This window comes from Curtobacterium sp. VKM Ac-1376, assembly GCF_015351025.1.
Taxonomy (GTDB): domain Bacteria; phylum Actinomycetota; class Actinomycetes; order Actinomycetales; family Microbacteriaceae; genus Curtobacterium.
Map to the genome: position 1 here is coordinate 168,190 of NZ_JADKRV010000003.1, position 213,574 is coordinate 381,763.

Genomic DNA, 213,574 nt, shown 5'->3' on the forward strand with positions numbered 1-213,574 from the left:
GTCACGGTCTCCGGGGTGACCATCGTCGATGCCGTCCTCCGCGGGTCCGGTGCGGACCACTCCGGACTCGGCCGCGGGGTGCACGTCGCGGGCACGGCAGCGCGACCACTGCGGGACGTGCACGTCCTGGGCGCGGACATCCGTGACTTCCCGCACGACGGGGTGCTGCTCGAGCACTGCGCCGGCTTCAGCGTGGACGACAGCCTGATCACCGACATCGGGTACGCCGGCGTCCTCATGTTCTCGTGCACGGACGGTGCCGTGCGGCGCAACCGCATCGCGCGGATCGTCCAGCCGAAGCCGTACCCGAACTCCTACGGGATCGAGGCGGTGCGCGCCACGACGACCGGGCTCGTCGGCGCACCGCGGTCAGCTCGGATCGTCATCGCCGACAACCACGTCTCCGACGTCCCCTCGTGGGAGGGCATCGACACCCACGGCGGGCAGTCCATCGCGATCCTGCGCAACCGTGTCGAGAACTGCCGGGTGGGCATCGCCATCGTCCCCTCGAAGGACGAATCGGACGCGAGCGCGACCAAGTACGCGCCGCTCGACTGCTCCGTCATCGACAACATCGTGCACCGCACGACTCCCGGGCCCGGCTCCGGCATCATCATCCGCGGCGCGGGGGAGACCGTCGGAGACCGTGCTGAACGGGCCAACGGCATGGTCCTCCGCAACACCGTGACGGGCTACGGCGACGGAGATCGCGACGGGGCGGTGCTCGTCTACCTGACACGACACCTGCTGATCGCACACAACCACCTGCCCGGCGGCGTTCGACGTGGCCTCTCGCTGTACCACTCGAACGACGGCATCGTCCTCGTCGGCAACCGCATCGCGGGCCTGCGCACACAGGGCACGGCCACCTCTGTCGCGATCGACGTCCGCGCCTCCGAGAACCGTGGCCACCTGATGGGCAACCGGTACGAGGGGAGCGCCGAGAGCGGTGCCGTCTACGGTGTGCTCTGCCGACAGACGGCCAACGACCTGGTACTCGTCGACAACGACTGGGCCGCGACGACGACCGCAGTGGTGGCGGGTGCCGGCGCGGTGATCCGCGTCCGGGAGGGCTGAGCTGCCCGTCGCCCCGCTGCGCGTCGCCCCGACGCTCGTCCAGTCGTCGCGCGCTCGGGCGTCCTCCGTCGCTCGGCCTTCGGCCGTGGGGCTGCCCTGTTCGCCGTGGTGCCGGAGCGTGCCACACGGCGGCCACCCGAGACCCTGGTCGGCGCCGGAGCATGCGCCCGTGCCGTCGCACGACTCCGAGCCACACGACCACGGGGCACACCGCTCTGATCAGCACGCTCCCACCCGCTCCGCGGCGCGATCAGCAGGATGAGCGTCCCCATCAGCAGCCCGTGCGAGAGCATCGCCGTGAAGATCGACGTGTTCGACAGCATGATGCTCGGCATCACGACGGCCATCGCCGCGACGCGCATCGGGAGTCCTCGGCTCGCACCGTCGAGGAACCGCAGCCAGACGAACAGCGCGGCCGCGGCGACGAAGATCCCGATCCACCCGAAGTTCGCGAACCCGTCAGCGAACAGGTTGGCGTTCGCGTAGCCCACCGACCCGGGCACCAGGTAGTCGGAGATGCGCTTGGGTGGCGGTAGGTCGTAGGGGTAGTCGATCCAGGGGCTCAGGAACGAGTACCCGTACCGGGCGACGGGGTTGTCGGAGAAGTAGTCGACGTACACCGACGACAGCAGCCCCGGCGTCAGCATGAAGCGGCGCGTGAACACCGAGGTCCACGTGATGCCGCCCTGCACCTCGTCGGCGATCGCTGAGACGACCATGATCGCGAGCGGTGCGCCCAGGAAGGCGAGCGACCGCGCCGGCCTCGTGCCCCGGAACAGCACAGCCATGCCGAGGACGGCGATGAACGAGAACAGCACGGCCTTGAACCCGGTGCTCGAGTACAGCAGGAACTGGCCGGCCAGCGCGAGCACCACCAACGACGGACGACGGCGGAAGATCCCCCGCGCCAGGACGAGCGGGTTGATCACGTACGCCTGCCCCGTGAGCAGGTAGCCGAGCGCGCCGCCGGTGCCGACGTCGGCCGAGTAGTCGGCGCGGACCTCGTAGATGTCGTCGAGGGCCAGGAACCGGATGTGGATCCCGACCGTGGCCGCCATCAGTCCGTAGGTGACGAGCGAGTACAGACCGCAGACGATCCAGGTCAGGGTCGCGCGGTCGATCCGTCGCTGACCGATGACGAGCACGTCGTCGGCAGCGTCGACCTGCGACCCCGGAGCCGTCGCACCGCGCGGGGTGGCCAGGCTGACCAGTGCGAACGCCGTGCCGACGGTCGCACTCAGTGCGATCGCAGTCGCGGTGGACACGTACCCGGTCGAGATGCTCATGATCATCGTCGGGCTGACACAGACGACGAAGATCGTCCAGAGCACGACGTGTGACGGCCGGACGAGCACGCGGGGGAGGGTCAGCGCGACCGCGGTCGTCAACGCGACGACGACGAGCAGGGCCTGCCACGGGGCGGGCACGAAGCTGTACCCCAGGTACGAGAAGAGCGGCGCGACGAGGTTCGCCGAGATCCAGTTCATGGTCAGCCCGAGGAACCCGACCGCGACGAACACCCCCGCCGCACGCCCGACCGGACGCGCGAGGTCGGCCCGGTCGATCGTCGCCCGCGTCACCGGGATCCCGTCGAGTGCAGACGCGCTCCGCGGACGCCCGGCAGGAGCTCGTCGTACATCGCGACGAGCCGCTCGGCCTCGGGAGCCCAGGTGAACCGTGCTGCAGCGCGACGGGCCTCGGCGCCGTGCCGTTCGAGCAGCGCCGGGTTGTCCGCGTACCGGCGGACCGCATCGGCGATGGCCGCAGGGTCGTCGGCGGGCACGAACGTGACGCACTCGACCCCGCGCAGCAGGTGTCGCCACAGCGGGATGTCGGTGGCGATGACGGCGAGCCCGGCCGCGAGGTACTCGAACAGCTTCGTCGGGAAGATCTGGTCGGTCACCGGAGTCCGGCGGAAGGGGACCACGCCGATCCGGGCGCGCAGGAGCAGGTCACGGGCCTCCATCGGACCGACGACGCCACCGTGCACGGCGCGTCCGGTGGCCTCGGCGGCCCGCAGCCGCTCGGTCGACGTCGCACGGTCGATCGAGCCGACCATCTCGACGCGCCAGTCCGCCGGGAACGACGGTTCCTCGACGACCGACGCGAGCACGTCGATCCCACGGTCGTGACTCAGGACGCCGACGTGCGCGACCAGGGCGGGCCGCGCCTCCAGGCCGACCTGGGCGTCGTCCTCCGGGCGCGCGAAGGGGAAGTTGTGGATCGCGATGCGGCGCGATGCCGGGAACCGGCGTCCGGTCCATTCGGTGGCGGTGACGACACGGTCCGCGGTCCCGGCGATCCGGAGCAGCCCGTGCGAGAGCCACGCGAAGACGGCACGCTGCCGGTACGTCAGGTAGTCCTTGCCCCAGACCTGGTCGGGCAGGTCCTCGTGCGCGTCGTACACCACGGTCCGGCCGGCCAGCCGGAGCGCCGGGATCGTCCAGATGAGTTCGGGGTCGTGCAGGTGGACCACGCGGGCGCGGGATCGAAAGGCCAGGATCAGTGCCTGCGTCGTCGACACGACCATGCGGCGAACGCGCGTCCGTCGCGGGATGCGGACGACGTCGACGGCGGTGGCGGGGGCGTCGAGATCGGATTCGACCGCGATCAGCCGGACGCGGTACCCGGCGTCGGCCGCGGCGGCCGCCTCGCGCAGGTGGACGCGGTTGTCGACCCACGGGTGGGCACTGGAGACGTGGACGATGTCGGGGAGCATGCTCGGGTTTCCTCGGCTGGGGGCTGGGGCTGGGGCTGGGGCTGGGTGAGTGGGTCAGGCCGTGGCGACGGTGTCGTCGAGCACTCCGGCCAGGACGCCGGCGAGGTGGCGGTAGTCGTGCTCGCGGGTGACGTGGTCGCGGCCACGGGCACCCATCGCGTCACGGTGGGCAGGTGGCATCGCCGCGAGCGCCAGGATGCCGTCGGCGATGGCCTGCGGGTCGTCGGGCCGGACGTGGAGTCCGCTGTCCGACGCGGCGACCGGTTCGAGCGTGACGGGCGCACCGACGAGCAACGGGCGCGCGAGCAGCATGTACTCGTACTGCTTGTTCATCGAGACGCCGTGTCGGTAGAGCGGCAGGTCGTGCATGTTGACCACCAGGCAGTCGGCCTGTCGGCCGATGCGCCGGGCCTGGTCCTGCGGCATTCGTCCGTCCCAGACGACGTCGGCACCAGCCGGGAGGCGCGACGCGCGTTCCCGGAGCGCCGTCACGTCCGATCCGTCCCCGACCATGCGCAGGGTCAGTCGCGGTCCGCCGCTCGCCGCGGCGCGTCGGCTGGCGAGGTCGAAGCCGTCGAGGACGGCTTCGAGGGCGTTCGCCGGTCCCATCGAGCCGATGTAGGTGACCGTGAAGTGGTCGTCCCCGGGTTCGGAGCGCTCGATCGCTTCGTCGCGGCGCTCGTCCTGGTCGTCGAGTGCGACGCCGTTCGGGATCCACGTGAACGGGACGTCGTGGCCGCGGTCGGCGTAGTAGCGGCCGACTCCCTCGAGCGGGGAGATGAGGTGGTGGGCCCGGTTGACGGTGGTGCGCTCGAGTCGTCGGAGGACCCGGATCACCGGGTGTCGCTCGGTCATGCCCGCGAGGCCGAGTGCGGACTCGGGCCAGAGGTCGCGGGGTTCGAAGACGAACGGCACGTCCAGCCGGCGGGCGAGCACGGAGGCGGCCCACGCTGCCAACGGGTGGAACGACCCGCCGATCACGACGTCGGGGCGGGGGAGTCCGCGGAGCATCCGGGGGGTCAGCAGCAGCGCGGTGAACACGCCGATGTCGGCGACACGGCGGATCGTTCGGCGGACGCCGGATCCGCGGTGGTCGACGCCCCGCAGCCAGCAGAACTCGTAGCCGTCGCCGGACCAGCGCTCGCGCAGCGCCGATCCGTTCATGTGTGAGCGGCCTGATGGATGATCGGTGCCGGCGGCGATGACCACTGAGTGCCACCCGTGCGCGGTGAGCCCGGCGGCGAGGTGCTGGTGCCGGGTCGCACGCCCGTCGCGCTCGCGGTGGTGCGCGTAGTGGTTGACGATCCACGCGGTCTTCACCGGGGACCACCGGTCATCGCGGCCGTGCCCTCGAACACGTCGGAGCTGACGTGGCCCGGCGCCGCGATCCCCTCGCGGCGGAACACGATGACGACCGTCCGGAGCAGGATGCGCAGGTCGAGCCCGAGCGTCACGGTGTCGACGTACTCGACGTCGGACCGCAGGCGCTCCGGCCACGGCAGGGCGTTGCGGCCGCGGACCTGTGCCAGGCCGGTCAGCCCCGGCAGGACGTCGTGCCGGCGGGACTCCTCGGGCGTGTAGAGCTCGAGGTAGCGGCAGAGGGTGGGACGGGGCCCGACGAAGCTCATGTCGCCGCGCAGGATGTTCCAGAGGCTGGGCAGTTCGTCGAGGCTCGTCGAACGCAGGAAGGAACCGAACGGGGTGAGCCGGTCGCTGTCGCTGACGAGGCCGGTGGCGGGGTCGGGCTCGAGCATCGTGCGGAACTTCAGGATCGTGAACGTCTGACCGTGCAGGCCCGGACGGGGCTGGCGGAACAGCACCGGGCTGCCGAGCTTGGCAGCGACGAGGGCGGCGACGAGCGCGAGCACCGGGGCGAGCGCGATCAGGGCGAGCGCCGCGCCGACGATGTCGAGGAGACGCTTCGCGCGGAGGATCCGCGTGCGGCGGGGGGAGTGCATGGGTCGTGTCCTTTGTCGTTGATCAGGCGGTGCGCGTGCTCGTGTACTCGGAGCGGTAGTACGCGCTGCGTGACGCCTTGTGCTTGGTCTTGGTGAGGACGATGCCGGCGGGTTGCTGGCCGACCCGGTCCAGCGCCTCGATCGCCAGGCGGACGTCGGAGCGCTTGGTCTGGTTCGCTGCGGTGACGAGGAGCGTCGTCGACACGAGGGTGCTGACGAGGGCCGAGTCGGTGACGGCGAGCACCGGCGGGGTGTCGACGAGCACCACATCGAAGCGCGACGCCAGTTCGGCCAGGACCCGGGCCATCGCCTCGGAGCCGATCAGCTCGCTGGGGTTCGGCGGGATCGTCCCGGCCGGCAGCACCGCCAGGCCGTCGATCCCCCAGGGCTGCACGACGTCCTCGAGCTCGGCACGGCCGACCAGGAGATCCGTGAGTCCGACGGCCCCCTCGACGCTCATCACCGCCGCGACGTTCGGACGACGGAGGTCGGCGTCGATGATGACCGTCCGCACGCCGCTCTTGCTCAGTGCGATCCCGAGGTTGGCGGTGGTCGTCGTCTTGCCCTCCGCCGGTCGAGCGCTCGTCACGGCGATGGTGGGAGCGCCGCCGGTGCGCAAGAACTGGATGTTCGTCCGGAGGCTGCGGAACGCCTCGGATCGCGCGGAGTTGGCCTCGTCGCGGATGATCAGCGGGCGGCGGGCAGCGTCGGTGTCGAACGCGATGTCGCCGACCACGGGCACGTCGACGTCGAGGTCCTCGCCGGAGCGGACCCTGGTGTCGAGCGCAGCGCGCAGCAGGGCGAGTGCAGCACCGGCGGCGAGGCCGCCGACGAGTCCGAGCGCGAGGTCAGCGGACTTCCTCGGGGCGATGGGATTGGCCGGTTCGGTCGCCGGGGTCACCTCCTCGAGCACGACCGAGGGCTTCTGGTCGGCGCCGGTCGGCTCGATCTGCTGCACCACGGTGGCGAGGCTCTTGCCGATCTGTTCGGCGATGGTGGACGCCGACGTCGCGGAGCCGTCCTGCACCGCGATCCTGATGATCACCGTGCCGGCGTCGACCGAGGTGGTGACCTGGGACGCGAGTGCGCTCGGGCTGGTGTCGAGGTCGAGCTCGTCGATCACCCCCTGCAGGACGCGGGGCGAGGTCGCGAGCTGCATGTACGACTTGATCTTCTGCTGGGCGGCGGTGGATCCCTGCGCGATCTCGCCAGCGGTCGCCGACATGTCGCCGGCGACGGAGACGTAGTAGGACGTCGACGCTTCGTAGGTCGGTGGGGTGATGCTCGTGACGACGAGCGAGGCGCCGGCTCCGAGGAGCGTGGCGCCGGCGATGATCCACCAGCCCGAGAGCAGGGCGCGGATGACGGCGAGGTAGTTCAAGAGGAGCCTCCGGTCGGGTTACTGGACCAGTGTAAAACATCACATCTGAAAGAACAATGCGGCACGCGGAAAGGGGCGGAGACAGCGTCCCCGCCCCTTTCCGGACCGACCGTGGCCGGAGTCGTCAGCCGGCGGCCTTGACCGTGTTCCCCTTGCCCTGGTCGTCGACCTTCGGTGCTTCCCCGCTGTAGGTGAGCGTGTTGTTCGACCCGCTGAAGAAGACCTTCTTCGTCGACGACACCGTGATCGTGGCGTTGCTTGCCTCGACGGTGATCGTGCCGATGGTGCCGAGCGCGTACGTGCGGTCGGAGCTGATGAGGTTCGCGGCTGCGCAGTCATCCGTGGTGATCGTCTGGTCGGACTTCTCGTCCTCGTCCCAGAGCTGCACGGCGCCGTCGATGCACTCGTTGTAGGTGGTCTCTGCCGCCTTCGTGGAACTCGACGCCGTCGGCGCTGGGTCCTTCGCGTCCGAGGAGCTGCAGGCGGTGACGCCGAGCGCGGCGACGAGGGCGATCGAGGCTGCCGCCAGGCCGCGGCGGATCGTGGTGTTCATCGGGTTTCCTCTCCGGGAAGTGTTGGGGTGGCCCCTCCCGTCGCAGGGCGACAGGAGGGGCCACGGGTGCTACTTGGTGTCGGCCGGCAGGGTGAAGAGCTCGCTGAGCTCGGTCTTGCCGTTCTTGGTCTGCTCGAGGGCGAACCGGAACTCGGTCGCGCCGCGCGAGACGGCCCGGTCGAAGGTCCAGTTGCCCTGGGCGTCGACCTCGAACGTGCCGGGGACGATCTGCGTGCCGGTGATGTTGAGCACGCGGTAGCTGGCGCCGGGCTCGCCGGTGCCGGTGAAGGTGTTCACGACGCCGGGGGTGACGGAACGGGTGGCGACGGTCACCGTCGCGAGGCCGGCGGCCTCGATCGTGAACAGCTCGGACTTCTCGGTCTGGCCGTTCTTGGTCTGCTCGATGACGAAGCGGAAGTTCGACGCGCCGTTGGAGACGACGCGGTCGAACGTCCAGTTGCCCTGGGCGTCGACCTCGAAGGTGCCGGGGACGATCTGGGTGCCGGACATGTTCAGCACGCGGAAGGTCGCACCGGGCTCACCGGTGCCGGTGAAGGTGTTCGAGCGACCCGGGGTGACGCGCTCCGGGGTGGTGACGGTCACCGGGGTGAGTGCCGCGGCGTCGACGGTGAAGAGCTCGGACTTGGCGGTCTGGCCGTTCTTGGTCTGCTCGATCACGAACCGGAAGTTCGCCGCGCCGTTCGAGACGACGCGGTTGAACGTCCAGTTGCCCTGGCCGTCGACCTCGAAGGTGCCGGGGACGATCTGCGTGCCGGAGATGTTCAGCACCCGGAAGGTCGCACCGGGCTCGGCCTTGCCCGTGAAGGTGTTCGAGGCGCCGGGGCGAACCGCGGCCGGACCGGACAGCGTGATCGGGGCCAGCGCGGTGGCGTCGACCGAGAAGAGCTCGGACTTGACGGTCTGACCGTTCTTGGTCTGCTCGATCACGAACCGGAAGTTCGACGCACCGTTGGAGACGACGCGGTCGAACGTCCAGTTGCCCTGGCCGTCGACCTCGAAGGTGCCCGGGACGATCTGGGTGCCGGAGACGTTCAGCACCCGGTAGGTCGCACCCGGTTCGGCCGTGCCCGTGAAGGTGTTCGAGCGACCCGGGGTGACCGATGCCGGACCGGTCAGCGTGATCGGTGCGAGTTCGGACGAGCCGGCCTCGATCGTCGTCGCGGTGGTGCTGGTGGTGTTGAACGCACCTTCGGTCGCGGTCCCGGTGAGCTTGGTGGTCATCGGGGACGTCCCCGCCTCGGCGTCCGCCGCGGCCGTGACGTCGATGTTCCACCGCATGAGGGAGTCGGCGGGGAGGTTCCACCCGGTGTTGGTCGGGCGGAAGTCGTAGGTGTACTTCGTCCCGTCCTCGGAGCGCTCACCGTTGGTGAGGGTCATCGCGGAGTTCGTCCAGTCGGCCTCACCGGGCTTCTTGAACGAGCCGTTGATGGTGCCCTGGCCCTCGGGGAACGTGGTGCCCTCGGGTGCGGTGAACTCGACCTTGCCCTGCGGGCGGCTGATCGAACCGTTGGTCTTGAAGAGCGACTCCACCGACGTGACGGCGTCACGGTCGAGGGTCACGCCGGTGCCGTCCTGGCCGGTGATCGCGGCGTCGTTGATGACGACGTCGAGATCCTTCGAGTCGTGCTCCTCGCCGTCGATCTCCTGCACGACGTGGATCTCGTTCGTGCCACGGTCGAGGCCCTCGACCGTGATGCTCCACGCACCGGTCTCGGCGTCCGCCTCGACGCTCTCCTCGCCGATCTTGACCGTCGCACCCGGCGTCGCCGTGCCCGAGATCACCGCGGTCTTCGCCGCGTGGTCGACCGACGTGATCCGGGCGACGAGGTCCACGACCGCCGTCTCGATCGTGGTCGTCGTCGTGCCCTCGGCCAGGAAGTCACCCTTGCTGCTGGTGCCGGGCATGGAGAAGTCCATCGCGTCGGAACCAGCGGGGGCATCATCGGCTGCGGTCACGTCGACCATGAAGCGGTACTGCTCGTTTGCACCGTGGTTCGCGGCCCAGTCGACGTTGAAGGTGATGGTCTCGCCGTCGTTCGAGGGTGAGCCGTTCGTCAGCGGAATCGAGGTGGCGTTCTCCCACCCGGTGTCACCGACCTGGCGCCACTGGCCCTGCACGGTGGTCTGCTCGTCGAAGGTGGTGCCCTCGGGGGCTTCGAGCGTGACCGTGCCGTCGGTGTTCGTGCGCGCTTCGCGGTTCTCGACGACGAACGGCACCTTCGTGCTCTCGCCCCGCTCGAGCTCGACCGGTCCCTGGTCGACGCCGACGAGCGTGCCGCCCTCGACGATGGGCGCTGTGACGGTCTTCTGGTCGACCTGCGCGTTGTTGAACCGCTGCGTCGCGACGAGGGAGTTGGCTCCGACGGAGAGTCCCTCGACGGTCATCGACCAGTTGCCACTCGAGTTGACGTTGGCGACCTTGCTGCCGATCGTCACTGTGCCGTTCGGAGTCGCCGTGCCCGACACCTCAGCGGTCTTCGCGATGTTGTTCACCTTCGTGACCTGCGCGGTCATGCTCACGGAACTCTGACCGGGTCGGGTCACCTGCACGGGCACGCCTTGGGAGCGGATGGTTACTCCGCCATCAATGCCGGCCGCTTGGACGTGCGCGACGGAATGGAAGTACAAGGTCCGAGTCTCCCCGCGGGACCAAGCCACGAAGTTGTAACGGCCCGCACCGCTCAGGACCGTGGACGTCGTACCTCCGTATCGCGTCACTACGAGGTAGCAGGAGATGTACTCGCCCGTGCACCGTGGCGTTCCGTAGAACGTGACGCCGTTATCGTCGGCGCCTCTGGCGCCGTACCCGGTCGGCTCCAACGGAGAACCCTGCACGTTGACTCCGATGGCGCTCTGCGCCTGCTGTCGGGACACGTCCGGAGCCGATTCTGCGAAGGCAACCGGCGCGCCGAAAGAGAGGCCGGAGGCGATGGTGGCTGCGACCAAACCGGCGGCACCCATGGACTTGAGAGCAGTCGATGCCCTCTTTTTGTGAGACATGTGCATCTTTCAGGACAGGCCGCAGTGCGCGGCTGTGCGGGAAGGGGCACGCCCGTCGACAGACTCCGACGGCGCATGTGTATTCCGAATATCACGTGAAATACCAACATGCGACGTGCTAGCGCTCCAGCTCGGACGCCTGTGAGTTGAGTGGGATTGGCGCAAGTTCCCCGTCCCGAAGTTGACTCCAAGCAGCTCAGGAGTAGAGTTGAGTCCATCGGACGCAAGTCCAACGACTTCCCCCCAACGCAAGAGGAGCAACACATGGGACGTGCAGTAGGCATCGACCTCGGAACCACCAACTCCGTCGTCTCCGTTCTCGAAGGTGGCGAGCCCACCGTCATCGCCAACGCCGAGGGCATGCGCACCACGCCGTCGATCGTGGCGTTCACGAAGGACGGCGAGGTGCTGGTCGGCGAGACCGCCAAGCGTCAGGCCGTGACGAACGTCGACCGCACCATCGCGTCCGTCAAGCGTCACGTCGGCACCGACTGGACCACCGAGATCGACGGCAAGAAGTACACGCCGCAGGAGATCTCGGCCCGCACCCTGGGCAAGCTCAAGCGCGACGCCGAGCAGTACCTCGGTGAAGACGTCACCGACGCGGTCATCACCGTGCCGGCGTACTTCAACGACGCCGAGCGCCAGGCCACGAAGGATGCCGGTGAGATCGCCGGCCTCAACGTCCTCCGCATCATCAACGAGCCGACCGCGGCCGCGCTGGCCTACGGCCTCGACAAGGGCAAGGAAGACGAGCTCATCCTGGTCTTCGACCTCGGTGGCGGCACGTTCGACGTCTCCCTGCTCGAGGTGGGCAAGGACGACGACTTCTCGACGATCCAGGTCCGTGCGACCTCCGGCGACAACCGTCTCGGTGGCGACGACTGGGACCAGCGCATCGTCGACTACCTGATCAAGAAGTTCAAGGACGAGCACGGCGTCGACCTGTCCACGGACAAGATCGCCAAGCAGCGTCTGAAGGAAGCGGCTGAGCAGGCCAAGAAGGAGCTGTCGTCGCAGATGTCGGCGAACATCCAGCTCCCGTACCTGACGCTGACCGCCGAGGGCCCGCTGAACCTGGACGAGACCATCTCGCGCGCGCAGTTCGAGCAGATGACCTCCGACCTGCTCGACCGCACCAAGAAGCCGTTCAACGACGTCATCAAGGAAGCCGGTGTCTCGGTCAACGACATCGCGCACGTGGTGCTCGTCGGTGGCTCGACCCGCATGCCCGCCGTGGCCGAGGTCGTCAAGTCGCTGACCGGTGGCAAGTCCCCGAACCAGGGCGTCAACCCGGACGAGGTCGTCGCCGTCGGTGCCGCGCTGCAGGCCGGTGTCCTGAAGGGCGAGCGCAAGGACGTCCTGCTCATCGACGTCACCCCGCTGTCGCTCGGCATCGAGACCAAGGGCGGCCTGATGACGAAGCTCATCGACCGCAACACCGCGATCCCGACCAAGCGGAGCGAGACCTTCACGACCGCTGACGACAACCAGCCGTCGGTCGCGATCCAGGTCTTCCAGGGCGAGCGCGAGTTCACCCGCGACAACAAGCCGCTCGGCACGTTCGAGCTCACCGGCATCGCCCCGGCTCCCCGTGGCGTCCCGCAGGTCGAGGTCACCTTCGACATCGACGCCAACGGCATCGTGCACGTGTCCGCCAAGGACAAGGGCACCGGCAAGGAGCAGTCGATGGTCATCTCCGGCGGCTCGTCGCTGCCGAAGGAGGACATCGAGCGCATGGTCCGCGAGGCCGAGGAGCACGCGGCCGAGGACAAGGCCCGTCGCGAGGCCAACGAGCGTCGCAACCAGGCCGAGCAGCTCGTCTACTCGATCGAGAAGCTGATCAAGGAGAACGACGAGAAGCTCCCCGCGGACGTCAAGTCCGAGGTGCAGGCCGACGTCGACGCGCTCAAGTCCGCACTCGCGGGCGAGGACGACGACGCGGTGAAGACCGCCTTCGACAAGCTCAACGAATCGCAGGGCAAGCTCGGTCAGGCCATCTACAGCCAGCAGGACGCAGCAGCCGGCACCACCGGTGCCGAGCAGCCCGCGGGTGAGCAGCCGGCCGACGACGAGGACATCGTCGACGCCGAGGTCGTGGACGACGAGGACGACAAGGACAAGAAGTAACGATGACGGATCCCAAGGACAACGCGCCGAACGAGCCTGTGCCTGAAGACCCGCAGCCCCAGGTCGAGGGCGACGCCACGAACGCGGCCGAGCCCGAGGACCTCATCGAGGCGGAGGGGCCCGACGTCGAAGTCCCGACGGACGGCCCCGCCGCCGGGGGTCCGGCTGCGGCAGCGAACGACCTCTCCCCGGAGGACGAAGCGCTGCTCGCCGATGCCGCCCGTGGCATCGCGGAGGACAAGCTGACCACCGAAGACCGCGACCTGCTCGCCGAGATGCGTGCGGACATGCTCCGTGCGCAGGCCGAGCTGGTGAACTTCCGGAAGCGCGTCGAGCGTGACCGTGAGGCCAACCGCGAGGTCGCCATCGCCGAAGTGGTGCGGGCCCTGCTGCCTGCGCTCGACGACCTCACCCGGGCCGAGGCCCACGGTGACCTCGCCGAGGGCCCGATGCAGGTCATCGGCCAGAAGATCCGCGGCGGCTTCGACAAGTTCAAGCTCGTGCAGATCGGCGAGAAGGGCGAGGCGTTCGACCCGAACATCCACGAGGCGATCGTCCAGCTCCCCACCCCGGGTGCCACCGGACAGACCGTCGCGGACGTCGTCGAGCCGGGCTACAAGCTCGGTGAGCGCGTCCTCCGCGCGGCCAAGGTCGCGGTGGCGGTCCCGGCCTGAGCCGGGGCACCTCGTGACGATGACTGAAGAAGGCAGGTGATCCATGGCCAGTCAGGATTGGTTCGACAAGGACTTCTACAAGGTCCTCGGCGTGTCCAAGGACGCCTCCGACGCCGAGCTGAAGAAGACGTACCGGAAGCTCGCACGGCAGTTCCACCCGGACTCCAACCCGGGTGACGCCGCCGCCGAGAACCGCTTCAAGGAGATCAGCGAGGCCTACTCGGTGCTCTCCGACAAGGAGCAGCGGCAGGAGTACGACCAGGTCCGTGCCATGGGCTCCGGCGCCCGTTTCACGGCGGGCGGCGGGGGCCAGGGCGGCTTCGAGGACGTCTTCGGCGGGATGTTCGGGCAGCAGGGCGGCGGCGGACAACGTGTCCGCTTCGGCCAGGGTGGCGCCGGTGGTGCTGGCGGCTTCGAGGACATCTTGGGTGGCATGTTCGGTGGAGGCGGCTTCGGCCAGAACTCCGGTGGCTACCGCGGGTTCGGCGGACCGACCAAGGGTCGCGACGTCACGGCGTCGACGACGCTCGACTTCACGACCGCGATCACCGGCGACACCGTCAAGCTGTCGCAGGGCAACGGTCGCCCGGTGAACGTCCGCATCCCCGCGGGGGTCGCGGACGGGCAGAAGATCCGGCTGCGCGGTCGGGGCGAGCCCTCACCCGACGGCGGGGAGGCCGGTGACCTGGTGGTCGCCGTGTCGGTGCGCAAGCACCCGGTCTTCGAGCGCGACGGGCTCAACCTCCGCGTGGACGTCCCGGTGACGTTCACCGAGGCGGCGCTCGGCGCGACGATCGAGGTCCCGACGCTCGGCGGCTCGCCCGTCAAGCTCAAGGTCGCCCCCGGCACACCGTCGGGCCGCGTCCTGCGCGTCAAGGGCCGCGGCGTCACGACGAAGAACGGCACGGGCGATCTGCTCGCGACCGTCCAGGTCGCGGTGCCGTCGCACCTGTCCGACAAGCAGCGCGAGGCCGTCGAGGCACTCGCGGCCGCGCTGCCCGACGAGAACCCCCGCGAGGACCTCCTCGCCAAGGCACGCGACTAGCGCGCACGCGACAACCACGATCAACCCGGCCTGGAGGAACGGCGCGGCTTCCTGACGAACGCTCGCCGTTCCTCCAGGCTGGTTTCCACCCCACGCGGACGACGGAAAGGAACACGCCATGACCGACATGGACGAGAACTCGCCCGTCTTCGCGATCGCGGTCGCGGCGGAGCTCGCGGAGATGCACCCCCAGACGCTGCGGCAGTACGACCGGCTCGGCTTGGTCGTGCCGGGTCGTACCCGCGGCGGTTCCCGCCGCTACTCGATGCGGGACGTCGCGCAGCTGCGCGAGATCGCGCGACTCGGTTCCGAAGGGGTGTCGCTGGAGGGGATCCGGCGCGTGCTCGACCTGGAGAACGAGAACAAGGCGCTCCGCGACCGGGTGCGCGAGCTCGAGTCGGCGCTGGCCGACCAACTCATCAACCGGCCCGGTGCGCGCGTGTTCGCCGCCACTGCGAGTGGTGCTGCCATCTCGCTGAAGGCGGGGTCGCGTCCGCAGCGGAACACGCAGATCGTGCTGTACCGCGGGCCGCGCTGACCGTTGCCGTACGACGATGCCCCGGACCGATCGGTCCGGGGCATCGTCGTGTCAGGGGTGCGTCAGCGGGTGTTCGCGTAGACCGTGAAGAGCGAGGTCGTGTACGCCGATCCGGAGACCGACACCGCGAACTTGAAGTCGATCTTCATCGCGCCCCGGGAGACCGCGCGTTCGAAGCTCCAGGTGCCCTCGGGGGTGACGGTCACCGTCTCGGGCACGATCTGGGTGCCCGAGGCGTTCAGCACCGTCAGGGTCGCTCCGGCCGGGCCGGTTCCCTCGAAGGTGTTCACCGCGCCTGGGTCGACGGCCCGGGTGGAGAGCTCGATCGGTGCGAAGCCCTGGTTGGCGTTCAGGCTGAAGACCTCGGACTGCTCCGGTCCCTGGTCGCCCTTCGTCTGCTCGATGACGAATTCGAACTTCGTCGCGCCGCTCGTGACCACCCGTTCGAAGGACCAGTTGCCGTCGTCGTCGACCTCGAGCGTGCCCGGGACGATCTGCGTGCCGGACGCGTTCAGGACCCGGTAGGTCGCGCCGGGTTCACCGGTACCGGAGATCCGGTTCGAGACGCCGGGGGTGACGGTCTCCGGAGCGGTCACGCGGACCGGCGTGAGACGTCCGCTCTCGCCGGGGTTGATCATCACGTCCGCGGTGGTCGTGTTCGCCCCCTTCGAGCCCTGGACGACGCGCAGCACGTGCTCGGCACGGTCGAGGTCGTCGGTGTCGACGAACCAGCGGCCGCTGGGCAGGACGCCCTCGGCGCTACGGCCGACGACACGCTCGCCGTCGGCTGTCACCTCGCGGACCTCGACTGACGAGCCGGGCTCGCCGGTGCCGGCCATCGCGACTGGTCCACCGGCGTGAGCCGTGCCGTCCTCAGGGGTGGTGATGCTGACGGCAGCGCCGTAGTCGACGTCGCGCGTGACCTCGTTCGCGGTGTCCCGCACGCCTTCGATGAACTGTGCGGCCGTGACGCGGAGCGCGCCGCCAGCGTTCGGCGCCGGGATCGTGGTCTCCCAGGTGCCGTCGGTCTCCGCGGTGACGGTCTCGCCCAGTTGCGCGCCGGTGCTGTCGAAGAGCTGCACGTCAGCGCCGGCCTGCGCGGTACCGCTGGCCGTGACCGGGGCGGTCAGGTCGCCGGGAGCGAAGGTGGCCTCGAAGGTCAGGGGAGCCGCGGTCAGCGTCACCTCGAGCGCCGTCGAACCGGTCCGCTCCGTGCCCTCGTACTGCTCGAGTGACAGTGTGCTCGTGCCGAGCGGGAGGTTGGTGACGCGAGCCGTCCAGCGGCCGTCCGGCCCCACCTCACGCGGGTTGCGCTCGTCGATGAGGACCGTGGCACCCGGGGTGCCCGTGCCGGAGATCTGGGCGCTCCTGGTCGCGACGTCGGTCGAGTCGACGCGAGCGGAGAACGAGGGTGTGAAGTCCTCGGTGTTCGGCAACCGGTCCGCCACGTTCTGCGACTGGAGCCGCATCACCCGGTCGGTGTTGAACAGACCGAGGAACCCGCGGTTGTACGTTGACTGCAGCCCGGTCCCGATCGGGTTGTTCGAGCCGGTGTTCTCGGCCGTGCGGAACCGCTGCTTGGCATCGCCGTCGACGCACGTCTCGAGCGTGACGGGCGAGTAGCTCGTGATCGACGCGGTCGTCGCCGTCAGGCAGAGGTCGGGGGCCGAGAGTGGGCGGACGGTCGTGACCGCGCCCGGTGCCGGGATCGACCACCGGACGGCCGCCGCCCGAGCTGCCGCGAGCGTCGAGGCGCGGTTCGCCGGGATCTCCTCGCCCGCACCGGCTGCCGACGGAGCGCCGAACGTCGGAGTCGACGGATCACCAGCGAACGCCGAGGTCTCGGTGACCAGCGGGCCGACGAGGGTCCGTTCGGACTCGTCCGCGGTGGCAGCGGCGGCGGGGGACAGCCCGGCCGCCGCCGCGATCGTCAGGGCGGTCAAGCCGGCAGCCGTGAGGGCTGCGCTCCTGCGGGGGTTTCTCGTCATCGATGTCTCTCTCTCGTCTCTGAGGGCGGCCGGTCGGTGCCGATCCGCATCCGGTCGACCCGGATCGAACGCAACATATCAGAACTGAAAAGCAATCGACTATTCGGTAATGCGAAATAGAGAATGCACTCGCGGATCTGAAATACGGCACTCTGGACACATCGGCATCATGACCGTAGAGTCGCGTGGACACGGGCTGAGCGGGTGCCTCGCCGGGTGGGGAGCAGAGCTTGAACGGCCACGGATTCGCAGCGCGACCGGTTCGTCGGCGGACCCTGTTCGCTGCGGGGGTCGGAGTGGCCGGGGTGGTCGCGGCCGTCGTCATGCGGCGGGGTCCTGTCCCCACCGAGGCCGCCGACGACCTCGACGGTGACGCCCTGCAGGACGCGCTCGATGTCGTCCCCGACGGAGGTGAGCTGGTGATCACTCGCGCGTGGACGCGCTCCCGAAGTCTGGTCGTGCGCCGACCGCTCCGGATCCGGTTCGCCGGCGCGGGGGCGATCCGGATGGTGACCGACTCGACCGCGATCCTGGTCGAGACTTCGAGCGTCGAGATCGTCGACGCCGTCCTGTCAGGGATCGGTGCCGACAGCGGTGGTGGGAGCCATGGCATCGCGGTCATCGGACCGCGGAAGACCCCGCTGCACGGGATCACGATCCGCGGCGGCCGGTTCCAGGACATTGCCCACGACGGTGTCCACCTGGAGTACTGCGATCGGTTCCGGGTCTCCGGCACGAGGATGCAACGGCTGGGCTACGCGGGCATCCTCGGGATCGGGGTCGTGGACGGAACGATCGACGCGAACTCGGTGAGCGACGTCCGACAGCCAGGTGACCGGGTGAACTCGTACGGCATCACCCTCACACGGGACGCGCGGGCGGCCCCTGCTCAGACGCGGCGGTCCGCTCGGATCCGTGTCCTCCGCAACCGGATCTCAGGCGTTCCCGAGTGGGAGGGCATCGACACCCATGCCGGCGAGGACATCGAGATCCGCGGCAACGTCGTGAGCGGCTGTCGGGTGGGCATCGCCGCGGTCCCCTCGAAGGACCCGGCCGACCGGAACCAGACCAGCGTGGCACCGATCGGCCTGACGATCGCCGACAACACCGTCACACGAGCGCCTGGCCTCGCTCCCGGATCGGCCATCCTCGTCAGTGGTGCCGGCACGACCGTGGGATCGACTCGGCCGCGCGCCACGGGGAAAGTCGCCGGCAACGTGCTGACGGGTGGTGGTGGCGCCGAGGGTGAGGGCGGCATCCTCGTCAAGCTCACGCGGGGCATGACGATCGAGGGCAACCGGCTCGAGGCGAGCGTCGACAACGGGATCTGTCTCGCGCACTCGAACGCGTCGGTCTCCGTCCGGGCCAACCGGGTGAACGGTGTGACCGGCGACGGGGTCGGCGTGAACGTCCGTGAGGGTGCGAACGACGGGGTGATCAGCGGGAACCGCTTCGGTTCCAGCAGGCCGGCGTTGGTCGTGGCCGTCCGGTTCGGTGCCCGGGGCAACCGCTTCCGGGTGTCCGGCAACTCGTGGGCCAACGCGCGCGTCCGACTCGCCCGTGGCGGGGCCGTCATCACCAGCTGAGGCGGAACGAGGGATGCCCCCGGGGCCATGCGGTCCCGGGGGCATCGATCGAGTGCGGTACCGCCTCAGCTCGCTGCGAGGGAGAAGGTGCGGCTCTTGGTCGCCGTTCCGTTGACGGTCTGTTCGATCACGAAGTCGAACTTGGTCGCGCCCTTGGAGACGACGCGGTCGAAGGACCACGTGCCGTCGGTGGCGACATCGTGGGTGCCGGCGACGATCTGGGTGCCGCTGGGGTTGAGGACACGGAACGTGGCGCCCGGGGTCGCGGTGCCGGTGAAGTGGTTCGAGACGCCGGCCGTCACGGACTTCGTCGCCACGGTGGCGTCCCGCACCGCCGACGCGCTCAGGGAGAAGGTGCGGCTCTTGGTCGCCGTTCCGTTGACGGTCTGTTCGATCACGAAGTCGAACTTGGTCGCGCCCTTGGAGACGACGCGGTCGAAGGACCACGTGCCGTCGGTGGCGACATCGTGGGTGCCGGCGACGATCTGGGTGCCGCTGGGGTTGAGGACACGGAACGTGGCGCCCGGGGTCGCGGTGCCGGTGAAGTGGTTCGAGACGCCGGCCGTGACCGACTTCGTGGTGACCGTCGCCGGGATGACGCGCTTCTCCTCGGCACTGAAACCGATGTTCCGCATGATCGAGGTCCGGCCGTCCGCGGTGGTCTGCGTGAAGGTCAGCTCGTAGCCGTCGCGGCTGGTCAGTGCGGCGTCGGCCTTCCAGGTCCCGACGCCCGAACGTGCGCCGGTGACCCTTGCCTCGAAGACCTCCTTGCCGTTCTGGTCGGTCGCGGTGATGGTCGCGCCGGACTCGGCGGTGCCGGAGAAGACGCGACCGCCCGGCGTGTAGGTGTTGGTGTCGGCCAGGCCCTCGACCTGCAGGAGGCGGGGGAGCGGCACTCGCTCCGACATCGACGAGAACCCCTGGCCGTCGAAGCCCAGGTTGACGATGTCGAGCTGCTTGCCGGTCTCCTGTGCCCTGATGACGTAGCTCCAGGCGTCGCTGTGCCCGACGCCGGCCACGACCCGGTCGCCGTCGAGGACCCAGAGCGCGGGAGCGTCATCACGCTCGCCGACGACCTGGACGCGGCCATCGGTGTGGACGTACGCGGAGCGCAGGGTCGGCTTCGGCACCGAGGCATCGGTTGGGAGCTGCGCCAGCGGCGCTGCGGTGCGGCTCGAGGGCGTGCCGTCGGCGGCCTTCGCCACGACGTAGACGGTCGAGCCGAGGCGGTCCTGGGGGATCCGCGCGACGTAGCCGGTCTCCTGGAGGGACGCGTCGGCGAGCTTCGCACCGGAAACGTCCTCGACGACGACCGATGCGGCCGAGTCGTCGTACCGTCCGGTCACCACGAAGGAGCCGTCGAGCCGCCGTTCGGTCGTCTGCAGCGTTGGTGCAGTCGGCGCGTCCGATGCCGCCGGCGAGAACCGGACGTCGCGGAGCTCGTTCGTCCGGCCGTCGGTCGTCGTCTGCGTGAGGGTGATCACGTGGTCGGAGCCGGCGAGGTCGGCATCGGCGTTCCAGGTGCCGGTCCCGTTGCGTGCCCCGCTGACCTCGGTCGTGAACAGGGTGGCGCCTGAGGTGGTGTCCTTCGCGACGATGGTGGCGCCGGCGGTTGCACTGCCGGCGAAGTGGGTGGTGCCGGGTACGAACGTGTTCTGCTGTTGCAGTCCGTCGACCCTGATGGTGCGGGGAATCGGGATGCGCTCGCCGCGGGTCTGGGTGCCGTCGGCGGCGGTGTGGACCCGGACCACCTCGAGACCGGCGTCCTGCAGCCGGTTCTGCACGGTGATGAAGAACGCACCACCGCCGGTCGAGCGGTCGTAGACCGTGTCACCGAGGACCAGCCAGAGATCATCGCCCCCGGCGTCTCCGGCGAGGATCCGGGATCCGAACGGGGTACTCCAGTCCTGGTAGAACTTCGGTGCCGTCAGCGAGGGGTCGACGGGCAGCGCGTCGAAGTCGGGGGTGTCGGCGCGCACCGCGGACTCCGAGGTGGAAGGTGCCGTGGCCGTGGACGCCGCGGTGGCGATGGTGGGCGTCAGTAGGCCGAAGCCGAGGGAGGCGGTGAGGACGCTGCAGACGACTGCGGCGCTCCGGAACGAGGTGGGTGCCATGAGGGCTCCTTTGATGGGGGAAGCCCAGTGTATTTACATGTGAAATACACATCCTGTTGATATTGCGAGTGCGATGTCCGCCGGCTCGGCTCGGGCGCCGGGTACGCTGACGCGGTGCCAGACTTCGCCGACCTCTTCCGCCGACGCGACGACGACGCCCCGGACCTCATCGCGATCGACGGTACCGACCGGTTCCTCCTCGACGAGGCGCCGCACGTGCACGGAGACGCGCTCCGGCAGCCCGGGGAGGTCGCCGTAGTCGACGACCGGTACGGGGTCCTGACGCTCGGGCTCATCACCCAGTACGGTGCATCGAACATCCGCGTGGTGCAGGACTCGCTCATCGGAGAGCGTGCCCTCGAGGCGAACGCCGGCACCTTCGGGCTGCGTGGCTTCCACCACCCGGATTCGCTCGAAGAGGCGTTCCGGAACGTCCGGCTCGTGGTGCTGCGGCTGTCGAAGTCGCACGACCGCCTGGACGAGATCGCCCGCGCCGTCGCCAGGTTCGCCGCACCGGACGTCGTGCTGCTGTGCGGCGGCAACGTGAAGTACATGAACGTGTCGCAGAACGACGTGCTGCGACGGTCGTTCGGTGAGGTCACGGCCTCCCGCGGCCGGGGTAAGTCGCGGCTGCTCATCGCGCAGGATCCGCTGCAGGCACAGGCGAACCGCGCCGCGGTCACGAACCCGTGGCCCCGGTCAGTGCACGTCGACGACCTCGGCATGACCCTGGTGGCACATGGCGGGGTGTTCGGGGGGACGTCGCTCGACCGGGGGACGCGCGTGCTGCTCGATGTGATGGACGACGCGGTGCCGACGGCGCGGACGATCGTCGACCTGGGGTGCGGCAACGGGGTCATCGCCGCCGCAGCGGCCCGTCGTCGGCCGGCGGTGCAGGTCGTCGCGACGGACGTCTCCCGTATCGCCGTCGAGTCGACGCGCGCGACCGCCGAGGCCAACGGCGTCGCGCACCGGGTGACCGTGCTCCGGACCGACGCGGGGGACGAGCTCCCAGCTGGGTCCGCGCAACTGGTGCTGTGCAACCCGCCGTTCCACGCGGACACCACGGTGACCACCGACACGGCTGAGGCGATGTTCCGGAACGCGGCCACGATCCTCCAGTCCGGCGGTGAACTCTGGTGTGTCTGGAACTCGCACCTGCGGTACCGACCGTTGTTGGAGCGGGCGGTGGGGCCGACCCGCCAGGTGACCCGCACCGACCGGTTCACCGTGACCGCCTCGCGCCGCGCGTAGCGGGCGGCCCGCCGGTCGGCGGTCAGCTCGCGACGCGGATCGTCTCGCCGTCGACCGTCCCCGTGACGGTGTAGCCGAGTCCGCTGGTACCAGCCGGAGCCCCGGGGGTGACCCGCACGAGCGGTGACCACCGGATGAGCGTGCCCGATGGCAGGTCGATCGCGACCGGCGCCAGAGCCGCCGTCAGGAGGGTGCCCGACTCGCTCGTGGAAGCGCCTTCGAGATCCAGGCTGGACTCCGCAGTCCAGGAGCCGCCCGGGCGCAGGACCTCGGCGACGAGGGTGGTCTGCCCGGGAGCGAAGGTCGTCGCGTCCGGAGCGGTGAGGACCACCTCAGCAGCCAGCTGCTCGATGGAACGCGTGGTCTCGAGCCGCGCTTCGACGCGGGTGTCCGCGCGGCGCGACAGCGCCACCGACGCGCCCGGACTCGCGACGATCGGATCAGTGGTCATCGGCTCGAAACGACCGTCCACGATCCTGTAGCGCTGGACCGTCGCGGGGTCGGCCGGTCGGAGCACGCTGTCGCCCCAGCGGTCCAGGCGCGCTCGCGCCTCGGCATGGCGCACCTCGAGCACCTGGCCGTCCTGGTACGCCTGCTCGAAGCCCGACGCCAGCGCATGCGCGGTCTCGTTGCCGCGGACCGACCACGTGCCGATCTGCTCGCGGCGGTCCTCGCTGCGGAGCTCGAAGCCGACGTACTCGTTGCTGCCCCACGACGGGTGCGCGGTGTACGTCGTCCCGGCGTAGAGCCGCAGCACGTGGTCCCTCGGATCCGTGACCAGGCGCATGACGTTCCGGTCGGCGATGCCGTCGAAGGAGAACATGTTGCCCGGTTCCACGGTGACCGGGCGCGTCAGGACCTCGCGGATGCCCAGGTTGTTCCGGAGCGCCACGAGCAGCGTTCCGGTACCCGCCGCGGTTGCCGAGACGAGTTGGCCGGTGTACTCGGGCACGCCGCGGCCGTCCGTGTTCTGGAGGTCGGTGACCTCGGGCGCCTGGTCGAGGCGCTGTTGTCCCACCACGACCGTCGGCTGGTCCCCGGTGATGCGCCCGACCGGGACCGCGTACGGGTCGAGGTCGTGGTCGAGGCGGTCGGTCGCGGAGGTCCGGTTCTCCCAGATGTCGGTGGTGAGCGGGGGGAGTTCGGCGAGTGCCGCCGACGTCTCCGCGGACAGAGGGAAGCCCCACTCGGCGAAGAACGGGCGGAGGTCGCGGTCGGCGATCGTCGCGGCGGTGCGCGCGAACAGCTGGTGCTTCGAGTCGCCGTTGTCCGGGGTGCTGACCTCGCCGAGTGCGAGGCTGGTCCGGAGAGCCTGGTTCAGTCGGGGGTAGAAGTGCTCACCGAAACCCCGGCGGAGTTGGTCGAACATGAGGATCTTCACCCAGCCGTCCTGGGAGTGGTAGGCGCGTTCGTCGAGCGGCTTCGCGAAGTACGCCGCGACGCCGGTGGCGCCCTGGTGGTCGAGTCGGTTCTCGCCGCTGATCGAGTGCTGGACGTCGAGCACCGAGGTGTTCACCACGACCTCGCCCATGCCTGACCAGTTGTACGCGGGCGTCTGGTAGGTGTGACCGACCTCATGCCAGAAGCCCCACATGTCCCCTGGTGCCGCTGCGAGCAGCTCTGAGGCGGCGCCGCTCTGCAACGGCATCGTGATGCGGTCGTTCCCGGCGCTCGCGTAGGCGCCGCCGGTGTCCGGGGTCGTGATGTGCAGACGCTGCGGGGACTTCCGTGCGAGCCCCACGGCACCGTCGAGCAGCCCGAAGTGGTCGTTCGTGAGCGCGACGACCCGGTCCCAGAGCGCGACGCGGGCCGTGATGTCGTCGGGGATCCGGTAGAAGACCCCACGCGGCGGCTCGGCGAACGTCCGGTCGCCGATCAGGGTGACGAACGGAGCATCCGGGTGCGCAGCCCGGTCGCGCGTGAACTCGTCGTTCGAAGTCGAGTGGCGGATGAAGACGGGTAGCGCTTCTCCGCCACGGACCGTCACGTCGTGCGAGCCCGACGGGGACCGGTCGATCAGGTACACGAGCCCGTCCACCGGCGCGGTCACGGTGGTGGTCCCCTCGGCGACCGGGAAGGTCGTGATGCCGACGGCCGATCCCCCGTTGTGCGCGCCGTAGTTCCCGTACAGGCCGATGCCGACCTGCATCGCCGGCGCACCAGCCGGCAGGGTCACCTCGACCTCGGTGCCCTTCGGTGCGAAGCGGGAGGCGGGCTGCAGGTCGCTGTGTCGGTAACTGCGGCCCTCGCGGCGACGCTCCGTCTCGGCGTCACCCTGGCCGTGGACCCGGACGGTGGTCGCGCGATCGCCGTCCGTGTGCACGATGGAGGCCCGGTCGGCCGTCGTCGAAGACGACGAGGGCGTCGGTGTCGATGCTGCTCCGACTGCGGTGACCCCGCCGCCGATGATCGTTCCGACGGCGACGAGCATCGCGGTGAGGGCTCGTGCGGGCAGGATTACAAAGCGCATGACATTAGAATATCAGATGTACGCGCGACCGTGTTGACGACGAAGGGCGGCCGCGCACCGCGCGACCGCCCTTCGTCGACCTGCTGACTACGCCGGCACGTAGTCGAACGTGTCCGGGTCCGGACCCGTGCGGTGGCCCTTGTCGAGGGCGGTGATGTCCGTCATGTCCTCGTCGGAGAGCTCGAAGTCGAAGATCGCGAAGTTCTCTTCGACGCGGGCACGTGTCACCGACTTCGGGAACACGATGTCGCCGCGCTGGATGTGCCAGCGGAGGACGACCTGCGCCGGCGACTTGCCGATCGACGACGCGATGCGGGTGATGGTCTCGTCGTCGAGGACGAGACCCTGCGCGATCGGGGACCAGGCCTCGGTCGCGATGCCGAGCTCGCGGTCCACGGCGCGGAGGTCGTCCTGCACCAGGTACGGGTGCACCTCGATCTGGTTGACCGACGGCGGGACGTCGGTCTCGGCACGCAGACGGTGCAGGTGGTGTGCCTGGAAGTTCGAGACGCCGATCGAGCGGGCGGTGCCGGCGTGGTACAGGTCCTCGAGGGCCTTCCACGTCGGCACGAAGTCCGAGACAGTGGGCAGCGGCCAGTGGATGAGGAACAGGTCGGTGTAGCCGCCGAGCAGATCGGCCGACTTCTTGCCGTTCTCCAGCGCGGCCGCCGGGTCGTGGAAGCCGTTGTTGAGCTTCGAGGTGACGAAGATCTCCTCGCGCGGGATGCCGGAGGCAGCGATCGCCTCGCCGACCTCCTTCTCGTTGCCGTACATCTCGGCGGTGTCGATGTGGCGGTAACCGACCTCGAGCGCGGCCAGTGTGGCGGCCTTCGTCTCGGAGGGGTCGATCTGGAAGACACCGAAGCCGAGCTGCGGGATGGTCTTGCCGTCGTTCAGGGTGATGTTCGGAACGGTCATGGTGTCATGCAACCAAACGACCCTCAGCGTGCATTCCGGCAACGCCCAGGAACGGCGTTCCCGGGCGTGCCACTCACGACAGCGCCGCGGTGATGTACGCCTGCAGTGCCTGCCCGTACGCGATCGCCGGCACCTCGGACGCGAAGCTCCGGTCGGCCCCGCCGATCGTCGCCGTCACCGTGAAGACCACGCGGCCGCCGACCTGCACCCGGGTCAGCCCGATGAACGACGGTCCGAGCAGTTCGCGGAGCTGGTCCTCGCGGGGCAGCCACAGCGACTCGGTCGCCGTCACGGAGTCGAGTGCCCACTCCGTCGTCCCGTTGAACCCGAGGATCGTGCCGGTGGGGGAGTCGTGCCGTTCGACCGTCATCTCGGACACCGTGTAGACGTCCTCGTCGATGCCCGGCTTGTCGATGACGAACCGGTCCCCGGTCTCGGGGTGCCAGCGGAGGCCGGCGTCACGGAGGGACCTGGCGAGTTCGACGGTGATCACGTTCCCACCCTGCCCGTGCGACCCGCCCCTGTCACCACATAGGTCGCCGAAAGCATCCCGTACTAGCATCGCCGAGCACCCCCACGCGCGAGCGCCACCCGTTCGCGCGCGCGACGTGACGACGCCCGGGCAACCGGTGCCGCGCCTCCAGGCCGTTGCAACCGGCCACGGGGCGGGACGCCGGCCGGCGTCCCGACCGCGGTGGACGGACGACCCGGCCGCCGAAGAGAAGGACCCGTATGACCCTCGAACGCGAGGAACTCCGCGACGGCTGGACCGTGACGATCGCGGGCGACGCCGTCCCCGCGGGCGCCCCGTCCGACATCGCGGGACGCACCATCCCGGCGACGGTGCCGGGGCAGGTGCACACCGACCTGGAGCGGGAGGGTCTGCTGCCGGACCCGACGTTCCACCTGAACGAGCAGGCCGCCAAGTGGGTCGGCCGTGCCGACTGGGCCTACCGGCGCGCGGTCGACGTCGACCCGCGGGGACACGAGCGCGTCGACCTGGTCTGCGACGGTCTCGACACCGTCGCCGAGCTGAGCCTGGACGGCGTCGTCGTCGGCACCACCCGGAACATGCACCGTCGCTACCGGTTCGACACCCGCGTGCAGACCGGCTCGGGTGACACGACGAAGGATCTCGAGATCCTGTTCGAGTCCCCGTACCGCGAGGCCGGACGCGTCGCCGCGAGGGCCGGCAGCATGCCCGGCCCCTACGACGAGCCGTTCCCGTACATCCGCAAGATGGCGTCGAACTTCGGCTGGGACTGGGGCCTCACGGCCGTCACGAGCGGCCCGTGGCGGCCCGTCGCCGTCGAACGCTGGTCGACGGCACGACTGCGCGAGGTCCGCCCCCTCGTCGACGTCGAGGCGGGCGAGGGCGTGCTCGACGCGCACATCACCGTCGAGCGCTCGGGCATGAACGACCTGGACCAGGACGGCGAGGACGACGACCTCGTCCTCGTCGTCACCGTGAGCGGGGAGACCGAGGACGGCAGGACCACGCGCCAGCGCTCCCGGGCGCAGCTGACCCCGAAGGACGACGAGACGGTCGTCACGGTGCGGGTGCCGGAGGCGCGGCGCTGGTGGCCCCGCGGCTACGGCGAGCAGTCGCAGTACGACGTGGTGGTCGAGCTGCAGACGGTGGACGGCGAGGTCCTCGACCGGGACACGTTCCGCACCGGCTTCCGGTCGACGCGGATCGACACCAAGGTCGACGGTGTCGGCCGCCCCTTCGGCGTCCACGTCAACGGCACGCTCATCGACGTCCGCGGCGTCAACTGGATCCCGGACGACGTGATCATCTCGCGGGTCGACCGCGCCCGGCTCCTCGCTCGGTTGGCGGCGGCGGCGGCGCTCGGCACGAACCTGGTGCGGGTGTGGGGCGGCGGCGTGTACGAATCGCGCGACTTCTACGAGGTCTGCGACGAACTCGGCCTGCTCGTCTGGCAGGACTTCCCGTTCGCCTGCGCGGCCTACCCCGAGATCGAGCCGATCCGCAGCGAGGTCATCGCCGAGGCGCGGGACAACGTCGCCCGGCTGGCGCGGCACCCCTCGCTGGTGGTGTGGAACGGCAACAACGAGAACATCTGGCTGCACGACGCCGACGACTGGGGTTCGACGTTGGGAGACCGCGGCTGGGGCCTCGACTACTACCTGGACCTGCTGCCGACGATCGTCGACGCGGTCGACCCGTCGCGCTTCTACACGGTGGCCTCGCCGTGGTCCGGGTCCGAGTCGCTGCCCGCGAACGACGTGGACCACGAGACGCACCACTCGTGGGACGTCTGGAACCGCCTGCCCGACAGCGCGTACCGCGAGTCCGTGCCCCGCTTCGTGTCCGAGTTCGGCTGGCAGGCGCCGCCTGCCTGGCGGACCCTGCGCGACGGGGTGGCCGACGAGGTGCTCGGGGTCGACTCGCCCGGGGTCGTCCACCACCAGAAGGCGACCGACGGGATGGGCAAGCTCGCCCGCGGGCTCGAGCCCCGGTTCGGCGGCGGTCCCTTCTCGTTCGACGCCTGGCACTACCTGACGCAGCTGCAGCAGGCGCGGGCGATCGCGACGGGCGTCGAGCACTGGCGCACGCACTGGCCGCGCAACACCGGGGTCGTGGTGTGGCAGCTCAACGACCTGTGGCCGGTGTCGTCGTGGTCGGCCATCGACTCGGCGGGACGGCTCAAGCCGCTGGCGCACGAGCTGCGCCGCTTGTACGACGACGTCCTGCTGACGATCCGTCCGGTCTCGTCGGTCACCGCCGACCTGTCGGCTGCGGCCGACCGGCCCGGAGGCCCGGATCACCCGGGTGGCCCGGCTCCCGTCGACGAGACCGCCGACCTGGGCGAGCTGGCGGACACGCTCTCCCTGGGCGTCTCGCCCGGGTCCTTCGGGTCGTCGCCCGTCGAGGTCGCCGTGCGCTCGGCGCGGGGCGGTCACGACAGCGTGGTCCGGGTCCGTCGGATCACCACGGCCGGCGCGATCCTCGCCGAGGTCTCGGTGCCCGTCCGGTTGTCAGCGGCCGGCGTCGCGGTCGTGTCCCTGCCCGAGTCCGTCGGCGTCGTGGACGACCCGGCGGGTGAGCTCGTCGTCGCGGACATGGACTGGCGCCGGGCGGTGTGGACCCCCGGGCCCGAGTCCGCGATGCGGTGGGAGCCAGCGCGCTACCGGACCTCGTTCGCCGTCGTCGACGGCGGTCTGGACATGCTGGTCGAGGCCGAGTCGCTGGTGCGCGACCTGCTGGTGCAGCCGGACCGGGTCGCCGAGTCCGGCACGGTCGACCGTGGGTTCATGACCCTGTTGCCCGGGGAACGGGTGGTCTTCCGGCTGACCGGCGTGACCGAGGCGGACATCCCGGCGCTGCGCGAGGCGCCCGTGCTCTGGAGCATCGACCAGGTGCTCGGGTGAGGGGGGCGCCCTAAGGGGAGGGGCTCGGGGCTTCCCTGAGCGAACGGTGTCGGTTCCTCGGCCCGGCCTGGGCATCCAGGGACGGGGGAGCTACGATGGGTCCACACGGACTTCCGCCGCGTTGGTCGACGACGACCAGCAGACGGCGACCAGTTCCAGATCAAGGAGTCATGATGCTCGGAAACCTCGGCGGCATTCACCTGCTGATCATCCTCGGGATCGTCATCCTGCTGTTCGGGGCGACCAAGCTCCCGGCCCTCGCGAAGGGCCTCGGCCAGTCGATCAACATCTTCAAGAAGGAGATGTCCGACGACGAGAAGAAGGCTCAGGCCGACGGCGCCGCGCAGAACGGCACGGTCCACACCGCGACCGTGCAGAACGTCCCCGCCGAGCCCGCTGCCGGTCCGGTCCTGAACCCCGGATCGAGCGCGCAGCCGAACACCGACTCCCGGCGGTAGGACACCCAGCCCCGTCCTGTCGGCAACCCCCGCGACCACTGTGGTCGCGGGGGCTTCGTCGTACGGGGCTTCGTCTACGGGTCTTCGCCAGGGAGTGTGCGCCGGAATACGCCGGTGCGGACGCAAGTTGAGTGGAGTAGACTCAACTACAGGACCACCGCAATGAAAGGACGGAACGCATGGCGAACCTCCAGGGCGCTCCTGACTCCCAAGAACAGCAGAAGACCGCCCTCGAACAGTACGGCGTCGACCTCACCGAGATCGCCCGCAGCGGCAAGCTCGACCCGGTGATCGGACGCGACTCCGAGATCCGGCGCGTGTCCCAGGTGCTGACGCGCCGCACCAAGAACAACCCCGTGCTCATCGGCGAGCCCGGCGTCGGCAAGACCGCCGTCGTCGAGGGGCTCGCGCAGCGCATCGTCGCCGGTGACGTCGCCGACTCCCTCAAGGACAAGCGGCTCGTCTCGCTCGACATCTCCGCCCTCATCGCCGGCGCCAAGTACCGCGGCGAGTTCGAGGAGCGGCTCAAGTCCGTGCTGAAGGAGATCAACGACTCCGACGGCCAGGTCATCACGTTCATCGACGAGCTGCACACCCTGATGGGTGCCGGCGGCGGTGAGGGGTCCGTCGCGGCCTCGAACATGCTCAAGCCGATGCTCGCCCGTGGTGAGCTCCGGCTCATCGGTGCGACGACCCTCGACGAGTACCGCGAGTACATCGAGAAGGACGCCGCGCTCGAGCGTCGCTTCCAGCAGGTGTACGTCGGGGAGCCGAGCGTCGAGGACGCCGTGGCGATCCTCCGCGGGCTCAAGGAGCGGTACGAGGCGCACCACAAGGTGACGATCAACGACTCCGCCCTCGTCGCCGCCGCGAGCCTGTCCAACCGGTACATCTCCGGCCGACAACTGCCCGACAAGGCCATCGACCTGATCGACGAGGCAGCGAGCCGGCTCCGCATGGAGATCGACTCGAGCCCGGTCGAGATCGACGAGCTGAAGCGCAACGTCGACCGGCTGCGCGTCGAGGAGTTCGCGCTGAAGCAGGAGAAGGACGAGGCCTCGAAGGCTCGTCTCGAGACCTTGCGGAACGAACTCCACACCCGCGAGGAACGGCTCGCCGAGCTCGAGCAGCGCTGGCAGACCGAGCGCGCCAGCCTGAACCGGATCGGCGAGCTCAAGCAGCAGCTCGACGACCTGAACATGCGGTCGCAGCGGGCGCAGCGCGAGGCCGACTACGAGCTCGTCTCCCGCCTGGAGTACGGCGAGAAGCCCCGCATCGAGGCCGAGCTCGCCGCCGCCGAGCAGGCCGGGAGCGCCGACCGGATGGTGAACGACAGCGTCACCGACGAGGACATCGCCGCCGTGATCGCGCAGTGGACGGGCATCCCGCTCGGCCGGCTGCTGCAGGGTGAGACCGAGAAGCTCCTGCACCTGGAGAGCGAGCTCGGCCGCCGGATCATCGGGCAGCGCACCGCCGTGACCACCGTGTCCGAGGCCGTCCGGCGCACCCGCGCGGGCATCTCGGACCCGGACCGACCGACGGGTTCGTTCCTGTTCCTCGGGCCGACCGGTGTCGGCAAGACCGAGCTGGCCAAGGCGCTCGCCGAGTTCCTGTTCGACGACGAGAAGGCCCTCGTCCGCATCGACATGAGCGAGTACGGCGAGAAGCACTCGGTCGCCCGCCTGATCGGCGCCCCGCCCGGGTACGTCGGGTACGAGGCCGGTGGGCAGCTCACCGAGGCCGTCCGTCGCCGTCCGTACTCGGTGATCCTGCTCGACGAGATCGAGAAGGCGCACCCCGAGGTGTTCGACGTCCTGCTCCAGGTGCTCGACGACGGCCGCCTCACCGACGGCCAGGGCCGCACGGTGGACTTCCGGAACACGATCCTCGTGCTGACGTCGAACCTGGGTTCGCAGTTCATGACGGACCTGACGCTGACCGACGTGCAGCGGGAAGAGGCCGTCCGTGAGCTCGTGCAGCAGGCGTTCCGGCCGGAGTTCATCAACCGCCTCGACGACATCGTGGTGTTCCAGGCTCTGACCGCGGACGACCTCGGGCAGATCGTGTCGCTCTACGTCGACCGGCTCGCCCGTCGCCTGACCGACCGCCGGCTCGAGCTCGCAGTGACGCCGCAGGCACGAAGCTGGCTCGCCGAGCGCGGGTACGACCCGCTGTACGGCGCGCGGCCCCTCCGGCGCCTGATGCAGCGGCAGATCGACGACCGACTGGCCCGCGCGATCCTGTCCGGAGACGTCCGCGACGGGGACACCGTCCGGGTGGACGTCACCGAGGACGGTGACGGCCTGACGGTCGAGCCGTTCGAGCTCGCCGAGATCGTCGAGGAGTAGCGCGGCGCGTGACGGCGGCCTCCGGGAGGCCCGGCACCGGTTCCTGGGACCGGTGCCGGGCCGTTCGTCTACGGTCCAGGGCATGCCTGAGATCCGCGCGATTCGCCGCATCACCGACGCCGTCGAGCACGCGAGCGTGCTCGACAAGGCGATCGACGTCGACCGTGCCGTCGTGAACGCCCTGGCCAAGCCGAAGGCCCTGCGGCAGCTGCTGCACGGTGTGCCGTTCGGTCACCCGATCCACCCGCTCATGGTCCAGGTGCCGCTCGGTGCCTGGATCTCCGCCGCGGTGCTCGACCTGGTCGGCGGGAAGGGCAACGCGAAGGCCGCGAAGACCCTGGTCGGCGTCGGGGTCGTCTCCGCCGGCAGTGCCTCGGTCGCCGGGTACGTCGACTGGTCGGAGCTGAACCGCGAGCAACTGCGGACCGGGTGGGTGCACCAGGCGGTGAACTGGACCGGACTGTCGCTCTACGGGCTCTCGTGGATGCAGCGGAAGCGCGGCAACCACGGTGCCGGCAAGCTGCTCGGGTTCGCGGGGCTGGCCGTCGTCAGCGTCGGCGGGTACCTCGGCGGGCACCTGTCCTACCGGCAGCGTGCCGGCGTGAGCGAACACGGCGAGGTGCCGTACGACGCCTGACCCCGCTCACAGGGAGCAGAGAGGTACGTCACGTGTGATGTACCGATGCGCGTACTCGTGGTGGACGACGAACGGGCCCTCGCGGACCTGGTCGCGACGGGCCTGACCCGGCAGGACATGGCGGTGGACGTCGCCTACCGCGGCGACGACGCCGACGAGCTGCTGGCGGTGCACGACTACGACGTCGTCGTGCTCGACCGTGACGTCCCAGGGCTGCACGGCGACGAGGTCGCACGCCGCCTCAGCGCGCGCGGTGCGCTCACGCGGATTCTCATGCTCACCGCCGCGACGACGTTGAGCGACCGGGTGCAGGGGCTCGAGCTCGGTGCCGACGACTACCTGACCAAGCCGTTCGAGTACCCCGAACTCGTCGCCCGGGTCCGCGCGCTCGGTCGGCGGAGCGTCGCACCCGTCGCGCCGGTGCTCGAACGTGCGGGGCTCGTCGTCGACACGAACCGGCGGATGGCGACGCGCGACGGACGGCCGCTCGACCTGACCTCGAAGGAACTCGGGGTGCTCGAAGCACTGCTCCGCGCCGACGGCCGCGTCGTGTCGGCCGAGGAGCTGCTCGAGAAGGTCTGGGACATGAACGTCGACCCGTTCACCGCCGCGGTCCGCGTGACGATGTCGAAGCTCCGCCGGAAGGTCGGGGACCCGGACCCGATCCGGACGGTGCCCGGCCAGGGCTACGCGCTGTGAGTCCGCGGGCCCGGGGCTGGAGCATCCGGACCCGGACTGCCCTGACGTTCGCGCTCGCGGCCATGGCGCTGGCGACCGGGGTCGTCGTCTTCACGAACACCATGTCGCTGGCGGGTGTCGGCGCGGGTCTCGACACCGCGGCCGTGCAGCGCCCGCTGCCCGGATCGGGGAGCGTCACGACCGCACCGGCTCCGATCGAGGTGGACGGAGCCGTTGGGGGTGACGACGACGGGGCGGTGGCGGTGATCCGGCTCGTCGCCGCGCAGCAGTGGCAGTGGTCCGCGATCGGCATCGTCGGCGCCGGGATCGCTGCCGGGGGCATCGGCTGGCTCGTCAGCCGCCGGGTCCTCCGTCCCATCGACCGGATCACCGCGACCGCGAACCGGATCTCGGCCTCGAACCTGCACGAGCGCATCGCGCTGGACGGGCCCGACGACGAACTCCGGCGGCTCTCGCGCACCGTCGACGACCTGCTGGCCCGCCTGGAGACCGCGTTCGAGAGCCAGCGACGGTTCGTCGCCCAGGCGTCCCACGAACTCCGGACGCCGCTCGCGGTGCAGCGCGCGGCGGTGCAGATCGGCCTGCACGACGACGCCGACCCCGCAGACGTCCGAGCGGTGCGCGCGGAACTGCTCGATCAGAACCGCCGGACCGAGCGGTTGGTGGAGTCGCTGCTCGTGCTCGCCGAGGCCGACCGCGGCCTGGCGGGTGCGACGCGTGCTGTCGACCTCGACGAGGTGACCGCCGAGGTCGTCGCGGGGGCGGCCCGGCACGCGGCCGAGGCGGGGGTGACCCTGACCCACGAGCGCCGTACCGGGCCTCCCGGCCTGGTCGTACCGGGGGAGCCGACCCTGCTGCGACAGCTGCTCGGCAACCTCGTCGGCAACGCCGTCGAGTACAACGAACCCGGCGGTCGCGTGCGGGTGACCACAGGGCCGGACGGCTTCGTCGTCGAGAACGGTGGTCCGGTGGTCGCGTCGGACGAGGCAGCGTTGCTCGTCGAGCCGTTCCGTCGCGGCGGGGCGGACGCTGGACGCGGGCAGCACAGTGGCCTCGGACTGTCCATCGTGGCCGCGATCGTGCACGCGCACGGATGGCAGCTGTCGATCACCGCACGGCCGACCGGCGGGCTGCTCGTCCGGGTCCGTGTTTCGCCGGTGCAACCAGGCGTGCACGCGGGGCGAAACAGCTCGTCCGCTGTGCTGGAGGCATGAACCACACCACGATGACGATGACCCGTCGCAACCGGTCCCTGATGAGTGCGGCCGCGGCGGTGGTCCTGCTGCCCCTGCTGCTGGTCGGCTGCTCGGACGCGACGCCGGACGACGACACGGCGACGGCAGCCGGGGGTGCCGCGCCCGGAGTCGCCCTCGCCGAGTGCCTGCGCGACCGCGGGTACGACATGCCCGACCCGGGCACCGGCGGCGGGTCGATGCAGCTCAGCGCACCCGACGGCGTCGACCCCGAGCAGTACCAGGAAGACCTCAAGGGGTGTGTCGACGACTCGGCAGCTGCCGGGGATGCACAGGGCGCACAGCCGATTCCCGGCAGCGAGGAGATCGCCCGGAAGACGGCGGAGTGCCTGCGGGAGCAGGGGTTCCCGGACTACCCCGACGACCAGGAGGCGCAGGCCCGGTACCAGCCGGATGACCAGTCGGCGTTCGACGAGGCCGCCGGCCCCTGCTCCGACGCGGCCTTCGAGGCTGTCCGGGGCGGAGCCGGGTCGTGACCCGCCGTCGCTCCCGTCGCCGGACGGTCGTGTCGGTGTGCCTCGTCGCGGCGGTGACCGCGGGTGCCGGGACGTGGGCCCTCGCCACGGTGCCGAGTGGTCCGGGCGCTTCGGCCAGCAGCGAGGCGCGCGGCGGGACCGCGTCGACCGGAGCCACCGCCACGGTCACGCGCGGCGACCTGACCGACTCGAAGGTGTTCGCCGGGACGCTCGGCTACGGCGCGCCATCGGGGGTCCCCGGTGCCGCCGCCGGCACGATCACCTGGCTGCCCCGCCCCGGCGCCGTGATCGAACGCGACGGGGTGCTGTACGCCGTCGACGAGCGGGACGTCCGGACCATGTACGGCACCGTGCCGCTCTGGCGTGACCTGGAGCGGGGGCTGCAGGGCGCCGACGTGCGCCAGCTCAACGAGAACCTGGCCGCGCTCGGGTACGACGTGTCCGTGGACGACCGGTTCGGCCCCCGGACCGAGCGGGCCGTCCGGCAGTGGCACGATGACCGCGGGCACGAGGTGACCGCGGTGCTGACGGCGGACGACGTCGCCTTCGTGAACGGCGCGTTCCGGGTCGCCTCGGTCGACGGTCGGCTCGGGGACCACCTGGCCGGCGGCGCAGGAGCGGGTACGGACGCGGGCGGCGCCGGCAGCACGGGCTCGGGTGCGGCCGCCGACGTGCTGCAGGTCACGAGCACCCGGCGCGTCGTCAAGGCGACCGTGCCCCAGCGTGACGCCGAGCGGCTCGCGGTCGGCACCGACGTCGAGGTCCGGGTCAACGGCGCCGGGGCCGCCATGCCCGGTTCCGTCGTCGATGTGCAGCCGACGACGAGCGAGGACGGCGGCACGGCCGTCGACGTCTCGGTGTCGTTCGACCCGGGGAAGCGCTCCCTGCCCGCGGCCGCGTCCGCGCAGGTCGACGCGAAGGGCGCCTCCGAGAGCGACGTCCTGTCCGTGCCCGTCGCCGCACTCGTCGCGGGTGCCGGTGGCCGGTACGCCGTCGACGTCGTGCAGCGGGACGGCACGACGGAGCGGGTCCGGGTCGAGCCGGGCTTCAGCGCGGACGGACGGGTCGCGGTCGCCGGCGACCTGGCCGCCGGCGACCGCGTGGTGGTGCCCGGATGAGCGCCGCCGTGCTTCCACCCGACTCCGTCCTGTCGCTCCGGGACGTCACGAAGACCTACGGTGGCGTCGAGGCGCTGCGCGGGGTGTCGCTCGAGGTCACCTCGGGGGAGCTCGTCGCGGTCGTCGGCCCGTCGGGGTCGGGCAAGTCGACGATGCTCAACGTCGTCGGGACGCTCGACCGTCCCACGTCCGGCACGGTGACGATCGCCGGCAACGACGTCGCGACGATGTCCGACGACGCCCTGTCCGAACTCCGTGCCGACCACATCGGGTTCGTCTTCCAGCACTTCCACCTGCAGGCCGGCGCGACCGCCACCGAGAACGTCGCCGACGGGCTGCTCTACCAGGGCGTGCCCCGGCGCGAACGGCACCGTCTGGCGGTCGAGGCCCTGGGCCGCGTGGGCCTGGCGCACCGGGTGGACCACCGACCGCACCAGCTCTCCGGCGGGGAGCGCCAACGCGTCGCCATCGCGCGAGCCGTCGTCGGCGACCCGACGATCCTGCTCGCCGACGAACCCACGGGAGCGCTCGACACGGCGTCCGGTGCCGCGGTCGTCGAGCTCCTGCGGGAGCTCAACGCGGCGGACACGACGGTCGTGGTCATCACGCACGACCTGGAGCTCGCGGCGTCGCTGCCCCGACAGGTCCGGATGCGCGACGGCCGGGTCGAGCAGGACATCGCGCCGATCGTCGGCGACCCCGCGAGGGTCGTCGTCGACGAGGTCGCCCGGTGAGCCGGCGTCGGTCCGTGGGCGCGGTCGACCTGCTCCGCCTCGGCGTCTTCGGGTTGCGGACCCGGCCGGGTCGCGTCGTGCTGTCGGCGCTGGGCATCGCGATCGGCATCGCGGCGATGCTCGCGGTCGTCGGGATCTCGTCGTCGAGCAAGGCGAAGGTCGACCAGGTGCTCGACACGCTCGGCACGAACGTGCTCACCCTCACCCAGACGCAGGGCCTCGGCGAACCGGTCCCGTTGCCGTCCACCGCCCTCGAGTCGGTGCTGCGGCAGGACGACGTCGAGTCGGCAGCGGCGGTCGGCACCGTGCCGGACACCGGCGTGTACCGGAACGACCACGTCCCGGCGCCCGAGACGAAGGGCCTGGGGGTGCTCGCCGCGTGGGGCGACGTGCCTCGGGTCCTCGGCGGGCAGCTCGCGGCCGGCAGGTGGATCGACGACACTGCCGGGGCGCCGCCGCAGGTCGTGCTGGGAGCACGGGCGGCCGCCGTCCTCGGCTTCGACGGCCTGCATCCGGACAGCCGCGTGTGGATCGGCGGACAGTGGGTGCAGGTGGTCGGGGTGCTCGAGCCCGTCGCGCTCGCCGAGGACCTCGGCTCGCAGGTGTTCGTGCCCCGCGGGTTCGCCGGGCAGCTGGGCTTCGACGGAGCGCCCACCTCGGTCTTCACCCGCGTCGACCCCGCACACGTCGAACGGTCGAGGGACCTGCTCGCCGGTGCGGTCCGACCGGGTGCGCCGCAGGACGTCGGCGTCACCCGGCCGTCCGACGCGCTCGCCGCGAAGGACGCCACCGACGACTCCTTCACCGGACTGCTGGTCGGCATCGGCGGGGTGGCGCTGCTCGTCGGTGGCATCGGGGTGGCGAACACGATGGTGATCACCGTCCTGGAACGCCGCGCCGAGGTGGGCGTCCGTCGTGCACTCGGGGCCCGTCGTCGGAGCATCCGCGACCAGTTCCTGGTCGAGTCGTTGCTGCTGTCGTTCCTCGGCGGGGTGGCCGGCGTCGTGCTCGGCGTCGCGGTGACGGTCGGGTTCGCCGTCACGCAGGGCTGGCCGGTCGCGCTGCCAGTGTGGGCCGTCGTCGGGGGGCTCGGTGCCACCGTCGTGATCGGCGGGGTCTCCGGGCTCTACCCGGCGGCACGCGCAGCGCGGATCCCGCCGACGTCCGCCCTGGCGGCCATCTGACGCGTGGGGTGGACACGCGCACTGGAGGCCCGGTGCCGGTCCACAGGACCGGCACCGGGCCACCAGGCTGTGCCGTCCACACGCCGGACGCGAGTCGCAGATCATGCCTGGTCATGACCAGCTGGTCAAGCATCTGCGTCGATCTGTTCGCCATCCGTGATCCCCCGGAAACACGCGGATCGAAAGACGTCACAGGGACCGATCCAACGGTTGACAAGGGGCCGTGCAGGGTCTTCTATTGCGAATACGCAACGTCCTTTCATAAAGGTCGGACCCAAGGGAGTCATCGTGACACGCACGCGTTTCGCCGCACTCGGTGCGCTCGCCCTCGCAGGCGCGCTCGCCCTCACCGGGTGCTCCGCCGGGAGCAATGCCGCTTCCGACGGCGGCACGAAGGCCATCGGCACTCCCGATGGCACGGGCAAGACCATCACCGTCTGGATGATGAACGGCGACCTGAGCGACAAGGTGCTCGAAGCCGCCGGCAAGCAGTTCACCGCCGACACCGGGGCGAAGGTGACGATCCAGACGCAGCAGTGGGACGGGATCACCACCAAGCTCACGACGGCGCTCGCACAGAGCGACGCCCCGGACGTCGTCGACCTGGGCAACACGCAGGTGCCGGTCTACGCGGCGGCCGGCGGGTTGATGGACCTGACGCCGTACCGCGACGAGCTCAAGGACGGCCAGACCTGGCTCACCGGGCTCGAGGGGCCGGCCACGGTCGACGGCAAGCTCTACGGCGCACCGCTGTTCGCCGGCAACCGGGCCGTCATCTACGACAAGCAGGTCTGGAAGGACGCCGGCGTCACCGGCGTGCCGACCACCTACGAGGAACTCACCGCAGACCTCGACAAGGTCAAGGCGGCCAACCCGGCGAGCGACTTCTCGGCCTTCTACATGCCCGGCCAGTACTGGTACGGCGGGTTGCAGTGGGTGTGGGACGCCGGCGGCGAGATCGCGACGGACAAGGGCGGCGAGTGGACCGGCACGCTCGACTCCGCCGATGCGGTGCAGGGCCTGACCGCCTGGAAGGACTTCCAGAACGAGTACTCCGCGAAGTCCACCCAGGACATCAACACCGACAAGCCCTCGCAGAGCGACGTCTTCGCGCAGGGCGACACCTCGGCGTTCCTCGGGTCGGCGTGGGAGATCGGCTCGATCACCACGGCGAAGCCCGAGCTCACCGACCGGATCGGGACGTTCCCGATGCCCTCGTCGACCGCGGGGAAGACGCAGCCGGTGTTCCTCGGCGGCTCGGACCTCGGGATCCCGGCGAAGGCGCAGAACCAGGAGCTCGCGGTGTACTACCTGAAGATCCTGACCTCGAAGGAGTTCCAGCAGGACCAGGTGTTCGGGGTGGACGGCTGGGAGCCGAACTCGACCGAGCTGCTCGACGCGGTCGCCGGTGACGTCGACGAGCTGCACAAGCCGTACTTCGAGGCTGCCGGCACGAGTCGGCCGACCCCGGCGACCCCGGGCTGGGCCACCATCGAGGGCGATGCGTCGTTCCAGTCGATGTTCGCCGACGTCGCGACGGGGCGGAAGTCGCCGGAGCAGGCCGCCGAGGGGTTCTCGAAGCACCTCACGACCGCGCTGAACGCGCAGCCGTAGGCGATGCCCTCCACCGCGGAGCGGGTGGCCGGCGGCGAGCGGGTGGCCGGCGGGGAGCGGGTGGCCGGCGCGGAGCAGTCCGCGCGGGTCACCCGCGGGCGGCGGGCCGACGGCCCGGGTCCGGGGCCGTCGCAGGGTACCGGGCGTGGTGCGCGTCGCCGGTCGCCGGTCGGGTCACGGGCCCCGCTCGTCCTGCTGGCACCGGCCGCACTGCTGCTGCTCGCCCTGGTCGTCTACCCGCTGGTCCGGCTCGTCGTCATCTCGTTCCAGGACTACGGGCTCCGGGCGATCTTCACGGGGCAGGCGGGGTTCACCGGGCTGACGAACTACACGAACGTCCTCACCGACGCGAGCTTCTGGCCGGTGATCCTGCGCACGGTGCTCGTGACGGGCGCGATGGTGCTCGGCACGATCGTGATCGGGATGGGGGTGGCGCAGCTGCTCACCCGCCTCGGGCTCACCATGCGGACGATCGTCAGCGTCGTGCTCGTGCTGGCCTGGGCGATGCCGAACGTGGCGTCGAGCCTGGTCTGGCAGTGGCTGTTCCAGCCGTTCTACGGCGTGCTCAACTGGCTCATCACGCAGCTGCGGGTGTTCGGGGACCACACGCAGGACAACTGGGCGTCACACCCCGGGCAGGCGTACACGATCGTCCTGACGCTCGTGATCTGGCAGGCCGTGCCGTTCGTGGCCCTCACCCTGTACGCGGCACAGTCCCAGATCGCGCCGGAGTACTACGAGGCCGGCGCGCTGGACGGGGCGTCGGTGTGGACGATGTACCGCGCGATCACCCTGCCGGCGCTGGCCCCGACGCTGCTCCTGGTGTCGATCCTGTCGGTGATCTGGGACTTCAACGTCTTCAACCAGATCTGGCTGCTCACCCGCGGTGGCCCGGAGGAGGCCACGCTCACCCTCGGCATCTGGACCTTCGTGCGGTCGTTCGTGTCCAACGCCTACGGGCAGGGCGCCGCGATCGCCGTGATCTCGACCCTGATCCTCGGGGTGCTCACCAGCTACTACATCCGCCGGCTCGTCCGCAGCGGTGAGGAGGACCTGTGACCGTCTCGAGCGCACCGCCCGTCCGGGTGCGGAAGCGCAAGCCCCGCGTCGTCGCGAACACCATCGCGGTCGTGTTCTGCCTGGTCTGGGTGTTCCCGATCTACTGGATGGTGAACACCGCCTTCAAGCCCGCCGACGAGGTCACCACGATGACCCCGATCTGGGCGCCGCTGCACCCGACGCTCGACAACTTCACGCGCGCGCTCACGCAGGAGGGGTTCCTGGTCTACCTGCGGAACTCCACCATCGTCGTGGTGGCGGCCGTGCTGCTGTCGATCGTCGTCGGGTTCCTGGCGTCGGCGGCGCTGTCGCGGTTCCGGTTCCGGGGTCGGCGGGCGATCCTGGTCGCGATCCTCTTCGTGCAGATGATCCCGTCGGGCGCCCTGCTCATCCCGCTGTTCCTGTCGTTCCAGACCCTCGGGCTGCTCAACAGCTACGTCGGGCTGATCCTGGCGTACGTCGCGAGCGTGCTGCCGTTCTCGATCTGGGTGATGCGCGGGTTCTTCGTGGCCGTGCCGATCGAGATCGAGGAAGCGGCGAAGGTCGACGGCGCGGGCACCTTCCGGATCCTGTGGAGCGTGCTGTTCCCGCTCGTCATGCCCGGGGTCATCGCCACGAGCGTGTTCGCGTTCATCGCGGCGTGGAACGACTACCTGATTGCCTACGTGATGCTGAAGGACCAGGGGATGTACACGCTGCCGGTCTGGCTCGCCGGGTTCTCGACGAACAAGGGCACGGACTTCGGCGGGCTCATGGCGGCGAGTGTGCTGTTCTCGATCCCGGTCGTGGTGTTCTTCCTGATCGTGCAGCGACGGCTCGTCAGCGGGATGACCGCGGGTGCGGTGAAGGGGTAGTCGTCGGATGGTCGACACCTGTGGACGTGTTGGTTGCGTGACGGAACGGTTGCGTTCTTGTGGGTTTCAGACGTACAGTGCTCGAAACCCAATGGAACGAAGGAGTTCGGGCATGTACGCAACCGAGCGGCACTCCGCCATCGCCGCCGAGCTGCAGTCCGCCGGTCGCGTGTCGGTCGCCGGCCTCGCCGAGCACCTCGACGTGACCACCGAGACCGTGCGCCGAGACCTCGACGCCCTGGAGTCCGCCGGGGTCCTGCGCCGTGTGCACGGGGGAGCGGTCCCCGTCGGACGCTCGAGCGTCGTCGAACTCAGCGTGGCCGAGCGCGAGGGGCAGCACGGCACCGCGAAGTCCGCCATCGCCCGGGCCGCGATGCGCCTGGTCCCGCCGACCTTCACCGGCTCCATCGCCCTCGACGCCGGGACCACCTGCGCCGCCGTCGCCTCGGAGCTCGCCCGCTGGGAGCCCGAGTTCGCCGGCTCGACAATCACCGTCATCACGAACTCGGTGCCGATCGCCGCGACCCTGCAGCACAGCGAGCACCTCGAGCTGCACCTGCTCGGTGGCCGGGTCCGCGGGGTGACGAGCGCCGCGGTCGGCACGGCCACGGTCGAGCAGATCGGTGCGCTGCGGCCCGACATCGCGTTCATCGGCACGAACGGCCTGTCCGCCGGCTTCGGCCTGAGCACCCCCGACGAGTACGAGGCCGCCGTGAAGGGCGCCTACGTCCTCGCGGCACGCCGGGCCGTGGTGCTCGCCGATGCCGCGAAGCACGGGGTCGAGGCCCTCATGCGCTTCGCTCGGCTGGACGAGATCGACACGCTCGTCACCGACCAGCAGGCGCCGGCAGATCTCGCCGGCGCACTCGCCGACGCCGACGTCGAGGTGGTCGTGGCATGAGCAGCGCCTCGGGCAGCCCCAGCACCCGCATCGTCACGGTCACCCCGAACCCGTCCCTCGACCGCACCATCGAGCTCGCGGGTGAGCTGCAGCGCGGTGCCGTCCAGCGCGCCACCAGCTCCACCGCGGAACCCGGTGGCAAGGGCGTGAACGTCTCCCGGGTCGTCGTCGCGAGCGGCGGGGACACCGTGGCGGTGCTGCCCGGCGACGAGCTCGACCCCGTCCTGCTCGGCCTGGCCACGCGCGGCATCCCCACCGCGGCCCTGCCCATCGGCGCACCGCTGCGCTCGAACGTCACGGTGACCGAGCCGACCGGCACCACCACGAAGCTCAACGAACCGGGGCCGTCACTCGCCGGCCGACTCGACGACCTCGCCACGCTCGTCGCCGACACCGCCGCGGCGAACGCGACCGGGCCCGCCGCCCGCTGGGTGGTGTTCGCCGGATCGCTGCCGCCGGGACTGCCCGACGACGCGCTCGCCGTCCTCGTCCGCGCCGTCCGTGCCCGCCACGGCGAGGACGTCCGGATCGCCGTGGACTCGTCCGGTGTGCCGTTCGCCGCGCTCCTGCAGGCCGGCGAGCGGATCGACCTGGTGAAGCCCAACGCCGAGGAACTCGCCGAGGTCGTCGGCGGCGACCCCGACGTCTACGAACGTGACCTCGACGCCGCCGTGGCCGCTGCCCAGCGCCTGCGCCACCGGAACGTCGGTGCCGTCCTGCTCACCCTCGGCAGCGCCGGCGCGGTCCTGGTCTCCGCCGAGGGAGCCTTCGCGGCTGCGGCGCCGAGGATCGTCGCCCGCTCGACCGTCGGGGCGGGGGACTCCTCGCTCGCCGGCTACCTGCTCGCCGAGGTCGCAGGGGCATCGCCCGAGCAGCGCCTCGCCCAGGCCGTCGCCACCGGCGCCGCCGCCGCAGCCCTTCCGGGCAGCGACGTGCCGGCACTGGACCACACCGACCCGACGGCGGTGTCCGTCCGGGTGCTCGCAACGCACCCGGCCCCGGAACCCGCCTGATCCCCCACCCGCCCCACACGAACACCTGCACCACCGCGCGACCAGCGCCATTGCGAAGGAGCAAGCACATGTCCGCAGACTCGAGTCCGCGCCTCATCAGCGCACAGCTCGTCGGCCTCGACGAGGACCTCGGCGCCACGTCCACCGACGTCATCCGCGTGCTCGCCGACCGTGTCGCCGCGACCGGCCGCGCCGCCGACGCCACCTCGCTCGCCGAGGACGCCATCACGCGCGAGGCGAGCGTCGGCACCGGTGTCCCCGGCGGCATCGCGATCCCGCACGCCCGCTCGGCGTCGGTGTCCGAGCCGACCCTCGCGTTCTCGCGACTGGCCCGGAAGGTGCCGTTCGGTGCCCCGGACGGTGACGCCGACATCGTCTTCATGATCGCCGTGCCCGAGGGCGCCGACAAGGACCACCTGACGGTCTTGTCGACGCTGGCCCGCGCGCTCATCCGCGACGACTTCACCGCCGCCCTGCGCGCCGCGACCACCCCGGACGAGGTCGTCGAGCTCGTCGACCGCGAGGTGAGCGGCGAGGTGTCCGAAGCCGGTGTCGGGAACGCGAGCCGGGCCTCCAGTCCGGAACCCGCCCCCGCTGCCGACCGCAAGGTCTTCGTCGGCGTCACCGCCTGCCCGACCGGCATCGCGCACACGTACATGGCTGCCGACGCCCTCGTCGCCGCAGCCCAGCGCGCCGGTGCCGAGATGCACATCGAGACGCAGGGTTCCTCGCAGGTCGAGCCCCTCGACCCGGCACTCATCGCCCGCGCCGACGCCGTCGTGTTCGCGGTCGACGTCGACGTCCGCGACCGCGGTCGCTTCGCCGGCAAGCCGCTGGTGTCCGGGCCCGTCAAGCGCGGTGTCGACGAGCCCGACAAGATGATCGCCGAGGCAATCCGCGCCGCCGACGACCCGCACGCCGCACGCGTCCAGGGTGGCGCCACCGCGACCGAGACGAACAAGACCAACGAGCACTTCGGCCAGTCGCTCAAGCGCTGGCTGCTCACCGGCGTCAGCTACATGATCCCGTTCGTCGCGGGCGGCGGGCTGCTCATCGCGCTCGGCTTCCTGCTGTCCGGGTACGGCATCGCGCTGACCCACGGCGACTCGGGGATGAGCAACGCCGCCTACACGCTCACGAACTCCACGCTGCTGAAGCTGCCGCCCGAGGGCCTCGGGTACTACCTCGGTGCCGCAGCCTTCCAGATCGGACAGGTGTCGCTCGGGTTCCTGGTCGCCGCACTCGCCGGGTACATCGCCTACGCCATCGCCGACCGACCGGGCATCGCGCCGGGCTTCGTCGCCGGTTCCATCGCCGTCTTCATGAACGCCGGGTTCCTCGGTGGCCTGGTCGGCGGCCTCATCGCCGGTGCCGCCGCCTACTGGATCGGGCGCATCCCGACCTGGCGCTGGTTGCGTGGCCTGATGCCGGTCGTGATCATCCCGCTCTTCGCGTCCATCATCGCCTCGGGCCTCATGCTCCTGGTGCTCGGCGGTCCGATCGCCTGGCTGATGGTCCAGCTCACCGGGTTCCTCAACTCGCTGTCCGGCGCCTCCGCGGTGCTGCTCGGGATCATCCTCGGTCTGATGATGGCGTTCGACCTCGGTGGTCCGGTGAACAAGGTGGCGTACGCGTTCGCCGTCGCCGGGCTCGGTGCGGGCACCGCCACCGATGTCGTGCCGTTCGAGATCATGGCCGCGGTGATGGCGGCCGGCATGGTCCCGCCGTTGGCCCTCGCGCTCGCCTCGACCGTGCTCTACCGCAAGGGGTTCACGAAGCCGGAGCGGGAGAACGGCAAGGCCGCGTGGCTGCTCGGTGCATCGTTCATCTCCGAAGGAGCGATCCCGTTCGCCGCCGCGGACCCGCTCCGCGTCATCCCGGCGTCGATGGTCGGAGCTGCGATCACCGGCGCGATCTCGATGGCCGCCGGCGTGACTTCGCGCGCACCGCACGGTGGGATCTTCGTGTTCTTCGCGATCGGTGACGTCCTGATGTTCGTCGTGGCGATCCTGGCCGGCACCGTGGTGTCCGCGCTGGTGCTCGTCGCCCTGAAGAAGTGGGTGCGTCGCCGCCCAGTGGACACCGCTGCCGCGGGCGGCGAGGCCGCTGCGGCCGGCGAGACGGTCGGACAGCGCGCACCGGTCGCCGCGTAGTCGACGCGACACGATGACGGACGGGAGGCCCGGTGCCAGCTGGCACCGGGCCTCCCGTCCGTAGGTGGTCGCGCCCACCTGCATCCAGTGAGCGGAAGCCGGCAGGTCGCCGCTGGCGGAGGCGGCGTGTCCTGCTCACTCGACGTGGCTGCCCTGTCGGGCGTCAGGCCGCCATCGCGAGTGCCGACGGGTCGATCTCGGATGCGACACACGCATCGACGTCGCACGGTGCGAGCGGAGCGACCGAGGTGTGCGTGATCTTGGGGTGCACGGGGCGCCGCTCGGTCTCGCCGCGTCCGATCAGGTCCTCGTGGAGCTTCTCGCCCGACCGCAGGCCCGTGAACACGATGTCCGAGGTGCTGCCCGTCGCCTGGAGCATGCGCCGCGCGATGTCGAGGATGCGCACGGGGTCGCCCATGTCGAGCACCAAGACCTCGCCGGGGTGCGCGATGGCGGCCGACTGGATCACCAGGTGGCACGCTTCGGGGATGGACATGAAGTAGCGGGTGGCGTCCGGGTGCGTGACGGTGAGGGGCCGTCCGGCGCGGATGAGCTCCGCGAAGAGCGGGAGCATCGACCCGCGGCTGCCCAGGACGTTGCCGAACCGGACCGAGACGTAGTCGTACCCGGTGTCCGCGGCGGTCCAGGCGGTCAGCCGTTCCGCGATGCGCTTCGTCGAACCGAGGACACTGGTCGGGTTCGCTGCCTTGTCGGTCGAGATGTTCACGAGCGTCCGGACCCCGGCCTCGGCAGCTGCGCGGAGGACGTTCAGCGTGCCGAGCACGTTCGTCTTCCAGCCCTCGTCCGGGTACTGCTCGAGCATCGGCAGGTGCTTCAGCGCCGCGGCGTGGAAGACGACGTCGGGGCGACGGTCGAGCATGATGTCGAGGATCGCGTCGGCGTCGCGGATGTCGGCGAGGACGACGTTCTTCGTGTCGAGCAGACCGTGACCGTCGACGGACACCTGGACCTGCTGCAGCGCGGTCTCGTCACGGTCGAGCATGATGATCTCCGCCGGCTCGAACCGCACGAGCTGCCGACAGAGCTCACTGCCGATCGAGCCGCCGGCTCCCGTGATCAGGACCGACCGCCCACGGACGAAGTCGACGGTGATCTCGAGCTCGGCTTCTGGCTGTCGGTCCCCGATCAGTGCGGTGATGTCGAGCCCGTCGAGGCCGGGGATGAAGAGCGTGGACATGGGGGTCTCCTCCGTGAAGTCTCCCCACAGTGTGAACCCCGAGCATGTGGAATGTCAATTGTTCATTCTGCGATGTTCGCCGTGATCGCGTCGATGTAGGCGGCGCGCTCCTCGCGGGAGTGCGGTCGCCCCGGGATCCCCGGGCGCTGCTCCCACGGGAACGGCCCCGCCTCGTGCCGGTACTCGATGCCCATCGCCTCGAGTCGGGCGGTGTGCTCGGCCAGCCGCCCGCGGAACTCCGCCAGGTCGCGCGGCCCTGTCGCGTCGGCCGACCAGAGCGCCTCGGCCAGGGCGGCGACCCGTGGGAAGAGCTGGTAGTCGAGCTTGCGGGCGGTGTCCACGTGCTCGGTCCACATGTTGCCCTGGCCGCCGATGACGTGTGCGCGCTCGGCGTCGGTCAGGCCGGACGGCACCGGGTCGAAGGCGTACACGTCGTCGACGCTGAGCACGATGGAGACCGGGATCGGCTCGGTGTCCAGGTCGCTCTGCCGGTAGTCCAGGTATGCCTGGTCGTCGGGCGAGGAGATGACGTCGTGCCCGCGCTTCGCCGCCGTCCGGGCACCGGTCAGTCCGCGCCAGGACACGATCGTCGCCGAGGGGTCGAGCGTGCCGCCCTCGAGAATCTCGTCCCACCCGAACGCCCGCCGGCCGTGGTCGGCGACGTGCTCGGCGAGCTGCCCGATGATCCAGGCCTGCAGCTGCTCCTCGTCGGCCAACCCGAGCTCGCGGATGCGCTCCTGCGTGCGGGGGTCCGTCTCCCACTGCACCTTCGGGCACTCGTCGCCCCCGATGCCGATGTAGCGGGAGGGGAACAGGGCGATGACCTCGTCGAGGACGTCCTTGAAGAAGTCGATCGTGGCGTCCTCGGCGTTGAGCACGTCGTCCGCGATGCCCCACTCGGTCCAGACCTCGACCTGGCTGTCCGGGTGCACGCCGAGGGCCGGGTACGCCGCCAGTGCCGCCCGGACGTGTCCGGGGGTCTCGATCTCGGGCACGACGGTGACGAAGCGATCGGCGGCGTAGGCGACGATCTCGCGGATGTCGTCCTGCGTGTAGAAGCCGCCGTGCGGGCGACCGTCGAAGGCGGCGGGGTGCAGCACGCCGTCGGCGTCGGGGACGTGGGCACCGAGCTGTGACTCCCGGCGCCACGACCCGACCTCGGTCAGGCGCGGGTACTTCCGGATCTCGATGCGCCACCCCTGGTCCTCGGTGAGGTGGAAGTGCAGGCGGTTGATGCGGTGCGCCGCGAGCTGGTCGACGACGCGCATGACCTCGTGCTTGGTGCGGAAGTGCCGCGCCACGTCGAGCATGACGCCCCGCCAGGCGAACGCCGGGGCGTCCTCGACCACGATCGCGCGGACGGACCACGGCCCGGTGCCGACTCGACCGTGGCGGTACACGTCAGCCGGCAGGAGCTGCAGCAGCGCCTGCACGCCGTAGAAGACACCGGCGGGGGAGCCGCCGACGACGTCGATGCCGTCCGGGGTCACCGTGAGGCGGAACGACTCCGCGCGGTCGCCCTCCGGCGCCGCAGGGCCCGCGGGCAGCGACGGGTCGTCGACGACCCGCAGCGCGATCACACCGGCGCCAGGTCCGGAGTCGTCGAGAGCGTCCCGCACCGGCAGTCCGGTCGATCCCCGCAGGGTCTGCTGCAGGTACAGTCGGACCGGTTCGCTCGCCGCGTCGGCGGCGATCCGGGTCGACGGGGTGATCTCGAAGGCCCCGGCACCGGGTGCGGTGCGGCGCGGTCGTGGGACGAGCATGTCGGAGCCACCATTCCTCAATGATCTTTCGTAATGTGGAGGCTATGGCCGTGGACCTGACCGTGTCAACGACGCCCGGCGGCATCGGGACGACCCCGGGCGTGCTCCGGCAGATGAACTCGCGGGCGATCCTCGACGAGCTCCTGCACGAGGACGTCTCGCGGACGGTGACCGAGCTCAGCCGCACCGTCGGGCTCTCCCGCCCCACGGTCGAGGCGGCGCTGGCCGACCTGGTCGACGAGGGCTGGGTCACCGAGGCCGAGACGATCGCCACCCCGAACAAGGCCGGACGCCGCGCCAAGCGCTTCGCCGCCGACGCCGCGGCCGGGTCCGTGCTCGGCGTCGACCTCGGGCTGCACGGGATCGTCGGTGTCCGAGCGGACCTGCGCGGGGTCACACTCGCCCGGGTCGAGGAGCGCTACGCCGACCTCGCCGACGCCGAGCAGGCCTGGCTGAGCGTGCAGGACGTCGTCCGGCGCCTGACGTCGTCCGTCGACGGGGCTCCGGTGCTCGCCGCGACGTTCGGCGTCCCCGCCGTCGTGGACCGCGACGGCGCCATCGACTACACGGTCGCCGTGCCGGAGTGGGTCGAGCGCCGGGTGCCCGGCCGGATCCAGGACCTTTTTCCTGGCACCGCGACCTTCTTCGACAACGACGCCAAGCTCGCCGCAACGGCCGAGGCGATGTGGGGCCGGTTGCAGGGCGTGCGGGACGGGCTGTACCTCGTGATGGGGCGCCAGATCGGGGCTGCCTTCGTGATCGACGGTTCCCTGGCGCGCGGCTCGCGCGGCGCGGCCGGCGAGATGGGCGGCCTGGCCTCGACCGGCTGGCCCGGTGCGCCCGCCCGCCTGGAGGCGCGGATCCCGTCCGACACGGACCTCGAGTCCGTCTTCGCCGTGGCCGGGCAGGGCTCCGCCACCGCCGTCGAGATCGTCCGGGCGTTCGCGGCCGACATCGCCCCCGGGGTGGTGCAGCTCGTGACGACGATCGACCCCGAGGTCGTGGTCGTCGGTGGCGAGGTCCTGCCGGCGGCCGCGGTGTTCTGCGCCGCCCTGGACGAGCTCGTCACGCCGCAGCTCCGGCACCCCGTGGCGTTCGCCCCGTCGACGGTCGGCCGTGACGCCGTGGCCCGCGGTGCGTCGGCCCGGTCACTCACCCACGTGCGCACCGTCCACATGGGACTCGGCTGACACCCAGCTGGTGCGCCGGGTCCTGACAGGGCGCTCAGGAATCCTGGGTGCATGACGACTGCCGTGACCGACCGCGCCATGACCGTCGCCAGCGGCGACCCCACCGCTCCCTCGGACCTGGGGGGCCTGTCCGGGCTCGTGCTGCAGCTCATCGACGCGCTGGGTGAGTGGGGCGTCGCGCTGATGCTCTTCATCGAGACCGTGTTCCCGCCGATCCCGTCCGAGGTCATCCTGCCGCTGGCGGGGTTCCTGGCCGGCGCGGGGCAGATGAACCTCGTGCTGGTCCTCGTGTCGGCGACGCTCGGTTCGTACCTCGGGGCGCTGGTGCTCTACTGGCTCGGCGCGAAGATCGGCTTCGAGCGCACGACGCGCTGGTTCGGCAAGCTGCCCCTCGTCGACGAGGACGACTTCCGGAAGGCCGCCGACTGGTTCCACCGGCACGGCAAGAGCGCGGTGTTCTTCGGCCGGTTCGTGCCGATCGTCCGCAGCCTGATCTCGCTGCCGGCCGGCGCCGATCGCATGCACCTCGGCACCTTCTCGGTGTTCACGATCATCGCGAGCGGCATCTGGAACAGCGCCCTCGTGCTGCTCGGTGCCGCGTTCGGCTCGCAGTACGACCAGGTCGAGGCGTACACGGAGTGGATCGACCGGGTGCTCTACGTCGCGATCGCCGCCGTCGTGGTGACCTTCGTGGTCCGTCGGATCCGGCGCGTGCGTGCCGAACGGCGCGCTGGTGACGCCGGCGACGGGAACGACGACGCGGGCGGCGCTCGGGGCCGTCGTCGCGCCGAGCCCGCCCGCGACTGAGTCGTCAGGCCTTCGTCAGCGCCGACTCCTTGTGCGCGGCGCGCTTGCCGCTCTTCTCGGACTCGATGATCCAGTACGGATCGTCGTCCGTGGGCTTGAACTGCTGCCCGTCGAACTCGAAGTCGCTCGTGCGCTTCTGCACGAGTTTCCCGGTGGTCTTCCCCTGCGAGGTGTTCCAGTGCACCTCGTCGCCCTTCGACAACGCCATGCTGTCCTCCTTGCGCGATCGTCCGTCCTGATGGACGTCGGACTGTACCCCGCCGATCCCCGGAAACACAGGGGAGTACGGCCATCACGATGTCGTAACGGGCATGCGGATCGAGTGTCGGACGCGTACCGTTTCCACTGAGCCCACACGCCGGCAGCGGCCGCGGAACCAGGGGCTCTGGACGGGACGACGGACATGATGACCCTGCTGGACAGCGCTCGGGCGGACACCGTCCTCTCCGCGCGGTACCGGCTCGTGAAGCTCATCGGCACCGGCGGCATGGGATCCGTCTACGAAGCCCGCGACGAGCACACGTACCGAGCCGTCGCCGTGAAGCTCTTCGCGACGCCCGACAAGATGACCACCGCCGACCGCGTCCGCCAGGAGCGCGAGATCCGGTTGCTCAGCATGCTCTCCCACCCCGGACTCATCCCGCTGTACGACGCCGGCACCCACGAGTTCGAGGACGGCCCGCACCGCTTCATCGTGATGGAGCTCATCGCCGACACGACCCTCCTCCGCCGCCTGTCCGAGGGTGCGCTGCACAACTACGAGGTCGCGGACCTCGGTGCGCAGCTCGCCGACGCCCTGGCGTACGTGCACTCGCGCGGCATCGTGCACCGCGACGTCAAGCCGGCGAACATCCTGATCAGCGACGAGGGCTCGTCCGGGTTCGCCCGCACGGTGAAGCTCACCGACTTCGGCGTCGCGCACTTCGTCGACGGCTCACGCCTGACGAACGACGGCACGGTCATCGGCACCGCCGCCTACCTGAGCCCCGAGCAGGTCGCCGGCGAGCCGATCAGCTTCGCGACGGACGTCTACTCGCTCGGGCTGGTCCTGCTCGAGGCCCTGACGGGCAAGCAGGAGTACTCGGGCACCCTCATCGAGGCCGCGCTCGCCCGCCTCCGGCACGACCCCGTGATCCCCGACGACGTCGCCGACGAGTGGCGGGACCTGCTCAGCCGGATGACCGCGCGCGACCCGGAGCGCCGCCCGACCGCGGTCGCGATCGCGAACGCCCTGCGCGGCGGGTCCACCCAGATCACCGGCCCGGTGCCGCTCGGCCCGGAGCGCGTGAAGCACCAGCGCGACCACCGCATGCACCGCGCCGCACACCGGCACGCCAAGCGGGGCACGTTCTCGGCCGTCCGGCGCTGGCGTCGACGGAACGTCGTGGTCGGCTCGTTCGCGGCGTTCGGGGTCACCGCGGCCTGCACGGCCGCGTACGTCGCGGGTGCCCTGCACTGACCCCCGGGCAGCTCCGGGCTCTGCGGAACACCGGTGCTCACGAGCCGGACACCAGCACCCTGGGCCTGACCCGCCAACGCCGGTGTGTTGCGGACCGGGGCACCCTGGCAGGATGGACGACATGACCGACCAGCGCTGGATCAAGATCTGCGGACTGTCGACCCCCGACACCGTGGACGCCGCCGTCGACGCGGGTGCCGACGCGGTCGGGTTCGTCTTCGCCGCCGGCAGCCCCCGGACCGTGACGGCGGACCTCGCGAAGGAGCTCGTGGAGCGGGTGCCGGACGGCATCGACGCCGTCGGGGTGTTCCGCGACCAGAAGATCGACGAGATCGTCGGCATCGCGTCCGAGGTCGGGCTCACCACCCTGCAGCTGCACGGCGGCGAGTCGCCGTCCGACTTCGCCCGCGCCCGCGACGCCGGCTTCTTCACCATCCGCGCCGTCGCCGCCGAGGACTACCTGCGCGAGACCGCCGAGCAGCGAGCGGCGTACGACCACGACCTCCTGCTGCTCGACGCCGCGGTGCCGGGCAGCGGTCGGCTCATCGACCCGGCCTCGATCGACGGTGTCGACGAGGCCTGGATCCTCGCCGGGGGACTCACCCCGGCGAACGTCGTCGCCGCGGTCGAGGCGCTCGACCCCGACGGCGTCGACGTGTCGAGCGGCGTCGAGTCGGAGCGCGGCGTCAAGGACCCGGCGAAGATCCGCGCCTTCGTCGAGGCTGTCCGCAGCCTGGGCTGACGCCGCGGCCGCTGGACGGCACCGCCGTCCGCACGCTCGTTCGCGAAAGCGACAGTCTGGCGCCGACCATCGGCGGCGATCTGTCGCTTTCGCGGCCCTGATCGCGACGGCGGACGGACGGGAGGCACGGGGCGGGGCCGCCACGGTCCTCCCGTCCGTCTCGGGCGCGGTCAGCGCAGGGTGGGGATGAGTTCCGTCAGGAACGCATCGGTGTCCTCCCAGCCCTCGACCGCACGGCAGGGGACGCCGAGGGCCTTCACCGGGTAGTCGTTGCCCTCGGGATCGAGCCGATCGCCGACGAAGAGCATGTCGTCCAGCGCGATGCCGGTGAGCTCGGCGAGGCGCTGCATGCCGTAGGCCTTGTCGATGCCCTTGCGGGTGATGTCGATGCTCGTGGAGCCGCCCGAACGGACCTCGAGGTCAGGCAGGTCTGCCTGCACCAGACGGCGCAGGTGGTCCTTCTTCTCGCCGGTCGGGTCCCACAGCTTCTTGACGTCGACCGGGGCCGACTGGCCGAGGGCCGAGAACGTGATCTGCGACCCGCGGTCCTCGAGGATGGCGCCCCAGGTCTCGGACTCCCAGTACCCGGCTTCCTTGGCACGGGTTTCCACCGCCGCGAGCGCGCGGGCCTTCTGCTCGTCGGTGAGGTCCTCGGCGTACTGCAGCGCCCAGTCCTGGTCCTCCCAGCGGTAGTACCGGGTGCCGCAGGTCGGCAGGAGGTGCAGGGCATCGAGCGTCAGCCCCTCGCGCTGTCGCAGCGGGGTGACGAGCTGCTGCTCGAACTGCGTGAAGTTGCCGCCGGAGATGACCGCGACCGGCACGACCTCGAGCAGGGACGCGAAGGTCTCGAGCATGCGGGGGTCGAGGGAGGACTTCGACGGGGCGAGGGTGTCGTCCAGGTCGAAGGCGACGAGGCGGGGCGTGGTCATGCCACCGATCCTGCCAGAGCCCGCCGACCACCCGCAGGGTGCGGACCGCTGGGAGCCCCGGCGCTGCGCGATGTCTGCGGGGTCACGCGCGGCGCGTCACGCGCGGTGCGTCGCGGGCACCCGGTCTCGTGCGTACGTGATGTCCGTGTACCCGTGCGGGGCGGGGTTGCCGTCCTCGTCGAGGTTCACGAACACGACCTCGTCGATGGTCAGGATGCTGCGGTGCGTGAAGAGGTTGCGCGCCTCGGCCCGCATCGTCAGCGAGGTTCGGCCGAACCGGGTGGCGACGAGGCCGATCTCGACGATGTCGCCCTCCTTCGCCGAGGACACGAAGTTGATCTCCGACATGTACTTCGTGACGACCTTGCCGTTGCCGAGCTGGATGATCGCGTACACGGCTGCTTCCTCGTCGATCCAGCGGAGCAGGCTGCCACCGAACAGGGTGCCGTTGGCGTTGAGGTCCTCCGGGCGCACCCACTTGCGGGTGTAGAAGTTCATCTCGGGTGCGACGTCGTCTTCGTGGTGCTGCATGTCACGTCATGGTACGCCGACGGCCGCGCCCTCGCGAGGACGCGGCCGTCGGGCTGCGCCGGCCGGTGCGGCCGACGCGCTGCTGCTCCTGCTCCTGCTCCTACTCCTTGACGAGGACGACCTCGTCGAGGGGGATGCGGGTGCGCGGGGCGACCTCGCGCTCGGCGGCCTTCTCGTCGAGTTGCGACGGGTGCGCCACGGTGCCGACGGCGGTGACCGTGTAGGGCAGGAAGCGCTCGGGCAGGTCGAACGCGGCACGGAGCCCGGCGGCGTCGATGCCCGCCATCTGGTGCACGTGCAGGTCTTCGGCGTGGGCCTGGACCGTGAGGGCGGCGAGCGACTGGCCGAGGTCGTACTGCGCGAAGGGGCGCTCCTCGCCGTCGGCGGTCACGGTCTCGAGCACGCCGACGACCAGGGCACTGGCACGGAAGGCCCACGCCGCGTTGAAGCCGAGCAGGTTCTCGTTGATCTTGCGGAACGTCTCGGTGCCACGGCGGCCGGCGATGAAGCGGCGCGGCTGGAAGTTCATGGCGGACGGGGCCCAGCGGGCGGCCTCGAGGACGGCGTCGAGCTGCGCGTCCGAGATCGTCGCGGTCTCGTCGTAGGACCGGGGGCTCCACCGTTCCTCGAGCAGCGGTACGAGCGGCTGGCTGGAGTCGGTGGACCGGGTGAGGGTGTCGGCGTTCGTCGAGGTCATGGTGGCCACAACGCTATTCGATGCGTACGCATTTCCGACCTGAGTGACGTCACATGCCGCGCGCCGGGGGTGCCAGGATGGACCGGATGGGTGGCGTGCTGACGGGTTTCGCGATCATCGGCGCGATCATCGCCGGTGGGTACGTCGTCGGGCGCATCGGACTCCTCGGACCGCACGCCCAGTTCGTGATGAGCCGGCTCGCGTTCTTCGTCCTCATGCCGTGCCTGCTGTTCCACACGATCGCGACGGCCGACATCGAGTCGTTGCTGTCCCCGATGCTCTGGGTCTCGCTGCTGAGCGCCGCCGTGGTCGCCCTCGGGGCCGCCGCCGTGTTCCGCTTCGTGCTGCGTCGACCCGTCACGACGACGACCGTCGGAGCGCTGGCGTCGAGCTACGTCAACGCGAACAACATCGGCCTGCCCGTCGCCGTGTACGTGCTCGGCGAGGCCACCGCGGTCGTGCCGGTGATCCTGCTGCAGCTCGTCGTGATGGCGCCGATCGCCCTGACGATCCTGGACGCCGCGACCGCCGGCGCCGGGAGCTGGGGCCGACGCATCGCCGGGCCGTTCCGCAACCCGATCATCATCGCCTCGCTCGTCGGCCTGGTGTTCTCGGCGACGGGGATCACCCTGCCGGACCCGGTGCTCGAGCCGTTCTCGCTGGTGGGTGCCGCTGCGGTGCCGGTCGTGCTGCTGTCCTTCGGCATGAGCCTGCACGGTGCGACCCCGTTGCGGGACCCGGCGATCCGGACGGACGTGATCGTGGCGTCGGCGATCAAGCTCGTGGTGATGCCGGCGGTGGCGTTCGTGTTCGCCCGCTTCGTGTTCGGCCTCGGCGACCAGCAGGTCTTCGTGCTGACGACCCTCGGGGCCCTGCCCGCGGCGCAGAACGTGTTCAACTACGCGCAGCGGTACGGGGCGGCGGTCCCGGTGGCCCGCGACGTGGTGCTCATCTCGACGCTCGGCTCGGTACCCGTGCTGGTCGCCGTGGCCGCCCTGCTGCACCCGTAGCGATCGCCGTAGCAGCCGCTGAGACGCCGGTGTGTTGCTGAGACACCGCGACGTCGCCGAGACGCCGCCGGTTTCGGCGGCGTCTCGCGCACGTGCGGGCGTCGTGCGGGCACGCCGGCGTCTTGCGGCGCCCTGGACGCGCCGCGAGACGGACGGGAGGCCCGTGGCGGGGTTGCGCCGAGCCTCCCGGCCGTCGTGGGGCGCGCCCACCCCGCATGGTGAGCAGAAGTGGTCGGGTGGCGGCCGCCGACCCGACCCGTTCTGCGCACGAAGCGCGCGCGTATCGTGGCGGGCACGCGGGGCGGACCGCTCCGTGACCGACGACGAGGACGAGGAGACCGGCGATGGACACGATGGCGATGATGAAGAGCATGTCGATGAAGGACATGCCCATGGCGATGGACATGGACGTCATGCAGGACACGATGATGGCGATGAACGCCGCGTCGATGGCTGCGACGATGTGCTCCGCGGCCGACATGCGCATGGGCGGCGAGATGGCGACCTGCGCCGCGATGTGCTCGAACACGGCGATGCTGGCCGACACCGGCATGCGGATGATGATGCGGCCGATGGGCATGGACATGCCGGCGATGCAGGCGATGCTCATGGCCGTCGTCGCGATGGGGACCGCGTGCGCCACCGAGTGCCGGACGCACCAGGACATGGACGAGTCGTGCCGCTACTGCGCCATGGCCTGCGACGAGATGGTCGCCAAGTGCCAGGCGATGCTGGCCTCGATGACGGCCTGAGCGCCCGCCCCGGGACTACGCGGTGCGCGCCGTGGTCTGACGACCACCGGCGCTGAGGATCTCTGCGACCGGGTGGTGGGCGACCGGCTCGCCGACCGACAAGACGCCGTCGGCGTCCGCCACCCGCAGCTGCGTGATGCTCCCGTCGAGGAACAGCACCACCGCGTCGGCTGCGCGGGTCTCGACGACGATGCCGTCGCGCCACGAACCGGGGGCCGCGGTCGCCATGAGGCGCTGGATGGGAAGGATCGTCGTGCGGGACATGGCTTCACCTGCTCTCGAAGGGGTTCGGTGCAGGAAACCTACGACGGTGTGACGGGCCGCTCAACGACGGGGGTCGCGGGGCGTAACAGAGGGCGTCACGGGGCGTGACACGGCCCGACGGCGGCGCGACGGCCGTCGCTTCAGAAGATCATCGGCCGGTCGTCGTCGAGCGAGGTGTCCAGGTCGAGCTCGACCACCACGGGGACGTGGTCGCTCGGAGCGTCGCCCTTCCGCTCGTCGCGGTGGATCTCGGCACCGGTGACGACGTCGGCGAAGGCCTGCGAGCCGAGCACGAAGTCGATGCGCATGCCCTCGTTGCGGGGGAACCGCAGCTGCTTGTAGTCCCAGTAGGTGTAGCCGTCGGGCACGATCGGGCGGACCACGTCCTGCAGGCCCCGTGCCTCGAACTCGCGGAACGCGGCGCGCTCGGGCTCGCTGACGTGGGTGGAGCCCTCGAAGACGCGCATGTCCCAGACGTCCTGGTCGAGCGGTGCGACGTTCCAGTCGCCCATCAGCGCGAGCGGGGTCTCCGGGGACGCTTCGATCCACTCCGCCGTTCGGTCGGCCAGCTGAGCGAGCCAGTCGAGCTTGTACGTGTAGTGCGGGTCGCCGAGCTCGCGGCCGTTCGGCACGTACAGGCTCCACAGCCGCACGCCGTCGACCGTGACGCCGATCGCGCGGGCCTCGATCGGCAGGTCCGGGCCCTCGTGCCCCTTCAGGAACCCGGGCTGGCCGGGGAAGTCGCGGGTGACTTCTTCCATCGGCAGCCGGCTGGCGAACGCGACACCGTTCCACTGGTTCAGGCCGTGCGCCTCGACGTGGTACCCGGCGGCCTCGAACGCGTCGACGGGGAACTGCTCCGGCTTGCACTTGATCTCCTGCATGCCGAGGACGTCGATGTCCTCACGCACCAGCCAGTCGACGATCCGACCCACTCGGGTGCGGACGGAGTTCACGTTCCAGGTCGCCACGCGCATGGAACAAGAACCTACCGGTGCCGACTGACGGCGGGTGCGGCAACGGCTGCGGTGCACGGGCGTCGTACGGCACGATGGTGTTCGCTGGAGGCCAGCAATCGATCGCACGGAGGCAGCAATGGCATCGACGACGAACCGCGTCGACGGGACCACGACGGGCATGACCACCGGGAGCACCCAGCCCGCCGGCACCACCACGACGCAGGTCACCGCCAAGGGCAGGACCATCATCGACGACACGGTCGTCGCGAAGGTCGCGGGCATCGCCGCCCGCGACGTCCCCGGTGTCTTCGCGCTCGGCGGCAACGCCTCGCGGGCGTTCGGCGCCATCCGTGACGCGATCGGCTCGAGCGCCCTCGGCCAGGGCGTGCGTGTCGAGGTCGGCGAGACCCAGGTGGCCGTCGACCTGACCATCGTCGTCGACTACCCGACCCCGATGATGGAGGTCGCCACCGCGGTGCGCACCGCCGTCACGAACGCCGTCACCGAGCTCGTCGGGCTCGAGGTCACCGAGGTCAACATCGCCATCAACGACGTGAACATCCCGGCCCTCAACGGTGTCGAGGCCGAGGTCGACACCCGGGACGGTCGGGTCCGGTGAACGCCACCGTCGTCGGGATGGGCACCGGCGCCCTCCTCGCCATCGTCGCCGTGACGCTCGGGTTCTGGGCGTTCCTGGTCGTCGCCGTCTGCATGGCCGTCGGCGCGCTGGTCGCCCGCATCGTCACGGGCGACGTGGACTTCCGGCGCCTGCTCGACGTGCTGCGCGGACGCCGGAGCTCGTCGTGAGCGACGCCGCCGTCGCCGAGACCGGTGGCAGCGGCGTGCGGGTCCCCGGTTCCGACAGCATCGGCGCGCACGCGCTGGTGCACACCGCGCAGGCGCTCGCAGCCGAGTCGCTGCGCGTGCCCGCTCGGGAGGTCCGTGCCCGGGTCGCCGACGACGGCCGCGGTGCGCTGGCGGTCGAGATCACCGCCCCGCTCGCGTTGCCGGTACTGGGCACCCACGCGCTCCCCGACGAACCCGTCGTCGCCACGGCGCACCGGGCCCGCGGCACGATCGCCGAGCGCTTCCGCACCATCACCGGCCGACAGGTCGCCCGTGTGACCGTGACCTTCGCCTCGTCCGTGGTGGAGACCCCGCGGAGGGTCCGGTGACGGCCGGGCCGTCCGTCGCCGCGCCCACCGCCGACCACGCCGCCACCCACCGTCGCCTGCTGCGCCGCGAGACCCACGTGTCCCGGTCGGGGGCCGTCGTCGTCGCGATGCTCATCGCCCTGGTCCTGGCCGCCGCTGCGGTCTTCGCCGGTGCGCTCGTGCTGCTCGACCAGAACGTCCTCGGTGTGGACCCGCGCGCCGTGGTGGACACCGCCCTCGCCGCACCGGACGGTCTCGACACCACGATCGTGATCGGCGTCGCCGCCATCGTCGCGCTCGTCGGCCTCGTGCTCCTGCTGCAGGGCATCCTGCCGCAGCGACGGCCCCGGCACACGATGTCCTCGGACCGGTTGGCCGTGGTCGTCGACGACGAGGTCCTGGCATCTGCTGCGGCCCGCGCTGCCCGCTCCGCGACCCGCCTCGGCACCGACGCCGCCGTGGGCACCGTCGGACGCCGCACGGTCGACGTCGTCCTCCGTCCCGCGGCCGGGGTCGACGTGCCGGCGCTCGCCGCGACCGAGGCAGTCGAGCGCGAGTTCGCGGCGATCGACGCCCGGCCGCCGATCGCCGCCCGCGTGCGGGTGCAGCCGACCGGACGGGTGGACGGATGAACGCGACGAACCGCGGGCTCGGCCGTGCAGCGCTGATCGTGATCGGACTCGTCCTGCTCGTCGCCGGGGTCGGCGCGATCCTGGTGCAGACGGCGCAGGGGCTGCCGCTCGTGGCGTCGTGGTGGCGTGCGGTCGGTGATGCGCTGTCCGGCCTCGGTACCGGGGCGTCCCGCGACGATGCGGTGTTCGCGTGGACCTGCGTGCTCGGTGGCGGCGTGGTGCTCGGCATCCTGGCGCTCGTGGTGCTGACGACGCTCGGCGGAGGCCGCGAGGGCACCGTCGTGGACAGCGACGGTTCGGCGGACGGCGTCGCCGGCTCGGTCCGCATCGAGTCGACGGCCGTGCAGCACGCACTGTCCTCGGCGATCGGCGCGATGCCGCAGGTGGGCTCGCTCGCCGTCGACGTCTACCGGGTCCGTGGCGGGGGACGGGCGATCCGGGTGCGGGTCCGTCCGCGCCGGGGTGCCGCCCCGCGCGAGATCACCGAACGGGTCGAGGCCGTCGTCGCCGACCTGGACGACCTGCTCGGCGAGCGCCTGCCCGTGCTGCTCGAGATCGCCCGCGGTGGGTCGGGGTCGTCCCGTCCGGACCGCGTGCACTGAGGGTCGCCGTGGTGCGCTCGATCGGCGGCCTGCCCCGGCCGGGCGTCACGGTCCCGGTGCCGCGCGTCGTCACTGAGGCCGCACGGGGGCGCGAGGTCGCGCTCGTCTGGCACAACGAGGTCGGTGGGACGACGTTCCGGATCGGGCCGGATGCCCTGGCCGAGGAGTTCGTGAAGGTCCTGCCGCACGCCTACGCCCAGTGGATCGACCGCGAAGCCGCGCGGCTGACCTGGGCATCCCGGTACGTGCGGGTGCCCGAGGTGCTCGAGCACGGCACTGACGACGACGGCGTCTGGCTCCGCACCCGCGCGGTTCCCGGTTGGAGCGCCGTCGACCCGCGCTGGCACGACGAACCCCGGACCGCGGTGGTCGCGGTCGGTGAGGGGCTGCGCGCGCTGCACGACAGCCTGCCCGTCGACGAATGCCCCTTCACGTGGGCGACGGCCGACCGGTTCGATCGCGCACGCGGGGCCGACGCCGGCGCCGACCGCGGCCCGGGTGACCTCGGTCCGGAGCCGCCGACCGACCGGATCGTCGTCTGTCATGGTGACCCGTGCACCCCGAACACGCTGATCGGTGCGGACCGGCGGTGGAGCGGGCACGTCGACCTGGACGCCCTGGGCATCGCCGACCGCTGGGCGGACATCGCGGTGGCGACGATGGCCCTCGGCTGGAACTACGGACCCGGGTGGGAGCCGCTGTTCCACCAGGCGTACGGGCTGCCGGACGACCCGGAGCGCACCGCCTGGTACCGGGCGCTGTGGAACGCCGACGTGGACGACGTCGGGAGCGTGCCGAGCTGAGCGAGACCGGCCGAGCGGAGGTCGGGTCAGATCTTCGGCGGGCTCACGATCGGGTCGTCCCACGAGGGGAACTCGGGGGAGACGCCCGGAAGGGAACGGGCGCGGTAGTCGGCATCGTTTCGTCCTCCGACCGCTTCGGAGAGCGCATCAGCGTCGTCGGTCCAGAAGGGCTCGCTGTACACCGTGGGTTGTCACCGTTCTCTTGGGCGGAGTACTGGATCTGCCACCCGTCGCCGGTGCTCGCCCAGACCTCCTGGTCGCCGGCGATGGTGCGTTGCTCGATGTGCCAGCCCTGGTCCCTGAAGCAGTCGATCATCGGTTGCAGGTCCCACTGCTGGTCGCTGGCGCCGGGCGGGGACCAGAGTCGGGTGGTGCTCATGTCGTAGCTGTTCTTCGTGTCCGACCCCGGTAAGGGGGCGACGCCGTCGCCTCCGATCAGCGGCACGCGGTCGCCGCCGCCCCATTCCCATTCGCCGTCGTGGACCTGGAGTTGTGCGTCCCGCAGGAGCCGCTGCATGTGTTGGTAGTGGTCGCGGTAGGCGTCGAACTCCTGGTGCAGGGACATCTTCGCGACGTCGTCCTGGGTCAGGCCTGCGGCATCGGCGGGCATCTGGTCTCCTCCTGCCGCGCACCCGGTCAGCAGACCCAGGGCCAGGGCTGCCGTCATGACGGTGCGGAGCACGGTCAGATCTTCGGCGGGTTGACGATGGGGTCGTCCCACTCGGGGAAGTCGGGGTAGACGCCCGGGAGTGACTGATCTGGGAAGTCGGCCGAGGAGCGTCCGGCGACAGCCCGCCTGAGGGCATGGGCGTTGTGGGTCCAGAACGGCTCGCTGTAGATCTCGAGCGAATACCGGCCGTTCGTCTGGGTCGAGTAGATGAGCTGCCAGCCGTCGCCGGTGGTGGCCCACACCTCGTGATCGCCGGTGATCGCTCGGTGTTCGATCGCCCAGCCCTGTTCGGTGAAGTAGTCGATCATCGGCCGGAGGTCGCGTTGCTGGCCTGTGGCGCCGGGCGGGGACCAGAGTCGCCCGCTCCGCATGTCGTAGCTGTTCTTCGTGTCCGATCCGGGCAACGTGGCCACACCGTCGCCGCCGATCTGGGGGACGTCGTCGCCACTGTCCCATTCCCATTCGCCGTCGTGCACCTGGAGTTGTGCGTCCCGCAGGAGTCGTTGCATGTGTTCGTAGTGGTCGCGGTAGGCGTCGAACTCCTCGTGCAAGGACATCTTCGCGACGTCGTCCTGGGTCAGGCCTGCGGCATCGGTGGGCATCTGGTCTCCTCGAGCCGCGCACGCCGACAGCAGCCCGAGCGTCAGGGCTGCCACTGTGACGGTGCGGAACATCAGATCTTCGGTGGGCTGACGATGGGGTCGTCCCACTCGGGGAAGTCGGGGTAGATCCCCGGGAGTGACCGTTCCGGGTAGTCGGCGTCGTTTCGTCCTCCGACCGCTTCGGAGAGAGCATCCGCGTCGTTGGTCCAGAAGGGCTCGCTGTAGACCTCGAGGGAGTACCGGCCGTTCGACTGCGCGGTGTAGATGAGCTGCCAGCCGTCGCCGGTGATCCCCCAGACTTCGTGATCGCCGGTGAGGGTGCGTTTCTCGATGTGCCAGCCCTGGTCAGTGAAGTAGTCGACCATCGGTTGCAGGTCACGCTCCCGTCCCGTCGCCTTCGGCGGCGACCAGTGTCGTCCGCTCCGCATGTCGTAGCTGTTGCTCGTGTCCGACCCGGGTAGGGGGGCGACGCCGTCGCCTCCGATCAGCGGCACGCGGTCTCCGCCGCCCCATTCCCATTCGCCGTCGTGCACCTGGAGCTGAGCGTCCCGCAGGAGCCGCTGCATGTGTTGGTAGTGGTCGCGGTAGGCGTCGAACTCCTGGTGCAGGGACATCTTCGCGACGTCGTCCTGGGTCAGGCCTGCGGCATCGGCGGGCATCTGGTCTCCTCCTGCCGCGCACCCGGTCAGCAGACCCAGGGCCAGGGCTGCCGTCATGACGGTGCGGAACATCGATTGCATGGTGTTCATCATGGCTTCCCGGTGGCGATGATCTTCGCGATGGTCTGCTGTGACGTGGCGTCGCGGGACAGGTAGCCGACACCGCTGTCCGGGTACATGTCGTGTCCGGTGACGGCCTTGCTGCCGTGTGCCGCCTCCGCGCTGAACGTGCTGACGTCAGGAAGGTCGCGCGGGTCGGTACGCCCGATGCGCCCGAAGTCCGCGGTGCGGTCGGCGGAGCCTTCGGTCGCGTAGACCCGGTCGACGTTGAGGTGCTCGGGCGTCGTGGTGTCGGTGAACCCGACCGAGCCGTAGGTGACGAACGAATCCACGCGGTGCCGGGTCTGCGCGAGCGCCTCGGCCGCGGTGGTCGAGCCGTAGGAGTGACCGAGGACGGTCAGGGAGCGCGGTGCGGCACCGCGGCTGTCGTGGATGCCGTCGAGGAACGAAGCGAGGTTCGAGCCACCCGCAGTCGCCCGGTCCTGGTGCGGGACCTGGATGACCCCCGGTGCGCGGTAGCCGAGCCACGACACGACAGCGAAGGAGTCCTTCCCCGTTCCCTTCCTGCTGGCGGCGGTGAGTAGGCCGTTGGCCGCACGGACCTTCTCGCCGGTGCTGCCGAGGGTCGTCATCGCGCCGGGCACATTGACGGTCACGTTCGACGCCGTGTCCAGGTCACCGACGACGACGCCGGCGACGAGCGCACCGTTCGAGACGCCGAACCCGACCAGCTGTGCCACTGCGGTCGACGGCCGGAGGATGTTCCGCGCGAGGTCGTCGGCATCTCGCAGGCCGTCGCGGAGCGCAATGACCTGCTCCCTGAACTCCTCGAGGCCGACCGCGCCGTAGGTGTACGGCAACCCCAGCAGCCGGTACAGCCGTTCCGGGTCCCGCACCGCGGCGGACAGCACGGCCCGGGACGCGATGTCGCGCTGCGCGGCCGGGACGCCGTCGAGCCCCGCGAACTGCATCTGCGTGGTCAGGGGCAGTGCCCGGACGTCGGCGGCGGTGAACCCGAGTGCGGCCCAGGCCGCGGCGACCTCGGCCGGCGTCAGGGACGGGTCGAGCAGACGCTGCAGCCCGGGTGGGAGCGTGGAGGCGCCTGCCGCATCGAGGGCAGCGTTCGCGAGGGGTCCACCGCCCGCGGTGCTGAACGCCGCGGCGATCCGATCGATCCAGGCAGCATCGTCGGTGTTCTCGGCGAGGTAGTCACCGAACCCACCTGGCAGCGTGGCCCCGTCGATGGGCACCCAGCTGCAGCGGCTGGTGAAGGCCACCCACGCGTTCCGCACCCGGGCGAGGTCCTGCTCCGTCGACGAGTCCTGCGCCCGAGCCGTCGCGGTGAACTGCCGCAACCTGGCCGGATCCGCGCTGCTCCGTCCGCCGGAGGCACCGCCCGTGCGCCGCCGGCTCCGGGCGCGGAACGTCGCGGACACCGGAGAGGGACGGTGCGGAGCGCTGGACGGCTTCGGGTCGAACACCGCGCTGCTCCAGTCGAGCACGGGCTGCATCGTGAGCCCGGCGCCGACGCGCACGAGGTCGCGGTCCGCTTCCCGCTCCTGCCACGCAGCCGTGTCCGCCAACCGCTTCCGTTCCGCATCCGCCTGCCGCTGCACGATCCGGAGTTGATCGGCCAGGGCCTCGAGCGCCTTCGCCAGTCGGACCCGGTCCTCGGACTCCGGCACCCGTGCCGCCTCGAACAGCCGCGCGTACGCACCGTCGAAGTCGTGCAGAGCGGCTTCGGCGCCGCTCCGTCGCGGCCACGCACTGGCGCGCAGGGGCATCGCCACCTCGACCGCACACGCGATCAACCGCGACGCCGCTGCGTCGTCGAACTCGATCCCCATCGTCCCCCACCATCCCGCCGCCGGTCGATGGGGAGAACGTAGCATTTCAACGGTGCAGTGTCACATGGGGAGCAGTCGGTGTGGAAAGACGAAGGCCGCCGCCCGCTGGAGCGGGCGGCGGCCTGTTGCGCGGTGTGGACTAGAAGGCGACCCCGCGAGCGCTCATGAACGGCACCGGGTCGGTGGTCGCGCCGTTGATGTGCACCTCGATGTGGCTGTGGCAGCCGGTCGATGCACCGGTCGAGCCGACGAGGGCGATGAGCTGCCCGGCCGAGACCTGCTGCCCGGGGCTGACCCGGAAGCCGCCGTCGACGATGTGGCCGTAGGCCGTCTGGACACCGCCGCCGTGGCTGATGCGGACGTAGTTGCCGTACCCGCCGTACCAGCCGACGTAGTCGACGGTGCCAGCCGAAGCGGCGACGATCGGGGTGGAGCAACCGCTGGCCAGGTCGGTGCCCTCGTGCATGGTGACGACACCGGTGATCGGGTGGACGCGGTACCCGTACGGGCTGATGACATACCCGCTCGCCGGGCGGACCCAGCCGGTGCCGGATCCGGAGCCGACGGAACCGCCGCCGACGGAGCCGCTGCTGCCCGTTGAACCGCCGCCGCTTCCGCCGCCGGATGACCCGCCGTCGCCGGAGTCGGCCGCCGCGGCGGCGGCTGCTGCAGCTGCGGCTTCTGCGCGGGCCGCGGCTTCCCGGGCGGCCTTCTCCTCGGCAGCCTTGCGAACTCGCTCACCCTTGGCGAACTCGGCCTCGGTCCGGACGCGGCCGGAGGTCAGGGTCGCGAGCTGGGCGTCGAGTCGCGCCTTGTTCGACTCCTGCTCGTCGTAGGCGTTCTGCACTGCATCGGACGCCGTCTGGGCCTCTTGCATGCGATCCTCGGCCTCGGCCGCCAGGTCGCCGAGCGCCTCGGCGGCGCGGTCGGCCTGGGCCTCGAGCGAGCGGGCGACGGCGGCGTCGGCGCTCGCCGCGGCCTGCACGCGCTCGGCCTGCTCGGACAGCTTGCTCAGCGCGCCGAGGTTGTAGAGGAGATCGCCCGCGTCGTCGCCCTGGGTGAGCACCGAGGTGGTGACGTCGGCGCCGCCCGAGCGGGACATCTGCGCGGCGAACTGGCCGGCCTGTGCGGCGCTCTGGTCGGCGACGTCGGCGTGGTCCTTCGCATCGGCGCGGAGCTTCTGTTCCTTCTCGGCGGCGTCCTGTGCCTTGCGCTGGGCGTTGTAGAACACCTGCCCGAGCTTCTTCGCCTTCGCCTGTGCTGCCTCGACCTTGGCGTCGAGTTCGCTGAGGATGCTCTTGATCTCGGTGATCTGCCCCTGCTTGTCGGACTCCTTGCCGCGGGCGGACTCGACCTCGTCCCACGTGGGGTAGGTCGCAGCCTGGGCACCCGGTGCGTCGACCACGACCGTGCCGAGCAGGCCCGCGAGCGCCAGACCGGTGACGGCGAGGCGCAGGCGTACGGAGACACGGGGGGCGCGGAGGCGGGTGGGTCGAGACATCGAGCACGAGCCTATACATCCGTACAGCGAAGATCGGACGCCGACGCGCCGCTGTGGACAACTCCTAGAAGCCGCGGTCGCGTCGGATGGCCTCGGCGCTCCTCACCACGTCGCGTCGCAGGACCTCGGCGCCGGCCGTGTCGGCGTAGTCGTAGACGTCGAAGCCCGTGCAGTGGGTGATCGTCGCCGGGGCTCCGAGGGAGTCCTCCACCGCGGTGGTCCAGAGGTCGTGCGACCCGACCACCACGAAGGTCGGGTCGGCGTCGCGGTACGCCCCGAGGTCGACGAGCCACGGGTACGTCTCGAAGGTGTCGCGGACCTGCAGCAGCTCGACGTTCGTCGACGCGTAGGTGGCGAGGGGCCGGACCGTCCAGAACTGTCCGACGCCGGTGACCTGGCGCCCGTCGGCCCAGCGGTCCAGACAGGACGACGCCGTGTACCGCGCGGTCGTCACGGCGTGCACGGTGCCCGGTGCGACGGCGATCCCCGTGACGAGCACCGCGGCCATCGCGACGGCGACGCCCGCACGCACCCCGCGGCGGGGGCGGTGGACGCGGGTGCGTCTGACCGCAGTGCGGGTGAGTTCCGCGACGGCGATGAGCGCCAGGAGCGGTGCCGTGACGATCGGTTGCAGGTACCGCGGGGTCTCGGACCCGGCGACGACGACCCCGATCGACACCGCGAGCACGGTGACCAGGGGCAGGACCGTCGCGACGAGGACGGTCCGTGCCGTCCGCACCCGCCAGGCCCACACCGTGCCGCCGACCGTGACGAGGACCCCGGCGAACAGCAGGAGCAGCTCCAGGTCACCGGGGGCCGTGCCCGCCCGGTCGTCGGTGAGCGCGGCGAAGAACCCCAGGGTCTCGGCCGCGCGCGACGGCTGCACGTAGGTGGCCGGGTCGAGGGAGACGAACGGCCGCAGGGGGATCCGCACCAGGTACCCGACGACCGATCCGACGACGACCACGCCGGCGAGGAGCGCGGCCGGCCGCCAGGGCACCCGTCGCGCCGGCACCAGGAGCCCGAGCGTGACGACGACCGGAGCGGCGGACCACGGCACGTACAGCGGGTTCGACGCCGTTGTGCACGCGGCCACCAGCCCGAGCACCACGAGCAGTGGCACCGACGCCCGCCCGAGCCGCACCGCCCGCAGCACGAGCACCGCGGTGCCGAGCATCGCCAGCACGGCACCGTAGTAGTAGGTCGTGGTCAGCAGCAGGGACGCCAGCTCGAGCGAGGTGGCCGTCGCCGACGACTCGGTCAGCACCAGCAGCGTGACGAGACCGAGCGCCCCGGCCGACACCGCGATCCTGGCGGGGTGCCCGGCGGACGGCATCAGCTCGTTCGCGGCCGCCCGCACCAGGGCGTAGACGGCGAGGAGCACGAGCACCCCGTTCAGCGCCAGGGCCTGCTGCGGCGTCGTCGTGACGAGCGAGCTGAGCAGGTAGACCGGCAGCTCGGGGAAGAAGAACAGCGCCGGGGACATCGCCCACTCGAACGGTTGCCCCGCCTGCAGCGACCGCTCGACGAGCGGCAGCAGCACCGAGTCGCCGTCGTACCAGAGCAACGCGACCCGGTCCGTCGCGATGACGTGGCGCAGGGCGATGACGGACAGGGCGAGCGCGACCAGCGCGCCCAGGGCCTCCCGACCGATCGTGACGGCCACGTCACCGGGCCGGCGGCCGCCAAACGGAGCCGGCTCCACGGCGGGGCGACGCGGTGCTCGGGACATGTCCCGGAGCGTACCGAGGCCGCCTCGGTGTCGGCGCTCGGTGCCCCCACAGGACGGGGGAGCGCGCTGCGAGCCCGACCGACTACCCTTGTGGGCTGTGACCGACGCGCGCGAACAGTTGATCCAGTACATCTCCTCCGAAGCGGTGTTCCACGGCGACTTCACCCTGACCAGCGGGAAGAAGGCGACGTACTACATCGACCTCCGGAAGGTCAGCCTGGACCACCGGGTCGCGCCCCTGATCGGACAGGTCATGACCGAGCTCGTCCAGCAGGTGCCGGACGTCTCCGCCGTCGGCGGCCTCACCATGGGTGCCGACCCCATCGCCAGCGCCGTCCTGCACCAGGCCGCCGCCCAGGGCCTGACCTACGACGCCTTCGTCGTCCGCAAGGAGCCGAAGGACCACGGGCGCGGCAAGCAGGTCGAGGGCCCGGACCTGAAGGGCAAGCGCGTGGTCGTGCTCGAGGACACCTCCACCACCGGCGGCTCGCCGCTGAAGGCCGCCGAGGCACTCGAGCGCGAGGGCGCGATCATCGCCGCCGTCGCGGTCGTCGTCGACCGGGACACCGGTGCGAAGGAGACGATCGAAGCGGCCGGGTACCCCTACTTCGCGGCCATCGGGTTGGCTGATCTGGGGCTGACCGCGTGAGCGGGGAGCGTCCGGACGACGCACGCGAACCCGACGAGACCGCCGGCCCGGCAGACGGGGACGACGGCCTGGAGGCCCGGCGTGCGTCCGACCCGGACGCTCCGTTCCACGGTCTCCGCAGCGCCGCGGACATCTTCGGCGCTCCGCGGGGCGAGGAGGACTGGCCGTCCCGCCGGGAGCGCCGCGAGGCCGAGCGCACCGCACGGGAGACCGGCGCGCCCCTGCCCGAGCCGTTCGTGGCCGAGCCGGAGGACGCTGCTGCTGATCCGCCTGCTGCGCCGCCCGTTGCTCCGCCCCTCGACGACGGCGCGACGCAGGCCATCTCGATGCCCCCCGAGCTCCTCGCGCCCTCCGAGAACCCCGACGCAGCCGTCGAGCACGAGCGCTCCACCCTGCACGACCGGATCCCGGCCCCCGCGGACGAGCCGCAGGACTCCACGGCGCCGCACCCCTCGTCGATCGTGCTGCCCACCGCGCAGACCCACCGTGACGAGCGCGCCGCCGCCGCCAAGGCCATCGAGGACGAGCGTCGCCGGGTCGATCCGTTCGGCGAGGGTCGTGCCGACGTCGACTGGCTCGGCCGTGCCACCGGTTCGCACCCGGAGCCCGTCGCCCCCGCGGCACCGCAGCCCGTCGGCGTCGAGAACGTGTTGCCCCCGACCGAGGAGCCGCCGAGCTTCACCGACCTGCTCCGCATCACGAGCACGGGGTCGGTCCCCACGCAGACCGGGGGGCACGACCGACCGTTCGACTGGGCGATCCGAGACGACGAGGCCGGCGAGGTACCGGCGACGTTGACGACCGACTCGTTCGACACCACGGCGCTGTCCGCAGGGTCCTGGTCGCTCGCCGACGAGACCGAGTCCGAGGGCGAGGTCGTCGCCGGCGAACTCGACACCCCGGCCGACGGACTGCCCCAGGCGCCGCCGACGTACCCGGTGCCGCCGGCCGTGCCCGTGCCCCCGGCCGTGCCCGTTCCGCCGGTAGCGGTTGTGCCGCCGGTCGCGCCGGTCGCGCCGGTCCCGCCCGTCGTCCCGGCTGCCGAGCCGACGGACGCGACCGAGGCCGTGGACGCGCCGCGAGACGATGCCGCAGCCCGTGCGGACGACCGGCCTGAGAGCCTCCCCGCCGATGCCCCGACCACGGCACTGCCGGCGGCCGTCCCACCGACCGCTGCACCGCCGCTCGTCGAACCGATGCCTGGTGCGCAGGCCTCCCCGGCGCACCTGCCGGCCTCGGTGGGGCAGGACCTCGACGCCGTGCTCGGACTGCGCCGGAGCGACACGCGCGAGCAGCCCGCTGCGCTGCCGGCGACCGCACCGGAGGACCTCGACCAGTCCGAGTGGGACGGCCGTGAGACGAGCGACACGAGCGCCATCAAGGACCTGTTCGGCACCGAGGCCGTCGGGCAGCTCGGCGACACCGGCTACGACCCGGCCGACACCGGCACGCGGATGATGCCGACGGCCGCCGTGCCCGCAGCTGTGCCGGCGGCTCGTCCGTCTGCGGCTGCTGGGCCTGCTGGACCTGCTGGGCGGCCGGCTGCCGCCGGTCCGGAACGGCAGCCCGGCGAGCGTGACAACTTCATCAACGAGGGCTTCGCGAAGCTCCGGAACGAGGGCAAGCGCGGCAAGCAGCTGCTCATCTGGGGGTCGATCGCCCTGATCGTCGTGCTCATCGTGCTGGTGTTCCTGCTGTCGAAGTGGATCCTCGGCAACGACATCGCCGACCAGGCCGTGCCGACGAAGTCGCCTGCTGCGGCCTCCTCGGCCCCGGCGACACCGACCGCGGCACCCTCGGCGTCGCAGTCGAGTGACGCTGCAGCACCGGCCGCGACGCTGCAGTTCGCGACGACGCCGGCGCTGCCCGGCGAGCACGCCTGGACCGACCTCGCCGGTGGTGAGTGCCTGTCGCCGTTCACGAACGCGTGGGCGCAGACCTTCACGGTCGTGGACTGTGCGACGCCGCACATCGGACAGCTGACCGCACGGCTGCCCGTCGAGGGTGATGCGTACCCGGGCGCCGAGGCCCTGGCGACGCAGGCGGCCGACCAGTGCCAGTCGGACGCGGCGCTGAACGCCTCGGACGCGGCCACCGTCGGCGACGTGCAGGTGCAGGGGTCGTACGCGCCCGACCAGGCGACGTGGGACCAGGGCGACCGGTTCATCTCGTGCTTCGTGACGCGGTCGTCAGGGCAGCCCTTGACCGGGTCGTTGGCGCCGGGGGCGTAGGCGGCGCGCTGGGGTCCGCACCCGTTCTCCGTCGATCCACCCCGTGATCGACGGGTGGTCTGTCGGAACCTGCCCATGCAGCCGATGCGTGTGCAACGAACGACGTCCCACCCGTCGAACGACGAGTGGGACGTCGGAACATGCACGCGCATCCGGCGGCGCGGCGGGCGTCAGGCGCTCGCGGGCACCTTCGCGGACACGTCGGACAGCGTCTGCAGCTCGTCAGCGGTGAGTTCGAGCTCCGCCGAGGCCAGCAGTGCCGGCAGCTGCCCGGTGTTCCGCGCGCTCGCGATCGGTGCGACGACGTCCGGCTGCGCCTGCAGCCAGGCGAGTGCGACCGTGGCGAGCTCGGCACCGTGGGCCTCGGCGACGGCGGACAGGGCGTCCACGACGGCGAGCCCCTCGTCGGTGAAGTACCCGGACACCTGGCCCTCGCGGTCCTTGCCGGCGAAGTCGTCCTTCGAGCGGTACTTGCCGGTCAGGAACCCGGCGGCGAGCGAGAAGTACGGCACGACGCCGAGTCCGTGCTCGTGCGCGAGCGGCGCGATCTCGGACTCGTACGGCTGACGGGTGACCAGGTTGTAGTGCGGCTGGATCGCGACGGGCTGGGCGAGGCCGTTCTCGGTCGCGATGCGGATCCACTCCGCGGCGCGGTCCTTCGAGTAGTTCGAGATCGCGGTGTACCGCACCAGGCCGTCGCGGACGAGCTGGTCGAAGGCGCGGACGGTCTCCTCGAGCGGGGTGGACTGGTCGTCGAAGTGCGCGTAGTACAGGTCGATCCGGTCGGTACCGAGGCGCTCGAGGCTGGCGCGGGCCGCCGCCGCGACGGTGTCGGCACCGAGGCCCTGGAACTCCGGGTGCTGTGACCCCTTCGTGGCGATCACGACGTCGTCACGCTTGCCGGATGCCCGGAGCCACGACCCGATCACCCGCTCGGACTCACCACCCTCGTTGCCCGGCGCCCACGCGGAGTACACGTCGGCGGTGTCGATGAAGTCGCCGCCCGCCGCGGCGTAGGCGTCGAGGACCTGGTGCGAGGTCGACTCGTCCGCCGTCCACCCGAAGACGTTGCCGCCGAGGGCGAGGGGGAACACGTGCAGGTCACTGGTACCGATGCGGGGCATGCGGGGGTCCTTTCGTGGTCGTCGGTGCGGTGGGAGCGGACCGCACGTCTCCCGACGCTATGCCCCGATGCTTGACACGACCCCGGCGGTGTGGGCTTCGGGTGGGCCTGCCGCGCGCGTTCGCGTGCCGCCGCGCGGTCGCGACACCCCGTGCGTCTCGCGCCGGGTGGTCGCGAACCGTCGCTTGCGCGCCCGCCGGGCGACAGTATGTGACCGCTCGGCGGAGGTGAGCGGGGTGTCGCGACCAGCCGGCCGGCGTGGTCAGTCGCCGTCGGGCGCGAGCCAGATCGCGGACGCGGCCGCTGCCGGCAGGTCGACGAGTGACTCCGAGCCGTCGGCGGAGCGCCGTGCCACCGCGATGACACCGGCGTAGTCCCGCACCCGCTCGACCCGTAGGTGCGTGCCGAGCCCCACCCCGAGCTCGTCGAAGTAGCGCAGCAGCGAGGGATCGTCGTCGGACACCCGGTCGACCGTGCCGCACGCACCGGGTTGGATCGCGCCGAGCAGGGTGCCGGGGGAGTCGGGCACGACGCCGTCCGCGCCGGGGATCGGATCGCCGTGGGGGTCGTGCGTCGGGTGCCCGAGGTCGGCGTCCACGCGGTCGAGGAACCGCTCGGACACCGCGTGCTCGAGGGCCTCGGCCTCGGTGTGGACCTCGTCCCACGAGTACCCGAGCCGCTCCACCAGGAAGGTCTCGATCAACCGGTGCCGCCGCACCATCGCCACCGCCACCTGGTGTCCGAGCGGGGTGAGCACGACGCCGTGGTACGGGGTGTGCTCGATTAGGCCGTCGCGGTCCAGCTTCTTCAGGTTGCCGGACACCGTCGACGCCGACACCTTCAGCGCCGCAGCGATGTCCCGCGTCGCCAGGCCAGGGCCGCCGCGCTCGCTGGCCTTCCAGATGAGCTTGACGTAGTCCTCTGCCATGGTCGACAGGGAGGGCAGGCGCATACCGCCAATCGTACGTCCCGCCTGGTACAACCAGCAGATGACCACGACCGCCCCCGCTCGAGCCCGCCGCCGCTGGCCGGTCCCGCCGTCGCTGCTGCTCGGGCTCGCGCCGCTCGTCGTGTTCGCGGCGATCAGCGCGTGGCGGTCACGCCCCAGCGACGACTACGCGACCCTCGGACAGACGGTCGACAGCGTGGTGCACGCCCTCGTCCTCCCCGAGGGCGTCGCGGTCGCGGTGCTCGCCCTGTTCGTCACCGCGCTCGGCTGGTGGCGGATCGCCACCGTGGACCCCGTGCGCACGACGCTGCGCTGGACGACGGTCGCGCCGATCCTCGTGCTGGTGGTGTGCGTCGTCCGCCTGCCCCTGATCGACTGGACGGCGCTCCCGGCGCACTACTTCCTGTTGCTCGCCGTGGGCGTGCTGTTCGTGGGGGTGTTCGAGGAGCTGATGGCCCGCGGCACCCTGCTGGTCGGGTTGCGACGCCGACTGCCGGAGATGTGGGTGTGGGCGCTGTCGTGCGCGCTGTTCGGGCTGCTCCACCTGCTCAACGCGCTCGCCGGAGCCGGCATCGGTCCGACCCTGCTCCAGGTGGTGTTCGCGGCGTCGTTCGGCTCCACCCTCTACGTCGCCCGCCGGCTGACCGGGTCGCTGCTCGCCCCGGTGCTGCTGCACGCGTTCTGGGACTTCGGGTCGATCGGGTTCTCGGCGACCGCCGACACGGGTGACCAGGGCCGTCTGGTGCTCCTCGGCCTGATCGGGCTGTTCTCGTTCGGGGTGCTCGCCTTCGGCATCGTCGCCGGCGGGATCATCGCCTGGTACGACGACCGCCCGCGTCGGCTGGCGAAGCGCTGGCGTTCGGTACCGCCGATGGCGGCCTTCGCCCTGGAGGCCCGTGACCGGGTCCCCACACCGGCTGCGGCGGGCGCACCACCCGTGGCGGCTGCTCCGGGTGGTGCTCGCTCGAGCTCGAGCTCGAGCTAGAGCTCGACCTCGAACGGCTCGGTGCGCACCAGCTCGTGCACGCCGGAGATGACCTCGCTCGGACGGAACGGGTAGCGGTCGATCTCGGCCTGGTCGCTGATCCCCGTCATCACGAGCACGGTGTGCAGCCCCGCCTCGATGCCCGCCTGCACGTCGGTGTCCATGCGGTCGCCGATCATGCCGGTGTTCTCGGAGTGCGCACCGATCCGGTTCATCGCCGAGCGGAACATCATCGGGTTCGGCTTGCCGACCACGTAGGGCTGCTTGCCGGTGGCCTTCTCGATCATCGCGGCGATCGCACCCGTCGCCGGCAGGACCCCCTCGGCGCTGGGACCCGTGGCGTCGGGGTTCGTCACGATGAACCGGGCACCGTCGCGGATCAGGCGGACGGCTTTCGTGATCGCCTCGAACGAGTAGTTCCGGGTCTCGCCCACGACCACGTAGTCGGGGGCGGTCTCCGTCATGATGAACCCGGCCTCGTGCAGGGCGGTGGTCATGCCGGCCTCGCCGATCACGAACGCCGAGCCGCCGGGCATCTGCGACCTGCAGAAGTCGGCCGTGGCGAGGGCCGAGGTCCAGATCCGTTCCTCGGGCACGTGCAGGCCCGAGCTCCGGAGCCGGGCACTGAGGTCGCGCGGTGTGAAGATCGAGTTGTTCGTCAGCACGAGGAACTCGGTGCCGTCGTCGAGCCACTGCTGGATGAGCTCCGGGGCGCCGGGGAGGGCCTGGTTCTCGTGGACGAGCACGCCGTCCATGTCGGTCAGCCAGCACTCGACGTCGTCGCGGGTTGCCATGGTGCTCACCCTACTGCGCGGCGGTGCGGGCCCGGCTCGTGGTCGGCTCGTGGTCGGCTCGGAAAGGGCCGGGAGGCCCGGGGCGGCTCTTGCGCGCCGCTCCGAGACCCGAGATGGTCGAGACACCGAACTGTGGTCGGCTTTGCCCTACGCTTTTCGGGACACGTACCGAATCAAGGAGGCCCCCTCGTGCTCGTCGAACCCGGATCCCCGACCGCCACGCCCCGACCCCGCCCGGTGTCGGAGACGGAGCTCGAGGTGACGCCGCGCCGACGCCGAGGCCGCCCGAACGTGCTCTCCCGCGAGCAGGTGATCGACGCGGCGACCACCATCGCGAACGAGGACGGGCTCGACCGCCTGTCCTTCCGGGCCCTCGGCGTGCGGCTCGGAGTCGCCCCGATGACCGTGCACCGGACCATCGGCGGCCTGGACGACCTGCACGCCGAACTCGTCCGCCGCACCGTCGACGAGTTCACCGCCACGTTCGTCTGGCCGGACGAGTGGCACGCGGTCGTCCGCACGTTCGCCACGACCTTCCGTGACCTCATGCGCACCCACCCGCTCGTGCTCGAGTCCCACAGCCAGCGCGCCCCGCTCGCCAGCACCGAGTCCGACGCCGTCGTGGCCGAGGTCGTCGGGGCCCTGCAGGAAGCGGGCCTGCCGCCGGCCGAGGCGATGTACACCTTCTTCGTCGTCTACGACTTCGTGGTCGGGCACGCCGGTGTGCAGGTCGGCCGCGGTGACTCCGAGGCCGGACGGCCGGAGCGGCACCGCCTGGTCGGCGAGATCCTCGGCGAGCACTCCTACGACGCCCGGTTCGCACTCGGGCTCGACATCCTGATCGCCGGCATCGAGTCTCGCATCGCCCGCCTCGCCTGACCGGGCCGCGCGAGCCCCCGGGAACCAGGTTCCGGTCACGGAACCGCGCGGCTTCGCGGTGCTGTGCCCGGAACCTGGTTCCGCACGACCGGGCCGTACGCTGGTCCGGTGACCACAGCGCCCGAACCGTCGCACGAACTGACGACCAACGGGGTCGGGCCGCACCCGGAACCCTGGCCCGACGACCCGCGGCTCGACCCGGAGTTGCTGGCCGCGGGGGACTCCCGGAACGTGCTCGACCGCTACCGGTACTGGTCGATGGACGCGATCGTCGCCGAACTCGACACCCGCCGGCACGCCTTCGACGTCGCGATCGAGAACTGGCAGCACGACCTGAACATCGGGTCGATCGTGCGGAGTGCGAACGCGTTCCTCGCCGGCACCGTGCACATCATCGGGCGGCGGCGGTGGAACAAGCGGGGGGCCATGGTCACCGACCGGTACCAGCACGTCCGGTACCACCCCGACGTCGAGGCGTTCCTCGCCGCGATGACCGAGGAACAGCGTCCCGTCGTGGCGATCGACAACACCCCCGGTGCCGAGCGCATCGAGACGGCGACGATCCCCGAGCGCTGCGTGTTCCTGTTCGGGCAGGAGGGCCCCGGCCTGACGGACCAGGCGGTCGCCGGGGCGGACGGCCACCTCGAGATCACGCAGTTCGGGTCGACGCGGAGCATCAACGCCTCGGCCGCCGCGGCGATCGTCATGCACAGCTGGGTCGTCCAGCACGCGGCGTTGCCGGACGCGACCTCCTGAGCAGACGTGGGCGGGCCCTGGACCCGGCCGTCCCTGCGCAGGAAGCGCGTCGGGCGGAGGTGGGGCGGGCCTCCAGGCCGGATGCCCGGCAGGAGTGTCAGCGCGCGGCGGTCGTGCGGCGGGCGACCAGGCGGGGCTCGACGAGCAGTTCCGTCGCGGCCAGCGCCGGGTCCGCGATGCGCGCGAGCAGCCGCTCGCCGGCGCCGCGACCGATGTCCACGCTGCGGTCGTCGATGCTCGTGAGCCCGACGTAGCGCATCGCGGCGACGGGGGTGTCGTCGTAGCCGATGACGGAGACGTCCTCGGGGACCCGCAGGCCGCGTTCGGCGAGTTCGGACAGGGCGCCGAGGGCCATCACGTCGTTCGCGGCGAAGACGGCGGTGACGTCCGGGTGCTCGTCGAGCAGCATGCCGAGGGCGCGCGAGCCGGCCTCCTCGGTGGGTTCGCCGGGCAGGACGGTGGTGGCGACGGACGCGCGGGGGGCAGCTGCCGCTTCGAACCCGGCCTGGCGTTCCGCGGACGCTGCCGAACTCGCACCGGCGAAGCCGAGGCGTGTGTGCCCGAGGGCGAGCAGGTGGTCGGCGGCCATGCCGCCGCCGGCGCGGTCGTCGTTCGCGACGGTGTCCGCGCGGGGGATCGACACCCGCCCACCGGCGATCACGAGCGGCATCGAGGCGGGGACCGCCAGGTCGGTGGTCGGCTCACCCGCGATGACGATGCCCTCGACGCGCATGGAGAGGAAGCCCTCCACCGGAGAGGCATCGAGCCCGGTGTTGAGGAACCGGTCCGCGACGACGAGCCGGTGGCCCTGGTCCTGCAGACTCTCGCGCAGCCCGGTCAGCAGGTCCACGAACCACTGGTTGCGGAAGTCGTCGAGGACCACGCCGATCGTGCGACTGCGGGTGCCGGCGAGGGACACCGCCGCGGTGGAGGGCCGGTAGTCGAGCTCCTGGATCGCCTTCAGCACGGCGGCTCGGCGCTGGTCGCTGACCCGGGGCGAGCGCTGGAGCACCAGGGAGACGAGGGACTTCGAGACCCCGGCGCGTGCGGCGACGTCGTAGATGGTCGCGGGCTTGCCGTCTCCCATGATGCGCTTCGACCTCCGTTGGTTCGTGCGTCGATCGTAGCGGGCGCGCGCCGGTTCGCTTCGTGAGCAGAAACGGTCGGGTGCGGGGAGACGACTCGACCTTTTCTGCTCACGATCCGCGCGTCGTCCGGTGGACGACGTCCGACCTCGACACCCACGCGTTCGGCGCGGTCGCACAGCTGAGGTCGTTGCTCGCCCGCCGGGGGTAGCGTCGGCGGCATGGCGACGCTGCTCATCACCGGAGCCGCGGGCCGGATCGGGAGCGCTCTGCGTCCCCGTCTGCGGTCTGCGGGACACGACCTCGTGCTGCTCGACGAACAGAAGCCCCACGATCCGGTCGCAGCCGGTGAACGCTTCGTGCCCGGGTCCGTGAACGACCCGGCAGCGCTGGACGACGCGCTCGCCGGGGTCGACACCGTGGTGCACCTGGCCGGCATCCCGACCGAGGCCGCCTGGGACGACCTGATCGCGGCGAACCTGACCGGCACGAAGAACGTGCTCGAGCGGGCGGCGGCAGCCGGGGTGCTCCGGGTGGTGCAGGCGAGCTCGATCCACGCGGTGGGTCTGGTGCCCGAACCCCTCGACCAGCCGGGCACGGTGCCGGGGAACCGCCTGCCCCGACCGGACACCTACTACGGCGTGACGAAGGCCGCGATGGAACTGCTCGGCAGCCTGTTCGCCGACCGGTACGAGATGTCGATCGTGTCCGCGCGCATCGGGGCGTTCGGGACCCTGCCGCCGACGACCCGGGGGCTGCTGATGTGGACCTCGCCGGACGACCTGACGCGGCTGGTGCTCGCGACCGTGGCGCTCCGCGACCCCGGGCACCACGTCGTCTGGGCCCTGTCGCGGAACACCGGGTCGCCCGCCGACCTGTCAGCGGGGGAGCGCATCGGCTTCCACCCCCTCGACGACGCGTCCGCCGTGCTCGACGCGGACGCCCGTGCGGCGCTGCCGACCGACGACCTGAGCACCCTCGGCGGCGGGATGGTGCACCAGCCCCTGGGGGAGCGCACTTCGTGAGCAGAAGAGGTCGGGTGACCTGATGTCTCCCGACCTCTTCTGCTCACGAAGCGTTCCCGCGGTGCACCCGGGGACGCCCGCGGCGCGCGGCGGCTCCCGCTACCCGATCAGGCTCGGGCGCAGGTCGCGCAGTGTGCGGGAGCGGGTCTGCCGTGCCGTGACCACGAAGGACACGAGCAGCGCCCCGAGCAGCCAGCAGAGCAGCACGCCGGCGTCCGACCACGCGGCGCCGAGGTTCCCGCCGTACATCGTCTGCCGGATGGCGTCGACCGAGTAGGTCATCGGCAGCGCGAAGTGCAGCGCCGCCAACGGCCCCGGCAGCGTCTGCCACGGGAACGTGCCGCCGGCGGTGACGAGCTGCACGAGCATGAGCACGAGGCCCAGGAACTGCCCGACCGACCCGAGCAGCACGTTGAGCGCCATGATGATCGCCGCGAAGGTCGCCGAGGCCAGCACCATGATCCCGATCGTGCCGCCGACGTGCACGACGTTCAGGTCGAGGGCGAAGCGCACGATGAAGAACAGCGCCACCATCTGCACCAGACCGAGCAGCGCCGGGGTGAGCCAGCCGCCGAACACCACCGCGAGGGGCTTCCGCACCGCGGTGATCGCGCGCTTGGAGATCGGCTTGAGGATCAGGAACAGCGCGTACATGCCGATCCAGGCTGCGAGCGAGATGAAGAACGGTGCCAGACCGGCGCCGTAGTTCGACGCCGCGGCGACGTTGTCGTCCCCGACCTTGACCGGGTCGGAGATGACCGAGGCCTGCGAAGCACGCTCGGAGGCGTTCGAGGCCGGGATCTTCGTGCGGCCCTCGTCGAGCGAGGACGCGAGCTCCGACGAGCCGCTCTTCAGCGTGTCCAGCCCGGAGGCGAGCGACGACGCGCCCTCGTCGGCCGACGCCGCGCCCGATGCGAGCGAAGCAGCACCCGACGACAGCGTGGGAGCCGCCGCAGCCAGCTTCGACGTGCCGGCCGCCACCTGCGACGCACCCGACGACAGCGTGGACGCACCGGTCGCAGCGTCCGCGATGCCGGACGACAGCTTCGGAGCCGCGGACGCGAGCGACGACGTGCCGGCGGCGAGCGTGTCCGAGCCGTCGGAGAGCTGCTGGATGCCGCTGGTCAGCTCCGGCGCCTGCTGGGCGAGCTGGGACGCCCCGGCGGACACCGCTGCACTCCCCAGCTTCAGCGACTGCAGGCCGTCGGACAGGTCCCCGGCACCGGCACCGAGGTCGGCGCTGCCGGTCTGGAGGGTGTCGAGACCGGCCAACAACTGGGTCTTCTGCGCAGGGGTCAGCACCGTGGATGCCTGGACGACCGGCTTCAGCGTGGCCACGAGTTCGGGCGACTGCTCGGAGATCTGCTGGACGCCGGCGATGAACGGCGCGGCCTGGTCGGCGAGGTCGGCATTGCCGCTGGCGACCTTCGACGCACCCGCCGCCAGCGTGGCTGAGTCCGCCGGCAACGACGCCGTCTGGTCCCGGAGCTCGTGCAGCCCGGTCTGCAGCTGCTGCGCCCCCGCGTTCAACTGCGCCGTCTGGTCCGGCAACGCCGCGGTCTGCTGCTGCGCGCTCGCCAGCCCGGACGCCAGGGTCGACGCCCCGGACGCCACCTGCTGCGCCCCACTGTTCAGCTGTGCAGTCTGGGAAGGCAACGAAGCCGTGCCGGACGCGAGCTCCGACGCGCCGGACGCCAGCTTGCCGGTCCCGGCGGCGAGCGTGTGCGCACCCGAGTCCGCCTTCGCGGTGCCGGACGCGAGCTGGTCCGCCCCGTCGACGGCGTCACCGAGGCTGTCCCGCACGTCGGCGAGCCCGACGAGCAGGGTCTTCGCCGCCTGCTTGCCGACGCGCTCGGCGACGGCCGTCCGCATGGTCTTGCCCGCCTGCTCGGCGATGGTCGACGCCAGGTACGAGTTCGTGTCGGCCGTCGTCAGGACGAGCTTCGCCTGCGTCGGGTCGTCGGACTGCGCGGACACCAGGTGTTCGGAGAAGTCGTGCGGGACCGTCACGACGAAGTCGTAGGTGCCGTTGCGCACGCCGGATCGCGCGTCGGCCGCGCTGGTCGTCGTCCACTTGAAGTCACCGCCGTCGATGGCCTCCTTCGTGACGTCCTTGCCGTAGTCGACGTGGTCGCCGTCCAGCGTCGCGCCGGCGTCGAGGTTCACGATCGCGGCAGGGATCTGGTCGAGCTTGGCGTACGGGTCGCGGTTCGCCCACAGGTAGGCGCCGCCGTACAGCAGCGGCACGACCATGAGCGCGATGAACGCCAGGCGTGCGAGCGGGGTCGCGGTGAGTCGCGCGAGTTCGGAGCGGACGAGCGAGGTGGTGGTCACGGGGTTGCCTCCGTCGGGACGGTTGCGGATTCTGCGGAGACGGAAGGGACGGTCGGGAGGCCCGGCTCGGTTCCGTCGGACAGGGCCGCGTCGTCGGGACCCTCGGTCTGGGTGGTTTCGGTCGTCGCGATGTCGCCGAGCAGCGTCTCGACGGTGGCTGCGGCGGCCTTCGAGGTCACGAGCACCACGGTGATGCCACGCCGGGCGACGTCGCGGACCACCTGGAACCAGTCCTCGACGGCGCCGCCGTGTCGCTCGGGTGAGGTGATCACGAGGCCCGTCACTCCGTCGCGGAGCAGGGCGAGCTCGACGAGCAGCCGCACCCGGACGGCCGTCGGCACCCGCTGCACGTGGGTGTCGGCGTACTCGCGCAGGCCGAGCTCGTCGAGCACGGTGTCGACGTGCTCGCGCGAGGGGCGCTGCCCGGCGAACGCGAGCTCCTCGCGCACGATCTGCTTGCAGCTCATCACGGGGAAGGGTTCCGCGACACCGGGGGTGTCGACCAGGGCGAAGGCGCGGCGCACGGCGGCCGGGTCCTCGTGTCCGTCGAGCAGCAGGCGTCCGGTCTCGGGGTGCATGCGGCCGCCCGCGATGAGTGAGGCGAGCACGGGGGACTGCTCGGTCTCGACGGCGACGACCCCGGGGCGTCCGGGAGCGGCGACGGCGGAGACGACGGGCAGTGGCGCGCCGGGCTCCTCGCCGATGCCGACGTGATCGAGTTCGAGCGTCATGCGTGGTCCTCCGAGGGAGCGGGGGTGGCGGGGGTGGCAGGGGTGGCGGGTTCGGACAGCAGTGCGGTGCGCCAGTCGATGCCGGCCATGCCGAGCGCCGACACCACCACCATGCGCCGTCCGTCCTCGTCGGGCGTGCCGGATCGCGTGGCTTCGTCGAGGACGGCGATGCACGCACCCTCGACCAGGCGGCCGAGGGTGGCCGGGTCGACGTCGTTCCGCATGGCACCGTCGGCGATGCCGAGCGCACACGCCTGGCGGACCTGGGCGCGCAGCGGGGCGAAGACCGCGGCGACGGGCTCGGCGAAGGGGCTGCGGACGGCGACCCGGGCCATCGAGCGGACGTGCGAGACCTCGGTCCAGAGCGTCACTGCGATGGCGGCGAGCCGTGCGGCCGGCGGGAGCTCCTGCAGGTCCGAGGACGTCGGCATGGCGGCGGCGATGCGGGCGGCACCGGCGGTCACGACCTCCTGCACCAGGTCGTCGCGCGACGGGAAGTGTCCGTAGACCGCACGGCGGGAGAGTCCGGCGGCCGCGGCGATCGTCTCGATGGAGGCATCGGGGTCGCGCTGCAGGCACGTCTTCGCGGCGTCGAGGAGTGCGGCCCGGTTCTCGGTGGCGTCGCGGCGGGGCGCGCGAACGGGCTGGTCTGCAGTGGTCACTCGCCCATCGTAATAACGTGCACACACGTGTGCAACTTAACAGGAACGGCCCCCCGGACGAGGGGTGTCCCCCGAAGTGCGGACTGTGCTCCCTGAGAGCGAACGCATAGCTTCACAGGAATCTCATGCGAGCCACGGACTGAGCCAGGAGTGTCCTCTTTGCAGCGTGCAACACCGATAACCGGATCCGAACCCACCCCCCATCGCTTCACCCGCGTCCTGACCGCCGGCATCGCCACCGCGGCCCTGGCCTGCGGTGGTCTCGCAGTCGGGGGCGCGGCCTCCGCAGCCCCGGCCGGGATCTCGGTGGCCGACCTCAAGCTCTCCGCCCCGCTCCGTGACGCCGAGCCGACGAAGACCGTCGCCGCGTTCGTCCGCACGACCGGCCAGGGCGCCCTCGAAGTGGACGCCGAGGCCAAGGGCGGTGACCTGACGAAGTCGAGGACCCAGTCCTCGGCAGCGAAGAGCCGCGTCAAGGCCATCGAGTCGACGACCGCCGCCGTCCGCGAAGCCGTGAAGCGCGCTGACGCCGACTCGACCGAGCTCTACTCGACCGAGTACACCGTCCCCGGTGTCGCGGTCGTGGCCGACGTCGACGCGTTCCAGCAGATCGCGAAGCGCTCCGACGTCGAGAGCATCATCCCGCTCACGCCGAAGAAGGTCGTCGAGCCGACGGTCAACGAGGACGCGAGCGCCGCTCCCTCGGGCGTCGACCCGAGCCTGGTGCAGCCCGGCGCCGACGGCGTCGCTCCGAAGAACGCGGCGAGTGACGTCTACACGCGCTCGCTCAACGCCTGGCAGCAGACCGGCCACACCGGCAAGGACGTCAACGTCGCCGTGCTGGACACCGGTCTCGACTACACGCAGGCCGACTTCGGTGGCCCCGGTACGACCGCCGCGTACCAGGAGGCCCTGGCGAACGCGAGCGGTGGCGCCCCGGACCCGAGCCTGTACGACGCGTCGAAGTTCCTGGGCGGGTACGACTTCGCCGGCGCGACCTACAATGCCGACCCGACGGACCCGGATGCCTACGACCCCGTGCCGGCTCCCGACGACAACCCGATCGACGGCAAGGGCGGCGACCACGGCACGCACGTGTCCGGCTCCGTTGCCGGCTACGGCCTGACCGCCGACAAGCAGCAGTTCGACGGCGACTACACCAAGCTCACCACGCAGCAGGTGCAGGACATGTGGATCGGTCCGGGCACCGCGCCCGAGGCCGGCCTGTACGCGCTCAAGGTGTTCGGCGACAACGGCGGTTCGACCGACGTCACCGGTGCCGCGCTCGACTGGGTGGGCAAGGCGCTCACCGAGGGCAAGGACATCAACGTCCTGAACCTGTCGCTCGGCTCCGACTACGGCGCGCCGGACGACCCCGACAACGCGAAGATCGACGCACTGACCGCTCGCGGCGTGCTCCCCGTGATCGCCTCGGGCAACGCCGACGACTTCACCGACATCGGTGGCTCGCCGGGCAATGCCGAGGGCGCGCTCACCGTCGCCGCGAGCGCCACCGGCCAGTCGCTGTACGACGGCGTCCAGGTCACCGCGCCGGCCGACGTCGCGAAGACCTACCGCTCGCAGTACTCGCAGAACTTCCAGGGCACCCTGCCGGTCGAGGGCGACGTCGTCGTCCCGACCACCAACATCGACGGCTGCGCGGCGTTCAGCGCCGCCGACGCCGCGAAGATCGCGGGCAAGGTCGTCTGGCTGAAGTGGACGGACGCCGCGCTCGAGTGCGGATCCGGCGTGCGTTTCGGCAACGTCGAGGCCGCCGGCGGTGTCGGCGTGCTCCTGGCGGGCACGATCAACACCTTCGACTCGGGCATCGCGGGCAACGCGACCATCCCGGGTGCCGAGCTGACGCTGGACGCCGCCACGAGCCTCCAGGCAGCTGCCACGGCGGGGACCCTGCACGTGCGCTTCGCGGACGAGCTGAAGGGCTTCGAACTCGCCACCGACCCGGAGGCCGTGAACACGCTCGCGTCGTTCACCAGCCGGGGCGTGCACGGGTCGTTCGACGACATCGTCAAGCCGGACATCGCCGGCCCCGGGGTCAACGTGATCTCCGCGGCCAACGGCACCGGTGACGGCCGCCTGTCGATGAGCGGCACCTCGATGGCCACGCCGGACGTCGCGGGCATCGCGGCGCTGACGTTCCAGTCGCACCCGACCTGGTCCGCTCCGCAGGTCAAGGCGGCGCTCATGAACACGGCGACGCACGACGTCAAGGACGGCAACCGCTCGGCCACCCTGCTCCGTCAGGGCACCGGTCGCGTCGACGCCCTGCAGGCCGTGACGGCCGGCACCACCGTTCGGAGCGTCGAGAACGACCAGCTCGTCACCGCCTCGTTCGGGGTCGTCGAGGTCTCCGGCAAGACCAGCGAGACCCGCACGCTCCAGATCGAGAACACCGACGGTGTCGCGCACACCTACGACGTGGCCTACCAGCCGCAGGTGTCGCAGCCCGGCGTGACGTTCGCGCTCAGCTCGAAGCGGGTCACCGTGCGAGCGCACGGCACGGCCTCGGTGCGGCTGACGTTCACGGTCGCCGACCCGACGAAGCTCCGCCGTGTCATCGACCCCACCCAGGAGTCGGTGCAGCAGGGCTACCAGCGTGAGTTCGTGGCCGCCGCGTCGGGCATCGTCGCGTTCTCGCCGACGGACAAGTCGCTGAACCCGCTCCGCCTCGGTGCCTACGTGGCCCCGAAGCCCGTCAGCGCCGTGCGCGCCCGGACGACCGTCGCCTTCACCGGCCCCGGGAAGTCCGCGAACCTGACGCTCAAGGGCCGCACCCTCGACCAGGGCGGACTGACGACCGGCTACCACGCCGCCGTCGCACCGTTCGTGCTCGGCGGGACCGACCCGGTCGAGTCGTTCCCCGAGGGCTCGGCGGCGCGTTCCCTGCAGGCGGCGGACGTCCGCTCCTACGGCGCCTCGTACGACAAGAACTCGGACACGCTGGCGTTCGGGGTGCAGACCGCCGGTCCCGACGCCAACCCGGGCGCCGTCACCAACGTCGAGGTCCTCATCGACACCGACCGTGACGGCCAGCCCGACTACCTGGTCTACGACGCGAAGTCCGCCGCGGTGGACGCCACGTTCGTGACCACGGTCGACCTCGCGACGGGCGAGACGGTCGACGCGCAGCCGCTCAACGGTGGCGCGCCCGGACAGGACGTCAACACCTTCGACAGCTCCGTGAAGGTGTTCACCGTCTCCGCCTCGCTCATCGGTGCGAAGAGCACGTTCGCGTACTCGGTGCTGACCGAGTCCGCGTACGCGCCGGGTGCGGCCACCAGTGGTTCGTCGGTGGTGGACGAGACGAAGTCCGCCACGTTCGACCCGTCGAAGCCGAAGCTGTCGTTCTCGCAGGACGGCGCCACCGGCGTGCTGTTCGCCGACTCGGACTCCATCCGGGTCACGCGGGCCTCGGGCGTCACGAAGGCGACCGTGCTGCTGCTGCACCTGGACAACGCCGCGGGCAAGCAGGCTGACACGTCGACCATCACGGTGACGCCGCCGACGCTCGCGCTGGCGAAGGGCAGCAGGGCGACCGTGAGCGGGACGGCGAAGGTCGGCTCGACCCTCACCGCGAAGCACGGCACGTGGAGCACGACGAAGGCGACGTACGAGTACCAGTGGCTCCGCGACGGCAAGGTCGTCAAGAAGGCCACCGGCACGAAGTACAAGCTCGGCTCGTCCGACGTCGGTCACCGCATGAGCGTCAAGGTGACGGCCCACGCCTCGGGGTACAAGGACGGCACCGCGAAGTCCAAGGCGACCGCCAAGGTCACGCGCCGCTAGGCAGAGCTCGGCGCGGGCACCCGCGTCACACGGTGCGCAGAAGACGTCGGGTCCCGCGCTGGGAGCCGACGTCTTCTGCGCACCGGGCCCGTGGTTGCGCGCGTACGGGACAGGTAGTTAGACAAACTAGTGAATTGGTGCCAGGGTCAAACCATGCACAGCACGCTGAACCAGCTCCGGTCCAACCCGGTCGAGTGGCGCCGTCGTGGACTCACCCCGCCGGATGCCATCCAAGCCATGATCGAGCAGCGGCTCGCGGAGCCCGGGCACTCCCAGCCCGTCGGTGACCCGTCGTACCAGGACTTCTTCCGGAGCTGACGCGTCGCGCGCCGAGAGACTGACTGACGGTCGGGAGGCGCGGTGCCAGCTGGCACCCCTCCCTCGCGGACTCGGTCGGCGCGTCCCGCGCAACGCTTCGCACTGCCGCTGCGCGGGACGCGCCCGTCCGTCCGTGGTGGCGTTCCGGACGCTACTTGCCGATCTTGTCGTCGGCCGCGTTCTCGGCCTTGCCGATCTGGTCACCGTGTCCGCCGCCGGTGGCCTTGTCGGCGGCGTCGCCCGCCTTGTCGAGGCCGGTGTCCGTGGCCTTCTCGCCCTTGTCGCTGTCGGCGAGGTCCTTCGCCTTGTCTCCGATGCCGCTCATGTCGTGCTCCTTCTGATCGTGGATCTGACGCGTCCGACGGTGCTCCGACCGCGCCGGACGGGCGTCCAGGGAAGCCACGAGCGGGCATGGGTCGTCACGATCCCGGGGTCGTCCACGGGTGACGCCGCGGGTAGCGCGGAGATGACCAGCCGATAGACTCGGGTGGACCACCGGCCCGGACGGCCGTGTGCGGTCCTCCGCCAACGTGAGGAGAACCAGATGCCCGCAGCAGTCATCATCGGCGCCCAGTGGGGCGACGAGGGCAAGGGAAAGGCCACCGACCTCCTCGGCTCCCGCATCGACTACGTCGTGAAGTTCAACGGCGGCAACAACGCCGGGCACACCGTCGTCGTCGGCGGCGAGAAGTACGCCCTCCACCTGCTGCCGTCCGGCATCCTGACGCCCGGCGTCACCCCGATCATCGGCAACGGCGTCGTCGTCGACCTCGAAGTCCTGTTCCAGGAGCTCGACGCGCTGCGCGCCCGCGGCGTCGACGTGTCGAAGCTGCTCGTCTCGGCGAACGCCCACGTCATCACGCACTACCACCGCACCATCGACAAGGTGACCGAGCGGTTCCTCGGCAAGCGCCAGATCGGCACCACCGGTCGCGGCATCGGCCCGACCTACGCCGACAAGATCAACCGCGTCGGCATCCGCATCCAGGACATCTTCGACGAGAACATCCTGCGGCAGAAGGTCGAAGCGGCCCTCGACCAGAAGAACCACCTGCTGGTCAAGGTCTTCAACCGCCGCGCGATCGACCCGGAAGAGGTCGTCGAGTCGCTGCTGTCCTTCGCCGAGCGCCTGCGCCCGATGGTCGCCGACACCGCGCTCGAGATCCACCGGGCGCTCGAGCGCGGCGAGACCGTCCTGTTCGAGGCCGGCCAGGCCACCATGCTCGACGTCGACCACGGTACCTACCCGTTCGTCACCTCGTCGTCGGCGACCGCCGGTGGCGCTGCGACCGGTTCCGGCATCGGCCCCGGTCGGCTCGAGCGCATCATCGGCATCGTCAAGGCGTACACGACCCGCGTCGGGGCCGGTCCGTTCCCGACCGAGCTGTTCGACGAGTCGGGCGAGTTCCTCCGCGCCAACGGTTTCGAGTTCGGTACCACCACGGGCCGCCCGCGTCGTTGCGGCTGGTACGACGCCCCGATCGCCCGCTACACGGCGCGCATCAACGGCGTGACCGACTTCGTGCTCACCAAGCTCGACGTCCTGACCGGGCTCGAGACGATCCCGGTGTGCGTCGCGTACGAGGTCGACGGCGTCCGCGTCGACGAGGTGCCCGTCAACCAGTCCGACTTCCACCACGCGAAGCCCGTGTACCAGGAGTTCCCCGGCTGGACCGAGGACATCACCGGAGCCCGCACCTTCGAGGACCTGCCGAAGAACGCGCAGGACTACGTCCTCGCGGTCGAGGCGATGTCCGGTGCCCGGATCTCCGCCATCGGCGTCGGCCCCGGCCGTGACGCCATCGTCGTGCGACACGACCTGCTCGGTGCTGACGAGCGCGCCGACCAGCGCACGGACCAGCGCACCGAGCAGCGCACCGACGCGGCGTGACGATGCGGATCCTGTTCGTCTGCAGCGGCAACATCTGCCGTTCCCCGCTCGGAGCGCAGGTCCTGACGGCGCGACTCGGCGCGGACGCCCCGGCGTTCGTGGTCGAGTCCGCCGGCACCATCGCCGACGACGGTGCCCGGATGGACGGTGCCGCGGCGGAGCAGTCCGTCCGCCTCGGCGGCGACCCCTCGTCGCACCGCTCCCGGTACCTGACCGAGCAGATCGTGGCGTCGGCCGACCTCGTGCTGACGGCCGAGCGCTCGCACCGGTCGGCGGCGGTGTCGCTGTCGCCCCGTGCGACGAAGCGGGCGTTCACGATCAAGCAGTTCGCCCGGGTGATCGCCGGACTCGAACCCGGTGACCTGGCCGACGTCACGTCGCCGCAGGAGCTCGTCGAGCGGGTCGCACGACTGCGCGGCACGGTCCCGCCGCCGGCTGACCCGGCGGACGACGACGTGGACGACCCCTACCGCCGCTCGACGGAGACCCACCAGCGGGTCGCCGACGAGATCGACGAGGCCCTGACGGGCATCGCGAACGCGCTGCGCGCGGTGGTCTGACACCCCGACGGGGCCGACGGCACCACCGCGTGCCACGATGAGCGCATGCCCGTCGTCGCGTCCCGCTGCGTCGTCCCGGTCGAGCCGCACCGTGCAGCGGTTCGGGCTGGCTACGGAGAGCGAGTACGTCTCGCACCGGACGTCGGCGTCCGACTCAGACACCGATGCGGGCCTCAGACCGGCAGACGGTAGGACCCGATGGTCGTGGTGTGGGCGCCCTGCCCCGCCAGCACCCGGACGACGGCGTCGGTCCGGGCCCGGTTCGGCACGGCGGACTTCTGGGCGTACCCGCTGATGACACCCTGCAACTCGGTGGCGCTGGTGACGACCGCGGTCGGTGCTCCGCGTTCGCTGCGGTCTTCCGGATTGACGTACGCCACCGCGTCGCCCGAGTAGAACACGCACGTGTCGACCCACTCACGTGCGACCCCGGCGGTCGAAGCGACGAAGTCGGCCAGGCGGCGCGCCTGTTGTCGCACCTGACTGCACGGCGATGCTCCGCGGGCCTGGACCCGGACCTGCCACCACTGCTCGATCTCGTCCGCGTGGTCCAGCACCCGACGGCTGCGGACCTGCACGGCGAACGGGGGCTGCAGGGACGACTCGTCGAGCAGGTTCCGGAATGCTCGGTGCACCTCGCTCGGGCGCTGGCCGTCGAAGACGATGCCGTTCCACCGCTTGTTCTCGATGACGACGACACGGCCGGAGTCGAGCACGAGCACATGGTCGAGCTGGGCGACGAAGCTGCGGGCCGGGCCCCGTTCGGCCAGGGCGACGGGGGCGAAGACGACGTTGGTCAGCAGCGCACCGTTGACCCCGGCGGCCTTGCACGCGTCGAGGATGACGCGCTGCGACGTCTCCTCCCACTTCATGCCCGTCCTGGCGAGGGCCCGACTCTGTTCAGCGGCGGCGAGGGCGTCCCGACGAGCCGCCTCTGCCGCGTCGATCTCCTGCGCCTGTTCCGCGGCCAGGCGCGCGGTCTGCTCCCGGTGCTCCGCGTCGAGCCGGGCGACCTCGTCGGCCCTCGCCCGTTCGGCGCGGTCGAGGTCGGAACGGGCTGCTGTCCGGTGTCGCCGCAGGAGGACCACCAGGACGAGCGCGACGATCGCGAGCCCCCCGGCGACCGACCACGGCACGAGGTCGCTGGTCATGCACCCACCTCACCACGTCTGCGGGCAGGCACCGCGTCCCCCGTCGGCGAGTCAGGCGAACTGTCACCGGGACAGGACGAGCGGGTCGAGGAACTCGTCCACCGAGCCGATCAGTCCGTGTCCTCCGTGCGGGGGACGGCAGCGGCGCGGCGTTCGGCGTCACGCTGAGCATGTGCACGGGCTTCTCGCTTCAGCCGCTGCCACTCGGCTGCGGAGACGTGCCGGGGCTGGTCGTGTTCGGGCATGCTCCAACGATCCCGGCCGACGGCACCCGACGGGAGGGTCCTTGGTCCCGCTTCGGGTCAGGTCCTCCTGGCGCCGTACACCGCGGCTTGCGTACGACGTTCGAGGTGCAGTTTCCCGAGCAGGACCGTGACGTTGTTCTTCACGGTCTTCTCGGCGATGTGGAGCCGTTCGCCGATCTGCCGGTTCGTGAGGCCGTCGACGATGAGGCCGAGGATCTGCTCCTCGCGCGGTGTCAACCCGTCCGGGTCCGACCGGTGCGGCGTCACCGCCGTGCGCACTCGTTCTGCGGCCTCGGGCGGGAACAGCACTGCGCCGCCGGCCGCACGGCGGATCGCCGCCACCAGGTTGTTCCCCCGGATGTCCTTCAGCACGTACCCGCTCGCTCCGGCGAGCACCGCCGCCCGTGTCGCGTCGTCGTCGTCGAACGCGGTCAGCATGAGACAGACCAGGTCCGGACGCTCGGACCTGATGGTGCGGCACAGGTCGATCCCGCTCCCGTCGGGGAGCCGCACGTCGAGCACGGCGACGTCCGGGCGGGTGGCGGCGATCCGCGGGACGGCACGCGCGACGCTCTCCGCCTCGCCGACGACCTCCAGGTCGGGTTGGGCGTCGATGATCCTCGCGACGCCCTGCCGGACGAGCTCGTGGTCGTCGACCAGGAACACGCGCAGCGTCATGCTGCCACCTGCTCGGGGAGCGGGACCTTCCAGCTCATCGACGTCCCGCCACCGGGACGACCGTCGAGGACGTAGCGGCCGCCGCGGGCTGCTGCCCGGGCCGCGAGGTTCGCGGTACCGCTGGCACGGCCGCGGTTCTGCACACCCCGACCGTCGTCGTCGACCCGCACGGTCAGGTGGTCGTCGTCGATCGCGATCTGCAACTCGGTGCTCGCCGCCCCGGCATGTCGGCCGACGTTGGTGAGTGATTCCCGGACGACCGCGACGATGTCGTCGCCGAGCTCGGTCGGCACCATGACGTCGACCGCGCCGACGAAGGTCACACTGAGCGGCCCGGTGAGCAGCCGGCCGACCTCGGACACGACGTCGAGGACGCGGTGCCGGACGCTCTGCGGCTCGGCGTGTCCGCGTGTCGCGAGCGCGAAGACCGCGGTGCGGATCTCGGCGATGGCCGCGTCGATCGCGTCGATCTGGTCGCCGACGTCCTGCCGGAGCGCTGCCGGGACCGCCGGCTCGATGCTCTGCAGGGTGAGTCCCGCGGCGAACAACCGCTGGATCACGTTGTCGTGCAGGTCACGAGCGATCCGGCTGCGGTCCTCGACACGCTGGAGCTCCTGTCGGTCACTGCGGCCGCGCGCGAGCTCGATCGCGACGCTGGCCTGGGCAGCGAACTCCGCGGCCAGGTCGATGTCGGAACCGGTGAACCGTGGACGTTCGGATCCGCGGGCCAGCAGCAGCGTGCCGAGCGGCCGTTCGGACGCGGCGAAGGGGAGCGCCACCGCCCAGCGCAGATGCGCGGGCCAGAACGGCGGTTCCTCACGCAGGTCGGCCGTCGTGACGTGGCCGCTCTCCATCGAGCGGCCGGCGATGGTACCGGCCGGGGCGTCGATGGTCCGGGGGAGGTCCTCGGCGCCGAGACCACGTGCTCCGTCGATCCGCAGGACAGGGCCGTCCGGCACCAGGACACAGGCGAAGTCCGCCTCGGCGAGCGGTGCGACCCGGTCGACGACGACGCCGAGTCCGTCGACGGCCTCGGTCGACAGGAGCGCCGTCGTCACCTCGGTCAGGGCCGAGGACCACGCCTGCCGTCGCCGGGACTCGTCGAACAGCCGTGCGTGGTCGATCGCGGCGCCCGCGGTCGCGGCGAGCGAGACGATGAGTTCCTCGTCCTCGTCGCTGAAGGAGCCCCCGTCGTCGCGGGTCAGGTACAGGTTGCCGAAGAGTTCGCCCCGCACGCGGATCGGCACCCCGAGGAAGGCGTCCATGGGCGGGTGGTGTTCCGGGAAGCCGGCCGAGCGCGGGTCGTCCCCCAGGTGTTCGAGCCGCAGGGGGTGCGGTTCGGCCAGGATGGTGCCGAGCAGGCCGCGGCCGCGGGGCAGGTCACCGATCGCCCGGACCTCGTCCTCCGCCATGCCCACGTGCACGAACTGCTCGAGCGTGCCGTCCGGCGCGAGGACGCCCATCGCTCCGTAGCGCGCGCCGACGAGTTCGAGTGCGGCCTCGACGATGCGGCGGAGGACCGTCGGGAGGTCGAGTTCCGCGACGACGAGGCGGTTCGCCCGGAGGAGCCCCCGCAGTCGTCCCTGGGTCGCGAGGACCTCCTGGGCGCGGTCGACGAGTTCGCCGATCGTCCGCTCGAGTGCGGTCCGGGGACCGTTCGGGAACTCGATCCGGTCCTGTTCGTGCGGCATGGCTGCTCCCCTCGTGGTGTCAACCCTACGGGGACGCCCGCTCACGCTCGGGACCTTGGTCTCTCCCGCCCGGCCAGGAGCGGATGGACGATCGATGGCGGGAAGGACGTGCATGGACAAGCGCTACCTGGTCGGGTTCGACGACTCGGGACCGAGCCGACGGGCCTTGGAATGGGTGAAGAGCCGGGCTGCCGACGAGCACGCTCCGATCGTGCTGGTCCACGTCCGGAGCGGTGGTCCCGACGTCGACGAGGACGACGGCGTCCTCGCAGCCCGGCAGGCGCTCCGTGCTGCACGGGAACGGCACCCGGAGGCGGACCTGTCGTTGCTCGTGCTCGAGGGCGACGTGGTGGGGGCCCTTCTCGACGTCGTCGACCCGGAGACGGTCCTCGTGATCGGGACCCACAAGACCGGGCACCTGCACGGGCGTTCCCTCGGCATCACCGGGCTCGCGCTCGCCACCGCGGCACCGTGCACCGTCGTCGTGGTCCCGGACGTCGACCTCCGGTTCCGTCGCGGTGTCGTGGCCGGTGTCGGAGCCGGGGCGGACGCGGCCGACGTCGGCGAGACGGCCGCGTCCGAGGCCGAGCGCCGTGGCGACGAACTCGTGCTCATCCGTGCAGCGAGCGCAGATCCCACCGGTGCCGAGGACCTGGCGGCGGCGGGCGGGCGTCTGCAGGACGCCCACCCGCGGCTCACCGTCTCGTGCCGCACCACCGGTCGTGCCGTGGCTCCGACGCTCCTCGACGCGGCACTCGGCCATGCGCTCCTCGTCATCGGCGGTCGCCGGACGTCCGGCATCCGGGCCGGGCACGTCAGCGCCGTCCTGCACGACGTCCTCATCAACCTCACCGCACCGGTCCTCGTCGCACGACACGACGACGGCCGGGGCCGGGCAGCAGCACCCCTCACGAAGGAGACGGCATGACCGACACGACGACCCAGACCATCGCCCCGCAGCGGGCCGAGGGCGGGCACACCGCCTTCCGGCGCGGCAGCGGGGCGTCCCTCGACGAGGCGACCGTGGACCGCCTCGATGCCGCCTGGCGGGCGGCGAACTACCTGTCGGTCGGCCAGATCTACCTGCTCGACGACCCGCTGCTGCGCCGGCCGCTCACACGCGACGACGTGAAGCCACGGCTGCTCGGCCACTGGGGCACGACGCCCGGCCTGAACTTCATCTACGCGCACCTGAACCGGACGATCCAGGAACGCGACCTGAACACGCTGTACGTCACGGGCCCCGGCCACGGTGGCCCCGGGATGGTCGCGAACGCGTACCTGGACGGCACGTACAGCGAGGTGTACCCGGGCATCCCGCAGACGACGGACGGCATCCGCAGGCTGTTCCGGCAGTTCTCGTTCCCCGGCGGGATACCGAGTCACGTCGCCCCGGAGACGCCGGGCTCGATCCACGAGGGTGGTGAACTCGGGTACGCGCTGTCGCACGCGTACGGCGCGGCGTTCGACAACCCCGACCTGCTCGTCGCAGCGGTGGTGGGCGACGGCGAGGCCGAGACCGGTCCGCTCGCCACGAGCTGGCACTCCAACAAGTTCATCGACCCGCTGCACGACGGTGTGGTCCTGCCGATCCTGCACCTGAACGGGTACAAGATCGCCAACCCCACGGTGCTCGCACGCATCCCCGAGGACGAGCTCCTCGCCCTCATGCGCGGCTACGGGCACACCCCGTACATCGTCTCCGGCGGCTTCGACGGTGAGGATCCGCGCGCCGTGCACCGGCGGATGGCGGAGACGCTCGACCGGGTGCTCGACCAGATCGCCGACATCAAGGCGCAGGCCGCAGCGGGCACGCTCGACGGCCGACCGGCCTGGCCGATGATCATCCTGCGCACCCCGAAGGGCTGGACCTGCCCGGCCGAGATCGACGGCAAGCCGGCGGAGGGCAACTGGCGCGCACACCAGGTGCCACTCGCCAGCGCCCGCGACACCGAGGAACACCTGCGCGTGCTCGAGGGGTGGCTCCAGTCCTACCGGCCGGAGGAGCTGTTCGACGCCACCGGTGCGCCGGTCGAGCTCGTCACCGCACTCGTCCCGCGGGGGGACCGGCGCATGAGCGCCAACCCGGTCGCGAACGGCGGGCTGCTCAAGCGCGATCTCGTCCTGCCGGACTTCCGGGACCACGCCGTCGACGTCCCGACCCACGGCGGCACGATCAGCGAGTCGACCAGGGTGCTCGGCGAGTGGCTCGCGGGTGTCGTCCAGTCGAACCCGGAGAACTTCCGGATCTTCGGTCCGGACGAGACCGCGTCGAACCGGCTCGGCGCCGTGCTCGAGGTCACCGACAAGCAGTGGGACGGCGAGTTCCTGCCCTCCGACGAGCACCTCGCCCGCGCGGGGCGCGTGATGGAGATGCTGAGCGAACACCAGTGCCAGGGGTGGCTCGAGGGTTACCTGCTCACCGGGCGCCACGGACTGTTCACGAGCTACGAGGCCTTCATCCACATCATCGACTCGATGCTCAACCAGCACGCCAAGTGGCTCAAGGTGAGCAAGGGGATCCCGTGGCGCCGCCCGATCGCCTCGCTGAACTACCTGCTGTCGTCGCACGTGTGGCGGCAGGACCACAACGGGCTCTCGCACCAGGACCCCGGGTTCATCGACCACGTGGTGAACAAGAAGCCCGACGTCGTCCGCGTGTACCTGCCCTTCGATGCGAACACCCTGCTGTCGACGTACGACCACTGTCTGCGATCGGTCGACTACGTGAACGTCGTCGTGGCGGGCAAGCAGCCCACGTTCAACTGGCTGCCGATGGACGAGGCGATCGCGCACATGACCCGGGGGCTCGGGATCTTCGAGTGGGCCGGCAACGAGGTCGCCGGCGAGGAACCGGACGTCGTGCTCGCCTGCGCCGGTGACGTGCCGACGCTCGAGACGCTCGCGGCCGTGTCGATCCTGCGCCAGGAGGTCCCGGAGCTCCGCGTCCGCGTGGTGAACGTCGTCGACCTGATGCGGCTGATGTCGGAGGGCGAGCACCCGCACGGCCTGTCCGACGCGGAGTTCGACGCGGTGTTCACGACCGACCGCCCGATCGTCTTCGCCTACCACGGCTACCCGTGGCTCATCCACCGCCTGGCGTACCGACGCCACGGTCACGCGAACCTGCACGTGCGCGGCTACAAGGAGGAGGGCACGACCACGACGCCGTTCGACATGGTGATGCTCAACGACATGGACCGTTTCCACCTGGTGATCGACGTCCTCGACCGCGTGCCCGGCCTCGGCTCGCGCTACGCCGGCCTGCGCCAGCAGATGCAGGACAAGCGGGTCGCCGCCCGCGCCTACACGCGTTCGCACGGCGAGGACCTGCCCGAGGTGGCTGACTGGACCTGGACCGACACGGGCTCGGCATCGCACGACGCCGGCGCGGTCCGCTCCGCGAACGTCGGCGTCGGCGTCGGGGCTCCGGCTCCGGCGTCGGCCGCCATCGCGACCGGCGGGGACAACGAGTGAGGGTGACCGCCTGACACGGGCGAGGCGGGTGCGTTCCCCATCAGGGTGCGCACCCGCCTCGCCCGTTCGCCCGTCAGACGAGTTCCACCGTCTGGCGGGCGATCTCCAGCTCCTCGTTCGTCGGGACGACGAGGACCGCCACCGGGGACCCTTCCGGCGAGATCCGTCGGGCGCGCGTGGACGCGAGCTCGTTCCGGTCGATGTCGACCTGGACACCCAGGTGCTCCAGTCCCGCCAGGCTCCGGCGGCGGAGCAGCGGGTCACGCTCGCCGACACCCGCCGTGAACACGACGGCGTCGAGCCCGCGCAGCTCTGCGGTGTACGCGCCGATGTACCGCCGGATCCGGTGCCGGTAGACCGACAGGGCGAGTTCGGCGTGGTCGACGCCGTCGAGCGCCGCCGCCTGGACGTCGCGCATGTCCCCGTGGCCGGTGAGTCCCAGCAGGCCGCTCCGGCTGTTGAGCAGCGTCTCGAGCTCGTCGAAGTCGAGGCCGGCTTCACGGTGCAGGTGGAAGAGCACCGCCGGGTCGATGTCGCCGGATCGGGTGCCCATGACGAGTCCTTCGAGCGGCGTCATGCCCATCGAGGTCTCGATCGAGCGACCGCCGTCGATCGCGCACGCCGACGCGCCGTTGCCGATGTGCAGGACGATCATCTTGAGTTCCTCCACCGGCCGCCCCAGGAACGCCGCGGCCGCGCGCGACACGAAGCGGTGCGACGTGCCGTGGAACCCGTACCGGCGGATGCCGTACCGCTTCGCCAGGTCGGCGTCGATCGCGTACGTCGCGGCCGCGTCGGGGATCGTCCGGTGGAACGCGGTGTCGAAGACGGCCACGTGCGGGACACCCGGCAGTGCGGCGCGAGCTGCCCGGATGCCGGCGAGGGCGGCCGGGTTGTGCAGGGGCGCGAGCCGGGACAGGTGGTCGATCGCCGCCTCGACCTGCTCGTCGACGACCACCGCTCGGTCGAAGCGATCGCCGCCGTGGACGACACGGTGACCGACCGCGACGGGCGCGTCCGCGCCCTGTGCCGTGAGCCGGCCGAGTGCGGTCCGGACCGCCGCTCCGTGGTCCGGTGCCGGGCCTCCCGGCTCGCCGATCCGCTCGACGGAACCGTGTGCGCTGACGGACCCCGTCTCGGGGTCCACGAGCTGGTACTTGAGGGACGACGAACCGGCGTTGAGCACGAAGACAGTGGACACGGGTCGACACTCTCGCCGATCCGTGGGCGCGGGCAGGGCCGTTGGTCCCGCCCGGGGACCGGTCCGGCGGACGAAGCCGGCGCCGAACCGGGACCTCGGTCCCTGTCGGCGGTCGTCCGGCCGCTGGAGGATTGCAGCACAGCGAGGGCGACGGGCCCGAGCGACAGTCCGGAGGGACGAGCACCATGACCACGACAGCGCACGACCTGCACCACACGGAACACCCCGCCGGCGTTGTCCAGCCGCAGGCGGCCGCCGCCGAACGGAGCGTCGTCACCACGGTCGTCGGTCGGCGTGCACTCGCCGCGCTCCGACTGGGGACGGGGTTCATCTTCCTCTGGGCGTTCCTCGACAAGACCTTCGGACTCGGGTTCTCGACCCCCGCGGCCGGCGCCTGGATCCACGGCGGCGCCCCGAGCCAGGGCTTCCTGATGAGCGACGCGGTGAGCGGACCCCTCAAGGGGTTCTTCGCATCGATCGCGAGCCCGGTCACCGACGTGCTGTTCATGGCCGCCATGCTCGGTATCGGTCTCGCCGTGATGGCGGGCGTCGGCCTGCGCCTCAGTGCCGTCGCCGGCAGCCTGGTGATGCTCCTCATGTACCTGGCGGAGTGGCCCTTCACCGCCAACGCCGCTTCGACCAACCCCCTGGTCGACTACCACATCGTCTACGCACTCGCCCTCATCGCGGTCGCAGCGGTCTCGGCCGGCGACACCTGGGGGATCGGCTCCTGGTGGAAGCAGCTGCCGCTGGTCCGCCGAGCACACTGGCTCGTCTGACACGAACGACCGGTGGCGGGTGCCGTGGGGGGTCCGCCACCGGTTCACTGCCCGGACCCCGACGCACCTGCGGGACCTGCATCCTTCGATGCAGGTCCCGCAAGTGCGTCCCTGCGCCGGTCGTCCCCGAGCGCGATGATTCCTAGCGTCGTAGGCATGACGAACACCACCGAAGTCCGGCCCACGGCCGGCACCGCTCGAGAGGACCGAGGGGGCATCCGCGGCGTCATCGCGCGGCACCCGCTCGGCTCCTTCTTCACGCTCGCGCTCGGACTGAGCTGGCTCGCGTGGATCCCGTACATCCTGTCCCCGCACGGCATGGGCGTGTGGGACATCCACTTCCCCGAGGTCCTCGGCAGCGCCCAGTTCACGGGCGTCCTGCCCGGAGCGCTCCTCGGCCCGCTGGGCAGCGCGTTCATCGTCACCGCGGTGGCCGACGGCCGCGCGGGCCTCCGCCGCTGGGTGGGACGGCTGTTCCGCTGGCGGGTCGCCTGGTACTGGTACGCGCTGGCCCTCGTCGTCGTGCCGACCCTGATCGTCGTGTCCGCCCTGCCCTTCGCCGGTGGCGACGTGCACGCCCCCTCGGCCCTGGCCTTCGCCGCCCTGGTGCCCGGTCTGCTCATCCAGCTGTTCTCGACCGGCCTGAGCGAGGAGCCCGGCTGGCGCGACTTCGCCCTTCCCCGCCTGCAGCACCGCTTCGGCGGTCTCGGCGCCGCGGCGATCCTCGGGCCGATCTGGGCGCTCTGGCACATGCCGCTGTACCTGAGCGACTGGGGCGGGTGGCCGAACGCGCACTGGAGCGAGCCCGTCGTGTTCGCCCTGTTCACCATCACCTTCAACGTCGTGATGATCCAGGTCTTCAACAAGACCGGTGAGAGCCTGCCGCTGGCCCTGCTGCTGCACGTCGGCGTGAACAACACGATCTCGACGCTGTTCCCGGAGATGTACCCGAGCATGACCTCCGGCACCCTGATGATCGGGCTGACCATCATGTCGACGATCGCCGCCGCGGTGCTCCTGATCGCGACCCGCGGGCACCTCGGCTACGACCCGGCCCGCCGTGCCCTGCCGATCGACGCCCCGGTCCCCACCCGCACCCGACTCTTAGGATCACACGATGGCACCCGCTGAGCACGACGCGCTGCGCGCACCCGCCGAACCGGCCGCGCAGCCCGCGCACCCGGCCGCGCCCGCCGGACCGGCAGCGCCCGCGCGACCGGCCGCGCCCGCCGAACCGGCCGCGCAGCGCGCCCGCCGCGTCGACGTCTTCGTCGCCCTCGGCACGGCCGTCGTCGCGATCGGCCTGCTGCTCGGCCTGCCGCCCCTCGACGCCGTCGACCCCGACGTGGGCGTCAGCACCACCTACCCCGCCGTCGCGAGCTGGTCGTGGACCGTCCTGGCCCTCGGCCTGCTCGCCCAGTCCGCCGCCCTGCTCGCCGCCCGCCGGGCGACCCGCACCACGCTCCTCGTGGTCGCAGCCCTGCCGGTGCTGGTCGCCGGGATCGCCCCGCAGTCGTCCGACCTGTTCGGCCTGACGGCCCTGCCGGTGGTCGTCGCCGTCGTCCTCGCGGCACTCCGCGTCCCGCTGGCCCGGCTCTGGCCGGCACTGCTGGTCGCCGCAGCCCTGGTCGCCGCGGGCAGCGCGGTCGTGTTCGCGGTCGGCGGCGGCGGGTTCCGGGGCGACTCCGCCCAGGCGCTCGCCGGCTCGCTCGGCCAGGGCGTGCTGCAGGCCGTCGGCGCCGTCGGGCTGCCGCTCCTGGTCACCCTGCTCGTGCAGTCCCGCCGCGAGGTCCGCGTCGCCCGCACCGCCGAAGCGAGCGCGGTGGACCGTGAGCAGGACGCCCTGGTCGATGCCGCCGTGTCCCGCGAGCGGGCCGCGATGGCCCGTGAGCTCCACGACATCGCCGCGCACCACCTGTCCGGCATCGCCCTGATGGCCGCCGTCATCGACCGGCAGATCGACGCCGACCCGGAGCGTGCCCACGAGGGCGCTCGCCAGGTCCGTGAGCAGAGCACCGCCGTGCTCGACGACCTCCGCCGCCTGGTCGGTCTGCTCCGCGACGACACCCCCGCCGAGCGCGCCGTCGAGACCATCGCCGGCGTCGTCGACCTGACGGAGCGCGCCCGGTTCCGCAGCGACGTCCGGCTGGACGTGCTGGCGGGGGACCGCCCGCTCGCCGACGGCGTCGGTCCGCTCGCACAGCTCGCCGCCTACCGCACCGTCCAGGAGGCCCTGGCCAACGCCGCTCTGCACGCCCCGTCCGCCCCGTGCACCGTCACCATCGACGACCGCGACGCGACCCGGCTGGTGATCCGGGTGGAGAACGCACCGGCCGCCGTGCCGGCAGCGGAGACCTCTCGGTCGGGTGGCAACGGTCTGCGGGGGATGCGCGAGCGGGCAGACCTGGTCGGGGCGCGCCTCCAGACCGGCCCGACCGCCACCGGCGGATGGCTGGTGGAGCTGGCGCTCGGCCGGGAGGCACCTGCCGCACCCGCGCAGGACGCCGACGGTTCCGGGGTGGTCGCGTGATCCGCGTGCTGGTCGCGGACGACCAGCCCCTGGTCCGCGCCGGCGTGTCCGCACTGCTCGGCGCGGAGCCGGACATCGAGGTGGTCGGTGTGGCCGCCGACGGCGGCGAGGCGCTCGCGCTCGCGCGCGCCACCCGACCCGACGTCGCCTGCCTGGACATCCGGATGCCGGTGATGAACGGGATCGAGCTCGCGCGGATCTTCTGCGCCCCGGATGCCGATCCGGCGATCCCGGCGCTCATGCTGACGACGTTCGACCTGGACGACTACGTGTTCGGGGCGCTCGAGGCGGGGGCCTCGGGCTTCCTGCTCAAGGACGCGGAGCCCGACACCATCATCGACGCCGTGCGGCAGGTGGCCGCCGGCAACGGCACGCTCGACCAGGCCCTGACCCGGCGGGTGCTGCGGGAGTTCGTGTCACGGCGGAGCCTGCAACCGGTCTCCGGCGACCGGGCCGACGGCGTCCTGACCGCCCGCGAGCGCGAGGTGCTGCTGCTGCTGGCGCAGGGGATGTCGAACGACGAGATCGCGGCCGCGCTCGTGCTCGAGGTGTCGACCGTGAAGTCGCACCTGGCGCGGATGCTGCCGAAGCTCGGGGTGCGGTCGCGGTTGCAGGCCGTGGTGTGGGCGTACCAGAACCGGATCGTGGCGGTACCGGACCAGCCGTAGGGCGGTCAGCCGGCGGGCTGCGGCGTCAGCCGGCGGGCTGCGGCTCGGCGGCCCCGGGGACGACGAGCTGCCAGACGTCGTCGTCCTCGGTGGGGGAGAGGTACAGGCGGAAGGCGCCCTGGTCGGCGAGCGGGTCGCCGTCGAGGTACTCGACCGGTTCGCCGCTCGTCTCGCACTGGTCCGAGGTGCTGATGACCTGGATGGTGTCGCCGGGCGCGGCGCCCTCGGCACCCTCGTCGCCCTTGGAGACGTCGGTGACCGTCGCCTCGTACACGTCGTAGATGCCCTGGAACTCGACGGTGCGGTCGGTCTTGGTGACGTCGGCGTCGACGACGAGGTCGGCGGCGTCGCGGCGTTCGGCCGGGGTCTCGAGGGCGATGTGGTCGGCGCACATGACGCTCGTCACGTCGACGCCGCCCGCTGGCGTGATGTGGCCGTCACTGTCGCACCCGGCCAGGGATCCGCCGAGCACCACGACGAGTGCCACGACCGGTGCGATCCGTCCCCACTGCATGGGCTGAGTATGGCTCACCCGGGTGACGGGTGCTACCCCTTGGCGCCTTCGGCGGCGATGTGGATCGCCTGCTGCATCCGAACGGACGCCTTCTTCGACATCGGGACGGTCGGGTGGACGCCGTCGTACGTGCGGGACCACGGCCAGCCGCCGTCCAGCTTCGTGGGCCACGCGGCCTCGCGCTGTCCAGAGAACGCGCGTTCCCGTTCGGGGGGCTGCGCGACGTCGCTCGAGCCTGGTGCGATGTCTGCATGCACATCGACGCGCCGCCGGCCCCCACGATCGACGACCCCTCCCTGCGGGGCCAGGTCATCCACGGGATGATCACCGCGCTGCGTTCCCGTCCCCTGCACGAGGTGACGCCCGAGGTCGTCGCCACTGCGGCCGGGGTGTCCACCGACGTGGTCGACCACACGTTCCCGAGCTGGGACGGCCTGCTGTTGGCGACCATCGACCGGTGGAACGAGGACCGCACCACGCCGCTCATGCCCATCGCTGAGCAGCACGGCACGATCCGGTTCCTGCGCGCGATCGTCACCGCGAACGTCGCGGACCCGTCGCTCATGCGGTTCCTGACGGCGACGCTGAACATCGCCGCGTCGCCGGAACACCCGCTGGCGCCGATGCTGCACGCCCGGTGGCGTCGGTTCCACGCGTTCGTGCAGAACTCGCTGGAGCGTGACGTGCTGCTCGGCCGCGAGCCGGGGACGATGGAGCCCGCCCGCGGGTCCGAGCAGCTGCTCGCGACCTACGAGGGGCTGCAGCTGCAGTCGATGGTCCGGCCGGAGATGGACCTGCTCGAGGCGTTCGACCGTGCGGTCACGCGACTGCGGGAAGGATGGTCCCGCGCGTACGTGCCGCCGCTCTGGGACCTCGACCAGGTCGGCTGATCCCACAGACCGAGGACGCTAGGGCGTTCCGAGGGCAGGCGCTCGACGTCTGCGACGCGCCGCCGCACGATTCGGGTTCGAGCGGCGGCGCGTACCACTCATCCGGCGTGCATCACCAGGGGTCGTTCGTCGCCCACCTCGACCGGCTGTCGGCGGATGGCGATCACCGTCACGTCGTCGTCGTGCGGCACCTCGTCCGCACGCGCCGACAGTGCGAGCACCACGGCGTGCGGGTCGCGACCGGCGCGGGCGATCTCGGCGACCGCCTCGATGGTCTCGTCGAGACCGTCGTACAGGTCGAGCACGCCGTCGCTGAACGAGACGAGCAGGTCACCCGGCTCGAGCGTGCCCTGGGCCGTTGCCCACTCCTCGCGGATGCCGAGCCCGAGCGGCATGTCGCCCGAGCGGAGTCGATCGACGTGCCCGTCGGCACGGAGCACGAAGCTCAGTCCGTGCCCGGCGTCCGCCCACTGGAGCGCACCGTCGTCGGAGATCCGCGCGTGGAACAGCGTGGTGAAGGCGAGATCCGGGCCGACCCCCTCGGCGGTCAGGCCGTCGGACGCCCGCTTCAGCGCCTCGGCCGGGTCGTCGACCGTCCTGGCGCTCCGGAGCGTCGCGCGCACCGCGGCGGCGATGAGTCCGGCGCCGACGCCCTTGCCCATCACGTCGCCGAGGCTCACCGCGACCCCGTTTTCCGTGGGGTACCAGTCGAAGAAGTCCCCGCCGACGCTCCTGGCCGGCAAGCACGCCCCCGCGACGGTGACGTCCTCGGTGATCCGGCCCGTGGTCGTCGGCAGCAGGGACCGCTGGACCGCGGCCGCCCGGTCGATCTCGGCGAGGACCTTGCCCTCGCGGGCCTGCGCGGTACGGACGCTGCGCCGTGCCCGCCGCGAGAGCTCGTGCACGATCACGGCGACGGTGCCGAACACGGCCACGGTCACCCCGAGTCGCACCAGCTCCTTGGCCCCGGGGGCATCACCCGGCGTCAGCACGTAGGGGGCGAGGATCACGAGCACCACACCGAGCACCGCGAAGACCACGGAACGTCGGTGCTCGAGCGACGCCCACCAGACGACGGGCAGGACGACGAGCGACGTGAAGACAGACGCGCCGGCCCCGGTCCCGGTGCGCAGCAGTGCGATCGTCAGGAAGTCGATGCCCAGCAGGACCGGCACCAGCCAACCGGCCCTCGGGAAGAACACGGGGACCGCGCTCAGCAGCGTCGCGAGCGCGGTACCGACCAGGCTCGCCAGGAAGAGGTCGGCGGCGCTGACCTGGAGGGTCGGCACGGTGACGCTGGCGATCGCCGACAGCGCCAACAGGCCGCTGATCGGAGCCTGACGGACGAGGGGGTTGTCGACGATGCTGGTTGGGCGAGGCATGCTCAGTGCAGGCTAGTGGTGCGACGCACTCCGTGACCGCTCACGCGCCCTGATCTGGGGGCGGCTGCGTGCTCGCTCAGCGGGGCCAGGTGGCCACGACCGCGACCGCGTTGAACAGCACGTGGGCCAGGATCGCCCCGCCGATGCGGTCGGTCATCGCGACGAGCGTGCCGGTGAGCACACCGAGCAGGAACGTCGTCACGAAGACCTGGAACCCGCCGAGCGACGTGCCGCCCGCACCGAGCAGCACGTGCAGCAGCGCGAACAGCAGCGCGGTGACCAGCACGGCCAGGAACCGCGTGCGCGGCGTGAGCTCGGCGGCAAGCCGGCGCTGGAACAGGCCACGGAACACGACCTCTTCGAGCACCGGGCTGACGACGACGATGCCGATCGCCGAGACGAGCAGCAACCCCACGTCCGGGGTGCCGAGCGTCGGCGCCGGGGTGAGCCCCGTCGCGCCCGTGAACGAGAGCGACAGGAACACGTCCACCACGCGGCAGATGATCACGATGCCGATGGCGAAGACCACGATGCCCAGGTCCAACCGCAGCCGCGACAGCATCGCCGAGCGCGAGGTCCGGCGGAGCACCACGGCAACCGCGACGACGAGGGGCACCCACACGGCCGCGTCGGCGGCGAGCACCTGCAGGATCGGCGAGGGGATCCCCCCGGTCCGGGTGATCTGGGCGGTGATCCGGGCGAGGATCACGGCGACACCGAGTGCGACCAGGATGACGATGAGGTCCCGCTGCCGCCGCACGCTGGGCTCGGTGGTGATCGGGGCCGACTCGGTGCTCATGGGGCCACCGTAGAGGACACGGCGGGCCGACTGGCCACCCCATCCGAGAAGTGCTCGAACATGTGGCACTATTTGTATGCCGTGCGCTGGGATTATCCCGGCCTGCCTGTGTCGGGACCACAGGGACGGTTCGGATCGGGGAAGGCAAAGGCGTGGAACTCCGCGACTACATCACGGTGCTCCGCAAGGGATGGGTACTGATCGTCGTACTCGCCCTGGTGGGAGTGGCCGCAGCCGCAGGGTTCTCCCTGCTGAAGAAGCCGGTCTACTCGGCATCGGCGCAGGTCTTCGTCTCGACGGAGACCACCGGCAGTGCGAGTGACCTGGCCCAGGGGAACACCTTCACCCAGCAGCGGGTCCTGACGTACTCGAACCTGGTGTCGACGCCGATCGTGCTCCTGCCGGTCATCTCGTCGCTCAAGCTCGACATGAACGCCGACCAGCTCGCGACGATGGTCACGGCGACGGCGCCGACGAGCACGACCCTCATCTCCATCTCGGTGGAGGGCACCGACCCGGTGCAGGCCGCTGACATCGCGAACGCCACGTCGCAGAGCCTGACCAACGTCGTGCAGGACATCGAAGCCACCGATGCGAACGGCACGAGCACCGTCAAGCTCACCCGGGTCAAGCAGGCCGACGTGCCGAGCACACCGGTCAGCCCGAACGTGCCCGTCAACGTCGCGCTCGGTCTGCTCGTCGGACTCGCGCTCGGCGTCGGCATCGCCGTGCTGCGCGAGACCCTCGACAACCGCATCCGGACCGAGCTCGACGTCGAGAAGATCAGCGACAAGCCGGTCATCGGCGGGATCGCGTACGACAGCAAGGCCGCCGAGCGTCCGCTCATCGTGCAGGTCGACCCACGCAGCCCGCGGGCCGAGTCCTTCCGCACGCTCCGGACGAACCTGCAGTTCCTCGACATCGGGACCGGTTCCCGCACCTTCGTGATGACCTCGTCGATGCAGTCTGAGGGCAAGAGCACCACCGTGGCGAACCTGGCGATCGCCCTGGACAGCGCAGGGTTCCGCGTCATCCTGATCGACGCCGACCTGCGTCGCCCCCGCGTCGCCGAGTACATGGACGTCGAGGGCAACGCTGGCCTGACCGACGTCCTGATCGGGCGCGCGGACCTGGAGGACGTCGCCCACCCGTGGGGCCGCGGCAAGCTCGTCGTCCTGCCCGCCGGTCCGATCCCGCCGAACCCGTCCGAACTGCTCGGGTCGCGCGCCATGCAGGACCTGATCGAACTGCTCGAGCAGCAGTTCGACTACGTCCTGTTCGACGCACCGCCGCTCTTGCCGGTGACGGACGCGGCGATCCTCGCCAAGAAGGCGTCCGGTGCGATCCTCGCCGTCGCCTCCGGCCAGACGCTCAAGGGCCAACTCGCCGCCGCGGTCGCGTCGCTCGAGAACGTCGGTGCCCCCGTCTCGGGCTTCGTCATCACGAAGATGCCACTCAAGGGCCCGGGTGCCTACGGCTACGGCCGGTACGGCTACGGGTACGGCTACGGGCTGGACGAGGAAGACAAGTCGGCGACGACGTCGGTGCACCCGCCCAAGCGCATCGGCAAAAAGCTCGGCGTCCTCCGTCGAGCAGGACGCTGAACGGGGTCGGGGGACATGGACAATCGCCGAGGGACCCGAAGCCTCGGCCGCTCACTGCCCAGGACCACCCTGATCTTGGTGGCCGTCGTGGTGGTGGTGCTGGTCGTCCTCGACATCGTGCTCGTCGCGCTCGCCCTGGGCAGGACGGATTCCGAGCAGAACGGCCCTGCGGGCCCCATCCCCACCTTCACGAGCACCCCGCACACGGCCGAGACGCCGACGGCGGGAGCGTCTGCTGACGCAGACACGGCTTCGTCGGGCGAGACGGCTCACCGCCTCTTGTCAGCGGTCGACGGCCAGGAGGCATGGCGTGCGTCCGCCGGAACGTGCGGCGGTCCCCGACCGGTGCTGGAACACACCGTGGACGGCGGGGCGACGTGGGTTCCGGTGGGACTCGGGACAGACGTCGGATCGCTCATGGCGATCCGCGCCTCCGATGCGGAGCTCTCGGTCCTGGTGGGCGTCGGCGAGGACTGCACCGCGACGGTGCGGACCAGCACCGACGCCGGCGTGACCTGGGATGCCGGAACGGCCGGCGCCGCCGGCGCCGGCATCACCGCCGACGGTGTCGTGCTCGCAGGCGAGACCGTCCAGGCTCCTTGTACCGACCCGATCGACGCGTTCCAGGGGGAGCAGACCTCGGTCGTCATCTGCGACGGCCACCTCGAGTGGCGCACCGGTACTGCAGCGTGGGTCGACGTGCCGATGGGCGGCGTGCGCTCGATCGGCGTGGACGGCGGCGAGTACACGCTGGCGCGTGTCGGCGCGGCGTCGTGCGACGGCGTGCAGTTCGAGACCATGCCCGCGGCTGACGTGACCCCAACGACCCCGACGACGCCGATCGGTTGCGCCACCGGCGCGGACACCGACGGAACCGTCTCGATCGACCGCGTCGAACAGGACGTGTGGCTGTGGGACGGCGACACGGTGCGGGTCTCCGCGGACGGCGGAGCGTCCTGGTGACCGGGCCGCGCGCATGACCGCCGACGTCGTCGGTGCTCCGCGCGTGATCGACACCACCGGGGACTGGAGTCGCACGTACTCGCGTCGCGTGCTCCTGACCGACCTGCTCGCGGTGATCTGGGTCGTCTTCGGCGTGCAGATCGCATGGCTCGGACTCCAGTCGAACCTGGCCACGAACACCGCGGACCTGCGACTGAGCTACTCTGCCATCTCGATCGTCGTGATCGTCGTGTGGATGGGCGCCCTCGCCCTGTACGACACTCGTGATGCCCGAGTGATCGGCGTGGGCAGCACGGAGTACCGCCTGGTCGCGGACTCCAGCGTCCGCGTGTTCGGTCTGCTCGCGATCGCGGCGTTCCTGCTGCACGTCGACCTCGCTCGCGGGTACGTGCTCATCGCCTTCCCGCTCGGGATCCTGGTATTGCTGCTGTCCCGCTGGATGTGGCGGCAGTGGCTCGTCGCCCAGCGCCAGCGCGGGGCCTACTCGGCGACGGTGCTGCTCGTCGGCTCGCCCGCCAGCGTCCTGCACATCGGCCGTGAACTCGGCCGGTCCCCAGAGGCCGGCTACCGCGTGGTGGGAGCGGTCGTGTCGAACAACCTCCACGGTCTGCTGCCCGGCTCGACGATCCACAGTCACGGCGGCTTCGACGACGTCGGCTCGGCGCTGCGCGAGACCGGCGCCGACACCGTGGTGATCACGAGTTCCGACGACCTGCCGCCGGAGCGCGTCCGGCAGCTCAGCTGGTCCCTGGAACCCGGCCGACAGCACCTGGTCGTCGCACCGAGCCTGACGGACATCGGCGGCCCGCGCATCCACACCCGTCCCGTTCAGGGCCTGCCGCTGATCCACGTCGAAACCCCGACGTACTCGGGCCGCAAGCTCTACACGAAGCGGGCCTTCGACCTGGTCGGCGCGACGCTGCTCGTGATCGTCCTGTCACCGCTGCTGCTCGCCCTCGCGCTGCTGGTGAAGGCCACGTCCACGGGCCCGGTCTTCTTCCGCCAGGAGCGCGTCGGCCTGAACGGCAGCACCTTCGAGATGATCAAGTTCCGCTCCATGGTGGTCCACGCCGAGGATCGCTTGCAGGAACTCAGCAGCCTGGACCGGGCCGTAGGCAACGACGTCCTCTTCAAGATGCGTAACGACCCCCGTGTTACCCGGGTCGGTGCGTTCATGCGCCGCTACAGCCTGGACGAGGTCCCGCAGCTGTTCAACGTCCTCGCCGGCAGCATGTCCCTGGTCGGCCCGCGCCCGCCGCTGTCACGCGAGGTCGCCCGCTACGACACCCACGTGCACCGCCGCTTCCTGGTGAAGCCAGGCATGACCGGCCTGTGGCAGGTCAGCGGTCGTTCAGACCTGTCGTGGGAGGACTCTGTGCGCTTAGATTTGTACTACGTCGAGAATTGGTCGATTACCGGAGACCTCATTATCCTGTGGAGGACCGTTCGAGCCGTGTTCCGGCCGGAGGGAGCGTACTAGTGCGCGACAGAGACGTCTCGGGTGTCGCCGGTGCTCCGGAACGCGCCCACAGCACTGCGCAAATCCTGGTGATCTCGCCCTGGGGGCTCTGCGGTGGATACAGCGGTCCGGTGACGCTTATGAACCGATTATACGGCGCTCTGAGAAGCTGCTACAGGGTCGATGTCGCTTACCGGAATCGCGGAATTGAAGTGGAGGCGCCCTGGGTAACGAGCGGGTTCCCGATTCTCGCGACGCGGCCCGGCAGGTTTAGTCGGTTTGACCAACTCCGGTGGGCTCTAAAAGTCCGCAAATTACTGTGGAGGAGCGCTAATGACTACAAGTACGTGCATCTTCACGGTGCCTACATTACGAACATGCTTGCGGTGCCACGAAGAATACGGAAAAAACTCATTGTTCTTCCGGTGCTCGAAAGCGGCGACCTCCCTGCGGGTGCTGCGGCGTCGCCGCTCAAGCGGAAGATCTATCGTCGCGTACTCAAACATGCTTTCCTAGGGCTTGCACTGTCTGCCGGTATTGAGCACGAACTTGTTTCGCTCGGTTTACCGCGCGAACGAGTCCTTCGTATCAACAACCCCTCCGGCACCGCCGTCGGCAAGGGCAGCGGCGGTGAGCGGTCAAACAATGAGTTCACAATCGGTTTCGTCGGCAAGATTGGCCCGAACAAGAACCCGCACCTTGTGCTCGACGCCGTGGCGGGGCTGCATGATCGCGGCGTGCAGGCGCGGGCGATATTAGTTGGTCCCTTCGCCGATTCGCAGTTCGAGCAGAAATTCCGCGCGCATGCGGAGCGACTTGGAATTGTTTCTAGCGTCACAATCACAGGATTCGTGGAGGATGTCCAAGCGCATCTTCTGCAAATGGACATCTTTTTGTTACCGTCCAAGCATGAAGGCATGCCTGGCGCGTTGGCGGAAGCGATGGCATTTGGCATTCCTGCGGTTGTCACAGACGTCGGAGACATGGGGCGACATGTGAGAGCGGCCCAATCCGGGCTTGTAGTGGACGCGGCCTCCCCCCCGATTATAGATGCGCTGGAACGACTAACTGACCCGCTTGTCCGCCGAGACATCGGTGCCCGCGCTCGTAGTTATGCTGCTGCGAATTTCCTTCCTGCTGCGGTGGCTACCGCCGTGCAGGCCAAGATCAAGCAACTTGAGGGAGTCGAACCAAATCATGGATCGTGACGTCGCGGCGAAACTTCCCGGCCTTGGAGAAATGGGTCTATCCCTAGAGTCATTGCGGGGTCGGAGCGCCTGGGTAGTGCCCATGACGGGGCGTTCCGGCAAGCTGCTAGGCAATAATGGAGACTTGCTGATGCACGCCGTCTTCAGGAAGATTCTCGCGGCATTTGACATCCATGTCGCCGAGAGCAAAGAAGATGCCGAATCGGTCATTGTCCCGCCGTCTGGCGCGTTGTTGGAGAGCTATGGCTTCCCCGATCTACTTGCGGAACGGTTGAGGGGGACGGGGCATCTGCCGCTTCTCATCTTCCCATCGTCGGCGCTATTCCCGACTCGAGACCCTGCGTTCATGTTCGAGGGCCGCGACGCGGCCGCGGTGTGGATGCTTCGTGAGGCGCCGTCCTTGAACCACCTAACCGACCGTTGGGGACCCTCGCTGACACGGTCCGGTGTTGAGCTCGTCTTGTCGCACGATGTCGTCGCGATTGGGCATGAGTTCGTCCCCGAACTGATCGGCCGCCCGTCAGCTCGGCCTAAGACCCTCTTGATTGCGCCGAGGGCTGACCGAGAACGAACGACGGCCATCAGCGAGTCGACAGCTGAGAGCGGCAGCTCCGCCGGACCTGGACTGCTCAGCGGATGGGCCGAGGGACGAGCACTCGGCCGTCGTATTGCCCGCTTTATGCGTAAGGAACGGACCGAATTTCTGGCAACTCAACTCAGTACGCGTCTCGATCCTGAGGTTCTCGCTTTGCTCGTACGGGGAAGTCAGCGGCGTCTGTGCCTTGATCTGAGTTCGGCGCAGTTCTGTTCCTTCACTGAGTACGCACGTGAGCTCCGTAAGGCCGAATGCGTCATCACCGACCGCCTTCACGTGGCACTTCCTGCCGCAATCTTAGGTGCGGAGGTCTACATCGCTGAAGCTGGTTACCACAAGTTGCGGGGCGTGTACGATAACTCGCTTTCGCAGTTGCCGAATGTTCACCTCGTTGTTTGAGTCGGCACCGCGTCGGCCCCTGGTCCGGGGTTGCTCATGCTGAGGGGGATCTTGGGTCTTTCCGTCGGCACCGTTGTGACGCGAGCGCTTGCCGCGGTAAGTCAGTTGCTCCTGGCGATCTGGCTTGCACCTGCGGACTTCGGCGCCTGGGCGGCAGCCACTTCTCTGATCTCATTGTTGACAGGACTCGCCAACTTCGGCGAGGTTAACGGCTACCTGAGCGGCAAAGGTGGCTCCTACGACAGGGTCAAGCGGGTCACTCGGCGGCAGAACTCGTTACTCGCCTTGTTAGGCCTTGGCCTCGCCGCAATCTATTTCGTCCGAGGCGAGCAGGAAGTAGGCTGGCTCGCAGTGATCGTCACGCTCACGATCCCACTCGTCGGTGATGCAGAGCGGATGTACTCGACCGGTGTCAAGATTCGGGCCTACGGAACTGTTGTCTCGGCGCAGGCCGCTGCCGCTTTGGTCAAGATCGGGGTTGGTGTCCTGATCGCTGCTCTCGGCGGCGGGTCATTTTCGCTTGCCGTTTCGACGCTACTCTTCTACCTGGTCATGGATGTGTTCGTCACGTCTGCGATACGCAACCGAATGGAGCCCGGGGGGCCGGAACTTGACAATATCGATCGGAGGGACCGGTTCAAGTGGGCGGTAAACTCACTTTTCATCACTCTGCCCTTGCAGGCCGGGTTCCTCGTCGCGCAGTTCGTAACCAGCGCGCACGTCCTCGGTTTGTATTACTTTGCCTACCAGGTCACTACTGGTATCAGCGGCTTGATCTCAGTCCCGTTGTCAAGGGTGACCTTGTCTCGCTTCGCCGAGCTTGCCGGGACACATCGGGGGAGGGAAGCGCGGAGGATCGCAACGATCTTTGGGGGAGCGACTCTTCTCGCAGCCGCGGCGATGGCGCTGGTGCTGCCCGAACTGCGGCCCTTTTTGGGTTCCACGTGGATCGACGCTGTGCCGGCAGTCATCCTGCTGTCGGCGAGCCTCCCTGCTCGGATGATGACTCCGGTGATGGATGCATTGCAGCAATCGCGTGACCGCTGGTGGCAGAGTACTGGATTCAATGCGGTCGACGCTGCGGGCACAGCGGCGGCGGCACTCACCGCGGCGACAGGTGACGTTCTTATCCTCGCGGCTTCGCTAAGCGTCTGGAAGATAGCCTTGGGTCTCACACGGATGTGGGTGGTCCTGCGGGATCAACCCGTCGGACCTCGAATTGCGCTAACTGTCCCCGTCTCCGTGGGGGCTTTGCTCGTTATGTCCTCGCAGTTCATTCCGCGTGACGCTGCGGCGATAGCGGCCATGAGTGCTGGCCTGCTCAGTGTGGTTTGGGTGGCAACTCAGTTCGGGAAAAGAAGCACGGGAGCGGCAAGTGAAAGCTGAATCGAGGGCGACCCTCATACGTTTCGTCTTATTCGCGGCCGGTTATTTGCTGCTCTTCCAAACCGATTCAAGCCCGGCCGGTGTGAAGGAAGGATATGTAGCCGTGTCGGTCGGTTTTGCGTCCGTAGCCGCCTTTCGCTTGCGAAAGCTTGAAGAGCAGGGAGTGCCCCGGGGTGTTTTTGTTTCCGTCGGGATCATGCTGCTGCTGCTGCTGCTATGGTCCGCGCGGTTGATCTCTGGCGGGGTAGCCATCGAGGATTGGATCCGCGACGCGCTCAACTACATTCTGTTTCCGGTCGCGCTGCTGATCGGAGCCGACGCGGGAACCAGTCTTCGAAGAGGTTTCGTTGGTAAGGTAGTCCTGATAGTCGGCGTGTTCGGCGCATTCACGTTTATGGAGACGTGGCTGGCGCGGAGGAGCGGTGAAATGCTTGGATACGAACAGGTGGGTCTGGCCTCGAGCTTCGTTCCCCTCACGAGCATCTGTCTTTGCCTCGCGGTCTTCTTCGCGGGTGAGCGTTGGCGTGGTGCCGCTTTGCTGCTCGCCCTAGGTCAGATGGTTCTACTCGCAGTGTCGGGCGGCCGAACCGTGTGGATCTACTGCGTAACTGCCTTGTTGGCTTCCTTCTTGGCTGCAGCTGTGCCACTAGGCGTACGTTTGGGGCGAGCGGCCGTTGCTTTAGGGGCTACTTTGTTCGGCGTTACAGTCGTCTTTTCGCTATCTACTGCCATCGGCGGCGGTATAGCAAATGCACGGATTGCAAGCTTGAAAACGTTGGCTGATGGCGGAGTGCAATCGCTATTGGCCGACGGATCCGCAATCGAACGGATCCGCGCGTATCAGTGGACGGCGGCGATTTGGCAGGAGCACCCCCTCATCGGGCGAGGTCTCGGCTACACCTTCCCATCGGTGACAACGGGCAACTTCAACGCCGGGATCTACACGCTCGACACTCCGATCGTCGTCCTTGCGAAATTTGGGGTCCTCGGGACACTGCTAATTCTCGCCGCGATTGCCGTATTGTGGTGGACACTCCGTGTTGGCTCAGGAGGTGACCGGACCGGGCGGGCGTTCTTGATTACGCTCACGATCGTGGTTCTCGTTCTGGTACCGAATGGCTTCCCGATCGAGAATCGAGGCTTCGACCTCCTGGTCTGCATGGGTGTGGCGTATGTGCTGGCGGCGGGGACAAGAAGTTCGCCCTCGTCTACTGCACCCGACTTGAAACTAGAGGAAACCGTTGGCTAACCGCTCTCTCGGTCGTTGTCTGATTGTCAACGCGTACTCGTACAAAAACGCCGGAGACGCGGCGATCATGCTTTCTACGGCGCGGCTGTTGAAAGACATGGGAGCTTCCTCGGTATCAATTGCTTCACGATATGACGACAGCGATGCGTACGGTGAGTACGGTCTGGTCGTCGTTCCGCCCATTGTGGCATTTCCGGCCTCGAGCGGAGGGTCGAAAGTGTTCAGGATGGGAGTACTGCTTTGCTCTTCGATCAAAGCGATGGGCACTATTTTGACCGGGGGCGTGCTCGGGGGAAGTCGTCTCCGTGGAGCCTACGATACGCTCGTGGTCGCTGGTGGAGGGTATATGTACTCGTCCAAGCGATGGCTCAACATGAGCCTGTGGCACAGCTTGCTTTCGGTCAGACTGGGCGTAGCAGCGCTAGACACTGTCCTGATGATGCCGCAGAGCATTGGACCGATCGAGCGCTATCTCGATCGAGTTCTTGTTGAATGGGCGCTAAAAGGTGTGCAAGTAGTAGTGCGTGAGACGAAATCGCTCGAGGCGTCGAGCCAAAAGCCCGATCTGAAGGGTGTTCGCGTGATAGACGATGTTGCCTTCTACCCCGGGATCGAAGTTCGCGCCTCGATCGCTCAAGTGAAGCCCATTCTCCGTCTGGTCGCGATGGATTGGACCTGGTCCCGATCGGTTTCAGCGTCTCTGTTTGACCGATATGTCTCGCATATGGCTGTGCTCGCCGACCTGGCGGCAACTGCGGGTTTCCGAGTTGTGCTCGGAGGGCATTCCTGCCTTGGCGAACACGACCAAGACGATATCCGAGTGGCGGAACGAATAGGGTCGCTCTCCCTTAGCAACCCTTCCATAGACGCCAACACAGATGTCGCCCACCTCTACAATGAGTACTCGGACGCCGCGGCAGTTGTTGGAACGAGGCTCCACTCGTGCATCATGGCATTGTCAGTCGGGACGCCGGCGGTGGGGCTCTCCTACCAAGAGAAGACGCCGGGAGTTCTTGCTGGCATCGGTCACGAAGAGTTTGTGCATCCCGTCGACGACTTCGATCCAGCGGTCGTGATGGCGCAGATACAAGCGCTGGTCGCAACTCCTCGGGCGTACTGGGCTAGCTCCGCTGCTCGGACTAGGCAAACTATCCTTGAGAAGTATGAGGCGCAAATCCGATGACACGGCTCGTCTTCTGGCTACCTGCTGTTAATCCCTACTGGCGCGATCGATTCAACGCGCTCGCTGCCGATGGAGAAGTCGACTTCGAGTGTTGGTTCAACAGACACCTGGATCCCGACCGCAGTTGGGACGTCCACCCGCAGAGTATGGCGTTTGATCATACCTTCATCGGTAAGAGTGGCGACCAACACGCATGGTTGTTCGTACACGACTTGTGGAGTGCGTACAGAAGAGCGAACCCGAGCACGATATTTACTTTTCATCACGAGCCGAAGCTCTGGCCCGTTTGGTTGCATCGACTGCGAGGTCGGAACGTTGCCCTTTATGCACTTATGACCTGGGACTCGTGGGTTAAGCGGAGCCGAGTGAAGGAAGTCGCAAAGCGCCTATTCTTTTCGGCAGCTACGTCGGTACTTACGCCTGGTCCGCAGTCCGATGCTTATACGGCGAAGTATGGCGCTAAGAACATCTACCGTCTGCATCACGCCGTCGACGTTCAACGCTTAGGGGCCGCGAGCCACGAGCGGTCGGCTTCTGAGGCGCTGCGCCTTCTTTATGTTGGTCGCATGATCAAGGGCAAGGGCGTGAGGATGCTAACCCGGGCCCTGGAGCCGGTGCTCCGAGGCCACCCCAGCGTGAGTGTCCGGTTCGTAGGAGATGGTCCGCTTCGTCAGGAGTTGGAGGAGTGGGCTGAACGTACCGGGCCGCAGGTGGAGGTCTCGGCTTTCATCCAGTCCGAGGGCATGGCCGACGTGTATAGCGCCGCGGATGTTTTGCTGTTTCCGACAGAGGGTGACCCCTACGGCCTTGTTGTGGACGAGGCGCTTGCGGCAGGGGTGCCTGTGGTGTCCAGTGATTGCGCAGGTGACATTGCGTGGCGGTTGGAGGGCGGCAGAGGATGGGTGCTCCCGGTGGGTGACGAGGTGGCGTGGACACGCCTGCTCAATCAGATCGCAACCGATCGCGGGCAGTTAGCCGGAATGTCGGCCAACGCGCTGAAGTTTAGCGCGGGACACGGCGTGGATCGCTGGGTAGCCGAGTTGAAGACCTGGCTTGAAGTTTCCGAGAACGACGGCTACAAGGACCGAGAATTGCATTGAGCAGCGATTGGCGCGGTCACATTCGTGTGTCGTACAAGTGTTCGAGTCGTAGAGCCACAGCTGCGGCACTGAAATTGGCTTCAACCACTCGCGCGCCGGCAGTGGAAAGGCTAGCTCGCAGGGACGCTGAAGCTGCTAGGCGCTCGATGGCGTCCGCCAAATCTTGAGGCGTTTCGTCGATGACTAGTGCGGCGTGTTTTTCTTCCAGTGCGGATGCCAAGCCATTACTTCGGGTGATGATTGTGGGCGTGCCCGCGGCGAGCGCTTCAAGAACTGACATGGGAACGACTTCTCCAATGCTGGGCAGAACGTATACGGACGCCTGTGCGATACGTTTTGGTGCCTCGCCCGGGGCGATCGGTCCCTCGTAGATAAGCGTCTTGTCCAAACTGTTCTCGACTATGAAGGTCTGCAATTCGTCGAGATCGCCCTCGTCGGGGCCAACTACGGAGAAGCGAAGGAGAGGTAAGCGCGCGGCGAGGAGAGCTGCTGCTCGCGCGAAGGTGAGTACGCGCTTCCTCGGGTGCAGACGCGCTAGGAACAAGATTTCCAATGCGCCCTCAGGGTGCACGCGGCGGGACATGGCGGCCTGTGAGGCTGTCCCAACGCCGTTGGTGACACGATCTGTTTGACTTCGATTGCGCGAAAGTCCGCCGATGCCTTCCTCTTCTTCGGGAGTGAGCGTCAGGACACTGGAAGCTGAGGCTAGCGCGGGCCGGATGAACAGTCGGTCGAAAGTAGCGGCGCGAAGGCGTCCGTCGGGCATGACCATCCCGTGCGTCTGGAGAAACAAGCTGGCGCTCCCGGCGATAGCGTTTCGCGCGACGGATGCGGTGACGAGGTCGCGACCGAGATGGACGTGCAAAATGTCCCGCTCCGCCGCGGCCGTGCGCAGATAGCGCTGCATCGCAAAGGAGAACATCCCACTGAAGCCGAGGCTCGGCAGTCGGTTCAGCGTGAACAGGCGGACGCGCACTCCGGGGACATCCACCTCCAGTCGCCCGTCCCAGCCCATTACCAGTTCGACATCGTGGCCCAGCGCTGCGAGTTCTCGCGTTTGTTCGATTGCGACTGCCAGCGGGCCACCGAACGCCCCATCACAGGATGCATAGGTGACCACGTGCGTGATTCGCAGGGCGCTCCGAGAGGTCATTGGAATCGCTTACCAAGGACGCGGATTTCTTGCCCAGACACCTTAGTGTTGGGTGGAATGTCGTCATTGACCACGGTCATCGGTGCGACGAGCGCGGACCGTCCGATTGTCACGCCGCCAGTAATCAAGCACCGAGACGTGATCCAAGCGCCGTCGTGGACCGTTATCGGGCGCGTGGTCAACGCCATGTTCGTCGCGTGCTTGTGACTGCCCGTAGTAAGCATTGTTTGTTGTGAGATCACCACGTCATGACCGAGTATGACTTTGTCCTGGTTGTGGAACCACACTCCCTCGCCGATCCAGCAGTTATCACCGACGGTGAGGTTCCACGGAAACTTCACTCGGGTGTCCGGCCTGAAGATAACCCCCCTGCCTATGCTCGCGCCGAATTTCCTTAGGGCCCAAACGCGAAGCCGGGAGGAAATTTGCCAAGGGTTTCGGACAAGGAGTAACTCGACCCCGGCCCAGGCAAAGACAACCCGCGCCGGGCGCCCCCACGCTGCTCGTTCTCCGGGCGCCTCTGATAGGGAGACGACCGGGACATCTGCATCATCGATCATGTTGACACTCTCGCTCGGCCATCTCGCTCAGTGCTCGCGGTTCCTTGGAGTAGTTCGTTGTGGGCTCGGACCGAGAGCCTAGCTCGGACTCGTCCGCCGGACGATATCGTGTCTGTGACGCCGCCCTCGCGGTACGGGCGGGTGTTCGTGATCGGGTGGGTAGCCCTGCAGCCGAACGCGGCCTCGAGCGTGGGCGAAGTTCCTTGCCCCGCTGGCGGCCTGTCTGCTGGGGGCGATCATGGAAGTGGGTCCGGCCAACTACGTTTGGTAGTGGGGCGAATGTCGATCTCGTCCCGGAGGGGCGCTGGGGCACCGATGACCACGCGGGCCGTCCTAAGGGGATCGACTGTTATGTTCTCCGAGTGGACAACCGCCTCTCAGTCCTGTTCGTCGGCCTCAACTATGCGCCCGAAAGCACTGGCATCGCCCCGTACTCTGCGGGTCTTGCGCGACAGCTAGTGGCTCGAGGGATCAGAAGTCGAGTGATTTCGTCCTTCCCCCACTACCCGCAGTGGGCCTTCCGCGAGTCGCGGCCGCCTCGATCCCGCATCTCGGTGGAGGACGGTGTGCGGGTCGTGCGGCGGCGGCACCGGCTTCCGTCTCGGCCCGGGGGCTCGGCCCGCGCGCTGTCCGAACTTTCCTTCGGCGTTGCAGCTGCGACTACACGCTTCGGACACCCAAACGTGGTTGTGCTGGTCTCGCCAGCCTTGATCGCCACTGCAGTGGCGCTGTTGAAGGTTCGGCTGATGACCCGCCGACCAGTGGTTATGTGGGTCCAGGACCTCTACACGCTGGGTCTCAACGAGATTGGCGAGAAGAAGGCAGGTATCGCTACGACCGCGATAAAGGTTATTGAGCGCTGGTGCCTTCGTGGGGCCGACGCGGTTGTCGTCATCCACGAGCGCTTCCGCGACACACTCGTGCAGGAGATGGGCATCGACTCAGAGTCGGTGACGGTGGTCCGGAACTGGTCACACCTTGAGCCTGCGCCGCTCTTTGACAGAAGCGATATCCGCCAGCGTTTTGGGTGGGGCAAGGACGACCACGTCGTACTCCACGCTGGCAACATGGGGGTGAAGCAAGGCCTGGAGAACGTCGTCGACGCGGCGCGGCTCGCGTCTGAACGTGGGAGCAACGTCCGGTTCGTACTGCTCGGCGATGGAAATCAGCGCGAGCGGCTCGCTGGACTCGCCGTCGAGGTTCCTGCGTTGTCCTTGGTTAGCTCCCTTCCGGATGCGGAATTCCGCCTTGCGCTTGGAGCTGCTGACACCCTGTTGGTAAACGAGCGGGCCGGTGTTGCTGGTATGGCGGTGCCGAGCAAGCTCACGTCGTACTTCAGCACTGGGTTGCCGGTCATCGCGGCGACCGACGCGGGGAGCATCACCGAGTCTGAGGTGCTTCTGGCCGAGGCGGGAGTGGTCGTACCCGCCGGCAACCCGCGGGCGTTGCTCGATGCAGCCGAATCGCTCGCGAGGGACCCTGCACGAGCGGCTGATCTTGGTGAAAACGGACGCCGATTCAGGTCGGATCGGCTCACGCCACGTGCCTCGTTCGATACATTTACTCAGCTGCTCAGGGAACTGGCCGTGGGCGAGCGGGATCTTGCGACCAGAGAATCGGGGAACGTTTGACCAAGCGCGCGCTCATCACGGGCATCACCGGGCAGGACGGGTCGTACCTGGCCGAGTTGCTGCTCCGAAAGGGGTACGAGGTGCACGGGATCATCCGTCGTGCCTCGACGTTCAACACGTCGCGGATCGACCACCTGTACGTCGATCCGCACGAGTCGGGTGCCAAGCTGTTCCTGCACTACGGCGACCTGGGCGACGGTGCGCGGCTGGTCAGCCTCCTCAGCGAGCTGAAGCCGGACGAGGTCTACAACCTCGCGGCGCAGTCGCACGTGCGAGTGTCGTTCGACGAGCCGGAGCACACGGGTGACGTGACCGGTGTCGGAACGATGCGCATGCTCGAAGCGGTTCGTGTGTCAGGCATCCACACGCGGTTCTACCAGGCGTCGTCGTCCGAGATGTTCGGGGCGACCCCGCCGCCGCAGAACGAGGAGACGCCGTTCTGGCCGCGCTCCCCGTACGGTGCGGCGAAGGTCTACAGCTATTGGGTGACGCGGAACTACCGCGAGGCGTACGGGATGTTCGCGGTCAACGGCATCCTCTTCAACCACGAGTCGCCGCGACGCGGTGAGACGTTCGTCACGCGGAAGATCACCCGTGCGGTCGCGCGGATCAAGGCCGGCCTGGAAGACCACGTCTACCTGGGCAACCTCGACTCGGTCCGCGACTGGGGATACGCAGCCGAGTACGTCGAGGGCATGTGGCGGATGCTGCAGGCCGACGAGCCGGACGACTTCGTCCTGGCTACCGGCGGCAACTTCACGGTCAAGGACTTCCTGTCCACCGCGTTCTCGCACGCGGGACTGGAGTGGGAAGACCACGTGCGGTTCGACGAGCGCTACCTGCGACCGAGCGAGGTGGATGCCCTCGTCGGCGACGCCTCCAAGGCAGAGCAGAAGCTGGGCTGGAAGGCCACTGTCGACACCGCCGAGCTGGCGAGGATCATGGTCGACGCCGACATCTCGGCCCTCGAGCACGAGGGTCGTCCCTGGATCGACACCGTCCGACTCGAGAGCTGGGGCTCCTGATGACCACGACCGACTTCACCCCTGGCCCGATCGATCGAGCGGACCGTGTGTACGTCGCAGGACACCGTGGTCTGGTCGGCTCGGCTGTGTGGCGAAAGCTCGAGTCCGAGGGCTTCGGCGACCTGATCGGGCGGACCTCGTCCGAGCTGGACCTGAAGGACCGCGGCGCTGTCTTCGCCTTCTTCGCAGACCAGAAGCCGAAGCACGTCGTCCTCGCTGCCGCGAAGGTGGGCGGGATCATGGCGAACAACACCTACCCACACGACTTCCTGAGCGAGAACCTGCAGATCCAGGTCAACGTCATGGACGCAGCCGTCGAGCACGGTGTTGAACGGCTCGTGTTCCTCGGATCGTCGTGCATCTACCCGAAGATGGCCGAGCAGCCGATCCACGAGGACGCGCTCCTGACCGGGCACCTCGAACCCACGAACGACGCGTACGCGATCGCGAAGATTGCCGGCATCCTGCAGGTGCAGGCCGTGCGGCGGCAGTTCGGCCGTCCGTGGATCTCGGCCATGCCGACCAACCTCTACGGTCCCGGCGACAACTTCTCGCCGACCGGTTCCCACGTCCTGCCGGCCCTCATCCGCCGGTACGACGAAGCCGCTCGCACGGGTACATCGAAAGTGAAGAACTGGGGAACGGGTTCGCCCCGTCGAGAGTTCCTGCACGTGGACGACATGGCGGCCGCCGTGTTCCACCTCATGGAGCACTACGACGGGCCGGACCAGGTCAACGTCGGTACCGGATCGGACGTGACGATCAAAGAGATCGCCGAGACGATCGGCCAGATCGTCGGGTTTGAGGGAGAGACCGTCTGGGACACGTCCAAGCCGGACGGGACCCCGCAGAAGCTCCTCGACGTGTCGAAGCTGGCGGACGCGGGGTGGACTGCGCAGATCGGGCTCGAGGACGGCCTTCGCAGCACCATCGACTGGTACCGCGAACACGTGGATTCGGTGCGTCAGTGACGCAGGTCGGACATGAGGAACCGTAGGATTGCCGCATGTCCGACCAGCCCGAGTCGCGACGCACTGCAGCACGCCGGGGGTCCAGGGCCCGGGTCGTCTTGTGGGTCGTCCTCGCCCTCGTCCTTCTGTTGATCCTCGCCGTCGCCTGGGTGGGGGTGCGCGGCGTGCTCGCGAAGGGGCACCTCGAACGAGCCGTGGGTGATGTGGACACCCTGCGGTCGCAGCTGACCGACGGGGATGCGGCGGCGGTCCAGAAGACCGCGGCGCAGCTCGAAGACGAAGCTGGTTCGGCGCGCTCGCTCACCGGCGACCCGGTGTGGGGTGCGGCGCAGTACGTGCCCTTCTTCGGCGCCAACCTGCGCGCGGTGCGCGACGTTTCCGTCATCGTCGACGACGTGGCCCAGAACGCGGTCACGCCGGTCGCGGACGTGGTGGGTGAACTCGGGTCGGACTCGTTCGCGCCCAAGGACGGCAAGATCGATCTCCAGCCGATCGAGGACGCGCAGCCGTCGGTGGCGAAGGCGACGAAGACCCTCGCCGCCGCGCACAGGGACGCCGCGGCGATCGACGTCAGCGGCACCCTGTCGCCCGTGACCACGGCGGTCGGGAAATTGCGGAACGCACTTTCGACGGCATCCGCTCAAGCGGACACGGCGAACCGCATCGTGCAGCTCACGCCGGCCATGCTCGGCCACGACGGCGACCGGAACTACGTGCTGTTGTTCCAGAACAACGCTGAGTTGCGCGCGGGCGGGGGCATCCCGGGGGCCGTGGCGCTCCTCCAGGCCGAGGACGGCGCCATTCACCTGCAGAACCAGGCGGCTGGGTCGTCCTTCGGCCCGTACGACCAGCCGGTGCTGCCGCTGACCGCGGACACGCGGGGGCTCTACGGAGACATCACCGGCGAGTACATGCAGGACGTAACGCTGACACCGCGCTTCGACGTCTCGGCGAAGCTCGCTCAGGAGATGTGGAAGCAGCAGTACGGGCAGCAGGTCGATGGCGTCCTCGCGATGGACCCGGTGACGCTGAGTTACATCCTCAAGGCCACCGGTCCCGTGCAGCTGCCGACGGGCGACACCCTGACGTCCGACAACGCCGTCAAGCTGCTGCTCAGTGACGTGTACGCGAAGTACCCGGATCCGGTCGTGCAGGACGCGTTCTTCGCGTCCGCCGCCAGCGCCGTCTTCGACAAGGTGTCGAGCGGCGATTTCGACGAGACCAAGTTCATCTCGGCCCTGACCGAGAGCTCGGGCGAGGGGCGGTTGCGGATATGGAGCGCCGCCCAGTCCGAGCAGGCTCGGATCAGCGGGACGGCCGTGGCGGGAGAACTGCCGACGGCCTCCGCCGACACCCGTCAGTTCGGCGTGTACCTGAACGACGGCACTGGCTCGAAGATGGACTACTACCTCGAGAAGACGGTGTCGGTCGGCAGCTCGGTGTGCCGGAAGGACGGTCGACCGACCTCGGCGGTCGAGGTCACCCTGAAGAACACGGCGCCCGCCGACGCTGCGACGAGCCTGCCGGCCTACGTCACGGGTGGCGGCGACTTCGGCGTGGAGCCGGGCAAGATCAAGACGCTCGTCGCCGTCTACGCCCCGAAGGACTCCATCTTCCTGGGGGCCTCGAAGGACGGCAAGGCGACTGCGCTGCAGACTGCGACGGACGGCGACCACCCCGTTGCCCAGCTGCAGACCCTGCTCGCGCCAGGGGAGAGCCTGACCTTCCGGGTCGCGTTCCTCGGCAAGGCCGAGTTCGCCAACGCTGCAGTGCAGGCGAGCTCGACCCCGGGCGTTCGTCAGACCGAGGCTGAGCCGCTCACGTTCGAGTGTGAGCAGCCGACCGCGGCCGACTGACGTGAGAGTGAGTCAGAGGCGTCCCGTAAACGCGGTGCCCTGCCCCCACTCCGGGGGTGACAAGGCGTGGCTGTTCGGGCTCAAAGGCTCCGGACGGGACGGTCAGGCTTGCAGCCCCGATTCGCGCGGCGGCACTGACCAGGGATTTCGCAGTCAGCACAGCGAGTCGATGGTCCCCTGAGCTCCCTGCTGCCCCTCCTGGCGAAGGTGAACACGCCGCAGCGATCGGTCCAAATCCAGCCGATCTGGCACAAAGCTGTGAAAATCCGCTAGATTGAGGGAACTTCGCCAATCGCGCTTGCCATGTCCTGGTCGTGAGGTTGTCATCCGCGGAGGTGAGGCTCTGGAAACAGCGCCTGACGGACTACAACACATTCCATTAGGGGAAACCACATGAAGAAGCTCATCGCCGCAGTCGTCCTGGCTGGGGCTGCACTGCTCGCCACGCCCGCCGTTGCCAACGCTGCCGGCTACACGCCCGACTCCAACGTCACCGTTTCCGGCAACTACGTTGCCGGTGGCACCGCCGTCGTGAACTTCAGCGAGGGCGCGTTCCAGGACAACGAGACCGTCAACGTGCAGGTCACCGGTGCCGGTGCGGTCACGCTCGGCGCGCTGCCGACGACGACTGTCTCCGAGACCTACACGGCTTCGGAAGACGGCTCGCTCGTCGTCACCGTCACGTTCCCGCAGGGTGCCTCGGGCACCTACAACCTGACCGCCACCGGCGCGACCTCGGGCGTCGTCGGCTACGCGGCCTTCACCGTCGCCCCGGCTGACGCGACCACGGTCGTCTCGACCGACGGCACCGGCACGGACGGCACCCTCGCCTTCACCGGTTCGACCGTCTCCGCTCTGGCCATCTGGGTCGCCGGCGGCGCCGTCGTCCTCGGTGGTGGCCTCCTGCTGGTCCGCGGCTCGGTCCGTCGCCAGCGCGAGACCGTCTGAGTCTCGACAGACTGACCGAAGCCCCCGGAGCATCTGCTCCGGGGGCTTCGTCGTGTCTGGAGTCGTTGTCAGCTGCGTCAACGCCGAGCCGCCCGGCTGAGTAGCAGGACCCCCGCCACAGCCCCCACGAGGGCTCCGACGCCGTTCTCGACGACGTCGTCGAGGGTTGCGGTGCGGGCGGGCAGGAACAGCGCCTGACCAGTCTCGATGCACGCGCTGACGACGACTGCCGCTGCGAGGCCGGCCCACCACCACCGGGCGCTGGCGAGCAGCACCACGAGCAGGCAGAGCGGGACGACGAGCAGGCCGAGCGGGACGACGAAGACCACGTTGGCCAGGGACTCGACCGTGTCGTAGCCGAGGCGCCCGGGCAGGCCGTGGCTATGGGCCCCGCAGGGATCGCGCGCGCCAGCCACGGGCCGCCTGAGGCGTCCAAGGGGGGAGCCCCAGGACGCGTATGAGCACCACCGCGACGCCGTAGGCGACAGCCAGCCACGTCGCGAACCGACGGCTGCGCCAGGAGGCCGGGGCGCGGTCGTCGAGGCGGGGATTGTCGGAGGTCGCGTGCCGACGGTAGCGAGTCGTGCCTCCAGGCCGGATCCGCAGCTATCTCGTCCCTGAAGCGGCGATCCAGAAAACGAGTACCCCGATCACCGGGCTGTACCCCGGAAAGACGTCACACCACCCCGGAAATCCAGGCCTTGCTGATGGAGGGCATTGGCGGAACCCGTGAATCCACGGGCCTCGCTGGCGATCCACTCGGCACTTCTCGTAGCGTTCTGGTGTCAGCAGATGTACCCCGGATCGTGAAGGAGAGCGACATGAGCATCACCGTCAACAACGCGACGCAGGCCGAGGTCACCCTCGACACCGACACGGTGGACACCATCGCGATCCTCGAAGCCGACGCGGCGACGTCGTCCCGTCCCACCCGCGCCAAGGTCACCTGGGTGCAGGAAGACCAGGGGGAGTGGATCGCCGGCTACGGCGGGTACTTCGGCGGCAGCGTCGACAAGCGTGACGGCCGTTACGTCGCCTCCGACACCTTCGGCATGGTCGTCGGCGAGTTCGCCTCGCTGGAAGAAGCGCAGACGAAGCTCGAGGACCAGCTCCACGTGATGCTCCCGCCGGTCATCCGGCCGGTCGACTGACCATCACGGACACCAGCACCCCCGGCGCCGATCGCGGCGCCCGCACCACCCGGCACCACCGGCACCACGCAGCACGCAGCGCAGCACGAAGGAGCAGGACCATGAGCACGACCGTCGCCCACCGCCAGCAGGCCGAGGTGACCCTGGACACCCAGACGATCCAGGCCATCGCCGAGATCGAGGCCCAGGTCATTGCTCCCGTCGAAGTCGCGCGCGTGCACATCAGCTGGGCCCAGGCCGACAGCGGCCTGTGGGTCGCGAACTACGGCGGCTACTACGGCGGCACCGTCGACCGGCAGGGCGATCACTTCTTCGTGGCGGACACCTTCGGGCAGTACGTCGGGGACTTCCGGTCCCTGGACGAGGCGAAGGCGCGTCTGGCCGAGCGGCTGCACGTGCTGCTGCCGGATGTGATCCGTCCGACCGCCTGATCCGCTCCTGGACCACGAACCCCCGTCGGCTTGCCGGCGGGGGTTCTTCGTGTGCCGCCACCTCGGGCGTCGCCGCGGGAGTCAGGCGACCTGCAGGGCCGCGAAGACGACGGCGACCGTGAGCAGGGGGCTGATCACCCAGATCCACCAGGGGAAGATCTGAGCGCGCTTGACGGGGCGGGGCGCTCGGGGGTGCCGGGGTGGTACGCGTAGGACGAGTTCATGCGAGTCGAGGACACCTCGCTCGCGTCCGCAAGCGCATTGCGGGATTCGCCACCGACCGGGTCAGCGGTTGCGGTGTCCCGCAGCCCACCCGAGCACCACGACACCGATCAGCGCCCCGATCACGGCGCCGCTCGTGTTCGCGAGCACGTCGTCGAATGACGCGAACCGCGCCGGCAGGAACAGCGCTTGCCCCGCCTCGATCGCCGCGCTGACGACCAGGCCCGCGATCGCGCCCAGCCACCATCGCCGTGCCCCGGTCACGAGGACTACGAGCAACCCCAGGGGCACGAAGAACGCCACGTTCGCGGTGAACTCGAGGGCGGCGTACCCGAACCAGTCCGGCACCCCGACGCGGTGGGCCGCTTCGAGCACCCGGAGGATCCCCGGGTGCAGCCCCGCGTCGACGGGGGAGCCCGTGAACCCGACCAGCACCACCCCGACGCCGTAGACGACGATCAGCCAGGTCGCGATGCGCCTGCTCCGCGGCGTCGCGGACGCGGTCCGTGCACGGAAGGACGCGAGTACCAGGCACCCGAGCAGCAGCCCCACCGCCGACGCCGCCGCGAGCGACACCCACGTCGCGCCCGCCGACGAGCTCCGAGCGGCCACGATGCTCACGAGCACCCCGGTGCCGAGCGTCGCCCAGCCGACGGCCCGCCGGTCCGACGTCGGCACCGCCGCCGCCACGAGCGCGGGCAGCGGAGCGGTCGCCGCCGTCACGACCGTCGCGGTGACGAAGCCGTCCTCGACGGACAGGAGGCCGTGGCCGGCTCCGCGGAGCGCCGCCACGACCGCGTGGAACACCTCCACCCCCGTGCTCACGACCCAGGGCAGCGATGCGGCGGCCACCACGACGACCACTCCGGCGGCCAGCACGGACCGTGCGAGCGCGATCCGGGCGGGTGTGGTCACGTCGGCAGACGTTACCGTGCCGCGTCTCCACGTCGCGCCTGCACCACCGCCCGTTCTCGGCGACGCCACCGTCACGATCCGCGTCGGCATCGCCGCGGCCGACGACACCGGTCGCACCGTCGCCGGAACGCCCGTCACCCGCGACGCCCGCCACGGCCTGCTCACCGACGACCAGGGCACCGGCCTCACCGCCGCCCCGGCCCGGAACCCGGCCCACGGCACCGTGACGATCCAGCGTTCCGGCGCGTACGTCTACACGCCGGCCGCGGGTTTCACCGGCGAGGACACCTTCACCTACACGGTGACGGACGCCTCGGGGCAGAAAGCCACCGCGACCGCCACCATGACCGTGGTCGCCGCAGCGGTCGCCACCGATGACTCCGCCACCGGGATCGTCGGCCACCGGGTCGTCGTGGCCCCGCTCGACAACGACTCCGCCACCGGCGGGGCCGCCTTCGAACCGGGGACGCTCCAGCTGCTCGACCCGGAGTCGGGCAAGCCGGTGGACCGCGTGGTCGTCGTCGACGAGGGCACCTGGAGCATCCGCCACGCCAGGGTCCTCTTCACCCCCGAGAGCGGCTTCGCCGGAACCACCTTCGTCGGTTACATGGTTGCGGACAGCACGGGACAGACGGTCACGGCGGCCATCACCGTCACCTACCCGACCGGGATCGCCGCCATCGTCCACGGCACCCAGCTCGCCTTCACCGGCGTGACCGGCCTGGTCGGCCTCCGGCTCGCCGCCCTCGCCCTGCTGCTGACCGGCGTGCTGCTGGTGACCCGACGACGGATCGCGATCCGGATCGCGGGTGCGCCGGGCATCCGCCGGACCACGCGTCCGTAGCGCGCACCGGACGGGAGGCCCGGATCACCGCAGCAGACCCGCTGCGGTGATCCGGGCCTCCCGTCTGCGCGCGGGGCGCGAGCGCCTACGCGACGGGCGCGATGAGCTGCGGCCCGTCGTTGCGGACGCTGTTCACCGTGCGGGAGACCTCGTACTGCTCCAGGCCGGCAGCCACCGCCAGCGACTCGTGGTCCAGCAGGGACAGCAGGTCGTCGGTGTGCAGGTCACCGCCGAGCCAGTCGTCGTAGCCGTCGGGCGTCAGGAACGCGGGCATGCGGTCGTGCACCTCGCCCGGGGCGACGTGGGCGTCACGGGTGATGATCGCGAGCGACAGGCGCCACTTGTCCGGATCACCCTCGGGCTTCGTGGGGTCGGGCCAGGCGCTCACCACACCGGCCATCGCCAGGGCACCGCCCGGCTCGTGCACGAAATGGGGTTCCTTGCCGTCCTCGCGCACGACCCACTCGTAGTAGCCCTGGGCCGGCACGATGCAGCGGTTCGTGGCGAAGGCGCGCTTGAACATGCCGCTCGTGGCGACCGTCTCGATGCGGGCGTTGATCGGCTTCGGGCGCTGCTTCTGGAAGTCCTTCGCCCAGCTCGGCACGAAGCCCCAGCTGATCTGCGGCAGTTCGCGCTCGCCGTGGCGCTGGCGGACGGCGTACACGGGGTCGGTCGGGGCGACGTTCCAGCTCGGGGCGAGGCCGGGGCGCACCTCGCCGGTGTCCTCGTCGACGTGCTCCGTGCGCACAGCGAGCTCACCCATGAGCTCGGGCAACAGATCGGCCGTGGTGTCGGAGACGACGAACCTTCCACACATGCGCCCAGTGTGCCCGTCGCCGCCGACAGTGGTGCGCGTGTGGGTGTCCTGTTCCGCTCCGTGAGCAGAAGATGTCGGGTGCGGGCGAGGGACTCGACATCTTCTGCTCACTCGATGCGGGCTGCGGGCGTCTCGGGGACCGGGGCGAGGGCTTCGGCGGCCAGGCGTGCGCGTTCGGAGCGGCCGAGGCGGACGACGTACTCCGAGAGCACGAGCACGTAGCCCGCCATCCACAGCACGTGGAACCAACTCGCGTTCCCGAGGATGAACGCCGCGAGGACGGCGGCGACACCGGCTGCGACCACCGGAGCGACCCGGGCGAGTACGCCGATCATGCCGCGCCGCAGCAGGACCGTGTCGGTGCGGACGATGTCCCGGTGCTCCGGGATCGCCGCGATGCCGGACCACGCGGCGGCGCGACGGACGCGCGCCGGGTCGAGCACGTCCGTGACGTGTCGGCGGAAGACCTGCCAGCCGAGTGTGAACACCGGTCACTCCTCCGGCAGGGCGAGCTTGCTGCCGCGCCGGGTGCCCGGGCGGCCGCGGGGTGGCACGGGCGGGGGCATCGGCGGGAGCGCCTCGGCCTCGACGCGGAGCTGCTCCTGACGGCCGAGGGTGCGGAGCCCACCGATCCCGCTCGCGGCGCCGCTGATGGGCACGAGCAACCAGAACGCGGACAGCCCGACGAGCGGCTCACCCGCCGACACCGTGGCGACGTTGATGGTGATCGTGGCGAGCAGCGCGAGTGCCCAGCCACCGAGCAGCAGGTACCCGCGGAACGCTGCGCGGACGATCAGGTCGCGGGTCTCGGGCACGCGGTCGAGGACGGCGTCGCGGTGCTCCGGTGCGAGCGGGGGCGGGTTGCGGCGGTAGTAGCGAGCGACGGCTTCCTGCGTGCGCCAACCGATGCCGGGGATCGGGGGGACGCCCCACCCCTTGGGGCCGATGGGGACGAAGCACGCACCGAAGCAGCCGATGCCCGCCGCGAACAGCACCGATGCGATCAGCCACACCGCGAGGGGGACCGAACCGTCGTCGACGAGCAGCGCGAGGCCCTGCAGTCCGACGAACGCGACCACCGCGACGACGGCGCCGACGACCACGACGCGACGGCGGTACTGCGGCCCGACGAGTTCGGGAGCCCGCTCCCGGAACACCTGCCACCCGATCTTGAACACGCGTCATGTCTACCCGGCGCTGGGTGTCCGCGCGCTTTGCGTTCAGTGAGCAGAAGACGTCGGGTGCGGGCGGGCGAGTCGACACCTTCTGCTCACTCGATGCACGGCGCACCCGCCCCTGCCCCCGCCCGGACACGCCCGGGCGCTCCCCGCCCGGAGCCGCCGCACCCGTGACGTGGTGCTGCCGTTCAGGATTCGTCCAGGCGAGCGCGGTGACCTCGGAGCATGAGTCTCGACATCGTCTACACCGCCGCCGCCCACGCCACCGGGGGCGGCCGCGACGGGCACGTCCGCAGCGAGGACGACCGGCTCGACCTCGACACCCGTCCGCCCAAGGAGATGGGCGGCAGCGGCGAGGGCACCAACCCCGAGCAGCTCTTCGCCGCCGGGTACGCCGCGTGCTTCCTCGGCGCCCTGCACGCCGCCGGCAAGGAGCTCGACCTCGACACCACCGGCGCCGAGGTCTCCGCCGAGGTCGGCATCGGCGGCACCGGCAACGGGGGCTTCGGCCTCGCTGTGGAGCTCGACGTCTACGCCCCGGCCACCCCGCAGGAGCAGCGCCAGCGCCTGGCCGAGCGTGCGCACGAGATCTGCCCCTACTCGAACGCCACCCGCGGCAACATCACCGTCACGCTGTCGATCGTCGACTAGCGTGCCGCCGGTGGTCACCGACGCGACGCGCTGCCCCTGCCTGAGCGGCAACCCCTACGGCGAGTGCTGCGGCCCCCTGCACGCCGGGGCCGTGGCGCCGACCGCGGAGCGCCTCATGCGCTCCCGCTTCAGCGCGTTCGCGCTGGGCCTGCCGGAGTACCTGCTGCTCACCTGGCATCCGCGCACCCGCCCGGCGGACCTCGAGTTGGACCCGTCCCAGCGCTGGACCCGGTTGGACGTGCTGGCGACCACCTCGGGAGGCCCGTTCGACTCCCACGGGACCGTCACGTTCCGCGCGTGGTGGCGTTCGGACGACGAGCGCGGCACGCTCGAAGAGACGAGCGACTTCGTCCGTGAGCAGGGCCGCTGGTTCTACGTGGACGGCGTGGTCGCCTGACCGACACCGTCCTCGTTGTCGTTGCTGGGACTAGCGCCCGATGACCGCCAGCAGGCCGACCGCGGTGCGCATCGCCCGGCGGACCCGGGCCTCGTCGGGGAGCAGCTCGTCCTCGTCACCGGTCAGGAAGAACCGGATCTGCCCGATCGCCTGCTCGGTGAGCATGTCGAGGCCGTTGAGCACGCGGCCCCCGGCGTCGGTCCACCGGCTGGCGACCGCGGTCGGCCACGGCTCGTAGGCGACGTCGAACAGCACGGCGTCGGGCCCCGACGGACGGAACTCGAGCGGGTCGGCGGCACCACCCGGCAGCGTCGAGAGGACGAACCCGTGGTGGGTGTCGGCGAGTTCGGTCAACGGGTGTACTTCGAGTGTCACACCGAGCCGGACGGCCAGGTCGACCAGCGCGTGCGTCTTGGCGGTGTCGCGGACGAACACCCGGACGAGCGACGCCCCGAGCCGCACGGCAGCGGTCAGGGCGCTCGCCGCGGTGGCCCCGCCGCCCAAGATGGTGGCCTCGCCGGGCAGGTGTCCGAGCGCCGCGACCGGGCGCATCAGCCCCTGCACGTCGGTGTTCGCGCCGGCTCGCACGATCGTGGAGCCCTCGTGGCGGAACGCCACCGTGTTGGCGACCCCGAGCTCATCGACGAGCGGGGTCGTGCGGTCGAGCAGCGGCAGCACCTCGCGCTTGAGCGGCATGGTCAGGCTGAGCCCGCGCCATTCCGGACCCAGCCCCGCGACGAACGCGGCGAGCTCGCCGGACGCGACCTCGTGCCTCCCGTACGTGAAAGGCAGGCCGAGCGCGTCGTAGGCCGCTGCGTGGAGCGCGGGCGAGAGCGAGTGCGCGATGGGGGAGCCGAGCACCGCGAGGTGCGTGCGGCCGGGATCGGTGAACGCCACGGTCGCCAGCCTACCCAGGCGTGTTCCAGAGCAGGCTCTTAGGTTAGGCTACCCTTCGTGAACCGATCCTCCCTCCGTCTCCGACGCGTGCTCGCCGCTGCCGGCGCCGTCGTCGCTGCGTCCCTCGTCCTCGCCGGGTGCGCGTCCGGCTCCGACTCCTCGACGGACTCGTCGTCCTCAGGGTCGTCCGATGCCGCGTTCCCGGTCTCCATCACGACCGGCCTCGGCACCACGACCATCGAGTCGAAGCCGAAGCGCGTCGTCGCGCTCGGCTGGGGCGACGCCGAGACCGCCCTCGAGCTCGGCGTGCAGCCGGTCGGTGCGAGTGACTGGCTCGCCTTCGGCGGCGACGGTGTCGGGCCCTGGCTGAAGGGTGCGTACGACGAGTCGCCGAAGATCATCCAAACGCTCGAGCCCAGCTACGAGGACATCCTCAAGCTCGACCCCGACGTGATCCTCGACGTGAAGTCCTCGGGTGACAAGGAGCGGTACGACAAGCTCTCCGCGATCGCGCCGACCGTGGCGATCCCGAAGGGCGGCGAGAACTACCTCGCCTCGACCGAGCAGCAGACCACGATGATCGCGAAGGCGCTCGGCAAGGAGTCCGAGGGCAAGGAACTGCTCTCCGGCCTGGACGACGCCTACGCCGCTGCGCGCAAGGCGCACCCGGACTTCGACGGCAAGACCGCCGTCGTCGGTGCCTACAGCTCCGAGGGCTTCGGTGCGTACACGTCCACCGACAGCCGCTCGACCTTCATGCGGAACCTGGGCTTCGAGATCCCGAAGGCCATCGACCAGCAGGCCGGCAAGGAGTTCTCCGTGCACCTGTCCGACGAGAACCTCGACCTGCTCGACGCCGACCTGACGCTGATCCTGCCGATCTACGTCGAGGCGTCGAAGGCCGAGGCTGACCCGCTGTTCCAGAAGGTGCCGTCGGTCGAGGCCGGCCATTACATCGTGTTCGACGACCAGGACGTCTCGTCCGCGTTCTCGATGGGCACCACCGCTGCGATCGAGTGGGCGCTCGACAAGCTGCCCGCCCAGTTCGAGGACAAGCTCGGCTAAGGGCCGGACCGCCGTCCGCTGACCCGAGGTCGTCGCCCCACGGGTGCGGGGCCGACGCCAGGCCACCGCGGGAAGCGGCTTCCCGCTTCCCGTCACCCTGCCCGTCGCCCATCAGGTACGTCTGCGCAGGCACCGAGGCCTGCTCGAGGTCGTGGTGGTGGGTGACGGCGGCGGGGTTACGGCAGTTGTTGACCCGTCCGCCGATGGCTGCTGTGCGACGACCCGCCCCCGGCCGAAGGGCGGGCAGCAGCCGTGGTCGCCCGGCTGTTCGTGGTGCACGGGCCCCCGCGGTACGAGCTCACGAGCGGACCGTCGACACCGAGTCGGTGCGCGCGAGGAGCAGCTTCTCCAGCCGTTCGACGTCGCGGGGGTAGGTGCGGTAGAGCAGCGTGACGAAGGCTGCGTTCACCAGCATCAGCACACCCGGGATCCAGAACATGACCTGCTGCAGGCCGATGGCCTCGGCCAGCAGGCCGGCGACGAGGTTGAACAGTGCGTAGGCCAGCCCCTCGAAGACGGAGAGCATGAGCGCGAACGCGGCTCCGCGCAGCTCCGGCGGCACGACGGCGGCGACGATCGGACGGTTCACTCCCGGGTTGAGGCCCTGCATGAACCCCATCACGGCCCAGAACGCGGCGAAGATCCAGATCGAGCCCCAGTCGAACTGGGTCCCGACGAGAGCGACGACCCCGAAGCCGAGCTGCGCGAACTGCAGGACACCGATCCTGCCTGCGCGCGGGAAGCGGCGCTGCAGCGCGTCAGTGACGAGACCACCGCCGAAGGTCCCCACGAGGTACCCGATCCCGAACGGCAGCGTGACGATCGCGGCGACGGCGGTGTCGAAGCCGTACTCCTGGACGAGGAAGATGATGCCGAACGACGCGATCAGCAGGTGCCCGGAGATCAGGCGCTGGACGAGCATGAGGGTGAACGTCGGGATCGCGAACATCTGCCGCAGCTTCGCGCCGGTGATGCGCTCGTTCGCGGCCCGCTGTTCGGCGGTCATCATGCTCGTCGTCGGTTCGCTCGCGCCGAGGCCCGGATCCTTGAAGAAGAACAGCATGATCAGCGCGGTGAGGAAGGTCAGGCCGCCCCAGATGAAGAAGCCGTACCGCCACCCGTCTTCCACGTTGGCGAGCTGACCGATCAGCGGGCCCGCGATCGAACCGAGGAGCGAGATCGCGCCCCACGTGTACCCGGAGGCGCGGCCACGACTCTTCTCGTCGAAGAGGTCCGTGGTGATCTCGCTCACGATGGGCAGTGCGGCAGCGACGAACACGGCGGACAGGCCGTAGAAGATGATGATGTGGGTGTAGTCCTGCGAGAGACCGGTCAGCGCGGTCAGGATGCCGGTCATCGCGGTGGCGACCACGAACGTCATCTTCCGGTTCGTCTTCCGTGCCACGAACGCCCAGATGGGACCGAAGACGATGCTGACGAACTTGGCGATCGAGGTCAGGATGCCGACAGCGGCCAACGGCAGCGAGATCGCGGCGATGATGACCGGAGCCAGGGTGCTGAGGATGCTGCCTTCGTTGTTGTCCGCCCACAGCGGCGCGACGACGGCTGCGAGCCGCCGCCACCGCTTCGGGACGATGACGTTCGCGACCGGTGCCGCTTGTGCCGCAGTGGTGGCCGGCTGCTGAGACATGGGAACTCCTCGTTGAGATGTCTGGTGCTGGGGGTACGGGTGGGTGGGGCTGGTCGGACGGGTCTAGACGGCAGCGTCGAGCGCTGCGTCGATACGCCGGAGCGCGGCGGCACGCAGTGCCGGCGTGAACGGAGCGAGATCTAGGAGGGTCGATGATCCGGTCTGTGCCGCGATGCGGTCGACGACCGGGCCGAGAGCCTCCTCGAGCACGACCCGGGTCTCCGGTCGGCGCAGGAGCTCTGCGATCGGCGTGCGGACACCGGGACGATCTGCGGGGAACTCCTCGGGCGACGGGAGCGGTTCGAGTGCGGCGAGGTAGCGGTCGTGCTGGGCTCGGGCGAGCAGGTGGCCCGCGTCCGCAGGACCGGTCGCGGGGAGGCCGAGGCGCTCGTACTGCGACGGCGGCGCATCGTTCGCGCGCATCGCCTCCAGCAGCAGGCCGATCATCCGGAGCTCGATTTCGTCGTCGAGCAGTGGCCGTTCCTGTTCGGGATCGCGCTCGAGGTCGAACAGCACCGTCCCGAACGACCCCGGGTCGCCGAACGCCGATCCGGGTACACGCAGCAGGGGCACGTCGCGGGTGAAGTCGAATGCGGGGACGAGCTCGGCTGCGGTGAGTTCCCCGGGTGTGAAGCGGGAGTTCATGTGGGTCGGCATCAGCGTGTGCTCGTAGAGCGGTTGGTTCTGCTGGTCGGCCGCGGCACGCATGTAGACGTACCGGCCGTCCGTGACGTTCACATGGCCGCCGAACGAGCCGAACATCGCGCTGTCGTGCCCTCCCGCAGCCTCGCGGATGACGGGCAGGACCGAGCGGCCCTGCATGCGCTCGGTCCTGTCGACGCCGAACAGGTCCAGCAGCGTCGGCCCCAGGTCGATCGTCTGCACCAGCTCGTCGCTGGTGGTGCCGGCGACCTTGGACACCGGGTCCCAGATGAACAGCGGGGTGTGGATGTTCTCGTCGTACCAGGGCTGGATGTTCTTGCCCCACCATCCGTGCTCACCGAGCAGGAACCCGTGGTCGGTGCACACCATCAGGAGGGTGTCCTCCCAGAGGTCTTCCTCGTCGAACCGGTCGAGGATCCGGCCGAGGGACGCGTCGCACATCGACAGCAGTGCCGCGTACTCCTCCCGCGTCCGCTCGATGATCTCCGGCGCCTCGTCGGTGCGCTTGTAGTCGGGCCAGTCGGTGTTCGACGCACCCGGTTGGTCCAGCGACTCGTAGTGCCGGCGGTACTCCCGGTAGGAGAAGTACGGCTCGTGCGGGTCGAAGCACTCGATCTGCACCATCCAGGATTCCTCGCCCCGGTTGGTCGCCATGAACTCCAGTCCCGCGTCGACCGTGAGGGTCTGCGGGTGGTCGGCCTCGTTCTGCAGGTACTGCCGGTTGATCAGGTCCTGCCGCCAGAGCGCATGCCGGACTCGTCGCGTGCTGTCCGGGACATCGGGGTCCGCCACGTGACCCTTCCACGCGTCCCCCTCTTGCCCCCGGAAGAACTCGTAGGTGTCGAAGCGGTTGTGGTAGGTCGCGCCGCCGTCTTCCCAGTAGTGCGGGTGATCCGTGACCAGGTGCGTGTACACGCCGTTCTCGGACAGCAGCTCCGGCACGGAGTCGTCGAAGGGCTCCAGCGGACCCCAGGAGCGGTGCAGGAAGTTCGGTCGTCCGGTGTGCAGTTCACGACGGGCCGGCATGCACGGCATGCTGCCCGCGTAGCAGTTCTCGAACCGCACCGTGCGCTGCGCCAGGCGCGCGAAGTTCGGCGCGTGGACCCAGTCGGCGCCGTAGGGCGGGAGGAACTTGCGGTTCAGGCTGTCGAACAGCACCATCACGGCTCGCATCTGGCGATCGTAACCTACTGAGTGCTCAGTAGGTTAGCCGGGTCGCGGAAATGTTCCCCACGGCGAGCACGTCTCACCGGCGGTAGGGCTCCAGCAGGCTCACGAACATGCGCACCGACTCGTGGCGGTTCACCGAACCGGGATTGAGGAGCTGCTGCAGACGCAGACCGTCAGCGAGGCCGATGAGCCACTGACCGACCGTTGCAACGGTGATCCCGTCAGGGAGCTTCGACGGATCGATGAGCGTCGACAACTCGTCCGCCGCTTCCTGGGCGGCCGAGCGGTAACGCTCCACGAACCAGTCGTGCGCCGGGTGCTCCTGCGCGATGCTCTCGGCGGAGAGCAGCGCGAACAACTGCACGAGAGCGGGCTGCTCCTCGTTCTGCTCGAGGCGTTCCAGGTAGGTCTCGAGCCAGTTCCTCCCCGCGCCCCGGAGTGCCTGGTCCGCGTCCTGGTTGCGCGATTCCCGCTCTTGCAACACGGCGATGAGGAGCGCGTTCTTCGTGCCGAAGTGGTGCAGGAGCCCGGCGGTCGTGATCCCGACCTCGGCAGCCAGGTCGGCGACGCTGACGTTCGTGAACCCGCGCTGGGCGAACAGTCGAAGGGCCACGTCCAGGATCTGTCGCCGGCGTTGCTCACCGTGCGGACGTGTCGGCCGACCGGCTGGACCTGAAGGCAATTGCTAGGCCCCGACGGTGGAGCCGAGCAGTGCGAAGAGCAGGGCGATGAGGGGCAGGGTGCCCTGCTTGAAGGCCGAGTTGACGTACTTGCGCCCCGTCCCGAGCAGGATCACCGCAGCGCCGAGCATGCTCGCGGTCGAGAACACCACGAGGGTCCAGCCGCTCACGGTGTTGCCGGCCAGGACGAGCACGACGCCGAGGATCGCGCCGATCGCCAGGAACAGGTTGTAGAAGCCCTGGTTGAAGGCGAGTGAGCGGGTCGCCACGGCCTCGGTCTCGGTGGCGATGCCGAAGACCCGGCGCGCTCGCGGACTGGTCCAGATGACCGATTCGAGGAAGAAGATGTACACGTGGACGAGGCCCGCGAGGACCGCACAGACACCCGAGATCACCAGCAGGACCGACATGTGCTCATTCTCGCAGCAGTGGTCGGGGTTCTGCTGCGCGTCCGTGGGTAGGCTCGGGGCATGAGCGACGACGTCACCCCGCCCGTGCCCGACGCGACGGCGATCGCCGAACTCCAGAGCATCCGGCAGAGCATCGACAACATCGACGCCGCCGTGATCCACATGCTCGCCGAGCGTTTCAAGTACACGCAGCGGGTGGGACACCTGAAGGCCGCATCGGGCATGCCGGCTGCTGATCCCGATCGTGAGCGGATCCAGGTGGCACGGCTCCGGTCGCTCGCCGCCGACTCGCACCTCGACCCCGCTTTCGCCGAGAAGTTCCTCAACTTCATCGTCGCCGAGGTCATCCACCACCACGAGCGCATCGCGGGTCGCGACGAGATCGCCGGTCCCGACGAGATCGCCGGTCCCGACGCATGAGCGTCGAGCTGCCGACCCTGCTCATCGGGTCGTACACCGCGACGGGCGGCGGCAACGCCACCGGGATCTCGCTGGTCGACGACGGTGTTGCCCGGACCGTCGCCGTGCTGGACGACCCCTCGTTCCTCGCTGTCTCGGGTGACCGCGTCTACGCCGTGTCCGAGACGACCGACGGCAGGGTCTCCGCGTTCCGGGTGCAGGGCGGCGCGCTCGAGCACCTGTGGGACGCCCCGTCCGGCGGCGATGCACCGTGCCACGTGCGGGTCGATCCCTCCGGCGCGCTCGTCGTCACGAACTACGTGTCGGGTACCGTCACGGCGATCTCACTCGCGGCGGCCGAGTCGCACGCCGCCTCGCTGACCGCCAGCGACGGCGTCGTCCTGCACGGTGACGCCGACCATCGCTCCGTCCCCACCGAAGCGGTCGCCGTCGCGGTGCTGCCGTACGCCACCGGTCCGGATGAGGACCGCCAGGACGCCCCGCACGCCCACCAGTCCGTCGCCACTCCGGACGGCACGGTCCTGGTCGCCGACCTCGGCGGCGATGCCCTGCACGAGTTCCGGATCGCCGTCTCTGCCGACGGGGTGCCGACCATCGAGCCGCTCCGCGTGCACCACGTACCCGCGGGGACCGGCCCGCGGCACATGGCCTGGTTCGAGGGTGACCTCATCGTCGCCGGCGAGCTCGACGGCCGCGTGCACCGGCTCCGCCGCGACGAGTCCGAGGCGTTCGTGACGATCGCCGCCGTGCCGGCGTTCGACGGTGCGGTCGGGGAGTCCCTGCTCAGCCACATCGAGGTCGACGACGACGGCCGCGTGTACGTCGCCGTTCGGGGGCATGACCTGCTCGTCGTGCTCGACGCGCGCGACGGCGGACTGTCCGTCGTCGGGTCCGTGCCCTGCGGTGGGGTCTGGCCGCGGCACTTCGTGCGGGTGCCCGGGTACGTCCTGGTGGCGAACCAGATGTCCGACGCCGTCGCCGTGCTGCCGCTCGACGCCGAGGGCCTGCCCGGCGAAGCCGTCGCCCAGATCCCGGTCGGCACCCCGACCTGCGTCGTCCCGCTCTGACGTCGGGGTGTTCGCGCCTGCATGACGCAGGCGTGTTCGTGCCTGCGTGACGCCGGCGTGTTCGTGTGACGCCCCGAAGTCGTCGAGACGCCACCGAATTCTGCGGCGTCTCGACGACACTGCGGCGTGCGAGCGACACGACGGCGTCTGGACAACGCCGCGACGTCGGGACGGACGAGACGCCGGCGTGTTCGGAGCCGCAGCGCGCTAGAACTCGATCAGGTTCTCGAACGGACGACCCTCTGCCAGCGCGGCGACCTGCTTGCGCATCAGCTCGATCGACCGCGGCACGCTCAGGTCCGTGTTGCCGCCGACGTGCGGCGTGAGCACGGTGTTCGGCGTGGTCCACAGCGCGTGCCCGGCGGGCAGGGGCTCCGGGTCGGTGACGTCCAGCGCCGCGAACAGGCGCTCCGCCAGCAGCTCGGCGACCAGGGCGTCGGTGTCGATGACCTTGCCGCGCGCGACGTTCACCACGAGGGCGCCGTCCGGCAGCGCCGCGAGGAGCTCGGCGTCGACCAGGCGTTCGGTCTCGGCGGTGAGCGGTGCGATGAGCACGAGCACGTCGGTCGTGGGAGCCAGCTCGGGCAGCTCACCGAACGCGTGCACGTGTCGGCCGTCCTGCTCGCGAGCGGTCCGGGCGACCACGGTCACCTCGGTGCGGAACGCCTCGAACCGAGTGGCGATCGCGGACCCGATCGCGCCGTAGCCGACGACGGTCACCCGGCGGTCGGCGAGCGATCGGGTCTCGCGGGAGTCCCAGACCCCGTTGGAACGGTCGACCTGGAACGCCGAGATCTCACGGAGCGAGGTCAGCGCGAGGCCGACCGCGAGCTCGGCGGTCTCGTCGTCGTGGATGCCGCGTCCGTTCGCCAGCTGCGCGTGCCCGGGCACGTGCGGGATCGCGTGCTCGTACCCGGCGCTCGGCAGCTGCAGCAGCTGGAGCTCCGGCAGGTCGTGCACGAACTGCCAGCGGTGCCGTCCCTCGAAGTAGAACGGCAGGAACGTGATCGCGACGTCGTCCGGGCGACCGTACGGCGACTCGACGTCCCAGACGTCCAGCTCGATGCCGTCCGGCACGGGTCCGAACCGGTCGACGAGCTCGGCGAAGGGCAGGGTGACGATCGGCATCCGTGCGCCGGGCCTAGGCGTCCGTGCGCGGCGAGAAGGCACCGTCGGAGTCGAGTGGGCCGCGGCCCACGTACCCCTCGGTGACGTCCTCGACGATCACGTCGCCGAAGCGGGCCGGCAGCGTCGCGCCGTGCGTGCCGCGGAGTTCGTCGACCGTGGCCTCGAACGAACCCTGGACCTCGAGCGTGTTCGACGTCGCGTCGGTCACGCCGATGCGCAGCACCGGGAATCCACGGCCGGTGCACATGCCCTGGAACCGGACGTCGTCCTCGCGCCGGACGGTCACGATGACACGGCCCGTCGACTCGGAGAACAGCGCCGTCGCGGTGTCGATGCTGTCGCGGGTCTCGAGCTCGTCGAGGACCACACGGGCGCCGATGCCGAAGCGCAGCACGGACTCGGCGAGCGACTGCCCGAGCCCGCCGTCGGCGAGGTCGTGTGCGCTGGTGAGCAGCTGCTCGCCGGACGCCGCGTACAGCAGCTCGGCGAGGGCCTTCTCACGCTGGAGGTCGACCGCCGGCGGGCGACCGCCGAGGTGCCCGTGCACCGTGCCGGCCCAGGCGGACCCGTCGAGCTCGAGGCTCGTGGTGCCGAGCAGGTAGATGTTGTGGCCGTCGTCCTGCCATCCCGACGGCACGCGCTTGGCGACGTCGTCGATGATGCCGAGCACGCCGACGACGGGCGTCGGGTGGATCGGGGTCGTGCCGGTCTGGTTGTAGAACGACACGTTGCCGCCGGTGACCGGGATGCCGAGCTCCATGCAGCCGTCGGCCAGCCCCTCGACCGCCTCGGAGAACTGCCACATGACCTCGGGGTTCTCGGGGGAGCCGAAGTTCAGGCAGTCGGTGACGGCGGCGGGGACGGCACCGGTGACGGCGACGTTGCGGTACGCCTCTGCCAGCGCCAGACGGGCACCCTGCTTCGGGTCGAGCTGGCAGAACCGGCCGTTCGCGTCGGTGGCGATCGCGACGCCGAGCCCGGTCTCCTCGTCGACACGGATCATGCCGCCGTCGTCGGGGAACGAGAGCGCGGTGTTGCCGAGCACGTAGGTGTCGTACTGGTTCGTGACCCAGTTCTTCGACGCCAGGTTCGGCGAACCGAGCAGGCTGAGGAACTGCGCCTTGAGCGCGGGCCCCTCGGAGGGACGGTCGAGCGAAGCGGCGGAGTCCGCCTGCAGCGCGTCGATCCAGGTCGGGTACGCGACCGGGCGGTCGTAGACCGGGCCGTCGACGGCGACCGTGCGCGGGTCGACGTTCACGATCTCCTCGCCCTGCCAGTCGATGACGAGCCGGCCGGTGCCGGTGACCTCGCCGAGCACGCTGGTCTCGACCTCCCACTTGCCGACGACCGCCAGGAACTCGTCGAGCTTGTCGGGGCGGACGACCGCCATCATGCGCTCCTGGCTCTCCGACATCAGGATCTCTTCGGCGGTGAGCGTGGGGTCGCGGAGCAGGACGTCGTCGAGCGAGATGTGCATGCCGCCGTCGCCGTTGCTCGCGAGCTCGGAGGTGGCGCAGGAGATGCCGGCGGCACCGAGGTCCTGGATGCCCTCGACCAGGTCCTGCTGGAACAGCTCGAGGCAGCACTCGATCAGGACCTTCTCGGCGAAGGGGTCACCGACCTGCACGGCGGGACGCTTGGTCGGCCCGCCCTCGGTGAAGGTGTCGGACGCCAGGATCGATGCACCACCGATGCCGTCACCACCGGTGCGGGCACCGAACAGGACGACCTTGTTGCCGGTACCGGACGCGTTCGCCAGGTGCAGGTCCTCGTGCCGCAGGACACCGACCGCGAGCGCGTTGACCAGCGGGTTGCCCTGGTACACCGGGTCGAAGTAGGTCTCACCGCCGATGTTCGGCAGGCCGAGGCAGTTGCCGTAGAACGAGATGCCGCCGACGACGCCGTGCACGATGCGCGCGGTGTCCTCGTGGTCGATGGCGCCGAAGCGGAGCTGGTCCATCACGGCGACCGGACGGGCACCCATCGAGATGATGTCGCGGACGATGCCGCCGACCCCGGTGGCCGCGCCCTGGTACGGCTCGACGTAGGACGGGTGGTTGTGCGACTCGACCTTGAAGGTCACCGCCCAGCCGTTGCCGACGTCGACGACACCGGCGTTCTCGCCCATGCCGACCATCAGGTTCTTCGTCATCTCCGGCGTGACCTTCTTGCCGAACTGACGGAGGTAGTTCTTCGAGGACTTGTACGAGCAGTGCTCGCTCCACATCACCGAGTACATCGCCAGCTCGCCCGAGGTGGGGCGGCGGCCGAGAATCTCCCTGATCCGGGCGTACTCGTCCGGCTTCAAGCCCAGCGCGTCGTACGGCTGTTCCTTGTCGGGGGTGGCCGCCGCGTCCTGCACGGTGTCGGGCTTCGGGCGCACGAAAGTCGTCACGGTGTTGTTGTTCCCTGTCACTTGACGAGCGTCGACTCGATCACGGAGGTGAAGAAGGTCAGGCCGTCCGTGCCGGAGGCCATGGCAGCGGGGGTGTCCGGGCCGAAGCCCGCCTCGGTCGCGTGCTCGGGGTGCGGCATCAGGCCGACGACGTTGCCGCGCTCGTTCGAGACGCCCGCGATGTCGTCGATGGATCCGTTCGGGTTCACGCCGACGTAACGGAACACGACCTGGCCGTTGTCCTCGATGCGCTTGATCTCGTCGGCGTCCGCCACGAAGCGGCCGTCGGCGTTCTTCAGCGGGATCGTGATCTCCTGCTCCGCGGTGAACCCGGAGGTCCAGGCGGTCGAGGTGGTCTCGACGCGGAGCTTCTGGTCGCGGCGGATGAACTGCTGGTGCGCATTGCGCGTGTGTGCGCCGGGCACCAGGCGGGCCTCGGCCAGCATCTGGAAGCCGTTGCAGATGCCGAGCACGGGCATGCCCTTGCCGGCGGCGTCGATGACCTCGGACATGATCGGCGCCTTCGCGGCGATCGCACCGGCACGCAGGTAGTCACCGTAGGAGAAGCCACCGGGGAGCACGATGGCGTCGACGCCCTGCAGGTCGTGGTCGCCGTGCCAGAGGGCTACGGGGTCGGCGCCGGCGAGACGGACCGCGCGCTGGGCGTCGCGGTCGTCGAGCGAGCCCGGGAAGGTGATGACGCCGATGCGCATCCGGGTCACTGGCCTTCTACGGTCACGGACACGACGTCCTCGATGACCGCGTTGGAGAAGACGTCGGCGGCGATGTCGCGGACCTCGGCCAGCTTGGCGGGGCGCCCGGTCGGCACGCCCGCCTCGGCCATGATCCGCTTGGCGAAGGCCTTCGAGCCCTCCAGCTGCGCGGCCGCCTTGCCGGGGCCGAACACCGCGATGCCACGGGTGCGGAGCGGGTCGGCCACGCCGGCGATGAGTGGCGCTTCCGGGCCCACGACCACGAGCTCGATGTCGTTCTCGATCGCGTACTCGGCGACCAGTGCGCCGTTGGTGGGGTCGAGCGAGACGGTCTCGACGTCGGCGGCGATGCCCGCGTTGCCGGGCGCTGCCGTGATGACGTGACCGGCCTGCTCAGGGCCGGTCCGTTCAGCGAGGAGGGCCGTGATGATCGCGTGCTCGCGGGCACCGGAACCGAGGACGAGGATTCGCACCCGATCACCCTACCCAGCCCGACTCGTCGCCCGCGATGCGCGGGCTAGCCTGTGGAGATGCCACCCAGGAGGATCGAGGACGCCGACGGACGCGCTGCGCTGGCCGCGGTGCGGCGGGGGGAGACCGCCCGACCGGCCCTTGCGACGGCGGTGCGGTGGACGCTGCAGTGCCTGGCGGACGAAGTGCCGGGCAACAGCGTCGAGGTCCGGGTGCCGCCGTTCGCCGCCGTCCAGGCGGTCCCGGGCCCTCGGCACACCCGTGGGACGCCGCCGAACGTCGTCGAGACGGACGCGACGACGTGGCTGGCGCTCGCGAGCGGTGCGCTGACCTGGGCCGAGGCGGTCGCGCAGTCGCGCGTCAGTGCCTCCGGCTCGCGGGCGGACCTGACGGCGTTCCTGCCGGTCCGCCTGCCAGCACCCGGCAGCTGACCCACGGTCACGCGAATTAGGTAGTCCCTACCGATGCGCGCGCATGAACCGGGTTCCTAAGCTTGAAGTCGCCGGGATTCGGACCCGACCCGAACGGGTCCGAACCCGGCGACAGGGACCAAGGTACGCGATGTTCCACACAACGTGCCAATCGGGGCGGCGCGTCGTGCTGCAATCCGCAACGCTCGCACGTGCTCCGGTTCAGAGCAGTTCGGCGAGCTCGGATCGTGCGTGCAGGTCCCACTTCGCGAACACCCGGGACACGTGCGCGTCGATGGTCCGGGTGGAGAGCCCGAGCGTCTCGGCGATCCGCCGGTTGCTCAGCCCCTGGGCGGCCAGTTCGGCCACCTCGTACTCGCGCTTCGTCAGCGCCGGCTTCGAGCGCCCGGCCGACACCGAGACCCCGTGCGAGGCGAGCACCCCCTGCGCCGCGATCACGCGGGTGCGGTCGTCGGCCTGCACGGCGTCGGCGTACTCCACGATCGCGGCGGCGAGCGGCCCGTCGACCCGGCTCGCGGCCTCGCGCATCCGCTCGAGTGAAGCCGACGTGTCCCGCCCGTTCAGGACGCCCACCGCGTAGTGCAGCGCGTGTCCGTACATGACGTGCGTCCACGAGCCGTTCGCCGTGCTGCGCGCGATGATCTCGTCGGCGTGCTGCAACCCGGCGGGGTTGCCGAGCACGGCCTCGGTCCACGCGATCGTCACGGCGACCTGTTCGCCGGTGATCCGCATCGCCCGCCGCGGCGTGGCCCGGGCACGGTCGAGGGCGCGGGTGGCCGCCTCCGCGTGGCCGGCGTAGGCGTGGGCCAGCGCCAGGCGCGCCCAGGGGTACACGGCGAACCCACCGTGGTCGGCGATGTCGTACCGCTCGCACGCCGCCGAGAACGCCGCGATGGCGTCGTCCCACCGGCGCTGCCCGATGGCCAGGTTGCCCTGGCCGATGAGTTCGAGGGTGAAGTCGTACTTCAGGTACGGGCTGGACCGCCCTGCCGGTACCTCGATGACCAGGTCGTCCATGTCGCCACGCCACACCTGGGTCTGGTGCAGCACCGACGAGTTCTCCCCGACGCTCCACGGGGCGTCCTCGACGTGTGCCACGGCGGTCGCCAGGGCGCGCCGACCGAGCGCTGCCGCGTCGTCGAGCCGCCCAGCGGTCGCGAGCGCCATCACGGCGCAGGGTGCGACGGTCAGGAACGACATCGGGATCGTCGGCGCGTGCACGATCCCGCTGCGTTCGATCTCGGCGCGGACCTCGGTGAAGTCGCCGCCCCACCCGAGGTGCCCCATGCGCAGCATGCGCAGGCGCTCGACGGCTCCGTCCGACGTCACGAGGCGCGCGGCTGCGTCCGTCAGCGCCACGGCGGCCGCGAGGTCGTCGTCGTGGAACTGCCGGATGTTCGCAAGGGTCTCGCACGCCTCGATGACGGCCTCGTCGGTGACGTCGCCGTGGTGTCCCACCGCGGCCCAGGCGGCCTCGGCATCGGCGCGGCCGGCCTCACGACCCTCGGAGTACGAGTGCGCCAGCGAGCGGAGGCAGAACGCCGCGACCTGCTCGGTGGGTGTGAGCTCGGTGCGGAGCGCGGCCGAGGCGAGGGCGACGGCGCTCTCGTGCTCCTGCAGCCGCACCGCCACCTGTGCGGCGTCGAGCAGCTGGTCCACCGACGGCAGCACCCCGCACTCGAGCGACCAGAGCGCTGCACGCAGGCGGGCGGTGGGCGGAGCGCCCTCCGGGCGGTCGGTGCGGAAGGCGTTCGCTCGGGCGAACAGCGCGGTGCGCCGGGCGACCGGCACCAGGGTCCGGATGACCTCACCGACCAGCGGGTGCGACGGCCGGACCACCGCGGCGCCGTCGTCGAGGGCGTCGATGCGGACGAGACCGAGCGCGACGACCCGGTCGACGTCGCCGCCGGTCACCAGCCCGAGCAACCGGGCGAGCGGGATCGGGTCGGCCAGCGCGACGATGTCCACGACGTCGCGGAGGTCCTCCGGCAGTGACCCGAGCTCGGTGCGGTACATGTCGGCGAGGCTGGCCGATGCCGTCACCCGGCCTCGCCAGTACCATCCGGTCGCCGTGTGGTCGAGGGCGCCGGACGCCCGGGCCGCCCGGACGACCTCGCGCAGGTACAGCGGGTTCCCGGCGGTGGCGCGGTGGACGCGCTCGGCCGAGGCGTTCTCGAGCGGGGACCCGAGCGCCTCGGCCACGAGTGCGGCGGTCTCGTGCAGTGCGAGCGGGCGGAGGTCGATGCGCTCGAGCAGGTCGTCCTGCCACAGCGCGCGGAGGGGTTCGGGGAGTGCCGTGAAGTCGCGACAGGTCAGGACGACCCGGGCGCCCTGCCGGCGCACGAGCCAGGCGACGTACCGCGCGGAGATCGCGTCGAGGTGGTCGGCGTCGTCCACGCGCAGCAGCACGTCACGGTCGGCGAGGTCCGCGATCGCGCGGAGACGCTCCTCGGCGCTGACGTCGTCGGACAGCTCGGAGATCGAGGCCGGCAGCTCGCCGAACCGCTCGGCGATCGCACCGAAGGGCATCGATCGGCTGGCGGCGACCGCGGTGATCGGCACGACCACCGTGCGCCCGGTTCCGTCACGCCCGGCGACGCGGTCGGTGACCCGGGCTGCAGCCGTGCTCTTGCCGAGACCGGGAGCGCCGACGAGCGCCACGCTCCACCGGTGCTCGGCGACGACGGAGACCGCGCGGTCCTCCTCTGCACGCTGCACCACGGGCCAGGCGATGCGAGCGGGGGAGCTCGTCCGACGGGCACGGTTCGTTGCGGTCCGTTCCTGCATCCGACGCACCTCCTCCGCTTGGGATACCAACCAGTAGCGACCATCCTCTCCCGGAACGGCCGTCCCGCACAGGCCGCGGGACGTCCCACAGTGGGGGACAATGGAGGGGTGAGCAACACCGATCAACCCGACGAGCAGCCGGTCCCCGCGCCCGCACCTGCACCCAGTGCGGTCTCGTCCCCCGACGAGGTCACCATCCGCCGTGCCCCGAAGTTCGGCGTGTTCATCGTCGGTGGCGCCGTGCTCGGGTTCCTCGCGACCCTCGTCGTCGTCGCCCTCACCATGAACATCGGCGGCCAGCGGGACGAGACCGGCTTCGGCAGCCTGGTGGGGTACTTCAGCCTGTGGGGAGTGACGATCGGCGCCTTCGTCGGCGCGGTCGTCGCGGTCGTGTTCGACCGGGTCTACGCCCGCCGTTCGGCCCGCCTGACGGCGGAGCGCGTCGAGGTCGAACTGCCACCCGAGACGGTCGACGGCGAGATCGACGACCACGGCGACCAGCGGCCGTAGCCGCTTCCGTTCTCCGGACTGGAGGCCCGTTGCCAGCTGGCAACGGGCCTCCAGTCCGTCGTGTGGTCGCGTCTCGGGCGCGACCTAGCTGAGCTGGTTCGCCTCGACCCAGGACAGGTACTCGGGGCTGACGGTGCCCGTGACGTACTCGCCCGTGAAGCAGCTCATCTCGAGGTCGGTGACGTCGGAGCCCTCGATGATGGCATCCCGCATGTCAGCGACCTCCTGGTAGATCAGGTGGTCGCTGCCGAGCACGCGGTTGATCTCCGGGATCTTCCGGTCGTGCGCGATGAGCTCGTCGCGCGTCGGCATGTTGATGCCGTAGACGTGCGGGAACCGGACCGGGGGAGCGGCGCTCGTGAACGTGACCTCGTTCGCACCGGCGGCACGGGCCATCTCGACGATCTCGCGGCTCGTGGTGCCGCGGACGATCGAGTCGTCGACGATCAGGATGTTCTTGCCCTTGAACTCGGATGACATGGCGTTGAGCTTCTGCCGCACGCTCCGCTTGCGCTCCGCCTGGCCCGGCATGATGAACGTCCGGCCGACGTAGCGGTTCTTGTAGAAGCCCTCGCGGTACTCGATGCCGAGCTTCCGTGCGACCTGCATCGCGGCGGGGCGGCTCGAGTCCGGGATCGGCATGACGACGTCGATGTCACCGGTCGGCGCGTACCGCTCGATGGTGTCGGCGAGGCGGTCACCGAGGCGGAGTCGGGCCTCGTAGACCGAGATCCCGTTCATCACGGAGTCGGGTCGGGCGAGGTAGACGTACTCGAACGAGCACGGCACCAGGCGCGGGTTCTTCGCGCACTGGCGGGCGTGCATCTGGCCGTTCATCTCGATGAACACGGCCTCGCCCGGGGCGATGTCGCGGACGATCTCGTAACCGCCGGACTCGAGCACGAGCGACTCGCTCGCCACGACCCACTCCGGCTGGCCGGCCTCGTCGAACTTGTGTCCGAGGATCAGCGGCCGGATGCCGAACGGGTCACGGAACGCGAGGAGCCCGTGGCCGGCGATCGTGGCGATGGTGGCGTAGGAGCCCTCGACCCGCTCGTGCACGCGCTCGACGGCGTCGAAGACCTGACCCGGGTCGAGGTTCTTCCCACGCACCTGGCCCTGCAGCTCGTGCGCCAGCACGTTCACCAGGAGCTCGGTGTCGCTCGTCGTGTTCAGGTGGCGACGGTCGATGTCGAAGAGTTCACGCGTGAGTTCCCGCGTGTTGGTGAGGTTGCCGTTGTGCACGAGGACGATGCCGTACGGCGCGTTCACGTAGAACGGCTGGGCTTCTTCCTCGTTCGTCGCGGCGCCCTTCGTGGCGTAGCGGACGTGTCCGAGGCCCATGGTGCCGAGGAGCGCACGCATGTCACGGGTCCGGAACGCCTCGCGCACGTGACCGCGGGTCTTGTGCATGTGGTGCACGTGACCCTCGACCGTGGCGATGCCCGTCGAGTCCTGCCCGCGGTGCTGCAGGAGGAGCAGTGCGTCGTAGATGGATTGGTTGGCGGGGCCCTGCGCAACAAGGCCGACGATGCCGCACATTCGCGGGTGTGCTCCAGACCGTAGAATCGGGGGGTACCGAACAAGTCTGCCATGTCACCGCGAAGGACTCCGCATGCCCAACCCGTACGCCGAAGCCGGAGTGGACACCGCTGCCGGTGACCTGGCCGTCGAGCTCATGAAGTCCGCGGTCGCGGCCACCCACAACGCGTCGGTGCTCGGAGGCGTCGGTGGCTTCGCCGGGCTCTACGACGTCTCGTTCCTGAAGGACTTCTCACACCCGCTGCTCGCGACCTCGACCGACGGCGTCGGCACGAAGGTCGCCATCGCGCAGGCGATCGACAAGCACGACACCATCGGGCAGGACCTGGTCGGCATGGTCGTCGACGACATCGTCGTGGTCGGCGCGAAGCCGCTCTTCATGACCGACTACATCGCCTGCGGGCGTGTGGTGCCCGGTCGCATCGCCGACATCGTCGCCGGCATCGCCCGCGGCTGCTCGGAGACCGGTACCGCCCTGGTAGGCGGCGAGACCGCCGAGCACCCGGGGTTGCTCGGACCGGACGACTACGACGTGGCCGGTGCGGCGACGGGTGTCGTCGAGGCCGACGCACAGCTCGGCGCGCACCTGGTGCAGGACGGCGACGTGGTCCTGGCGATCGAGTCGTCGGGGCTGCACTCCAACGGCTACTCGCTCGTGCGGCACATCCTGTCGTCGCGGGGCGTCGGCTTCAGCGACCAGCTGCCGGACTTCGGTGTGGCGGTCTCCGTCGGCGAGGCCCTGCTCGAGCCCACCCGTCTGTACACGGCCCCGCTCCTGTCGCTCCTCGAGCAGCACCCCGGCGCCGTGCACTCGCTCTCGCACGTGACCGGTGGCGGCATCGCGGCGAACCTGGCGCGCGTGCTGCCCGTCGGCTCGTGGGTCGAGGTCGACCGTTCCACCTGGCAGCCGCTCCCCGTCTTCCGGGTGCTCGCCGACATGGCCGGCACCGCGATCGAGGACACCGAGGGCACCTGGAACCTGGGCATCGGCATGTTCGCCGTCGTGTCCGCCAGTGCCGCCGCCGACGTCATCGCGTCGCTCGGCGCCGCGGGGATGCCGACGTGGCCCGTCGGCACGATCGCCACCTCGGCGCGCGACCTGACCGGTTTCGAGCAGGGTGCCAAGGGTGTCGACGGCGGGGCCGTCCGGCTCGTGGGGAGCTACGCGGCCTGATCCGCCCGCGGCCACCCCGGCTCGCCGTGGGGCGTCCGCGGGCGACGCCGGTGGTTGTCCGCCCAGTGGTCGCGAACCGTCGCTCGGACGGCCTGCGACCGACCGATCGTGACCGGTCGGCCGCGTCCAGTCAGCGGTTCGTGACCGGTCGGCGAGGTGCCGTCGGGGAGTCGTGGCCCGGGCAGCCGACGTCCGGGCACGCAGAAATGCCGCGCTCCCCACGGGGAGCGCGGCATCACGGCGAAGGACGTCAGGCGGACTTGTTCTGGTCCTGCTGCGTCTCGTACTCGTCGACTTCTTCTGCCGGTTCAGGACCGTATTGGTCCGCCCAGCGGTCGATGAGGTCGTCATCGGAGTGTTGTCCGGCGGAGAGCTCCTGCTCGAGTGCACCGTAGTTCGTCTGCGGGCTGAAGTACTTCAGCTCACGGGCAACCTTGGTGTGCTTCGCCTTTTGACGGCCGCGCCCCATGCGTGACCCCCTCGTTCGGCTCTGGTCCGGTCCTGGCGAATGACGGAGGATCACTCGGGGAACCAGACGGTTCGTGGTTTGAAATCTGCCGATGACTCTACCATGTACCTCGATCTGGACGTCGCGCGACGGCTGGTGCCCACAGCAGAATCGAAGTGATGACGGAACCCCTCGAGACCCCGGTCGACCAGCACGCCCGCGTGGTCGTGATCGGCGCGGGCCAGGCGGGACTGTCGGTGGGATACCACCTCCGCCGGCTCGGGCTCGTTCCCGGGGGCGACCTGGTGATCCTCGACCGGGCGCCGAGCACCGGCGGGGCGTGGCAGTTCCGGTGGGAAGCGCTGCGGCTCGGTGCGGCGCACCGCGTGCACGACCTGCCGGGCATGCGGGCGATGGGCCTGCAGTTCGACGACGCCGACCGGTCGCGACCCGCGCGGGACGTCGTCGGCGAGTACTACCGGCGGTTCGAGCACCACTACGACCTGCGGGTGCGGCGCCCGGTCACGGTGACGTCCGTCTCGCGCACCTCCGACGGCGGCGTGGCGAGCGGGGGCACGGCCGACGGTGGACTGTGCGTGACGACCCGGAGCGCCGACGGCACCGTCACCCGCATCCGGGCCGACGTCGTGGTGAACGCGTCCGGCACGTGGGGCACCCCGTTCGTCCCGTGGTACCCGGGGCGCGACGTGTTCCGCGGACGCCAGGTCGACACGACCGAGTACCGGAGCGCCACCGAGTTCTCCCGACAGGACGTCGTGGTGGTCGGCGGTGGCACGAGTGCGATCGGGTTCCTGCTCGAGCTCGACGGCGTGGCCCGGTCGACGCGGTGGTTCGCCCGCCGGCCGATGGTCTGGGCCGGCACGGCCTCGCTCGACGTCGAGTCGGCCGTGGCCGCGGTCGACGAGCAGGACCGGGCGGCCCGCGCGGGCGAGGTGCTGCCGAGCATCGTCAGCGGCACGGGGGTGCCGGTGTCGCGGCGCATCAAAGCCGGCATCGAGCGGGGCGTGCTGCGTGACGAGCCGATGTTCGCGCGGATGGACGAGACCGGCGTCGTCACCGCGGACGGCGTGCACGTGCACGCCGACGCCGTGATCTGGGCAACGGGGTTCCGGGCCGACCTGCGGCACCTCGCACCGCTGCACCTGCGGACCGCGGCGGGCGGGGTCGTCGTGAGGGACGGACGATCCGCTGACGAGCCGCGGCTGTTCCTGGCTGGCTACGGACCCCAGGCGTCGACGATCGGTGCGAACCGGGCCGGACGGCGCATCGCCCGCCAGGTCGTGGACGCCCTGGCGGCCTGAACGGCGGCGCGCCCCCTCGCACCGTGCGAGGGGCCACGCGAACGGTGCGAGGTTCCGTTCCTGGTGCGACCCTCGCGAGCTCGCACGGAGTACGGAACCTCGCACCAGACGCGCCGACGGACGAGGTCCCTCGACCGGGGGACTGACCGCGCTTCGCCGGGACATGCCCAGAGCATGGCCAGGCAACGGTCCGCAGAACGGCGGACCGGCGCTCAGGAATCCGCGCCGCGGCCCGTCTGCTGCTGGAGGCGGTCGATGTGCTCCGAGGCCTGTGCCTTGGTCAGGTCGGCGGGGAGCTCCTCGCCGGCCTCGCGAGCGAGGGTGTCCAGGTAGCTGCGCTGGGGGCCGGTCATCGGCTCGTCGCCGGTGACCCACTGCTCCGGGTCCTTGCTCGCGCTGGTCGACGGATCGGGTCGGGGGCCGCCGAGGGTCTCTCCCTGGATCGAGCCGTCCGGGGTCTGCTGCTGCTCTTCGCGGTCTGCGTCACTCATGTCCGCGACGGTACGCCGCACCCCCGGCGCGACACGCAGCAGCGACGTCCCCCGAACCTCAGACGGCGGTGGCGGCGTAGCGGACCAGGTCGGCGCCGACGGCACTCGTCGCGATCGGCACGACGCGGCCCGCGCGCTGGATCCAGATCGTCGCCGCGCGCTCGTCGATCCGGTCGACCTCGTGCAGCTCGCCGTCGAGCAGCACCGACGCCCGCACCCGCACCCGTCCGCTGGCCGGACGCGGGGGCAGCCCCACGACGTCGTCGTCGTACGCCGGGTGCTCGCCGGGCTGCAGGAACGGGGACACCGGGGCCGTGACGACCTCGAGGCCCTCGTCGACCTCGGTCACCGCGACCAGGCGCACCGCCTGGTCGGTCGGCAGCGGCACGTCGACCACCGGGTCGTCGGTGGGGCCGGCCAGTGCGCGGAACGCGGGCCGACCGTCGGGGGCGAGCCGCGCCTCCAGGCCGTCGATCCGGACCCGGCCACGCCCGCGGGAGTCGGCGTACAGGCCTGGTTCGATGCCGGACTGCCGAGCCTCGAGCCGGGTGAGGACCACCCGGTCCGGGCGGTACCAGTCGCGGAGCGCCGCGGGGTCCACCCACCCGACGCTGGGCACGCCCCGGGAGAGCGCTGCGGACTCGTCCGCGGCGCGCTCGTCGAGGGCGCCGAGCGGATGCTCGCCCCGCACGGCCACGAGTCCTTCGAGCGGGCTGCCGGCCGGCGGTTCGTGGTCGAGCACCTCGACGCGCTTCGAGACCTTGCCGCCGTGCCCGTCGAACGTGGCGAACGTCCGCAGGTCACTGATGGTCATGGGGCCACATGCTACGACTCGTCGGCTCCCCGTCGTGGCGGCGAGGGGACGAGCGCGTGGATCTCGCCCGTGCAGAGCGCGGGGTCGACGCCCTCGGCGGGGCCCGCCGGACGGGTCGCCCGGCGTGGCTGGATGCTGTTCCGCTGCGCAGACCGGAGCAGCCGGTCGTCGGCCGGGGTCTCGGACCCCGGCTGGGCCGGTCGGTGGAGCGGCGGGCGGACCGGTTCGCCGCGGCGCTCCTGGCCGGGCAGTGGCCGCGAGCGGCGGCCGTACAGCAGCTCGGAGGAGTCGAGCAACCACGGCACCAGCGCCACGGTGACGCCGTGCACGAGCAGCAGCTTCTTGCGGATGCGCCGGCCGCGGTGGTTGTGGAGCAGGCCCTCCCACCAGTGCCCGACGATGAAGATCGGCGTGTAGACGGTGACGACCTCGGAGCCGTGCTCGTGTCGGTGCGCCTTGATGTACTTGATCAGGGGCATCGAGATGTCGCGGTACGGGGACGGCACCATGGTGAGCGGCACCCGGATGTCGTACTCGGCCCACTGCTCGCGCAGGCGCTGGGCGTCCGCGTCGTCGATCGCCACGTGCACCGCCTCGATGCTCGCGTGCTCGGCGGCGATGGCGTAGTCGAGCGCCTTCAGCACGGGCTTCTGCAGCTTGTTCACCAGGACGATCGCGTGGTCGCCCGTCGCACCGAACTTCGTCTCGACGTCGGCCTCGATCTCGTGCGAGACGTCGCGGTAGTAGCGGTTCACGCCGAGCATGAGCACGTACAGCACCGGCATGATCAGGAACACGAGCCAGGCGCCGTGCGTGAACTTCGTGATGGTGACGATGACGAGCACCACGAGGGTGAAGGTGGCGCCGATCGCGTTGATCGTGCGGGAGCGGACGACCTGTCCGCGGTTCACGGGCGGCTCGCCGTCGGCAGCGGGCGACCCGTCCCGGTCCCGGTCGGCGCGCAGCAGCCGCGTCCAGTGCACGACCATGCCCGTCTGGCCGAGGGTGAACGACACGAAGACACCGATGATGTAGAGCTGGATGAGGCTCGTGACGTTCGCCCGGTAGACCACGAGCAGCGCCGCGGCGACGAGGGCCAGGACGATGACGCCGTTCGAGTAGATGAGCCGGTCACCGCGCGTGGACAGGGCCTTCGGGGCGTACGAGTCGCGCGCCAGGATCGAGCCGAGCAGCGGGAACCCGTTGAACGCGGTGTTCGCGGCGAGGAGCAGGACCGCGGCGGTCGTCGCCTGGATCACGAAGAACAGCACCGAGTTGTTGCCGAACGTGGCGGCGGCGATCTGCGCGATCAGCGAGCGCTGCGGCGTGGTCGCGCAGTTCGCGAACCCCTGCAGGTCGCAGGCGCGCTCGGCGTAGTGCACGTGCGACACGAGCGCGAGCGTGATGAGCCCGATGAACAGGACGATCGCGATCCCGCCCATGGCGACGAGGGTGGCCTGCGCGTTCTTGATCTTCGGTCGGCGGAAGGCCTGCACGCCGTTCGCGATCGCCTCGACGCCGGTCAGGGCCGAGCAGCCCGAGGCGAAGGCGCGGAGCAGCAGCAGGATGAACGCCGCCTGCGTGGTGTGCTCGACGTTGTCGACCGTGTAGGCGGCCGACTCGGCGACGGGGGCGTGGCCGGCCGCGACCCGGACGAGTCCGGTGACGACCATCACGAAGACGCTCGCCACGAACAGGTAGGTGGGGATCGCGAAGGCCTTGCTCGACTCCCGCACGCCGCGCAGGTTGGCGGCGGCGAGCAGGACGACGAACAGCAGGGCGAGCTCGACCCGGAAGTGGTCGAGCACCGGGAGCGCCGAGATGATGTTGTCCACGCCGGACGCCACCGAGACGGCGACCGTCATCACGTAGTCGACGAGCAGCGCGCTCGCGACGACCAGCCCGGCCTTCTCGCCGAGGTTCCGGTGAGCGACCTCGTAGTCGCCGCCACCGGACGGGTACGCCTTGATGAGCTGTCGGTAGGACGCGACGACCACCACGAGCAGCAGCACGACGAGGGCCGCCACCCAGGGGGCGAAGGTCAGGAAGGCCATGCCGCCGAGGAGCAGGATCATCAGCAGTTCCTGCGGCGCGTACGCCACGGAGGACAGCGGGTCACTCGCGAAGATCGGCAGGGCCAGGTGCTTCGGGAGGAGCTGTCCTTCGAGCTTCTCAGAGGGGAGGGGATCCCCGATCAGTCGCGCTTTCAACGACCGGATCTCGTTCGTCACGAGCGGCAAACCTACTCAGTTCCGGGCGCGAGTCAACACGGTTCGCCCGCCGCATATTCCGGGGTCCCCGGGTGCCCGTCTCCCCGGTGGCCACAGCCATCTCGCGCTTGACGCCGCGTCAACCATTACAGTCGCGAGCATGAGCGCTTCGACAGACATCGCCGATGCAGCTGCGAAAGCACCGCACGGCATCACGGAGGTGGCGCGTTGTGCCGGGGTCTCGAGCCGGACGCTGCGCCACTACGACGCGATCGGGCTGCTGCCGTCCACCGCGGTCGGTGCCGGTGGGCTGCGCCGCTACGACGACCACGCGCTGGTCCGGCTGCAGCGCGTCCTGCTCCTCCGCGGCCTCGGGCTCGGCCTGTCGGAGGTCGCGCGGCGGCTCGACACCGAGGGCGACGACGTCGCAGCCCTCACCGCGCACGTCGCGTGGCTCGAGCGGGAGCGGGACCGGCTGGCGCGGCAGCTCGCGGCCGTGCGCACCACCGTCGCGCGGATCGAGCACCGGGAGCGTCTGCTCGTGCCCGAGGCGTTCGACGGCTTCGCGCCGTCGCGCCTGTCGGCGACGGACGCACCTGACGTGGCGGGCTGACGGAACCAGGTTCCGGACACCACACCGCGCATCTGCACAGTGCTGTGTCCGGAACCTGGTTCCGGGGGGGGGCGACGGCCGGGAGGCGCTGGTCGTGACCGCCTGGCGGCCGCCGGCGGTCAGAGCGACTTGCGCAGGGCCTCCAGGCCGTCGCGCAGGCGCGTCACGGTGTCCGCAGCGAGCGTGCCGCGGGTCGCACGGCGGCGCAGGTCCGCGCGGACCTGCTGCCGGAACGACGACAGGGCCATCTCGAGCTCGCGCAGGGCGCGGGCGCTGTCGGACGGCACGGTCACGGGATCCGCGGCCGGGCCGGTGCCGGGGCTCTCGGAGGCTGCGGCGAGGTCGGCACGGAGCGAACGCATGGCCTCGCCGACCGAGGCCCGGACGCCGTCCGCCAGGGACTTCACCGAGTCGGTGACCCCGGACTCGACCGCGGCGATCTCGTCGGCACGCGCCGCGAGCTCGGCCCGGCCGGCGTCCGTGATCGCGTAGACGGTCTTGCGGCCGTCGGCGGTCTTGGTGACCAGGCCGTCCTCCTCCAGCTTGGCGAGCCGGGGGTACACGGTGCCGGCACTCGGCACGTAGGTGCCGCCGAAGCGGTCGCCGAGTGCCTGGATGAGCTCGTAGCCGTGCATCGGGTGGTCGGCGAGTAGGACCAGCAGGTAGAGGCGCAGGTGGCCGTGGGCGAAGACGGGGCTCATTCGGGCACCTCGCTCTCGTTCGTCGGGGTGGTGGTCGGCGGTGTCGTCGGGGGTGTCGGCTCGGTGACCGGCGGAGCGTGCAGCACGGCGATGTCGCCGGAGACCGAGTTCACGCGCAGGTCGAGCCACTGGCCGGACAGCTCGCCGCCCTGCTTGACGTACGAGCCACGCACCCCGCGGATCTCGGCGTCGTCGAACTGCAGCTTGCCGGTCGCGGTGTTGACGGTGCACTTGTAGGCCACGCCGTCCTCGAGTCGGACGCTCACCGAGCCGGACACCGTGTTCACGCGGGCGGACTCGGGGACCCCGTGCAGGTCGAGCACGACGTCGGCCGAGACGCCGTCCGCCTGGAACCGCGGGATCTCGCCGGTGGCCACGACGTCGCCGGACACGGTGTGCACCGCGAGGGCACCGTCGAGGTCGCGGATGGTGGTGGCACCCGAGACGGCGTTGACGGTGACGTCACCCGCGACGCCGTCGACGACCAGGTCGCCGGAGACCGTGTTGAGAGTGGCCCCACGGTTCGTGCCGGACAGCAGTGCACCGGCCGAGACGACGCCGAGCGTGATGCCGGCGTCGCGGGGGACTAGGATGCTGACGTCGGCGTGCGCCTTGCCGCGGAAGGACTTCAGGAACCCGATGGGGTCGTCCCACCGGACCTGGGGGTGGTCGACGGTGAGGGTGTCGCCGTCGACCTCGACGAGCATCTGCTTGCCGGACACACTGTGGATCTCGACCCGGGCCGTGGGCTCGTCGTGCGCGACGACGTCCACCTGCCCGCCGACGAGCCCGATGCGCACGGTGCGCACGATGCCGGTGTCGATGACCTTGGGCTCGTCGACGAGCCATTTCTCCTGCGCCATGTTGCCTCCTGGAACTCGCGATGTATCGCGTCTGTGGAGGTCACGCTATATCGCGTTCGGGGGTGCCGCAAGGGTTGTCGGGCGACTGTCGGTGGACTGCCCGGCGACCGCCGGGCGATCGTGAGCACGAATGGTCGGCTGCAGGCAGTGGACCCGACCGATCCTGCTCACGAAGCGGGCGCGGCGGGGGTGGGGCGGGCCTCCAGGGTGGGGTGGTGTCGGCGACTGTCGCCGTGCGCTCGGGGCTCCACGGGAACCGGCGGAAGTGCGGCATGAGCGGCTGGACCATCGGGCCGATCGCGAACGCCGCGATGACGGTGCCGGCGCCGACGTCCCCGCCGAGGACCCAGCCGACGATGACGACCGTGACCTCGACCAGGGTCCGCGCGAGCCAGATCGGCCACCCGAGCCGCTGGTGCAGCCCGACCATCAGGCCGTCACGGGCACCGGTGCCGAACCCCGCGCCGATGTAGAACGCCGTCGCGACCGCGAGCAGCACGAGACCCGCGGTGAACAGGCCGATCCGGGCGACGATCCCCGACGGCTCCGGTACGAGCCAGAGCACCAGGTCGGCGCTCGGTCCGATCGCCAGGGCGTTCAGCAGCGTCCCGATCCCCGGCTTCTGGCGCAGTGGGATCCAGAGCAGCAGGATGACGCCGCTCGACACGATCGTGATGGCGCCGAACGACCACGGCACGACGTTCTCGAGCCCCTGGGTCAGCACCGTCCACGAGCTGACACCGACGACCGCGCGGACCTGCAGGGCGGTCGAGGCGCCGTAGAGGAACAGTCCGACGAAGAGCTGGACGAAGCGCAGGGCGAGGGCGGTTCGGCGGGGCATGCGCTCATCGTCCCGTCCGATTGGCCTGCTGGTCGAGGGCCAATTGCGCTACCGTGGACCCGTGCCCCCTGTCCTGCTCAGCCCACGCGCCGCCGCCCTGCTCCTGACCGACTGGCGCGCCGGTGCCGACGCCCCCGCGTACGAGGCGCTCGCCGACGCCCTCAGGGTCCTCGTCATCGACGGCCGCGTCGCGCAGGGCGCACGGCTCCCGGCCGAGCGCGGACTGGCCGCGGCCCTCGGCGTCTCGCGCACCACCGTCGCGAACGCCTACGCACAGCTGCGGTCCGACGGGTTCCTGGTGTCGGTCCGCGGCTCCGGCAGCGTGGTCCACCTGCCCCGCGACCTGGTCGGACGCCCCGACCCGGAACGCCTCGGCGGCGTGGTCGAGGGCGACGTGCTCGACCTCCGCAAGGCCGCCCTGCACGCGGCCCCCGGCATCGACGAGGCCGTCGAACGCGCCGTCCGGCACGTCCCGGCGGCGCTCGCCGGCATCGGGTACGACACCGTCGGCGACCCGGGCCTCCGCACCGCGATCGCCGCCCGCTACACCGAGCGCGGGCTGCCGACCGACCCCGCCCAGGTCATCGTGACCATCGGCGCGCAGCACGCCATCGCCCTGCTCGCGCGCGTGCTCGTCCGCCGCGGAGACGCCGTGCTCGTCGAGTCCCCGACCTACCCGCACGCGCACGAGGCCTTCCGCGAGGCCGGCGGGCGCCTGGTCGGCGTCCCCGTCGATGCCCACCGTGGCTGGGACGCCGCGGCCCTCGAGACCGCCCTGCGCCGCACCGCGCCGTCGGTCGCGTACGTCATGCCCGAGCTGCACAACCCGACGGGCGCGACGATGGCGGCGTCGACCCGCGCCACGCTGCTGTCAGTGGCCACGAGCGTCGGCACGACCGTCATCGCCGACGAGACGATGGGGGAGCTCCGGATCGACGGCGAGCCGTCGCCGCCGCTCGCCGCCTGGCCGGGCGGCGAGGACGTCGTGATGATCGGTTCCGCCGACAAGGTCTTCTGGGGCGGCCTGCGGATCGGCTGGATCCGCGCCGCACCGGCGCTCCTGCAGCGGCTGCTCCTCGCCCGCCCGACGGGCGACCTCGGCACCCCCGTGCTCGACCAGCTCGTCGTGCGCGAGCTGGTCCCGCGCACGGCGGCCGTCCTGGAGGCGCGGCGTGCGTCCCTGCGCGAGGGTCGCGACCAGGTCGTGGGCGCGCTCCGGGCGCGGATGCCGGAATGGGACGTCCCGTCGCCGGCGGGCGGGTTGACGACGTGGGTGGGGCTCGGACGGCCGGTGTCGAGCGCGCTCGTGCTCGCCGCGCGGGCCGAGGGCGTCGTGCTGGCCTCCGGTGGGGTGTTCGGGCCGGACGGCGGGTTCGAACGGTTCCTGCGGGTGCCGTTCACGATGGCGCCGACCGACCGTGGGCGACTGGTCGACGTGCTCGAGCGCGCGTGGGAGCGGGTCGGTGGGGAGTCGGCCGGCGTGCGTGGTTCGTTGGCGGCGGTGGTCTGAGTCTCGCGGGTCATCCTCCGGGGTGAGGCGTCGTGGCGCGTATCGCTCCCCGGGGTGATGCGGCGGGACCGTCGCGACATGATGCTGGTGCCATGAACGCGACCCTGTCCGCCGGAGCCCGGTCCGCCGCACCTCGACCCGCTGCGCCGATGCCCGTCGAGCCGCCCGCGGCGGTCCCCGCCGTGGTGCGCGTCACCATCGCACTGAGCGGGGCGTTCCTGGCCGGCGTCCTGACCTCGTTCGGGCAGGCGGTGCCTGCGCTCGCCTCCGTGTCGAACTCGGCCGGGCCGTGGTTCCTGGTGGCCGCACTGCTGTGCCTGGCGGCCGGAGCACGAGCAGGCCGGGTCGCCCTGCCGCTCGCGATGGTGTTCGGCGTCGTGCTCCTCGAGCTCATGCACATCGGCTACTGGGCCACGACGGTCCTGCGCGGGTTCCCGGACGTGCTGTCGATCACGAACCCGTGGGTGCTGCTCGGGGTGCCGGCCGGGCTGCTGGCCGGGGCCGTGGCCGTGGCCGTGCGGTCCGGCGTCGCCCGGTGGCGCGCGGGAGCGTTCGGTGTGACCGCCGCGGTGCTCGTCGGTGAGGGGATCCGCGGGCTGCTGCAGGTCGCCGTGACGACCGGGCACGTCACCTGGGTCGTCGAGATCGTCGTCGGGGTGGTGCTCCTCGGAATCGGGGTCGTCGGCACCCGCTCACCCGTCGGACGCGTGGTGGCGCTGGGCACCGGGGTGGTCGGGACGGTCGCGGTGCTCGGGGCGTACCTGTTCCTCGGCGGGTTCTGATCCCTCGGCTGGTTCTGGCCCCTCGGTCCTGATCCGACGGCGGGTTCTGGCTCCCAGCCGAACGCTCGTCGGTCGCTCCTGCGAGGATCGATGCCGTGCACCTCCTCTCGGTCTTCAGCCTGCGCAACCGGGCCCTCATCGCGCTCGTCACGATCGTGGTCGCGGTCTTCGGCGGCATCGCGCTCTCGAGCCTCAAGCAGGAGTTGATCCCCAGCGTCGAGTTCCCGCAGGTCGCGATCGTCAGCGCGTACCCCGGAGCCACACCCGAAGTGGTGTCGAACGACGTCTCGACCAAGATCGAACAGGCGATCCAGGTCGTCCCGGACCTCGAGTCGACCAGCGCGACCTCGTCCACCGGACAGAGCGTGGTGTCGGCGTCGTTCCAGTACGGATCGAACCTGGCCAGCGCCGAGGACAAGATCCAGACCGCGGTGAACGCGCTGTCGCTGCCCGACTCGGTGCAGACGCAGATCGTCACCGGGTCCTTCGACGACCTGCCGGTGCTGCAGGTCGCGGTCTCGGCGTCCGGCAACCAGGAACAGCTGGTCGACCGGCTGCAGGCCTCGGCGATCCCCGACCTCGAGAAGCTCGACGGCGTGCGGCAGGCGGACGTCTTCGGCAACCCGGGTCGTCGCGTCGTCATCACGCCGGACCAGGACGAGCTCGCCGCCCGCGGCCTGAGCCAGACGGCGATCTCGGACGCGCTCGACGACAACGGCACCCTGATCCCCGGCGGCACCATCACCGAGGACGGCTCGACCCTGTCGGTGCAGACGGGTGAGCGGATCGCCTCGCTGAAGGACATCCGCGCCCTGCCGCTGACCAGTTCGTCGGACTCGGGCGCTTCCGGGTCGGGGTCGGGAGCCGCCGCCGGTGCGGACGGCTCGACGACCGGTGCCGGTGGGGCGGACGGGGCCGGGACGGGTGCGACCGGGACCGGTGCGGCCGGGACGGCAGCGACCGGTACGGCGACGACGGACGGTGGGACGACGGGTGGATCCACGACCGCCGCCACCCCGACCGACACCACGCTCGGCGACGTCGCGAAGGTCGCCATCACGCAGTCCCCGCGCACCTCGATCAGCCGCGTGGACGGCGAGCAGGCCCTGACGATCTCGATCACGAAGACGCAGGAAGCCAACACCGTCGACGTCTCGACGACCGTGCGCGACGCCCTGCCCGGCATCGAGGAGAAGATCGAGGGGGACCCGCGCTTCACCGTCGTCTTCGACCAGGCGCCCTACATCCAGCAGTCGATCGACTCCCTGGCCGAGGAAGGGCTGCTCGGGCTCGTCTTCGCGGTGATCGTGATCCTGGTCTTCCTGCTCTCGTGGCGCTCCACGCTCGTCACCGCCATCTCGATCCCGACGTCGGTGCTCCTCGCGGCGATCGGCATGCGGGCCGCCGGCTACACGCTGAACATCATCACGCTGGCCGCCCTCACGATCGCGATCGGCCGCGTGGTCGACGACTCCATCGTCGTCATCGAGAACATCAAGCGGCACATGCTGCCCGGCGTCGACCGCGGCCTCGCCGTGCGGGACGCCGTGCGCGAGGTCGCCGGTGCCGTCACCGCCTCGACCCTGACCACCGTCGCGGTGTTCCTGCCGGTCGCGTTCGTCGCGGAACTCGTCGGGGAGCTGTTCCGGCCGTTCGCGGTCACCGTCACCCTGGCGCTCGTCGCCTCGCTGTTCGTCTCGCTCACCATCGTCCCGGTGCTCGCGTACTGGTGGCTGCGCCCGCCGAAGGCGAAGCCTGGTACTGCGGTGGCGCCGTCGGGGACCGAGACCGAAGCCGAAGCCGACAGGACGCCCGATCGGTCCGAGGGTGCGCTCGCCTCCGCCGCGGACCTGCACGACGCCGGCCGGGCCGACCGTCTGCGCCGCGTCTACCTGCCGGTGCTCCGGTGGGTCGTCCGGAAGCCCGTCGTCGTCATCCTGCTCGCCGTGGTGGTGCTCGGCGGCACGGTCGCCACGCTGCCGTTCGTCACCACGAACTACCTCGGCGACTCGGGGCAGAACACGTTCACGGTCACGCAGGACCTGAAGGCTGGTTCGAGCCTCGCCGTCCAGTCCGAGTCCGCGCGGAAGGTCGAGCGGGCGCTGCAGGACGTCGAGGGCGTCGAGACCGTGCAGACCACCATCGGCACGAGCGGCCAGTCGATCCAAGCGGCGTTCGGGGGCGGCGGCTCGGCCTCGGTGCAGTACGCCGTGACGACCGACGCCGAGGCCGACCAGACCGCCATCCAGTCGGACGCCCGGAAGTCCATCGCGGGGATCGACGACGTCGGCGAGGTCACCATCGCGTCGTCCGGCGGCGGTTTCGGCGGCAGCAGCGACATCGAGGTCGACGTGACCGCGCCCACCCAGGCGCAGCTCGAGACGGCGTCGCGGCAGGTGCTGAAGACCATGCAGTCGGTCCCGGACACCACGGGCGCCACGAGCAACCTCTCGGCCGCCGAGCCGTTCCTCGCCGTCCGGGTCGACCGCGCGGAGGCCGCGTCCCTCGGTCTCACCGAGACCCAGGTCGGCGGCCTGGTCGCCGCTGCGGTCTCACCGCGGGACACCGGCAGCATCGAGATCGACGACGCGACGCTCGACGTGTACATCGCCGACCCGGAGCCGCCGACCACGATCGCCGCGCTCCGTGCCCTCGACGTCCCGACGAGCACGGGCACCGTCCCGCTGTCCGACGTCGCCACGGTCGAGGAGTCCGAGGGGCCGACCACCGTCACCACGACGAACGCGGCACGCACCGCCACGATCACGGTGTCGCCGGACGCCACGAACCTCGGTGCGGCCGTGCAGTCGGTCACGACCGCCGTCGACGAACTCGACCTGCCGCGCGGTGCGAGCGCGTCGATCGGTGGGGTCGCTGCCAGCCAGTCGTCGGCGTTCTCGCAGCTCGGGCTCGCGGTCCTCGTCGCCGTCCTGATCGTCTACGTGATCATGGTCGCGACGTTCCGGAGCCTGCTCCAGCCGCTGCTGCTGCTCGTGTCCGTGCCGTTCGCGGCGACGGGCGCGATCCTGCTGCAGATCGTGTCCGGGGTCCCGATCGGCGTCGCGTCCCTGATCGGGCTGCTCATGCTCGTCGGCATCGTCGTGACGAACGCGATCGTGCTCATCGACCTGGTCAACCAGTACCGCCGACGCGGGTTGCGGGTGCGCGAGGCGTTGATCGAGGGCGCCACACGACGCCTCCGTCCGATCCTCATGACGGCGATGGCGACGATCTTCGCGCTGCTGCCGATGGCGATCGGCCTGACCGGCAAGTCCGGGTTCATCTCGCAGCCGCTGGCACTGGTCGTGATCGGCGGTCTGGTGTCCTCCACGCTGCTGACGCTCGTGGTGCTGCCGGCGCTCTACTTCGTGGTCGAGCGGGCCCGAGAACGTCGTGCCGATCGCCGAGCGGAGAGGGAGACGGAGTCGGGCGAAGCCGCTTAGCGGCGGTACTCGGCGTCGACCGCGTCGAGGGGCGAGACGACGACGCGCTCGGTTCGCTCCTCGCGCTCGACGGCACGGAACCACGACACCAGCACCAGGGCCAGCGTCACGAGGAACACCACGGCGGCGCCCTGCGACACGACGGCCAGCTGTCCGGTCGCCGACGCGTAGCCACCGAAGGCCACCGCGGCGACGAACGACAGCCCGAGGAGCAGCTCCGCGAACGTCTGCAGCGCGGGGCGGTCCCAGCGGGTCGCAGCGGCGCGGGCAGGTCTGGTCGAGGTGTCGGTCACGACGGAAGTCTGCGGCCGGGCTCGCTGCAGCGGCAGTCCCGACTCCGGGTGCCACCCGCCCGGGGCACGCGATCCGTCGCCCGGACGGGTCAGCGCAGCTGGGTCCGCAGGAACGTGACCACGCGGCGGCTCATCGCCTCGTCGAGCTGGGCGATGGAGTGCGCCGTGCCCTCGACCGCCACGAAGGTCACCGGCACGTCGTGCGACCGGAGCGTCGCGGTGAACTCCTGCGACTCCCACATCGGGACGAACTCGTCGGTGGAGTGCCCGATGAAGAACGGCGCCGTGTCCGACGTCACGTGGTACTCCGGCGACGCGCGGGTGGCCGACGGGCACTTCGCGTACGACCGGCACCCGAGGTACAGCAGCTGCTTGCGCTGGAACGACGCCGAGACCCCGTCCGGCTCGGTCGATCGCCGGGTCAGGTTCGTCGGTCCGCTCAGGTCGACCACGGCCCGGATGCGGTCACCGTCGGCGTAGGCGGCGGACTCGTGGTCGGTCACCGCGAGCAACGCGGCCAGGTTGCCGCCCGCGCTCCCGCCGAACACCCCGACCCGCTGCGCGTCGACGTCGTACGTCTCCAGCGTCGTCGGCCGGAACACGTAGTCGAGCGCACGCCGGACGTCGTCGAGCCCGGCCGGGAACGGATCGGTCGGCGCCAACCGGTAGTCGACGTTGAACGTGACGAAGCCCTCCGACGCCAGGTACTTGCAGACCGACCGGTACGCCGCCGTGGCCTTGTCGCCGTGCGACCAGCTGCCCCCGTGGATCATGAACACCGCCGGCCGTCCCGTCGACGGTTCGGCCTCGTCGGCGTCCGGTTCGGCGGTTGCCGACGCCGACGCCGTGGCCGTGGGGGTCGCCGTGGTCTCCGGATCGCTGTCGGCCGGCAGACAGACGTCGAGCCGCTGCAGCGGGTCCGCGCCGTACGGCACGTCCGCGACGACGTCGATGCCGTGGTAGCGGAGCGAGAGCGGGTAGATGACACTGTCCGCGGTCACGGTGGCGTTCTCGTCGCCCACCGGATCCGTGCTGCACGACGCCATCGCCCCGAGCGCCACGACCGCGGCGACGAGCGCGAGCACTGAGCGGCGACCGGACTTCATCGCTTCCACGCTAGCCGCACCGGCAGGACGCCACGTCACCCGAGCGGAGGAACCGCACCGGCCGACCCGTCGCAGTGCGAGGATGAGCACGGCAGCCGCCACCGGAGCACCGCAGGAGGACCCGTGAGTCGTCGCAAGGCATGGAACGCCGATCCCGAACCACTGCTCCGCGTCGAACCGGGGTTCCGTCTCGACCAGGTGGACCCGGACGCGACACCGGGGTTCCCCGGACGCAAGATCGACGGGCTCGAGGCGCTCGCCGCCGGGGCCTCCCGCCTCGCCGCGCTGCAGGAGCGCCTGTACGCAGCGTCGACCGCGGGGGACGCGCGCCGGGTCCTGCTCGTCCTGCAGGCGATGGACACCGCTGGCAAGGGCGGCATCGTCTCGCACGTCGTCGGCGCGGTGGACCCGAACGGCGTGCACTACGCCGGCTTCAAGGCGCCGACAGCCGAGGAACGCGAGCACGACTTCCTGTGGCGCGTCGAGCGGCAGCTCCCCGGTGCCGGGCAGCTCGGGGTGTTCGACCGCTCGCACTACGAGGACGTGCTCGCCCAGCGGGTCCGCGGGCTCGCTGCACCGGACGAGATCGAGCGGCGTTACGGCGCGATCACCGCGTTCGAGAGCCGTCTGGCTGCCGAAGGCACCCCGATCGTCAAGGTGATGCTGCACATCTCGAAGGACGAGCAGCGCGCGCGCCTCGGCGAACGGCTCGACCGCCCCGACAAGCACTGGAAGTTCAACCCGTCGGACATCGACGACCGACTGCTGTGGGATCAGTACCAGGAGGCGTACCAGATCGCCCTCGACCGGACGTCGACCTCGCAGGCTCCCTGGTACGTCGTGCCGGCGAACCGCAAGTGGTACGCCCGGTTGGCCGTGCAGCAGCTCCTGCTCCGTGCCCTCGAGGACATGCAGCTCTCCTGGCCGAAGGCCGACTTCGACGTCGCGGAGCAGCGGCAGCGTCTCGCCGAGTCCTGAGCGGACGGTCGCCGGACCGGAGGCCCGTGCCGCGCCCGTCTCACGACTTGCGGCCGCGACGGGGCTGGCATCACGGCGCCCGCTCACGTAGACTCGTTCGGTCGGCCTTCGACGCCGTGACATTGTGATCACGGACTTTTGCTGGGTGTGTGTTGCTCGAGGGCTGGAATCACGTCGATTCGCGACGGGATGAACCCCCTCTCCGCAAGCAGCCCCCGCCGATGTCGCTGTCGGGCGCTGCGGTACGTCTGCACCCCGAGAAAGTAGCCATGGCCCCGTACAACAAGGGCGGCGCGGACAACCGCGCCTCCGACCGCGCCCGTCACCCGAACGGCACCCCCGCCGCCCGCAGCAGCAAGCACCGCGGGTTCCGCGCCGCCGAGCCGACGGCTCCGCGTCAGAAGCAGCGCTGGGACGCCGAGGAGCGTCGAGGCCGTTCGTCGCAGGGCGAGCGCCCGGCACGTCCGAACTGGGAGCCGCGTGACGGCGGCCAGCGTCGTGACGACCGTGCCCCGCGTCGCTTCGACCGCGATGACCGTGCGCCGCGTTCGTTCAACCGTGACGATCGTGCGCCGCGTCGTGACAATGACGACCGTGCCCCGCGTCGCTTCGATCGGGACGCTCCCTACTCGCACGGCCGTCCCGACGCTCCGCAAGCTCCGCGTCGCGCCGGAACCGGCTCGCAGGGGCCCAGTGCGCCGCGTCGTGACAATGATGACCGTGCCCCGCGTCGCTTCGACCGCGATGACCGTGCCCCGCGTCGCTTCGATCGGGACGACCGTGCCCCGCGTCGTGACAATGATGACCGTGCCCCGCGTCGCTTCGACCGCGATGACCGTGCCCCGCGTCGCTTCGACCGCGATGACCGCGCGCCGCGTCGTGACAACGACGGCCGTGCGCCGCGTCGCTTCGACCGTGACGACCGCGCCCCGCGTTCGTTCAACCGTGACGCTCCCTACTCGCACGGCCGTCCCGACGCTCCGCAAGCTCCGCGTCGCGCCGGAACCGGCTCGCAGGGGCCCAGTGCGCCGCATCGTGACAACGACGACCGTGCCCCGCGCAAGTTCGACCGCGACCGCACGGACCGCGCCCCGCGCCGCTCGTTCGACGAGCCCGAGCGCGGCAAGTTCGTCCCCGCCGACGACGTCAAGCTCGCGAAGCTCCAGGCCGAGGCCACGATCGCGGCCGATGTCGAGGGCGTGACCTTCGGTGACCTCGGCATCGGCGGCAACATCTCCCGCGCACTGCAGGAGCTCGGCGCCACCAGCCCGTTCCCGATCCAGGCGGCGACGATCCCCGACGTGCTCGCCGGCAAGGACGTCCTCGGCCGTGGCCGCACGGGCTCCGGCAAGACCATCGCGTTCGGCGCCCCGCTCGTCGAGAAGCTGATGGAGAACGGCGGCGGCACGAAGCGCAAGATGGGCCGCGCGCCGCGTGCGCTCATCCTCGCGCCGACCCGCGAGCTCGCCCTGCAGATCGACCGCACGGTGCAGCCCATCGCCCGCTCGGTCGGGCTCTTCACCACGCAGATCTACGGCGGTGTTCCCTACGGTCGCCAGGAGGGCGCGCTCGAGCGCGGTGTCGACATCATCGTCGGCACCCCCGGTCGCGTGCAGGACCTCATGAACAAGGGGAAGCTCGACCTCAGCGAGGTCGTCATCTCCGTGCTCGACGAGGCCGACCACATGTGCGACCTCGGGTTCCTCGAGCCGGTGCAGGAGATCCTCTCCGCCACGGCCGAGGTCACCCCAGAGGGCAACCGTGCCCAGAAGCTGCTGTTCAGCGCCACGCTCGACACCCAGGTCGCGGCGCTCGTCCAGCAGTTCCTGCACGAGCCGAGCGTGCACGAGGTCGCGGGTGAGGACCAGGCGTCCTCGACCATCGACCACCGTGTCCTCGTCGTCGAGCAGCGTGAGAAGGACCGGGTCCTCGAAGAGCTCGTCGCCGGCGACGGCAAGACGATCGTCTTCGCCCGGACCCGCGCCTACGCCGAGCGACTCGCCGACCAGTTCGAGGACGCCGGCATCCGCGCGACCTCGCTCCACGGTGACCTCAACCAGTCGCGCCGCACGCGCAACCTGCAGCTGCTCACGAGCGGTCGTGTGAACGTGCTCGTCGCCACCGACGTCGCAGCCCGCGGCCTCCACGTCGACGACGTGTCGCTCGTCGTGCAGGCCGATGCGCCGGACGACTACAAGGCGTACATGCACCGCTCCGGTCGCACGGGTCGTGCCGGCAAGGAGGGTACGGTCGTCACGATCGTCCCGCGCGGCCGCATCCGCAAGATCGAGGGCATCCTCGAGCGCGCCGAGATCGAGGCGGACCTCGTGCAGGCGGCGCCCGGTGACCGCATCGTGTCGGAGCTCGCCGCGCGGTAGTCGCGAGCACAGGACGGACGGGAGGCCCGGTACCAGCTGGTACCGGGCCTCCCGTCCGTCACATGGTGAGCAGAAATGGTCGGGTCCCGAAATCGGACCCGACCATTTCTGCTCACGAAGCGACCGCGCGGTCGCGCTCAGTGGTTGAAGAAGAGCAGCCCGCGTACGAAACCGGCCTGGCCGGCGTGCTGCGTGCAGTCGTCGAGGATGCTGATGATCCGGACTCCGGCCGTCACGGGCGGGTCCCACGCGTCGTCGACGACGGGGTCCAGGTCGTCGGGGCCGAGCGTGCCGAGGTACGCGACCGTGCGCTCGTGCACGGCGCGCAGGTACCCGGTGAGCAGCTCCGCCGAGGCGCGGACCCGCCCGACGTCGTCACGGGACATGCCGTAGCCGAGTGCCTCGGCGGGGAACGGCAGGTCGAACCGGTCGTACCAACCGTCGGCGGTCCAGACCTGCTCGGAGCCGGCCAGGTCAGCGATCTGGGTGTCCTGGCCGCGGGCGATGTGCCACGCGAGCCACGCCAGCGTGTTCGCTCCGGCGGCCGGACGCGCCGCGAGCTGGTCCGCGGACAGGCCGTCGACGGCGCGCTCCACCGTCTCGGGGACGCGGGAGAACGCTTCGATGAGGAGTTCTGCGGGGGTCATGGCGCTCACGCTACGCGGAGGCCACGAAACCGGCCCTCACACGGACGCTGCGCGGTGGTGGCGGTCCAGGGCGGCGCCGACTCCCTCGAACGCGGCGGCGAGCGTCTGACGGTCCTCCGGCGCGACGACCTCGCGGAACGCACCCGAGTAGACGGCGCCGATCTCGCGGGCGACGACCGCCCCCGAGGGGGTGAGGTGCAGGAGGACGCTGCGGCGGTCCTCCGGGTTCGGTCGCCGTTCGAGGTGGCCGCGCTTCTCGAGCCGGTCGATCAGCGACGTCATGGCCCCGGTGGTGAGCTCGAGGTACTCGCCGGCCTGCTTCGGGGTGACCCCGTGCCCGTCGGCAGCGCTCAGGAAGAACACGAAGCGGGTGTCGGTGGCGTTCAGACCGCGGATCGTGCTCTCGTGGTGCAGGACGCGCGCGTGCTGCATCTGGAGCACGCGGAACGCGGTGAGGAGCCTCGGCAGCTCGGCGTCGGCGTCGACGGCGGCGGGCTCCGGGATCGCGACGACGGGCGACGTCGGTGCGGGCGGTGTGGTGGGGACGACGCGGGCGGTGGGGACGGCCGGTTCGTGCTCGGGCAGGACGACCTGGTCGGTGTCCGTCATGGGGGCTCTTCTCGGGTACAGGGTGGGAACTTCAGTCAACAAGTAACTCGATTGTCAAGATACCCCCAGCGATGGGGGCATCCCTCGTCTTGTGAGCCACTCGAAGTGAAAGTAACTTGATCGTCGTACCACCTCGGCATGTAGCGCGACCAACCACCGCGGGCCCGGCCGAACCACCGATCAGACCTCTTCCTCACGGAGTACAACCATGTCTCGTGTCACCCCTCGCGCTGCCCGTCTCGCCGCCTGGATCGCCATCCCTGCCGCCCTCGTCGCCTCGGGCGTCGTCGTCTCGACGGCCTCGTACTCGGCGTTCTCCGCCACCACCGTCAACCCGACGGACAACTGGACGGCCGGCAGCGTCGCCCTCACCGACGACGACAACAACACGGCGCTCTTCACCGCCAACAACCTGAAGCCCGGCTCGACCGGCGCGAACTGCATCACGGTCACCTCGACCGGTTCGCTGCCCTCGACCGTGAAGCTCTACGGCACGAACGCCGCGACCTCGAAGGACCTGGCGGCGAACATCAACCTGACGGTCGAGCAAGGCACCGGCGGCGGCTTCGGCTCCTGCACCGGATTCACCCCTGCCACCACCAGCGGCTCGCTCTACAGCGGCACCCTCGCCGGTTTCGGCTCGTCCTCCACCAACTTCGCCACCGGCGTCGGCACCTGGGCCCCGACCGGCACCGCGTCCGAGTCGCGCGTCTACCGCCTCACCTACACCGTGTCGAGCACCACCCCGAACACCGTGCAGGGCGGCACGGCGTCCATGGGCCTCACCTGGGAGGCCCAGAACAGCTGATCCGGGCGCACCTCGCCCCCCGGCGGACCAGGCCCAACCAGCCCGGTCCGTCCCTCCCCGCAACGCGCCCCCGGTCGAAGGCAGTCATGAGCAGCATCGCAGTGCACGGTGGTCAGGCACCGCACGCAGCGGTCCGTGACGCCGTCGACTGGGGGCGCGTCGTCGTCGCCACCCTCGCCCGCGGTGTGGTCGCGACCCTGCTCGGTCTCGCGCTCTGGGCCGCCGCGCCAGCGGTCATCGGCTGGCAGCCGACCACGGTGATGACCGGCTCGATGGAGCCGCGTCTGCTCCCCGGCGACGTGGTCGTCTCGCGGCCCGTCGCCTCGGGTGCGATCAGCACGGGCAAGATCCTGCTCGCCGACGACCCGGACCAGCCGGGTCACCTCCGCATGCACCGTTACGTCGAGGACGGCCCCCGGAGCACCCTGATCACCAAGGGTGACGCGAACCCGCAGCAGGACTCCACCCCGCTCGAGCGCTCGGCCGTGCACGGCGTCGCCTTCCTCCGCATCCCGTTCGTGGGTGCGCCGATCCGGTGGATCCGCGAGGGCGAGTGGGTCCAGGTCGTCATGCTCGCGCTCGGCCTGACCGCCGCCCTCGCCCTGTGCACGATCGACGGGTCGCTCCGCCGGCTCGTCGCCGAGGACAACGCGGACCGCGCAGACGGCGACGCGGACAGCGGGTCGGCAGACGGGACCGACGACGGCCTGGAGGCGCGGGACGCCGCCGTCACGGGCCTCCCGACCGCCACGGCCACCGTCGTGACCCGGCGCGCGCTGCGTCGACGTGCCCGCCGCCGGCAGCGGCTCCGCCGCCTCGGTGGGGGCGCGGTCGTCCTCGTCATCGCCGGGAGCGTCGGCGTGCTCGTGCCCGCGCAGGCGGTGGCCGCGCCGTGGTCGCGGACCACGAGCACGGCCGCGACGCTCCACGCCGGCACGGCGACGCCCGCCACCGCCCTGACGTGCACGTCCAACCGTGACGGCTCGGTCACCATCGGCTTCGCGTACGACGGTCCCGACGCGGCGTCGTTCTCCGTGCTCAACACGAACGCGAACAGCATCGCCGCGACCGGCCCGGCCGGCAGCACCGCGCCCATCCGCGTCACCGGCAGCGGCATCCTGACGCTCGGAGCCGTGGTGACGGTCAAGATCCGCACCAACTGGGCGGGTTCCTGGCACGTCGACAGCACCGCGACGGCGCGCATCCAGACCGCGCTCATCGGCACGGACCTCAGCTGCGCTCGCTGAGCGCGCGAGGCTCTCCACACGGCGCCGCGGGGCGTCGGTCGATGTCCCCGGCCAGCGTTACCGTGTCCGCATGCGCATCCTGCACACCGGCGACTGGCACCTCGGCCGTACACTGCTCGGTGCCGACCTCCTCGAGCACCAGGCGGCGTTCACCGACTGGCTCGTCGACCTGGTGCGCGAGCGCGCCGTCGACCTCGTGGTCATCGCCGGCGACGTCTACGACCGCGCGATCCCGCCGCTCGACGCGGTCCGCATGCTGTCCCGGGTGCTCGAACGCCTCGCCGAGACCACGACCGTGGTCCTGACGCCGGGCAACCACGACTCCGCCGCACGGCTCGGCTTCGGCGCCGGTGTGATGGGGGAGCGCGTCCGCATCCTCGCCGAACCCGCGCGCATCGCCGACCCGGTGCTGGTCGCCGACGACGACGGCCCGGTGGCGGTGTACGGCATCCCGTACCTGCACCCCGACCTCACCCGGTACGCCCTGGCCGCGGTCCCCGATGAACCCCTCGCACGCTCGCACCACGCGGTCGTGCACGCCGCGACCGAGCGGATCCGTACCGACCTCGCCACCCGGGCCGGCACCAGGAGCATCGTCGTCGCGCACGCCTTCGTCGGGGGCGCCGACCCCAGCGACAGCGAGCAGGACATCCGCGTCGGCGGGGTCGACCGCGTCGCCGAGTCGGTGTTCGCCGACTTCGACTACGTCGCGCTCGGGCACCTGCACGGCCCGCAGCGCGTCGGCGACGGCGGCCGGATCCGGTACGCCGGCTCGCCCCTCGCGTTCTCCTTCGGCGAGCGGCAGCAGCGGAAGTCCGTGACGATCGCCGAACTCGACGCGGCCGGCGTGGTCACCGTCGAGCTCGTCCCGACACCGGTGCCGCGTCGGTTGGTCGACGTCCGCGGCGGTATCGACGAGATCGAGTCCGGTGCGTTCCGGGCCGATGCCGACGCCTGGGTCCGGGTCGCCGTGACCGACACCGTCCACCCGGAGCGCATGTACGCCCGGGTGAAGGACCACTTCCCGCACGCGCTCGCGATCACGCACGAGCCGGCCGATCGCCCCGCCGCCACGGCAGCCCGCGCGGTCACCGCCACGTCCGACCCGGTCGAGGTCGCGGCGGACTTCGTGGCCTTCGCCACCGGGGGCGTGCCCGACGACGACGAGCACGCCGTCCTGACCGAGGCGTACGAGGCAGCCGCGCTCGCCCTGCAGCGCGAGGGGGACCGTTGATGTACCTGCACCGCCTTCAACTACGGGCCATCGGGCCGTACCCCGACCTCGTGACCATCGACTTCGCGGCGCTCGCCGCCTCTGGGGTGTTCCTGCTCGAGGGGCCGACCGGCTCCGGCAAGTCGACCATCATCGACGCCGTCGTGTTCGCCCTGTACGGCGGGCTCGCGGGGTCCGACGCAAGCTCCGACCGACTGCACAGCCAGCACGCCGACCCGTCCGTCGAACCCTTCGTCGAGCTCGTGTTCGAGACCGGTGCCGGCACGTACCGCGTCCGGCGCACCCCGCAGTACGACCGTCCGAAGCAGCGAGGGACCGGCACCGTGAAGCAGCAGGCGTCCGCACAGCTGTTCCGGCTGGCCGGGCCCGCCGACGCCGCCGGTGAGCCGATGTCCTCGCGGATCCCGGAGATCGGCGTCGAGATCGCCCGGATCGTCGGGCTCGACCGTGCGCAGTTCCTGCAGACCGTCGTGCTGCCGCAGGGCGAGTTCGCGCGGTTCCTCCGTTCCCCGGGGGAGGACCGCCGGAAGCTCCTGCAGTCGCTCTTCGGCACGCAGGTCTACGACCGCACCGCCGACGAGCTCGCCGCCCGCCGCCGCGCCGTGCAGGCCGAGGTCGACGGAGCGGACGAGCGCGTGCGCGACGCCCTCGCCCGCTTCGCCCAGGCCGCGGGACTCGACGACGCCGACGAGTCCGTGGTCCCCGGCACGGCGACGTCGCTCCGCGCGGCGGCCGACGCGGCCGGGGCGGCACGCACGAGCGCGGCGACCACGGCGACCGCTGCGACCGCGCACGAGCAGGCGGTGACCGCCCGCGCCGCGGCCCTCGACCGCCGGGCCGCCCTGCTGCGGCGGCAGGCGATCCTCGATGCCGACGCACCTGCCGTCGAGCACGCGCGCTCCGCCCTGGCGACGGCCGAACGCGCAGCCCGGGTCGCCGCCGTCGCGGACGGCCTCGACGCAGCGTCCGTGCGCGCCGACGACACCGCTGCCACCGCGGTGCGGCTGCGTGACGAGCACGACCTCGGCGGTGCGGACACGGCCGAGGTCCTCCGTCGACGGGATGCCCTGATCGACGACCTGTCCGACGTCCGGCACCTCGTCGTGGTCGAGGACGGCACTGCTGCCCGACGCGCCGCGATCGCCGAGGCGACGGACACGGCCGAACGGCTCGCCGCCGAGCTGGTCCGGCTCGACGCGGCCCTCGATGCCCGACCTGCGGAGCGGACGCGGATCGTCGAGGCCGCTCGAGACGCAGCGGTCACCGCCGCCGACGCCGACGCCGCGGCGCACGAGGTCTCCCGCGTCCGGTCCCTCCGCGCGGACCTCGTCGCTCGCGGCCGTGCCGAGCAGCGCGTCACCGAGGCCGAACGGGCCGTGGCCGGCGCGCGCCGGGTGGCGACGGAGGCGCTCGAGGCCGAACGTTCCCTGCGCGAGCGCCGGATCGCCGGGCTGGCCGGTGAACTCGGCGCGGCACTCACCCCCGGCGACCCCTGCCCCGTCTGCGGCTCGACGACGCACCCGTCGGTGGCGTCGCCACAGGACGACCACCCGTCGATCGCTGCGGTCGACGCGGCTGGTGACGTGTCCCGCCGGGCCGACCAGCGCCTCGCGGACGCCGCCGCGGACCTCGCGGTCGAGCGTGCCGAGCACCAGCGCCTGGTCGAGGCCGTCGGCTCCTTCGACGACGCCGTGATCGACACGATGGCGGCAGCCGCCGACGAACGGGTCCGGGCCGCGCGCCAGGCGTCGGCGCTGGTCCTGCAGCACGAGCGAGCCCGCTCGGACCACGACACTGCCACCCGCGCGCTCGAGCGTGACCGGAACGACCTCGACGCCCGCCGCACGGTGCTGGCGTCGACCGCGGTGTCGGACGCCGAGCGGCTCGAGACCGACCTGCGAGCCGTGCACGACGCGATCGCGCGCCTCGGTGCGCTGCTGGACGACGAGCCCGGCTCCCTCCGGGCCGCGGTCGGCGTCCTCGACGAGCGGTCGGCGGCTCTCCGTACCGTCGCCGAGGCCGACGACCGAGCGACGAGCGCGGCCCGGGCTCGCGACGAGCGTCGAGCCGAGGTGGCTCGTGTCCTCGACGAGCAGGGCTTCCCCGACGTGGCCGCAGCGAGGGCCGGGTTGCTCGTCGCCGACACCGCCGCCGGCTTCCGCAGCCGCATCAGTGCGGCCGAGGCCGAGCGGGCCGTCGTCCGGGCCGGCCTCGACGAACCCGCCGTGCAGGCCGCGGCCGACGATGATGCCGAGCAGCTCGACCTCGAGGGCGCGCGGGCCGAGCGGATCCGCGCCGCTGCAGCGCTCGACGATGCCACCCGGCTCGCGGTGACGGCCGCCGACCGCGCAGAGGCCGTCGAGCAGTGCGCTGCCGAGGTCACCCGTGCGGTCCGTGCCCGGCAGGAGACCTCGACACGCAGCCGCGCGGTGGTCCGCCTCGCCGACGTCGCGAACGGGGTCGCGTCGGTGAACCCGACCGGGATCACCCTCGGCACCTACGTGCTCATGCGCCGGTTCGAGGACGTCGTGGCGGCCGCCAACGACCGGCTGCGCGGCATGCTCGCCGGCCGGTTCACGCTCGAGACCTCCGACGAGCGCGAGTCCGGCTCGCGGGCACGACGGACGGGCCTCGCCCTCGCCGTGCACGACCACACGACGGACACGGTGCGCGACCCGCGCAGCCTGTCCGGCGGCGAGACGTTCACCGTCTCGCTGTGCCTGGCGCTCGGGCTCGCGGACGTCGTGCAGGCCGAGGCCGGCGGCGTCTCGCTCGGCACGCTCTTCGTCGACGAGGGCTTCGGCACCCTCGACCCGGAGACCCTCGACGACGTCATCGGGCAGCTGTCCCGACTGACGGCCGGCGGCCGACAGGTCGGCATCGTCAGCCACGTCGAGGAACTCAAGCAGCGAATCCCGGAGCGGATCGCCGTGCGACGGACGGCGACCGGGGGATCCCGGGTGACCACGACCGTCTGACGGTGCCCTGTCCCGGGACCGGGACCGGGACCGGGACCGGCACCGGCACCGGCACCGGCTACGGGGTCGGCGTCGACTCCACTGTGCCGTCGGGCGGCGGCAGGATGTCGGCCGCGATCCACGGGAACACCCACTGGAACAGCACGAACACGATGGCAGCGAGGAGCACGAGCAGCTCGAGCACCTTCAGGACGGTGGGGCCGGGCAGCAGGCGCCAGACCAGGGGGAAGATCACTTGACGGTCTCCGAGAGTTCCTTCGGGGTGCCCTCGGACGCGGGCATCCAGTAGTCGAGCTTCGCGTGCGTCACGAAGCGCTCCGCCGCGGACCACATCGGGTGGCAGGCGGTCAGGGTCAGCCAGCGGTCTTGCGCCGTCGGTTCCACGCCCGGCTTGTTCGGCACCGGCGCGATCGTCTCGATCTTGTCGGGCGTGACGATCTGGCTGTCGGTGACCTTGTACACGTACCAGACGTCGAACTTCGTCTTCGCGTCGGTGACCCGCACCACGATCGAGTCGCCCTGCTTGAGCTCCGCGATCTGGTTGAGGGGCTTGCCGTAGGTGACGCGGTGGCCGGCGACGGCGAAGTTGCCGGGCGCCCCGGGCATCGCGGTGTCCTGGTAGTGCCCGAGGCCGATCGTGTTGAGCACCTTCTCACGATCGGTGCCCTCACCGACCGGGCGGTTGTAGTCCTCGCCGAAGCGGGGGATCTGCATCGTGCCGAACACGTCCGACAGTCCCGGCGGTTCCGCGAGCACCGGTGCGGTGCCACGGTGCTCCGTGCCCTGCACCTTCGGGGTGGTGACCTGGTCGAGACCCTGGACCAGCTTGCTCTGCTCGTTGACCGCGACCACGTCGGTCCACCAGGCCGTCCACACGACGTACAGGCCGGTACCGGCGCCCGCGATGATGAGCAGCTCGGCGATGAGCGACACGATCGCGCCGCCGACGGTCAGTCGTCTCCGGGGGGAGCGCGGGGACCGCGAGCCGGCTTCGTCGTCCCGCGCGCTGCGGCGCGACGGGAGGGTGTCGTGTGCGGTCACGGGGCTCCTGATCAGCTGGGATGGTCGGACAGGTCTATCAGATCACGGCGACGGCCCGGTGACGACGTTCTCCCCACCCCCGTTAACGTGGTGGCCATGGAGTACCGGATCCGTCCCTTCCGCACCGACGACACCGACGCGGTCGTCGCGCTCTGGGAGTCGTGCGGTCTGGTCCGTCCGTGGAACGACCCGCGCCGTGACATCGCCCGCAAGCTGACCGTCCAGCCGGAGCTCTTCCTGGTCGCCGAACAGGGCACCGACGACCGCGGCGCCGGCATCGTTGCGGCGGGCATGGCCGGGTTCGACGGACACCGCGGCTGGGTGAACTACCTCGCGGTGCGGCCGGAGCTGCAGGGCTCGGGGCTCGGTCGGACGCTCATGGCGGAGTTCGAGCGGCTGCTGACCGACCTCGGCTGCCCGAAGGTCAACCTGCAGGTGCGCGCGGGCAACGAGCAGGTGCTGGGGTTCTACGCCTCGCTCGGGTACGCCGACGACCAGACGGTCTCGCTCGGCAAGCGCCTCATCCCGGACGTCTGACCGCCCGGCAGCCCGACCGCGCCCCCGACCCCGCCCCCCGGGAAGGCGACAGAGTCCCGCCGATGTTCCGCGGCACACTGTCGCTTCGCCGGAGTCGACACCGACCGTCAGCGGGACACAGTCGCTTTCGCGGCACCAGCGCTCCGCCGGCGCCCCACCGCCCCGTTACGCCAGTGCCAGCGCCACCGACGCGACGAACGCCAGCACGATGCCGATCCACTGCTGCCCCGTCAGCCGCTCCCGCAGCACCACGCCGGCGAGCACGACCGTGCCGATCGGGTACAGCGCGTTGAGCACACTCACGACGGGCAGCGTCGCCGGGTCGTCGCTGCTGTGCAGTCCGGCCTGGATGAACACGTTCGCCATCGCGTCGAAGACGCCGCACGCGGTCACGGTGACCAGCAGCCGCGGACCCCGTCCGCGACCCGCCCGATGCTCGCGGACCGCGGCAGCGTCGTCGGGTCTGGCCGTCGTCGTGGCGTGCACCGGGCCTCCCGTCCGGAGCGCGACCACGAGCGCCGCCGCACCCAGCAGGACCGCCTGCAGCACCCGCGCGACCAGGAGCGGGGCGACGCCCGAGTCGGTCGGCGTCATGTCGTAGGCCAGCACGATCCCGCCGAAACCGCACCCGGCGACGGCCGCAGCCGCCACGCCGCGGGCGGTGAGCCGCGCTCCGGATGCATCCCGGACGAGCGCGACGAGCACCACGGCGACCACGGCGACCACGAGGGCACCCTTGGCGACGGGGGAGAGCACCGTCCCGCGGGACACCGCGACGAGCACCGGTACGACGGCCGCGAAGACGGCCGTGACGGGCGAGAGCACGCTCATCGGGCCGATCGCGAGCGCCGCGTAGAGCAGGAGCACGCCGACCCCGCCGGAGAGCCCCGCGACCGCACCCCAGACCGCGGCCGGCCACGAGAACGTGCCGCCCACCACCACCAGGCCGACGAGCAACGGCGCGATCCCGACCACCGCCGCCACCGCTGCGACCGTCACCGGACGGATCCGCCGCGATGCCAGGCCGCCGAGGAAGTCGGCGAACCCGTAGACGATCGCGCCGGACAGGCCGAACAGCACGGTGAGCACGGCTCCCATCCTGCCCGGCCCGGTAGCCTGCGTGGCGTGAGCGTTCCCTACCACCGCCTGCCCCGTGTCGACGCACGCTGGAGGTGGTGGCGACCGCTGGTGGCCCTCGCGTTCCTGGCGGGGTGGTACCTGGTGTCGCAGATCGTCATCGCGGTCGCGTACTTCGTGCCGATCCTCCGGAGCCAGGGTGCGGACGGGCTGATCCAGCTGCAGAACGACCTGGCGAGCGGCGCACTCGACCCCACCGACCCGGTGGTGCTCTCGATGTCGCTCGTCTCGCTCGTGGTCCTGCTGCCGGGGATCCTGCTCGCGGTCAGGATCGCGCGGATCGGGCCGGCCGGCATCCTGTCGTCCACGCGCTTCCGCGTCCGGTGGGCCTGGACGGCCTGGTGCCTGCTGCCGACGCTCGTCATCGCGGCGATCATGTTCGTGGTGCAGACCGGCCTGTTCTGGGACGGCGGCATGATCACGCTCGAGGGCGGCTTCGCCTGGAACCACGACGCGATCGGCCAGTCGACGGTCTCCCTCGGCACCCTGACCCTGACGATCGCCCTCGTCGTGCTGCTGGTCCCGTTCCAGGGCGCTGCGGAGGAGTACATCTTCCGTGGCTTCCTCATGCAGACCATCGCATCGTGGATCCCGTGGCGGATCGTCGGCACGGTCCTCGCCGTGGCCGTGTCCACGGTCGTGTTCGCGGTGCTGCACATCCCGAACGGCTACAACGTCTGGGGCATCCTCGACGTCGGGTCGTTCGGCCTGATCGCGGCGATCATCGTGCTCCGGACCGGCGGCATGGAGGCCACCGTCCTGCAGCACGCCTTCAACAACATCATGATCTTCCTGCTGCAGGCGCCGGGCTGGTCGGGGATCGACCTGACGTCCACGGACGCGAACGGCACGCCCGGCGGCTGGCTCGTCACGCTCGGCACGTCGCTCCTGTTCTGGGGCATGGTCGAGTTCCTGGCGCGGTGGCGGGGGCTGGACCGCAGGTTCGTCGGGCACGAGGCCCCGCGGTTCCGCGGTGTCGCCCCGGCCTGGGCGGGCGGGGTGCGCTGGACCCGGCCTGGAGGCACGGGCTGGGCGACCGCGCCGGTCCGCGCCGGCGACGCGGCCGGCTCCGACCTCCGTGCCGGTCCCGACGAGGACGGCGCTGTGGACAGTGCGGTGGGTGTCGCCGGTCGCCCGTAGGCTCGTGGCATGAGCACCACGCCCGCGCCCGCTGCCGTGTCTGCTCCTGCTGCCGTCTCTGCACCCCGTGCCGCTGCGCTCGACGTGCTGCACCGGGTGTGGGGCTACGACGACTTCCGCGGCGAGCAGGCGTCCATCATCGACCAGGTGGTCGGCGGCGGCGACGCCCTCGTGCTCATGCCGACCGGTGGTGGCAAGTCGCTCTGCTACCAGGTGCCGGCGCTCGTCCGCGACGGCGTCGGGGTCGTGGTGTCCCCGCTCATCGCGCTCATGCAGGACCAGGTCGACGCCCTGGCGGCGAACGGCGTGCGTGCCGCGTTCCTCAACTCCACGCAGGGCGCCGACGAACGGTCCCGGGTCGAGCGTGCCGTCGTGCAGGGCGAGGTCGACATGCTCTACCTCGCGCCGGAACGTCTGCGGCTCGAGTCCACCCGCGCGCTCCTCGACCGGGCGCGCGTCTCGCTGTTCGCCATCGACGAGGCACACTGCGTCGCCCAGTGGGGCCACGACTTCCGGCCGGACTACCTCGAGCTGAGTGTCCTGCACGAGCGCTGGCCGACCGTGCCGCGTATCGCCCTGACCGCGACGGCGACCCCGCAGACCCACCGCGAGATCTCCGCCCGCCTCGGGTTGGACGACGCCGCGCACTTCGTGGCCGACTTCGACCGGCCGAACATCCAGTACCGCATCGAGCCGAAGACCGCGGCGCTGCAGCAGCTGCTCACCTTCATCCGCACCGAGCACAGCGGCGACGCCGGCATCGTCTACTGCCTGTCCCGCAAGTCGGTGGAGCGCACCGCGACGGCGCTCGCCGAGCAGGGGATCAACGCGCTGCCGTACCACGCCGGTCTCGATGCCCGCGTGCGTGCCCGCAACCAGTCGACGTTCCTGCGCGAGGACGGCGTGGTCATGGTCGCGACGATCGCGTTCGGCATGGGCATCGACAAGCCCGACGTCCGGTTCGTGGCGCACCTCGACCTGCCCAAGTCGGTCGAGGGCTACTACCAGGAGACCGGTCGCGCAGGTCGTGACGGGCTGCCGTCGACCGCCTGGCTCGCGTACGGGCTGAACGACGTCGTGCAGCAGCGCCGGATGATCGACCAGTCCGAGGGCGACGCCGCACACCGCCGGCAGCTCAGCGCCCACCTCGACGCCATGCTCAGCCTGTGCGAGACGATCGAGTGCCGCCGGGTGCGGTTGCTCGCGTACTTCGGGCAGGAGAGCACGGCGTGCGGCAACTGCGACACGTGCATCGCCCCGCCGGAGTCGTGGGACGGCACCGTCCCCGCGCAGAAGCTGTTGTCCACCGTGGTCCGGCTCGAGCGTGAGCGCGGGCAGCGGTACGGTGTGGCGCACCTCGTCGACATCCTGATCGGCAAGCGGTCGCCCCGCGTGCAGGAGCTGCAGCACGACTCGCTGGCCACGTTCGGCATCGGCACCGACCTGTCCGAGGGCGAGTGGCGCGCCGTCGCGCGGCAGCTGCTGGCGCAGGGGTACGCCGCGGTCTCCGGCGACGGCTTCGGCACCGTGGTCCTCAGCCCGACCAGTGCGGACGTCCTGACCGGCAGGGTGCAGGTCCGGATGCGCCGCGACCCGGTGAAGGCACCGCGTGCGAGCCGTTCGCGGCGGACCGTCGTCACGGACATGCCGCAGGAGGCCCTGGGCCTGTTCGAGTCCCTGCGCGCCTGGCGTGCTGCCGAAGCCCGCGAGCAGGGCGTCCCCGCGTACGTCGTGTTCAACGACGCGACCCTCCGGGGCATCGCCGCGGTCAAACCGGCGGACGTCGACCAGCTCGCCGAGATCTCCGGAGTCGGTGCCGCGAAGCTCGAGCGCTACGGCCGCGCGGTGCTGGACGTGGTGTCCGCGGCCGACTGAGCGGTTCGCCGGAGCTCATGCCGGCAGCGGCATGTGCCCTCCGCGCGCCTCATTACACTCGGTAGCTCGTCATCACGAGGAGGTCCGGTGTCCGGTTCGACGAAGTTCGCCACGGTGCTCAGCCGCGCCGTGGTGACGCCGCTCGCCCGGTTGCTGTGGCGCCCGACGATCATCGGTCGCCGGAACGTCCCGAAGCGCGGCCCCGTCATCCTGGCGAGCAACCACCGCTCCTTCATCGACTCCCCGGCGATCACGCTGATGGCCCCCCGCAAGGTGTCGTTCCTCGCCAAGCAGGAGTACTTCACGGGTTCGGGCGTCAAGGGTGCGGTGTCCCGCGCGTTCTTCGCCGGGATCGGTGCCATCGGCGTCGAGCGTGGTGCCGGCGCTGCGGCGCAGCAGGCCCTCGACCTCGGGCTCGCACGACTGCAGGAGGGCGAGGCCTTCGCGATCTACCCGGAGGGCACGCGGTCCCTGGACGGCCGGATCTACAAGGGCCGCACGGGTGTGGCGTGGCTGGCGCTGACGAGTGGCGCTCCCGTGGTGCCCGTCGCGCTGACCGGCACCGAGGACGTGCAGCCGGTGGGCTCGAAGCTGCCGACCCTCGCGAGGGTGACCATCGAGTTCGGCGAGCCCCTCGACCTGTCGTCCTACGGCGAGGCGTCCTCCGGTCGAGCGCGACGCCACGCCACCGACGCCGTGATGGCCGCGATCCAGGAGCTCAGCGGGCAGGAACCGGCCAGCGCGTACAACAACCCTCCGGCGACGATCGTGGAGCGCGTCCGCCGCGTGCTCCAGCCGGACGACCCGACCGCAGCCGCCGTCGACCCCGACTGATCAGACCACCGGTCCGCACTATTGCACATCTGACATATCGATGGTTGAATGAGGGATGTGCCAGTCGGCACGTCTCCATCGCCGGTCGCCCGAGAACGACCGCGCCTCGACATCCAGATCGGACGGTCAGCAGCATGTCCTCCACCCCGCTCTTCGACTCCATCGCCCAGCGCCGGGATCAGGCCGACGCCCCCGGGTCCGTCCCGACGCCCCCACCGGCTCGCGGGTTCGACACGCCCGTCCCCACCTCGCCGATGTCCGCACCCCTCCGGCCCGGTGACTCCACCCTCGTCCCCGCAGCCCTCGTCGCGGCGATCGACGACATCCCGGTGCGCGTCGCCGGCGCCGTCGTGACCGAGGCCACTGTGCGACCCGAGCACCTCGTCCTGGTCGAGACCGTCGCCGACGCCATCACCCGTGCGGTCGTCGACGCCGTCGTGACCGAACTCGACCGGATCACCCGCGACGGCGTCGTCCGCGTCTGAAGCCGGCGGCCCCCGAGCGATGACGACGTCCACCGACGGTCTCCCGCTGCGCCCGCGCGGTGCCGAGCGGCGGACCGCCAACCGATCAGCAGCGTCCGCGCAGCGCCGTGCACGGCGCGATGCGCCTCGGGACGCCCGACGAGCCGCCGGGGTGGCGGTGTCCCCTCCCGTCACCCCGGCTTCCACCCCGCGCCGCAGCACGTCGTTCTTCCGCAGCCCCGTCCGGCACACCCTGCCGGCAGCCGCCGCGACCGCCGTGGCCTGCCTGTTCGTCTCCGTCACCTCGCCGCAGACCGCCATGGCCGCCGCACCCGAGCAGAGCGCTCCCGCACTCGGCACCCAGCACTTCGTGGCTGACGGGTCCTCGCGCCTGACCGTCGACCGTGACGGCTTCTCGGTCGGGCACCCAGCCGCAGTCCTGCGGGCACCCGGTGGCACGGCCTCGGCCGACGGGGTGTTCCGTCCCACGGTCGGCGTGATCGCCGATGGCGGCGCCTTCGGCTCGCGCTGGGTCGCGGGCTGTGACGCGTGCTCGACCTCGCACCAGGGTGTCGACTTCGCCGCGGCCATCGGCACCCCGGTGGTCGCCGCGATGCCCGGTCGGGTGGTCTCCGCCGGGGTCCTCGGTGGCTACGGGAACCAGGTCCTCCTGCAGCACGCCGACGGCACGCGGACCCGGTACGGGCACCTGTCCGTGATCGGGGTCCGGCCCGGCCAGACCGTCGTCGCCGGGCAGCGCATCGGGGCTGTCGGCAACACCGGTGTCTCGACGGGCGCACACCTGCACTTCGAGGTCATCGTCGCCGGCGCACCGATCGATCCCGCAGCCTGGTTGCAGGCTCGCGGGCTCCTCTGACGGCCGGGTCGGCCAGGGCTCCGGCGCCGGACGAGGCCGCGGGCGTACCGTCGACACCGTCGCGACACCGCGCCGCGACAGGACGGAGACGCGCGTGCGTGTGACGGTGTTGGGAACGGGTGCGATGGGTGCCGGGGTGGCGGGTTCGCTCCTCCGCGAGGGGCACGAGGTCACGGTCTGGAACCGGAGCACCGACAAGGCCGCGCCGCTCGGCGACCGCGGAGCCACGGTCGCAGCCGATCCGGCGCTGGCCGTCGAACGCGCCGAGGTCGTCCTGCTCACCCTGTTCGACACCGACGCGGTCGTCGACGTCCTGGAGCAGGCCGCCGGCGACGCGCCGACCGACGCCGTGTGGGTGCAGGCCTCCACGATCGGGGTCGAGGGCACGGCCACCGTGGTGCAGCTCGCCCAGAAGTACAGCATCACCCTGGTCGAGGCGATGATGCTCGGCACGAAGGCCCCGGCGGAGCAGGGGAAGCTCACGATGCTCGCCGCGGGGCCCGGCGACCTGCTCGACCGCATCGCACCCGTGCTCGACGCGATCGGCGCGAAGACCGTCCGGGCCGGCGAGCACGTCGGCGACGGCACCGCCCTGAAGCTCGCGGCGAACGCCTGGATCGCCTCGCTCACGGCGGCCACCGGGCAGTCGCTCGCCCTCGCGGCCGCGCTCGGCCTCGACCCCGCGCTCTTCCTGCAGGCGATCGAGGGCAGTGCGAGCGACTCCGCGTACGCCCACACGAAGGGTGCGGCGATGATCGCCCGGCAGTTCCCCGCGCAGTTCGCGCTCGACGGGCTCCGGAAGGACATCGGCCTGATCACGGATGCGGCACGGTCGGCCGGGGTGTCCACGACGCTGCTCGAGGCGCTCGGCCGGGTCTACGCGGACGCCAGTGCTGCGGGGCACGGTGGCGACGACATCGCCGCGGTGGGAACCGCGTTCTGACGCCGGGTGCGGTCAGCCGCGTCGGAACAGTCGCCGCAGGCGCTTCGTGAGCCGTCCCACGGCCTCGTCGTTCATCGTGTTCGCCAGGTCGAATGCCTCGCGCGCGGGATCGGCGCCGCCCTGGATGCGTCGGAGTGCGGCGTCGGCACGGGCGCGTGAGTCGAGCTCGGCGAAGGGCATGTCGTCCTCGGGGTGGTGCTCGCCACCTGGTTCCATGCGCGACAGGCTACGCGCGACGGGTGTGGTCGGTCCCGGCGTCGAGGTCGTCCACCACCCGGACGAGTTCGTCGAGGAACTCCACGACCACGGCCATGTCGTCCGTCCGCAGGTGCTCGGTGACCTCGAGCGCACGAGCGTCGAGCTCCTCGATGACGCGCACCGCGTCCCGCATCGAGGTGCCGGTCGCGGTGAGGATCACGCCGCGGCGGTCGTTCGGGTCGGGGTGCCGCTCGACGTGGCCGCTGCGGACGAGCCGGTCGACGAGCGCCGAGGTCGATGCCGCCGTGATCTGGAGTCGCTCGGCGAGGACCTTCGCGTTGACGGTCCGGCCGTCGTGCTCGGCGTCGATCAGGACCCGGAGTGCCAGCAGGGCGTTCTCGCCGATGCCCAGGGACTCGCGCGCGCGGCGCTGGGCGGCGCTCTCGGCTGAGCGGTACCGCCGCAGGGCGTTGAGGACGTCGACGGCGGTCACCGCGGAGTCCTCGTACCAGTACCCCGCGGTGCTGGTCATCACCTCGGACGTCATGCGAACAATGCTAGACGCTCTAGCGAGTTCGTCAGGCGAGCGGGGAGACGGGACACTCGCAACACCCGTGACGTCATTCGGAAACACCCCGGCAACGCCCGCTCGTTAGGTTCTGGGCATGCAGGAGCAGCCGTGCTGAGCCGACTCGCGGGGAACGTCTTCCACGTGGGGAGCGCGGTCGAGCGCACCGACGTCGTCGCGCGGCTGCTCGACGTCTACGTCGCTCGCCGCGAACCGGGCACCCTCGACGACGACCGCATGGTGGCGACGGAGCTCCGCAGCGTCATCGGGACGGCGGGTCCGGCGAACGACGCCGACCGTGCCGCGACGATCGACGCGCTCGCGCTCGACCGGCACGAGCCCGCCTCGATCGCGGCAGCGGTGGCCGTCGCCCGCGACCACGCACGTCGTGCCCGCGAGGTCGTCTCGAGCGAACTCTGGGACTGCCTCGACGTCACGCGGTCACGGATGCCGCGGAAGATCGCCCCCGACCGGGCGCACGAGTTCCTGGGGTGGGCACGGGAGCGCAGCGCGCTCGCCATCGGTGTCGTCGAGGGCGATGCCAGCCGCGACGAGGTCTGGGAGTTCTTCACCCTCGGCCGGTCCCTGACGCGCTGCGCCTCCACCGCCCGCCTGCTGGCGTCGCGGTTGCTGGAACCCGACTCGGTGATCTCGTGGACGGCGGCGCTCCGGGCATGCGGAGCGGGCGAGGCGTTCCTGCGCGGGCGGGACCACGCCCCGGTTCCGTCCGACGCAGCGGCGTTCCTGCTCCTCGACGAGCACAGTCCCCGCTCGCTGCGCTTCTCGGTGCACCGCGCCGCCGAGTGTCTCGCCGACGTCGCCCCCGCCTGTGTGGCGGAGGAGGTCGCCGGGTTCGCCGCAGCACGGGCGCAGCTCGACGCCATCAGCGAGGAGTCGGCACTCGCCGCCGTCGGCGCGGCCGGCGACCGGCTGGCGGTCGCGGCCGACCGCGTGGCTGCGGCGCTCGAAGCGCGCGTCTTCGCGGGGTCGGCGCCCGTGCTCTGAGCCGCGGTCGGCCCACGGGTCGTTGCGCTGATCGGGTGGTCGCGCCGCGTCGGAGGGGAGGCCCGTGGCGGGGCCGCCACGGGCCTCCCGTCCGTCAGGCGGCACCGGAATCCGTCAGGCGGCACCGGAATCCGTCAGGCGGCACCGGAATCCCTCAGACGGCACTGGAGCGATCGGCCAGCGCTTCGTCGCGCTCGAGCTCCCGTCGCAGCGCGGCGCGCGTGCCGACGACCGGCACCGCGTGCGTGATCGCGAGGTGCAGGCGGGCGTCGGCGTCGTACCGGAGCCGGACCCGCTGGTACCGGATCAGCCACACCAGGGCGATCGCGAGGGCCACGAAGCCCGACGCGGCGCCGACGACGATCGCCCAGCGCGGGCCGAAGGCGTCGGCGACCGCTCCGACGACGGGGGCGCCGATGGGGGTGCCACCGGCGAAGATCGCCATGTACAGCGCCATCACCCGGCCGCGCATCACCGGCTCGGTCGTCGTCTGCACCAGGGCGTTCGCGGTCGTCATGAAGGTCAGGGACGCGAGCCCGACGAACACGAGCACGACCGCGAAGGTCCAGTAGGTCGGGGCCAGCGCGGCGGCGGTGCACGCGAGACCGAACCCGCCGGCGGCGAGTACCAGGGTGCGCATGCGCGGGGTGTCCCGGCGGGCGGACAGCAGCGCCCCGGCCACCGAGCCGATGGCCATCACGGAGTTGAGCAGGCCGAACTCGCCGGCGCCCTGGTGGAACTCGACGCGGGCCATCGTCGAGGTGAAGATCGGGAAGTTCACGCCGAACGTGCCGACGACGAAGATCATGCAGAGCACCACGACGATGTCCGGCCGGGTCCGGACGTACCGGAAGCCGGCGACGATCTGTCCCCTGCCGCGAGCGGCGCGGACGCGTTCGGCGAGCTGTGCGGGGTCGACGAACCGCAGCGCGACGAGGACGGCCAGGAACGAGCCGGCGTTGATGACGAACACCCAGCCGGAGCCGATCGCGGCGATGAGCACCCCGGCGACCGCGGGGCCGATGAGCCGTGCGGCGTTGAACGACGCGGAGTTGAGCGCGACGGCGTTCGCGACGTTCTCGCCCTGCACGACGTCGGAGACGAACGCCTGGCGGATCGGGGCGTCGAACGCGGCGACGATGCCGAGCGCGAGGGCGAACCCGTACAGCGACAGCAGGGTCGCGGTGTGCGTGAGGACCATCACGCCGAGTCCGAGGCCGAGCAGCCCCATCAGTGTCTGGGTCAGCATGAGCATCCGCCGGCGGTCGAACCGGTCGGCGGCGAGACCGGTGAGCGGGAGGAGCAGGAGCTGTGGGCCGAACTGCAGCGCCATCGTGATGCCCACCGCGACGGCGTCGTTGTCGGAGAGCTGCGTCAGGACGATCCAGTCCTGGGCGGTGCGCTGCATCCAGGTGCCGACGTTCGACACCAGGGCACCGGCGAACCAGATGCGGTAGTTGCGGCCGGCGAGGGAGCGGAACATCGCGGTCACGGCTGGGCGAGCCTCCTCAGGATCTCGGTGGCGTCGGCGAGGGTGGTCCGCTCACCGGCGGTGAGTGCTGCGAGTCGCGGTGTGAGCCAGCTGTCGCGGCGGCGTCGGGTCTCCTCGACGAAGGCGGCCCCGGCGGGCGTCGCGCAGAGCACGACCTTGCGGCGGTCGTCGTCGTGGCTGCCCCTCGAGACGAGTCCGCGCTCGACCAGGACCGCGACGGTCTTGGTCATCGACGGCGGGGTGACGCCGTCCTGCCGGCTCAGGTCGGCCAGGGTCATCGCGCCGTCGCGGTGCAGCCGTGCGAGGGCCGAGAACTGGGCGTCGGTGACGCTCGAGTCGGCCTTCTGCGCCCGAAGCGTCCGCGACAGCCGGTTCACGGCGATCCGGAGGTCGGTGGCGTCGGTCATGGTTCCTCAGCCTATCTCATTAGTTCACCGAACGAACTGGTTGAGCGGGTGTAGCCCCAACTCCGCGGTCGCCGCGGACAACGAGCGCATGGTGCAGTTCGCGGTCGACACGTTCGGCGCGCTGCACCTCGCCGTGAACAACGCCGGCATCGGCGCCGCCCCGCAGCCGATCGGTGAGTACGACATCGGCGCCTGGGACCGCGTCCGAGCGATCGACCTGGACGGCGTCTTCTACGGGCTGCGCTACGAGATCCCGGCGATGGTGGCCGCGGGCGGCGGCGCCATCGTGAACATGGCGTCGGTGCTCGGCACGGTCGGCATGGCGCAGAACGCCGCGCACGTCGCCTCGAAGCACGCGCTCGCTTCCCAGCGCGGGTGCGCTGGGAAGGAACGTCGGACGGGAGGCCCGCCCAGCCTGGGCCGATCGGCTCGCGCTGGGCGGGCCTCCCTGCCTTCAGAGCCGCGCGTCCGTCAGGATCGCGTCGTGCGGGAGCAGGGCGTGCACGCCCCACGTGCGGTTCGCGACCTGCGTGACGCGCATGCTCACCGTGACGCTCGCCATGGCGAGTGCCTCGGCCCGGCCGATGCCGTGCAACCCGACGATCCAGTCGACCATCCGGTCGAGCGCCGTCGTCGTCGCGACGTTGAGGTCGGCGTCGAAACCGAAGGTGACCCGTCCGGCCGGGGTGTCGGCGTGCACGCCCTCGACCGGAGCCTGGTCGAGGAGCGTCAGCGTCATCGTGGTCGTCATGCCGCACTCGACCGCCGTGCCGGAGACCTCGCCGTCGCCCTGGGCCGCGTGTCCGTCGCCGACGTGGAGCAGCGCGTCCGGCACCGTCACCGGCAGGTACAGGGTGGACCCGGCGACGAGCTCGCGACAGTCGATGTTGCCGCCGCCGGCCGTGCGGGGCGGGATCGTGGAGTGCTCGCCCGTGCCCTCCGGTGGGACCCCGACGACGCCGAGGAACGGTGCCGTGCGCACGCCCAGGCCGAGCTGGTTGACGGCGACGCCGGCGTCCGTGTCGATGTCCCACAGCAGCGGGCCGCGGGACGCCGGGTCCGTCAGCCCGAGCGCACGGTTCACCGGGGAGTCGACCCCGCCCGAGGCCGTGTAGCCCCAGCCGTCCGGCACCAGAGCGTCGAAGTGCACGGCGAGGACCATCCCCGGGCGCGCACCCGCGACGGCGATCGGCCCGACCAGGCAGTGCCCCCGGCGCGGGTCGATCAGGGTCGGGGCGTCGATCCCCGGACCCGGCTGGCGTTCGGTGTAGCCGGCGGCGCTCAGCGTCCGGACGGTGACCGTGTCGCCCGGTTCCACGGTCAGGACCGGCTGGCGTTCGGCGGTGAAGACGTCCACGGCGGAGTCGGCGGTGGCGTCGAGGTGGTGGTGGGTCGTCACCGCTCGATCATCGCAGGCGGTTCCGGGCGTACCGGGTCGAATCGGGCGTACCTGGTCGGAACTTCTGACCAGGTACGCCCGATTCGACCAGCCATCGCCGGCGTTCTGGGAAGGAACGCCCTCAGTGGAACTGGGGGATCGTCAACCAGATGCCGGCCAGCACGGCGGCGATGCACAGCGCGAAGCACAGGACGGCACCGGCCAGGGCAGCCGGCGGGGTGTGCCCGGACCGCGGCGTCTCCTCGGAGTACTGCGTGCGCTCGCCGCCGGCGTCGTCCGGCTGGCCCGTGCCGAGCAGCCGCAGGCCGAGGGTGTAGACCAGCACGATGCCCACGGCGGCCACGAACCCGACGCCCGCGACCGTCGCGATGGCGGTGAAGTCGATCTCCATCGTCGTTCCCCTCAGTTCGTCGTGCCGGCCGGCTGCGGCTCGGCCTGCTCGGTCGACTCGGTCGTGATGTCCTCGTGCGAGATCGGTCGGCGCTTGGCGAGGAAGTAGAAAGTGAGCCCGCCGGCCAGGGCGAGGACCGCCACGAGCACCAGGCCGATCGCCGACGTCGACGCGAGCCAGGTCGCGAGCGCCCCGACCACCGCGGCGGCGGGCAGCGTGATCACCCACGCGACGACGATGCGTCCGACGACCTTCCAGTGCACGTCGGCGAGCTTCTTGCCGAGGCCCGATCCGACGACGGCGCCGCTCGTCACGTGGGTCGTCGAGAGCGCGAAGCCCAGGTGCGAGGAGATGAGGATCGTCGCCGCGGAGCTCGTCTCGGCGGCGAAGCCCTGCGGCGACTGCACGTCGGAGATCTTCTTGCCGACGGTCTGCATGATCCGCCAGCCGCCCATGTAGGTGCCGAGGCCGATCGCCAACCCGCAGGCCAGGATCACCCAGAGCTCGGGACCGGTGTCGGCCGCCTGGTAGTTCGCGGCGATGAGGGTCAGCGTGATGACACCCATGGTCTTCTGCGCGTCGTTCGTGCCGTGCGCGAGCGACACGAGCGACGCGGAGATCGTCTGCCCGTGCCGGAAGCCGGTCGCCGCACCGTGCGTCGTCGCGTTCTTCGTGAGCACGTACGCCAGGTACGTCGCCACGAGCGCGATCACCCCGGCGATGAGCGGGGAGAGGAGCGCCGGCAGCACGACCTTCGACACCACCGTCGCCCAGCTGATCGAGTTCAGGCCGGCGCCGATGATCGAGGCACCGATGAGCCCGCCGAACAGCGCGTGCGTGGAGGACGACGGCAGTCCGAGGTACCAGGTGGCGAGGTTCCAGAGCACCGCGCCGACCAGGCCCGCGAAGATCATGGTGGGGGAGATGTGGACGCCGTCCTGGCCCTCGCGGATGATGCCCTGCGAGACGGTCTTGGCGACCTCCGTGGACAGGAACGCGCCGACCACGTTGAGGACGGCGGAGATGAGCACGGCGGTCCGGGGCTTGAGCGCCCCGGTGGCGACCGACGTGGCCATGGCGTTCGCGGTGTCGTGGAACCCGTTCGTGAAGTCGAACACGAGGGCCACCACGATCACCAGCGCGACGATGACGATGACGTCCATGCGCAGGACGGTAGGCCCGCTCGGAACCGCCTGCGTGAACGCCGGATGAACAGGTCCGGGAAGATGCCCGTCTGCGAAGATTCGGGTGTGCCGACTTTTTCCGCCGCTCGAGGCGATGCCTCGTTCACCGACGCGCACGGCGTCGAGATCGTCTACTCGACCTGGCGAGCGGCACGGCCGAAGGGTGTCGTGCAGATCGCCCACGGCGTCGGCGAACACGGGCTGCGGTACGAGCCCCTGGCGCAGGACCTGGTGCGGGCCGGGTACACGGTGCACGCGAACGACCACCGCGGCCACGGACGCACCGGCCTGGCGCAGTGGAACGGCGACCACGCCAAGCTCGGCCGGCTCGGCCCCGGCGGGCTGCGTGCGGCGATCGCGGCCGTGGAGCAGATGAGCGCCGTCGCCCGCGCCGACACCCCGGGCGTGCCGCTGGTCCTGCTCGGGCACTCGTGGGGGTCGCTCATGGCGCAGCGCATCGTGAACACGTCGTCGGAGTCCTACGACGGGGTCGTCCTGTCCGCGAGCGCCTTCCGGCTGCCCGGCTGGATGAACAGCGGTGACCTCAACGCGCGGCACGCGGGCTCGGGGCCGACGAAGTACGAGTGGCTCACCCGCGACCGGAAGATCATCGACGCGATGGCCCTCGACCCCCTGGCTGTCGAGGCCGACGTCATCGGACTGTTCGGGCTCGCCGACACCCTCCGGCTGCTCGGGGTGCCGCGCCGGGGGATCCCGCACGACCTGCCGATGCTGCTGCAGGTCGGGTCCGACGACGCGCTCGGCGGGCCGCGCTCGATCGAGCGGCTGGCGCAGGCCTACCGGCGGCGGGGCCGGCTGTCCGACGTGACCGTGCAGGTCTACGAGGGCGCTCGGCACGAGATCTACAACGAGACGAACCGCGACGAGGTCGTCGCCGACCTGGTCGCGTGGCTGGATCGGGTGACGGCGCGCTGACGGCGCTCGCCGGGTCCTGGGACAGGACCGGTGACGGACGGGAGGCCCGTGGCGGCACCGCCACGGGCCTCCCGTCCGCCTCGTCGGTCGTCCGGAATAGGGTTGCGGCATGCACGGTGAGTACAAGGTCCCCGGAGGCAAGTTGGTCGTCGTCGACCTCGAGGTCGTCGACGGCACGATCGAGCAGTTCCGCCTGGCGGGTGACTTCTTCCTGGAACCCGACGACGCGCTGCCGCTCATCGACGCGGCCGTGAACGGGCTCCCCGCGACCACCGACGCGGCGGGCATCGCCGCCGCAGTCCGGACGGCGCTGCCCGCGGACGCCGTGCTGCTCGGCTTCACGCCAGAGGCCGTCGGCGTCGCGGTGCGCCGCGCACTGTCACGGGCCTCGACCTGGCGCGACCACGACTGGCAGATCGTGCACGAGGGGCCGATCAGCCCGAACGAGCACCTCGCCCTCGACCAGGTGCTCACGGAAGAGGTCGGTGCCGGTCGCCGCGGCCCGACGCTGCGCATCTGGGAGTGGGACCAGCCGGCCGTCGTGATCGGCTCGTTCCAGTCGCTGAAGAACGAGGTCGACCCCGCCGGCGCCGAGAAGTACGGCGTACAGGTGGTCCGGCGGATCTCCGGCGGCGGCGCGATGTTCATGGACGCGGGTGCGGTCATCTCGTACTCGCTGTACGTGCCGTCCGACCTGGTGCAGGGCATGACCTTCGCCGACTCGTACGCGTTCCTGGACGAGTGGGTGATCGAGGCCCTCAAGTCGCTCGGCATCGAGGCGTACTACCAGCCGCTCAACGACATCACCTCGACGAAGGGCAAGATCGGCGGGGCCGCACAGAAGCGCCTCGGCACCGGGTCCCTGCTGCACCACGCCACCATGAGCTACGACATGGACGGCGAGAAGATGGTCCAGGTCCTGCGGATCGGCCGCGAGAAGATGAGCGACAAGGGCACCACGAGCGCTGCGAAGCGCGTCGACCCGCTGCGTTCGCAGACGGGGCTGTCCCGCGCCGAGATCATCGAGCGCTTGATTTCCACGTTCACGAAGCTCTACGGGGCGACCGAGGGGCACGTGACCGAGGCTGAGCGCGAGCGGGCGCAGGAGCTGGTGCGGACGAAGTTCGCGACGAGGGAGTGGATCGAGCGGGTGCCGTGAGCGGCGCGCACGACGCTCGGTGGGCGGCGACCGGAGCAGAGGGGGGACGCTCCGGTCGCCGCGTGTCCGAGTCTGAGCCCCGACCTCATGAACCAGACGTGTGGATGATGAGAATCCCCCGCGCGGCTGATCCGCTCGTCGCGTCGTCCACGTAGCGTCGCTGCCGTGAACTGGTTGATCTTCCTGGGGGCGGTGGCCGCCGTGGCCGCTGTGGTGTGGATCGCCGATCGCTTGGGGTGGATCGACCTGTCGAACAAGTCCCAGCGGAGCGGCGGATCCGGAGGCATGGGCGGGATGCTGGACGAGGTGTTCGCGCCGACCCGGCACGAGACGCAGGCCGAGTACGAACGACAGTCGCGCCTCCCGAAACAGGCCCCGTCACCGGCGGACGACGACCACGACCTGCTCAGCGGGAACGTGCTCATCAAGGTGCCGACGGTGCGGAGCGCCGGTCGGCACGAGGCGCGTGCCGGGACCCACGACCGCTCGTACTGAGCAGCTGCTCGGTCGCCGCGCGTCAGCGCGAGGCTCGCGTCAGCGCGTCGTGAGCTCCTGGTAGTCCGGGTGCTGCTCGATCCATGCGCGCACGTAGCTGCACTGCGCGACCACACGCCGCGACGATCCGGAGCGGACGTCGTCGAGTGCGTGCTGCACGAGGATCGACGCATGCCCGCCACCGCGGTGTGCCGGTTCGACCTCGGTGTGGACGAAGCGGATCTCGTCGCCGTCGATCTCGTACGCCGCGAAGCCGATGACCTCGCCGTCCTCGACCAGGGAGTACTGCTGCTTGTCGGTGTCGTTGCGGACCTCGGGTGCTGCCATGCGAACGACGGTACGCCGCGTCCTGGGTGTCCGCTCCGTGCGTCACAATGGACCCCGTGCGCAGGGGAGACGACCGAGGCCCGGACCGCGTCGTCCTCGGCGACGCCCTCGACGTGGTCCCCGCCTACCCGGACGGCTCGTTCACGCTGGTGTACCTCGACCCGCCGTTCAACACGGGCCGGTACCAGCGACGGCACGCGACCTCCGCCGTTCCCAAGGCCGACGGGCCCGTGATGGGGTTCCACGGCCGGACCTACGAGCGGGTCCGTGGCGACCTGATGCGCTTCGACGACCGGTTCGAGGACTACTGGTCGTTCCTCGAGCCCCGCCTCATCGAGGCCTGGCGCCTACTCGCCGCCGACGGCACGCTGTACCTGCACCTGGACTACCGCGAGTCGCACTACGCCAAGGTGCTGCTCGACGCGCTGTTCGGTCGCGAGTCGTTCCTGAACGAGATCGTCTGGGCCTACGACTTCGGCGCCAAGTCGAAGACGCGCTGGCCGACGAAGCACGACACGATCCTGGTCTACGTGAAGGACCCGTCGCGGTACTGGTTCGACTCCGGGGCCGTCGACCGCGAGCCGTACATGGCGCCCGGGCTCGTCACCCCCGAGAAGCGGGAGCGCGGCAAGCTGCCCACCGACGTCTGGTGGCACACGATCGTCTCGCCGACCGGCCGCGAGAAGACCGGCTACCCCACGCAGAAGCCCGAGGGGGTGCTGCGGCGGATCGTGCAGGCGTCCTCGCGCGAAGGGGATTGGGTGCTCGACTTCTTCGCCGGCAGCGGGACCACGGGGGCGGTCGCGCATGCGCTGGGGCGGCGGTACGTGCTGGTGGACGACAACCCGGCGGCGATCGACGTGATGCGGAAGCGGCTGCCGGGGGCGTCATTCGAGGTGGCGGAAGCCGGGGCGGGGTCGGCGGCGGGGGACGCGGCGCCGGCGGTCTGAGGCGAGCGGCCGCGGCGGCCGGGGCGGCCGGGGCGCGTGGTGCATACGGGTGCATCGTGCGACGTTTCACGAGGTGATCGACGCGCGTTCTGTCGGAAGATACCCACGCACACGATGCGGGTGCATGCTTCGACGATCCACGAGTCGTTCGACGCGTGGATCGTCGGAAGATGCACACGCACCGACTGCCAGTGCCTGCGCCGACTACTCGGCGGAGTGCCGCCCGTGTGCGTGCGCGTGCGCGTCGCCAGCGTCCGGCCGGGAGGCCCGGCTCGCCTCCGACGCGTCGGCTCCGGACACCGGGGCGTCCGGGTCCACGACCGGGGCGGCGTGGGCAGCCCGGGTCCGGATGGCACCGGTCGTCGTCGGGGGCTCGTCCACCGGCGCAGCCGCCGAGTGCGCACCGTGCGTGGTGGCGTTCGGCAGCGGAGCGCGGGTGTCGTCTGCCCCGATCGGCAACACCGAGACCTCCGACGCTCCGGCGGTCCGGGCGGACTGAGGCTGCGGCGACACGTCCGGCGAGGTCGGCACGCCCGGTGAGGCGGGCACGGTCGGCACCGGCCCGGCACCCGGCGCGGCGGCGCCAGCGGCTGCCGCGGCGCTCCCGTCGGACCCAGCGCCGGCCGCCGTGCGAGCGGCGTCGGCCTGCTCCTGCAGCGCCGAGGTCTTGCGCAGCGGCGGCACCCGGAAGAACCACGTCAGCACGAACGCGAGCAGGATCACCGCGAGGCCGACCCAGTACACACGGACGGCTGAGTTGCTGAACCCGACCAGGAACGGGCGGCTGAGGCGGGGGTCTGCGCCGTTCAGGAACGAGGTGTCGCTCGTCGCCGAGTCGGTGGAGGAGTTCGCCTTCGAGTCCCCGCTCTTGAGCTGCTTGATCAACGTCGGCGCGACCTGATCGACGACGTCCTCCCGCTGTGCCTTGTCCGAGTAGTCGATCTGCAGCTTCCCGTCGACGACCGAGGCGTTCGCCTTCGTGGCCGCCGTCTCGAGTGCCTGCTGCTCTGCTGCGGGTTCCGCGTCGTCGACCTGCTGGGCGATGATCGTGTCGGCCGCTGCGGCCGGGACCGTGCCCGCGGCGACCTGCTGCTGCACGGCGGCCGTCACCTGCTTGGTCACGGCAGTGTCGGCGGCCTCCTTCGCCTGCGCGGCGCCCTGGTCGAGGCCGTCCTGCACGTTGTCCTTGACCGGGTCGACGATCTTCGTCCAGATCTCGTCCATCACGCCCTTGTTCGACGGGTCCTTCGCGACCGACGGGGTGAGGGCGGCGTTCAGGGCGCTCTTCAGGTCGGACTCGTTCTGCATCGCTGCGGTGATGTTCGTCGGCATCAGGGTGAACAGGACGGAGAGCAGGACTGCGGTGCCCATGGTGCCGCCGATCTGCCGGAAGAACGTCGCGGCACTCGTGGCGACGCCGATGTCCCGCGGCGAGACCGAGTTCTGCGCGGCGAGGGTCAGCGTCTGCATGAGCTGTCCGAGCCCGAGACCGATCAGGAACATGCCGGTCATCAGGAACCAGAGCGGCCGGTCGGCGGTCAGGAACGTCAGGACGGTGAAGCCGATCGCCGTGAACGCGGTGCCGGTGACCGGGAAGACCTGGTAGTTGCCGGTCCGCGAGATGATCTGACCGGAGGCGATCGACGAGATCATCAGCCCGAGCACCATCGGGAGCATCGCGAACCCGGACTCCGTCGGGGTGACGCCCTTCACGATCTGCAGGTAGAGCGGGATCGTCAGCATCGCGCCGAACATGCCGAAGCCGACGAGCACGGACAGGATGGCGGACATCGAGAACACCCGCGAGCCGAACAGCTTCATCGGCAGGATCGCGTCGTCGCCCATCGCCCGCTCGACGAGGATGAACGCGATGAACCCGGCGGCGCCGATGCCGTAGCAGGCGAAGGCGGCGGGGGAGTCCCAGCCCCACTCGCGGCCCTGCTCGGCGATGAGCAGCAGCGGCACGAGGGTGACGATGACCAGGGTCGCGCCCCACCAGTCGATGCGGGGCTTGCCGCGGTCGCCGAACTTCGGCAGGTGCAGGAACGTCAGCACCATGAACAGCGCGATGACGCCGATCGGCACGTTGATCAGGAACACCCAGCGCCAACCTGCGATGAACAGCAGCTGGTCCGCTCCGGCGAAGACGCCGCCGACGAGCGGCCCGATGACGGACGAGATGCCGAAGACCGCCAGGAAGTAGCCCTGGTACTTCGCCCGCTCGCGCGGGGCGAGCATGTCGCCCATGATCGCCAGCGGCAGGGACATCAGGCCACCGGCGCCCAGGCCCTGCAGCGCGCGGAACCCGGCGAGCATGAGCATCGAGTCCGAGAACGAGGCCGCGAACGACCCGGCGATGAAGATGCCGATCGCGGTGATGAAGAGCGGGCGCCGCCCGAAGATGTCGGAGAGCTTGCCGTAGATCGGGGTCGTCACCGTCGAGGCGATGAGGTACCCGGTCGTGACCCACGCCTGCTGGTCGAGGCCGTGCAGGTCGTCGCCGATGGTCCGGATCGCGGTGCCGACGATGGTCTGGTCGAGGGCGCCGAGGAACATGCCGGCCATCAGGCCGTAGATGACCAACAGGATCTGTCGGTGCGTCATCACGACGTTGGACGCCGTGGTGGGGGCCGCGGGTGCGGTCGCCGTCTGGGTCATGAGCAGGGTCTCCCGGGTACCGATGCGCTGGCAGAACGAAGAAATTTGCGCTGCCTGCAAAGTTATATCTGCCGCGTGGTGCTCGTCCGCACCCGACGGGCTTCCTGTGCGGATCGGCAGCGATCCGCTCCGGAACAGTAGGGTCGGCGCCATGCGCACGCCCGACGGCATCACGGTACGCCCGAGCTCCCGCGGCGGTTCCCGTCCTGCGGTGATCGTCCTGCCCGGCGGAGGGTACGAGGAGCACGGCCGTGCGAGCTCCGAGCCGATGGCCGAGTGGTTCGCCGCGGCCGGCCTGCACGCGTTCCTGTTCCGGTACCCGCTCCGAGCACCCGGAACGGTCGGCCCGCTGCACCCGGCCCCGGTCGACGCCACCCGCCGGGTCTTCGCCTGGTTGCGCTCGGGCGAGGCAACGGAGGACACGGGGCTCGCGATCGACGTCGACCGGGTCGGCGTCGCCGGGTCGAGCGCGGGAGGACACCTCGCGGCGTCGCTGGCGAACGGCATCGACGACCCCGCGCTCGACCGACCGGCGTTCTGCGTGCTCAGCTACCCCGTCGTCACGATGGAGCACCCCACCCGGGCGCGTCCGCTCGTCGGGCTGCTCGGCGACGCCCCGACCTGGCGGCAGCGCCGTGAGCTGTCGATGGAGACTCGGGTCGACGGCCGCACCCCGCCGACCTTCGTCTGGACGACGGCCGACGACCGGATCGTCCGCGCTTCGAACGCCCTGTCGTACGCCGACGCCCTGGTCCGGAACGAGGTCGATGTCGAGGTCCACGTGTTCCCGCACGGTCGCCACGGGCTCGGCACCGCGGTGACCGAGCCGCACACGTCCCAGTGGACGCGGCTCTGCGAGAACTGGCTGCGGTACCAGCGCGTGCTCACCGACTGAGGCGAGCTGTGCCTCCCGTGCGGTTCTCGGTCCGGGACCAGGGTGACGGGCGTGCCGGAGGGATCGCTACGCGCCCAGAGCGGCGTCCACGATCTCCTTGGCCTCGCGCTGCACCTGCTCGAGGTGCTCCTGCCCGACGAAGCTCTCGGCGTAGATCTTGTAGACGTCCTCGGTGCCGGACGGGCGAGCCGCGAACCACGCCTTGTCGGTGACGACCTTGACGCCGCCGACGGCGGCGTCGTTGCCGGGGGCCTCCGACAGCTTCGCGGTGATCGGGTCGCCGGCCAGGGTCTCGGCCGTGATGGCGTCCCCGTCGAGCTTGCCGAGGCGAGCCTTCTGCTCCTTCGACGCCGCAGCATCCACGCGCTGGTAGACCGGGGCGCCGAAGCGCAGGGTCAGTTCGCTGTACAGCTGCGAGGGGGTCTTGCCGGTGACGGCGATGATCTCGGACGCCAGGAGGGCCAGGATGATGCCGTCCTTGTCGGTGGTCCAGGCGGTGCCGTCCGTGCGCAGGAAGGACGCTCCCGCGGACTCCTCGCCACCGAACGCCACCGAGCCGTCGATCAGGCCCGGGACGAACCACTTGAAGCCGACCGGGACCTCCCAGAGGCGACGGCCGAGTGATTCGGCGACGCGGTCGATGATGCTCGACGACACGAGGGTCTTGCCGATCGCGGCGTCCTCGCGCCACTGGGGGCGGTGCGCGTAGAGGTACTCGATCGCGACGGCGAGGTAGTGGTTCGGGTTCATCAGCCCGCCATCGGGCGTGACGATGCCGTGCCGGTCGGAGTCGGCATCGTTGCCGGTGAGGACGTCGAAGTCGTCCTTGCGGGCGAGGACCGATGCCATCGCAGAGGGGCTCGACGGGTCCATCCGGATCTTGCCGTCCCAGTCGAGCGTCATGAACGCCCACGTGGGGTCGACCTCGGGGTTCACGACGGTGAGCTCGAGGTCGTAGTGGTCGCGGATGGCGTTCCAGTACGGCAGCGAGGCCCCGCCGAGCGGGTCGGCACCGATCTTGACCCCGGCGCGCTTGATCGCCGCGATGTCGATGATGTTCTCGAGGTCCTCGACGTAGTTGTGCAGGAAGTCGTAGCGGTCGGGCTCGGCGTCCTCGGTCCGCTGCACCTCGGCGTTGCCACCCTCGATGATCGCGTTCGCCCGGTTCGCGATCCAGCTGGTGGCGTCGCTGTCAGCCGGGCCGCCGTGCGGCGGGTTGTACTTGAAGCCGCCGTCGCGGGGCGGGTTGTGGCTCGGCGTGATGACGATGCCGTCGGCCGTGTCCGGGTTGCCGGCGCGGTTGTAGCGGATGATCGCGTGGCTCAGCGCGGGCGTCGGCACGAAGCCGTCGTCGCTGTCGGCGAGCACCCGGACCCCGTTCGCCGCCAGGACCTGGAGCGCGGTCTGCTCGGCGGGGGCCGAGAGCGCGTGGGTGTCGCGGCCGATGAAGAGCGGACCGTCGGTGCCCTGTGAGCGCCGGTACTCGACGATCGCCTGGGTGATCGCGGCGATGTGGGTGTCGTTGAAGGCAGAGTCGAGTGACGAACCGCGGTGCCCCGACGTGCCGAAGACGACCTTCTGCTCGGGGATCGAGACGTCGGGCACTCGGTCGTGGTAGGCGGCGAGGAGCTCGTCGAGGTCGACGAGGTCGTCTGCGGTCGCTGGGGTGCCGGCGCGGTCGTTCATGCGTCCATCCTGGCATCGGCTGCCCTGGCGCGTTCGGGGAAACGACCCGTGGTCCCGGGGGAACGTGAGCGAGCGGCCGCCCGACCCGGGTTGCGGGGGGACCCCCGGGGTGGACGACCGCTCGCGGTCTGGTGGGAGGCAGGTGCCTCAGGCGGTGCGGAACGAACCCGTCGCCGTGCGGATCGAGCCGGTCACGGTGCGCGTCGAGGACGTCGCGCTGCCGGGGCGCCGGAACTGCGTGTCGACGAATCGACCGAGGACCCGGTCGGTCCCGGTGCCCGTGTAGGTGCCGATCGGACGCCAGGCGGCCTCGACCGCGTAGGCGCCGAGCTCGTCGCGTGCTTCGAGGCCGGTCACGTAGGCGCCGCCCAGGGGGTTCTGACGGTTCTGCATGGGTGCTCCTCGTCGTCGTGCCGAGGTCCGCCGGTCACCGAGCCGGCGACCGCGACGCCGTCGGCTTGATGACCCCTACTCTACGCCCTTGTCTTGCATGATGCAAAACAAAGCTGCATCAGGCGAGGAGCTCGCAGAAGCTCCGTCCACCGGCGGTCCAGCTCTGCCGCGCCACGAGGCCGGCATCGGCGGCGTACCGGTGCAGCGCGTCGAGGCCGACCTCGGCCCACGGGAACCCGGCGCTCTCGTTGCCGTCCGCGTCCACCACGCGGGCGGTGTAGACACGGTCGGCCTGGCGGTCGGGATTCGTCTCGACGACGACCCGGCCCCCGGTCCTGACGATCGTCCCGCAGCGCTCGAGCAATGCGGTCGGGTCGCCGCCGATGCCGATGTTCCCGTCGATGACCAGCGCGGTGTCCCAGTGGCCCTCGTCGGGGACCGCGTCGAACACGGAACCCTGCAGGGCGGTGCCGCCAGCGCGCTCGGCGATCGCGACGGCCTCGGCGGAGACGTCCACGCCGAGCGCGGGGATGCCCCGGGAGCGTGCGGCGACGAGCATCCGGCCCGGACCGCAGCCGATGTCGATCACTCCGCCGTCGACGTCGTCGAGCAGCGAGCGGTCGACGCGGTCGGCGGCGGCACTCCAGCGGCCGACATCCATCGTGGTGACGGCGTCGGGGCGGTCGGGGTCGGTCAGGCGCAGGTGGCCGTCGGTGCGGAGTGCCCGGGCGTAGGGCTCGCCGCCGCCGGCACCGAAGGAGACGGGTGCGTGCATGGTCATCGGGTGCTCCCCACGGTCTCGGCACGGAGTGCTCGGCTGAAGTCGGAGTCGGGCGCGAGGTCGGCGACCCGTTCGGCGTCGGGGATCGTGTCGACGTCGAGCAGCTCGCCGAGCACGCCCACGTCGAGGCCGGCGTCCCGCAGTCGTGCGAGCTGGACCGCGCCGGTGTCGTCGCGCGACATCGGCACGCCGCGCAGCAGGCCGCCGGTGGGCTCTCGAAGGTACAGCGACCAGAAGCCGCCGTCCTCGGCCGGGCCGAACCACGCGTCGCGGGCGGTGTCGTCGAACACCGGGGTGAGGTCCGCGGCGGACACCTGCGGGGTGTCCATACCGACGAGCAGCAGCGGGCCGTCAACGGCGTCGAACAGGAACCCGAGGCGCTCGTCGAGGCCGCCACCGGGCTGGTGCAGTACCTCGAACCCCTCGGCCGACGCCGGCACGACGTCGCCGTCGAAGAACAGGACCCGGCGGGCCGCGGGGAGCGCGCGGACGGTCGACAGTGTGTCGGCGAGGCTCGCGGACGCCACGCGGGCGGCGCCCTCGGGAGAGAGCGCCGGCGTCAGCCGGGTCTTCACCCTGCCGGGCAGGCACTCCTTCGCCACGACGGCGACGGTGACCGCGGGAGTCGGTGCGGCATCCGGGGCGGCGGTCTCGACGGTCACGCGCGGGCCTCCTCGGTGACGGGGGCAGACTCGGCCGCGTGGCGGAGCGGCCCCGGTGCGACGACCCGGACACGGGCCTCCCGGCGGTACGCACGCAGCAGGCGCGACATGTCCCGCACCGCGTTGACGGTGCCGCGGAGCGTGCCGGTGACCTTGCTGTCGCCGATGCGCTGCGCGTACCCGATGTCGGATTCGTCGACGCGCCAGCCCGCGGCGTGGGCGGCGAGCACCATCTCGAGCGGGTAGCCGCTGCGACGGTCGCGGAGGTCCAGGGACACGAGGTCCTCGCGGCGCATCACGCGCATCGGGCCGAGGTCGCGCAGGCGGTAGCCGGTCGCCCGGCGCATGAGCACGGCGAGCACGCGGTTCGCGAAGTGCGCGTGCGGCGCCCAGGCGCCCCGTCCGGTCGGGACGCGGCGGCCGAGTGCCAGGTCGACGCGGCCGCTGGCCACCCGGTCGACGAGCGGAGGGAGCTCAGCGGGGTCCATCGACGCGTCGGCGTCGCAGAAGGCGACGAAGTCCGCGGTCGCGGCGGCGACTCCGGCAGCACAGGCCGAGCCGAAGCCCTTGACCGGTTCGGTCACCACGAGTGCGCCGTGCGCGCGGGCGACGTCGGCCGAGCCGTCGGTCGATCCGTTGTCGACGACGATCGCCCGGTAGCCCGTCGGGAGGCGCCCGATGACCTTCGGCAGCGCGTCCGCCTCGTCGAGGCACGGCAGGATCACGTCGACAGTCATGTCCGTCATTCGGTGCGGTCGGTCGGATCGACGGGTCTGTCCTGGCATGCCCTCGACACAACACGACGACACCCCGCGGGGTACAGGAAAGGCGCGGGTCCTGGCCGTCCAGCGCATTCGGCGCGCGTCCGGCCCCCAGAACGGGGGACAGGTGCGCGCGTGTCGTGCGTTCTGGGTGTCGCAAGACGCCGTCGTGTCGTCGAGACGCCGCCGAATGCGGCGGCGTCTCACGCACCAGGGGGTGCGTTGCCGACACGACGGCGTCCTGCGGGGCCGTGGGGGCGGGGACTGCGGACGGGAGGCTCGGGGCGGGGCCGCCACGGGCCTCCCGTCCGGCGGGTGCGTGCGTCTCGTGCGTCGCGCACGAAGTGGGGCTACCGGACGGCGCTCCGGAGCGGGGCCGTCGCGAAGTCGCGCATGCCGGCCGCGAAGTCGACCTCGGCGTGCCAGCCGAGCTCATCGGCGATGCGGGCGGAACTCGCCGTGACGTGGCGGACGTCGCCCAGGCGGTACTCGCCCGTGACGACCGGCTGCGGGCCGTCGGGTCCGGCGATCGCCGCGGCCATGTCGCCGATCGTGTGCACGGTGCCGGAGCCGACGTTGTACGTGCGGAACGAGTCCGACGGCAGGTCGGCGGTCGCGGCGATCGAGGCGGCGTTCGCGCCGGCGACGTCGTCGACGTGCACGAAGTCGCGACGCTGAGCGCCGTCCTCGAAGACGCGGGGCGCCTCGCCGCGGGCCAGCGCCGAGCGGAACAGTGACGCGACACCGGCGTAGGGGGTGTTCGCGGGCATGCCGGGTCCGTAGACGTTGTGGTAGCGGAGCGCGATCACACGGCCATCGGTGGCGCGGGCCCAGCTCGAGGCGAGGTGCTCCTGGGCGACCTTCGTCTGCGCGTACACGTTGCGGGGGTCGAGTGCGGCGGACTCGTCGATCAGGCCGGGCAGCAGGGGCTGCCCGTCCGGGCCGATGGGGTCGAAGCGGCCGGCGTCGAGGTCCTCGCGGCGGCGGGCCGGCGGACGGACGGATTCGCCGGAGGCGGTCGTGTACGCGCCCTCGCCGTAGACGACCATCGAGCTGGCGACGACGAGCCGGCCGATGTCGTGCCGGTCCATGCCGGCGAGGACGTGGGCGGTGCCGGCGTCGTTCGACGAGACGTAGTCGGGGGCGTCCTGGAAGTCGACGCCGAGGCCGACCTTCGCGGCCTGGTGGCAGACGACGTCGATGCCGTCGAGCGCGGCGTCGAGGGCGACCCGGTCGCGGACGTCGCCGTGCACGAACGCGATGCCCTGCTGCTGGTGGGCGTGGACGACCTCGGCGGGGTCGCCGTGCACGTCGTCGCGGAGGGAGTCGAGGACACGGACCTCGTGGCCGTCGGCCAGGGCGCGGCGGACGATCGCGGAGCCGATGAAGCCGGCGCCGCCGGTGACGAGGAGGCGGCTCATGCGGTGGCGCCCGCGGTCGAGGTGGCGGGCTGGGCCTGCATGGCGGTGGCGCCCGCGGTGGCGCCTGTGGACTGGGCCTGCATGATGCTGGCGCTCGCGCTGGTGGGGACGAGCTCGCGCGGGGTGAAGTCGGCGGGGATCGCGGCGACGATCTCGCCGATGGCGCGGACGATGACCTCGTTGGCGCGGGCGAGGCGCTCCATGACGAGGGCGTGGGTGACGACGGCTCCGGCGTCGTCGACGTCGGGGCCGCTGGCTGCGGCTGCGGCTGCGGCTGCGGCTTCGTCCTCGGTCGGGGCCAGGCCGGCGTCGGCGTCGGTGACGAACGACAGGTTGACGGTCGCGATGCCGAGCTCAGCGGCGAGCGGGACCTCCGGGGTCATCGTCATGTTGACGGTGTGGCCTCCGGCCTGGCGGAGCCAGACGGACTCGGCGCGGGTGGAGAACCGGGGCCCCTGGATGACGACGCACGTGCCGGTCGGACGGAACGGCACGTCGAGCCCGGAGACGGCCTCGATCGCCGCGCGTCGGAGCGTCGGGTCGAACGGATCGGCGAACGACAGGTGCTGGACGTCGTCCTCGAAGAACGTGTCGGCGCGACCCCAGGTGCGGTCGATGAGCTGGTCGGTGACGACGAAGGTCCCAGGGGCGTAGTCGGGGTGCAGGCCGCCGACGGCGCTCGAGGACACGATCGCGCGGACGCCGAGCGAGCGGAGCGCCCAGACGTTCGCCCGGTGGTTGATGCGGTGCGGGGCGACGGAGTGCTCGCGGCCGTGGCGGGTCAGGAACGCGACCCGTCGACCGGCCATCGTGCCGATGCTGATCGGGCTCGACGTCGGGCCGAACGGGGTCGGGACGTCGAGTTCATCGGCGGTGCCCGCCTCGAACAGCTGGTAGAGGCCGGAGCCTCCGATGACACCGATCGTCACGGCTTCGTCGTTCTCCACGGGTCCTCCGGTTGGTCGTCGGCGCGGGCTGCGCGCTGGATACGCTACTGACGGCGCCACCGGGCGAACCCGGAGCGGCGCCGCCAACCCCTGTTCGGAGGCATCTGTGCGAACGATCGGTCAGCACCGCGACGACCTGGCGGCGCTCCTCGCGCCGGTGGTGGCGGGTCTCGGCGCAGAACGGTGGGGCATCGACGAGCTCGCTGGTGGTGGCGGCAGCGGCGCCGGCGGTGACGGGCCTGCGCGCGGACACCGCGTGCTCGCGGCGGCCGTTGTGTCGCCGGTGCCGCTGCCGCCCTTCGACAACAGCCAGATGGACGGGTTCGCCGTGCGGGCCGCCGACGCCGGGCAGCAGGTCCGGGTCGTGGCGCCGATCCCGGCCGGCGTCGTGCCCGAGCCGCTCGAACCCGCCACGGCCGCACCGATCATGACCGGCGCACGGATCCCGGACGGCGCCGACGCGGTGTTCCCGGTCGAGACCACCGTGCCGGGGGCGTTCCCCGCGGCGCTCGACCTGACACGGGTGACGGTGCCGGAGGACCTGACCGCGGGCACCTTCGTCCGGGGTGCGGGCAGTGACCTGGCGGCGGGCGCCGAACTCGCCCCGGCTGGCACTCCGCTCACACCGGCGCTGCTCGGAGCCCTGGCGTCCGCGGGGGTGTCGACCGTGCAGGTCGTCCGCCCGCTGCGGGTGCTCGTCGTGTCGACCGGCTCCGAGCTGCAGGGCGCGGACACCACTGCGGCGACGATCGGCGACGCGAACGGCATCGCCCTGCGGGCAGCCCTGGCCGACGTCGGAGCGGACGCCCGGATCGTCCGGGTTGCCGACGACCTCGAGGCCTTCGACCGCGCGCTCGACCACGCCGTGGGGGACTGGGCCGACCTCGTGCTCACCACCGGGGGCATCAGCGCCGGGGCGTACGAGGTCGTGCGGCAGGCGCTCGAACCCAGCGGGCTCGCGGTGACGTCGGTCGCGATGCAACCTGGTGGGCCGCAGGCGTTCGGCAGCGTCGTGTTCGGAGCCGGCGGCGGTGCTGACCGCTCGGTGCCGGTCATCTCCTTCCCCGGCAACCCCGTCTCGGCGCTCGTCTCGTTCGAGGTGTTCCTGCGGCCGGTGCTGGCCGCCGCAGTCGGGCTGCCGGCAGACCGTCCCACCCAGGTGCTGCCGGCGTCGTCGTCCGCCGTGTCGCCCGTGGGGAAGCACCAGGTGCGCCGTGGCCGAGTGCAGGACGGAGCCGTGCACTTCGTCGGCGGGCCGAGCTCGCACCTGCTCGTCCACTACGCCGCCGCCACCCACCTGGTGCACGTCCCGGTGGGCGTCGACACCGTCGAACCCGGCGACCCCCTGACCGTCTGGAGCCTCCGATGACCGAGCACCCCGTGTCCGACCCCTCCCAGCCCGACCAGCTGTCGCACGTCCGCGCGGACGGCACCGCGCACATGGTCGACGTCTCCGCGAAGGACGTCACGGACCGTTCCGCCACCGCCACCGCCACCGTCGTCACCCGACCCGACGTCGTCGCGAGGATCCTCGACGGGTCCCTGCCCAAGGGCGAGGTCGTCGGCACCGCCCGTATCGCAGCCATCATGGCGGTGAAGAAGACCTCCGACCTCATCCCGCTCTGCCACCCGCTGCCGATCGCGGGCGTGCAGGTCGACATCAGCGGCGCCGACGACCGCGTGCTGATCGAGGTCTCGGTCCGCACGACCTCGCGCACCGGCGTGGAGATGGAGGCCCTGACCGGGGCGAGCGTCGCCGCCCTGACGGTGTACGACATGGTGAAGGCCGTCGACCGCGCGGCCGTGATCACGGACGTCCGGGTGCTCGAGAAGCACGGCGGGCGCTCCGGGGACTGGAGCAACCGATGACCGCCGAGCCGACGAGGGGCCGGGCCGCCGTCGTCGTGGTGTCGACCCAGGCCGCCGCCGACCCCGCCCTCGACCGCACCGGGCCGGTCATCGCCGAGTGGCTGCGCGAACGGGAGTTCACCGTGAGCGACCCGATCATCGTCCCCGACGGCGGCGCGATCACCGAGACCGTCACCGCGGAACTCCTCGTCGGGGCCCGGGTCGTCATCACCACGGGCGGCACCGGGGTCACCCCGACCGACCGGACGCCAGAGGCAGTGGCCTCCCTCATCGACCTCGAGCTGCCCGGCATCACCGAGGAGATCCGCCGACGCGGGCTCGCGGGCGCCGGGCCGACCGCACTGCTCAGCCGCGGCGTCGCCGGCGTGACCAACGGCGGGTGCCTGCTCCTCACGCTGCCCGGCTCGCGGGGCGGCGTGGCCGACGGGCTCGCCGTGCTCCACGGGCTGGTCGACCACGTGCTCGCGCAGGTGCACGGCGAGGGACACGCCCCCCGGAGCGCATCGTGACCGGCGCGCAGGCGGACGCCCGGGTCGCGCTCGCCGACGTCGTCGACCGGGACATCAGCGTCGACGAGGTCTCGGCCGTGGTGGCCACCGACCGGGACGGTGCCGTGGTGACCTTCGCCGGCATCGTCCGTGATCACGACGGCGGCAAGGGCGTCAGCGCGCTCGACTACGAGCGGCACCCGAGCGCCGGAGCGGTCATCGCCGAGGTCGCCCGCGCCGTTGCCGCGGAACACCCCGACGTGCGGATCGCCGTGCTGCACCGCGTCGGGGCGCTCGGCATCGGGGACGTCGCGCTCGCCGCCGCGGTGTCGTCGTCGCACCGGGCGCAGGCGTTCGCCGCCTGCGGTGCGCTGGTCGACCTGGTGAAGGAGCGCGTGCCGATCTGGAAGCACCAGCGGTTCACCGACGGCACGGACGAGTGGGTGGCGGCGCTGTGACCGCGGCCGAACCGACGAACGCCGAACCGACGGTGGTGGACCTCCGGTGGACCGAGTCCGAGGAACGCGCTCGCGCCGTCTCGGTGCAGTCCCCGGGTGCTGTCCTGCAGGTCCGTTGGTTCGTCCTGGCGATCGTGCTGGTGTTGGTGGTGCTCGGCGGCGGGGCGATCGTCCTGCCCGCCGGCTCCGACGCGCGCTTCACGCTCTCGGCCGTGGTCGCTGCGCTGGGTTTCGTGGCCGGTCTCAGTGAACCGGTCCAGGTGGGCATCCGCCGGAAACGGAACGGCGCGGCAGCTCGTCCTGCGCCGGTGCTCGCGCCGTTGCAGCAACGCGAGCAGCGCGCAGTGACCTCGGCTGCGACCGGGCGGCGTGCTGCCCCCGCCGACCGGCTGGCGATCGTGCGGGCTCGAGCCGTCGAACTCGCCGACGGCACCGGGCTCCAGCTGACCATGGGGCTCGTCGTCGTGTGGGCGGCGGTCGCGTTCTCCGGCTTCACGCTCTGGCCCGTCTACCTGGCAGGCGGCATCGCGGCCGCGGGGCAGTTCGCCTTGACGGCACGGTCCATCGTGCTCGCCCGCCGGTACCTTGATGCCCACCCTGTGCACCTTCGCAACCGCGACGCTCGTTCGGGGAATGGTCAGACTCCAAGCGGATCCATAGAATCGCGAACATGAGCGTCTTGCTGTCCGGGATCACCGTCGTCCTGCTGGTCTTCGCCCTGATCGACATCCTGACCAAGACGGACGACCAGGTCCGCGGCCTGCCGAAGATCGCGTGGGTGATCCTCGTGATCCTGGTCCCCGTCGTCGGCAGCATCGTCTGGTTCGCCATCGGCCACGACTGGACTCCGGGTGAACGGAACCACGGCCGGTACATCGAGCCCACCCGCCACGAGGACCGGTACGCCACCCTCGGCGATGCCCGCAGCGCCCATGGGGAGAAGCGCGTGACCGGTACCGAGCAGGAACTGGCCGAGCTGGAGCGCGAGATCGAGTACTGGGAGGCGCAGGCCCGCCTGAAGCGTGCGAAGGACGCCGCGGGCGAGGGCGACGCCGCCCCCGTGAGCTGACCGTGTCCGTTCCGGATGCGCAGCACGCGCCCGCCGCCACGGTCTCGGACGAGACCTGGCAGCAGGTCGAGGACCGTCTCGCAGGGGCGCCAGCCGGTCCCCGTGTCCGCCGTTCGATGCTCCGGCGGATCATCGTGATCGGCGTGGCCGTGGTCGCAGCAGCCACTGCCGGATGGCTCGGCGCCGCCTACCTGCCCCGGTTGGACCTGCCGCAGGCCGGTGCCGACCTGCCGGACTGGACGTTCTTCGTCATCCTCCCGCTCATGATCGCGGGACCGGTCTGCTGGGTCACCGCAATCGTCCGGGGCGGTGGACAGTTCCAGAGCGCGCTCTCCGACCCGATGCTCGGGCTTCCCCGTGCCGACCGCCGACGGATCGAGCGCATGGCTCGTGGGCAGCAGCCCGCCGATCCACAGCACCGGACCGCGCTCGTCGCACTCGCTGGCCGTCGACTCGGTCAATCGACATCGGCGTTCTGGCTCGCCCTCGGATGGACGCCGTTCGCGTTCGCGCAGTTCCTGCTCAACTGGGCGACGTTGTTCGGGCTGCTGTACGCGCTCCTCACCGTGTTCTTCCTCGCGATGCTGCTCTGGACCGTCAGCAAGCGGAAGCAGTGGCGAGCGTTCCTGCAGGAGACCGAGCCCCGCGCCGGAGCCGAGCCGGCCCCGGCGAGCTGAGCCGGGCCTCCAGGCCGACGCACCGTGTGCGGTCTGTCGGCTGGTGCGAGGTTGCGCGCTCCGTGCGCCGCTACAGGCTCGCACCGAGCGAGCAACCTTGCACGACTCGAACAAGCGCGCACCGTGGACCAGAGCCGGCCGCACGGGCCCAGCAACCCGCCCCGAACCACCCGCCCCGCACCCACCACCCCGCCGCGCCGCCTACCCTTGACGAGTGGCTCATCTCCTCGGCGCCGAGAACCTGCATCTCGAGTTCCCCACCAAAGTCGTGTTCGACAGCGTCACCATCGGCATCGACGAGGGTGACCGGATCGGCGTCGTCGGCCGGAACGGCGACGGCAAGTCGACGCTCCTCGCCCTGCTGTCCCAGCGCCTCGAACCCGACGGCGGTCGCGTCACGCACCGCCGCGGCCTGACGATCGGCTACCTGGACCAGCGCGACATCCTCCCCGAGGGCGCGACCGTCGGCAGCACCGTCGTCGGCGACCTCGAAGAGCACGAGTGGGCCGGGGACCCGAAGATCCGCGACATCATCGGCGGCCTGGTCTCGGACATCCCGTGGGACGTCAGCGTCGACGAGCTGTCCGGTGGGCAGCGACGTCGTGTGGCACTCGCGCGGCTGCTCGTCGGCGACTGGGACGTCCTGTTCCTCGACGAGCCGACGAACCACCTGGACGTCGAGGGCATCCAGTGGCTCGCCGAGCACATCAACCGCCGCTGGTCGTCGAACCAGGGCGGCCTGGTCGTCGTCACCCACGACCGGTGGTTCCTCGACGCCGTGTCGACCGACACGTGGGAGGTCCACGACGGCGTCGTCGACCCCTTCGAAGGCGGCTACGCCGCGTACATCCTGCAGCGGGTCGAGCGCGATCGGCAGGCCGCCTCGAGCGAGCAGCGGCGTCAGAACCTGGCCCGCAAGGAGCTCGCGTGGCTCCGCCGCGGCGCCCCGGCGCGCACGAGCAAGCCGAAGTTCCGCATCGACGCGGCGAACGCCCTGATCGATGACGTCCCCCCGATCCGCGACACCGTCGCCCTGTCGAGGACGGCGACCGCACGCCTCGGCAAGGACGTCGTCGACCTGCTCGACGTGAGCGTCTCGTTCGACGGCACCGAGATCCTCGACCGCATCGAGTGGCGCATCGCACCGGGGGAGCGGACCGGCATCCTCGGCCCGAACGGAGCCGGCAAGTCGACGCTGCTCAACCTGGTGTCCGGTCGACTCCAGCCGACGAGCGGTCGCGTGAAGACCGGCAAGACGGTCCAGGTGGCGGTGCTCGACCAGCAGCTCGCCGACCTGCACCAGTTCGCCGACGACCGGGTGCGCGAGGTCGTGGCCCGCAAGAAGACGAGCTACGTCGCCGACGGCAAGGAGATGTCGCCGTCACAGCTGCTCGAGCGGCTCGGTTTCACGGCGGAGCAACTCTCCACCCCGGTGAAGGACCTGTCCGGCGGGCAGAAGCGCCGCCTGCAGCTCATGCTCATCCTGCTCGACGAGCCGAACGTGCTCATCCTCGACGAGCCCACCAACGACCTCGACACCGACATGCTCGCCGCCATGGAGGACCTGCTCGACACCTGGCCCGGCACGCTCCTCGTCGTGAGCCACGACCGGTACCTGCTCGAGCGCGTCACCGACCAGCAGTACGCCGTGCTCGGCGGGCACCTGCGCCACCTGCCAGGCGGCGTCGACGAGTACATGCGGCTGCGTGCCGCCGGCACCGGTGGCGGGACCGCTTCTGCGGCTGCCGCCGCGTCTGCCGGGAGGCCCGACACCGTCGGCGGGACCGGCTCGGCCGGTGCTGCGGCCGGGTCCACCGCTGCTGGTGCGTCCGGCGGGTCGGCCGCGGCTGCGTCCGGGTTGACCGGTGCGGACCGGCGCACGGCCGAGAAGGAGATGTCCGCCCTCGACCGGAAGATCGCGAAGGTCGGCGCTGATCGGAAGAAGCTGCTCGACCAGTTCGCGACGCACGACCAGTCCGACTACGCGGGGCTCGGGGAGCTGCAGGCGAAGCTCGCTGCGCACGAGGCCGAGATCGAGCAGCTCGAGGAGCGCTGGCTCGAGGTCGCGGAGCTGCTCGGGGTCTGAGGCGGGCGGTCACCCGTCGTCGGCCGGGGACCAGCCGCCGGTTCCGGCCGCTGCGGCTCAGTCCCCGAGGCCCAGGATGAGCCGGCGGAGCAGCCCGGACAGCTGCCCCTGCTCATCGGCGGAGACCCCGGACAGGATGCCCCGCTCGGCCGCCAGCAGGTCCGCGATCGCTGAGTCGACCGCCGCCCGGCCCCTGTTCGTCAGTGCGACGAGGATGCCGCGGCCGTCCTTCGGGTCGGTGCGTCGTCCGACGAAGCCGCGGGCCGCCAGCCGGTCAACCCGGTTCGTCATCGTGCCGCTCGAGACCAGGGTCTGCTGCAGCAGCGTCTTCGGGCTGAGTTCGTACGGTTCGCCCGCACGCCGGAGGGCCGACAGGACGTCGAACTCCCACGGCTCCATGTCGCTCGCGTCGAACGCGGTCCGCCGAGCGCGGTCCAGGTGCCGGGCAAGCCGGTCCACGCGGGACAGGACCTCGAGCGGCCCGAAGTCGAGATCGGCACGCTCACGACCCCACGCCGCGACGATGCGATCGACCTCGTCTTGTGGCGGCATCCCTCCATCTTGGCCGAACCCGGGGCGCACGGCCAGCCTCGTCGGTCGTGGGAAGATGGACGAGCACCCACGGGTGCGTTCCGCCTTGGTGTAATGGCAGCACGACGGCCTTTGGTGCCGTTAGGTCCGGGTTCGAATCCTGGAGGCGGAGCGGGGGCCTCTTCGGTCTTTGCGGGATTCCTGGTCAGTCTTTTTCTCGTGAGGCGTGCAGGAGCCGCCCGACGTGGTCCGCGCACTACCCGGAACCTTGTGCTGACCGTTGAATGGGCCCGAACCGTTGGCGCGTGAGCGGTTCCGTGAACGACGAAAGCCCCCTGACCCATTCCCGGGCAGGGGGCATCGGCTCGGCTATCGAGCGAAGTTAGTGTTTGTTCAGTTCGGAGCGAGCGACGGCGCCTAGTCCAGGAGCTCGTCGATGGGTATGAGGTAGTACTCCGGAGGCTCGGAATCCGCTTCGGTTGCATCCGGCTGCTCGACCCGCGCGTTCGGGTTCTGCTTGGCGTACGTCATCCAGTGGTTGCGGTTCTTGGTGTTCCGCCCCGGGTCTGATGGAGGCTTTCAATCCACGAGGGTGGGCGCTCTGCACTCGCTCCTAGCGGCGGGACGGTCGTTTCCCGGGGCTTGCGCCGCAGAGGTCGTCGCTGATGCGCAGAGCACGCAGAACAGCGGTGAGAGCCTGCTGGCGACGAAGGTCAGCTACATCCGGTCCAGGCCTGCCACCGCGACGACTGTTGGCCAATCCTCACCGTCGAACTG

Annotated in this window: 199 protein-coding genes, 1 tRNA gene and 3 pseudogenes (1 of these 203 cut by a window edge); 112 read left to right on the top strand and 91 right to left on the bottom strand. The window is 70.7% G+C overall.

All coding sequences use genetic code 11. The features are described 5' to 3' along the window. A protein-coding gene (locus tag ITJ56_RS05660) for a right-handed parallel beta-helix repeat-containing protein (RefSeq protein ID WP_194628538.1) crosses the window boundary here: on the top strand, positions 1–1,077 show its 3' portion. The gene continues 345 nt to the left of window position 1, outside the view; only the last 1,077 of its 1,422 coding nucleotides appear in the window; its start codon lies beyond the left edge, outside the window; it ends in the stop codon at positions 1,075–1,077. Positions 1,078–2,653: 1,576 nt separating this feature from the next. Here the strand turns inward: ITJ56_RS05660 and ITJ56_RS05665 are convergent. The 6 genes from ITJ56_RS05665 to ITJ56_RS05690 form a co-directional block, all read right to left on the bottom strand. Next, positions 2,654–3,796 (bottom strand): glycosyltransferase, encoded by a 1,143-nt coding sequence (locus tag ITJ56_RS05665; protein ID WP_194628540.1) that lies wholly within the window; start codon positions 3,794–3,796, stop codon positions 2,654–2,656. 54 nt (positions 3,797–3,850) lie between these two features. Next, a complete protein-coding gene (locus ITJ56_RS18705) occupies positions 3,851–5,116 on the bottom strand; it encodes a glycosyltransferase family 4 protein (RefSeq protein ID WP_194628542.1) in 1,266 nt (421 codons plus the stop codon). After that, positions 5,113–5,754 carry a sugar transferase gene (locus ITJ56_RS05675; RefSeq protein WP_194628544.1) on the bottom strand — a complete coding sequence of 214 codons (642 nt, stop codon included), beginning with the start codon at positions 5,752–5,754 and terminating at the stop codon, positions 5,113–5,115. The genes ITJ56_RS18705 and ITJ56_RS05675 overlap by 4 nt, the downstream gene beginning before the upstream one ends. 22 nt (positions 5,755–5,776) lie before the next feature. After that, positions 5,777–7,135, bottom strand: a complete 1,359-nt coding sequence (locus ITJ56_RS05680) for a polysaccharide biosynthesis tyrosine autokinase (protein WP_194628546.1) — start codon at positions 7,133–7,135, stop codon at positions 5,777–5,779. Positions 7,136–7,259: 124 nt separating this feature from the next. Then, the gene (locus ITJ56_RS05685; protein WP_194628548.1) at positions 7,260–7,688 is read right to left on the bottom strand and encodes a DUF3060 domain-containing protein; all 429 of its coding nucleotides are present in this window, start codon (positions 7,686–7,688) and stop codon (positions 7,260–7,262) included. Between the two features lie 69 nt (positions 7,689–7,757). After that, the gene (locus ITJ56_RS05690; RefSeq protein ID WP_194628550.1) at positions 7,758–10,223 is read right to left on the bottom strand and encodes a hypothetical protein; all 2,466 of its coding nucleotides are present in this window, start codon (positions 10,221–10,223) and stop codon (positions 7,758–7,760) included. Positions 10,224–10,973: 750 nt separating this feature from the next. Between ITJ56_RS05690 and dnaK the strand changes: the two genes are divergently transcribed. The 4 genes from dnaK (at position 10,974) to ITJ56_RS05710 (ending at position 15,096) form a co-directional block, all read left to right on the top strand. Beyond that, positions 10,974–12,839, top strand: a complete 1,866-nt coding sequence (dnaK, locus tag ITJ56_RS05695; protein ID WP_194628558.1) for a molecular chaperone DnaK — start codon at positions 10,974–10,976, stop codon at positions 12,837–12,839. Between the two features lie 2 nt (positions 12,840–12,841). Then, the gene (locus ITJ56_RS18320; RefSeq protein ID WP_228517228.1) at positions 12,842–13,513 is read left to right on the top strand and encodes a nucleotide exchange factor GrpE; all 672 of its coding nucleotides are present in this window, start codon (positions 12,842–12,844) and stop codon (positions 13,511–13,513) included. A gap of 43 nt (positions 13,514–13,556) precedes the next feature. Next, a complete protein-coding gene (locus ITJ56_RS05705) occupies positions 13,557–14,558 on the top strand; it encodes a DnaJ C-terminal domain-containing protein (RefSeq protein WP_194628567.1) in 1,002 nt (333 codons plus the stop codon). 127 nt (positions 14,559–14,685) lie between these two features. Then, a complete protein-coding gene (locus ITJ56_RS05710; protein ID WP_110865490.1) occupies positions 14,686–15,096 on the top strand; it encodes a heat shock protein transcriptional repressor HspR in 411 nt (136 codons plus the stop codon). 62 nt (positions 15,097–15,158) lie between these two features. Here the strand turns inward: ITJ56_RS05710 and ITJ56_RS05715 are convergent, their stop codons facing one another. Next, a complete protein-coding gene (locus tag ITJ56_RS05715) occupies positions 15,159–17,084 on the bottom strand; it encodes a hypothetical protein (RefSeq protein WP_228517229.1) in 1,926 nt (641 codons plus the stop codon). Between the two features lie 230 nt (positions 17,085–17,314). On the opposite strand from ITJ56_RS05715, the gene ITJ56_RS05720 reads away from it, so the two are divergent. Next, positions 17,315–18,670: a right-handed parallel beta-helix repeat-containing protein gene (locus ITJ56_RS05720; RefSeq protein WP_194628571.1), complete on the top strand. Its 1,356-nt coding sequence runs from the start codon at positions 17,315–17,317 to the stop codon at positions 18,668–18,670. 65 nt (positions 18,671–18,735) lie between these two features. On the opposite strand, the gene ITJ56_RS05725 is transcribed toward ITJ56_RS05720, so the two are convergent. After that, on the bottom strand, positions 18,736–20,784 hold the full coding sequence (locus ITJ56_RS05725; protein ID WP_194628573.1) for a hypothetical protein: 2,049 nt from the start codon (positions 20,782–20,784) through the stop codon (positions 18,736–18,738). Between the two features lie 114 nt (positions 20,785–20,898). Here ITJ56_RS05725 and ITJ56_RS18870 point away from each other — a divergent pair, with 114 nt between their 5' ends. Continuing rightward, on the top strand, positions 20,899–22,038 hold the full coding sequence (locus tag ITJ56_RS18870) for a class I SAM-dependent methyltransferase (protein WP_194628575.1): 1,140 nt from the start codon (positions 20,899–20,901) through the stop codon (positions 22,036–22,038). A 22-nt stretch (positions 22,039–22,060) separates the two neighbouring features. Here the strand turns inward: ITJ56_RS18870 and ITJ56_RS05735 are convergent, their stop codons facing one another. The 3 genes from ITJ56_RS05735 to ITJ56_RS05745 all read right to left on the bottom strand — a co-directional run bounded on the left by ITJ56_RS05735 (position 22,061) and on the right by ITJ56_RS05745 (position 25,919). Continuing rightward, positions 22,061–24,508 carry a M60 family metallopeptidase gene (locus ITJ56_RS05735; RefSeq protein WP_194628577.1) on the bottom strand — a complete coding sequence of 816 codons (2,448 nt, stop codon included), beginning with the start codon at positions 24,506–24,508 and terminating at the stop codon, positions 22,061–22,063. A gap of 87 nt (positions 24,509–24,595) precedes the next feature. Further along, the gene (locus ITJ56_RS05740) at positions 24,596–25,426 is read right to left on the bottom strand and encodes an aldo/keto reductase (protein ID WP_194628579.1); all 831 of its coding nucleotides are present in this window, start codon (positions 25,424–25,426) and stop codon (positions 24,596–24,598) included. Between the two features lie 73 nt (positions 25,427–25,499). Further along, positions 25,500–25,919 (bottom strand): pilus assembly protein CpaE, encoded by a 420-nt coding sequence (locus ITJ56_RS05745; protein WP_194628581.1) that lies wholly within the window; start codon positions 25,917–25,919, stop codon positions 25,500–25,502. Positions 25,920–26,158: 239 nt separating this feature from the next. Here ITJ56_RS05745 and ITJ56_RS05750 point away from each other — a divergent pair, with 239 nt between their 5' ends. From ITJ56_RS05750 to ITJ56_RS05825, 16 genes are all read left to right on the top strand, one after another. Then, positions 26,159–28,822, top strand: coding sequence for a glycoside hydrolase family 2 protein (locus ITJ56_RS05750; protein WP_194628583.1), 2,664 nt, complete (start codon positions 26,159–26,161; stop codon positions 28,820–28,822). Between the two features lie 170 nt (positions 28,823–28,992). Further along, positions 28,993–29,280 carry a twin-arginine translocase TatA/TatE family subunit gene (gene tatA / locus ITJ56_RS05755; protein WP_416354749.1) on the top strand — a complete coding sequence of 96 codons (288 nt, stop codon included), beginning with the start codon at positions 28,993–28,995 and terminating at the stop codon, positions 29,278–29,280. Positions 29,281–29,459: 179 nt separating this feature from the next. Beyond that, on the top strand, positions 29,460–31,628 hold the full coding sequence (locus ITJ56_RS05760) for an ATP-dependent Clp protease ATP-binding subunit (protein ID WP_194628585.1): 2,169 nt from the start codon (positions 29,460–29,462) through the stop codon (positions 31,626–31,628). Positions 31,629–31,710: 82 nt separating this feature from the next. Next, positions 31,711–32,265 (top strand): DUF2231 domain-containing protein, encoded by a 555-nt coding sequence (locus ITJ56_RS05765; protein ID WP_194628587.1) that lies wholly within the window; start codon positions 31,711–31,713, stop codon positions 32,263–32,265. 45 nt (positions 32,266–32,310) lie between these two features. Beyond that, positions 32,311–32,964: a response regulator transcription factor gene (locus ITJ56_RS05770; RefSeq protein ID WP_194628589.1), complete on the top strand. Its 654-nt coding sequence runs from the start codon at positions 32,311–32,313 to the stop codon at positions 32,962–32,964. Beyond that, positions 32,961–34,178: a sensor histidine kinase gene (locus tag ITJ56_RS05775; protein WP_194628591.1), complete on the top strand. Its 1,218-nt coding sequence runs from the start codon at positions 32,961–32,963 to the stop codon at positions 34,176–34,178. Before ITJ56_RS05770 ends, ITJ56_RS05775 begins: the two co-directional genes overlap by 4 nt. After that, complete coding sequence (locus tag ITJ56_RS05780) at positions 34,175–34,693, top strand: hypothetical protein (RefSeq protein WP_194628593.1); 519 nt, start codon at positions 34,175–34,177, stop codon at positions 34,691–34,693. The genes ITJ56_RS05775 and ITJ56_RS05780 overlap by 4 nt, the downstream gene beginning before the upstream one ends. Further along, positions 34,690–35,811 carry a peptidoglycan-binding protein gene (locus ITJ56_RS05785; RefSeq protein ID WP_194628600.1) on the top strand — a complete coding sequence of 374 codons (1,122 nt, stop codon included), beginning with the start codon at positions 34,690–34,692 and terminating at the stop codon, positions 35,809–35,811. The genes ITJ56_RS05780 and ITJ56_RS05785 overlap by 4 nt, the downstream gene beginning before the upstream one ends. Beyond that, a complete protein-coding gene (locus ITJ56_RS05790; protein WP_194628602.1) occupies positions 35,808–36,545 on the top strand; it encodes an ABC transporter ATP-binding protein in 738 nt (245 codons plus the stop codon). The genes ITJ56_RS05785 and ITJ56_RS05790 overlap by 4 nt, the downstream gene beginning before the upstream one ends. Continuing rightward, complete coding sequence (locus ITJ56_RS05795; RefSeq protein ID WP_323749729.1) at positions 36,542–37,729, top strand: ABC transporter permease; 1,188 nt, start codon at positions 36,542–36,544, stop codon at positions 37,727–37,729. Before ITJ56_RS05790 ends, ITJ56_RS05795 begins: the two co-directional genes overlap by 4 nt. A 288-nt stretch (positions 37,730–38,017) precedes the next feature. Further along, a complete protein-coding gene (locus ITJ56_RS05800) occupies positions 38,018–39,343 on the top strand; it encodes a sugar ABC transporter substrate-binding protein (protein WP_194628604.1) in 1,326 nt (441 codons plus the stop codon). Positions 39,344–39,346: 3 nt separating this feature from the next. After that, positions 39,347–40,402: a carbohydrate ABC transporter permease gene (locus ITJ56_RS05805; RefSeq protein ID WP_194628606.1), complete on the top strand. Its 1,056-nt coding sequence runs from the start codon at positions 39,347–39,349 to the stop codon at positions 40,400–40,402. Then, a complete protein-coding gene (locus ITJ56_RS05810) occupies positions 40,399–41,256 on the top strand; it encodes a carbohydrate ABC transporter permease (RefSeq protein ID WP_323749730.1) in 858 nt (285 codons plus the stop codon). The genes ITJ56_RS05805 and ITJ56_RS05810 overlap by 4 nt, the downstream gene beginning before the upstream one ends. 112 nt (positions 41,257–41,368) lie before the next feature. Next, positions 41,369–42,157 (top strand): DeoR/GlpR family DNA-binding transcription regulator, encoded by a 789-nt coding sequence (locus ITJ56_RS05815; protein WP_194628608.1) that lies wholly within the window; start codon positions 41,369–41,371, stop codon positions 42,155–42,157. Next, on the top strand, positions 42,154–43,170 hold the full coding sequence (locus tag ITJ56_RS05820; RefSeq protein ID WP_194628609.1) for a 1-phosphofructokinase family hexose kinase: 1,017 nt from the start codon (positions 42,154–42,156) through the stop codon (positions 43,168–43,170). Before ITJ56_RS05815 ends, ITJ56_RS05820 begins: the two co-directional genes overlap by 4 nt. Before the next feature lie 68 nt (positions 43,171–43,238). Continuing rightward, positions 43,239–45,323 (top strand): PTS fructose transporter subunit IIABC, encoded by a 2,085-nt coding sequence (locus tag ITJ56_RS05825; RefSeq protein ID WP_194628611.1) that lies wholly within the window; start codon positions 43,239–43,241, stop codon positions 45,321–45,323. Positions 45,324–45,486: 163 nt separating this feature from the next. Here ITJ56_RS05825 and ITJ56_RS05830 read toward each other — a convergent pair whose 3' ends face one another. After that, positions 45,487–46,521 (bottom strand): UDP-N-acetylglucosamine 4,6-dehydratase family protein, encoded by a 1,035-nt coding sequence (locus ITJ56_RS05830; protein WP_194628613.1) that lies wholly within the window; start codon positions 46,519–46,521, stop codon positions 45,487–45,489. 62 nt (positions 46,522–46,583) lie between these two features. Continuing rightward, positions 46,584–48,284: a beta-N-acetylhexosaminidase gene (locus ITJ56_RS05835; protein WP_194628615.1), complete on the bottom strand. Its 1,701-nt coding sequence runs from the start codon at positions 48,282–48,284 to the stop codon at positions 46,584–46,586. A 20-nt stretch (positions 48,285–48,304) separates the two neighbouring features. Between ITJ56_RS05835 and ITJ56_RS05840 the strand changes: the two genes are divergently transcribed. Beyond that, positions 48,305–49,474 carry an ROK family transcriptional regulator gene (locus tag ITJ56_RS05840; protein WP_194628617.1) on the top strand — a complete coding sequence of 390 codons (1,170 nt, stop codon included), beginning with the start codon at positions 48,305–48,307 and terminating at the stop codon, positions 49,472–49,474. 51 nt (positions 49,475–49,525) lie between these two features. After that, the gene (locus ITJ56_RS05845) at positions 49,526–50,281 is read left to right on the top strand and encodes a DedA family protein (protein ID WP_228517230.1); all 756 of its coding nucleotides are present in this window, start codon (positions 49,526–49,528) and stop codon (positions 50,279–50,281) included. A gap of 4 nt (positions 50,282–50,285) precedes the next feature. Here ITJ56_RS05845 and ITJ56_RS05850 read toward each other — a convergent pair whose 3' ends face one another. Continuing rightward, a complete protein-coding gene (locus tag ITJ56_RS05850) occupies positions 50,286–50,489 on the bottom strand; it encodes a DUF2945 domain-containing protein (RefSeq protein WP_194628619.1) in 204 nt (67 codons plus the stop codon). 195 nt (positions 50,490–50,684) lie between these two features. Between ITJ56_RS05850 and ITJ56_RS05855 the strand changes: the two genes are divergently transcribed. Both ITJ56_RS05855 and ITJ56_RS05860 read left to right on the top strand, forming a co-directional pair. After that, a complete protein-coding gene (locus ITJ56_RS05855; protein ID WP_194628621.1) occupies positions 50,685–51,740 on the top strand; it encodes a serine/threonine-protein kinase in 1,056 nt (351 codons plus the stop codon). Positions 51,741–51,861: 121 nt separating this feature from the next. Then, positions 51,862–52,482, top strand: a complete 621-nt coding sequence (locus ITJ56_RS05860) for a phosphoribosylanthranilate isomerase (protein WP_194628956.1) — start codon at positions 51,862–51,864, stop codon at positions 52,480–52,482. A gap of 170 nt (positions 52,483–52,652) precedes the next feature. Here ITJ56_RS05860 and ITJ56_RS05865 read toward each other — a convergent pair whose 3' ends face one another. From ITJ56_RS05865 to ITJ56_RS05875, 3 genes are all read right to left on the bottom strand, one after another. Beyond that, entirely contained in the window at positions 52,653–53,411 is a 759-nt protein-coding gene (locus ITJ56_RS05865; RefSeq protein WP_194628623.1) for an HAD-IIB family hydrolase, read from the bottom strand. A gap of 96 nt (positions 53,412–53,507) precedes the next feature. Then, complete coding sequence (locus ITJ56_RS05870; RefSeq protein ID WP_194628625.1) at positions 53,508–53,942, bottom strand: acyl-CoA thioesterase; 435 nt, start codon at positions 53,940–53,942, stop codon at positions 53,508–53,510. A gap of 100 nt (positions 53,943–54,042) precedes the next feature. Next, a complete protein-coding gene (locus tag ITJ56_RS05875; protein ID WP_194628627.1) occupies positions 54,043–54,639 on the bottom strand; it encodes a nitroreductase family protein in 597 nt (198 codons plus the stop codon). A gap of 86 nt (positions 54,640–54,725) precedes the next feature. On the opposite strand from ITJ56_RS05875, the gene ITJ56_RS05880 reads away from it, so the two are divergent. Next, the gene (locus ITJ56_RS05880) at positions 54,726–55,649 is read left to right on the top strand and encodes an AEC family transporter (RefSeq protein ID WP_194628629.1); all 924 of its coding nucleotides are present in this window, start codon (positions 54,726–54,728) and stop codon (positions 55,647–55,649) included. A gap of 344 nt (positions 55,650–55,993) precedes the next feature. Then, entirely contained in the window at positions 55,994–56,401 is a 408-nt protein-coding gene (locus tag ITJ56_RS05885) for an aldehyde dehydrogenase (protein ID WP_194628631.1), read from the top strand. 15 nt (positions 56,402–56,416) lie between these two features. On the opposite strand, the gene ITJ56_RS05890 is transcribed toward ITJ56_RS05885, so the two are convergent. Together ITJ56_RS05890 and ITJ56_RS05895 are read right to left on the bottom strand one after the other, a co-directional pair. Beyond that, entirely contained in the window at positions 56,417–56,665 is a 249-nt protein-coding gene (locus tag ITJ56_RS05890) for a nuclease (RefSeq protein WP_194628633.1), read from the bottom strand. Between the two features lie 140 nt (positions 56,666–56,805). Beyond that, entirely contained in the window at positions 56,806–57,642 is an 837-nt protein-coding gene (locus ITJ56_RS05895; protein WP_194628634.1) for an exodeoxyribonuclease III, read from the bottom strand. A 118-nt stretch (positions 57,643–57,760) separates the two neighbouring features. On the opposite strand from ITJ56_RS05895, the gene ITJ56_RS05900 reads away from it, so the two are divergent. From ITJ56_RS05900 to ITJ56_RS05925, 6 genes are read left to right on the top strand one after another with little or no spacing between them, the layout of a single operon-like run. Then, positions 57,761–58,243, top strand: coding sequence for an Asp23/Gls24 family envelope stress response protein (locus tag ITJ56_RS05900; protein ID WP_194628641.1), 483 nt, complete (start codon positions 57,761–57,763; stop codon positions 58,241–58,243). Next, on the top strand, positions 58,240–58,431 hold the full coding sequence (locus tag ITJ56_RS05905) for a DUF2273 domain-containing protein (protein ID WP_194628643.1): 192 nt from the start codon (positions 58,240–58,242) through the stop codon (positions 58,429–58,431). The genes ITJ56_RS05900 and ITJ56_RS05905 overlap by 4 nt, the downstream gene beginning before the upstream one ends. Continuing rightward, on the top strand, positions 58,428–58,799 hold the full coding sequence (locus ITJ56_RS05910) for a hypothetical protein (protein WP_194628645.1): 372 nt from the start codon (positions 58,428–58,430) through the stop codon (positions 58,797–58,799). The genes ITJ56_RS05905 and ITJ56_RS05910 overlap by 4 nt, the downstream gene beginning before the upstream one ends. Continuing rightward, complete coding sequence (locus tag ITJ56_RS05915) at positions 58,796–59,410, top strand: hypothetical protein (protein WP_194628646.1); 615 nt, start codon at positions 58,796–58,798, stop codon at positions 59,408–59,410. The genes ITJ56_RS05910 and ITJ56_RS05915 overlap by 4 nt, the downstream gene beginning before the upstream one ends. Further along, positions 59,407–60,012, top strand: coding sequence for a hypothetical protein (locus tag ITJ56_RS05920; RefSeq protein ID WP_194628647.1), 606 nt, complete (start codon positions 59,407–59,409; stop codon positions 60,010–60,012). Before ITJ56_RS05915 ends, ITJ56_RS05920 begins: the two co-directional genes overlap by 4 nt. Positions 60,013–60,020: 8 nt before the next feature. Beyond that, positions 60,021–60,815, top strand: coding sequence for a phosphotransferase (locus ITJ56_RS05925; RefSeq protein WP_194628648.1), 795 nt, complete (start codon positions 60,021–60,023; stop codon positions 60,813–60,815). Positions 60,816–60,858: 43 nt separating this feature from the next. On the opposite strand, the gene ITJ56_RS05930 is transcribed toward ITJ56_RS05925, so the two are convergent. The 6 genes from ITJ56_RS05930 to ITJ56_RS05955 form a co-directional block, all read right to left on the bottom strand. Further along, the gene (locus ITJ56_RS05930; protein WP_194628650.1) at positions 60,859–61,497 is read right to left on the bottom strand and encodes a hypothetical protein; all 639 of its coding nucleotides are present in this window, start codon (positions 61,495–61,497) and stop codon (positions 60,859–60,861) included. 2 nt (positions 61,498–61,499) lie between these two features. Further along, positions 61,500–62,159 (bottom strand): hypothetical protein, encoded by a 660-nt coding sequence (locus ITJ56_RS05935; RefSeq protein ID WP_194628652.1) that lies wholly within the window; start codon positions 62,157–62,159, stop codon positions 61,500–61,502. Next, positions 62,159–62,818 (bottom strand): hypothetical protein, encoded by a 660-nt coding sequence (locus tag ITJ56_RS05940; RefSeq protein WP_194628654.1) that lies wholly within the window; start codon positions 62,816–62,818, stop codon positions 62,159–62,161. Before ITJ56_RS05940 ends, ITJ56_RS05935 begins: the two co-directional genes overlap by 1 nt. A gap of 17 nt (positions 62,819–62,835) precedes the next feature. Continuing rightward, positions 62,836–64,653 (bottom strand): alpha/beta hydrolase, encoded by a 1,818-nt coding sequence (locus ITJ56_RS05945; protein WP_194628656.1) that lies wholly within the window; start codon positions 64,651–64,653, stop codon positions 62,836–62,838. 139 nt (positions 64,654–64,792) lie between these two features. Next, entirely contained in the window at positions 64,793–66,154 is a 1,362-nt protein-coding gene (locus tag ITJ56_RS05950) for a peptidoglycan DD-metalloendopeptidase family protein (RefSeq protein ID WP_194628659.1), read from the bottom strand. 64 nt (positions 66,155–66,218) lie between these two features. After that, positions 66,219–67,886, bottom strand: a complete 1,668-nt coding sequence (locus ITJ56_RS05955) for a hypothetical protein (protein ID WP_194628661.1) — start codon at positions 67,884–67,886, stop codon at positions 66,219–66,221. Between the two features lie 97 nt (positions 67,887–67,983). On the opposite strand from ITJ56_RS05955, the gene pyrE reads away from it, so the two are divergent. Beyond that, the gene (pyrE, locus tag ITJ56_RS05960; protein ID WP_071404348.1) at positions 67,984–68,535 is read left to right on the top strand and encodes an orotate phosphoribosyltransferase; all 552 of its coding nucleotides are present in this window, start codon (positions 67,984–67,986) and stop codon (positions 68,533–68,535) included. Next, the gene (locus ITJ56_RS18875; protein ID WP_194628663.1) at positions 68,532–70,766 is read left to right on the top strand and encodes a septum formation family protein; all 2,235 of its coding nucleotides are present in this window, start codon (positions 68,532–68,534) and stop codon (positions 70,764–70,766) included. The genes pyrE and ITJ56_RS18875 overlap by 4 nt, the downstream gene beginning before the upstream one ends. A 170-nt stretch (positions 70,767–70,936) precedes the next feature. On the opposite strand, the gene ITJ56_RS05970 is transcribed toward ITJ56_RS18875, so the two are convergent. After that, entirely contained in the window at positions 70,937–71,890 is a 954-nt protein-coding gene (locus tag ITJ56_RS05970) for an aldo/keto reductase (RefSeq protein ID WP_194628665.1), read from the bottom strand. Between the two features lie 261 nt (positions 71,891–72,151). Then, the gene (locus ITJ56_RS05975; protein WP_194628667.1) at positions 72,152–72,841 is read right to left on the bottom strand and encodes a metal-dependent transcriptional regulator; all 690 of its coding nucleotides are present in this window, start codon (positions 72,839–72,841) and stop codon (positions 72,152–72,154) included. A gap of 37 nt (positions 72,842–72,878) precedes the next feature. Here ITJ56_RS05975 and ITJ56_RS05980 point away from each other — a divergent pair, with 37 nt between their 5' ends. After that, the gene (locus tag ITJ56_RS05980; RefSeq protein WP_194628669.1) at positions 72,879–73,823 is read left to right on the top strand and encodes a CPBP family intramembrane glutamic endopeptidase; all 945 of its coding nucleotides are present in this window, start codon (positions 72,879–72,881) and stop codon (positions 73,821–73,823) included. On the opposite strand, the gene ITJ56_RS05985 is transcribed toward ITJ56_RS05980, so the two are convergent. Then, entirely contained in the window at positions 73,820–74,617 is a 798-nt protein-coding gene (locus tag ITJ56_RS05985) for an HAD-IIA family hydrolase (protein ID WP_194628671.1), read from the bottom strand. The two genes, ITJ56_RS05980 and ITJ56_RS05985, sit on opposite strands and share 4 nt — an antisense overlap. A gap of 189 nt (positions 74,618–74,806) precedes the next feature. Here ITJ56_RS05985 and ITJ56_RS05990 point away from each other — a divergent pair, with 189 nt between their 5' ends. Together ITJ56_RS05990 and ITJ56_RS05995 are read left to right on the top strand one after the other, a co-directional pair. After that, a complete protein-coding gene (locus tag ITJ56_RS05990; protein ID WP_194628673.1) occupies positions 74,807–75,496 on the top strand; it encodes a TetR/AcrR family transcriptional regulator in 690 nt (229 codons plus the stop codon). 108 nt (positions 75,497–75,604) lie between these two features. Further along, positions 75,605–76,252, top strand: a complete 648-nt coding sequence (locus ITJ56_RS05995) for a TrmH family RNA methyltransferase (protein WP_194628675.1) — start codon at positions 75,605–75,607, stop codon at positions 76,250–76,252. Positions 76,253–76,349: 97 nt separating this feature from the next. On the opposite strand, the gene ITJ56_RS06000 is transcribed toward ITJ56_RS05995, so the two are convergent. Next, complete coding sequence (locus tag ITJ56_RS06000) at positions 76,350–77,339, bottom strand: LacI family DNA-binding transcriptional regulator (protein WP_194628677.1); 990 nt, start codon at positions 77,337–77,339, stop codon at positions 76,350–76,352. A gap of 219 nt (positions 77,340–77,558) precedes the next feature. Between ITJ56_RS06000 and ITJ56_RS06005 the strand changes: the two genes are divergently transcribed. After that, positions 77,559–78,362 carry an NAD-dependent epimerase/dehydratase family protein gene (locus tag ITJ56_RS06005; protein WP_194628679.1) on the top strand — a complete coding sequence of 268 codons (804 nt, stop codon included), beginning with the start codon at positions 77,559–77,561 and terminating at the stop codon, positions 78,360–78,362. 99 nt (positions 78,363–78,461) lie between these two features. Here ITJ56_RS06005 and ITJ56_RS06010 read toward each other — a convergent pair whose 3' ends face one another. Genes ITJ56_RS06010 through ITJ56_RS06020 form a run of 3 tightly spaced genes read right to left on the bottom strand, consistent with a single transcriptional unit; the run spans position 78,462 to position 82,089 of the window. Continuing rightward, positions 78,462–80,696, bottom strand: coding sequence for a YhgE/Pip family protein (locus ITJ56_RS06010; RefSeq protein ID WP_194628681.1), 2,235 nt, complete (start codon positions 80,694–80,696; stop codon positions 78,462–78,464). Beyond that, on the bottom strand, positions 80,693–81,427 hold the full coding sequence (locus ITJ56_RS06015; RefSeq protein ID WP_194628683.1) for a hypothetical protein: 735 nt from the start codon (positions 81,425–81,427) through the stop codon (positions 80,693–80,695). Before ITJ56_RS06015 ends, ITJ56_RS06010 begins: the two co-directional genes overlap by 4 nt. Beyond that, positions 81,424–82,089, bottom strand: a complete 666-nt coding sequence (locus tag ITJ56_RS06020) for a TetR/AcrR family transcriptional regulator (RefSeq protein WP_194628685.1) — start codon at positions 82,087–82,089, stop codon at positions 81,424–81,426. The genes ITJ56_RS06015 and ITJ56_RS06020 overlap by 4 nt, the downstream gene beginning before the upstream one ends. Positions 82,090–82,248: 159 nt before the next feature. Here ITJ56_RS06020 and ITJ56_RS06025 point away from each other — a divergent pair, with 159 nt between their 5' ends. Both ITJ56_RS06025 and ITJ56_RS06030 read left to right on the top strand, forming a co-directional pair. Then, positions 82,249–85,896: a S8 family peptidase gene (locus tag ITJ56_RS06025; protein WP_194628687.1), complete on the top strand. Its 3,648-nt coding sequence runs from the start codon at positions 82,249–82,251 to the stop codon at positions 85,894–85,896. A gap of 153 nt (positions 85,897–86,049) precedes the next feature. Next, the gene (locus ITJ56_RS06030) at positions 86,050–86,214 is read left to right on the top strand and encodes a hypothetical protein (RefSeq protein ID WP_194628689.1); all 165 of its coding nucleotides are present in this window, start codon (positions 86,050–86,052) and stop codon (positions 86,212–86,214) included. 151 nt (positions 86,215–86,365) lie between these two features. Here the strand turns inward: ITJ56_RS06030 and ITJ56_RS06035 are convergent, their stop codons facing one another. After that, complete coding sequence (locus ITJ56_RS06035; RefSeq protein ID WP_194628690.1) at positions 86,366–86,539, bottom strand: antitoxin; 174 nt, start codon at positions 86,537–86,539, stop codon at positions 86,366–86,368. 219 nt (positions 86,540–86,758) lie between these two features. Here ITJ56_RS06035 and ITJ56_RS06040 point away from each other — a divergent pair, with 219 nt between their 5' ends. Beyond that, positions 86,759–88,105 carry an adenylosuccinate synthase gene (locus tag ITJ56_RS06040; RefSeq protein WP_194628692.1) on the top strand — a complete coding sequence of 449 codons (1,347 nt, stop codon included), beginning with the start codon at positions 86,759–86,761 and terminating at the stop codon, positions 88,103–88,105. Between the two features lie 2 nt (positions 88,106–88,107). Continuing rightward, complete coding sequence (locus tag ITJ56_RS06045) at positions 88,108–88,665, top strand: low molecular weight phosphatase family protein (RefSeq protein WP_228517284.1); 558 nt, start codon at positions 88,108–88,110, stop codon at positions 88,663–88,665. Positions 88,666–88,838: 173 nt separating this feature from the next. On the opposite strand, the gene ITJ56_RS06050 is transcribed toward ITJ56_RS06045, so the two are convergent. The 4 genes from ITJ56_RS06050 to ITJ56_RS06060 all read right to left on the bottom strand — a co-directional run bounded on the left by ITJ56_RS06050 (position 88,839) and on the right by ITJ56_RS06060 (position 92,430). Further along, positions 88,839–89,816: a nuclease-related domain-containing protein gene (locus tag ITJ56_RS06050; RefSeq protein ID WP_194628696.1), complete on the bottom strand. Its 978-nt coding sequence runs from the start codon at positions 89,814–89,816 to the stop codon at positions 88,839–88,841. A gap of 110 nt (positions 89,817–89,926) precedes the next feature. After that, positions 89,927–90,061, bottom strand: coding sequence for a hypothetical protein (locus ITJ56_RS18715; protein WP_267239025.1), 135 nt, complete (start codon positions 90,059–90,061; stop codon positions 89,927–89,929). 57 nt (positions 90,062–90,118) lie between these two features. Then, positions 90,119–90,739 carry a response regulator gene (locus ITJ56_RS06055; RefSeq protein WP_194628698.1) on the bottom strand — a complete coding sequence of 207 codons (621 nt, stop codon included), beginning with the start codon at positions 90,737–90,739 and terminating at the stop codon, positions 90,119–90,121. Then, positions 90,736–92,430, bottom strand: coding sequence for a GAF domain-containing protein (locus ITJ56_RS06060; RefSeq protein WP_194628700.1), 1,695 nt, complete (start codon positions 92,428–92,430; stop codon positions 90,736–90,738). Before ITJ56_RS06060 ends, ITJ56_RS06055 begins: the two co-directional genes overlap by 4 nt. A 112-nt stretch (positions 92,431–92,542) precedes the next feature. Between ITJ56_RS06060 and ITJ56_RS06065 the strand changes: the two genes are divergently transcribed. Continuing rightward, positions 92,543–93,358 carry a universal stress protein gene (locus tag ITJ56_RS06065; protein ID WP_194628702.1) on the top strand — a complete coding sequence of 272 codons (816 nt, stop codon included), beginning with the start codon at positions 92,543–92,545 and terminating at the stop codon, positions 93,356–93,358. Continuing rightward, positions 93,355–95,907, top strand: a complete 2,553-nt coding sequence (locus ITJ56_RS06070) for a phosphoketolase (protein WP_194628704.1) — start codon at positions 93,355–93,357, stop codon at positions 95,905–95,907. Before ITJ56_RS06065 ends, ITJ56_RS06070 begins: the two co-directional genes overlap by 4 nt. Before the next feature lie 73 nt (positions 95,908–95,980). Here ITJ56_RS06070 and ITJ56_RS06075 read toward each other — a convergent pair whose 3' ends face one another. Beyond that, positions 95,981–97,108 carry an acetate/propionate family kinase gene (locus tag ITJ56_RS06075; protein WP_194628706.1) on the bottom strand — a complete coding sequence of 376 codons (1,128 nt, stop codon included), beginning with the start codon at positions 97,106–97,108 and terminating at the stop codon, positions 95,981–95,983. Positions 97,109–97,293: 185 nt separating this feature from the next. Here ITJ56_RS06075 and ITJ56_RS06080 point away from each other — a divergent pair, with 185 nt between their 5' ends. The 4 genes from ITJ56_RS06080 to ITJ56_RS06095 all read left to right on the top strand — a co-directional run bounded on the left by ITJ56_RS06080 (position 97,294) and on the right by ITJ56_RS06095 (position 101,085). Next, on the top strand, positions 97,294–97,887 hold the full coding sequence (locus ITJ56_RS06080; RefSeq protein ID WP_228517232.1) for a DoxX family protein: 594 nt from the start codon (positions 97,294–97,296) through the stop codon (positions 97,885–97,887). A 156-nt stretch (positions 97,888–98,043) separates the two neighbouring features. After that, a complete protein-coding gene (locus ITJ56_RS06085) occupies positions 98,044–99,018 on the top strand; it encodes a type II CAAX prenyl endopeptidase Rce1 family protein (protein WP_194628708.1) in 975 nt (324 codons plus the stop codon). Next, positions 99,005–100,417, top strand: a complete 1,413-nt coding sequence (locus ITJ56_RS06090) for a sensor histidine kinase (protein ID WP_194628710.1) — start codon at positions 99,005–99,007, stop codon at positions 100,415–100,417. The genes ITJ56_RS06085 and ITJ56_RS06090 overlap by 14 nt, the downstream gene beginning before the upstream one ends. Next, on the top strand, positions 100,414–101,085 hold the full coding sequence (locus tag ITJ56_RS06095) for a response regulator (RefSeq protein ID WP_194628712.1): 672 nt from the start codon (positions 100,414–100,416) through the stop codon (positions 101,083–101,085). The genes ITJ56_RS06090 and ITJ56_RS06095 overlap by 4 nt, the downstream gene beginning before the upstream one ends. Before the next feature lie 25 nt (positions 101,086–101,110). Here the strand turns inward: ITJ56_RS06095 and ITJ56_RS06100 are convergent, their stop codons facing one another. Both ITJ56_RS06100 and ITJ56_RS06105 read right to left on the bottom strand, forming a co-directional pair. Then, positions 101,111–101,599, bottom strand: coding sequence for a hypothetical protein (locus ITJ56_RS06100; RefSeq protein WP_194628714.1), 489 nt, complete (start codon positions 101,597–101,599; stop codon positions 101,111–101,113). A gap of 32 nt (positions 101,600–101,631) precedes the next feature. Continuing rightward, positions 101,632–101,856, bottom strand: a complete 225-nt coding sequence (locus ITJ56_RS06105; RefSeq protein WP_194628716.1) for a hypothetical protein — start codon at positions 101,854–101,856, stop codon at positions 101,632–101,634. Here ITJ56_RS06105 and ITJ56_RS06110 point away from each other — a divergent pair. Beyond that, positions 101,851–102,489, top strand: a complete 639-nt coding sequence (locus tag ITJ56_RS06110) for a TetR/AcrR family transcriptional regulator (protein ID WP_194628717.1) — start codon at positions 101,851–101,853, stop codon at positions 102,487–102,489. The genes ITJ56_RS06105 and ITJ56_RS06110 overlap by 6 nt on opposite strands. 98 nt (positions 102,490–102,587) lie before the next feature. Here ITJ56_RS06110 and ITJ56_RS06115 read toward each other — a convergent pair whose 3' ends face one another. Together ITJ56_RS06115 and ITJ56_RS06120 are read right to left on the bottom strand one after the other, a co-directional pair. Continuing rightward, positions 102,588–103,871 (bottom strand): PP2C family protein-serine/threonine phosphatase, encoded by a 1,284-nt coding sequence (locus tag ITJ56_RS06115; protein ID WP_194628719.1) that lies wholly within the window; start codon positions 103,869–103,871, stop codon positions 102,588–102,590. A gap of 76 nt (positions 103,872–103,947) precedes the next feature. Next, on the bottom strand, positions 103,948–104,670 hold the full coding sequence (locus tag ITJ56_RS06120) for a CPBP family intramembrane glutamic endopeptidase (RefSeq protein WP_194628721.1): 723 nt from the start codon (positions 104,668–104,670) through the stop codon (positions 103,948–103,950). A 152-nt stretch (positions 104,671–104,822) separates the two neighbouring features. Here ITJ56_RS06120 and ITJ56_RS06125 point away from each other — a divergent pair, with 152 nt between their 5' ends. The 9 genes from ITJ56_RS06125 to ITJ56_RS06165 all read left to right on the top strand — a co-directional run bounded on the left by ITJ56_RS06125 (position 104,823) and on the right by ITJ56_RS06165 (position 115,816). Continuing rightward, positions 104,823–106,274, top strand: coding sequence for a polysaccharide biosynthesis tyrosine autokinase (locus tag ITJ56_RS06125; RefSeq protein WP_194628723.1), 1,452 nt, complete (start codon positions 104,823–104,825; stop codon positions 106,272–106,274). 78 nt (positions 106,275–106,352) lie between these two features. After that, complete coding sequence (locus ITJ56_RS06130) at positions 106,353–107,237, top strand: hypothetical protein (RefSeq protein WP_194628725.1); 885 nt, start codon at positions 106,353–106,355, stop codon at positions 107,235–107,237. A gap of 13 nt (positions 107,238–107,250) precedes the next feature. Next, the gene (locus ITJ56_RS06135) at positions 107,251–108,717 is read left to right on the top strand and encodes a sugar transferase (protein ID WP_194628728.1); all 1,467 of its coding nucleotides are present in this window, start codon (positions 107,251–107,253) and stop codon (positions 108,715–108,717) included. 110 nt (positions 108,718–108,827) lie between these two features. Further along, positions 108,828–109,904: a glycosyltransferase gene (locus tag ITJ56_RS06140; protein WP_323749740.1), complete on the top strand. Its 1,077-nt coding sequence runs from the start codon at positions 108,828–108,830 to the stop codon at positions 109,902–109,904. Between the two features lie 130 nt (positions 109,905–110,034). Then, positions 110,035–110,898, top strand: a complete 864-nt coding sequence (locus tag ITJ56_RS06145) for a hypothetical protein (RefSeq protein WP_194628732.1) — start codon at positions 110,035–110,037, stop codon at positions 110,896–110,898. Positions 110,899–110,949: 51 nt separating this feature from the next. Beyond that, positions 110,950–112,284, top strand: a complete 1,335-nt coding sequence (locus ITJ56_RS06150) for an oligosaccharide flippase family protein (RefSeq protein ID WP_194628734.1) — start codon at positions 110,950–110,952, stop codon at positions 112,282–112,284. Beyond that, positions 112,274–113,533: an O-antigen ligase family protein gene (locus ITJ56_RS06155; RefSeq protein WP_194628735.1), complete on the top strand. Its 1,260-nt coding sequence runs from the start codon at positions 112,274–112,276 to the stop codon at positions 113,531–113,533. Before ITJ56_RS06150 ends, ITJ56_RS06155 begins: the two co-directional genes overlap by 11 nt. Next, positions 113,526–114,716 (top strand): polysaccharide pyruvyl transferase family protein, encoded by a 1,191-nt coding sequence (locus ITJ56_RS06160; RefSeq protein ID WP_194628737.1) that lies wholly within the window; start codon positions 113,526–113,528, stop codon positions 114,714–114,716. The genes ITJ56_RS06155 and ITJ56_RS06160 overlap by 8 nt, the downstream gene beginning before the upstream one ends. Further along, on the top strand, positions 114,713–115,816 hold the full coding sequence (locus ITJ56_RS06165; protein ID WP_194628739.1) for a glycosyltransferase family 4 protein: 1,104 nt from the start codon (positions 114,713–114,715) through the stop codon (positions 115,814–115,816). Before ITJ56_RS06160 ends, ITJ56_RS06165 begins: the two co-directional genes overlap by 4 nt. 16 nt (positions 115,817–115,832) lie before the next feature. Here the strand turns inward: ITJ56_RS06165 and ITJ56_RS06170 are convergent, their stop codons facing one another. Both ITJ56_RS06170 and ITJ56_RS18335 read right to left on the bottom strand, forming a co-directional pair. Further along, positions 115,833–116,936, bottom strand: a complete 1,104-nt coding sequence (locus ITJ56_RS06170) for a glycosyltransferase (RefSeq protein ID WP_194628741.1) — start codon at positions 116,934–116,936, stop codon at positions 115,833–115,835. 29 nt (positions 116,937–116,965) lie between these two features. Then, the gene (locus tag ITJ56_RS18335) at positions 116,966–117,529 is read right to left on the bottom strand and encodes an acetyltransferase (protein ID WP_228517234.1); all 564 of its coding nucleotides are present in this window, start codon (positions 117,527–117,529) and stop codon (positions 116,966–116,968) included. A 362-nt stretch (positions 117,530–117,891) separates the two neighbouring features. On the opposite strand from ITJ56_RS18335, the gene ITJ56_RS06175 reads away from it, so the two are divergent. The 5 genes from ITJ56_RS06175 to ITJ56_RS06195 all read left to right on the top strand — a co-directional run bounded on the left by ITJ56_RS06175 (position 117,892) and on the right by ITJ56_RS06195 (position 123,960). Then, complete coding sequence (locus tag ITJ56_RS06175; RefSeq protein ID WP_323749731.1) at positions 117,892–119,160, top strand: glycosyltransferase family 4 protein; 1,269 nt, start codon at positions 117,892–117,894, stop codon at positions 119,158–119,160. Further along, a complete protein-coding gene (gene gmd / locus ITJ56_RS06180; RefSeq protein ID WP_194628743.1) occupies positions 119,157–120,185 on the top strand; it encodes a GDP-mannose 4,6-dehydratase in 1,029 nt (342 codons plus the stop codon). Before ITJ56_RS06175 ends, gmd begins: the two co-directional genes overlap by 4 nt. Then, positions 120,185–121,156 (top strand): GDP-L-fucose synthase family protein, encoded by a 972-nt coding sequence (locus ITJ56_RS06185; protein ID WP_194628745.1) that lies wholly within the window; start codon positions 120,185–120,187, stop codon positions 121,154–121,156. The genes gmd and ITJ56_RS06185 overlap by 1 nt, the downstream gene beginning before the upstream one ends. A 35-nt stretch (positions 121,157–121,191) precedes the next feature. Next, positions 121,192–123,012: a DUF4012 domain-containing protein gene (locus ITJ56_RS06190; protein WP_194628747.1), complete on the top strand. Its 1,821-nt coding sequence runs from the start codon at positions 121,192–121,194 to the stop codon at positions 123,010–123,012. Between the two features lie 393 nt (positions 123,013–123,405). Then, positions 123,406–123,960 carry a sortase gene (locus ITJ56_RS06195; RefSeq protein ID WP_194628749.1) on the top strand — a complete coding sequence of 185 codons (555 nt, stop codon included), beginning with the start codon at positions 123,406–123,408 and terminating at the stop codon, positions 123,958–123,960. A 77-nt stretch (positions 123,961–124,037) separates the two neighbouring features. Here ITJ56_RS06195 and ITJ56_RS06200 read toward each other — a convergent pair whose 3' ends face one another. Continuing rightward, entirely contained in the window at positions 124,038–124,376 is a 339-nt protein-coding gene (locus tag ITJ56_RS06200; protein ID WP_194628750.1) for a VanZ family protein, read from the bottom strand. A gap of 405 nt (positions 124,377–124,781) precedes the next feature. Here ITJ56_RS06200 and ITJ56_RS06205 point away from each other — a divergent pair, with 405 nt between their 5' ends. Both ITJ56_RS06205 and ITJ56_RS06210 read left to right on the top strand, forming a co-directional pair. Further along, on the top strand, positions 124,782–125,111 hold the full coding sequence (locus ITJ56_RS06205) for a hypothetical protein (protein ID WP_194628752.1): 330 nt from the start codon (positions 124,782–124,784) through the stop codon (positions 125,109–125,111). Between the two features lie 101 nt (positions 125,112–125,212). Then, positions 125,213–125,542 (top strand): hypothetical protein, encoded by a 330-nt coding sequence (locus tag ITJ56_RS06210; protein ID WP_228517236.1) that lies wholly within the window; start codon positions 125,213–125,215, stop codon positions 125,540–125,542. 285 nt (positions 125,543–125,827) lie between these two features. Here the strand turns inward: ITJ56_RS06210 and ITJ56_RS06215 are convergent, their stop codons facing one another. Continuing rightward, positions 125,828–126,679 (bottom strand): VanZ family protein, encoded by an 852-nt coding sequence (locus ITJ56_RS06215; protein ID WP_194628755.1) that lies wholly within the window; start codon positions 126,677–126,679, stop codon positions 125,828–125,830. Between the two features lie 16 nt (positions 126,680–126,695). On the opposite strand from ITJ56_RS06215, the gene ITJ56_RS06220 reads away from it, so the two are divergent. Further along, the gene (locus tag ITJ56_RS06220) at positions 126,696–127,523 is read left to right on the top strand and encodes an Ig-like domain-containing protein (RefSeq protein ID WP_194628757.1); all 828 of its coding nucleotides are present in this window, start codon (positions 126,696–126,698) and stop codon (positions 127,521–127,523) included. A gap of 85 nt (positions 127,524–127,608) precedes the next feature. On the opposite strand, the gene ITJ56_RS06225 is transcribed toward ITJ56_RS06220, so the two are convergent. The 3 genes from ITJ56_RS06225 to ITJ56_RS06235 form a co-directional block, all read right to left on the bottom strand. Next, complete coding sequence (locus tag ITJ56_RS06225; protein WP_194628759.1) at positions 127,609–128,340, bottom strand: SOS response-associated peptidase; 732 nt, start codon at positions 128,338–128,340, stop codon at positions 127,609–127,611. A gap of 107 nt (positions 128,341–128,447) precedes the next feature. Next, positions 128,448–128,828, bottom strand: a complete 381-nt coding sequence (locus ITJ56_RS06230) for a hypothetical protein (RefSeq protein WP_194628761.1) — start codon at positions 128,826–128,828, stop codon at positions 128,448–128,450. A 3-nt stretch (positions 128,829–128,831) separates the two neighbouring features. Continuing rightward, a complete protein-coding gene (locus ITJ56_RS06235; protein WP_194628763.1) occupies positions 128,832–129,518 on the bottom strand; it encodes a hypothetical protein in 687 nt (228 codons plus the stop codon). A 225-nt stretch (positions 129,519–129,743) separates the two neighbouring features. Between ITJ56_RS06235 and ITJ56_RS06240 the strand changes: the two genes are divergently transcribed. After that, positions 129,744–130,169 (top strand): organic hydroperoxide resistance protein, encoded by a 426-nt coding sequence (locus ITJ56_RS06240; protein ID WP_194628765.1) that lies wholly within the window; start codon positions 129,744–129,746, stop codon positions 130,167–130,169. 10 nt (positions 130,170–130,179) lie between these two features. Further along, positions 130,180–130,566 (top strand): YchJ family protein, encoded by a 387-nt coding sequence (locus ITJ56_RS06245; RefSeq protein ID WP_194628767.1) that lies wholly within the window; start codon positions 130,180–130,182, stop codon positions 130,564–130,566. Between the two features lie 30 nt (positions 130,567–130,596). Here the strand turns inward: ITJ56_RS06245 and ITJ56_RS06250 are convergent, their stop codons facing one another. After that, positions 130,597–131,463 (bottom strand): shikimate dehydrogenase family protein, encoded by an 867-nt coding sequence (locus ITJ56_RS06250; protein ID WP_194628769.1) that lies wholly within the window; start codon positions 131,461–131,463, stop codon positions 130,597–130,599. Positions 131,464–131,520: 57 nt separating this feature from the next. Between ITJ56_RS06250 and ITJ56_RS06255 the strand changes: the two genes are divergently transcribed. Then, positions 131,521–132,528, top strand: a complete 1,008-nt coding sequence (locus ITJ56_RS06255) for an iron-siderophore ABC transporter substrate-binding protein (protein ID WP_323749732.1) — start codon at positions 131,521–131,523, stop codon at positions 132,526–132,528. A gap of 298 nt (positions 132,529–132,826) precedes the next feature. Here ITJ56_RS06255 and ITJ56_RS06260 read toward each other — a convergent pair whose 3' ends face one another. The 4 genes from ITJ56_RS06260 to ITJ56_RS06275 form a co-directional block, all read right to left on the bottom strand. Further along, the gene (locus tag ITJ56_RS06260; RefSeq protein WP_194628771.1) at positions 132,827–134,179 is read right to left on the bottom strand and encodes an MFS transporter; all 1,353 of its coding nucleotides are present in this window, start codon (positions 134,177–134,179) and stop codon (positions 132,827–132,829) included. A 63-nt stretch (positions 134,180–134,242) separates the two neighbouring features. Continuing rightward, positions 134,243–136,015 carry a sulfatase-like hydrolase/transferase gene (locus ITJ56_RS06265; RefSeq protein WP_194628773.1) on the bottom strand — a complete coding sequence of 591 codons (1,773 nt, stop codon included), beginning with the start codon at positions 136,013–136,015 and terminating at the stop codon, positions 134,243–134,245. A gap of 73 nt (positions 136,016–136,088) precedes the next feature. After that, positions 136,089–136,625 carry a TetR/AcrR family transcriptional regulator gene (locus ITJ56_RS06270; RefSeq protein ID WP_194628775.1) on the bottom strand — a complete coding sequence of 179 codons (537 nt, stop codon included), beginning with the start codon at positions 136,623–136,625 and terminating at the stop codon, positions 136,089–136,091. A 72-nt stretch (positions 136,626–136,697) separates the two neighbouring features. Then, positions 136,698–137,102 (bottom strand): DUF1304 domain-containing protein, encoded by a 405-nt coding sequence (locus tag ITJ56_RS06275; protein WP_194628777.1) that lies wholly within the window; start codon positions 137,100–137,102, stop codon positions 136,698–136,700. Positions 137,103–137,162: 60 nt separating this feature from the next. On the opposite strand from ITJ56_RS06275, the gene ITJ56_RS06280 reads away from it, so the two are divergent. Next, positions 137,163–137,522 carry a chorismate mutase gene (locus ITJ56_RS06280; protein ID WP_194628778.1) on the top strand — a complete coding sequence of 120 codons (360 nt, stop codon included), beginning with the start codon at positions 137,163–137,165 and terminating at the stop codon, positions 137,520–137,522. Next, complete coding sequence (locus ITJ56_RS06285; protein ID WP_194628781.1) at positions 137,519–138,589, top strand: lactonase family protein; 1,071 nt, start codon at positions 137,519–137,521, stop codon at positions 138,587–138,589. The genes ITJ56_RS06280 and ITJ56_RS06285 overlap by 4 nt, the downstream gene beginning before the upstream one ends. Before the next feature lie 207 nt (positions 138,590–138,796). Here ITJ56_RS06285 and ITJ56_RS06290 read toward each other — a convergent pair whose 3' ends face one another. The 4 genes and pseudogenes from ITJ56_RS06290 to ITJ56_RS06305 form a co-directional block, all read right to left on the bottom strand. Beyond that, positions 138,797–139,717: a 2-hydroxyacid dehydrogenase gene (locus ITJ56_RS06290; protein ID WP_194628783.1), complete on the bottom strand. Its 921-nt coding sequence runs from the start codon at positions 139,715–139,717 to the stop codon at positions 138,797–138,799. Between the two features lie 13 nt (positions 139,718–139,730). Then, a complete protein-coding gene (gene purL / locus ITJ56_RS06295; RefSeq protein WP_323749733.1) occupies positions 139,731–142,112 on the bottom strand; it encodes a phosphoribosylformylglycinamidine synthase subunit PurL in 2,382 nt (793 codons plus the stop codon). A gap of 17 nt (positions 142,113–142,129) precedes the next feature. Continuing rightward, positions 142,130–142,825, bottom strand: coding sequence for a phosphoribosylformylglycinamidine synthase subunit PurQ (purQ, locus tag ITJ56_RS06300; RefSeq protein WP_194628964.1), 696 nt, complete (start codon positions 142,823–142,825; stop codon positions 142,130–142,132). A 71-nt stretch (positions 142,826–142,896) separates the two neighbouring features. Further along, positions 142,897–143,298: pseudogene (locus ITJ56_RS06305) on the bottom strand (phosphoribosylamine--glycine ligase); the annotation flags it as partial. A 57-nt stretch (positions 143,299–143,355) separates the two neighbouring features. Here ITJ56_RS06305 and ITJ56_RS06310 point away from each other — a divergent pair. After that, a complete protein-coding gene (locus ITJ56_RS06310) occupies positions 143,356–143,727 on the top strand; it encodes a sterol carrier family protein (protein WP_194628787.1) in 372 nt (123 codons plus the stop codon). Positions 143,728–143,928: 201 nt separating this feature from the next. On the opposite strand, the gene ITJ56_RS06315 is transcribed toward ITJ56_RS06310, so the two are convergent. After that, entirely contained in the window at positions 143,929–146,514 is a 2,586-nt protein-coding gene (locus ITJ56_RS06315; RefSeq protein ID WP_194628789.1) for a helix-turn-helix transcriptional regulator, read from the bottom strand. Positions 146,515–146,622: 108 nt separating this feature from the next. Between ITJ56_RS06315 and ITJ56_RS06320 the strand changes: the two genes are divergently transcribed. Next, a complete protein-coding gene (locus ITJ56_RS06320) occupies positions 146,623–147,024 on the top strand; it encodes a hypothetical protein (RefSeq protein WP_194628791.1) in 402 nt (133 codons plus the stop codon). 84 nt (positions 147,025–147,108) lie between these two features. On the opposite strand, the gene purF is transcribed toward ITJ56_RS06320, so the two are convergent. After that, positions 147,109–148,566, bottom strand: coding sequence for an amidophosphoribosyltransferase (purF, locus tag ITJ56_RS06325; RefSeq protein WP_194628793.1), 1,458 nt, complete (start codon positions 148,564–148,566; stop codon positions 147,109–147,111). Positions 148,567–148,639: 73 nt separating this feature from the next. Here purF and purM point away from each other — a divergent pair, with 73 nt between their 5' ends. Continuing rightward, positions 148,640–149,740, top strand: coding sequence for a phosphoribosylformylglycinamidine cyclo-ligase (purM, locus tag ITJ56_RS06330; protein WP_194628795.1), 1,101 nt, complete (start codon positions 148,640–148,642; stop codon positions 149,738–149,740). A 250-nt stretch (positions 149,741–149,990) separates the two neighbouring features. On the opposite strand, the gene ITJ56_RS06335 is transcribed toward purM, so the two are convergent. Then, entirely contained in the window at positions 149,991–150,209 is a 219-nt protein-coding gene (locus tag ITJ56_RS06335; protein ID WP_194628797.1) for a DUF3073 domain-containing protein, read from the bottom strand. A 158-nt stretch (positions 150,210–150,367) separates the two neighbouring features. Between ITJ56_RS06335 and ITJ56_RS06340 the strand changes: the two genes are divergently transcribed. After that, on the top strand, positions 150,368–151,510 hold the full coding sequence (locus ITJ56_RS06340) for an NAD(P)-binding domain-containing protein (RefSeq protein WP_194628799.1): 1,143 nt from the start codon (positions 150,368–150,370) through the stop codon (positions 151,508–151,510). A 212-nt stretch (positions 151,511–151,722) separates the two neighbouring features. Here ITJ56_RS06340 and ITJ56_RS06345 read toward each other — a convergent pair whose 3' ends face one another. Genes ITJ56_RS06345 through ITJ56_RS06355 form a run of 3 tightly spaced genes read right to left on the bottom strand, consistent with a single transcriptional unit; the run spans position 151,723 to position 155,055 of the window. Next, on the bottom strand, positions 151,723–152,001 hold the full coding sequence (locus ITJ56_RS06345) for a DUF3072 domain-containing protein (protein WP_194628801.1): 279 nt from the start codon (positions 151,999–152,001) through the stop codon (positions 151,723–151,725). Positions 152,002–152,059: 58 nt separating this feature from the next. Next, the gene (locus ITJ56_RS06350) at positions 152,060–152,815 is read right to left on the bottom strand and encodes a hypothetical protein (protein ID WP_194628803.1); all 756 of its coding nucleotides are present in this window, start codon (positions 152,813–152,815) and stop codon (positions 152,060–152,062) included. Positions 152,816–152,826: 11 nt separating this feature from the next. Beyond that, the gene (locus tag ITJ56_RS06355) at positions 152,827–155,055 is read right to left on the bottom strand and encodes an APC family permease (protein ID WP_194628805.1); all 2,229 of its coding nucleotides are present in this window, start codon (positions 155,053–155,055) and stop codon (positions 152,827–152,829) included. A 130-nt stretch (positions 155,056–155,185) separates the two neighbouring features. Here ITJ56_RS06355 and ITJ56_RS06360 point away from each other — a divergent pair, with 130 nt between their 5' ends. Then, a complete protein-coding gene (locus ITJ56_RS06360; RefSeq protein WP_194628807.1) occupies positions 155,186–155,638 on the top strand; it encodes a MerR family transcriptional regulator in 453 nt (150 codons plus the stop codon). 119 nt (positions 155,639–155,757) lie between these two features. Here ITJ56_RS06360 and ITJ56_RS06365 read toward each other — a convergent pair whose 3' ends face one another. The 3 genes from ITJ56_RS06365 to ITJ56_RS06375 are packed head-to-tail and all read right to left on the bottom strand — an operon-like array spanning position 155,758 to position 158,043. Further along, positions 155,758–156,339, bottom strand: a complete 582-nt coding sequence (locus tag ITJ56_RS06365; RefSeq protein ID WP_194628809.1) for a PadR family transcriptional regulator — start codon at positions 156,337–156,339, stop codon at positions 155,758–155,760. Then, positions 156,336–157,202, bottom strand: coding sequence for a DUF4097 family beta strand repeat-containing protein (locus tag ITJ56_RS06370; RefSeq protein WP_194628811.1), 867 nt, complete (start codon positions 157,200–157,202; stop codon positions 156,336–156,338). The genes ITJ56_RS06365 and ITJ56_RS06370 overlap by 4 nt, the downstream gene beginning before the upstream one ends. Before the next feature lie 40 nt (positions 157,203–157,242). After that, a complete protein-coding gene (locus ITJ56_RS06375) occupies positions 157,243–158,043 on the bottom strand; it encodes a YczE/YyaS/YitT family protein (RefSeq protein WP_228517239.1) in 801 nt (266 codons plus the stop codon). A gap of 61 nt (positions 158,044–158,104) precedes the next feature. Here ITJ56_RS06375 and ITJ56_RS06380 point away from each other — a divergent pair, with 61 nt between their 5' ends. The 3 genes from ITJ56_RS06380 to ITJ56_RS06390 all read left to right on the top strand — a co-directional run bounded on the left by ITJ56_RS06380 (position 158,105) and on the right by ITJ56_RS06390 (position 163,778). After that, positions 158,105–159,553, top strand: a complete 1,449-nt coding sequence (locus ITJ56_RS06380; protein WP_323749734.1) for a PLP-dependent aminotransferase family protein — start codon at positions 158,105–158,107, stop codon at positions 159,551–159,553. A 92-nt stretch (positions 159,554–159,645) separates the two neighbouring features. Then, a complete protein-coding gene (locus ITJ56_RS06385; protein ID WP_194628815.1) occupies positions 159,646–160,335 on the top strand; it encodes a DUF6518 family protein in 690 nt (229 codons plus the stop codon). A 95-nt stretch (positions 160,336–160,430) separates the two neighbouring features. Further along, complete coding sequence (locus ITJ56_RS06390) at positions 160,431–163,778, top strand: efflux RND transporter permease subunit (RefSeq protein WP_323749735.1); 3,348 nt, start codon at positions 160,431–160,433, stop codon at positions 163,776–163,778. Here the strand turns inward: ITJ56_RS06390 and ITJ56_RS06395 are convergent. Together ITJ56_RS06395 and ITJ56_RS06400 are read right to left on the bottom strand one after the other, a co-directional pair. Then, on the bottom strand, positions 163,775–164,071 hold the full coding sequence (locus ITJ56_RS06395; protein WP_194628817.1) for a hypothetical protein: 297 nt from the start codon (positions 164,069–164,071) through the stop codon (positions 163,775–163,777). The two genes, ITJ56_RS06390 and ITJ56_RS06395, sit on opposite strands and share 4 nt — an antisense overlap. A gap of 89 nt (positions 164,072–164,160) precedes the next feature. Continuing rightward, positions 164,161–165,177, bottom strand: a complete 1,017-nt coding sequence (locus ITJ56_RS06400) for an alpha/beta hydrolase (RefSeq protein ID WP_194628819.1) — start codon at positions 165,175–165,177, stop codon at positions 164,161–164,163. Between the two features lie 123 nt (positions 165,178–165,300). Here ITJ56_RS06400 and ITJ56_RS06405 point away from each other — a divergent pair, with 123 nt between their 5' ends. Both ITJ56_RS06405 and ITJ56_RS06410 read left to right on the top strand, forming a co-directional pair. Continuing rightward, the gene (locus ITJ56_RS06405) at positions 165,301–166,155 is read left to right on the top strand and encodes a PPK2 family polyphosphate kinase (RefSeq protein ID WP_323749736.1); all 855 of its coding nucleotides are present in this window, start codon (positions 165,301–165,303) and stop codon (positions 166,153–166,155) included. Positions 166,156–166,424: 269 nt separating this feature from the next. Further along, complete coding sequence (locus ITJ56_RS06410; RefSeq protein ID WP_194628820.1) at positions 166,425–168,533, top strand: DEAD/DEAH box helicase; 2,109 nt, start codon at positions 166,425–166,427, stop codon at positions 168,531–168,533. Positions 168,534–168,670: 137 nt separating this feature from the next. On the opposite strand, the gene ITJ56_RS06415 is transcribed toward ITJ56_RS06410, so the two are convergent. Further along, complete coding sequence (locus tag ITJ56_RS06415; protein ID WP_194628821.1) at positions 168,671–169,180, bottom strand: mycothiol transferase; 510 nt, start codon at positions 169,178–169,180, stop codon at positions 168,671–168,673. A 36-nt stretch (positions 169,181–169,216) separates the two neighbouring features. Then, positions 169,217–169,789, bottom strand: a complete 573-nt coding sequence (locus tag ITJ56_RS06420; protein WP_194628823.1) for a MarR family winged helix-turn-helix transcriptional regulator — start codon at positions 169,787–169,789, stop codon at positions 169,217–169,219. A 208-nt stretch (positions 169,790–169,997) separates the two neighbouring features. Between ITJ56_RS06420 and ITJ56_RS06425 the strand changes: the two genes are divergently transcribed. The 4 genes from ITJ56_RS06425 (at position 169,998) to ITJ56_RS06440 (ending at position 176,056) form a co-directional block, all read left to right on the top strand. Then, positions 169,998–170,597: a hypothetical protein gene (locus tag ITJ56_RS06425; RefSeq protein ID WP_194628824.1), complete on the top strand. Its 600-nt coding sequence runs from the start codon at positions 169,998–170,000 to the stop codon at positions 170,595–170,597. Positions 170,598–170,683: 86 nt separating this feature from the next. Further along, positions 170,684–171,844, top strand: a complete 1,161-nt coding sequence (locus ITJ56_RS06430; RefSeq protein ID WP_194628826.1) for a S24/S26 family peptidase — start codon at positions 170,684–170,686, stop codon at positions 171,842–171,844. A gap of 70 nt (positions 171,845–171,914) precedes the next feature. Next, positions 171,915–173,078 carry a metallophosphoesterase family protein gene (locus ITJ56_RS06435; protein ID WP_194628827.1) on the top strand — a complete coding sequence of 388 codons (1,164 nt, stop codon included), beginning with the start codon at positions 171,915–171,917 and terminating at the stop codon, positions 173,076–173,078. Beyond that, on the top strand, positions 173,078–176,056 hold the full coding sequence (locus tag ITJ56_RS06440; RefSeq protein ID WP_228517240.1) for an AAA family ATPase: 2,979 nt from the start codon (positions 173,078–173,080) through the stop codon (positions 176,054–176,056). Before ITJ56_RS06435 ends, ITJ56_RS06440 begins: the two co-directional genes overlap by 1 nt. Positions 176,057–176,114: 58 nt before the next feature. Here the strand turns inward: ITJ56_RS06440 and ITJ56_RS06445 are convergent, their stop codons facing one another. Together ITJ56_RS06445 and ITJ56_RS06450 are read right to left on the bottom strand one after the other, a co-directional pair. After that, positions 176,115–176,291, bottom strand: coding sequence for a hypothetical protein (locus ITJ56_RS06445; protein ID WP_185021323.1), 177 nt, complete (start codon positions 176,289–176,291; stop codon positions 176,115–176,117). Next, positions 176,288–177,097: a class E sortase gene (locus ITJ56_RS06450; RefSeq protein ID WP_323749737.1), complete on the bottom strand. Its 810-nt coding sequence runs from the start codon at positions 177,095–177,097 to the stop codon at positions 176,288–176,290. Before ITJ56_RS06450 ends, ITJ56_RS06445 begins: the two co-directional genes overlap by 4 nt. 96 nt (positions 177,098–177,193) lie before the next feature. On the opposite strand from ITJ56_RS06450, the gene ITJ56_RS06455 reads away from it, so the two are divergent. Then, positions 177,194–177,634 carry a GNAT family acetyltransferase gene (locus tag ITJ56_RS06455; RefSeq protein ID WP_194628831.1) on the top strand — a complete coding sequence of 147 codons (441 nt, stop codon included), beginning with the start codon at positions 177,194–177,196 and terminating at the stop codon, positions 177,632–177,634. A 165-nt stretch (positions 177,635–177,799) separates the two neighbouring features. On the opposite strand, the gene ITJ56_RS18880 is transcribed toward ITJ56_RS06455, so the two are convergent. After that, positions 177,800–178,723 (bottom strand): EamA family transporter, encoded by a 924-nt coding sequence (locus ITJ56_RS18880; protein ID WP_194628833.1) that lies wholly within the window; start codon positions 178,721–178,723, stop codon positions 177,800–177,802. 36 nt (positions 178,724–178,759) lie between these two features. On the opposite strand from ITJ56_RS18880, the gene ITJ56_RS18885 reads away from it, so the two are divergent. From ITJ56_RS18885 to ITJ56_RS06490, 6 genes are all read left to right on the top strand, one after another. Next, positions 178,760–179,911, top strand: coding sequence for a CPBP family intramembrane glutamic endopeptidase (locus ITJ56_RS18885; RefSeq protein WP_194628835.1), 1,152 nt, complete (start codon positions 178,760–178,762; stop codon positions 179,909–179,911). A gap of 9 nt (positions 179,912–179,920) precedes the next feature. Next, positions 179,921–181,786, top strand: coding sequence for a DNA helicase RecQ (gene recQ / locus ITJ56_RS06470; RefSeq protein WP_194628837.1), 1,866 nt, complete (start codon positions 179,921–179,923; stop codon positions 181,784–181,786). Between the two features lie 87 nt (positions 181,787–181,873). Then, a complete protein-coding gene (locus tag ITJ56_RS06475) occupies positions 181,874–182,620 on the top strand; it encodes a lysophospholipid acyltransferase family protein (RefSeq protein ID WP_194628840.1) in 747 nt (248 codons plus the stop codon). A gap of 134 nt (positions 182,621–182,754) precedes the next feature. Continuing rightward, a complete protein-coding gene (locus ITJ56_RS06480; protein ID WP_194628842.1) occupies positions 182,755–183,105 on the top strand; it encodes a hypothetical protein in 351 nt (116 codons plus the stop codon). Between the two features lie 151 nt (positions 183,106–183,256). Then, on the top strand, positions 183,257–183,961 hold the full coding sequence (locus tag ITJ56_RS06485) for a M23 family metallopeptidase (protein ID WP_323749738.1): 705 nt from the start codon (positions 183,257–183,259) through the stop codon (positions 183,959–183,961). Between the two features lie 106 nt (positions 183,962–184,067). Then, complete coding sequence (locus tag ITJ56_RS06490; protein WP_323749741.1) at positions 184,068–184,904, top strand: NAD(P)-dependent oxidoreductase; 837 nt, start codon at positions 184,068–184,070, stop codon at positions 184,902–184,904. A gap of 12 nt (positions 184,905–184,916) precedes the next feature. Here ITJ56_RS06490 and ITJ56_RS06495 read toward each other — a convergent pair whose 3' ends face one another. Both ITJ56_RS06495 and ITJ56_RS06500 read right to left on the bottom strand, forming a co-directional pair. Continuing rightward, positions 184,917–185,120: a hypothetical protein gene (locus ITJ56_RS06495; RefSeq protein ID WP_194628846.1), complete on the bottom strand. Its 204-nt coding sequence runs from the start codon at positions 185,118–185,120 to the stop codon at positions 184,917–184,919. Positions 185,121–185,130: 10 nt separating this feature from the next. Beyond that, positions 185,131–185,649 carry a MarR family winged helix-turn-helix transcriptional regulator gene (locus ITJ56_RS06500; RefSeq protein ID WP_194628848.1) on the bottom strand — a complete coding sequence of 173 codons (519 nt, stop codon included), beginning with the start codon at positions 185,647–185,649 and terminating at the stop codon, positions 185,131–185,133. 132 nt (positions 185,650–185,781) lie between these two features. On the opposite strand from ITJ56_RS06500, the gene ITJ56_RS06505 reads away from it, so the two are divergent. Beyond that, positions 185,782–186,675, top strand: coding sequence for an alpha-E domain-containing protein (locus ITJ56_RS06505; protein WP_194628850.1), 894 nt, complete (start codon positions 185,782–185,784; stop codon positions 186,673–186,675). A 154-nt stretch (positions 186,676–186,829) separates the two neighbouring features. Here ITJ56_RS06505 and ITJ56_RS06510 read toward each other — a convergent pair whose 3' ends face one another. Both ITJ56_RS06510 and ITJ56_RS06515 read right to left on the bottom strand, forming a co-directional pair. Continuing rightward, a complete protein-coding gene (locus tag ITJ56_RS06510) occupies positions 186,830–188,158 on the bottom strand; it encodes an MFS transporter (protein WP_228517301.1) in 1,329 nt (442 codons plus the stop codon). Positions 188,159–188,163: 5 nt separating this feature from the next. Then, complete coding sequence (locus ITJ56_RS06515; RefSeq protein ID WP_194628854.1) at positions 188,164–188,574, bottom strand: MarR family winged helix-turn-helix transcriptional regulator; 411 nt, start codon at positions 188,572–188,574, stop codon at positions 188,164–188,166. On the opposite strand from ITJ56_RS06515, the pseudogene ITJ56_RS06520 reads away from it, so the two are divergent. Then, positions 188,573–188,929, top strand: a pseudogene (locus tag ITJ56_RS06520) (SDR family NAD(P)-dependent oxidoreductase); the annotation flags it as partial. The gene ITJ56_RS06515 and the pseudogene ITJ56_RS06520 overlap by 2 nt on opposite strands. Before the next feature lie 99 nt (positions 188,930–189,028). On the opposite strand, the gene ITJ56_RS06525 reads toward ITJ56_RS06520, so the two are convergent. The 3 genes from ITJ56_RS06525 to ITJ56_RS06535 all read right to left on the bottom strand — a co-directional run bounded on the left by ITJ56_RS06525 (position 189,029) and on the right by ITJ56_RS06535 (position 191,527). After that, on the bottom strand, positions 189,029–189,973 hold the full coding sequence (locus tag ITJ56_RS06525) for an acetamidase/formamidase family protein (protein WP_194628856.1): 945 nt from the start codon (positions 189,971–189,973) through the stop codon (positions 189,029–189,031). A 121-nt stretch (positions 189,974–190,094) separates the two neighbouring features. Then, a complete protein-coding gene (locus tag ITJ56_RS06530) occupies positions 190,095–190,364 on the bottom strand; it encodes a hypothetical protein (protein ID WP_194628858.1) in 270 nt (89 codons plus the stop codon). A gap of 11 nt (positions 190,365–190,375) precedes the next feature. Further along, positions 190,376–191,527: an inorganic phosphate transporter gene (locus ITJ56_RS06535; RefSeq protein WP_194628860.1), complete on the bottom strand. Its 1,152-nt coding sequence runs from the start codon at positions 191,525–191,527 to the stop codon at positions 190,376–190,378. Positions 191,528–191,614: 87 nt separating this feature from the next. On the opposite strand from ITJ56_RS06535, the gene ITJ56_RS06540 reads away from it, so the two are divergent. The 3 genes from ITJ56_RS06540 to ITJ56_RS06550 all read left to right on the top strand — a co-directional run bounded on the left by ITJ56_RS06540 (position 191,615) and on the right by ITJ56_RS06550 (position 194,138). Next, positions 191,615–192,484: an alpha/beta hydrolase gene (locus tag ITJ56_RS06540; RefSeq protein ID WP_194628861.1), complete on the top strand. Its 870-nt coding sequence runs from the start codon at positions 191,615–191,617 to the stop codon at positions 192,482–192,484. A gap of 109 nt (positions 192,485–192,593) precedes the next feature. After that, positions 192,594–193,643 carry a lipoate--protein ligase family protein gene (locus tag ITJ56_RS06545; RefSeq protein ID WP_194628863.1) on the top strand — a complete coding sequence of 350 codons (1,050 nt, stop codon included), beginning with the start codon at positions 192,594–192,596 and terminating at the stop codon, positions 193,641–193,643. Between the two features lie 165 nt (positions 193,644–193,808). Beyond that, positions 193,809–194,138, top strand: a complete 330-nt coding sequence (locus ITJ56_RS06550; protein ID WP_194628865.1) for a hypothetical protein — start codon at positions 193,809–193,811, stop codon at positions 194,136–194,138. A gap of 39 nt (positions 194,139–194,177) precedes the next feature. Here the strand turns inward: ITJ56_RS06550 and ITJ56_RS06555 are convergent, their stop codons facing one another. Further along, a complete protein-coding gene (locus ITJ56_RS06555) occupies positions 194,178–194,465 on the bottom strand; it encodes a GNAT family N-acetyltransferase (protein WP_194628867.1) in 288 nt (95 codons plus the stop codon). A 56-nt stretch (positions 194,466–194,521) separates the two neighbouring features. On the opposite strand from ITJ56_RS06555, the gene ITJ56_RS06560 reads away from it, so the two are divergent. Next, positions 194,522–195,415 carry a DNA-methyltransferase gene (locus ITJ56_RS06560; protein ID WP_194628869.1) on the top strand — a complete coding sequence of 298 codons (894 nt, stop codon included), beginning with the start codon at positions 194,522–194,524 and terminating at the stop codon, positions 195,413–195,415. Between the two features lie 204 nt (positions 195,416–195,619). On the opposite strand, the gene ITJ56_RS06565 is transcribed toward ITJ56_RS06560, so the two are convergent. Then, on the bottom strand, positions 195,620–198,073 hold the full coding sequence (locus ITJ56_RS06565) for an MDR family MFS transporter (RefSeq protein ID WP_194628972.1): 2,454 nt from the start codon (positions 198,071–198,073) through the stop codon (positions 195,620–195,622). A 151-nt stretch (positions 198,074–198,224) separates the two neighbouring features. Between ITJ56_RS06565 and ITJ56_RS06570 the strand changes: the two genes are divergently transcribed. Continuing rightward, positions 198,225–198,968, top strand: coding sequence for an alpha/beta hydrolase (locus ITJ56_RS06570; protein ID WP_194628871.1), 744 nt, complete (start codon positions 198,225–198,227; stop codon positions 198,966–198,968). Positions 198,969–199,034: 66 nt separating this feature from the next. On the opposite strand, the gene pgm is transcribed toward ITJ56_RS06570, so the two are convergent. From pgm to ITJ56_RS06605, 7 genes are all read right to left on the bottom strand, one after another. Then, the gene (pgm, locus tag ITJ56_RS06575; protein ID WP_194628873.1) at positions 199,035–200,654 is read right to left on the bottom strand and encodes a phosphoglucomutase (alpha-D-glucose-1,6-bisphosphate-dependent); all 1,620 of its coding nucleotides are present in this window, start codon (positions 200,652–200,654) and stop codon (positions 199,035–199,037) included. 147 nt (positions 200,655–200,801) lie between these two features. Further along, positions 200,802–201,047: a hypothetical protein gene (locus ITJ56_RS06580; protein ID WP_194628875.1), complete on the bottom strand. Its 246-nt coding sequence runs from the start codon at positions 201,045–201,047 to the stop codon at positions 200,802–200,804. A 118-nt stretch (positions 201,048–201,165) separates the two neighbouring features. Continuing rightward, positions 201,166–201,828, bottom strand: a complete 663-nt coding sequence (locus tag ITJ56_RS06585; protein ID WP_194628877.1) for a class I SAM-dependent methyltransferase — start codon at positions 201,826–201,828, stop codon at positions 201,166–201,168. Next, positions 201,825–202,490, bottom strand: coding sequence for a TIGR04282 family arsenosugar biosynthesis glycosyltransferase (locus tag ITJ56_RS06590; protein WP_194628879.1), 666 nt, complete (start codon positions 202,488–202,490; stop codon positions 201,825–201,827). The genes ITJ56_RS06585 and ITJ56_RS06590 overlap by 4 nt, the downstream gene beginning before the upstream one ends. Then, complete coding sequence (locus ITJ56_RS06595; RefSeq protein ID WP_194628881.1) at positions 202,487–203,236, bottom strand: glycosyltransferase family 2 protein; 750 nt, start codon at positions 203,234–203,236, stop codon at positions 202,487–202,489. The genes ITJ56_RS06590 and ITJ56_RS06595 overlap by 4 nt, the downstream gene beginning before the upstream one ends. Before the next feature lie 365 nt (positions 203,237–203,601). Next, positions 203,602–204,672 carry an NAD-dependent epimerase/dehydratase family protein gene (locus tag ITJ56_RS06600; protein WP_194628883.1) on the bottom strand — a complete coding sequence of 357 codons (1,071 nt, stop codon included), beginning with the start codon at positions 204,670–204,672 and terminating at the stop codon, positions 203,602–203,604. Next, on the bottom strand, positions 204,669–205,619 hold the full coding sequence (locus ITJ56_RS06605; RefSeq protein WP_194628885.1) for an MTAP family purine nucleoside phosphorylase: 951 nt from the start codon (positions 205,617–205,619) through the stop codon (positions 204,669–204,671). The genes ITJ56_RS06600 and ITJ56_RS06605 overlap by 4 nt, the downstream gene beginning before the upstream one ends. Before the next feature lie 106 nt (positions 205,620–205,725). On the opposite strand from ITJ56_RS06605, the gene glp reads away from it, so the two are divergent. From glp to ITJ56_RS06645, 9 genes and pseudogenes are all read left to right on the top strand, one after another. Beyond that, positions 205,726–206,988, top strand: coding sequence for a gephyrin-like molybdotransferase Glp (gene glp, locus ITJ56_RS06610; protein ID WP_323749739.1), 1,263 nt, complete (start codon positions 205,726–205,728; stop codon positions 206,986–206,988). Continuing rightward, the gene (gene moaC / locus ITJ56_RS06615) at positions 206,985–207,488 is read left to right on the top strand and encodes a cyclic pyranopterin monophosphate synthase MoaC (protein WP_194628888.1); all 504 of its coding nucleotides are present in this window, start codon (positions 206,985–206,987) and stop codon (positions 207,486–207,488) included. The genes glp and moaC overlap by 4 nt, the downstream gene beginning before the upstream one ends. Next, entirely contained in the window at positions 207,485–207,997 is a 513-nt protein-coding gene (locus ITJ56_RS06620; protein ID WP_194628890.1) for a molybdopterin-binding protein, read from the top strand. Before moaC ends, ITJ56_RS06620 begins: the two co-directional genes overlap by 4 nt. Before the next feature lie 53 nt (positions 207,998–208,050). Further along, a complete protein-coding gene (locus ITJ56_RS06625) occupies positions 208,051–208,434 on the top strand; it encodes a molybdenum cofactor biosynthesis protein MoaE (protein WP_416354754.1) in 384 nt (127 codons plus the stop codon). Continuing rightward, positions 208,431–209,108, top strand: a complete 678-nt coding sequence (locus ITJ56_RS06630; protein ID WP_194628894.1) for a hypothetical protein — start codon at positions 208,431–208,433, stop codon at positions 209,106–209,108. The genes ITJ56_RS06625 and ITJ56_RS06630 overlap by 4 nt, the downstream gene beginning before the upstream one ends. After that, positions 209,105–209,503: a PLDc N-terminal domain-containing protein gene (locus ITJ56_RS06635; protein WP_194628896.1), complete on the top strand. Its 399-nt coding sequence runs from the start codon at positions 209,105–209,107 to the stop codon at positions 209,501–209,503. Before ITJ56_RS06630 ends, ITJ56_RS06635 begins: the two co-directional genes overlap by 4 nt. Before the next feature lie 2 nt (positions 209,504–209,505). Beyond that, positions 209,506–210,180 (top strand): hypothetical protein, encoded by a 675-nt coding sequence (locus ITJ56_RS06640; RefSeq protein WP_194628898.1) that lies wholly within the window; start codon positions 209,506–209,508, stop codon positions 210,178–210,180. Positions 210,181–210,448: 268 nt separating this feature from the next. After that, positions 210,449–210,863, top strand: a pseudogene (locus ITJ56_RS19110) (ATP-binding cassette domain-containing protein); the annotation flags it as partial. A 23-nt stretch (positions 210,864–210,886) separates the two neighbouring features. Then, complete coding sequence (locus tag ITJ56_RS06645) at positions 210,887–212,266, top strand: ABC-F family ATP-binding cassette domain-containing protein (protein WP_416354755.1); 1,380 nt, start codon at positions 210,887–210,889, stop codon at positions 212,264–212,266. Positions 212,267–212,323: 57 nt separating this feature from the next. Here ITJ56_RS06645 and ITJ56_RS06650 read toward each other — a convergent pair whose 3' ends face one another. Continuing rightward, positions 212,324–212,818: a MarR family winged helix-turn-helix transcriptional regulator gene (locus tag ITJ56_RS06650; protein WP_194628902.1), complete on the bottom strand. Its 495-nt coding sequence runs from the start codon at positions 212,816–212,818 to the stop codon at positions 212,324–212,326. A 79-nt stretch (positions 212,819–212,897) separates the two neighbouring features. On the opposite strand from ITJ56_RS06650, the gene ITJ56_RS06655 reads away from it, so the two are divergent. Further along, a tRNA-Gln gene (locus ITJ56_RS06655) sits at positions 212,898–212,969 on the top strand. Positions 212,970–213,574: the final 605 nt, after the last annotated feature.

Excerpts from the sequence above, each read along its gene's own strand:
- ITJ56_RS05665 (WP_194628540.1), bottom strand. The coding sequence starts at position 3,796 with ATGCTCCCCGACATCGTCCACGTCTCCAGTGCCCACCCGTGGGTCGAC.
- ITJ56_RS05675 (WP_194628544.1), bottom strand. The coding sequence starts at position 5,754 with ATGCACTCCCCCCGCCGCACGCGGATCCTCCGCGCGAAGCGTCTCCTC.
- ITJ56_RS05685 (WP_194628548.1), bottom strand. The coding sequence starts at position 7,688 with ATGAACACCACGATCCGCCGCGGCCTGGCGGCAGCCTCGATCGCCCTC.
- ITJ56_RS05690 (WP_194628550.1), bottom strand. The coding sequence starts at position 10,223 with ATGACCGCGCAGGTCACGAAGGTGAACAACATCGCGAAGACCGCTGAG.
- dnaK (WP_194628558.1), top strand. The coding sequence starts at position 10,974 with ATGGGACGTGCAGTAGGCATCGACCTCGGAACCACCAACTCCGTCGTC.
- ITJ56_RS18320 (WP_228517228.1), top strand. The coding sequence starts at position 12,842 with ATGACGGATCCCAAGGACAACGCGCCGAACGAGCCTGTGCCTGAAGAC.
- ITJ56_RS05705 (WP_194628567.1), top strand. The coding sequence starts at position 13,557 with ATGGCCAGTCAGGATTGGTTCGACAAGGACTTCTACAAGGTCCTCGGC.
- ITJ56_RS05710 (WP_110865490.1), top strand. The coding sequence starts at position 14,686 with ATGGACGAGAACTCGCCCGTCTTCGCGATCGCGGTCGCGGCGGAGCTC.
- ITJ56_RS05715 (WP_228517229.1), bottom strand. The coding sequence starts at position 17,084 with ATGACGAGAAACCCCCGCAGGAGCGCAGCCCTCACGGCTGCCGGCTTG.
- ITJ56_RS05725 (WP_194628573.1), bottom strand. The coding sequence starts at position 20,784 with ATGGCACCCACCTCGTTCCGGAGCGCCGCAGTCGTCTGCAGCGTCCTC.
- ITJ56_RS05735 (WP_194628577.1), bottom strand. The coding sequence starts at position 24,508 with ATGCGCTTTGTAATCCTGCCCGCACGAGCCCTCACCGCGATGCTCGTC.
- ITJ56_RS05740 (WP_194628579.1), bottom strand. The coding sequence starts at position 25,426 with ATGACCGTTCCGAACATCACCCTGAACGACGGCAAGACCATCCCGCAG.
- ITJ56_RS05750 (WP_194628583.1), top strand. The coding sequence starts at position 26,159 with ATGACCCTCGAACGCGAGGAACTCCGCGACGGCTGGACCGTGACGATC.
- tatA (WP_416354749.1), top strand. The coding sequence starts at position 28,993 with ATGATGCTCGGAAACCTCGGCGGCATTCACCTGCTGATCATCCTCGGG.
- ITJ56_RS05760 (WP_194628585.1), top strand. The coding sequence starts at position 29,460 with ATGGCGAACCTCCAGGGCGCTCCTGACTCCCAAGAACAGCAGAAGACC.
- ITJ56_RS05765 (WP_194628587.1), top strand. The coding sequence starts at position 31,711 with ATGCCTGAGATCCGCGCGATTCGCCGCATCACCGACGCCGTCGAGCAC.
- ITJ56_RS05770 (WP_194628589.1), top strand. The coding sequence starts at position 32,311 with ATGCGCGTACTCGTGGTGGACGACGAACGGGCCCTCGCGGACCTGGTC.
- ITJ56_RS05780 (WP_194628593.1), top strand. The coding sequence starts at position 34,175 with ATGAACCACACCACGATGACGATGACCCGTCGCAACCGGTCCCTGATG.
- ITJ56_RS05790 (WP_194628602.1), top strand. The coding sequence starts at position 35,808 with ATGAGCGCCGCCGTGCTTCCACCCGACTCCGTCCTGTCGCTCCGGGAC.
- ITJ56_RS05805 (WP_194628606.1), top strand. The coding sequence starts at position 39,347 with ATGCCCTCCACCGCGGAGCGGGTGGCCGGCGGCGAGCGGGTGGCCGGC.
- ITJ56_RS05815 (WP_194628608.1), top strand. The coding sequence starts at position 41,369 with ATGTACGCAACCGAGCGGCACTCCGCCATCGCCGCCGAGCTGCAGTCC.
- ITJ56_RS05820 (WP_194628609.1), top strand. The coding sequence starts at position 42,154 with ATGAGCAGCGCCTCGGGCAGCCCCAGCACCCGCATCGTCACGGTCACC.
- ITJ56_RS05825 (WP_194628611.1), top strand. The coding sequence starts at position 43,239 with ATGTCCGCAGACTCGAGTCCGCGCCTCATCAGCGCACAGCTCGTCGGC.
- ITJ56_RS05830 (WP_194628613.1), bottom strand. The coding sequence starts at position 46,521 with ATGTCCACGCTCTTCATCCCCGGCCTCGACGGGCTCGACATCACCGCA.
- ITJ56_RS05835 (WP_194628615.1), bottom strand. The coding sequence starts at position 48,284 with ATGCTCGTCCCACGACCGCGCCGCACCGCACCCGGTGCCGGGGCCTTC.
- ITJ56_RS05840 (WP_194628617.1), top strand. The coding sequence starts at position 48,305 with ATGATCTTTCGTAATGTGGAGGCTATGGCCGTGGACCTGACCGTGTCA.
- ITJ56_RS05845 (WP_228517230.1), top strand. The coding sequence starts at position 49,526 with ATGACGACTGCCGTGACCGACCGCGCCATGACCGTCGCCAGCGGCGAC.
- ITJ56_RS05850 (WP_194628619.1), bottom strand. The coding sequence starts at position 50,489 with ATGGCGTTGTCGAAGGGCGACGAGGTGCACTGGAACACCTCGCAGGGG.
- ITJ56_RS05855 (WP_194628621.1), top strand. The coding sequence starts at position 50,685 with ATGATGACCCTGCTGGACAGCGCTCGGGCGGACACCGTCCTCTCCGCG.
- ITJ56_RS05860 (WP_194628956.1), top strand. The coding sequence starts at position 51,862 with ATGACCGACCAGCGCTGGATCAAGATCTGCGGACTGTCGACCCCCGAC.
- ITJ56_RS05865 (WP_194628623.1), bottom strand. The coding sequence starts at position 53,411 with ATGACCACGCCCCGCCTCGTCGCCTTCGACCTGGACGACACCCTCGCC.
- ITJ56_RS05870 (WP_194628625.1), bottom strand. The coding sequence starts at position 53,942 with ATGCAGCACCACGAAGACGACGTCGCACCCGAGATGAACTTCTACACC.
- ITJ56_RS05875 (WP_194628627.1), bottom strand. The coding sequence starts at position 54,639 with ATGACCTCGACGAACGCCGACACCCTCACCCGGTCCACCGACTCCAGC.
- ITJ56_RS05880 (WP_194628629.1), top strand. The coding sequence starts at position 54,726 with ATGGGTGGCGTGCTGACGGGTTTCGCGATCATCGGCGCGATCATCGCC.
- ITJ56_RS05885 (WP_194628631.1), top strand. The coding sequence starts at position 55,994 with ATGGACACGATGGCGATGATGAAGAGCATGTCGATGAAGGACATGCCC.
- ITJ56_RS05890 (WP_194628633.1), bottom strand. The coding sequence starts at position 56,665 with ATGTCCCGCACGACGATCCTTCCCATCCAGCGCCTCATGGCGACCGCG.
- ITJ56_RS05895 (WP_194628634.1), bottom strand. The coding sequence starts at position 57,642 with ATGCGCGTGGCGACCTGGAACGTGAACTCCGTCCGCACCCGAGTGGGT.
- ITJ56_RS05900 (WP_194628641.1), top strand. The coding sequence starts at position 57,761 with ATGGCATCGACGACGAACCGCGTCGACGGGACCACGACGGGCATGACC.
- ITJ56_RS05920 (WP_194628647.1), top strand. The coding sequence starts at position 59,407 with ATGAACGCGACGAACCGCGGGCTCGGCCGTGCAGCGCTGATCGTGATC.
- ITJ56_RS05935 (WP_194628652.1), bottom strand. The coding sequence starts at position 62,159 with ATGTTCCGCACCGTCACAGTGGCAGCCCTGACGCTCGGGCTGCTGTCG.
- ITJ56_RS05940 (WP_194628654.1), bottom strand. The coding sequence starts at position 62,818 with ATGTTCCGCACCGTCATGACGGCAGCCCTGGCCCTGGGTCTGCTGACC.
- ITJ56_RS05945 (WP_194628656.1), bottom strand. The coding sequence starts at position 64,653 with ATGGGGATCGAGTTCGACGACGCAGCGGCGTCGCGGTTGATCGCGTGT.
- ITJ56_RS05950 (WP_194628659.1), bottom strand. The coding sequence starts at position 66,154 with ATGTCTCGACCCACCCGCCTCCGCGCCCCCCGTGTCTCCGTACGCCTG.
- ITJ56_RS05955 (WP_194628661.1), bottom strand. The coding sequence starts at position 67,886 with ATGTCCCGAGCACCGCGTCGCCCCGCCGTGGAGCCGGCTCCGTTTGGC.
- ITJ56_RS05970 (WP_194628665.1), bottom strand. The coding sequence starts at position 71,890 with ATGCCCCGCATCGGTACCAGTGACCTGCACGTGTTCCCCCTCGCCCTC.
- ITJ56_RS05975 (WP_194628667.1), bottom strand. The coding sequence starts at position 72,841 with ATGCGCCTGCCCTCCCTGTCGACCATGGCAGAGGACTACGTCAAGCTC.
- ITJ56_RS05980 (WP_194628669.1), top strand. The coding sequence starts at position 72,879 with ATGACCACGACCGCCCCCGCTCGAGCCCGCCGCCGCTGGCCGGTCCCG.
- ITJ56_RS05985 (WP_194628671.1), bottom strand. The coding sequence starts at position 74,617 with ATGGCAACCCGCGACGACGTCGAGTGCTGGCTGACCGACATGGACGGC.
- ITJ56_RS06000 (WP_194628677.1), bottom strand. The coding sequence starts at position 77,339 with ATGGGAGACGGCAAGCCCGCGACCATCTACGACGTCGCCGCACGCGCC.
- ITJ56_RS06005 (WP_194628679.1), top strand. The coding sequence starts at position 77,559 with ATGGCGACGCTGCTCATCACCGGAGCCGCGGGCCGGATCGGGAGCGCT.
- ITJ56_RS06015 (WP_194628683.1), bottom strand. The coding sequence starts at position 81,427 with ATGACGCTCGAACTCGATCACGTCGGCATCGGCGAGGAGCCCGGCGCG.
- ITJ56_RS06030 (WP_194628689.1), top strand. The coding sequence starts at position 86,050 with ATGCACAGCACGCTGAACCAGCTCCGGTCCAACCCGGTCGAGTGGCGC.
- ITJ56_RS06035 (WP_194628690.1), bottom strand. The coding sequence starts at position 86,539 with ATGAGCGGCATCGGAGACAAGGCGAAGGACCTCGCCGACAGCGACAAG.
- ITJ56_RS06040 (WP_194628692.1), top strand. The coding sequence starts at position 86,759 with ATGCCCGCAGCAGTCATCATCGGCGCCCAGTGGGGCGACGAGGGCAAG.
- ITJ56_RS06045 (WP_228517284.1), top strand. The coding sequence starts at position 88,108 with ATGCGGATCCTGTTCGTCTGCAGCGGCAACATCTGCCGTTCCCCGCTC.
- ITJ56_RS06050 (WP_194628696.1), bottom strand. The coding sequence starts at position 89,816 with ATGACCAGCGACCTCGTGCCGTGGTCGGTCGCCGGGGGGCTCGCGATC.
- ITJ56_RS18715 (WP_267239025.1), bottom strand. The coding sequence starts at position 90,061 with ATGCCCGAACACGACCAGCCCCGGCACGTCTCCGCAGCCGAGTGGCAG.
- ITJ56_RS06055 (WP_194628698.1), bottom strand. The coding sequence starts at position 90,739 with ATGACGCTGCGCGTGTTCCTGGTCGACGACCACGAGCTCGTCCGGCAG.
- ITJ56_RS06060 (WP_194628700.1), bottom strand. The coding sequence starts at position 92,430 with ATGCCGCACGAACAGGACCGGATCGAGTTCCCGAACGGTCCCCGGACC.
- ITJ56_RS06065 (WP_194628702.1), top strand. The coding sequence starts at position 92,543 with ATGGACAAGCGCTACCTGGTCGGGTTCGACGACTCGGGACCGAGCCGA.
- ITJ56_RS06070 (WP_194628704.1), top strand. The coding sequence starts at position 93,355 with ATGACCGACACGACGACCCAGACCATCGCCCCGCAGCGGGCCGAGGGC.
- ITJ56_RS06080 (WP_228517232.1), top strand. The coding sequence starts at position 97,294 with ATGACCACGACAGCGCACGACCTGCACCACACGGAACACCCCGCCGGC.
- ITJ56_RS06085 (WP_194628708.1), top strand. The coding sequence starts at position 98,044 with ATGACGAACACCACCGAAGTCCGGCCCACGGCCGGCACCGCTCGAGAG.
- ITJ56_RS06090 (WP_194628710.1), top strand. The coding sequence starts at position 99,005 with ATGGCACCCGCTGAGCACGACGCGCTGCGCGCACCCGCCGAACCGGCC.
- ITJ56_RS06100 (WP_194628714.1), bottom strand. The coding sequence starts at position 101,599 with ATGCAGTGGGGACGGATCGCACCGGTCGTGGCACTCGTCGTGGTGCTC.
- ITJ56_RS06110 (WP_194628717.1), top strand. The coding sequence starts at position 101,851 with ATGCACATCGACGCGCCGCCGGCCCCCACGATCGACGACCCCTCCCTG.
- ITJ56_RS06115 (WP_194628719.1), bottom strand. The coding sequence starts at position 103,871 with ATGCCTCGCCCAACCAGCATCGTCGACAACCCCCTCGTCCGTCAGGCT.
- ITJ56_RS06120 (WP_194628721.1), bottom strand. The coding sequence starts at position 104,670 with ATGAGCACCGAGTCGGCCCCGATCACCACCGAGCCCAGCGTGCGGCGG.
- ITJ56_RS06135 (WP_194628728.1), top strand. The coding sequence starts at position 107,251 with ATGACCGCCGACGTCGTCGGTGCTCCGCGCGTGATCGACACCACCGGG.
- ITJ56_RS06145 (WP_194628732.1), top strand. The coding sequence starts at position 110,035 with ATGCACGCCGTCTTCAGGAAGATTCTCGCGGCATTTGACATCCATGTC.
- ITJ56_RS06165 (WP_194628739.1), top strand. The coding sequence starts at position 114,713 with ATGACACGGCTCGTCTTCTGGCTACCTGCTGTTAATCCCTACTGGCGC.
- ITJ56_RS18335 (WP_228517234.1), bottom strand. The coding sequence starts at position 117,529 with ATGATCGATGATGCAGATGTCCCGGTCGTCTCCCTATCAGAGGCGCCC.
- ITJ56_RS06185 (WP_194628745.1), top strand. The coding sequence starts at position 120,185 with ATGACCACGACCGACTTCACCCCTGGCCCGATCGATCGAGCGGACCGT.
- ITJ56_RS06190 (WP_194628747.1), top strand. The coding sequence starts at position 121,192 with ATGTCCGACCAGCCCGAGTCGCGACGCACTGCAGCACGCCGGGGGTCC.
- ITJ56_RS06195 (WP_194628749.1), top strand. The coding sequence starts at position 123,406 with ATGAAGAAGCTCATCGCCGCAGTCGTCCTGGCTGGGGCTGCACTGCTC.
- ITJ56_RS06205 (WP_194628752.1), top strand. The coding sequence starts at position 124,782 with ATGAGCATCACCGTCAACAACGCGACGCAGGCCGAGGTCACCCTCGAC.
- ITJ56_RS06210 (WP_228517236.1), top strand. The coding sequence starts at position 125,213 with ATGAGCACGACCGTCGCCCACCGCCAGCAGGCCGAGGTGACCCTGGAC.
- ITJ56_RS06225 (WP_194628759.1), bottom strand. The coding sequence starts at position 128,340 with ATGTGTGGAAGGTTCGTCGTCTCCGACACCACGGCCGATCTGTTGCCC.
- ITJ56_RS06240 (WP_194628765.1), top strand. The coding sequence starts at position 129,744 with ATGAGTCTCGACATCGTCTACACCGCCGCCGCCCACGCCACCGGGGGC.
- ITJ56_RS06260 (WP_194628771.1), bottom strand. The coding sequence starts at position 134,179 with ATGTCTCAGCAGCCGGCCACCACTGCGGCACAAGCGGCACCGGTCGCG.
- ITJ56_RS06265 (WP_194628773.1), bottom strand. The coding sequence starts at position 136,015 with ATGCGAGCCGTGATGGTGCTGTTCGACAGCCTGAACCGCAAGTTCCTC.
- ITJ56_RS06275 (WP_194628777.1), bottom strand. The coding sequence starts at position 137,102 with ATGTCGGTCCTGCTGGTGATCTCGGGTGTCTGTGCGGTCCTCGCGGGC.
- ITJ56_RS06280 (WP_194628778.1), top strand. The coding sequence starts at position 137,163 with ATGAGCGACGACGTCACCCCGCCCGTGCCCGACGCGACGGCGATCGCC.
- ITJ56_RS06285 (WP_194628781.1), top strand. The coding sequence starts at position 137,519 with ATGAGCGTCGAGCTGCCGACCCTGCTCATCGGGTCGTACACCGCGACG.
- ITJ56_RS06290 (WP_194628783.1), bottom strand. The coding sequence starts at position 139,717 with ATGCCGATCGTCACCCTGCCCTTCGCCGAGCTCGTCGACCGGTTCGGA.
- purQ (WP_194628964.1), bottom strand. The coding sequence starts at position 142,825 with ATGCGCATCGGCGTCATCACCTTCCCGGGCTCGCTCGACGACCGCGAC.
- ITJ56_RS06310 (WP_194628787.1), top strand. The coding sequence starts at position 143,356 with ATGCCACCCAGGAGGATCGAGGACGCCGACGGACGCGCTGCGCTGGCC.
- ITJ56_RS06315 (WP_194628789.1), bottom strand. The coding sequence starts at position 146,514 with ATGCAGGAACGGACCGCAACGAACCGTGCCCGTCGGACGAGCTCCCCC.
- purF (WP_194628793.1), bottom strand. The coding sequence starts at position 148,566 with ATGTGCGGCATCGTCGGCCTTGTTGCGCAGGGCCCCGCCAACCAATCC.
- purM (WP_194628795.1), top strand. The coding sequence starts at position 148,640 with ATGCCCAACCCGTACGCCGAAGCCGGAGTGGACACCGCTGCCGGTGAC.
- ITJ56_RS06335 (WP_194628797.1), bottom strand. The coding sequence starts at position 150,209 with ATGGGGCGCGGCCGTCAAAAGGCGAAGCACACCAAGGTTGCCCGTGAG.
- ITJ56_RS06340 (WP_194628799.1), top strand. The coding sequence starts at position 150,368 with ATGACGGAACCCCTCGAGACCCCGGTCGACCAGCACGCCCGCGTGGTC.
- ITJ56_RS06345 (WP_194628801.1), bottom strand. The coding sequence starts at position 152,001 with ATGAGTGACGCAGACCGCGAAGAGCAGCAGCAGACCCCGGACGGCTCG.
- ITJ56_RS06350 (WP_194628803.1), bottom strand. The coding sequence starts at position 152,815 with ATGACCATCAGTGACCTGCGGACGTTCGCCACGTTCGACGGGCACGGC.
- ITJ56_RS06360 (WP_194628807.1), top strand. The coding sequence starts at position 155,186 with ATGAGCGCTTCGACAGACATCGCCGATGCAGCTGCGAAAGCACCGCAC.
- ITJ56_RS06365 (WP_194628809.1), bottom strand. The coding sequence starts at position 156,339 with ATGAGCCCCGTCTTCGCCCACGGCCACCTGCGCCTCTACCTGCTGGTC.
- ITJ56_RS06370 (WP_194628811.1), bottom strand. The coding sequence starts at position 157,202 with ATGGCGCAGGAGAAATGGCTCGTCGACGAGCCCAAGGTCATCGACACC.
- ITJ56_RS06375 (WP_228517239.1), bottom strand. The coding sequence starts at position 158,043 with ATGCCCCGCCGAACCGCCCTCGCCCTGCGCTTCGTCCAGCTCTTCGTC.
- ITJ56_RS06385 (WP_194628815.1), top strand. The coding sequence starts at position 159,646 with ATGAACGCGACCCTGTCCGCCGGAGCCCGGTCCGCCGCACCTCGACCC.
- ITJ56_RS06400 (WP_194628819.1), bottom strand. The coding sequence starts at position 165,177 with ATGAAGTCCGGTCGCCGCTCAGTGCTCGCGCTCGTCGCCGCGGTCGTG.
- ITJ56_RS06410 (WP_194628820.1), top strand. The coding sequence starts at position 166,425 with ATGGCCCCGTACAACAAGGGCGGCGCGGACAACCGCGCCTCCGACCGC.
- ITJ56_RS06415 (WP_194628821.1), bottom strand. The coding sequence starts at position 169,180 with ATGACCCCCGCAGAACTCCTCATCGAAGCGTTCTCCCGCGTCCCCGAG.
- ITJ56_RS06420 (WP_194628823.1), bottom strand. The coding sequence starts at position 169,789 with ATGACGGACACCGACCAGGTCGTCCTGCCCGAGCACGAACCGGCCGTC.
- ITJ56_RS06425 (WP_194628824.1), top strand. The coding sequence starts at position 169,998 with ATGTCTCGTGTCACCCCTCGCGCTGCCCGTCTCGCCGCCTGGATCGCC.
- ITJ56_RS06430 (WP_194628826.1), top strand. The coding sequence starts at position 170,684 with ATGAGCAGCATCGCAGTGCACGGTGGTCAGGCACCGCACGCAGCGGTC.
- ITJ56_RS06435 (WP_194628827.1), top strand. The coding sequence starts at position 171,915 with ATGCGCATCCTGCACACCGGCGACTGGCACCTCGGCCGTACACTGCTC.
- ITJ56_RS06440 (WP_228517240.1), top strand. The coding sequence starts at position 173,078 with ATGTACCTGCACCGCCTTCAACTACGGGCCATCGGGCCGTACCCCGAC.
- ITJ56_RS06455 (WP_194628831.1), top strand. The coding sequence starts at position 177,194 with ATGGAGTACCGGATCCGTCCCTTCCGCACCGACGACACCGACGCGGTC.
- recQ (WP_194628837.1), top strand. The coding sequence starts at position 179,921 with ATGAGCACCACGCCCGCGCCCGCTGCCGTGTCTGCTCCTGCTGCCGTC.
- ITJ56_RS06480 (WP_194628842.1), top strand. The coding sequence starts at position 182,755 with ATGTCCTCCACCCCGCTCTTCGACTCCATCGCCCAGCGCCGGGATCAG.
- ITJ56_RS06495 (WP_194628846.1), bottom strand. The coding sequence starts at position 185,120 with ATGGAACCAGGTGGCGAGCACCACCCCGAGGACGACATGCCCTTCGCC.
- ITJ56_RS06500 (WP_194628848.1), bottom strand. The coding sequence starts at position 185,649 with ATGACGTCCGAGGTGATGACCAGCACCGCGGGGTACTGGTACGAGGAC.
- ITJ56_RS06510 (WP_228517301.1), bottom strand. The coding sequence starts at position 188,158 with ATGTTCCGCTCCCTCGCCGGCCGCAACTACCGCATCTGGTTCGCCGGT.
- ITJ56_RS06515 (WP_194628854.1), bottom strand. The coding sequence starts at position 188,574 with ATGACCGACGCCACCGACCTCCGGATCGCCGTGAACCGGCTGTCGCGG.
- ITJ56_RS06530 (WP_194628858.1), bottom strand. The coding sequence starts at position 190,364 with ATGGAGATCGACTTCACCGCCATCGCGACGGTCGCGGGCGTCGGGTTC.
- ITJ56_RS06535 (WP_194628860.1), bottom strand. The coding sequence starts at position 191,527 with ATGGACGTCATCGTCATCGTCGCGCTGGTGATCGTGGTGGCCCTCGTG.
- ITJ56_RS06545 (WP_194628863.1), top strand. The coding sequence starts at position 192,594 with ATGCACGGTGAGTACAAGGTCCCCGGAGGCAAGTTGGTCGTCGTCGAC.
- ITJ56_RS06555 (WP_194628867.1), bottom strand. The coding sequence starts at position 194,465 with ATGGCAGCACCCGAGGTCCGCAACGACACCGACAAGCAGCAGTACTCC.
- ITJ56_RS06565 (WP_194628972.1), bottom strand. The coding sequence starts at position 198,073 with ATGACCCAGACGGCGACCGCACCCGCGGCCCCCACCACGGCGTCCAAC.
- ITJ56_RS06570 (WP_194628871.1), top strand. The coding sequence starts at position 198,225 with ATGCGCACGCCCGACGGCATCACGGTACGCCCGAGCTCCCGCGGCGGT.
- pgm (WP_194628873.1), bottom strand. The coding sequence starts at position 200,654 with ATGAACGACCGCGCCGGCACCCCAGCGACCGCAGACGACCTCGTCGAC.
- ITJ56_RS06580 (WP_194628875.1), bottom strand. The coding sequence starts at position 201,047 with ATGCAGAACCGTCAGAACCCCCTGGGCGGCGCCTACGTGACCGGCCTC.
- ITJ56_RS06585 (WP_194628877.1), bottom strand. The coding sequence starts at position 201,828 with ATGACCATGCACGCACCCGTCTCCTTCGGTGCCGGCGGCGGCGAGCCC.
- ITJ56_RS06595 (WP_194628881.1), bottom strand. The coding sequence starts at position 203,236 with ATGACGGACATGACTGTCGACGTGATCCTGCCGTGCCTCGACGAGGCG.
- ITJ56_RS06600 (WP_194628883.1), bottom strand. The coding sequence starts at position 204,672 with ATGAGCCGCCTCCTCGTCACCGGCGGCGCCGGCTTCATCGGCTCCGCG.
- moaC (WP_194628888.1), top strand. The coding sequence starts at position 206,985 with ATGACCGAGCACCCCGTGTCCGACCCCTCCCAGCCCGACCAGCTGTCG.
- ITJ56_RS06620 (WP_194628890.1), top strand. The coding sequence starts at position 207,485 with ATGACCGCCGAGCCGACGAGGGGCCGGGCCGCCGTCGTCGTGGTGTCG.
- ITJ56_RS06635 (WP_194628896.1), top strand. The coding sequence starts at position 209,105 with ATGAGCGTCTTGCTGTCCGGGATCACCGTCGTCCTGCTGGTCTTCGCC.
- ITJ56_RS06650 (WP_194628902.1), bottom strand. The coding sequence starts at position 212,818 with ATGCCGCCACAAGACGAGGTCGATCGCATCGTCGCGGCGTGGGGTCGT.